174 protein-coding genes, 3 pseudogenes and 1 riboswitch (1 of these 178 cut by a window edge) are annotated in these 230,686 nt (G+C 70.4%); of the genes and pseudogenes, 85 read left to right on the top strand and 92 right to left on the bottom strand.

Annotated elements, in window-relative coordinates:
- Window positions 1-187 precede the first annotated feature (187 nt).
- The 6 genes from dnaK to trxA all read left to right on the top strand — a co-directional run bounded on the left by dnaK (window position 188) and on the right by trxA (window position 7,192).
- On the top strand, window positions 188-2,086 hold the full coding sequence (gene dnaK, locus RV986_RS50735; RefSeq protein ID WP_475923886.1) for a molecular chaperone DnaK: 1,899 nt from the start codon (window positions 188-190) through the stop codon (window positions 2,084-2,086).
- A 9-nt stretch (window positions 2,087-2,095) separates the two neighbouring features.
- Complete coding sequence (locus RV986_RS50730) at window positions 2,096-2,698, top strand: nucleotide exchange factor GrpE (protein ID WP_475923885.1); 603 nt, start codon at window positions 2,096-2,098, stop codon at window positions 2,696-2,698.
- A gap of 6 nt (window positions 2,699-2,704) precedes the next feature.
- Window positions 2,705-3,676 carry a DnaJ C-terminal domain-containing protein gene (locus tag RV986_RS50725; protein ID WP_475923884.1) on the top strand — a complete coding sequence of 324 codons (972 nt, stop codon included), beginning with the start codon at window positions 2,705-2,707 and terminating at the stop codon, window positions 3,674-3,676.
- Window positions 3,673-4,068: a chaperone modulator CbpM gene (locus tag RV986_RS50720; protein WP_475923883.1), complete on the top strand. Its 396-nt coding sequence runs from the start codon at window positions 3,673-3,675 to the stop codon at window positions 4,066-4,068. The genes RV986_RS50725 and RV986_RS50720 overlap by 4 nt, the downstream gene beginning before the upstream one ends.
- Window positions 4,059-6,701, top strand: coding sequence for an ATP-dependent chaperone ClpB (gene clpB, locus RV986_RS50715; protein WP_475923882.1), 2,643 nt, complete (start codon window positions 4,059-4,061; stop codon window positions 6,699-6,701). The genes RV986_RS50720 and clpB overlap by 10 nt, the downstream gene beginning before the upstream one ends.
- A 104-nt stretch (window positions 6,702-6,805) precedes the next feature.
- Window positions 6,806-7,192 carry a thioredoxin gene (gene trxA / locus RV986_RS50710; protein WP_475923881.1) on the top strand — a complete coding sequence of 129 codons (387 nt, stop codon included), beginning with the start codon at window positions 6,806-6,808 and terminating at the stop codon, window positions 7,190-7,192.
- A gap of 133 nt (window positions 7,193-7,325) precedes the next feature.
- Here trxA and RV986_RS50705 read toward each other — a convergent pair whose 3' ends face one another.
- On the bottom strand, window positions 7,326-8,114 hold the full coding sequence (locus tag RV986_RS50705) for an IclR family transcriptional regulator (RefSeq protein WP_475923880.1): 789 nt from the start codon (window positions 8,112-8,114) through the stop codon (window positions 7,326-7,328).
- A gap of 106 nt (window positions 8,115-8,220) precedes the next feature.
- On the opposite strand from RV986_RS50705, the gene RV986_RS50700 reads away from it, so the two are divergent.
- The 15 genes from RV986_RS50700 to solA all read left to right on the top strand — a co-directional run bounded on the left by RV986_RS50700 (window position 8,221) and on the right by solA (window position 26,179).
- The gene (locus tag RV986_RS50700) at window positions 8,221-9,180 is read left to right on the top strand and encodes a 5-dehydro-4-deoxyglucarate dehydratase (protein WP_475923879.1); all 960 of its coding nucleotides are present in this window, start codon (window positions 8,221-8,223) and stop codon (window positions 9,178-9,180) included.
- Between the two features lie 60 nt (window positions 9,181-9,240).
- Window positions 9,241-10,575 (top strand): enolase C-terminal domain-like protein, encoded by a 1,335-nt coding sequence (locus RV986_RS50695; RefSeq protein WP_475923878.1) that lies wholly within the window; start codon window positions 9,241-9,243, stop codon window positions 10,573-10,575.
- Between the two features lie 80 nt (window positions 10,576-10,655).
- On the top strand, window positions 10,656-12,059 hold the full coding sequence (gene sthA, locus RV986_RS50690) for a Si-specific NAD(P)(+) transhydrogenase (protein WP_475923877.1): 1,404 nt from the start codon (window positions 10,656-10,658) through the stop codon (window positions 12,057-12,059).
- A 491-nt stretch (window positions 12,060-12,550) separates the two neighbouring features.
- On the top strand, window positions 12,551-13,345 hold the full coding sequence (locus RV986_RS50685; protein WP_475923876.1) for an N-acyl homoserine lactonase family protein: 795 nt from the start codon (window positions 12,551-12,553) through the stop codon (window positions 13,343-13,345).
- Window positions 13,346-13,486: 141 nt separating this feature from the next.
- A complete protein-coding gene (locus RV986_RS50680) occupies window positions 13,487-15,142 on the top strand; it encodes an ABC transporter substrate-binding protein (protein ID WP_475923875.1) in 1,656 nt (551 codons plus the stop codon).
- Window positions 15,135-16,073: an ABC transporter permease gene (locus tag RV986_RS50675; protein ID WP_475923874.1), complete on the top strand. Its 939-nt coding sequence runs from the start codon at window positions 15,135-15,137 to the stop codon at window positions 16,071-16,073. Before RV986_RS50680 ends, RV986_RS50675 begins: the two co-directional genes overlap by 8 nt.
- Window positions 16,070-17,155: an ABC transporter permease gene (locus tag RV986_RS50670; protein ID WP_475923873.1), complete on the top strand. Its 1,086-nt coding sequence runs from the start codon at window positions 16,070-16,072 to the stop codon at window positions 17,153-17,155. Before RV986_RS50675 ends, RV986_RS50670 begins: the two co-directional genes overlap by 4 nt.
- 5 nt (window positions 17,156-17,160) lie before the next feature.
- Complete coding sequence (locus tag RV986_RS50665) at window positions 17,161-17,850, top strand: alpha/beta hydrolase (RefSeq protein ID WP_475923872.1); 690 nt, start codon at window positions 17,161-17,163, stop codon at window positions 17,848-17,850.
- Window positions 17,847-18,860, top strand: coding sequence for an ABC transporter ATP-binding protein (locus RV986_RS50660; protein WP_475923871.1), 1,014 nt, complete (start codon window positions 17,847-17,849; stop codon window positions 18,858-18,860). The genes RV986_RS50665 and RV986_RS50660 overlap by 4 nt, the downstream gene beginning before the upstream one ends.
- A complete protein-coding gene (locus RV986_RS50655) occupies window positions 18,857-19,819 on the top strand; it encodes an ABC transporter ATP-binding protein (protein ID WP_475923870.1) in 963 nt (320 codons plus the stop codon). Before RV986_RS50660 ends, RV986_RS50655 begins: the two co-directional genes overlap by 4 nt.
- A 19-nt stretch (window positions 19,820-19,838) precedes the next feature.
- On the top strand, window positions 19,839-20,603 hold the full coding sequence (locus RV986_RS50650) for an amidohydrolase family protein (RefSeq protein ID WP_475923869.1): 765 nt from the start codon (window positions 19,839-19,841) through the stop codon (window positions 20,601-20,603).
- Window positions 20,600-21,061, top strand: a complete 462-nt coding sequence (locus tag RV986_RS50645) for a cytidine/deoxycytidylate deaminase family protein (RefSeq protein WP_475923868.1) — start codon at window positions 20,600-20,602, stop codon at window positions 21,059-21,061. The genes RV986_RS50650 and RV986_RS50645 overlap by 4 nt, the downstream gene beginning before the upstream one ends.
- Window positions 21,062-21,090: 29 nt before the next feature.
- The gene (locus tag RV986_RS50640) at window positions 21,091-21,942 is read left to right on the top strand and encodes a creatininase family protein (protein WP_475923867.1); all 852 of its coding nucleotides are present in this window, start codon (window positions 21,091-21,093) and stop codon (window positions 21,940-21,942) included.
- A 155-nt stretch (window positions 21,943-22,097) separates the two neighbouring features.
- Entirely contained in the window at window positions 22,098-23,555 is a 1,458-nt protein-coding gene (locus RV986_RS50635) for an aldehyde dehydrogenase family protein (RefSeq protein WP_475923866.1), read from the top strand.
- Window positions 23,552-26,179 carry an N-methyl-L-tryptophan oxidase gene (gene solA / locus RV986_RS50630; RefSeq protein WP_475923865.1) on the top strand — a complete coding sequence of 876 codons (2,628 nt, stop codon included), beginning with the start codon at window positions 23,552-23,554 and terminating at the stop codon, window positions 26,177-26,179. Before RV986_RS50635 ends, solA begins: the two co-directional genes overlap by 4 nt.
- 38 nt (window positions 26,180-26,217) lie before the next feature.
- Here solA and RV986_RS50625 read toward each other — a convergent pair whose 3' ends face one another.
- The gene (locus RV986_RS50625; RefSeq protein ID WP_475923864.1) at window positions 26,218-26,922 is read right to left on the bottom strand and encodes a GntR family transcriptional regulator; all 705 of its coding nucleotides are present in this window, start codon (window positions 26,920-26,922) and stop codon (window positions 26,218-26,220) included.
- Window positions 26,923-27,077: 155 nt separating this feature from the next.
- Between RV986_RS50625 and RV986_RS50620 the strand changes: the two genes are divergently transcribed.
- The 7 genes from RV986_RS50620 (at window position 27,078) to RV986_RS50590 (ending at window position 34,854) form a co-directional block, all read left to right on the top strand.
- Window positions 27,078-27,731 carry a cyclase family protein gene (locus RV986_RS50620; protein WP_475923863.1) on the top strand — a complete coding sequence of 218 codons (654 nt, stop codon included), beginning with the start codon at window positions 27,078-27,080 and terminating at the stop codon, window positions 27,729-27,731.
- Complete coding sequence (locus tag RV986_RS50615; protein ID WP_475923862.1) at window positions 27,728-28,030, top strand: gamma-glutamyltransferase; 303 nt, start codon at window positions 27,728-27,730, stop codon at window positions 28,028-28,030. The genes RV986_RS50620 and RV986_RS50615 overlap by 4 nt, the downstream gene beginning before the upstream one ends.
- Window positions 28,003-29,316 (top strand): gamma-glutamyltransferase, encoded by a 1,314-nt coding sequence (locus RV986_RS50610; RefSeq protein ID WP_475923861.1) that lies wholly within the window; start codon window positions 28,003-28,005, stop codon window positions 29,314-29,316. The genes RV986_RS50615 and RV986_RS50610 overlap by 28 nt, the downstream gene beginning before the upstream one ends.
- Complete coding sequence (locus tag RV986_RS50605) at window positions 29,313-31,268, top strand: primary-amine oxidase (protein WP_475923860.1); 1,956 nt, start codon at window positions 29,313-29,315, stop codon at window positions 31,266-31,268. The genes RV986_RS50610 and RV986_RS50605 overlap by 4 nt, the downstream gene beginning before the upstream one ends.
- A 79-nt stretch (window positions 31,269-31,347) precedes the next feature.
- Window positions 31,348-32,355: an RHO alpha subunit C-terminal catalytic domain-containing protein gene (locus RV986_RS50600; protein ID WP_475923859.1), complete on the top strand. Its 1,008-nt coding sequence runs from the start codon at window positions 31,348-31,350 to the stop codon at window positions 32,353-32,355.
- Window positions 32,356-32,361: 6 nt separating this feature from the next.
- Window positions 32,362-33,798, top strand: a complete 1,437-nt coding sequence (locus tag RV986_RS50595; protein WP_475923858.1) for a glutamine synthetase family protein — start codon at window positions 32,362-32,364, stop codon at window positions 33,796-33,798.
- Window positions 33,799-33,888: 90 nt separating this feature from the next.
- Window positions 33,889-34,854 carry a PDR/VanB family oxidoreductase gene (locus RV986_RS50590; RefSeq protein ID WP_475923857.1) on the top strand — a complete coding sequence of 322 codons (966 nt, stop codon included), beginning with the start codon at window positions 33,889-33,891 and terminating at the stop codon, window positions 34,852-34,854.
- A gap of 40 nt (window positions 34,855-34,894) precedes the next feature.
- On the opposite strand, the gene RV986_RS50585 is transcribed toward RV986_RS50590, so the two are convergent.
- A complete protein-coding gene (locus RV986_RS50585) occupies window positions 34,895-36,541 on the bottom strand; it encodes a carboxylesterase/lipase family protein (protein ID WP_475923856.1) in 1,647 nt (548 codons plus the stop codon).
- 222 nt (window positions 36,542-36,763) lie between these two features.
- Here RV986_RS50585 and RV986_RS50580 point away from each other — a divergent pair.
- Window positions 36,764-37,713: pseudogene (locus RV986_RS50580) on the top strand (alpha/beta hydrolase fold domain-containing protein).
- A gap of 90 nt (window positions 37,714-37,803) precedes the next feature.
- On the opposite strand, the gene RV986_RS50575 reads toward RV986_RS50580, so the two are convergent.
- From RV986_RS50575 to RV986_RS50555, 5 genes are all read right to left on the bottom strand, one after another.
- On the bottom strand, window positions 37,804-38,883 hold the full coding sequence (locus tag RV986_RS50575) for an Ldh family oxidoreductase (protein WP_475923855.1): 1,080 nt from the start codon (window positions 38,881-38,883) through the stop codon (window positions 37,804-37,806).
- 20 nt (window positions 38,884-38,903) lie between these two features.
- Window positions 38,904-40,622: a thiamine pyrophosphate-dependent enzyme gene (locus RV986_RS50570; protein WP_475923854.1), complete on the bottom strand. Its 1,719-nt coding sequence runs from the start codon at window positions 40,620-40,622 to the stop codon at window positions 38,904-38,906.
- Window positions 40,623-40,635: 13 nt separating this feature from the next.
- The gene (locus RV986_RS50565) at window positions 40,636-41,496 is read right to left on the bottom strand and encodes an amidohydrolase family protein (protein ID WP_475923853.1); all 861 of its coding nucleotides are present in this window, start codon (window positions 41,494-41,496) and stop codon (window positions 40,636-40,638) included.
- 143 nt (window positions 41,497-41,639) lie between these two features.
- Window positions 41,640-42,875: an L-2-hydroxyglutarate oxidase gene (gene lhgO / locus RV986_RS50560; RefSeq protein ID WP_475923852.1), complete on the bottom strand. Its 1,236-nt coding sequence runs from the start codon at window positions 42,873-42,875 to the stop codon at window positions 41,640-41,642.
- 82 nt (window positions 42,876-42,957) lie between these two features.
- A complete protein-coding gene (locus RV986_RS50555; RefSeq protein WP_475923851.1) occupies window positions 42,958-44,406 on the bottom strand; it encodes an aldehyde dehydrogenase family protein in 1,449 nt (482 codons plus the stop codon).
- A 234-nt stretch (window positions 44,407-44,640) separates the two neighbouring features.
- Between RV986_RS50555 and RV986_RS50550 the strand changes: the two genes are divergently transcribed.
- Entirely contained in the window at window positions 44,641-44,928 is a 288-nt protein-coding gene (locus RV986_RS50550) for a putative quinol monooxygenase (protein ID WP_475923850.1), read from the top strand.
- A 52-nt stretch (window positions 44,929-44,980) separates the two neighbouring features.
- On the opposite strand, the gene RV986_RS50545 is transcribed toward RV986_RS50550, so the two are convergent.
- The 12 genes from RV986_RS50545 to RV986_RS50490 all read right to left on the bottom strand — a co-directional run bounded on the left by RV986_RS50545 (window position 44,981) and on the right by RV986_RS50490 (window position 56,464).
- Window positions 44,981-46,036 (bottom strand): uroporphyrinogen decarboxylase/cobalamine-independent methonine synthase family protein, encoded by a 1,056-nt coding sequence (locus RV986_RS50545; RefSeq protein ID WP_475923849.1) that lies wholly within the window; start codon window positions 46,034-46,036, stop codon window positions 44,981-44,983.
- A 3-nt stretch (window positions 46,037-46,039) separates the two neighbouring features.
- A complete protein-coding gene (locus RV986_RS50540; RefSeq protein WP_475923848.1) occupies window positions 46,040-46,528 on the bottom strand; it encodes a GlcG/HbpS family heme-binding protein in 489 nt (162 codons plus the stop codon).
- The gene (locus RV986_RS50535) at window positions 46,525-47,310 is read right to left on the bottom strand and encodes an alpha/beta fold hydrolase (RefSeq protein ID WP_475923847.1); all 786 of its coding nucleotides are present in this window, start codon (window positions 47,308-47,310) and stop codon (window positions 46,525-46,527) included. Before RV986_RS50535 ends, RV986_RS50540 begins: the two co-directional genes overlap by 4 nt.
- A gap of 50 nt (window positions 47,311-47,360) precedes the next feature.
- Window positions 47,361-47,732, bottom strand: a complete 372-nt coding sequence (locus RV986_RS50530; RefSeq protein ID WP_475923846.1) for a VOC family protein — start codon at window positions 47,730-47,732, stop codon at window positions 47,361-47,363.
- A gap of 19 nt (window positions 47,733-47,751) precedes the next feature.
- Window positions 47,752-48,549 carry a fumarylacetoacetate hydrolase family protein gene (locus tag RV986_RS50525; RefSeq protein ID WP_475923845.1) on the bottom strand — a complete coding sequence of 266 codons (798 nt, stop codon included), beginning with the start codon at window positions 48,547-48,549 and terminating at the stop codon, window positions 47,752-47,754.
- Between the two features lie 5 nt (window positions 48,550-48,554).
- The gene (locus RV986_RS50520) at window positions 48,555-50,003 is read right to left on the bottom strand and encodes an NAD-dependent succinate-semialdehyde dehydrogenase (protein ID WP_475923844.1); all 1,449 of its coding nucleotides are present in this window, start codon (window positions 50,001-50,003) and stop codon (window positions 48,555-48,557) included.
- A gap of 67 nt (window positions 50,004-50,070) precedes the next feature.
- The gene (locus tag RV986_RS50515) at window positions 50,071-50,991 is read right to left on the bottom strand and encodes a VOC family protein (protein ID WP_475923843.1); all 921 of its coding nucleotides are present in this window, start codon (window positions 50,989-50,991) and stop codon (window positions 50,071-50,073) included.
- 185 nt (window positions 50,992-51,176) lie between these two features.
- Window positions 51,177-52,088, bottom strand: coding sequence for a LysR family transcriptional regulator (locus tag RV986_RS50510; protein WP_475923842.1), 912 nt, complete (start codon window positions 52,086-52,088; stop codon window positions 51,177-51,179).
- A gap of 228 nt (window positions 52,089-52,316) precedes the next feature.
- Entirely contained in the window at window positions 52,317-53,264 is a 948-nt protein-coding gene (locus RV986_RS50505; protein ID WP_475923841.1) for a sugar ABC transporter substrate-binding protein, read from the bottom strand.
- Between the two features lie 49 nt (window positions 53,265-53,313).
- Entirely contained in the window at window positions 53,314-54,330 is a 1,017-nt protein-coding gene (locus tag RV986_RS50500; protein ID WP_475923840.1) for an ABC transporter permease, read from the bottom strand.
- On the bottom strand, window positions 54,327-55,862 hold the full coding sequence (locus tag RV986_RS50495) for a sugar ABC transporter ATP-binding protein (protein ID WP_475923839.1): 1,536 nt from the start codon (window positions 55,860-55,862) through the stop codon (window positions 54,327-54,329). The genes RV986_RS50500 and RV986_RS50495 overlap by 4 nt, the downstream gene beginning before the upstream one ends.
- A gap of 38 nt (window positions 55,863-55,900) precedes the next feature.
- On the bottom strand, window positions 55,901-56,464 hold the full coding sequence (locus RV986_RS50490) for a carboxymuconolactone decarboxylase family protein (RefSeq protein WP_475923838.1): 564 nt from the start codon (window positions 56,462-56,464) through the stop codon (window positions 55,901-55,903).
- A gap of 233 nt (window positions 56,465-56,697) precedes the next feature.
- On the opposite strand from RV986_RS50490, the gene RV986_RS50485 reads away from it, so the two are divergent.
- Window positions 56,698-57,102 (top strand): cupin domain-containing protein, encoded by a 405-nt coding sequence (locus RV986_RS50485; RefSeq protein WP_475923837.1) that lies wholly within the window; start codon window positions 56,698-56,700, stop codon window positions 57,100-57,102.
- 13 nt (window positions 57,103-57,115) lie between these two features.
- Here the strand turns inward: RV986_RS50485 and RV986_RS50480 are convergent, their stop codons facing one another.
- The 7 genes from RV986_RS50480 to RV986_RS50450 form a co-directional block, all read right to left on the bottom strand.
- Window positions 57,116-58,744 (bottom strand): carboxylesterase/lipase family protein, encoded by a 1,629-nt coding sequence (locus RV986_RS50480; RefSeq protein ID WP_475923836.1) that lies wholly within the window; start codon window positions 58,742-58,744, stop codon window positions 57,116-57,118.
- A 224-nt stretch (window positions 58,745-58,968) separates the two neighbouring features.
- Window positions 58,969-60,300, bottom strand: a complete 1,332-nt coding sequence (locus RV986_RS50475; protein WP_475924704.1) for an MFS transporter — start codon at window positions 60,298-60,300, stop codon at window positions 58,969-58,971.
- A 254-nt stretch (window positions 60,301-60,554) separates the two neighbouring features.
- Window positions 60,555-61,532: a catechol 2,3-dioxygenase gene (locus RV986_RS50470; protein ID WP_475923835.1), complete on the bottom strand. Its 978-nt coding sequence runs from the start codon at window positions 61,530-61,532 to the stop codon at window positions 60,555-60,557.
- Window positions 61,533-61,542: 10 nt separating this feature from the next.
- The gene (locus tag RV986_RS50465; protein WP_475923834.1) at window positions 61,543-62,625 is read right to left on the bottom strand and encodes a 4-oxalomesaconate tautomerase; all 1,083 of its coding nucleotides are present in this window, start codon (window positions 62,623-62,625) and stop codon (window positions 61,543-61,545) included.
- Window positions 62,622-63,332, bottom strand: coding sequence for a 4-carboxy-4-hydroxy-2-oxoadipate aldolase/oxaloacetate decarboxylase (locus RV986_RS50460; protein ID WP_475923833.1), 711 nt, complete (start codon window positions 63,330-63,332; stop codon window positions 62,622-62,624). Before RV986_RS50460 ends, RV986_RS50465 begins: the two co-directional genes overlap by 4 nt.
- Entirely contained in the window at window positions 63,329-64,078 is a 750-nt protein-coding gene (locus tag RV986_RS50455) for a PIG-L deacetylase family protein (RefSeq protein WP_475923832.1), read from the bottom strand. The genes RV986_RS50460 and RV986_RS50455 overlap by 4 nt, the downstream gene beginning before the upstream one ends.
- A 48-nt stretch (window positions 64,079-64,126) precedes the next feature.
- Entirely contained in the window at window positions 64,127-64,777 is a 651-nt protein-coding gene (locus RV986_RS50450; RefSeq protein ID WP_475923831.1) for a GntR family transcriptional regulator, read from the bottom strand.
- 1,944 nt (window positions 64,778-66,721) lie between these two features.
- Here RV986_RS50450 and RV986_RS50445 point away from each other — a divergent pair.
- The 3 genes from RV986_RS50445 to RV986_RS50435 all read left to right on the top strand — a co-directional run bounded on the left by RV986_RS50445 (window position 66,722) and on the right by RV986_RS50435 (window position 68,228).
- Window positions 66,722-67,147 carry a hypothetical protein gene (locus RV986_RS50445; protein ID WP_475923830.1) on the top strand — a complete coding sequence of 142 codons (426 nt, stop codon included), beginning with the start codon at window positions 66,722-66,724 and terminating at the stop codon, window positions 67,145-67,147.
- Window positions 67,148-67,295: 148 nt separating this feature from the next.
- Window positions 67,296-67,571: a hypothetical protein gene (locus tag RV986_RS50440; protein ID WP_475923829.1), complete on the top strand. Its 276-nt coding sequence runs from the start codon at window positions 67,296-67,298 to the stop codon at window positions 67,569-67,571.
- Between the two features lie 189 nt (window positions 67,572-67,760).
- Window positions 67,761-68,228 (top strand): hypothetical protein, encoded by a 468-nt coding sequence (locus RV986_RS50435; protein ID WP_475923828.1) that lies wholly within the window; start codon window positions 67,761-67,763, stop codon window positions 68,226-68,228.
- Window positions 68,229-68,268: 40 nt separating this feature from the next.
- On the opposite strand, the gene RV986_RS50430 is transcribed toward RV986_RS50435, so the two are convergent.
- Window positions 68,269-68,850 (bottom strand): hypothetical protein, encoded by a 582-nt coding sequence (locus tag RV986_RS50430; RefSeq protein ID WP_475923827.1) that lies wholly within the window; start codon window positions 68,848-68,850, stop codon window positions 68,269-68,271.
- Between the two features lie 65 nt (window positions 68,851-68,915).
- A complete protein-coding gene (locus RV986_RS50425; RefSeq protein WP_475923826.1) occupies window positions 68,916-70,370 on the bottom strand; it encodes an MFS transporter in 1,455 nt (484 codons plus the stop codon).
- Between the two features lie 269 nt (window positions 70,371-70,639).
- Between RV986_RS50425 and RV986_RS50420 the strand changes: the two genes are divergently transcribed.
- From RV986_RS50420 to RV986_RS50405, 4 genes are all read left to right on the top strand, one after another.
- On the top strand, window positions 70,640-71,218 hold the full coding sequence (locus RV986_RS50420; RefSeq protein WP_475923825.1) for a TetR/AcrR family transcriptional regulator: 579 nt from the start codon (window positions 70,640-70,642) through the stop codon (window positions 71,216-71,218).
- Window positions 71,219-71,332: 114 nt separating this feature from the next.
- Entirely contained in the window at window positions 71,333-71,713 is a 381-nt protein-coding gene (locus RV986_RS50415) for a DoxX family protein (RefSeq protein WP_475923824.1), read from the top strand.
- Window positions 71,710-72,177 (top strand): peroxiredoxin, encoded by a 468-nt coding sequence (locus tag RV986_RS50410; RefSeq protein ID WP_475923823.1) that lies wholly within the window; start codon window positions 71,710-71,712, stop codon window positions 72,175-72,177. The genes RV986_RS50415 and RV986_RS50410 overlap by 4 nt, the downstream gene beginning before the upstream one ends.
- 438 nt (window positions 72,178-72,615) lie before the next feature.
- On the top strand, window positions 72,616-77,994 hold the full coding sequence (locus tag RV986_RS50405) for a hypothetical protein (RefSeq protein ID WP_475923822.1): 5,379 nt from the start codon (window positions 72,616-72,618) through the stop codon (window positions 77,992-77,994).
- A 27-nt stretch (window positions 77,995-78,021) separates the two neighbouring features.
- Here RV986_RS50405 and RV986_RS50400 read toward each other — a convergent pair whose 3' ends face one another.
- Complete coding sequence (locus RV986_RS50400; protein ID WP_475923821.1) at window positions 78,022-80,844, bottom strand: AAA family ATPase; 2,823 nt, start codon at window positions 80,842-80,844, stop codon at window positions 78,022-78,024.
- 188 nt (window positions 80,845-81,032) lie between these two features.
- Between RV986_RS50400 and RV986_RS50395 the strand changes: the two genes are divergently transcribed.
- From RV986_RS50395 to RV986_RS50385, 3 genes are all read left to right on the top strand, one after another.
- The gene (locus RV986_RS50395) at window positions 81,033-81,695 is read left to right on the top strand and encodes a helix-turn-helix transcriptional regulator (RefSeq protein ID WP_475923820.1); all 663 of its coding nucleotides are present in this window, start codon (window positions 81,033-81,035) and stop codon (window positions 81,693-81,695) included.
- A 133-nt stretch (window positions 81,696-81,828) separates the two neighbouring features.
- Entirely contained in the window at window positions 81,829-82,605 is a 777-nt protein-coding gene (locus RV986_RS50390; RefSeq protein ID WP_475923819.1) for a Pvc16 family protein, read from the top strand.
- Window positions 82,602-84,692, top strand: coding sequence for an ATP-binding protein (locus RV986_RS50385; RefSeq protein WP_475923818.1), 2,091 nt, complete (start codon window positions 82,602-82,604; stop codon window positions 84,690-84,692). The genes RV986_RS50390 and RV986_RS50385 overlap by 4 nt, the downstream gene beginning before the upstream one ends.
- A 186-nt stretch (window positions 84,693-84,878) precedes the next feature.
- On the opposite strand, the gene RV986_RS50380 is transcribed toward RV986_RS50385, so the two are convergent.
- The gene (locus tag RV986_RS50380) at window positions 84,879-85,169 is read right to left on the bottom strand and encodes a hypothetical protein (RefSeq protein WP_475923817.1); all 291 of its coding nucleotides are present in this window, start codon (window positions 85,167-85,169) and stop codon (window positions 84,879-84,881) included.
- 44 nt (window positions 85,170-85,213) lie between these two features.
- Entirely contained in the window at window positions 85,214-85,507 is a 294-nt protein-coding gene (locus RV986_RS50375) for a hypothetical protein (RefSeq protein WP_475923816.1), read from the bottom strand.
- Window positions 85,508-85,701: 194 nt separating this feature from the next.
- Here RV986_RS50375 and RV986_RS50370 point away from each other — a divergent pair, with 194 nt between their 5' ends.
- Window positions 85,702-86,697 (top strand): LacI family DNA-binding transcriptional regulator, encoded by a 996-nt coding sequence (locus RV986_RS50370; protein WP_475923815.1) that lies wholly within the window; start codon window positions 85,702-85,704, stop codon window positions 86,695-86,697.
- 41 nt (window positions 86,698-86,738) lie between these two features.
- Here the strand turns inward: RV986_RS50370 and RV986_RS50365 are convergent.
- Window positions 86,739-86,897: pseudogene (locus RV986_RS50365) on the bottom strand (pentapeptide repeat-containing protein); the annotation flags it as partial.
- 344 nt (window positions 86,898-87,241) lie between these two features.
- On the opposite strand from RV986_RS50365, the gene RV986_RS50360 reads away from it, so the two are divergent.
- From RV986_RS50360 to RV986_RS50310, 11 genes are all read left to right on the top strand, one after another.
- Window positions 87,242-88,771 (top strand): ABC transporter substrate-binding protein, encoded by a 1,530-nt coding sequence (locus RV986_RS50360; protein WP_475923814.1) that lies wholly within the window; start codon window positions 87,242-87,244, stop codon window positions 88,769-88,771.
- A 90-nt stretch (window positions 88,772-88,861) separates the two neighbouring features.
- Window positions 88,862-89,803 carry an ABC transporter permease gene (locus RV986_RS50355; protein ID WP_475923813.1) on the top strand — a complete coding sequence of 314 codons (942 nt, stop codon included), beginning with the start codon at window positions 88,862-88,864 and terminating at the stop codon, window positions 89,801-89,803.
- On the top strand, window positions 89,800-91,695 hold the full coding sequence (locus RV986_RS50350; protein WP_475923812.1) for a dipeptide/oligopeptide/nickel ABC transporter permease/ATP-binding protein: 1,896 nt from the start codon (window positions 89,800-89,802) through the stop codon (window positions 91,693-91,695). The genes RV986_RS50355 and RV986_RS50350 overlap by 4 nt, the downstream gene beginning before the upstream one ends.
- Entirely contained in the window at window positions 91,692-92,654 is a 963-nt protein-coding gene (locus RV986_RS50345; RefSeq protein WP_475923811.1) for an ATP-binding cassette domain-containing protein, read from the top strand. The genes RV986_RS50350 and RV986_RS50345 overlap by 4 nt, the downstream gene beginning before the upstream one ends.
- Window positions 92,651-94,138: a glycoside hydrolase family 43 protein gene (locus RV986_RS50340; RefSeq protein ID WP_475923810.1), complete on the top strand. Its 1,488-nt coding sequence runs from the start codon at window positions 92,651-92,653 to the stop codon at window positions 94,136-94,138. Before RV986_RS50345 ends, RV986_RS50340 begins: the two co-directional genes overlap by 4 nt.
- Window positions 94,139-94,226: 88 nt before the next feature.
- Window positions 94,227-96,419, top strand: a complete 2,193-nt coding sequence (locus tag RV986_RS50335; RefSeq protein ID WP_475923809.1) for a beta-galactosidase — start codon at window positions 94,227-94,229, stop codon at window positions 96,417-96,419.
- On the top strand, window positions 96,416-98,935 hold the full coding sequence (locus RV986_RS50330; RefSeq protein ID WP_475923808.1) for a glycoside hydrolase family 3 protein: 2,520 nt from the start codon (window positions 96,416-96,418) through the stop codon (window positions 98,933-98,935). The genes RV986_RS50335 and RV986_RS50330 overlap by 4 nt, the downstream gene beginning before the upstream one ends.
- Window positions 98,936-98,942: 7 nt before the next feature.
- Entirely contained in the window at window positions 98,943-100,526 is a 1,584-nt protein-coding gene (locus RV986_RS50325; RefSeq protein ID WP_475923807.1) for a glycoside hydrolase family 140 protein, read from the top strand.
- Between the two features lie 43 nt (window positions 100,527-100,569).
- Window positions 100,570-103,239: a family 78 glycoside hydrolase catalytic domain gene (locus RV986_RS50320; protein ID WP_475923806.1), complete on the top strand. Its 2,670-nt coding sequence runs from the start codon at window positions 100,570-100,572 to the stop codon at window positions 103,237-103,239.
- A 118-nt stretch (window positions 103,240-103,357) separates the two neighbouring features.
- Window positions 103,358-103,978 carry a GNAT family N-acetyltransferase gene (locus RV986_RS50315; protein ID WP_475923805.1) on the top strand — a complete coding sequence of 207 codons (621 nt, stop codon included), beginning with the start codon at window positions 103,358-103,360 and terminating at the stop codon, window positions 103,976-103,978.
- A gap of 111 nt (window positions 103,979-104,089) precedes the next feature.
- Window positions 104,090-104,662 (top strand): 3'-5' exonuclease, encoded by a 573-nt coding sequence (locus RV986_RS50310; RefSeq protein ID WP_475923804.1) that lies wholly within the window; start codon window positions 104,090-104,092, stop codon window positions 104,660-104,662.
- Here the strand turns inward: RV986_RS50310 and RV986_RS50305 are convergent.
- The 6 genes from RV986_RS50305 to RV986_RS50280 form a co-directional block, all read right to left on the bottom strand.
- Window positions 104,659-105,876, bottom strand: coding sequence for a methyltransferase (locus RV986_RS50305; protein ID WP_475923803.1), 1,218 nt, complete (start codon window positions 105,874-105,876; stop codon window positions 104,659-104,661). The two genes, RV986_RS50310 and RV986_RS50305, sit on opposite strands and share 4 nt — an antisense overlap.
- Window positions 105,836-106,759, bottom strand: a complete 924-nt coding sequence (locus RV986_RS50300; RefSeq protein WP_475923802.1) for a TauD/TfdA dioxygenase family protein — start codon at window positions 106,757-106,759, stop codon at window positions 105,836-105,838. Before RV986_RS50300 ends, RV986_RS50305 begins: the two co-directional genes overlap by 41 nt.
- A 57-nt stretch (window positions 106,760-106,816) precedes the next feature.
- Window positions 106,817-108,175, bottom strand: a complete 1,359-nt coding sequence (locus RV986_RS50295) for an ATP-grasp domain-containing protein (protein ID WP_475923801.1) — start codon at window positions 108,173-108,175, stop codon at window positions 106,817-106,819.
- Window positions 108,176-108,465: 290 nt separating this feature from the next.
- On the bottom strand, window positions 108,466-109,842 hold the full coding sequence (locus RV986_RS50290; RefSeq protein WP_475923800.1) for a DUF6002 family protein: 1,377 nt from the start codon (window positions 109,840-109,842) through the stop codon (window positions 108,466-108,468).
- Window positions 109,843-110,016: 174 nt separating this feature from the next.
- Window positions 110,017-110,406: a 2OG-Fe(II) oxygenase family protein gene (locus tag RV986_RS50285; protein WP_475923799.1), complete on the bottom strand. Its 390-nt coding sequence runs from the start codon at window positions 110,404-110,406 to the stop codon at window positions 110,017-110,019.
- Entirely contained in the window at window positions 110,382-110,927 is a 546-nt protein-coding gene (locus tag RV986_RS50280) for a 2-oxoglutarate and iron-dependent oxygenase domain-containing protein (protein ID WP_475923798.1), read from the bottom strand. The genes RV986_RS50285 and RV986_RS50280 overlap by 25 nt, the downstream gene beginning before the upstream one ends.
- Window positions 110,928-111,618: 691 nt before the next feature.
- On the opposite strand from RV986_RS50280, the gene RV986_RS50275 reads away from it, so the two are divergent.
- The 3 genes from RV986_RS50275 to dpgB are packed head-to-tail and all read left to right on the top strand — an operon-like array spanning window position 111,619 to window position 114,621.
- The gene (locus RV986_RS50275) at window positions 111,619-112,776 is read left to right on the top strand and encodes a glycine amidinotransferase (protein ID WP_475923797.1); all 1,158 of its coding nucleotides are present in this window, start codon (window positions 111,619-111,621) and stop codon (window positions 112,774-112,776) included.
- Window positions 112,777-112,802: 26 nt separating this feature from the next.
- Window positions 112,803-113,882: a 3,5-dihydroxyphenylacetyl-CoA synthase DpgA gene (dpgA, locus tag RV986_RS50270; protein ID WP_475923796.1), complete on the top strand. Its 1,080-nt coding sequence runs from the start codon at window positions 112,803-112,805 to the stop codon at window positions 113,880-113,882.
- Between the two features lie 22 nt (window positions 113,883-113,904).
- Window positions 113,905-114,621: an enoyl-CoA-hydratase DpgB gene (gene dpgB / locus RV986_RS50265; RefSeq protein WP_475923795.1), complete on the top strand. Its 717-nt coding sequence runs from the start codon at window positions 113,905-113,907 to the stop codon at window positions 114,619-114,621.
- 121 nt (window positions 114,622-114,742) lie between these two features.
- On the opposite strand, the gene RV986_RS50260 is transcribed toward dpgB, so the two are convergent.
- Window positions 114,743-115,024, bottom strand: coding sequence for a hypothetical protein (locus RV986_RS50260; protein ID WP_475923794.1), 282 nt, complete (start codon window positions 115,022-115,024; stop codon window positions 114,743-114,745).
- A 97-nt stretch (window positions 115,025-115,121) separates the two neighbouring features.
- Here RV986_RS50260 and RV986_RS50255 point away from each other — a divergent pair, with 97 nt between their 5' ends.
- The gene (locus RV986_RS50255; RefSeq protein ID WP_475923793.1) at window positions 115,122-115,865 is read left to right on the top strand and encodes an aminotransferase class I/II-fold pyridoxal phosphate-dependent enzyme; all 744 of its coding nucleotides are present in this window, start codon (window positions 115,122-115,124) and stop codon (window positions 115,863-115,865) included.
- Here the strand turns inward: RV986_RS50255 and RV986_RS50250 are convergent.
- The 3 genes from RV986_RS50250 to RV986_RS50240 form a co-directional block, all read right to left on the bottom strand.
- Window positions 115,753-117,060, bottom strand: coding sequence for a preATP grasp domain-containing protein (locus RV986_RS50250; protein ID WP_475924703.1), 1,308 nt, complete (start codon window positions 117,058-117,060; stop codon window positions 115,753-115,755). The genes RV986_RS50255 and RV986_RS50250 overlap by 113 nt on opposite strands.
- 117 nt (window positions 117,061-117,177) lie before the next feature.
- Entirely contained in the window at window positions 117,178-118,482 is a 1,305-nt protein-coding gene (locus RV986_RS50245) for an MFS transporter (RefSeq protein ID WP_475923792.1), read from the bottom strand.
- 8 nt (window positions 118,483-118,490) lie between these two features.
- Window positions 118,491-120,866 (bottom strand): lantibiotic dehydratase, encoded by a 2,376-nt coding sequence (locus RV986_RS50240; protein WP_475923791.1) that lies wholly within the window; start codon window positions 120,864-120,866, stop codon window positions 118,491-118,493.
- Between the two features lie 698 nt (window positions 120,867-121,564).
- Here RV986_RS50240 and RV986_RS50235 point away from each other — a divergent pair.
- Window positions 121,565-122,731 carry a GNAT family N-acetyltransferase gene (locus RV986_RS50235; RefSeq protein ID WP_475923790.1) on the top strand — a complete coding sequence of 389 codons (1,167 nt, stop codon included), beginning with the start codon at window positions 121,565-121,567 and terminating at the stop codon, window positions 122,729-122,731.
- A 56-nt stretch (window positions 122,732-122,787) separates the two neighbouring features.
- On the opposite strand, the gene RV986_RS50230 is transcribed toward RV986_RS50235, so the two are convergent.
- The 7 genes from RV986_RS50230 to RV986_RS50200 form a co-directional block, all read right to left on the bottom strand.
- A complete protein-coding gene (locus tag RV986_RS50230) occupies window positions 122,788-124,239 on the bottom strand; it encodes a purine-cytosine permease family protein (protein ID WP_475923789.1) in 1,452 nt (483 codons plus the stop codon).
- Between the two features lie 161 nt (window positions 124,240-124,400).
- A complete protein-coding gene (locus RV986_RS50225; protein WP_475923788.1) occupies window positions 124,401-127,649 on the bottom strand; it encodes a family 78 glycoside hydrolase catalytic domain in 3,249 nt (1,082 codons plus the stop codon).
- A gap of 47 nt (window positions 127,650-127,696) precedes the next feature.
- A complete protein-coding gene (locus RV986_RS50220) occupies window positions 127,697-131,080 on the bottom strand; it encodes a glycosylhydrolase-like jelly roll fold domain-containing protein (protein WP_475923787.1) in 3,384 nt (1,127 codons plus the stop codon).
- A gap of 100 nt (window positions 131,081-131,180) precedes the next feature.
- Window positions 131,181-133,739 (bottom strand): glycoside hydrolase family 127 protein, encoded by a 2,559-nt coding sequence (locus RV986_RS50215; RefSeq protein WP_475923786.1) that lies wholly within the window; start codon window positions 133,737-133,739, stop codon window positions 131,181-131,183.
- Between the two features lie 301 nt (window positions 133,740-134,040).
- Window positions 134,041-134,823: a hypothetical protein gene (locus RV986_RS50210; protein ID WP_475924702.1), complete on the bottom strand. Its 783-nt coding sequence runs from the start codon at window positions 134,821-134,823 to the stop codon at window positions 134,041-134,043.
- A gap of 75 nt (window positions 134,824-134,898) precedes the next feature.
- A riboswitch (cobalamin riboswitch) is annotated at window positions 134,899-135,052 on the bottom strand.
- A gap of 149 nt (window positions 135,053-135,201) precedes the next feature.
- Window positions 135,202-135,729, bottom strand: a complete 528-nt coding sequence (locus RV986_RS50205) for a hypothetical protein (RefSeq protein ID WP_475923785.1) — start codon at window positions 135,727-135,729, stop codon at window positions 135,202-135,204.
- Between the two features lie 303 nt (window positions 135,730-136,032).
- Window positions 136,033-137,373: an aminomethyl transferase family protein gene (locus RV986_RS50200; protein ID WP_475923784.1), complete on the bottom strand. Its 1,341-nt coding sequence runs from the start codon at window positions 137,371-137,373 to the stop codon at window positions 136,033-136,035.
- Between the two features lie 138 nt (window positions 137,374-137,511).
- Between RV986_RS50200 and RV986_RS50195 the strand changes: the two genes are divergently transcribed.
- Window positions 137,512-138,009: a MarR family winged helix-turn-helix transcriptional regulator gene (locus tag RV986_RS50195; protein WP_475923783.1), complete on the top strand. Its 498-nt coding sequence runs from the start codon at window positions 137,512-137,514 to the stop codon at window positions 138,007-138,009.
- Between the two features lie 84 nt (window positions 138,010-138,093).
- On the opposite strand, the gene RV986_RS50190 is transcribed toward RV986_RS50195, so the two are convergent.
- The 7 genes from RV986_RS50190 to folP form a co-directional block, all read right to left on the bottom strand.
- Window positions 138,094-139,020, bottom strand: coding sequence for a LacI family DNA-binding transcriptional regulator (locus RV986_RS50190; RefSeq protein WP_475923782.1), 927 nt, complete (start codon window positions 139,018-139,020; stop codon window positions 138,094-138,096).
- A 248-nt stretch (window positions 139,021-139,268) separates the two neighbouring features.
- Entirely contained in the window at window positions 139,269-140,297 is a 1,029-nt protein-coding gene (locus tag RV986_RS50185) for a chorismate-binding protein (protein WP_475923781.1), read from the bottom strand.
- Between the two features lie 59 nt (window positions 140,298-140,356).
- Complete coding sequence (locus RV986_RS50180) at window positions 140,357-141,226, bottom strand: bifunctional 5,10-methylenetetrahydrofolate dehydrogenase/5,10-methenyltetrahydrofolate cyclohydrolase (RefSeq protein ID WP_475923780.1); 870 nt, start codon at window positions 141,224-141,226, stop codon at window positions 140,357-140,359.
- 260 nt (window positions 141,227-141,486) lie between these two features.
- Window positions 141,487-142,392 carry a formyltetrahydrofolate deformylase gene (purU, locus tag RV986_RS50175; RefSeq protein WP_475923779.1) on the bottom strand — a complete coding sequence of 302 codons (906 nt, stop codon included), beginning with the start codon at window positions 142,390-142,392 and terminating at the stop codon, window positions 141,487-141,489.
- Entirely contained in the window at window positions 142,389-143,261 is an 873-nt protein-coding gene (locus RV986_RS50170; protein ID WP_475923778.1) for a methylenetetrahydrofolate reductase, read from the bottom strand. Before RV986_RS50170 ends, purU begins: the two co-directional genes overlap by 4 nt.
- Window positions 143,262-143,403: 142 nt before the next feature.
- Window positions 143,404-144,747 (bottom strand): aminomethyl transferase family protein, encoded by a 1,344-nt coding sequence (locus tag RV986_RS50165; RefSeq protein WP_475923777.1) that lies wholly within the window; start codon window positions 144,745-144,747, stop codon window positions 143,404-143,406.
- A gap of 202 nt (window positions 144,748-144,949) precedes the next feature.
- Window positions 144,950-145,837, bottom strand: a complete 888-nt coding sequence (folP, locus tag RV986_RS50160) for a dihydropteroate synthase (RefSeq protein WP_475924701.1) — start codon at window positions 145,835-145,837, stop codon at window positions 144,950-144,952.
- Window positions 145,838-147,335: 1,498 nt separating this feature from the next.
- Between folP and RV986_RS50155 the strand changes: the two genes are divergently transcribed.
- Window positions 147,336-147,920, top strand: a complete 585-nt coding sequence (locus tag RV986_RS50155) for a hemopexin repeat-containing protein (protein ID WP_475923776.1) — start codon at window positions 147,336-147,338, stop codon at window positions 147,918-147,920.
- 309 nt (window positions 147,921-148,229) lie between these two features.
- On the opposite strand, the gene RV986_RS50150 is transcribed toward RV986_RS50155, so the two are convergent.
- The 4 genes from RV986_RS50150 to RV986_RS50135 form a co-directional block, all read right to left on the bottom strand.
- Window positions 148,230-148,841, bottom strand: coding sequence for a hypothetical protein (locus RV986_RS50150; RefSeq protein WP_475923775.1), 612 nt, complete (start codon window positions 148,839-148,841; stop codon window positions 148,230-148,232).
- A gap of 78 nt (window positions 148,842-148,919) precedes the next feature.
- The gene (locus tag RV986_RS50145; protein WP_475923774.1) at window positions 148,920-150,068 is read right to left on the bottom strand and encodes an ABC transporter permease; all 1,149 of its coding nucleotides are present in this window, start codon (window positions 150,066-150,068) and stop codon (window positions 148,920-148,922) included.
- Between the two features lie 131 nt (window positions 150,069-150,199).
- A complete protein-coding gene (locus tag RV986_RS50140; RefSeq protein WP_475923773.1) occupies window positions 150,200-150,940 on the bottom strand; it encodes an ABC transporter ATP-binding protein in 741 nt (246 codons plus the stop codon).
- Entirely contained in the window at window positions 150,937-152,277 is a 1,341-nt protein-coding gene (locus RV986_RS50135; protein WP_475923772.1) for an efflux RND transporter periplasmic adaptor subunit, read from the bottom strand. The genes RV986_RS50140 and RV986_RS50135 overlap by 4 nt, the downstream gene beginning before the upstream one ends.
- A gap of 174 nt (window positions 152,278-152,451) precedes the next feature.
- On the opposite strand from RV986_RS50135, the gene RV986_RS50130 reads away from it, so the two are divergent.
- From RV986_RS50130 to RV986_RS50120, 3 genes are all read left to right on the top strand, one after another.
- Entirely contained in the window at window positions 152,452-153,222 is a 771-nt protein-coding gene (locus RV986_RS50130; protein WP_475923771.1) for a response regulator transcription factor, read from the top strand.
- Window positions 153,219-155,090, top strand: a complete 1,872-nt coding sequence (locus tag RV986_RS50125; protein WP_475923770.1) for a sensor histidine kinase — start codon at window positions 153,219-153,221, stop codon at window positions 155,088-155,090. Before RV986_RS50130 ends, RV986_RS50125 begins: the two co-directional genes overlap by 4 nt.
- Before the next feature lie 141 nt (window positions 155,091-155,231).
- On the top strand, window positions 155,232-155,498 hold the full coding sequence (locus RV986_RS50120) for a hypothetical protein (protein ID WP_475923769.1): 267 nt from the start codon (window positions 155,232-155,234) through the stop codon (window positions 155,496-155,498).
- 29 nt (window positions 155,499-155,527) lie between these two features.
- Here RV986_RS50120 and RV986_RS50115 read toward each other — a convergent pair whose 3' ends face one another.
- From RV986_RS50115 to RV986_RS50050, 14 genes are all read right to left on the bottom strand, one after another.
- Entirely contained in the window at window positions 155,528-155,875 is a 348-nt protein-coding gene (locus RV986_RS50115; RefSeq protein WP_475923768.1) for a hypothetical protein, read from the bottom strand.
- A 549-nt stretch (window positions 155,876-156,424) separates the two neighbouring features.
- Window positions 156,425-156,733, bottom strand: coding sequence for a hypothetical protein (locus tag RV986_RS50110; RefSeq protein WP_475923767.1), 309 nt, complete (start codon window positions 156,731-156,733; stop codon window positions 156,425-156,427).
- Window positions 156,734-156,999: 266 nt separating this feature from the next.
- Window positions 157,000-158,235: an ATP-grasp domain-containing protein gene (locus RV986_RS50105; RefSeq protein ID WP_475923766.1), complete on the bottom strand. Its 1,236-nt coding sequence runs from the start codon at window positions 158,233-158,235 to the stop codon at window positions 157,000-157,002.
- Window positions 158,232-159,719, bottom strand: a complete 1,488-nt coding sequence (locus RV986_RS50100) for an FAD/NAD(P)-binding protein (protein WP_475923765.1) — start codon at window positions 159,717-159,719, stop codon at window positions 158,232-158,234. Before RV986_RS50100 ends, RV986_RS50105 begins: the two co-directional genes overlap by 4 nt.
- Window positions 159,720-159,881: 162 nt before the next feature.
- On the bottom strand, window positions 159,882-160,724 hold the full coding sequence (locus tag RV986_RS50095) for a GNAT family N-acetyltransferase (protein WP_475923764.1): 843 nt from the start codon (window positions 160,722-160,724) through the stop codon (window positions 159,882-159,884).
- A gap of 1,065 nt (window positions 160,725-161,789) precedes the next feature.
- On the bottom strand, window positions 161,790-165,974 hold the full coding sequence (locus RV986_RS50090) for a non-ribosomal peptide synthetase (protein ID WP_475923763.1): 4,185 nt from the start codon (window positions 165,972-165,974) through the stop codon (window positions 161,790-161,792).
- Window positions 165,971-172,921 carry an amino acid adenylation domain-containing protein gene (locus RV986_RS50085; RefSeq protein ID WP_475923762.1) on the bottom strand — a complete coding sequence of 2,317 codons (6,951 nt, stop codon included), beginning with the start codon at window positions 172,919-172,921 and terminating at the stop codon, window positions 165,971-165,973. Before RV986_RS50085 ends, RV986_RS50090 begins: the two co-directional genes overlap by 4 nt.
- Entirely contained in the window at window positions 172,918-176,346 is a 3,429-nt protein-coding gene (locus RV986_RS50080; protein ID WP_475923761.1) for a non-ribosomal peptide synthetase, read from the bottom strand. Before RV986_RS50080 ends, RV986_RS50085 begins: the two co-directional genes overlap by 4 nt.
- A 71-nt stretch (window positions 176,347-176,417) precedes the next feature.
- Window positions 176,418-176,651 carry an MbtH family protein gene (locus tag RV986_RS50075; protein WP_475923760.1) on the bottom strand — a complete coding sequence of 78 codons (234 nt, stop codon included), beginning with the start codon at window positions 176,649-176,651 and terminating at the stop codon, window positions 176,418-176,420.
- On the bottom strand, window positions 176,629-177,912 hold the full coding sequence (locus RV986_RS50070) for an MFS transporter (RefSeq protein ID WP_475923759.1): 1,284 nt from the start codon (window positions 177,910-177,912) through the stop codon (window positions 176,629-176,631). The genes RV986_RS50075 and RV986_RS50070 overlap by 23 nt, the downstream gene beginning before the upstream one ends.
- 24 nt (window positions 177,913-177,936) lie before the next feature.
- Window positions 177,937-178,878 carry a TauD/TfdA family dioxygenase gene (locus RV986_RS50065; protein WP_475923758.1) on the bottom strand — a complete coding sequence of 314 codons (942 nt, stop codon included), beginning with the start codon at window positions 178,876-178,878 and terminating at the stop codon, window positions 177,937-177,939.
- Window positions 178,875-180,806 (bottom strand): RiPP maturation radical SAM C-methyltransferase, encoded by a 1,932-nt coding sequence (locus RV986_RS50060; RefSeq protein WP_475923757.1) that lies wholly within the window; start codon window positions 180,804-180,806, stop codon window positions 178,875-178,877. The genes RV986_RS50065 and RV986_RS50060 overlap by 4 nt, the downstream gene beginning before the upstream one ends.
- Before the next feature lie 622 nt (window positions 180,807-181,428).
- A complete protein-coding gene (locus tag RV986_RS50055; protein WP_475923756.1) occupies window positions 181,429-182,913 on the bottom strand; it encodes a glycoside hydrolase family 76 protein in 1,485 nt (494 codons plus the stop codon).
- A 20-nt stretch (window positions 182,914-182,933) separates the two neighbouring features.
- Window positions 182,934-184,547, bottom strand: coding sequence for a glycoside hydrolase family 27 protein (locus tag RV986_RS50050; RefSeq protein ID WP_475923755.1), 1,614 nt, complete (start codon window positions 184,545-184,547; stop codon window positions 182,934-182,936).
- A 217-nt stretch (window positions 184,548-184,764) separates the two neighbouring features.
- On the opposite strand from RV986_RS50050, the gene RV986_RS50045 reads away from it, so the two are divergent.
- From RV986_RS50045 to RV986_RS50005, 9 genes are all read left to right on the top strand, one after another.
- On the top strand, window positions 184,765-184,887 hold the full coding sequence (locus RV986_RS50045; RefSeq protein ID WP_475923754.1) for a hypothetical protein: 123 nt from the start codon (window positions 184,765-184,767) through the stop codon (window positions 184,885-184,887).
- A 418-nt stretch (window positions 184,888-185,305) separates the two neighbouring features.
- Window positions 185,306-186,217 carry a helix-turn-helix domain-containing protein gene (locus RV986_RS50040; protein WP_475923753.1) on the top strand — a complete coding sequence of 304 codons (912 nt, stop codon included), beginning with the start codon at window positions 185,306-185,308 and terminating at the stop codon, window positions 186,215-186,217.
- A gap of 177 nt (window positions 186,218-186,394) precedes the next feature.
- Window positions 186,395-188,341 carry a maleylacetate reductase and hydroxyquinol 1,2-dioxygenase domain-containing protein gene (locus tag RV986_RS50035; RefSeq protein ID WP_475923752.1) on the top strand — a complete coding sequence of 649 codons (1,947 nt, stop codon included), beginning with the start codon at window positions 186,395-186,397 and terminating at the stop codon, window positions 188,339-188,341.
- Between the two features lie 14 nt (window positions 188,342-188,355).
- Complete coding sequence (locus tag RV986_RS50030) at window positions 188,356-190,128, top strand: FAD-dependent oxidoreductase (protein ID WP_475923751.1); 1,773 nt, start codon at window positions 188,356-188,358, stop codon at window positions 190,126-190,128.
- Between the two features lie 134 nt (window positions 190,129-190,262).
- Window positions 190,263-191,045: a CoA transferase subunit A gene (locus tag RV986_RS50025; protein ID WP_475923750.1), complete on the top strand. Its 783-nt coding sequence runs from the start codon at window positions 190,263-190,265 to the stop codon at window positions 191,043-191,045.
- Window positions 191,045-191,758 (top strand): CoA transferase subunit B, encoded by a 714-nt coding sequence (locus RV986_RS50020; protein WP_475923749.1) that lies wholly within the window; start codon window positions 191,045-191,047, stop codon window positions 191,756-191,758. Before RV986_RS50025 ends, RV986_RS50020 begins: the two co-directional genes overlap by 1 nt.
- Window positions 191,755-192,945: a thiolase family protein gene (locus RV986_RS50015; protein ID WP_475923748.1), complete on the top strand. Its 1,191-nt coding sequence runs from the start codon at window positions 191,755-191,757 to the stop codon at window positions 192,943-192,945. The genes RV986_RS50020 and RV986_RS50015 overlap by 4 nt, the downstream gene beginning before the upstream one ends.
- Before the next feature lie 352 nt (window positions 192,946-193,297).
- Window positions 193,298-193,516, top strand: a complete 219-nt coding sequence (locus RV986_RS50010; protein WP_475923747.1) for a hypothetical protein — start codon at window positions 193,298-193,300, stop codon at window positions 193,514-193,516.
- A 167-nt stretch (window positions 193,517-193,683) separates the two neighbouring features.
- On the top strand, window positions 193,684-195,522 hold the full coding sequence (locus RV986_RS50005; RefSeq protein ID WP_475924700.1) for an MFS transporter: 1,839 nt from the start codon (window positions 193,684-193,686) through the stop codon (window positions 195,520-195,522).
- On the opposite strand, the pseudogene RV986_RS50000 reads toward RV986_RS50005, so the two are convergent.
- A pseudogene (locus RV986_RS50000) lies at window positions 195,510-196,391 on the bottom strand (XdhC family protein); the annotation flags it as partial. The gene RV986_RS50005 and the pseudogene RV986_RS50000 sit on opposite strands and share 13 nt — an antisense overlap.
- A 227-nt stretch (window positions 196,392-196,618) precedes the next feature.
- Between RV986_RS50000 and RV986_RS49995 the strand changes: the two are divergent.
- Entirely contained in the window at window positions 196,619-197,092 is a 474-nt protein-coding gene (locus tag RV986_RS49995; RefSeq protein ID WP_475923746.1) for a carboxymuconolactone decarboxylase family protein, read from the top strand.
- Window positions 197,093-197,365: 273 nt separating this feature from the next.
- Here the strand turns inward: RV986_RS49995 and RV986_RS49990 are convergent, their stop codons facing one another.
- The gene (locus RV986_RS49990; protein ID WP_475923745.1) at window positions 197,366-197,827 is read right to left on the bottom strand and encodes a MarR family winged helix-turn-helix transcriptional regulator; all 462 of its coding nucleotides are present in this window, start codon (window positions 197,825-197,827) and stop codon (window positions 197,366-197,368) included.
- An 85-nt stretch (window positions 197,828-197,912) separates the two neighbouring features.
- Between RV986_RS49990 and RV986_RS49985 the strand changes: the two genes are divergently transcribed.
- Together RV986_RS49985 and RV986_RS49980 are read left to right on the top strand one after the other, a co-directional pair.
- A complete protein-coding gene (locus tag RV986_RS49985; RefSeq protein ID WP_475923744.1) occupies window positions 197,913-198,473 on the top strand; it encodes an NADPH-dependent FMN reductase in 561 nt (186 codons plus the stop codon).
- A 141-nt stretch (window positions 198,474-198,614) separates the two neighbouring features.
- Complete coding sequence (locus tag RV986_RS49980) at window positions 198,615-199,679, top strand: LLM class flavin-dependent oxidoreductase (RefSeq protein ID WP_475923743.1); 1,065 nt, start codon at window positions 198,615-198,617, stop codon at window positions 199,677-199,679.
- A 130-nt stretch (window positions 199,680-199,809) separates the two neighbouring features.
- Here RV986_RS49980 and RV986_RS49975 read toward each other — a convergent pair whose 3' ends face one another.
- Complete coding sequence (locus RV986_RS49975; RefSeq protein WP_475924699.1) at window positions 199,810-200,934, bottom strand: PP2C family protein-serine/threonine phosphatase; 1,125 nt, start codon at window positions 200,932-200,934, stop codon at window positions 199,810-199,812.
- 151 nt (window positions 200,935-201,085) lie between these two features.
- Window positions 201,086-201,277 carry a hypothetical protein gene (locus RV986_RS49970; RefSeq protein ID WP_030190387.1) on the bottom strand — a complete coding sequence of 64 codons (192 nt, stop codon included), beginning with the start codon at window positions 201,275-201,277 and terminating at the stop codon, window positions 201,086-201,088.
- 171 nt (window positions 201,278-201,448) lie between these two features.
- On the opposite strand from RV986_RS49970, the gene RV986_RS49965 reads away from it, so the two are divergent.
- The gene (locus RV986_RS49965; RefSeq protein ID WP_475923742.1) at window positions 201,449-202,582 is read left to right on the top strand and encodes a glutathione-independent formaldehyde dehydrogenase; all 1,134 of its coding nucleotides are present in this window, start codon (window positions 201,449-201,451) and stop codon (window positions 202,580-202,582) included.
- Between the two features lie 224 nt (window positions 202,583-202,806).
- Here RV986_RS49965 and RV986_RS49960 read toward each other — a convergent pair whose 3' ends face one another.
- The 5 genes from RV986_RS49960 to rpmG form a co-directional block, all read right to left on the bottom strand.
- Window positions 202,807-203,166, bottom strand: a complete 360-nt coding sequence (locus RV986_RS49960) for an ArsR/SmtB family transcription factor (RefSeq protein ID WP_475923741.1) — start codon at window positions 203,164-203,166, stop codon at window positions 202,807-202,809.
- A 198-nt stretch (window positions 203,167-203,364) separates the two neighbouring features.
- The gene (locus RV986_RS49955) at window positions 203,365-203,739 is read right to left on the bottom strand and encodes a roadblock/LC7 domain-containing protein (protein WP_475923740.1); all 375 of its coding nucleotides are present in this window, start codon (window positions 203,737-203,739) and stop codon (window positions 203,365-203,367) included.
- A gap of 367 nt (window positions 203,740-204,106) precedes the next feature.
- A complete protein-coding gene (gene ykgO / locus RV986_RS49950; RefSeq protein ID WP_385676707.1) occupies window positions 204,107-204,229 on the bottom strand; it encodes a type B 50S ribosomal protein L36 in 123 nt (40 codons plus the stop codon).
- A 36-nt stretch (window positions 204,230-204,265) separates the two neighbouring features.
- Complete coding sequence (locus tag RV986_RS49945; protein ID WP_475923739.1) at window positions 204,266-204,526, bottom strand: type B 50S ribosomal protein L31; 261 nt, start codon at window positions 204,524-204,526, stop codon at window positions 204,266-204,268.
- 47 nt (window positions 204,527-204,573) lie between these two features.
- A complete protein-coding gene (rpmG, locus tag RV986_RS49940) occupies window positions 204,574-204,738 on the bottom strand; it encodes a 50S ribosomal protein L33 (RefSeq protein WP_475923738.1) in 165 nt (54 codons plus the stop codon).
- Between the two features lie 455 nt (window positions 204,739-205,193).
- Here rpmG and RV986_RS49935 point away from each other — a divergent pair, with 455 nt between their 5' ends.
- Both RV986_RS49935 and RV986_RS49930 read left to right on the top strand, forming a co-directional pair.
- Window positions 205,194-207,314 carry a DUF1996 domain-containing protein gene (locus RV986_RS49935; protein WP_475923737.1) on the top strand — a complete coding sequence of 707 codons (2,121 nt, stop codon included), beginning with the start codon at window positions 205,194-205,196 and terminating at the stop codon, window positions 207,312-207,314.
- Between the two features lie 137 nt (window positions 207,315-207,451).
- The gene (locus RV986_RS49930) at window positions 207,452-207,712 is read left to right on the top strand and encodes a hypothetical protein (RefSeq protein WP_475923736.1); all 261 of its coding nucleotides are present in this window, start codon (window positions 207,452-207,454) and stop codon (window positions 207,710-207,712) included.
- Window positions 207,713-207,847: 135 nt separating this feature from the next.
- Here the strand turns inward: RV986_RS49930 and RV986_RS49925 are convergent, their stop codons facing one another.
- Window positions 207,848-211,222, bottom strand: a complete 3,375-nt coding sequence (locus RV986_RS49925; RefSeq protein ID WP_475924698.1) for a pyruvate carboxylase — start codon at window positions 211,220-211,222, stop codon at window positions 207,848-207,850.
- Between the two features lie 910 nt (window positions 211,223-212,132).
- On the opposite strand from RV986_RS49925, the gene RV986_RS49920 reads away from it, so the two are divergent.
- Window positions 212,133-212,765, top strand: a complete 633-nt coding sequence (locus tag RV986_RS49920; protein ID WP_475923735.1) for a BlaI/MecI/CopY family transcriptional regulator — start codon at window positions 212,133-212,135, stop codon at window positions 212,763-212,765.
- A 518-nt stretch (window positions 212,766-213,283) separates the two neighbouring features.
- Here RV986_RS49920 and RV986_RS49915 read toward each other — a convergent pair.
- Window positions 213,284-213,802 carry a hypothetical protein gene (locus RV986_RS49915; RefSeq protein ID WP_475923734.1) on the bottom strand — a complete coding sequence of 173 codons (519 nt, stop codon included), beginning with the start codon at window positions 213,800-213,802 and terminating at the stop codon, window positions 213,284-213,286.
- Between the two features lie 264 nt (window positions 213,803-214,066).
- Between RV986_RS49915 and RV986_RS49910 the strand changes: the two genes are divergently transcribed.
- Entirely contained in the window at window positions 214,067-214,738 is a 672-nt protein-coding gene (locus RV986_RS49910; protein ID WP_475923733.1) for a beta-glucanase, read from the top strand.
- 100 nt (window positions 214,739-214,838) lie between these two features.
- Here RV986_RS49910 and RV986_RS49905 read toward each other — a convergent pair whose 3' ends face one another.
- The gene (locus RV986_RS49905; protein ID WP_475923732.1) at window positions 214,839-215,417 is read right to left on the bottom strand and encodes an ester cyclase; all 579 of its coding nucleotides are present in this window, start codon (window positions 215,415-215,417) and stop codon (window positions 214,839-214,841) included.
- 92 nt (window positions 215,418-215,509) lie between these two features.
- Window positions 215,510-216,541, bottom strand: a complete 1,032-nt coding sequence (locus tag RV986_RS49900; RefSeq protein WP_475923731.1) for a medium chain dehydrogenase/reductase family protein — start codon at window positions 216,539-216,541, stop codon at window positions 215,510-215,512.
- Window positions 216,542-216,692: 151 nt separating this feature from the next.
- Here RV986_RS49900 and RV986_RS49895 point away from each other — a divergent pair, with 151 nt between their 5' ends.
- The 3 genes from RV986_RS49895 (at window position 216,693) to RV986_RS49885 (ending at window position 219,815) form a co-directional block, all read left to right on the top strand.
- Window positions 216,693-217,340, top strand: a complete 648-nt coding sequence (locus tag RV986_RS49895) for a TetR/AcrR family transcriptional regulator (RefSeq protein WP_475923730.1) — start codon at window positions 216,693-216,695, stop codon at window positions 217,338-217,340.
- 444 nt (window positions 217,341-217,784) lie between these two features.
- On the top strand, window positions 217,785-218,906 hold the full coding sequence (locus RV986_RS49890) for a PP2C family protein-serine/threonine phosphatase (RefSeq protein WP_475924697.1): 1,122 nt from the start codon (window positions 217,785-217,787) through the stop codon (window positions 218,904-218,906).
- Window positions 218,907-219,050: 144 nt separating this feature from the next.
- Window positions 219,051-219,815, top strand: coding sequence for an SAM-dependent methyltransferase (locus tag RV986_RS49885; protein WP_475923729.1), 765 nt, complete (start codon window positions 219,051-219,053; stop codon window positions 219,813-219,815).
- A gap of 56 nt (window positions 219,816-219,871) precedes the next feature.
- Here the strand turns inward: RV986_RS49885 and kstD are convergent, their stop codons facing one another.
- Both kstD and RV986_RS49875 read right to left on the bottom strand, forming a co-directional pair.
- A complete protein-coding gene (gene kstD / locus RV986_RS49880) occupies window positions 219,872-221,698 on the bottom strand; it encodes a 3-oxosteroid 1-dehydrogenase (protein ID WP_475923728.1) in 1,827 nt (608 codons plus the stop codon).
- Between the two features lie 356 nt (window positions 221,699-222,054).
- Window positions 222,055-222,810 (bottom strand): SDR family NAD(P)-dependent oxidoreductase, encoded by a 756-nt coding sequence (locus tag RV986_RS49875; RefSeq protein WP_475923727.1) that lies wholly within the window; start codon window positions 222,808-222,810, stop codon window positions 222,055-222,057.
- Between the two features lie 493 nt (window positions 222,811-223,303).
- Here RV986_RS49875 and RV986_RS49870 point away from each other — a divergent pair, with 493 nt between their 5' ends.
- Together RV986_RS49870 and RV986_RS49865 are read left to right on the top strand one after the other, a co-directional pair.
- Entirely contained in the window at window positions 223,304-225,205 is a 1,902-nt protein-coding gene (locus RV986_RS49870; protein ID WP_475923726.1) for an AMP-dependent synthetase/ligase, read from the top strand.
- A 368-nt stretch (window positions 225,206-225,573) separates the two neighbouring features.
- Window positions 225,574-227,928: a M4 family metallopeptidase gene (locus RV986_RS49865; protein ID WP_475923725.1), complete on the top strand. Its 2,355-nt coding sequence runs from the start codon at window positions 225,574-225,576 to the stop codon at window positions 227,926-227,928.
- Window positions 227,929-228,144: 216 nt separating this feature from the next.
- On the opposite strand, the gene RV986_RS49860 is transcribed toward RV986_RS49865, so the two are convergent.
- The gene (locus tag RV986_RS49860; RefSeq protein WP_475923724.1) at window positions 228,145-230,016 is read right to left on the bottom strand and encodes a sensor histidine kinase; all 1,872 of its coding nucleotides are present in this window, start codon (window positions 230,014-230,016) and stop codon (window positions 228,145-228,147) included.
- Window positions 230,013-230,686 carry the 3' portion of a response regulator gene (locus RV986_RS49855; protein WP_475923723.1) on the bottom strand. The gene runs 19 nt beyond the window's last position, so the window shows 674 of its 693 coding nt (coding positions 20-693); its start codon lies beyond the right edge, outside the window; its stop codon occupies window positions 230,013-230,015. The genes RV986_RS49860 and RV986_RS49855 overlap by 4 nt, the downstream gene beginning before the upstream one ends.

Below are 230,686 nucleotides of genomic sequence, written 5' to 3'. Positions count from 1 at the left end.
TTTCGCCCCGCCGGGGGCAGGCGCCGGCTGTGGTCCCGTACCACCCTGGCAGGGACGGAACCCACGACCCGTGTCCGCCGACGGACGCCCGCGGACACGCGACGTCACCTGAAGACAACCGCCGCAGGACAACCGCCGCCACCGGACCACGGGCGGACGCCGGGGGTGGCAGGCGAAGGAGTTCCTCATGAGCAAGGCAGTCGGAATCGATCTGGGCACCACCAACTCGGTGATCGCCGTGTGGGAGGGCGGTGAACCGACCGTCGTACCGAACGCCGAGGGCTCGCGCACGACACCCTCCATCGTCGCCTTCACCGAAGGGGGCGAACGGCTGGTGGGACAGCTCGCCAGGCGCCAGGCGATCCTCAACCCCAAGGGCACCATCTACTCGGCCAAGCGGTTCGTCGGCCGGCACTACGACGAGATATCCGACGAGGCCAAGGCGGTGGCGTACGACGTCTTCGAGGGCGAGGGCGGGGTCGCGCGCTTCAAGGTGCGCGACAAGCTGTACGCGCCGGAGGAGATCAGCGCCCTCGTGCTGCGCAAGCTGGCCGACGACGCGGGCAAGCAGCTGGGCGAGAAGGTCACCGAGGCCGTCATCACCGTGCCCGCGTACTTCAACGACGCCCAGCGCCAGGCGACCAAGGACGCGGGGCGTATCGCGGGCCTCGAAGTGCTGCGGATCATCAACGAGCCGACGGCGGCGGCACTGGCGTACGGCATGGACAAGAAGCAGCACGAGACGGTGCTCGTCTTCGACCTCGGCGGCGGCACCTTCGACGTGAGCATCCTGGACGTCGGCGACGGGGTCGTGGAAGTGCGCTCGACCGCGGGTGACAGCCACCTGGGCGGCGACGACTTCGACCGGCGGCTCGTCGACCTGCTCGCCGACACCTTCCAGCAGGAGAACGGCATCGACCTGCGCAAGGACCCGCAGGCCCTGCAACGGCTGTTCGAAGCGGCGGAGAAGGCCAAGACCGAGCTCAGCTCGGTGACACAGACGCAGGTCAGCCTGCCGTTCATCACCGCCGACGCCGCCGGTCCCAAGCACCTCACCGAGACCGTGATGCGGTCCAAGTTCGACCAGATCACCGCTGATCTCGTCGAGCGGACCATGGAGCCGGTCAAGCAGGCGATGTCCGACGCCAAGGTCAGCGAGAGCGACATCGACGAGGTCATCCTCGTGGGCGGCTCGACCCGTATTCCGGCCGTGCAGAACCTGGTCCGCCGACTGACCGGCGGCAAGGACCCGAACATGAGCGTGAACCCCGACGAGGTCGTGGCGCTGGGCGCGGCGATCCAGGCGGGTGTGCTCAAGGGCGAGGTCAAGGACGTCCTGCTGCTCGATGTGACACCGCTCTCGCTGGGCGTGGAGACCCGCGGCGGCGTGATGACGAAGATCATCGACCGGAACACCACGATCCCCGTCCGGCGCTCGGAGACCTTCTCCACGGCGGAGGACCACCAGGAGGCCGTCGACGTCGTCGTCCTGCAGGGCGAGCGCGAGATGGCCGCCGACAACCGGGTCCTGGGCCGGTTCCAACTGAAGGACATCCGCCCGGCACCGCGCGGTGAGCCGCAGGTCGAGGTCACCTTCGACATCGACGCCAACGGCATCCTCAACGTCACCGCACGCGACAAGGACACCGGCAAGGAACAGACCATCACCATCAGCGAGGGTTCCAACCTCGACCAGAGCGAGGTCGAGCGGATGGTCCAGGAGGCCGAGCAGCACCGCGGCGAGGACCAGGCGCTGCGCGACGCCGTGGACGCCCGCAACGAACTCGACGCGGTCGCCTACCAGGTCGAGCGCCGGCTGAACGAGCTGGGCGACACGGTGCCCTCGCACGAGCGGGCCCGCGCCGACATGCTCGTCGCGGACGCGCGGGAGGCGGTCCAGCAGCAGGCGCCGCCGGACAAGGCCAGGCCGCTGACCTCCGAGCTGCAGCAGGTGCTGGCGTCACTCGCCCAGCATCAGGCGGGCGCGGCCGAACAGCCCCGGGCCGGAGCCGGGACGGAGGACACCGCAGGCGTCTCGGCGGGAGCCGGCGACGACGTGATCGACGCGGAATTCGACAAGAGCTGAGGAGCGGCCATGGCCACCGACCAGGAGCCTATGACGCCTCCGGAACAGCCGGGCGGGACGCCGTCGCCCACGCCGCGGCCGGGCGTGGAGCCGCCCGCCTCGGAGCAGGCGGACGTGCCCTCCTCGCAGCAGGTGGGCGCGGTCCCCTCGTCCTCGCGGCGGCCGGAGTCGGACGAGCACGCCACCGCCCTCGACGAACTGCGCGACCGCTGGCGCCGCGCGCTCGCCGACCTGGAGAACCTCCGCAAGCGTCACGCGAAGGAGCTCGAACGCGTGCGTGTCGAGGAGCGCGCCCGTACCGCGGGGGTCTGGCTGCCCGTCCTCGACAACCTGGAGCGGGCGCTGGCCCACGCCGAATCCGACCCCTCCGCCGTACTGAAGGGCATCGAAGCCGTGCGCGACCAGGCCGTCGAGGTGCTGCGCGGCCTCGGCTATCCCCGCTACGAGGAGACCGGAGTGCCCTTCGACCCGACCCGGCACGAGGTCGTCGGGGTCATCGACGCCCCGCACGCCGAGCCGAACACCGTGGCGCAGGTCGTGAGCCCGGGCTACGGAGCGGACGGGAAGCAGTTGCGCCCCGCGTTCGTCGTGGTCAGCAAGCGGCAGGAGTGACGCCCCATGGCACGCGACTACTACGACGTGCTCGGGGTGCCGCGTACCGCGAGCGCGGAGGAGATCCAGCAGGCCTTCCGCACGCTGGCGCGCAAACACCACCCCGACATCAACAAGGACCCGGGAGCCGAGGAGCGTTTCAAGGAGATCAACGACGCGTACAGCGTGCTGTCCGACCCCGGGACCCGGCAGCGCTACGACCGCTTCGGTGCGAACTTCCGGCAGATCCCGGAGGACTACGACGAGCGGGTGGCCACGGCCGCGGGTGCCCGCGGCGGCTGGAGCGCGGGCGTCGGAGGGGCGGGTGCAGGGGGCGGCGGAGGCGGATCCCGGGTGCGCTTCCGTACCGCCGACGGCGTCGACTTCGACAGCTCCGGCGTCGACTTCGAGGACCTGTTCGGCGGGATGTTCGGACGCGGCGGCGGGGGCTGGGGTCCGGTGCCCGGCGCCGACCAGGAGGCCGAGATCGTGCTCAGCGTCGAGGAGGCGTACCGGGGCGGCAAGCGCGGCATCACCCTGGGCGGCCCGAACGGGCAGCGCACCTACGACGTCACCGTCCCGCGCGGTGTGGTGGACGGCCAGCGCATCCGGCTGGCCGGCGAAGGCGGCCGGGGCACCGGCGACGCCCCGGCGGGCGACCTCTATCTGCGGGTGCGGATCAGGCCCGACGCACGGTTCCGGCTGGAGGGCCGGGACATCCACGTCGTCCTGCCGGTGGCGCCGTGGGAGGCGGCACTCGGCGCGACCGTGCCGGTGCCCACCCCCGGCGGCTCGGCCAAGGTCACCGTTCCCGCGGGCTCCTCCGGCGGGCGCCGGCTGCGGCTGCGCGGCGAGGGCATGCCCAACCCGCGCGGCACGGACGGCGACCTGTACGCGGAGGTCCGTGTCATGGTGCCGCCCGAGCCGACCGCCCGTGAGCGTGAGCTCTTCGAGGAACTGGCCGCGGCGTCCACCTTCGACCCGAGGAGGCCCCGATGACCACCGCCCCCCGTCCCGGCGGCGCGCGCCGCCGCACCGCCACCCCGGTCCCCCGGCCGGCGCTGAGCATCGTGGTCCGCGCCGCCCCGCTCGGGCCGCCCCATCGGCTCGGTCTCGACGCCGTCGCCCGCCGCTCCGGTCTCCATCCGGATCTCGTACGACGGTTCGTCACCCTCGGCCTCGTCGACGCCACCCGGGACGCCACCGGGCGGCTGTGGTTCGAGCCGTCCGCTCCCGCCACCCTCGCCCGCATCCAACGTCTACGGGCCGCGCTCCCCCTCAACTACGCCTCCATGGGTCTGGTGCTCGATCTGCTCGACCGGATCAGTGAGTTGGAGGACGCGCTGAGGCGCAGCAACGCAGGCTCCAGGAGTGATGAATCGTGGATATGAACCGGCTCACGCAGAAGTCCCAGGAAGCGCTGCAGGAGGCCCAGACCATCGCCCGCCGGCTGAACCAGACCGAGGTCGACGGCGAGCATCTGCTGCTCGCGCTCCTCGAACAGCCGGACGGCCTGATACCGCGGCTGATCGACCGGTCGGGCGCCGACACCCGGGCCCTGCGCACCGCGCTGACCGCCGAGCTGGGCCGCAGGCCGAAGGTGACGGGCCCCGGCGCCACCCCCGGACAGGTGTACGTCACCCAGCGGCTGGCCACGGTACTGGACTCCGCCGAGCAGGAGGCCAAGCGGCTCAAGGACGAGTACGTATCCGTGGAGCACCTCGTCCTGGCACTCGCCGACGAGGGGTCCCGGACCGCCGCCGGGCGGCTGCTGAAGGAGCACGGCGTCACCAAGGACGGGTTCCTGTCGGCGCTGACCCGCATCCGCGGCAACCAGCGCGTCACCTCGGCGACGCCCGAGGCCTCGTACGAGGCACTGGAGAAGTACGGCCGCGATCTGGTCGCCGAGGCGCGCGGCGGCAGGATGGACCCGGTGATCGGCCGGGACGCGGAGATCCGCCGGGTCATCCAGATCCTGAGCCGCAAGACGAAGAACAACCCCGTGCTGATCGGTGACCCGGGCGTCGGGAAGACGGCGATCGTGGAAGGGCTCGCCCAGCGCATCGTCCGGGGCGACGTGCCCGACGGGCTGCGCGACCGGACGATCTTCTCGCTCGACATGAGTTCGCTGGTGGCGGGCGCCAAGTACCGCGGCGAGTTCGAGGAGCGGCTGCAGGCCGTGCTGAGCGAGGTCAAGGGGGGCGAGGGGCGCATCCTGCTGTTCGTCGACGAGCTGCACACGGTCGTCGGCGCGGGCGGCGGTGCCGAGGGCGCGATGGACGCCGGGAACATGCTCAAGCCGATGCTGGCCCGCGGCGAACTGCACATGATCGGCGCGACGACCATGGAGGAGTACCGCAAGTACGTCGAGTCCGACGCGGCCCTCGAACGCCGCTTCCAGCAGGTACTGGTGGACGAGCCGAGTGTCGAGGACACCGTCTCCATCCTGCGCGGGCTGCGGGAACGCCTTGAGGTGTTCCACGGCGTGAAGATCCAGGACACCGCGCTGGTCGCCGCGGCGACCCTCAGCCACCGCTACATCGCCGACCGCTTCCTGCCGGACAAGGCGATCGACCTGGTCGACGAGGCGTGCGCGCGGCTGCGCACCGAGATCGACTCCATGCCGGCCGAACTCGACGGGATCACCCGCCGGGTCACCCGGATGGAGATCGAGGAGGCGGCGCTCGCCAAGGAGACCGACGCCGCCAGCGCCAAGCGCCTCGACGAACTGCGTCGCGAACTGGCCGACCTGCGCGCCGAGGCGGACGCCATGCACGCCCAGTGGGAGGCCGAACGCCAGGCCATCCGCCGGGTGCAGGAGTTGCGCCAGGAACTGGAGCGGGTGCGGCAGGAGGCCGAGGAGGCGGAACGCAGCTACGACCTCAACCGGGCCGCCGAGCTGCGCTACGGCACACTCACCGAGCTCGAACGGCGCCTCGCGGCCGAGGAGGAGCGGCTGGACTCCAAGCAGGGCGAGAACCGGCTGCTGCGCGAGGTCGTGACCGAGGACGAGATCGCGGAGATCGTCGCGGCCTGGACCGGCATCCCCGTCACCCGTCTCCAGGAGGGCGAGCGCGAGAAGCTGCTGCGACTGGACGAGATCCTCGCCGAGCGCGTGATCGGCCAGGACGAGGCGGTCAAGCTGGTCACCGACGCGATCATCCGGGCCCGCTCCGGGATCCGGGACCCGCGCCGGCCGATCGGCTCGTTCATCTTCCTCGGCCCCACCGGCGTGGGAAAGACGGAGCTGGCCAAAGCACTCGCCGCGGCGCTGTTCGACTCCGAGGAGAACATGGTCCGCCTGGACATGAGCGAGTACCAGGAACGGCACACCGTCAGCAGGCTGGTGGGAGCGCCTCCCGGATACGTCGGCTACGAGGAGGGCGGCCAGCTCACCGAGGCGGTGCGCCGCAAGCCCTACTCCGTGGTCCTGTTCGACGAGATCGAGAAGGCCCACCCCGACGTCTTCAACACCCTGCTGCAGGTCCTCGACGACGGCCGTATCACCGACTCCCAGGGCCGCACCGTCGACTTCCGCAACACCGTGGTGATCATGACCTCCAACATCGGTTCGGCCCATCTGCTGGACGGGGTGACCGTCGACGGCGAGGTCAAGCCCGACGCGCGGGCGCTGGTGATGAGCGAGCTGCAGAGCCACTTCCGGCCCGAGTTCCTCAACCGCGTGGACGACGTCGTACTGTTCAAGCCGCTGGGCATGACCCAGATCGAACGCATCGTGGACCTGCAGTTCGACGACCTGCGCCGACGTCTGGCCGAGCGGCAGATCGCCGTCGAACTCACCGAACCCGCCCGTGAACTCATCGCCCAGCAGGGCTTCGACCCCGTGTACGGGGCACGGCCGCTGCGCCGGTACATCTCGCACGAGGTCGAGACGATGATCGGCCGGGCGCTGATCCGTGGTGATGTGCCGGACGGTTCGACGATCCGGGTCCACGCGCAGAACGGCGAACTGCTCGTGACCTACGGCGAACCGGCCGCGCCGCCGGTACCGAAAGCCGCGTGAGCGCGGTGTCCGCACATACCAGTACGAGTACGGGTACGGGTACCAGTGCGAGTGCCAGCCGGAGCGGGACGATCGCCTGCGACCGGTGCGGCCGCAGGAACCGGGTGCCGACGGCGGCCGAGGGCACGCCGCGCTGCGGGAACTGCGGGTCCCCGCTGGCGTGGATCACCGACGCGGGTGACGCGGACTTCGCGGAGGTCGCCGAGCGGGCGAAGCCGTACGTCCTCGTCGACCTGTGGGCCACCTGGTGCGGGCCCTGCCGGACGGTCGGCCCGGCGCTGGAGCGGGTCGCCCACCAACTCGCCGGGAAGGTCAAGCTGGTCAAGGTCGACATCGACCAGAACCCGCGGCTCGCCCAGCGGTTCCAGGTGCAGGCGGTGCCGACGCTGCTGCTGCTCCACAAGGGAGAGACGATCTCCCGCCGGACGGGCGCGGCGGCCGCGCCGGCGCTGACACGGTGGGTGGAGGAGAGCCTGGCCGCCCGCCGGTGAACCCACGACGGCGGCACGTACGAGGACGGTCGTCGTGCCGAAGCGGTCAACGCCAGTCGGGAGCGCCCGGGGCGGTCAGCACCAATCGGGAGCGCCCGGGGCGGTCAGCACCAATCGGGAGCGCCCGGGGCGGTCAGCACCAGTCGGGAGCGCCCGGGGCGGGCGACACCAGCGTTTCGATCTTCATCCGCATCTCCCGCATGACGGCGACGACGCGGGCCTCGTGGTCCTCGGTGAGCCTGGCCACCGGAACCGAGCAGCTGATGGCGTCGACGGCCGGTGTGTCGTACCGCAGGGCGAAGCCGAAACCCGCGATGCCGGGCACCGTCTCCTCCCGGTCGACGGAGTGGCCGCGCTCGCGGACCTCCGCGAGGTCGGCGAGGAGGGCGGCGCGGTCGGTGTGGGTGTTCGCCGTGAGGGCGGTCAACGGCTCGGCGGGGAGCAGGAGTTCGCTGTCGGGCCGCTCGGCGAGCAGTGCCTTGCCGAGGGCGCCGGCATGGGCCGGGACCCGCCGGCCGACCCGGTCGAGGGTACGCACGTACTCGTGGGACTCGCGGGTCGCGAGGTAGACGACGTCCGGGCCGTCCAGGCGTGCCAGGTGGATCGTCTCGCCAAGCGCGTCCGAGGCCTCGTCGAGGTAGGGGCGGACCACCCGTACGTGCTGGTCGCCGTCGAGATAGCCGGTCCCTGTGAGCAGGGCGCGGATCCCGATGCCGTAGAGGGAACCGGTGGTGTCGGAACGCACCCAGCCGCAGTCGACGAGGGTCTGCAGCAGCTGGTACATGCTGCTGCGCGGCACCCCGAGCTCCGCCGCGAGTTCGTCCAGGCGGGCCGGCCGGTCGCCCCGCCCGGCGAGCAGCTCCAGCAGCGCGACCGTGCGGGCCGCCGACTTCACTCCTCGGACACCACTGCTCTCCGGCATGGGCCCCATCGTAAATCCGCCGTGCCGCACCCATTGACCTCACACGTTCACGAACCTAACCTCCATCTGCATACATAGATACTATCTGTATATAGGGACGAGATTCATGACACGGTTCAGTGCGACGGCCGCGGACGTGGCCCGGCGGCTGCGGGAGGGCATGGCGGACGGGGTGCTGTCCTTCCCGCTCACGAGCTTCCGGGAGGACGGCGGTCTCGATCCGGAGTCCTACCGGGCGTACCTGACCGCCCAGTTGGCCACCGCACCGGGCGCGGTGTTCCCCGCCTGCGGCACCGGAGAGTTCTTCTCGCTGGACGAGGACGAGTACCGCGCGGTGGTCACGGCCACGGTGGAGATCGCCGACGGGCGGCTGCCGGTGGTCGCGGGCATCGGCTACGGCTGGGCGCAGGCGCTGCGCTTCGCCCGGATCGCGCAGGAGGCCGGCGCGGACGCCGCGCTGGTCCTGCCCCACTACCTGGTCGCCGCCCCGCAGGACGGTCTGGTGGAGCAGTTGCGCCGGATCGCCGCCGGTACCTCACTGCCGCTGATCGCCTACCAGCGCGGTCAGGTCGCCTTCACCGCCGACAGCCTGCGGCGGATCGCGGACATCCCCGGGGTCATCGGCCTCAAGGACGGGCACAGCGACCTCGACCGGCTCCAGCGCCTCACCCTCGCGGCGCCCGACGGCTTCCTCTTCTTCAACGGCGCCTCCACCGCCGAGATCCAGGCCCGTGCCTACGCCACCGTGGGCGTGTCCGCCTACTCGTCGGCGGTGCACGCCTTCGCGCCCGACATCGCGGACGCCTTCTTCGCCGCCCTGCGGAACGGCGACGACGCCGCGGTGACCAAGCTCCTCCGCGACTTCTACGTCCCGCTCGTCGAACTGCGCGACCGGGTACCCGGCTACGCCGTCTCGCTGGTCAAGGCCGCCGCCCGGCTGCGCGGTCTGCCGGTCGGCCCGGTCCGCGCCCCGCTCACCGACCCGGGCCCGGACGACCTCACCTCGCTGGCGAAGGTCCTCGACGACGGCCTGAGCCTGGTCGGAGCCGCACGCCTCTCGGCCTGACGAGCGACGCACGACGGACCACCGCCCCCTTCACCCCCGTACCCGAGGATTTTGAGCAGCATGAACAAGAGCCAGCCGACCGTCACCGCGTTCGCCGTCTACCCGGTCGCCGGCCGGGACTCCATGGAGCTGAACCTCTCCGGCGCGCACGGCCCCTACTTCACCCGCAACGTGGTCGTCCTGACGGACTCCGAGGGCCGTACCGGTCTCGGCGAGGTTCCGGGCGGCGAGAAGATCACCCGGACACTGCGGGATGCCGAGTCCCTGGTCGTCGGGGCGCGGGTGGGTGACTACAAGCGCGTCCTGCGCGAGATCGGGGGCCGCTTCGCCGACCGCGACGCCGGTGGCCGCGGCACCCAGACCTTCGACCTGCGCACCACCGTGCACGCCGTCACCGCCGTCGAGTCGGCGCTGCTCGACCTGCTGGGGCAGCATCTCGACGTACCCGTCGCGGCGCTCCTCGGCGACGGGCAGCAGCGCGACTCCGTACGGGTCCTCGGCTATCTGTTCTACGTCGGTGACCCCGACCGCACGGATCTGGAGTACGTCCGCGAACCCGAGGCGGCCGTGGACTGGTACCGGATCCGGCACGAGGAGGCGCTGTCGCCGGAGACGATCGTCCGGCAGGCCGAGGCCGCCTACGACCTGTACGGATTCCGGGACTTCAAGCTCAAGGGCGGTGTCCTCGCGGGCGCGGAGGAGGTCAAGGCCGTACGGGCGCTCAAGAACCGCTTTCCCGAGGCGCGGATCACCCTCGACCCGAACGGCGCGTGGTCGCTGCGCGAGGCCGTCGAGCTGTGTGCGCCGCTGGTCGGCACCCTCGCCTACGCGGAGGACCCCTGCGGAGCCGAGGACGGCTACTCCGGGCGGGAGATCCTGGCCGAGTTCCGCCGCGCCACGGGCCTGGCGACGGCGACCAACATGATCGCCACCGACTGGCGGCAGCTCACCCACGCGCTGGCCCTGCAATCGGTGTCGATCCCGCTGGCCGACCCGCACTTCTGGACCCTGCAGGGCTCGGTACGGGTGGCCCAGCTGTGCAACGCGATGGGGCTGACCTGGGGGTGTCACTCGAACAACCACTTCGACATCTCGCTGGCGATGGTGACGCACTGCGGGGCGGCGGCGCCGGGCGAGTACAACGCGCTGGACACGCACTGGATCTGGCAGGAGGGGCTGGAGCGGCTCACCGTCGAGCCGCCGCGCATCGTCGACGGGGAGATCGCCGTCCCCGACGCGCCCGGGCTGGGGGTCCGGCTCGACGAGGACCGGCTCCTCGCGGCTCACGAGCTCTACCGGGAGAAGGCGCTCGGGGCGCGTGACGACGCCGTCGGGATGCGCTACCTCGTCCCCGGCTGGGAGTTCGACGGCAAGCGCCCGTGTCTGGTGCGGTAGCCGCCTTTTGCCGCATGCGGGACCGACTGTTGCCCATTCACCCTTTCGGGGGAGGTCTCCGGCCTGACAGACTCCGGAGGGTGCGCGACTTCGACATGCTTGTCATCGGATCCGGCCCGGGTGGCCAGAAGGCCGCCATCGCCGCGGCCAAACTCGGCCGCCGGGTCGCCGTCCTCGACCGCCCCGACATGGTCGGTGGGGTCTCCATCCACACCGGGACCATCCCCTCCAAGACCCTGCGCGAGGCGGTCCTCTATCTCACCGGCCTCACCCAGCGCGACATGTACGGACAGAGCTATCGGCTCAAGGAGGACATCACCGTCGCCGACCTGACCGCGCGCACCCAGCACGTGGTCAGCCGCGAGGTCGATGTCATCCGCAGCCAGCTGTCCCGCAACCAGGTGTCCCTCTTCGCCGGCACCGGCCGCTTCGTGGACGACCACACCGTCGCCCTCGTCGAAGCGAACGGCAACGAAAAGCTGTTGACCGCCGAGCACATCGTGATCGCCACCGGGACCCGGCCGGCGCGGCCCGCGAGCGTCGCGTTCGACGGCCGGACGATCATGGACTCGGACAACGTTCTCAACCTGGAGCGGGTGCCGCGCTCCATGGTGATCGTCGGGGCCGGTGTGATCGGCATGGAGTACGCCTCCATGTTCGCCGCCCTCGGCAGCAAGATCACGGTGGTCGAGAAGCGGGCCGCGATGCTGGACTTCTGCGACGTCGAGGTGATCGAGTCGCTCAAGTACCACCTGCGGGATCTGGCCGTCACCTTCCGTTTCGGGGAGACGGTCGCCGCGGTCGAGCGTCACCCGCGGGGCACCCTCACCACCCTGGAGAGCGGCAAGAAGATCCCCGCGGACGCCGTGATGTACTCCGCGGGACGGCAGGGCCTCACCGCCGAACTCGACCTGGCCAAAGCCGGGTTGTCCGCCGACCCGCGCGGCCGTATCAAGGTCGACGAGAACTACCGTACCGAGGTGCCGCACATCTACGCGGTCGGCGACGTCATCGGTTTCCCGGCGCTGGCCGCGACCTCGATGGAGCAGGGCCGTACGGCGGCGTACCACGCCTTCGGCGAGCCGGTGCACCCGATGCACGACCTCCAGCCGATCGGCATCTACACCATCCCGGAGATCAGCTTCATCGGGCGGACCGAGGACCAACTCACCGAGGAGTGCGTGCCCTTCGAGGTCGGCATCTCCCGCTACCGCGAGCTGGCCCGGGGCCAGATCATCGGCGATTCGCACGGCATGCTCAAGCTCCTGGTCTCCCCGGACGACCGCAAACTGCTCGGCGTGCACTGCTTCGGCACCGGGGCCACCGAGCTGATCCACATCGGCCAGTCCGTGATGGGCTGCGGCGGCACGGTCGACTATCTGGTCGACGCGGTCTTCAACTACCCGACGCTCGCCGAGTCCTACAAGGTCGCCGCCCTGGACGCGACCAACAAGATCCGCCAGATAGACCGCCTCCAGAACTGACCGCCCGGCCACCCGCTGAACACGGGGAACCGTCCGAGTCGGTCAGGTCGGCGGAGCCCCGCACGCTCCGGCGCCGCCGGCAGTCGCAGCCGACAGAAGCCCGGCCCGGGTGCCCTGCAAAGGGGCCCGGGCCCCGGCCCGACGCCGATGCCACTCCCTCGCGCCGATCGCCTCGACCGGCCAACTGACGGCATCCAAGGGCCCAGGCCCCGTTCATGCCCCGCGGGGTACGAGGCTCCCGTCAGGGGCGTCGCGGGCGGTGCGGGCGGCGGAGACCGGGCGATGGGTTGTTACTTCCCGGCAACCCATCATTGGATCCAAATATTTATGGTGTGGATCCCCGAGCCGGGTTCCCGATGCCCGCCCTCTCCCACCCAGGAGCGCAAGGCCATGCCCGCCAGTATCGCCGTATCCCCGCTGCCCCGAAAGATCACGCCGTCACATCCCCACCCCCGTCCCCGATCTCGTCCCCGATCTCGCCAGGACCGTTCATGACACGGCGCGGGGTGCGGCGGATCGTGCCGCTCCTGCTCGGCTGGGAGGAACTCCCCAAGTCGGTGTCGGTGCACGGCGCACCCTACGAGGAACGCCTGCGCGAACCGGTGCCGGCGGTGCTCCTGGAGTGCGACGGCGGCTGGCTGCTGCTCGACACCGGTTTCAACACGGCGCTGATCCGGGACCCCGCGCTGCGCCGCCGCTTCTACAACTCCCCCGCCTACCGTCCCATCCTGCCCGGCCCCGGCGAGCCGTTGGAGGAAGCCCTCGACTCCGCCGGTGTCGCCATGGACGCGATCCACGCGGTGGCCGTCAGCCATCTGCACACCGACCACGCGGGCGGGCTGAAGCACTTCGCGGGCCGGGTGCCGGTGCATGTGCAACACGCCGAGCTGGCCTACGGCCTCTCGGGGCAGCCCGAGGTGGAGCGCAACGCGATCTTCCGGGTCGACTTCGACGATCCCCGCATCGACTGGCGCCAGGCCGACGGTGACGTGGAGATCGCTCCCGGCGTGACAGCCGTGCTGACCGCCGGGCACACCCCGGGACACCAGAGCTTCGTGGTGGACCTCGCGGACGGCGGAGGCTTCGTGTTCGCCTTCGACGCCGCCGACCTCACCGAGAACATCGAGCACGAGCGTGCCATCGGCGCCTCCGTGGGGGTGCATCCGGCGCGGACGGTGGAACCCATCCGTCGACTCAAGACAATCGCCGCCGAACGCGGCTACGAACTCATTCCCGGTCATGACCCCGTGGTCTGGCCGGAGTTGATGCGCCGCCGGAACATCTGACCCCGGCGCCCCCCGGTTCGGTTCACGCGCCTTTAACTCCTGGGACACAAGGAGGAATCCGTGACCACTGAACATGTTTTTGGATCCAATCTCGAACGTTTTAGATCCATTCTCTGAGGATCGGTGCCCAAGGAGGCCCACATGCCGGACCTGTCACCTGGATCGCCCTCGGCCGGCCCCGCGGCGTCGGAGGTGTCGCGCCGCACCATGCTCCGCGGCGCGGGGCTCCTCGGCGTGGGGGTCGGGTTCGGGCTCCCTGCCCTGCTGAGCGCCTGCGGTGCCGCGGCCGACGACGCCGGGGGAAGCGGCAAGGGCGGCACCCTGACGCTCGCCATCGACGCCACCAGTGCCGTCAACGACCCGACGTTCTACACCTCGCTGGGCGACTGGATGGCCGTCGACTGCATCTGCCGCGGTCTGACCTTCATCTCCTTCGAGACCAACGAGCCCACCCCCGACCTGGCCAAGAGCTGGACCATCTCCGGCGACCAGCTGACCTACACCTTCACCCTGCGCGAGGGCGTCAAGTTCCACGACGGCACCACGCTGACCTCCGCCGACGTCCTGGCCAGCCTGGGCAGGCAGTTCGACGAGAACGACAAGACCCTGCCCAAGGGCGCCACCCGACCGCTGTCCGACCTCGGCGCGAACGTCGCCTCACTGACCGCCCCCGACGACCTGACCGTCAAGATGGTCCTCAAGAAGCCGGACCGGACGGCACTCGGCCAGCTGTCCGACATCGGCGGCCGCATCATCTCCAAGGCCGCGCTGAAGAAGTACGGCGCCGACATCGGCAAGCACCTCGTCGGCACCGGCCCCTTCGCCTTCTCCGCCGCCACCTCCGGCCAGTCCATCACCCTCAAGGCCTTCGACGACTTCCGGCTGGGCAGACCGCCCGTCGACCGGCTGGTGCTGCGCCAGGTGCAGGATCCGTCGACCATCGTCAGTTCCCTGCTCAGCGGCGACATCTCGGCCACCCAGTTCACCCCGTACTCCGCCGCCGCACAGCTGCGCAAGGACGACTCGGTGACCGTCTACAAGACGCCGTACAACGCCAACGCCATCCTGATGATCGACGCCCGGCGCGTCCCCGACCTCAAGGTCCGCAAGGCCATCAACCTCGCCATCGACCGCAAGGCCATCCTCAGCCAGGCGTTCTACGGCGTCGGCGCTCTGCCCGAGGGATACGCCATCCCGCCCGCGCAGAGCGGCTACGACACCGGCCTCGCCGACCTGAGCACCCAGGACACCGCCCAGGCCAAGAAGCTCATCGCCGAGGCCGGTGCCGGAGGCCGCCGTATCCGGCTCATGGCGGCCAGCGACTCCTGGCACCCGAAGGCCGCGCAGATCGTCGCCCAGAACCTCACCGACGTCGGGTTCAAGGTGTCCACCACCTCCGTCGACCCGGCCACCTACTTCACCCGTCTGCTCGACGGCAAGGACGACTACCACGACCTGATGATCTGGGAGCGCAACACCTACGTCCCCGACGCCAACGACATGGTCGGCGCCATGGCCAGCCCCACCGGGCTGTACGGCGCGACGATCACCGGCATGGACACCCTCGACGGCGCCGCCTCGCTCGCGGCGGACCTGGAGACGGCCAAGAACCTCCCCAACGGCAAGCAGCGCACGGCCGCCTACACCAGGATCCAGCGGCGCTGGGCGGAGGACTACATGGTGCTCTCGATGCTGGCCTGCTTCGCCAACCTCGTGGTGAGCGGCTCACACGTGAAGCACATGAACACCAGCGCGCTGGCCAACCACCGCTGTTACATGGAGAAGGCCAGTGTCTGAGACGACGGCCACGGCGGGCGTCGCGGCCACCGGCAGCCCGCCTGCCGCGGCCGTCCGCCCGCCCACTCCCCCGTCCCCCTCGGCCGGGCGGGCCGTTCTCGCCGCACTGCGCCGTCGCCGGGTGGCGCGGTCCTGGCCGGCCGTGCTCTCCTGGCTGGTCCTGGTCGCCCTGATCCTCGTGGCGGCCGTCGGCCCGCTCCTGGTCCAGGCCGACCCGCTGCGGCAGACCCCGTCGGCGCTGCTGCCCCTGGGCTCCGCGGGCCATCCGCTCGGCACGGACGACCTGGGCCGCGACGAGCTGGCCCGGCTGGTGCACGGCGCCCGCCCACTGCTGCTCGTGTCGTTCGCGGCGACCACGCTGGCCGCCGTCGTCGGCACCGGGATCGGGCTCGTCGCGGGGTACGTCGGCGGTGTCGTCGAACAGATCCTGATGCGCCTGGTGGATCTCGCCCTCGCGTTCCCGTCCATCCTGCTCGTCATCCTGCTGGTGGCGGTGGCCGGGCCGGGCACGCTCAGCCTGGTCTTCGGCATCGGCGTCTCCCTCGCCCCCGGTCTGGCCCGGCTGGCCCGCGCGCTGACGGCACGCGAGGCGGCCCGCGACTACGTCGTGGCCTGCCGGCTCGGCGGCACCCGCACCCCGCGCATCCTCGCGCGGGAACTGCTGCCGAACATCGCAGGACCGATGCTCGCCCAGGTCGTCATGACGCTCTCGGTCGCAGCCGGCTTCGCGGCCGGCCTGTCCTATCTCGGCCTGGGGATCCAGCCGCCGCAGCCCGACTGGGGATACATGGTCCAGGCGGGACAGGAGTTCCTCTACTCCGCACCGCGGCTGGTCATTCTGCCCGCGACGCTCACGCTGTTGTTCGTCGTGGCCTGCAACTTCGTGGGCGACGACCTGCGCGACGCGCTCGACGTCCGGGGACCGGCATGAACGCGTCCACCGGGGCCGCCCCGGCCCTCCGCCTCCACCGGCCCAAGTGGGCCACGAGCACCGCCCTGTTGGTCGTACGGCGCCTGGCGATCATCCCCGTCGTGCTGTTCGCGCTGGCCAGCCTGGTGTTCCTCGCGATGCGCCTGCTGCCCGGCTCACCTGCGACCTCGCTCGCGGCGGGCGGCAACAGCCTGTCCGCGGCCGAGGTGTCCGCGAACGAGGAGCGCGTCAACAGGGCACTCGGGCTGGACCGGCCGCTGCTCGCCCAGTACGGCACCTTCCTCAACGATCTGGTGCATCTGCGCCTGGGCACCTCGTTCTACGGGTCCAACAGCGTCCTGGGGCTCCTCGGCGACGCCCTCCCGGCCACGATCGAGCTGACCCTCGCGGCGATGACCGTCGCGATCCTGCTCGGTGTCGTCAGCGGCGTCGTCGCCGCACTGCGCAAGGGCGGCTGGATCGACACCTCGATCCGGACCATGGCCACGGTGAGTTTCTCGCTGCCCTGGTTCGCGCTCGGTGTGCTCGGCATCGTCGTCTTCGGTGTGTGGCTGCGCTGGCTGCCGGTCCTGGGCCGTCTGCCCAGCACGCTCGACTACCACCCGACGACCAACTTCGTCCTGCTCGACGCGATCCTCCAGAACCGACCCGAGCTGGTGTGGCCCTGGATCGAGCACCTGATCCTGCCCGCCGTCACGCTGGCGCTGTCGATGGCCGGGTTCATCACCCGCATCGTGCGCGCCTCCGTGCTTGAAGTGCTCGACGACGACTTCGTCAGGACGGCCCGGATGAAGGGACTGAGCGAGGGCGTGGTGATCCGTCACCACGTACTGCGCAACTCCTGGCTGCCGATCGTCACCGTCCTCGGGCTCCAGTTCGGGTCCCTGCTGGGCGGTTCGGTGATCACCGAGACGGTCTTCTCGTACGCGGGTGTCGGCCGGCTGCTGGTGCAGGGCGTCCTCCAGCGCGACTACCCCGTCGTCCAGGGCGCCGCCCTCGCCATCGCCCTGCTGTTCACCCTGGTCAATCACGCGGTGGACCTGCTCTACACGGTCCTCGACCCGCGTATACGGAAAGGATGACCTCCATGGACATCGTGCTGGTCCACGGTGCCGGCGGACGCCCGACGACCTGGTCGGCGGTGGCACCCCTGCTGACCGCCCTCGGTCACCGGCTGTTCACCGTCACCAACCCGATGACCTCGCTGGAGGACGACGTCGCCAACACGGCGGCCGTCCTGGCGGAGACGACGGGACCCGTACTGCTGGCCGGGCACTCCTACGGCGGCGCGGTCATCAGCAACGTCGGCCGCGATCCGCGGGTCAAGGGGCTCGTGTACATCGCCGCGTTCGGGCCGGAGGAGGGCGAGACGGTCAACGAGATCGTCGAGCGGTACGAGGAGGCCGAGATCTCCAAGTACATGCGGCGCGGTCCGAACGGCGAGTGGAAGTCCGAGCCGAGCGAGGAGTTCTGGGCCGAGATAGGCCCCGATCTCTCCCCCGAGCAGCGGGCCGTCGTGGAGGCGGAGGGCCGCAAGGCGGAGAACCTCATCTTCACGCAGCCGACCGGCACACCGGCCTGGCGCACCCTGCCCAGTTGGTACCTGGTCGCGGACGACGACCGTACGCTGCGCCCGGAGATCCAGAACGACATGGCGGCCCGGATGAAGGCGACCGTCGAGCATGTGCCGGGCAGTCACTACACGACCCTCGTGTGGCCGAAGCGGGTCGCCGACCTGATCCACACGGCAGCCGTGGCCGTGGGCGCCGCCTCGTGACGTCGGCCCCCGTACTGGAGGTCCGTGATCTGCGGGTGCGGTTCGACGTTCCGGACGGCCGGCTGCCGGCCGTGGACGGCGTGGATCTGACCCTGCGGCAGGGCGAAGTCCTCGCGCTGGTGGGCGAGTCGGGGTCCGGGAAGTCCGCCCTGTCGATGAGCCTGGTCGGCCTGAACCGCGGTCCACGTACCCACATCAGCGGCGAGGTGGCCTTCAAGGGCCGCGACCTCGTCACCGCGTCCGAGCGGGAACTCCGTTCCGTACGCGGCAAGGACGTCGCGGTGGTCTTCCAGGACGCGCTCGCCGCGCTGAACCCGCTGCACCGGGCGGGCGCCCAGGTCTCCGAGATGATCCGCGCCCACCGCGACGTGCCGCGCGCGCAGGCCGCGGGGCGTGCCGTGGAACTGCTCGGCGAGGTCGGCATGGCCGGACCCGAGCGGGCGGCGCGCGCCTACCCTCACCAGCTGTCCGGAGGCATGCGGCAGCGCGTGATGATCGCCATGGGTCTGGCCAACGACCCGGCCCTGCTGATCGCGGACGAGCCCACCACCGCACTGGACGTCACCATCCAGGCCCAGGTCCTCGCGGTCCTCAGGCGGGTCCAGCGCGACCACGGCACCTCCGTGCTGCTGATCACCCACGACCTGGGAGTCGTGGCCGAGGTCGCCGACCGGGTGGCCGTCATGTACGCGGGGCGGATCGTCGAGCAGGGGCTGCGCGAGGAGGTGCTGTTCCATCCTCAACACCCTTACACGATGGGGCTGCTCGGGTCGGTGCCGCCGATCGACGGTCCGGTCGTACGACGGCTGCCCACCATCGCGGGCAGCCCGCTGACCGGGGTGGACCGACCGCCCGGCTGCGCGTTCGCACCCCGGTGCCCCTTCGTCCACGAGGCCTGCGCCGAACGCCCGTCGCTGCAACAGCGGTACGGCGGCGACGGGCATGTCGACGCCTGCGTACTGCCCGGCCCCGCACGTGCCAAGGCCCGCTCCCAGGGAGGGATCGCATGACCGGCGCGCTCATCCAGGCCCGCGAGCTGCGGGTGGAGTACCCGGGACGGGCGGGCGGCCGGGTCAGGGCGCTGCGGGACGTCGACCTCGACATCCTCCGGGGCGAGACCCTCGGTCTGGTCGGCGAGTCGGGGTGCGGCAAGTCCACGCTGGGGCGGGCCCTGTTGCGGGTGATCGAGCCCTCGTCGGGCCGGATCGACTTCGACGGCTCCGACCTCACCCGGCTGCGCGGGCGTCAACTGCGCCGTACGCGGGCCGAGTTGCAGATGGTCTTCCAGGACCCGTTCGGCTCGCTGAACCCACGGCGCAGGATCGCCGACATCGTCGCCGAGCCGCTGCTGCGGGCACGCGGCGCCACCCGGGCCGAGGCCGCGCGGGCGGTGGCCGAGTTGCTGGAGCTGGTCGGTCTCGGTGCGGAGGCCGGCGGGCGCAGGCCGCACGAGTTCTCCGGCGGTCAGCGCCAGCGCATCGGCATCGCGCGGGCACTCGCCTCCTCTCCGCAGTTCGTGGTGGCCGACGAGGCCGTCTCGGCACTGGACGTGTCGATCCAGGCCCAGGTGCTGAACCTGCTGTCGGACCTGGTCCGCGACCGGGGTCTGACGATGCTGTTCATCTCGCACGACCTGGGAGTCGTCCGGCACATCGCGGACCGGATCGCGGTCATGTATCTCGGCCAGATCATCGAGGTCGCCTCCCGGGACGCGTTCTTCTCGGCCCCCGCGCACCCCTACAGCCGGGCGCTGTTGTCGTCGGTTCCTGTGCTGCGACCCGGCGAGATCCGTGAACAGCACGTTCTGGAGGGCGAGTTGCCCGATCCGGCGAATCCGCCCGGGGGCTGTCTGTTCCGCACCCGGTGCCCCGTCGCCACGGATCGGTGCCGCACCAGCGCGCCCGAGCTGCGCGAGATCGCGCCCGGCCGCAGTGTGCGCTGCCATCTGCCCCTGATCTCCAGCGAGTAGCAAGGTGAGGACGAACCGCATGATCATCGACGCGTACAACACCACTCAGGACGTCCGGGGCCGTTCGGACTACCTGACCGGAGCCCGCAAGGGGCAGGCCCCGCCGCCGTACAAGCCCTTCGAACCCCGTCGGATCCTCGACCGGATGGACGCGGCCGGGGTGGACATGGCGATGGTGTGCTCGCTCGCCCAGCGCATCGAGAACGAGTTCATCAGCTCCCTGGTGGCGGCGCACCCGGACCGGTTCTTCGGCTTCGGGCAGGTGCTGCCGCAGGCGGACGACGCGATCGACGAGATCGACCGCATGGCCGACGCGGGGCTGGTGGGTCTGAAGCTGCACCCGAGTCTGCACGGCTACCACGTCGCCGACCACGGCCTGCTGGACCCGGTGTTCGAGGCGTGCGCCCGGCGCGGGCTGCTGGTCCTGGTCAACGCCCTCGACGACGCGTTCTGCGCGCCGCTGGCCATCGAGGAGATCGCCCGTGACCATCCGGGGGTGCCCACGATCATCGCGCACATGGGTGCCGTGTGGAACGTGCCCGAAGCGATCATCGTGGCCGAACGGCAGCCGCATGTGTACCTGGAGACGTCGGCGACGCTGATGAGCGATGTGAAGCGCGCCTACGCGCGGCTGGGTCCCGAGAAGATCCTGATGGGCAGCGAGTGGCCCGGCTCGGACTTCGACCTGGAGCGCATGAAGATCGCGAAGGCGGTCGAGGACGAGAAGGACCGGGCGCTGGTCGAGGGCGGCAACATGGCCCGGCTGCTGGGGCTGCCGGCATGAGCGCCGCGGACGGCATCCGGCCCGTGCCCGCGCCGCCGTCGATGAGCGCGGACGACGCCGAACTCCTCGCCACGGCACAGGATCTGCTGGCCCGGGTCCGGCAGCCGGGCCGGCACGAGGTGGCGACGGCGCTGCGCACCGCCGACGGCCGGGTCCACACCGGCGTCCATGTGGAGGGTTCCTGCCGACGCAGTTCGGTCTGTGCCGAGGGGGTGGCCATGGGAACCGCCCGGGGCGCGCTGACCGCCGGGACCCCGCTGAGCGTCACGTCGGTGGTCTCGGTGCAGGTCAAACCCGCCGACCGGTTCCGGATCATCGCGCCGTGCGGGGTGTGCCGCGAACTGATCAGCGACTACTGCCCGGACGCCACCGTCTGGGTGACCACGGTCGACGGGGACGAGCCCGTCGCGCTGCGCGCCCTGGACCTGCTGCCCGAGAAGAGCCGACGCCAGTGGTGAGCGCCGGCGGCCCCGAGGAGAGAAGAGACATGTCGTCCGTCTTCGTCACCGGTTCATCCGGACGGAACATCCCCACAGGGCTCGATGTCCCCGAACTCGCCGCGCAGTTGGGCGGATCCGGCTCGCCCCTGCGGTGGGAGGAGCTGACCTGGCCGGAGGCGGAGTCCACGGCCGCGGGTCAGGACGCCGTCATCATCCCCGTCGGCGCCACCGAACAGCACGGCCCCCATCTGCCGCTCGCGGTGGACACCCGTATCTGCGAGGCCGTCGCCCTGGGGGTGTCCGCGCTGACCGGGGTGCCGTTCCTGCCGCCCCTGAGCTTCGGGGTGTCCGCGTCCCACGGCGACTTCGCCGGCACGGTGGCACTGCGGCCGGAGACCATGATCGCGGTCGTTGAGGACGTCATCGAGTCGCTGTACTCCTCCGGGGTACGGCAGTTCATCCTGCTGAACGGGCACATCTGGAACAACGGCGCGCTGGACGTCTCGGCCGAGAAGCTGAGGGTCCGTCACCGTGACGCACGGGTCAGGGCGTTGGGATACGTGACGATGTACCCGGGGCCCGAGGTCGACGGGCATGTGACCTACGGACGCGCGCTGATGCACGCCAATTTCTTCGAGACGTCGGTGATGCTGCATCTGGCGCCGGAGCTGGTCCGAATGGAACGGGCCACCTCCCATGTCGACGTCGACTCGTTCTGGGACTACCGCATGGACCAGGTCAGCGAGACCGGGGTCTGGGGCCGGGACGTGACCGACGCCGACCCCGCGCACGGCCGGGCGGAGTTCGACCGCTGCGTCCTCACCACCGCCCGGGCGGTGGCCGCGGCGGTCCGCGAGCCGTGGCCCGATCCGACCCACCGCCCGGGGCGGCCGTCCTGACATCGGGACCGGCGACGCGAGCCGATTCACCCGTGTCCCCCGATCCCCCGCCGGCACCCGGCCGACCCCGCCCGTGAGATACGGCCCCCGCCCGCGGTGTCCGTCCCGCCCGGCCCCCACCGCCCGGCGGCGACCCGATCCAGAAGGAGAACCCCTTGGACCCCAGCATCGCGCTCCCCCGGCTGCCGGACTGCGAGCCCATGCTCATCGGCGGCGAGTGGACCACGGGCACCGCGCCGGAGCGGATCCCGGTCCTCGACCCGGCCACTCAGGAGCAACTCACCACCATCGCCCAGGCCGGCCCCGCCGAGGTGTCCGCGGCGGTCGCGGCCGCCGCTGCCGCCCACCGCGACCGGCGCTGGCGCGGACTGCCGCCCCGGCGGCGCCGTGACGTGCTGCTGCGCCTCGCCGACCTGGTGGAACGCGACGCCGAGGCACTGGCGGTCCTTGACACCCTCGACAACGGCAAGGCCATCGAGCGGGCGCGCGGCGACGTGGACCTCGGTCTGCAGGCCATCCGCCATTTCGCGGGCGCACCGGCCCGGCTGACGGGCACCGTGCACGCGGCCGGTCCCGACCGGCACGTCTACAGCGTGCGCGAACCGGTCGGCGTGGTCGCGGCCGTACTGCCGTGGAACTTCCCCTTCATGATCGCCGCGTGGAAGATCGCCCCCGCCCTGGCCGCCGGCTGCACGGTCGTGGTCAAACCGGCCGAACAGACCCCGCTCACCGCGCTGCGGCTGGCCGCGCTCTGCCTTGAGGCGGGGGTGCCGGAGGGCGTGGTCAACGTAGTGACCGGTGACGGGCGTACGGGGGCGGAGCTGGTCGGCCACCCCGACGTCGCCAAGGTCTCGTTCACGGGCTCCACGGAGGTGGGGCGGCTGATCATGGCCGCGGCGGCGCCCACGGTGAAGCGGCTCACCCTGGAGCTGGGTGGCAAATCCCCCAACATCGTCTTCGCGGACGCCGATCTCGACGCGACCGTACCGGCCGCCGTACGCGCGGTGTTCGGGCACTCCGGGCAGATGTGCACCGCGGGCAGCAGGCTCCTGGTGGAGCGCACGGTAGTCAAGGAACTGGTCGATCGGCTGGTCCCCGCGGTGGAGGCGCTGCGGATCGGCCCCGGTCTCGCGGGCGGCGTCAACATCGGTCCGCTGGTGTCCCAGGAGCAGTACGACCGCGTCACCGGCTATATCGACCTGGGCCGGTCCGAGGGCGCCGAGGTGGCGGTGGGCGGCGAACCGCTGCCGGGGCCCGGCTGGTTCGTACGGCCGACCGTGTTCACCGGCGTCGGCCCCGAACTGCGGATCGCCCGGGAGGAGATCTTCGGTCCGGTCGCCACGATCATCCCCTTCGACAGCGAGGAGGAGGCGATCGCCCTGGCCAACGACAGCGAGTACGGGCTCGCCGCCGGGGTGTGGACCAGCAGCCTGGCACGCGCCCACCGCACCGTCGCCGCGCTGGAGGCCGGCACCGTGTGGGTGAACACGTACAACGAGTTCGATCCCGCCGTGGCCTTCGGCGGAATGAAACAGTCCGGCCTCGGCAGGGACCTCGGAGACGCCGCCGTCGACGGGTTCACCGAGCTCAAGAGCGTCACGATCGCCCTGTGAGCGCCCCCCTGACGACCGGGGCCACGCCCGCGTACCCGGCACCGACGCCACCGGCCCCGTCCGCCCGCACGCTGGACGTCGCGGCCGTACGCGCCCGTACACCGGGCTCCGCCACCGGCCACCACTTCAACGCCGCGGGCGCGGCCCTGCTCGCCTCCGGCACCGTCGAGGCGGTCATCGACCATCTGCGCGCCGAGAGCCTGTCCGGCGGCTACGAGGCGGCCAAGGAGGCCGCTCCCGCCCTGGAGGCCGTCTACACCCGTACCGCCGAACTGCTCGGCGCCCGGCCGGAGGAGGTGGCCCTCGTCGAGAGCGCGACGGCCGGCTGGCAGCGCGCCGTGTCGGCGCTGCGGCTGCGACCCGGCGACCGGGTGCTGGCCGCCCGCTCCAGCTACGTCAGCAGCGCCCTGCATCTGCTGGCCGCCGAACGCGACCACGGGGTCCGGGTGGAGCTGCTGCCCAACGGCCCCGACGGCGCGGTCGACCTGGCGGCCCTGGAGACGGCGCTGCGCGGCGGTCCGGCCGCCCTGGTCACCGCGGCACATGTGCCGACCTCCTCGGGACTGGTCGAACCCGCCGCCGGGATCGGGGCGTTGGCCCGGGCCCATGGCGTGCCCTTCCTGCTGGACGCGACCCAGTCGCTGGGCCAACTGCCCGTCGACATCGACGCGATCGGCTGTGATCTGCTCATCGGGACCGGCCGCAAGTTCCTGCGCGGTCCACGCGGCACCGGGCTGCTCGCGGTCCGCCGCCCTCTCCTGGACCGGCTCGTCCCCGCGGCACCCGACGTACGGGGTGCCAGCTGGACCGCGGAGCGGAGCTGGGAACTGGTGCCGGACGCCAAGCGGTTCGAGCTGTGGGAGGCGGCGCACGCGCTGCGCCTCGGCCTGGGCGCCGCGCTGGCCGACCTCGGCGCTCTGGGCGTGGACACCGTCGCCCGGCATCTCGCGGTGCTCGCCGCCGACCTGCGGGGACGACTGGCCGCGCTGCCGGGCGTACGGGTCACCGATCCGCCGGCCGCGGGCGGCGCCATCGTCACCTTCGTGGTCGAGGGGCTGGACGCCGCCGAGGTACAGCGCGAACTCGCCCGCCGCCGGATCCATCTGATCGCGGTACCCGCGGGACACGGCCGCTGGGACATGGATCCCCGGGGCCTGACCAAGGTGGTGCGGGCCTCGGTGCACGTCTACAACGACGGGGCCGATCTGGACGCCCTGGTCGAGTCGGTACGCGAGATCGTGCGCCGGCGCCTTGGTCCGGCGCCCTCGCGGGAGCCGTCCCGCCGGTCGGGCGCCGCGCCCGCCGGCCGTATCGCGCGGGTGCCCGGGACGCACACTCCACCGCACACATCCGAGCCGGGCCCCGCGCCGTCCGGAGCGTCCACGCCGTCCGTGCCGTCCGGAGCGTCCACGCCGTCCGTGCCGTCCGCGCCGGAGATCCGCACGGCGCCTTCCGCGCCCGAACTCCCCCTGCCCCGGGGGCAGTCCGCACCCACCACCGCCCGGCGGACGCGCCCCCGTTCCCGGTGCCGTGACGCGATCGTGGTCGGTCTCGGAGTGCACGGGAGCGCCGCCCTGCACCGGCTGGCCGAGCGCGGACTCGACGTCCTGGGGCTGGAGCGGTACGCCCTGGGCCACGATCTGGGGTCCTCGCACGGCGCCACCCGGATGATCCGGCGCGCCTACCCCCACCCCGACTGGGACGGACTGGTGGACACCGCCTACCGGGCCTGGGCGGAACTGGAGGAGTCCGCGAAGACCCGACTGGTCGACGTCACCGGAGGGTTGTACGCGGCGCCACTGGACCGGCCCGACCCACTGCGCGGCCCTGGCTGCCGGCAGGTCGGCTCCGAGGAGGCGGCGCGGATCTTCCCCGGACTGCGGCTGCCCACCGGGTTCGGCGCGGTGCACGACCCTCGGGCGGGGATCATCGACGCGCGGGAGACGCTGCGGGCCCAACTGTCCCTGGCCGAACGGGCGGGCGCGGCCGTCATGGACGGCACCCGGGTCCTCGGTTGGGAGCCGGACGGCGACGAGGTCCGGGTGCGCACCGAAGCGGGCCCGCTGCGCACGCGTCGGCTGGTGCTGTGCACCGGTCCCTGGACCGCGGCCCAAGTCCCCTCGCTGGCGCCGCATCTGACGGTCACTCGTATCGTCAACGCCTACTTCGCCGCCGACCCGGCCGGCCCGTTCGGCCCCTCCGGCCTGGGCAGCTTCTCGGTGGATCTGCCGCAGGGGTTGCTGTACGGGTTCCCCGCGGCCGACGGCCGGGGGCTCAAGGCCGGGCTGGACCACGGCCCGGTCTGGGATCCGGACGCGGCCCGGCCCACGGCGACCGCGGCGGAACTCGCCCTGCTCACCGAGGCGGTGGCCGAGGTCCTGCCCGGGGCCGGCGCGGTGACGGAGAGCCTGACGTGCCTCTACACCATGACGGCGGACCGGCGTTTCGTGGTCGGCGAGGTGCCGGGCGCGCCACGGGTGCTGGTGGCGTCGGCCTGCTCGGGACACGGTTTCAAGTTCGGCCCGGCGATCGGCGCGGCACTGGCCGATCTGGTCTGCGGGACCGCGCGCCCCGACCTGGACTTCCTGTCTCCGGCCCGGCTGTTTCCCGGTGGCACCCGTTGACGGGGGCCACCGGGTGGCCGGGGAGGGACCCGGCGGACTCAGCCGTGGAAGACGGTCTGGGAGCGGCGCTCGTACCAGGCCGTCAGATGCTCGCCGGAGCTGACGACGTGCGCGCGCATGACCTCCTGGGCCCGGTCGCCGTCATGGGCGGCCAGCGCGTCGACGATCGCCTCGTGCTGGCGGATGTTCAGCTGCCGGTGGCGCTCGTCACCGGCGAGGGCGAGCGAGGAGACATTGCGCGGGAAGCTCTCGTTGATCCGGTCGATCATCCGGCTCAGCCAGGGGTTGTCGGCCGCCTCGCAGACGATGGTGTGAAAGCAGTCGTTCGCGGCCGTCGTGGCGGGGCTGCCGCCCTCGGCACCCTCGCCCTCGGCCCGCCGCGCGGCCTCCCGCAGGACGTCGTTGTGCTCGCGCATCTCGGCGAGCTGACGCTCCGTGATGCGGGAGGCCGCGCGCCGGGCGGCCAGCCCCTCCAGCTCGGCACGCACCTCGTACGCCTGGCGCACCTCCCAGGGCGCGGGCACCCGGACGACCGCACCGCGGTGCGGCTGCATCTCGATCAGCCCGCCGTTCTGCAGCTGCCGCAGCGCCTCGCGCACCGGCGTGCGGCTGACCCCGAACTCGGCGGCCAGCGCCGCCTGGCGCAACGGGTTGCCGATCGCCAGTTCGCCGTTCATGATCCGCGCGCGGATGCGGGCCGCGATGTCGTCGACGAGGGGGCCGTCATCTGTGTGGGGGGTCATCGGAGTCGGTCAAGCCCTTCTCGGGATGGGGCGGAGGGTGCGCGGTGGTGGAGCAGTTTGCCACGCGGCCGCCGACGTCCACAGCCGTACGTCTTTGGATAGCCGTTCATTTTTGGATCCACTTCCATGGTATCCGCATCCAAAAGGAGAAGCGCATGAACCTGCATTTCAGCAAGGCCATCGACGTGTCGGTCCCGATCCATCCCGGAATGCTGCACTGGGGGCGCCGCCCCGAAGTGGAGATCGTCGAGTCCCGCACCGCGGGCGACGCCTCCAACGTCAGCCGCTGGCGCATCGGCGCCCACACCGGCACCCATATCGACGCTCCCGCCCACTTCGTCGACGGCGGCAAGACGGTCGACCGGCTCGATCTGTCGGCCCTGAACGGCACCGCGCGCGTGCTGGACCTGACGCATGTCAAGGAGCAGATCACCGCCGCCGACCTCGACGCGGCCGGCCTCGGCGACGAGGAGCGCGTGCTGCTGCGCACCAGCAACTCGGAGGGTGTGCTGCGCAGTCCGTGGAAGGCGCGGCAGTGGGTGGGGCTGGCCCCGGACGGCGCGGAGCGCCTCATCGAGGCGGGGGTGCGCACCGCGGGCATCGACTACCTGAGTATCGAGGCCGTCGCCTACACCACCCATTGGGAGACCCACCAACTCCTGTGCACAGCCGAGGTGTTGATCCTGGAAGTGGTCGATCTGCTGCACACTCCGGCCGGGGTGTACGACATGCTCTCGCTGCCCGTGCCGTTGCAGGGCGCCGAGGCCGCCCCCTCGCGCACCGTGCTGCTGCCGCGGGACGAGACGTGACCGGCGCTCCCCGGCTGATCCTGGCCGCACCGCACCCGGCGGCGCTGGCGGCCGCCCGGCGGGCGGCGCGGCGGGGCGGCAACGCGGTGGACGCCGCGCTGGCGGCGGCGGCCGCCCTGACCGTCGTCTATCCCCACCAGTGTTCCCTGGGCGGCGACCTGATCGCCCTCGTCCACTCCCCGGGCGGCACGGTGCGCGCGGTGCTGTCCTGTCGGCCGGGGCCGCCGCCCAGGACGTCGACGTCGAGGCACTGCGCGCCGCGGACCCGCGGATGCCCGCGCAGGGGCCGCAGACCGTGACCGTGCCCGGTGTGGTGGCGGGCTGGACCGCGCTCGCCGAGGCCCACGGCACTCCCGGTGCCCTGGCCGCCGCCCTGCGGGACGCCGCCGATCTGGCGCGGGAGGGTGCCACCGTCTCGGCGGGTCTGGCGCGCGCCGTGCGCGAGCGGGCCGCGGGGATCGGCGCGGATCCCGGGCTCGGCGCGCTGTTGACCGGCCGCCACGGAGTCCCGCTCGCCGAGGGCGATCCGCTCCCCCAGCCGCGGCTGGCCGCCGTACTGCGGGCGCTGGCGGACGATCCCTCGTCCTTCTACCGGGGAGCGGTCGCCGAGGCCCTGGCGGACGGGCTGCGCCGGGTGGGCAGCCCCCTGACCGCGGACGATCTCGCGGCCCACCGGGCCGAAAGCGTCGAGGCGTTGACGCTGGACGTGGCCGGCGTCCGCTGGTGGACCGCGCCGCCGCCGCGCCAGGGCGCGAGTCTGCTGGCCGTACTGGAGACCGCGGCCGCGGTCGCGAAACTGCCCGAGCCGGAGCGGACCGTCGCCCTGGTGGCCCGCTGCCAGGACGCCTCGGCGGCCCGGGACCGGCTGCTCGGAGATCCGCGTGGCGCCGAGGTGGACCTGGACGGACTGCTGCGGCCCGCGCCGCTCGCCGGTGCGCGGCCGCCCGAGCCGCCGATACGTCCCGCCGGGGACACCGTCGCGGTCACCGCCGTGGACTCCTCGGGCCTCGCGGTCTCCCTGATCCAGAGCGTCTACCAGACCTTCGGCTCCGGCATCTGCGATCCGGGCACCGGCATCGTGCTGCACAACCGCGGTTCGGCGTTCGGCCTGCTGCCCGGCCATCCGGCCCTCCTCGGCCCCGGGCTGCGGCCCCCGCACACCCTGTGCCCGGTGCTCGGCCGGTCCGCCGACCTGCTGCTGGCGGCCGGCTGTCAGGGCGGCCGGGCCCAGCCGCAGATCCTCGCCCAGACGGTGCCCGACCTGATGGCGCCGGACGTCGACCCGGCCACCGTGCTGGACCGCCCGCGCTGGGTGGTGGGCGCCCGCGACATCGGCCGGCCCGGGCAGACCCTGCTGGCGGAGCCCGGTTCCCTGCCCGCCGTCGCGACCGCGTTCCCGTCCTCGGTGCCGGTCGTCGTCACCCCCGGCCGCACCGATCTGGCCGGCCACTCCCAGGTCGTACGACTGTCCGCGGACGGCCGGCTCGACGGCGCGTCCGATCCCCGTGCCGACGGCGGCACCACGCTCCACGGCGGCGCCGCAGCAGACCCCGCCCGTCCCGCCCCGGAAGGAAACCCCCTGTGAGTACCCTCGCCCCCGAACCCGTACCGGCCGACGCGCCGCACCCGCTGGACCCCCTGACCCCCGGCGAACTGGCCACGGCCGTCAAGGTGTTGCGGGCCGACCCCCGGGTCGGCGACGACGCGCGCTTCTGGGGGGTGGCCCTCGACGAGGACCATGCCCGCCGGGCCGCCCCCGGCGCGAGCCGGCGGGCCCGCGCGGTGGTGATCCTCCCCTCCGCGCACCTCGCCCACGAGGTCGACCTCGAACTCGGCGACACCCCGCGCACCACCGCCTGGCGTGAACTGGACGTGCGCAGTCCGGGCTGTTCCTCCGAGGAGGCCCGGCAGGCCGCGGCCGCCTGCCGGGCGGACCCGCGGTTTCGCGAGGCACTCGCGCTGCGCGGCATCCACGACGTGTCGCTGGTGATGGTGGACCCGGAGTCGATCGGCGGTTTCGAACCGCCGGAGTACCCGGGCCGCCGGCTGACCTGGGGCAGCGTCTGGCACCGCACCTCCGAGGACGACAACGGCTACGCGCGCCCGGTACAGGGCGTGGTGCCGATCATCGACATGGAGTCCATGGAGGTCCTGCACATCGAGGATCACGGCGTGGTCCCGCTCTCCCGGGAATCCGGGGTGTTCGACGCCGGGGTGGTGCCCGAGCGGCCCGGTCTGAAGCCGCTGGAGGTGGTCCAGCCCGAGGGCCCGAGCTTCACCGTCACCGGCCGCCGGATCGACTGGCAGGGCTGGTCGGTGCGGGTCGGCTTCAGTCACCGCGAGGGCCTGGTGCTGCACGACCTGACCTTCGACGCGGGCGGCCGGGGCCCCCGCCAGGTGATCCGGCGTGCCGCCGTCAACGAGATGTACGTGCCGTACTTCGACACCGCCTCCACCCAGTACCGCAAGAACTTCTTCGACTGGGGCGAGTACGGGGCGGGCCCGCTCACCAACTCCCTCGCGCTCGGCTGCGACTGTCTGGGCGTCATCCACTACTTCGACGCGGCGGTGCTCGGCGGCGACGGTGTGCCCCGGGTCATTCCCAACGCCGTCTGTCTGCACGAGGAGGACGACGGCATCCTGTGGAAGCACCACAACGGCCGGACCGGAGCGACCGAGGTGCGCCGCTCCCGCCGTCTGATCATCTCCGCGTTCGCCACCGTCGCCAACTACGACTACGGCTTCTACTGGTCGCTGTACCAGGACGGCTCGGTGATGCTGGAGATCAAGATGACCGGCATCCTCTCCGCCACCGGTGTCGAGGAGGACGAGGAGACCCCTTACGCACGGCGGGTCGCCCCGAACGTCGCGGTCACCAACCACCAGCACTTCTTCGGCGTCCGCCTCGACATGGCGGTGGACGGCCCCCGCAACCGGCTGGTCGAGGTCACCGCCGAGCACGAGCCCGACCCCGAGCTGGACCCCTACGGCAACGCGGCCCGCACCGTGCTGCGTCCGATCCTCAGCGAGGCGGAGGGCGGCCGGCGCACCGATCCCTCGCGCGCGCTGCACTGGCGGGTGGAGAGCGCCGAGGCCCGCAACCGGATGGGCGAGCCGACGGCGTACCGCGTGCACCTGGAGAACACCGCGGTGCTGCCGGTGCGGGAGGACAGCGTCTGTGCCCGCCGGGCCCCGTTCGTGGGGCGGCAGTTGTGGGCCACCGCCTACGACCCGGACCGGCGGTTCGTCGCCGGGGAGTACCCCAACCAGGCCGAGCCCGGCGCGGACGGCGTGCACAAGTGGCAGGAGGAGGACCGCTCGCTGGACGGCACGGACCTGGTGCTGTGGGCGACGGTCGGCTCGCACCACTTCCCGCGCCCCGAGGAGTGGCCGGTGATGCCGGTGGCCAGGGCGCGGCTGCGGCTGGAGCCCGACGGGTTCTTCGACCGCAATCCGGCGCTGGACGTGCCGGCACCGGTCTCCTGCCACGCGCCGCGGCGTCCGTCGTCCGACACCGCGGACCACTGCTGCGGTTGACCCCGCCCCACCTTTCGGCCGCGACGGCGCCTGCCTGGACACGCCCGCCGAGCCCACGGGCAGCCCCCTCAAGTCCCGGGTGAGCCTCGGCAGTTACCCGGTACGCGAGATCAACGGGATCATCTGGGGCTATCTCGGCCCCGGCGAACCGCCCGAACTCCCCGCCCTGGACTGCTTCCGGGCGCCCGCCGACCACGCCTTCGCCTGGAAGGGCCTGCTGGAGTGCAACTGGCTCCAGGCACTGGAGGTCGGCATCGACCCCGCGCACGCGTCCTACCTGCACCGCTTCTTCCAGGACGAGGACCCCGAGGACGGCTACGGCAAGCAGTTCCGGGCCGCCTCCCAGGGCTCCGACCTGCCGATGACGAAGATCCTGCGCGAGTACGGGCGGCCCGACATCGACGCCGTCCGCACCCCGTACGGCATCCGCATCACCGCCCTGCGCACCCTCGACGGCACCGACAGCCAGGGCGTGCCGATGGACGGCAGCCGCACCCATGTCCGCGTCACCCACCAGGTGTTCCCGCACGCCTTCCACATCCCGCTCGACGCGGAGACGGCGATCACCCAGTGGCATGTGCCGATCGACGACACCTCCTGCTACTGGTACGCGCTGTTCACCAGCGTGGGCGGCCCGGTGGACCGGGAGGAGATGCGCCGGCAGCGGGTCGGCGCGGTCACCCTGCCCGACTACCGGCCGCGCTTCGGCCGCGCGAACAACTACGGCTACGACCCGGCGCAGCAGCGGACGAGCACGTACACCGGTCTCGGCACCGACATCAACGTGCACGACCAGTGGGCGGTGGAGGGGCAGGGCGCCGTCCAGGACCGCACCCGCGAACACCTGGGCCGCTCGGACAAGGCCATCGTGATGTACCGCCGGATGCTCGGCGAGGCCGTCTTGGCCGTGGAACGCGGCGAGGACCCGCCCCTGGTGCTGTCCGCGCAGGAGGCCGCGCGGATCCAGGGCCCGGTCACCTTCGACGGCATCGGCCCCACCGAGGGCCGGCAGGAGCACTGGGCGGCCGTCGCCGCCAAGCAGCGCGCCGACAGCGACTGGGCGCAGCCCCTGGAAACGGACGGCTGACACGCCATGGGATTCATCGAGCGCCATGGTCTGTGGAGTGCCGAACAGACCGCCGCGGCACGGGAGATACGGGAACGCGCCGACGCCGGCGGCATGACGGTGGTCCGACTGGTCTTCGCCGACCAGCACGGTCTGCTGCGCGGCAAGACCGTCACCATGGGCGAACTTCCCAACGTGCTGCGGGAGGGTACGGGCATCGCCTCCTCGCTGCTCGCCAAGGACACCTCGGGGCGGACCGTCTTCCCGCTGTTCACCAAGGAGACGCCGCTCGGGCTGCCGGAACTGCGCGGCGCCGCCGACATGGTGATGGTGCCCGACCCGGGGACCTTCCGGATGCTGCCGTGGTCGCCGGGGACCGGCTGGCTGCTGTGCGATCTGCGCTTCACCTCCGGAGCACCGGTACCGCTGTGTACGCGCGGGCTGCTGCGCTCGGTGCTGGGGCAGGCCGACGGCCTGGTCTACCGCACCGGCCTGGAGGTGGAGTTCCACCTCTTCCGGCTCGGCGACCCCCGCCTGGGCCCGGGTGATCTGGGCCAGCCGGGTGCCGCGCCCGAGGTCGGCATGCTCAACCACGGCTACCAGTACCTCAGCGAGTTGCGCTACGACGAACTCGACCCCGTGCTCGACGTCCTGCGGGCGAACCTCGAAGGCCTCGGGCTGCCGCTGCGCAGCCTGGAGGTGGAGTTCGGCCCGAGCCAGGTGGAGCTGACCCTCCAGCCGGCCGACGGGCTGGGCACGGCCGACGCGATGGTGCTGTTGCGCGGCGCCGTCAAGCAGGTCGCCGCCCGCCACGGCCACCACGCCACCTTCATGTGCCGGCCCCAGCTGCCGGGCGTGTTCTCCAGCGGCTGGCACCTGCATCAGAGCATGCTGCGGGACGGCGCCGGTGTGTTCGCTCCGACGGACGCCGAACTCGCCGCCCCGGGGCCGCCGCTGTCGGCGTACGGCACCGCCTTTCTCGGCGGACTGCTGCGGCATGCGCGGGCCACGAGCGCGTTCTCCACCCCCACCCTCAACGGCTTCAAGCGCTTCCGCCCGCTGTCGCTGGCGCCCGACCGTGCCGTGTGGGGGCGCGACAACCGAGGGGCGATGGTGCGCGTACTGGGTGACGGTCCGTCATCGGTGCGGCTGGAGAACCGGATCGGGGAGCCCGCGGCCAATCCCTACCTCTACCTCGCCTCACAGCTCGCCGCCGGTCTTGACGGTGTCGCGCGCGGCCTCGACCCCGGCCCCGCGGCCGACGAGCCGTACGCCACCCGGGCCGAACCGCTGCCCCGTTCGCTGGGCGAGGCCCTCGACGCGCTGGAGGCGGACCAGGCACTGGCGGACCGGCTCGGCAAGGACTTCGTGTCCTACTACGCGAGCGTCAAGCGCGCCGAGATCAGCCGCTTCGACCAGGAGGTCACCGACTGGGAGCACCGGGAGTACTTCCGTGTCTTCTGACGCCCTCCGCGGACACCGACCGCACCGCCCGCATCCCCACCGCCCGCACCCGCACCGCCCGCACCCCACGACCGTAGCCACGGAGTGCCCATGAGCTCATCGTCCCACCGACGTCTTCTCGTCCGGCAGGTCCGCTGGGTGGCCCGCGACGTGGTGGAACTGCGGCTGGCCCGGCCCTCCGGCGGCGCGCTGCCGCCCTGGGAGCCGGGGGCGCATGTGGAACTGGTCCTGCCTTCCGGGCTGCGGCGGGCCTATTCGCTGTGCGGCGACGTGGCGGACACCGAGGCGTGGACGGTCGCCGTGCACCGGGTGTCCGAGGGGCGGGGCGGATCCCTGGAGATCCACGAAACCGCCCTGGTGGGGCGGGAGTTGGAGGTGCACGGGCCGGTCAACCGGTTCCCGCTGCTGCCCGCGGAGGGCTATCTGCTGCTGGCCGGCGGCAGCGGGGTCACCCCGCTGCTGCCGATGGCACGCGAGCTCACCGCGCGCGGCCTGCCCTGGCGGCTGGTCCTGGGCGCCCGTGACCGGTCCCGTCTGCCGTACGCCGAGGAGCTGACGGCGTTGGGCGGGGACCAGGTGCTGCTCGTACCGCAGGACGAGGCGGGTCTGCCGGATCTGGCCGCCGAACTCGCCGCCACCCCGCCCACGTACGCCGTCTACGCGTGCGGCCCGCCCTCGATGCTCGACGCGCTGACCACCGTGTGCCGGGCACTCGACCCGCCCAGATCGCCACACCTGGAACGCTTCGCCCCCGCCGACGGGAGTCCGGACCGATCCGGCGTGCGGGGCGAGGAGTTCGAGGTGGTGTTGTCCCGTGCGGGGCTGCGGATGACCGTGCCCGCCGGCCGCTCCGTTCTGGACGTCGTCCGGGAGCGGCTGCCGAACGTGCCCTACTCCTGCGAGGAGGGCTACTGCGGCAGCTGCGAGACACCGGTCACGGCCGGGGTCCCCGATCACCGTGACACGGTGATCGACCCGTCCGAACGCCCCACCGCCACCACGATGATGATCTGCGTGAGCCGGTCGGTCTCCCCCGTGCTGGAGCTCGACCTCTAGCCGCGGCCGTGCCCGCGCGTCGGCCGGTGACGCCGGTGCGTCACCAGGACCGCTGGGAGGCGAAGAAGCGCCGGTGGAAGTCCACCTTGGCGGCGTCCGCCAGGGGGATGCGGCCGAAGGTGTCGCCGAGTTCCGTCGTCGACGCGGAGCGAGGGTGCGCGGCGGCCCAGTGCGCGAGGCCCTTGCCGTTGGGATCACCGCCGGTCACGAAGTTCACCACGTAGTCGGACAGGGTGTCGGCGATCGTCCGGTCCGCGTCGGTCCAGGGCAGGTCGGTGGCGTAGAAGTTGCCGAAGATGTAGTTGATCTCCGAGCCGTGGTATGCGCCCCTGGTGGCGCCGGTCGCTCCGGGCGGTGCGTGGTCCCAGTAGTAGGTGAACACCGGGCTCGTGGCCGTCTTCGCCCATTTCCTCGCCCAGAGGTCGGCGGAGACGCGTCCGCCTTCGCGGGCGCACGCGTTGCGGGCCTGCCCCGCCTCCGTGTCGGACGTGGCGGGGTAGAGCTTCAGGAACTCGTCCGCCAGGGCGCCGTACTCCTTCTCCGCGGTGCTCCGGTAGTCCGCCAGTGTCACCTTCGGCTGGGGCGAGGCGCCGTTCTCGTCCTTGTTGCCGCCGGCCATGACGGGCACGTCGTGCTGGTGTCCGCCGACGAGGGCCTGCGCGTAGGTCCAGGGCTTCACCCAGCCGTCGAGCACCGGCCGGAACAGCGGCGGGTTGCCGTTGACGGGACCGCTGACGGTGGTGTCGTTGCCGTTCTGCGCCGCCGCCAGTTCGTCCGCCGGCAGGGCGCGCAGTTCCGCCAGCGACGAGACGCCGAGTTTCTGGGCGTACGCGGTGCCCTGGTTCTCGGCCGTCTCCAGCGTGCGGTACGAGGCGGCCAGCGCGGCGATCTCCGGGTCCCCCGGGTCGCGTGCGCCGGCGCTCTCGGAGATCGCTCCGTGGAACAGTCCGCGCGCGAGCGGCGAGTAGAGCAGATGCATCACGGAGGCACCGCCGGCCGACTGACCGGCGATCGTCACCCGGTTCGGGTCGCCGCCGAAGGCGGAGATGTTCCCGCGCACCCAGCGCAGGGCCGCGATCTGGTCGAGCAGTCCGTAGTTCCCCGACGCGTCGTGCCCGGATTCCGCGCTGAGTTCGGGAGTGGAGAGGAAGCCGAACACTTCGGTGCGGTAGTTGAGCGTCACGACGACCAGGCCCTTCTCGGCGAGGCCCGCGCCGTCGAAGGAGGGGTCCGACGCGTACCCTCCGACGAACCGTCCGCCGTAGATCCAGACGAGGACCGGGCGCCTCTCGTCCGAGCGCGCGGCCGCGGTCCAGACGTTCAGGTTGAGGCAGTCCTCGCTCATCGGTACCGAGTCGGAGCCCATCATCTGCTGCGGGCAGACGTCCCCGAACGTGTCCGCCGTCCGCACGCCCGTCCAGGACGCCGTCGGCCGCGGCGGCCGCCAGCGGTTCTCCCCGGCCGTGGACGCCGCGTAGGGGATGCCCTTGAAGACCGTGACCCCGCTCAGCGCGGCCGCCACTCCGGACACCAGGCCGGTGTCGATCCGGACCGGTCCCTTCAGCGCGGCTTCGGCAGTCTTCTCGTCCGACGTCTCGTCCGACGCGTACGCGACGGCTCCACTGCTGGTGAGCGTTGCCGCCGCGGCGACGGTCAAGGACCGGTTCAAGAGCGCCCGTCGGTTCACGGTCGGTGGCCTCCCTGGCTTCGACGGTTGCGAAGGCGAAGATCGCAACTCGATTGCCAACAATATTGTCGACCCCGTAGGGGACGGGTAAGCCGAGCCTGGCAAGAGCCTGAGAGACCCTGGGGCGATCCGATCGGGCGTGCTAGCATCGGCCCACCAATTGCCAGGAATCCTGTTGATTGGCGATACGGCTCGACGACACGGCTCGACGATCGGAACCGTATGTCCCTCCTCGCCCGGCCCACCGTGGCCTCCTTCGCCGCCAAGTCGATGCAGCGCCTCGCCCTCGCGGCCGACCGCCGCCCGAGCGGCCGCGGTTCCGCCGCCGCCTGGCACGCCCGCCTCCCCGAGTTCCCGCGCACCGTCCGCGAGTTGACGGTCCCGACCTCGGTCGCCCCGGCCCGGGTCACGGTGTACCTGCCGGCGGCCGGGGGCCCACTGCCGCCGGTTCACGTCAACTTCCACGGTGGCGGCTACGTCATGCCACTGACGGAGATCGACGATCCGCTCTGCCGTTTCCTCGCCGCCGAGGCGGAGATGGCCGTGATCAACGTGGACTACGTCGTCGCCCCGCAACACCCCTTCCCCGCTCCGCCCCGGCAGGCCTTCGAGGTCGTCCGGTGGATCGCCGAGCACGGCGCCGAGCACGGCTGGGACGGCAGCCGCCTCTCCGTGGGCGGCCAGAGCGCCGGAGGCGGACTCGCCGCGGCCGTCGCCCGTCAGGCACTTGAGGAGGGCGGCCCCTCGATCGCGCTCCAGGTCCTGCACTACGCACCGCTCGATCTCGCGACGAGCGCCAAGGACAAGCACGCCGCCATCGCCAAACCGCTGCTGCGCCCATGGATGGCCGACGTCTTCGACACCTCGTACGTGCCCGACCCGCGCGAGCGTGCCGACCGGCTGGTGTCCCCCGCCCATCCCTCCGACACCGCCGACCTCAAGGGCATCGCCCCGGCCTGGTCGTCACGGCGGAGTACGACCTCCTGAAGGCGGAGGGCGTGCGCTACGCCGAGCGCCTCCAGCAGGCGGGCGCCCTCGTCGAGCACCACGACGTGCCCCGGGTCGATCACGGGTACGACGGCAAGGACGACGAGAAGGCCCGCGAGGTCTACGCCCTGATCGCCCGTCATGTACGGCGGGCCGTCAACACCGGGACCGGCGGGGCGGACTGAGCGAGCGTCAGACTCCAGACGGACGAGGCGCCCGCCGCACGGACGCCCCGGCCACCCGCTCCTCCATCCCCCTCCGCATGGAGGCGACTGTCAGCCCTGCGGCCGGGCCTCGGGCGGCGTGACACCCAACTTGCCCGCGCTCTCCGTCAGTTCACGCCACACCTTCGGCGCCACGGGTACCCCCTTCTCGGCACGTCCAACCGCCACGGAGGCACTGCGCTCACCGGGGTAGAACACACCCTCCGCACCGTCCGCGGCGGGCAGCCCCTTGAGGGTGCCGAGGGTGGCGTCGACGGCCGCGACGAAGCCGTCCGGGTCGCCGAAGGCCGCCGGGTCGAGGGCGATGAGCAGGGCGTTCTGGCGGTGCTTGCGGCCCTGGGGATCGTCCGAGTGGAAGGCGGCGAAGATCGGTCCGCCGACGAGCACGCTGGTGAGCAGCTCGAAGGCCAGCGACATGCCGGACCCCTTGGCGCCGCCCAGGGGCAGCGGCATGACCGCCTTCTCCGGGTCGGTGGTCGGGGTGCCGTCCTCGGTGGCGGCGGCGCCCTCGGGCAGCGGTGTGCCGCTCGCCCTGGCCTGGCGGATCTTGCCCAGGGCGATGGTGGCGGTGGCCATGTCGAGAAGCAGGGGCGCGTGCGCCTCGGCCGGTACGGCGATGGCGAGCGGGCTGGTGGCCACGGCGGCGCCCTTGACCCCGGTGTAGCCCATGTTCGGCATCCCGGCGACGAAGGCGATGCCGACCAGGCCCTGTTCGGCGATCTTCGACACGTAGTAGCCGATGGCGCCGGTGTGGACCGTGCGGCGCACCCCGACGGCGGCCACCCCACTGGTCCTGGCCCGGTGCACGGCTTCCTCGGCGGCCGCCGAGAGGGCCACCGGTCCCGGCGCGCGGTCGGCGTCCAGGACGGCGACGGCCGACATGCCGGACTCGACCGTGATCTCGGGCTTCGCGTTGGCCACTCCCTTGGCGAGCAGCTCCAGGTAGGCGGGGACGCGGGCGATGCCGTGGGAGTCGACGCCGCGCAGCGCCGCCCAGACGAACACGTCGGCGGTGGTGCGGGCGTGCTCGGCGCTCAGGCCGCCCTTCTCCAGGAGGGCGGCGGCGAAGGTGCGCAGGTCCTCGGCGGGGACAAGGACCTTGCCCGGCTTGGGCGTTGGGGTGTCGGTCATGGTGTGGGGTGCCTCCTGGGTCAGCGGGTGACGAGAACGTCGACGACGGCGGTGGTGCCCTCCGCCACGGCCTTGAGCGCGCGCTCCAGGGCGGGGGCGAGCGCGTCCGGCGCGTCGACGGTCTCGGTGTGCATGCCGAACGGCTCGGCGAACTGCGCGAGGCGGGGCAGCCGGTGCAGATCGGTGCCGAGCCACTCGCCGGTCCCGGCGGCCGCGCCCTCGGGGTAGAACCTGCGGTGGTTGAGGTTCATCGACTTGTAGACGCGGTTGTTGAACACCACGATCAGCAGCGGCAGGTCGTAGGTCTTCGCGGCGTCGTACGACTGGATGACCGGGTTGTAGGTGAAGGCGCCGTCGCCGATGGTGAGGACCACCGGGCGGTCCTGGGCGGCGAGTTTGACGCCGAGCGCGACCGCGATGCCCTGGCCGAGGCCGCCCTGTACGTAGAAGTACGAGTCGGGGTCGGACATCTGCAGATGACGCTTGACGACACGGCTGTGCGTGATCGTCTCGTCGACGACGATCGCGCCCCGGCCGTCGAGCAGTCCGCGCAGGGTCGCGGCCACGAGCACCGGGTCGATGCCCTCGGCCCCCGCCGCCTTCGCCTCGACCGCGGCGATCGCGGCCTGCTCGTCGGCGTGCCGTTCCTCCTGGGCCGCGCGCCGCGCGGTGACGGCGGCCACGTCGAGCTCCTTCGCCCGCTTGGTGAGCTGGCGCAGGGTGTTGGCGACGTTCCCCTCCAAGTACCGGTCTGCGAACAGGACTTGGTAGACGATGTGCGGGCGCTGTGGCACCTCGTCGATGACGACGATCTGTGCTGTGGAGGGCCGGCGGCTCGGCGGGTAGAACGGGGCGCGGCAGTTGACGAGGAGGATGAGGTCCGCCTCGTCCATCCACGGGCCGATGTCGCTGCCCGCGTGCAGCGGGTGGGTGCGCGGGAAGTTGCCGCACACCGCCGAGTCCGGCTCGACGACCGGGATGTCCCAGGCCTCCGCGAAGGCCACCAGGGCCTCGAAGCCGCCCGCCTCACGGCCGGCCGTCTCGGTCACGATGACGGGGTTGCGGGCCTCCCTGATCAGCTGCGCCACCGGGTCGACCTCTTCGGGCGAGCTGTGGGTGGAGCCCGGCGCGACGATCGGTTTGGCCTCGCGGCCGTCCCAGTCCTCCAGGAGGATCTCCAGCGGGACGTTGAGGTAGGCCGGGCCCGCCGGGGCGCGCCAGGCCAGCTCCGCCGCCCGTGTGATCATCGTCGGCAGCGTGTGGACGCTGGCGGCCTCGTTGGACCACTTGGTGAACGGACTCGCGATGCCGTGCGGGCCGCCCACGATCGACAGGTTGCGGTACCACTGGCCGCCGGGGTCGTGGCCGGGGGCGTCGCCGTACGTGGTCGACTCCGAGGAGGTGACCACCATGGGCACGCCCGCGAGGAGCGCGCCGTGCACCGCCATCGAGCCCTGGAGCAGCCCGGGGGCCGCGTGCAGGAGGACACCCTGGGGGCGGCGCTTGACCAGGCCGTAGCCGGTGGCCATGCCGACCGCCACCGTCTCGTGGGTCAGGTCCAGGTACCGCGGTGCCCGGTCGCCGTCGCGGTGGCGGCGGGCCAGGGACTCCCACACCGGGGCCCACTCGGACCCCGATGAACAGAAGAGGTAGTCGGCACCGACGGCGTCGAAGGCGGATACGAAGGCCTCACCGCCGTCACCGCTGCCTGTGCCCGGCGTGCTGGTGCTGTCCGTCATCTCTGGTGTGTCCTCAGCCCTCGATCGGCCAGTTCAGGACCTCGGAGATACCCCGGCCCATGATCCACTCAAGCTCCTCGGGGGTGAAGTCCCAGTGCTTGGTGAACTGTTCGATGGTGTCGGTGTAGGTGATGCCGTGGCCCAGCAGACGGGTGATGTCGGTGCCGTAGAAGCAGCGCTGCGGGCCCATCTTGTCGACCATCTCGCGCACGTACTTCTCGATGTTCTTGTTCGGGAAGGGCTGCGTCGAGTAGCCCGGCAGGGCCGAGACCTTGACGTAGATGTTGGGGTGCTCGGCGAGGTCGGCGGTCTCCTGGACCCAGTAGCCGATCGCGTCGTCCACGCAGCGGGCCATGATGCCCATGTGGTCGATGATGATCTTCAGTCCGGGGTGCTTGGCGGCGATCTGGCCGAGCTCGCGCTTCCAGATCGGCGCGTGCACCATGGTGGGGATGGAGAGTTCCTCGGCGATCGGCCAGTACCAGTCGTTGGTCCCGTCGATCATCCAGTTGCGGTCCTGGGGCCGGTGGAAGGTGAGCCGGGTGCCCTTGATGTGTGGGTTCTGCGCGAACTCCGTCAGCAGGGCCGTGCCCTCGACCGGGTTGTCCTGCGGGACACGGGCCATGATGCCGAAGCGGTCGGGGTGCGCCTCGCAGGCCTCCAGCGCGTAGTCGATGCGGTTGCCCTCCCACGACGGGGGCAGGATCAGCGCCCGGTTGACGCCGGCCTCATCCATCAGTTCGAGAGCCTCCTCGTAGGAGAAGGGGTCCTCGCGGTGGCCGTTGAGGCGGATGCGCTCACGCGCGCCCGGGACCCAGGGCCGGTCCGGGGTCTCTTCCTTCCAGATGTGGATCTGCGTGTCGACAACGAACATGTCTTGAACTCTTTCTCTCGAAGTTCTCTCGAAGCGGGGCGGTGGGGTGCTGTGGAAGGAACGCTAGGCGGGCGGTGAGGCCTTGCCGAGCCCCGGGGATGCAAGCACTACTTGCGCGAAAGTCCGCTGTACGCAGGGCATTCTCAGCTTGCGGAAGCGTCGCCGAAGACGGTGTCGGCGATGTGTTCGGCGATCGCCATGGAGGCCGTGGCGGCCGGCGAGGGCGCGTTGCGGACAGCGGTGATCCGGCCGACCTGATGGATGCGGAAGTCGTCCACGAGCGTGCCGTCCGGATCCAGCGCCTGGGCGCGTACACCGGCGCCGCCGCGGACCACGTCCGGGACGCCGACCCCGGGAACGTACAGCTTGGCGTCCTTCATGAAGGCCGCCCTGGACAGCGAGCCCCGGTACTCCTTGATGCCGGTCCGCCAGTGCTGGGCGGCCATCCTCCACGAGCCGGGATAGGACGCGAGCCCGGCGAGGTCCCTGAGCGAGATCCTGCCGAGTGTGTAGCCCTCCCTGGCCAGGGCCAGGACGGCGTTCGGGCCGACCTCGACCGAGCCGTCCACCCGTGGGGTGAAGTGCACGCCGAGGAAGGGGTAACGCGGGTCCGGCACCGGATAGACGAGCCCGCGCACCAGGTGCGTCCGTTCCGGTTTGAGCAGCATGTACTCGCCCCGGAACGGGATGATCCGCGGCGCCTTCCCGTCCTGGGCGAGCCGGGCGACGGAGTCCGAGTGGAGGCCCGCGCAGAGGATCAGCCGGTCGACTCGGATCCGCCCCCGGTCCTCGGCCGGGGCGCCCCCCGCCCGTCCGGAGGCGACCTCGATGCCGCCCGGCACGTCGGTGAGGGAGGTGACGGGGAATCCGAGCCGCACCTCGCCGCCCGAGGCCTCGATGTCCTTGGCGAACTCCCGGGCGATCGCCGGGTAGTCGGTGATCGCGGTGCGCGGGGAGTGCAGGGCCGCGATGCCCCCGGCGTGGGGCTCCAGCTCCTTGATCTCCTCCTGGGAGATCCTCCTCAGATCGGGTACGTGGTTGTTCCTGGCCCGCTCGTAGAGGTTCTCCATCCGGCCCAGTTCGTCCTCGCGCACGGCCAGGACGAGCTTGCCGATCTCCGCGTAGGGCAGTCCCCGTTCCTGGCAGTACTCGCGCAGGTCGGACACGCCCCGCACACACAGCTCCGCCTTGAGGCTGCCCGGCGCGTAGTAGATGCCCGCGTGCACCACGCCCGAGTTGTGCCCGGTCTGGTGGACGGCGACCTCCCGCTCCTTCTCCAGCACCACGACGCGGGTGCCGGGGCGGCGCAGGGCGATCTCGCGGCCGGTGGCCAGGCCCACGATGCCGGCGCCGACGATACCGATCGTCTCGTCAGCCATCGGCTTCCTCCTGTTCTCGCTGTTCCCGCTGATCTCGCTGGTCCCGCTGGTCCCGCTGGTCCCGCTGTTCCCGCCGGAGCCGTCAGGCACCGAAGTGGATCGCGACGGTCTTGACCCGGGTGTAGAAGCGCAGGGCCTCCTCACCCTGCTCCTTGAACGGCGAGCCGGAGTCGCGGAAGCCGCCGAAGGGGTGATGGACGTCCCAGCCGGAGGTGGTGGTGTTCACCGCGATCTGGCCGCACTCGGCCTCGTCGGCGAAGCGGTAGGCGGCGCCCAGGTTCTGGGTGAACACGGCGGCGGCGAGACCGAAGACGGAGTCGTTGACCGCTTCGACGGCCTCCTCGAAGGAGTCCACCGGCAGCAGGGCGACGACGGGGCCGAACACCTCGTCGCGCCAGATGTCCTGGTCCGGGGTCACATCGCCGAGCACGGTGGGATTGACGTAACAGCCGTGGCTGAGCGCCTCGTCCTTGGGCTGATCGCCGCCGGTGAGAACCGTCGCGCCCTGCTTGACGGCGCGCTCGATGTCGGACAGGACGCCGTCACGCTGGCGGGCGCTCACCAGCGGCCCCATCGTGGTGCCCGCGGCGAGCCCCGGACCGACCCGCAGCGCGGCCGCCTCGGCGAGCAGCAGTCCGGTGAACTCCTCGTACACGGACCGCTCGACGATCACCCGGCTGGTGGCGGTGCAGCGCTGTCCGGCCTGGGCGAAGCCCGCGGCGGCGACGGCCTTGGCGGCGGCGCTCAGATCGGCGTCGGCGAGGACGGCGGTGGCGTTCTTGCCGCCGAGTTCGCCCTGGAAGCGGACGTTGCCGTTCGCGAGCCGGGCGCGCAGGGCCTCGCCGACCTCGTTGCTGCCGGTGAAGGTGAGCGCGACGAGGCGCGGGTCGGTGATCAGCGCTTCGGAGATCTGCGAGCCGCGGCCCGTCACCACGTTGAGGACGCCGGCCGGCAGCCCCGCGTCGTCCAGGGCCCGGGCGAAGTGCAGCGCGGCCTGCGGGGTGTCCGTGGCCGGCTTGAGGATCGCCGCGTTGCCCGCCGCGAGGCACGGCGCCAGCTTGCGGGCCGGGGTGATCAGCGGGTCGTTCCACGGGGTGATCGCGAGGACGACACCGAGGGGCTCGCGCTGGTGGTGGGTGCGGGTGTCCGGGCGTACGTCGTGCACGAGCGTGCCGTACCCCTGGCGGGCGACACCCGCGTAGTACTCCAGGAAGTCCGCGGCCTTGATCGTCTCACCGGTCGCCTCGGCCCGGGTCTTGCCCATCTCGGTCGCCAGGTCCTCGGCGATCTCCGCGACGCGTTCGCGCAGCAGCCGGGCCGCGTCGGTCATGATCCGGGCGCGCTCGAAGGGGCTGGTGCGCTTCCAGACGGCGAAGCCCCGCTCCGCGTGGTCGTAGGCGCGGGTGACATCGGCGGCGCTCAGTGCGGGGACGCGGGCGACGGGGGTGCGCAGGTCGGACGGGTCGTGGACATCGATCCACTCACCGGTCGCCACCCACTCTCCACCGGAGAGGGTTTCCAGGGTTCGCATGAAGATCACTTCCTTCGTCCGCCGCGGTGCGGGATCCGCGGTCTGCACAGGGAGCGGCCGCAGAGGGCCGAATGCGACAACACACCATGTCGGGGCGGGGCCACCAGCCCCGCGGCGGCAGTCATTGCTTGCGCCGCGCGCGGGTCGGCGGGCGGCTGATCCGTGCTGGAATCTGCAGGCCGGACGGCGTGCGTGAGGCCGCCGGGAGCCGAAATTCCGCTAAGGAGAACAGACATGGCCTACGCAGTCATCGCCCGCTACCACTGCGAGCCCGCCGACGAGGCCACGGTGCGCGCCGCGCTGCTGAAGGTGCGCGAGCACACCCGTGCCGAGCCGGCGAACCTGGCGTACGAGGTGCACGCCGAGGCGGACAAGCCGGGCAGTTTCGTGCTGTACGAGCAGTACGCCGACCGGGCCGGCTTCGAGGCGCACAAGGTCGCCGACCACTTCACCGAGCTGATCGTGGAGACGGTGTGGCCGCTGCTGACCGACCGTACGGTGACCTTCGCCGAGGTCCTCTGAGGTCCCGCCGGGAAGCGCGGTCGCGCTTCCCGGCCCCTCGGGTCTCCATGGGTCAGAACTCGTTGCCCCAGCAGTAGCGGGCGAGGATATCCAGGTGGACCAGCTTGCGCCGCTGGTCAGCGGCGTTCAGCAGCGGACGGGCAGCCGAGTCGGCGAAGCCCCGGGAGGGCGAGATGGCCATGTCCTCCAGGTCCTTGACCTCGCCGGCGGCGTCCATGCGGGCCATCACCGTGTCGATGTCCTCCAGTTCGGGCACGGCCGGGTCGAGAACGCCCAGACACACGTCCCGCTCCTCGGGCACAGCCTTGATCAGCTCCAGCTCGGCGTCGGTGCCCTTGTCGTACGGCAGGATCCACCGGTCCGCCGGGATCTCCCCGTACAGGCGCTCGGCCCTGGCCCGGTCCACCGCGGCCGGGGCCTCCCAGCCGGGGCAGACACCCACCCGCAGGCCCTCAGGGCGTGAGCCCGACCGTACTGCCAGGGCCTCCACGGCCAGCGCGTCCTCGAACGACAGCGCACCGGGGACAGCCGGGTCGACAGCGACGTGACCGAGCAGGAGCGGGTTGTTCAGCTGGATCAGGCGGACACCCCGGGAGATCAGCAGCTCGATCTCGGCGTGGATGATCTCCGCGAGCGCCTCGCCGAGTTCGCGGGCCGAGGAGGGGCCGCCCGATGCGGCGAACTCGGGCTCGAACGTGGTGGCGGCCAGATAGGCCGGGGACGGCAGCGAGACCTTGGCGGCGATCCACGTCATGTCGGCGATCCGCCCCGCCCAGTCGGTCACCAGCGGGCCGTTGGCCTTGGGCAGGGACTCCGCCACCCAGCGGGACAGACCGCCGGGGGCCTCCTCCCCGGTACGCCGGAAGCCGGAAACCGCGTCGAAGACGGCGCTGCGGAAGTCCTCGCGGGGAAAGTCCCCGTCGGTGACGACCGTGGTCCGCAGCTTGCGCTGGTAGGCCACCAGCTCGTCGACCGCCTCAAGTTCTGCCTCGTGCAGGGCCTCGGCGTCGGTCTCCCCGTTGGCGGCCTTCTCGCGGGCCGCCAGGAGGGCGGCGGGGCGGACCAGGCTGCCGTGGTGGTCGATGCGGTAGTTGAATGTGTCCGCCATGGCTCAGGCACCCTTCTCGGTCTTCTCGGCGTCCGGGGCCGGCTTGCCCGCGACGCCCCAGGCGGCGAAGTCCAGTTCGTAGCCGAGGGATGCGAGGACGTCGTCCGCGACCTGCTGGTCCTCGTCCGCGGTGCCGCCCGCGATGCCGAGGCCGCCGATGATCTCGCCGTCCTTCTTGATGGTGACGCTGCCCTCGGTGGCCATGATCGGCAGGGCGGCGCCGGGCAGTTGGGAGAGCTGGGAGAAGAACACCGGCTGGCTCTCCTGCCACTTCTTCAGCATCTTGCCGGGGCGCTGCATCACGGCGGCGGTGTATGCCTTGGCGCGGGCGATGTCCGGGGTGAGCGGGCGCGCCCCGTCCGAGCGGCGGACGCTGATCACGAAGCCGCCCGCGTCCACCACGGCGACGCTCACCGCCTTCCCGAGCGACTGGGCGCGCTTGAGGGCGGCGTCGACGATCTCTTCGGCGGCATCGAGGGTGAGGCTGCTCATGCGGGTTCCTTCTGTGCGGTGAGGGTGCGGCGCAGGTGGGCGACGGCCACGTTGTACTGCTCGGGCGTCTCCCAGTACATGGAGTGCGGGGCGTCCGGGACGATCTCCAGGTGCGAGCCGGGCAGCAGTTCGTGGGCGCGGGTCACGGTCTTCACGCTGAGCACCGCGTCCTTCTCGGCGGCCAGGAAGGCGACCTTGACGCCCGAGTGCCGGATGTCCTCCAGGGAGGGGCCGTTGGTGTCGAGGTTGCGCAGGTCGGCCATCTTGGCGACGTTGAACGTGCCCATCTGCTGGAAGAGGAAGGTGAGGTCGGGCCGCTCCTGCTGGAACCGCCGGGTGAGCAGACGGTCGATGACGGGGAGTTTGACGGCCTCGGCGCGGTCGGCGGCGGCCAGTTCCTTGAGTTCGGGGTGGCTGATGCCGCCCAGGGAGTGGCCGAGGGCGACCGAGGAGACGCGCTCGGGACGCAGCAGGGCGGCGCGCAGCGCGGCGACGGAGCCGATGGACTGGCCGACGAGCATGACGTCGGTCAGGTCCTCCTGGTCGAGGACGGCTACGACATCGCCGGGGAAGTCCTGTCCGTCGAACTCGGGCATGGATGAATCGGACTTGCCGAAGCCGCGCAGGTCCACGGTGACGACCGTGAACTCGCCCCGCAGCGCGGCCACCTGCTGCCACCAGGCGGCGTGGTGGCCGCCGCTGCCGTGCACGAACAGGATCGCCGGACCACTGCCGTGGCGCTCGTAGTAGATGGAGGTGCCGTCGGAGTCGGCGATGGGCATGGGAGTGAACTCCTAGCGGTACTGGGGTGTGGACTCCGGTGGGTGCGCGGTCAGTTGGGGCGCTTGCCGTGGAAGACCAGCTCGATCATGGTGTGGTCGGGATCGTGGATGTAGCAGAACTTGGACTGGTTCTCCGGCCGTTCGATCGGCCGGGTGTGCCGGATCCCCAGCTCCCCCAGGTGGGCGAGGAACTCGTCCCAGTCGTCGACCTCGACGGCGAAGTGATAGGGCGCCATGCGCTCCATCTCCTCGACCGGTGTGAAGTGCAGATCGAAGTTGCCGCGGGTCATCAGCACCACGCGGGTGTTGGACTTGGGCATGATCCGCTTCATCCCGAAGACCTTCGTGTACCACTCGGCCGTGCGGTCGGGGTCGGTGGTCGGGAAGTTGACGTGGTGGATGTAGCGGGGTGCGTTGCTCATGTGTGGTTCCCTTCTGGACTCATGCGGGGTTCCCCTCTGTGCGTACGGGGTTGGCGAGCACGCCGATGCCGCTGATCTCGACCTCGACGGTGTCGCCCGCCTCCAGCTGGCAGGTGGACTCGGCGCCCATCCACAGCACGTCGCCGGGGTGCATGGTGATGTGCTTGGTGATCTCGACGATGTAGTCGAAGGGGTCGAAGACCATGTCGCCGGTGGGGAACGACGCGCGTTCCTCCCCGTTGACGCGGAGCGTGGTCGTCTGCGCCAGCGCGTCGACGTCCGTCTCGATCCAGGGGCCCATGGGCTTGAACGTGTCGCTGTTCTTGCTGCGCCAGAACGTGCGGTCCTGGTGCTGCCAGCTGCGGGCGCTGACGTCGTTGCCGACGGTCCAGCCGAAGACGGCGTCCCGCGCCTGCTCGTACGTGGCGTGCCGCACCGTACGGCCGATGACCGCGACGAGTTCCGGTTCGGCCTCGAACCGGCCCTCGACGTCTGCCGGTTTGACGATGGGTGAACCGTGTCCGGTGAGCGCGTTGTTGGCCCGGTAGCCGACCTCGGGACGGCTGGGGACCTCGGCCCCCGCGTGCTCGATGTGCCGCGGGTAGTTCATGCCGACCGCGTAGAACACGGGCGGGACGACGACGGGCAGCCAGTGCGCGGTGGCGCGCGGCACCGTACCGATGACGGTGGGGCCGCGTTCGGTGTGCGGCTGCCGCCGCGTGGCGTCGATGGGCGAGTCGGACAGCAGCTCGATGTCCTCCTCCCCCACCCGGCCCCACACCGCCCGTCCGCCGACCGAGACACGGGTGTATCGCATGGCGCTCAGCCCGCCAGCAGGTGGGAGACGCGCTTGGTGATCAGGTAGGCGTCCAGGGCCTCGGGCCCGCCCTCCCTGCCGTAGCCGCTCTCCTTGACGCCGCCGGAGGGGGCCTCGCTGACGGAGCCGCCGCAGTGGTTGACGGAGAGGATTCCGGCCTCCAGTTCGCGCACCAGGTGCTCGGCGGTGGCCGCGGACTCGGTGAAACCGTAGGCGGCGAGGCCGTACGGCAGCGCGTTCGCGGTCGTGAGCGCCTCGTCGAGGTCGGCGAAGGCGACGATGGGGGCGATCGGCCCGAAGGGCTCCTCGTGCATGAGGTCCGCGTCCGCCGGTACGTCGGTCAGGACGGTCGGCGTGAAGAAGTACCCCGAGCGGTCCAGGCGCTCGCCGCCGGTGCGGACCGTGGCGCCGCGGCCGACGGCGTCGGCGGTCAGGCGCTGAACGGCCTGGAGCCGGCGCTCGTTGGCGAGCGGTCCCATGGTGGTGCCCTCCGCGAGACCGTCACCGACGACGACCGCCTCGGCGGCCTTCACGAACTCGGCGGTGAAGTCCTCGACGAGGCTTTCGTGGACCAGGAACCGGCTCGGCGAGGTGCACACCTGTCCGGCATTGGCGAACTTCGCCTGCGCGGCGCGGCGGGCGGCCCTGGCCGGGTCGGCGTCCGCGCACACGATCACCGGGGCGTGGCCGCCCAGCTCCATCAGGGAGGGCTTCATGACCTCGCCGGCCGCGGCGGCGAGCAGCTTGCCCACGGGGACCGAGCCGGTGAAGGCGATCAGGCGGGTGACCGGGGAGGCGATGAGGTGGGCGGAGACCTCGGCGGGTTCACCGAAGACGAGGTTCAGCGCGCCGGCCGGCAGGCCCGCGTCCACGAAGCAGGCCACCAGGGCCGCGGCGGTGGCGGGTGTCTCCTCCGAGGCCTTGATGATGATGGAGCAGCCCGCGGAGAGCGCGGAGGAGATCTTCCGCATCGGCCCGCCCGCCGGGAAGTTCCAGGGGACGAACGCGGCGACGGGGCCGATGGGTTCGCGCCGTACGGACAGCAGGGTGCCGGGCGCGGAGGGGATGATGCGGCCGTAGGCGCGGCGGGCGTCGTCGGCGTGCCAGCGCAGGGTGTCCGCGACGCGGCGGGCCTCCCCGGTGGCCTCGGCGAGGGGCTTGCCCTGCTCCAGGGTCATGATCCGCCCGACCTCCGCGCTGCGTTCCGTCAGCAGGTCGGCGGCGGCGTGCAGGAGGGCGGTGCGCCGGGCGACGGGCGTGTCGCGCCAGGTCCTGAAGCCCTCGGCGGCGGCGCCCAGGGCCCGGTCCAGGTCGGCGGTGGTGGCGAGCGGTACTTCTCCGATCACCTTCTCGGTGGCCGGGTTCACGATCGGGGCGGTACGTCCGGTGCCGCCCTGGCACCACTCGCCCGCTATGTACATACGGACAGCGGGGTAGCCGTGGTCGGTGGTCATGAATGGATGCCCTCTCAGGCCGGCGAGCGAAGCGAAAACGGGGTCCCCGGCCGAAGGCCGAGGGGGGTCAGGAGGCGGGGGCGTCCTGCTGGTCGCGGTTGGTGCGCAGTGCCCAGATGTGGTGGGGCGGGGTGGTCTCGTGGACCCGGGTCTCGTACGCGTCGTCGACGCGGTCCATGTCGGCGGCGTACTCGACCCGTCCGCCGCAGGGCGCGTGCACGAACCGGAAGACGTTCGAACCCACGGTGTGGCGGCCCAGTCTGCGGGCCTCTCGCCAGCCGTGGTCGATCATGTAGTTGCCGCCCTCGATGACGTCGTCGAAGCCGGGGACCTCGTACGCGACGTGGTTGACACCGGCCTTGTCGGGGCGGTGGCACAGCAGCATCGTGTGCTGGTCCTGGTCGCCGGGTGCCTGCATGAAGACGCCCATGGGCTCGACCACGTCGGTCGGCCGGAAGCCGAGGCGTTCGACGTAGAACGCGACGGCCTCTTCCTGGCCCTCCTTGAAGATGTTGAGGGCGACATGGCACATGCGCAGCGGGTGCACGCGGGTGATCGGCTCCAGGGCGGTGTTCCAGCGGTCGACGCTGCCCAGCGCGTTGGCGGGCCGAGGGGTGACGGGCGCGGGCTTCGGCCGGGCCAGGGTCAGGCCGACCCCGAACCCGGTCTCGTCCACGGTGTGGAACACACCGGCGGCATCCTCCCGGACCGCCCGGTCACGGCCGGCGGCCGTCACCAGCCGCTCCAGCTCCCGCGAGGTGTCGACGCCCCACACCACCTCGCGCAGGGTGGGGCCCGGCTCCAGCGGTGGCGGCAGCAGTGGGCCGGGGTCGGTGTCCAGATGGAGCGTCTGCCCGGTGAGCGTCTCGAACACCGCGTACTCGTCGGTCCGTTCCACCAGGAACAGTCCGAAGTCGTCGAAGAAGCGGGCGCACTCGTCGAGGTCGCCGATGCCGTAGGTGACCGATTCGATTCTCTGGATTCCCATGGATTCCTCGCTTCGTCGCAGATCGCGCCTGCGCTGCTGATACGGTCACCGGTTCCCGGCGATCGTAGATTTGCGGCTTTGGCAGCCTCAACAGTCTGGTCACGCGGGCATTGCAATCGTTTCTTGCGTTCTCGGTCGTTTGATCCGGACCGTGACCGGACATGGTCAAGCCAGGCCGGTTCGAATCAGCGGTCGATCGCCGGAATGGGATTGTTCGAGAACCATTCGGTGAGAAAGTCAAGGAATACGGTGATTTTCCTCGGGGTGACCTGGCCGGGGCCGTAGATCGCGAAGAGCGGGCGGTCCGGCACCGCGAGCTCGGGCAGCAGGATCCGCAGGGCGCCGGAGATGAGGTCGTCATAGGCCGGGCGCTGCGGCAGCAGGGCGATGCCGCGGCCGTGGACGGCCGCCTTCTGCAGGGCGATGTACGAGTTGGACGAGAACGCCACATTGCGGATCTTGTGCAGGGTGGACGCGTGTCCGTGCCCGATGCGCCAGACCGGGTCGTTGACGTGGACCAGGCAGTCGTGGTGGGCGAGGGCGTTGGGCTCGCCGAGCGGGCCCTGCCGGTCCAGGTAGCCCTTCGAGGCGCAGAGCACGAAGGGCAGCGAGGCGATCTTCTTGAGCCGCACACTGGAGTCCCGCAGGTCGCGGGTGTGGAAGGCCACGTCGAAGCCGCCGTCCAGGAAATCGTAGGTCCGGTCGGACATGCCGCCCAGCTCGAAGCGGACCTGGATTTTGGGATGAGCCGCGGAAAAGGCGGCGATCGCGTCCCCGAGATCCAGACTTCCGATCCACTTGGGGCAGATGATGCTGAGCGAGCCCTCGGCGCGGTCGTGCTGATGCGCGATGACGGCGTCCTCGGCCTCGATTTCCTCAAGTATGCGCGCGGCGAATTCGGCGTACCGCTGCCCCGGTTCGGTGAGGCTCACCGAGCGGGCCGTGCGGTTGACCAGCCGGACGCCCACCTGCCGTTCCAGCTCGGCGACGTGCCGTGACACCAGCGATCCCGAGGAGCCCAGCTTCTTGGCTGCTCCGCTGAAGCTGCCGGACTGCGCGACGATGACGAAGCTGTGCATGAGGAGCAAGCGGTCCATGTTTCCTCCGGAGGCCCACGACTGCCAGGGATGGGCCCCGGCGGCGGTGCCGGTCGTGCGGGTGTGCGGGCGTTGCGTCCGTCCGCCCGATGGGCACGGCGGCCGTCGGGGAGACGGTCGCGCCGCACCGGAACACCCTTGCGGCGGCTCTGCCGGGCATTCCGGCGACGCGGTGGACGGGCGGCTCATGACACCGTGCGGCAGGCACCCCTGGTGACGCGGGCTCGGTTACTTGGGGCAGTACTGGGGTGCCTGACTCAGGTTGTCCTTGGTGACCAAGAGAAGTGGAATGTTGGCAATCTTGTCAACCTTCTTCTTGTCGAGGAGACCCACCGCGTTCTTGGCGGCCGTCTGGCCGATCGTCATCGCCGAGTTCGCCACGGTGGCGGAGAAACGGCCGTCCTTGACGGCGGCCAGGCCCTCGTCGGTGCCGTTGGTGGTCACGATCTTGACCTTCGTGGCACCGGCGGCATCGAACGCCTTGCGTACGGCGAAGCCCATCTCCTCATTGGCGACGAAGGCGTAGTCCAGGTCGGGGTGGGCCTGGATCATGTTCTCGGCGACGTCCTGCGCCTTGGCCGCGTTGAACATGCCGGGCTGGTTGGCGACCACCTTGGCGTTGCTCGGCAGGGCCTTGGTGAAACCGCCCACGAGCAGGTCGGAGGCGGCACCGGGAGCGCCCGCGACCACACCGACCTGTACGTCCTTGCCGGCGGCGTCCTTCGCGACCCAGCCGGCGTCCGCGCTGCCGACCTTGGTGAGGTCGACGACGGCCGCGCCGAGGATGTCGTTCACGTCGCTGGTGGCCACGGACGTCAGGTAGATCGGGATGTTCGAGGCCTTGGCCTTGGCTATGTCGCCCTTGAGCGCGTCGACGTTGACGGTCTGCACGATGAGCGCGCTCACATTGCGGGAGATCATGTCCTCGATATTGGACAGCTCGGTCCCCGAGTTCTGGTGGGAGTTGGCCGTGTAGACCTTGGCCCCCTCCGACTTCGCCGTCTGCTCCAGGGCTTTCTGCAGACAGGTGTGGAACTCGGTGTCGCCGCCGTTGACGAACCCAAGGGTCACGGCGCCGGACCCGCTGCCGGTGTCCTTGCCGCAGCCGCTCAGCACCAGGGTGGTGCCGGCGACGGCGGCGAGCATCGCTCGGCGGGAGCGGGCGGAGAGTCTCATGGATGTACGCCTTTCATGACGGACTGTGCGGAGAGGAGGCCGAGCGGGGTCAGTGCCGTGCCGAGCGGGCCTTGTGGAACTCGTTGGCGATGGCCGCGATGAGCAGCACGCCGCCCACGGAGACCTGCTGGAAGTAGCTGGAGACCTGCACGAGGTTGAGGGCGTTGGCCACCACTCCGAGCAGCAGGACGCCGAGCGCGGTCCCCACGACGGTCCCGTGACCGCCGGCGAGCGAGGTGCCGCCGATCACCACCGCGGCGACGGCGGTGAGCTGCAACGTGAGGCCGCCGGTGCCGGGGCTGCTGGACCCCAGCCGGGACAGCAGCATCACGCCCGCGAGGCCCGAGAGGGCGCCGGTGATGGCGTACAGCGCGAGTTTGCGCGCGGTGACGTTGATACCGCTGAGCCGGGCGACGTGCTCGTTGCCGCCGATGGCGAAGGCGTCCCGGCCGAACACGGTGAACCGCATGACCAGGGCGGTCGCCACCAGCACGAGGACCGCCACGATCAGCAGATACGGCACCCCGAGGACCTTGTCGTTGCCCAGCGGGAACATCCTGGTGCCGATGGAGACGCTGAGGCCGTTCAGCACCAGGAGCGCGACACCGTCCAGCAGGGTGGCCGTCGCCAGGGTCGCGACGAACGGGGCCACGTTGGTGAACGTCACCACCAGCCCGTTGACCAGCCCGATGACGGTGGCGAGCAGGACGGAGGCGATGACGGTGAACGCGGTGGAGTGGCCGTGGGAGAGCAGCTGCGCCCCGACGGCGGTGGTGACCGAGACATTGCTGCCCATGGAGAAGTCCATGCCGCCCGCGGTCATGAGCAGGGTGAGGCCCGCGGCGATCACCGCGGTGACGCTCACCTGGCGGAGCACGTTGATCAGGTTGGTCGTGGTGGCGAACGAGTCGGTCTGCAGCGCGGTGGCGACCACCACCACGACCAGGACCGCGATCAGGCCGGTGTGCGGCGCGCGGCGCAGGGCGCCGAGGGGGAGGCCGCGCCCGGTGGCCTCGGGAGGGTCGCCGGAGACGCCCGGGGCGTCGGAAAGTGTCTTGACGCTCACTGCGGTTGACCTCCGAGAGCGGTGGCGACGAGTTCGTCGTGGGTGATGGCGGTGATGTCGTGTTCGGCGACGGTCCGGCCGGCGCTGACGACCACGACACGGTCGGCCAGGCGCATGACCTCCTCGGCGGACGAGGAGGCGAGCAGCACGGCCGCGCCCCGCGAGGCGAGGTCGTCGACGAGGGTGTGGATGTCGGCCATGGCCGCGATGTCCACGCCGTTGGTGGGGTCTTCGAGGAAGCAGGCGACCGGCTCGGTCTGCAGCCACTTGGCCAGCAGGACCTTCTGCTGGTTGCCTCCGGACAGCGCGCTCACCGGCGGGTTGCCGGTCAGGGAGACCACTCCGTAGCTTCTGCGCAGCGGCGCCGCCCGGCGGGTGAGCGCCGCGCGCCGGTGCACACGGCGGCGCGCGAAGCGGTCGTCGGCCAGCATCAGGTTCTCGTCCAGGGACATGCCCGGGACCAGGCCCAGCGCCCGGCGGTCTCCGGTGACACAGCGCAGGCCGCTGGTGAGGGAGGCGTGCACCCGGCCGAGGGGCACGGGGGCGCCGTCGACGAGCAGTGCGCCGGTGTCGGGGCGGCGGCGGCCGGACAGCAGGTCGAAGAGGCGCGACTGCGCGTCCCCGGCCGGTCCCAGTACCGCGACGATCTCGCCCTTGCGTACCTCGACGGTGAAGTCCCGGATGGCCCGGCCGTCACTCAGGTCGTGCACCGCGAGACCGATCTCGTCCTTCGGGGCGCCACGTTCGGCACGCCGGGAGACCACGTCCCGGCCGACCATGCTGCGCACGAGCCCGGCCGGGTCCAGGTCGCCGGACGACGCGCTGCGCACCACGGCTCCGTCCCGCAGGACGGTGAGGCGGTCCGCGACGGCCATGACCTCGTCGATGTAGTGCGAGATGTAGACGACGGCGACGCCCTCGTCGCGCAGGGTGCGCACCAGGTCCCTGATCTGGTGGGCGGCCTCCGCGCTGAGGCAGGCGGTCGGCTCGTCGAGGATCAGGATCCGGCCGCCGCGGCGGACCTCCCGCGCCACCTCCACCATGGTCTGCTCGGCGACGGTCAGCGAACTCGCGGTCCGCTCCACGTCGATGTCGATGCCGAGGCCGGACAGCGCCTCTCGCGCCTCGGACCTGACCGCTTTCCAGTGCACGGTGCCGCGCCGGGTGGGCAGGTCGCCCAGCATGACGTTCTCGGCCACGGTCAGGCCCATCGCCAGTTCGCGGCGCTGGGGAACCGAAGCGATACCGAGCCGTCGGGCCCTGCGTACGGTGAGGCCGGAGTGCGTGTCCCCGTTGACCTCGATGGTGCCTCCGTCGGGTTGGTGGACCCCCGAGAGGATCTGCACCAGCGTCGACTTGCCGGCTCCGTTCATGCCCATCAGCGCATGGACCTCGCCGGGGTACAGGTCGAGATCCACGCCCTTGAGCGCGGCCGCCCCGCCGAAGCTCTTGGTGACGCCTCGTACCCGCACCACGGCCTCGGGCGTCGTGCCGGCACCGCGGCCGGGCGCGGGCGGTGTCCTGGGCGTCACGGCGGTACCTCCCTGCGTGCTCGGGTCCGACAGGGCACTCACGGCCGGGGCCCGTCCCCGTCGGGGACGACACGCTCGTAGCCGCGGATGTCGGGGAAGGGGGGCTCGCGATCGGCCTGCAGGTCCACCTGGAAGGTGTTCAGGCACATTCCGAGCATGGTGAAGTTGCCGAGCGCGCCGATGGTGTCGACCAGGCCCTTGGGGCCGAAGTGTTCCAGGGCGCGGGCGAAGGTCTCGTCGGTGACGAAGTGCTCCTCCAGGATCTCGCGGCAGAACTGGTAGAAGGCCTGGTCCGCGTCGTTGTCGAAGACCGCCTCGCGCTTCTCGGCGACGGCCTTGACGGCGGCCTCCGGGATGCCGGCCTCGATGGCCTGGTGCACATGCGCGTTCCAGGAGTACTGCGCGTCCCAGTTGCGGGCGGCCATCAGCAGCGTGAGTTCACGCAGGTGCTTGGGCAGGCTGCAGTCGAAACGGGCGAAGGCACCGAGGGACTCGGCACGCTCGCACATCTCCGGGCTGTGCAGCCAGACCCGGAACGGGCCACGGACGGCGCCGCGCCGGCCGGCGATGCGGGCGGCCAGTTCCTGCTGGCGGGGATTCATTTCCTCATCGGTGAGAACGGGGAGCCTCATGTGACCGATACCTGCCTTCTCTTTCCGGCGCGTTTCCGGCACGTACGGGGAAGCCGTGCGATGCCAGCCGAAGGTACAGCCGAGTTCGAGAAGCTCACCCCTCCCGGAGTGCAAGGTAAAACTGCACGCCGGAGGGCACCGATTCATGGGGACGCGACCTAACGTCGATCGACACATCACCGTTGATGGGAGAGGAACCCCGGATGAGCACGATCATCAAAGTCGCGTCCGTGCCGCTGCTCGATCGCGGCGGTGCCGTCGTGACGACACCGCTCGTCACCACGACGTCGGCGGCCGGCGAGAACCGCATCACCAGCGGCATGAGCGTGTATCCGGTCGGTTCCGGGGCGCCGTTGCACTCGCACAACTGCGACGAGCACGTGACGATCCTCGAAGGCGAGGCGGAGGTGGTGGTCGACGGCGAGGTGACGAAGCTGGAGCAGTTCGACACCACCTATGTCCCGTCGCCCGTCCCCCATCTGTTCCGGAACATCGGCGACCGCCCCCTGCGCATTCTGTGGGTCTACACCTCGGGGACGGTCACACGTACGTTCACCGAGACCGGAGTGACGGTCGCGCATCTCTCGGCACAGGATCAGATGGGGTGAGTGACACCGTCCGTCAGGAGGCGAGCGCCGCCCAGAACGCCAGGTTGTGCTCGCCGCCGAACCGGTCGGTGACCTTGGAGCACGCGGCCGGCGGCCGGTCGGAGGCGGGCGGGGTGGCACAGGCGGCCAGCGACATCATCGCGTCGGTCCACGGGCTGTACGCCGGCCACTTGGGGGTGCGGTCACCGTTCGGGTCGCCCTTCGCGGTGAACGCGCCCCAGTAGCCGATCATCTGGTCGGACAGCTCCAACTCGTCGTCGCTGTACGGCAGTGTCTGACCGAGGTACTCCCAGAGGTAGCCGAGGTCGTCGACGTGCGTGGCGCCGAACGGGAAGTTCCGCGCGACCTCGCTCTTCTGCTGGATCAGATGGATCGACGCGAACTGCGGTGTGGCGCTCTCCGCGAACTCGTAGGCGTACGTGGGCACATACCGCGCCAGCTGTCCCATCACCCGGTGCCGGGTGTACGCGGTCGAGTCGTTCTGCACGGTGGTCCAGGCGACCCCCGGGGAGTCGAAGGCGCTCACCGGATACTCGGCGAGGATCCGGTCCGCGTCGGCGCCGTACGCCGACCTCACCAGTGCCTCGTACTGCGGCGCGGTCAGTGGCTTGCCCAGGTAGTCGTAGTTCTGGAACGTGAACAGCGCCCGCTCGTTGTTGACCTGTCCGAGCAGGACCGGAACGCGGTGGAACCTCCCGGCCGGGACCGCGGCCGCGGGGTCGACGGGGAAGGCGGCGCCGCCGAGTGAGGGCCGGACGCCCGCCTTCTGCTGGGCGGCGACGAGTTCGGCCGCCGGGGTGGCGCGCAGGCAGGCGAGCACGTCCGGGGCGGTGGAGCAGCCGGCCTGCGCCACGAAGGCCAGGCTCGACGTCTCCCCCGCCGCGGCGGACTGCAGGCTGCAGCTGCCGCTCATGATGATCGCGCGGGAGAAGAGGCCCTTGGCGGTCGGCGAGGCCAGTTGGGCGCAGACGGAGGTGCCGCCGGCGGACTGACCGGCGATGGTGACCTCGCCCGTGTCGCCGCCGAAACGGCCGATGTCGGTGTGCACCCAGCGCAGCGCCGCCTGCTGGTCGAGGAGGCCGAAGTTCCCTGGTCCGTCGGCGTTCTCCTGCCGCAGCTGCGGAAGGTTGAGGAACCCCAGCGCGCCCAGCCGGTAGTTGACGGTGACGACGACCGCATGCGCCTGTTCGGCGAACTTACGGGGGTCGGTGTCCTGGCCCGCACCGCCGGTGAAGCCCCCGCCGTGGATCCACACCAGTACCGGGAGCTGTCCTTGTGTCGTCCCCCGCGGGGTGTAGACGTTGAGCGACAGGCAGTCCTCGGTGCGGGTCGGGTTCTCGTAGCCGGGGTCCCAGCCGGCGGCCTGGGCGCAGCGGTCACCGAACCCCGCGGCGTCGCGGACACCGCTCCAGTGGGCCGGCGGCCGCGGGGCGGTCCACCGGAGCTTCCCGGTCGGATCGGCGGCGTACGGAATGCCGAGCCACTCGTCGTACCCGGTCCGGCTCCGCCCCCTCACCGTGCCGTTGCCGGTCTCCACCAGGGTGGACACGGGCCGGGCGGAGTGCGCTTCGGCGGTGCTGTCGGGCCGTGCCCCGGCCGGCACCGGGGACATCAGCCCCAGGCCGATCAGGCTCGCGGTCACCAGGGCGGCTGCTGGTCTGCGACGTAATCTCATGGGTCTCATCGCTACCGGAGCGAAAGGATGTCAGCAAGATACAGAACAAAACTGTTGACGATTCCCGGTCATGAGAGCCGCACGAGGGTCGTGCGGTGGTCGCGTGATGGTGGCGCGAGGAACCCCCACGCACCGCGGAAGCGCCTGTGGCCGGGCCCGCACCAGGTCCCGGCCCAGGCATGTCCGCATGATCAGCCGGTGGGGGTCAGCTGTTGTGCGGCACTGGTCTCCGGGGTCCGCTGCGGGCCGCGCAGGCCGGTGAGGGCGACGAACACCGTGGCGAGCACGGCGGCGATGGCGAACGCGGTGAAGCCCCAGGTCTCGGACTCGGCTGCGACGAGCTGACCGCCGAGCCAGGGTCCGAACACGGCACCGAAGCGGCCGATGCCGGAGACCCAGCCCACGGCGGTGGCGCGGTTGTCGTCGGTGGAGCGGCCGGCCACCGTCGCGTAGATCATGGCCTGGGCGCTGAAGAGGAACAGGCCGGTGAGGAAGACCACGACGTAGGTGAGCGGCAGCGCCATGTGGATGCCGAGCAGATAGACGCCCAGGGCGGTGGCCGCGAACCAGACGGTGGCGACGCGCGCACCGCCGAAGTGGTCGGAGAAGCGGCCGGCGATCAGCATGCCCGCGATACCGCCGAGGTTGATGACGATGACGAAGGACAGGGAGGAGCCGAGCTCGTAACCCGCGCCGCGCATCATGGTGGGCAGCCAGTTGCTGACGCCGTAGACGAGCAGCAGGCCGCAGAAGGACGCCAGCCAGAACAGCAGGGTGGTACGCCACAGACCGCCCCGGAAGAGGGCGATGACGGCACTCCAGCGGTCGCCGGCCGCGGGGCGCTCCGCCGCGGGGGCGGGCAGTTCGACGTCGTAGCGCTCGGCGAGCTCGCGGGCTTCCTTCGTACGGCCCTTGGCCATCAGGAAGTTCAGCGACTCGGGGAGGTACCTGGCGATCAGCGGGACGCCGATGAGCAGCGGGACGACGCAGATCCAGTAGGCGACGCGCCACTGGCCGGCGCCGGTGGTCCACAGGCCGACGAAGCCCGCCAGGATGCCGCCTGCCTGGTGGGCGGTCATCAGCGTGCCGACGATCAGGGCGCGGCGGCCGCGCGGGGCGTACTCGGCGACCATCGTGATCGTGGTGGGGAGCAGGCCGCCGAGGCCGAGCCCGGCGATGAAGCGGCCGAGGCCGAAGACGCCGAGGCTGGGGGCGACGGCGCAGAGGGCGGACGCGAGCGAGAAGACCGCCGTGCAGGTGATGATCACCTTCTTGCGGCCGATCCAGTCGGTGACCGTGCCCGCGGACAGCGCGCCGATCAGCATGCCGAAGGTGGCGTAGCTGCCGAGGTCGCCGGCCTGGGACGGCTTCAGGCCCAAGGCGTGTTCGGCGAGCATGTTGGGCAGCACGGAGCCGTACACGAACATGTCGAGTCCGTCGAAGAGCACGACCAGCCAGCACAGGCCGACGACCAGCGTGGCCAGTCCGGTCCCGCGGGCGCGCAGGTCGGGGGAGGGAGACATCATTGTTTCCTCTCGTCCGGGAGAAGTGTCCCTGGAGGGGATGAGTGCGGCGGGTCGGTGCGGCTCTGGCGGCTGACCCGATGATGCGCACGACGCTAAGGTTCCGGTTCAGTAAGTGTCAACGCTTTTGTCAACAATCTCAGCAACAATCAAGCCAGCGGCTCGGGGCCGCGGACACAGGCCGAAAACAGCAGGTGAAACGGCCATGGGCGGCACACGGTCGGGTGCCGCCCTGCCTGTTCCGTGGCCTGTTCTCAGCTGTCCGAGCCCTGCTCGGCACTCCGGTCGAGCGGCGGTGTGCCATGGGTGTGGAAGGACTCGATGGTCTTCAGACCCCATGCCTGTCCCTTGGCCCGCTCGGCCTGGGTCCACGTGATCAGCGGCCAGTCGGGGGCCAGCACCAGGCGGGTGAGCGGGTTGCACAGCTCGATACGGTTGCCGCCCGGCTCATAGACGTACAGGAAGAACGTCTGCTGGATGGCGTGCTTGTGCGGGCCGGTCTCGATGAACACACCGGTGTCGATGGCGAGGTCGGCGGCGCGCAGGATGTCCTCGCGGGTGTCGGTCGCGAACGCGATGTGGTGCAGCCGCCCGCGCGAGCCGGTCCAGTCCTCGGTGTAGACGACGTCGTACGACTTGTTCGTGAACGTCAGCCACTTCGCGGCGATCCTGCCACCGTCGAGCTGGATCTGCTCGGTCGGCCGGGCGCCCAGCAGGTGCTGGTGGAAGTCGGCGTTGGCGGCGACGTCGGCGGCCAGGTAGTTCACGTGGTCAAGACGGCGTACGCCCACACCGTGGCCGGGCTTGGCCTGGGGCTGGTTCTTCAGGCCCGGCTTGAGCTCGTCCGGGGCCTGATACCACTCGGACTCCCAGTACAGGGCCAGCTCGTGGCCGTCGGGGTCGGTGGTGACATACAGCGGGCCGAGGCCCGGCTCGTCCTCGGTCCAGCGGCCTTCGTGGCCGGCGGCCTCCAGTTCCTTCACCCTCCGTCGCAGGGCCTCCTCACTGGAGGTGCGCAGGGCCGTGCGACGCAGGCCGGAGGTCTCGTGCGCGGTGAGCACCAGGCTGTGGTGCTCGTAGTCGTCCCAGGTCCGCAGATACACCGAGTCGCCACTGCGGCCGTTGACCGTCAGGCCGAGGTAGTCGGTGAAGAACCGCAGACTTCCGTCCAGGTCCGGGGTGAGCAGTTCGACGTGCCCGAGGTGGGCGATGTCGCCGAGGGGCGGGGCCATACGGGCCTCCTTAAGGGTGAAGTGCGGCTCCGGCCGGCCGGGGGAAGACCGTGCCGTCGAAGATCTTGCGGGCGGTGCGGACGACGGCCGTACGGCGGGCCACGGGGACGTCGGGGGTGCCGTCGATCTCGGTCTCGATGTCCAGGAATCCGGTCGGATGCTCGATACGCAGCCGTCCGCCGTTCGCGGGCAGCCGGGCGATGTCCCGGCCGACGCCGCCGTGGATGCGCAGGCCGGCCGCGACACTGGCGGCGCCCAGGACACCGATGGCCGTGTGGCAGCGGACCGGGATGAACGTGCGGGTCATGACCGCGCCGCCGTTCAGGGGCGGCGCCAGCAGGCTGAGCTTGGGCACGGTCGTGTCGCTGACGTCACCCAGGCCCATGAGCCGGCCGGCCTCCAGACGGATCCGCTGGAGCCGGTCGTGCAGGGTCAGGTCCTCCTCCAGGTCCTTCGGCCTCTCATAGCCGGTGACCTTCAGGGAGGACGCGGCGATGAGCACGGTCGGCATGCCGTTGTCCACGCAGGTCACCGGGGTGTCGTCGACGATGTCCCGGGCTCGCCCGGTGGGCAGCAGGGGGTTGCTCCCCCGCGCGAACTCGATGACCACGGGGGCGGCGGTGCCCGGCACACCCGAGATCTCGGCCGAGCCCTCATAGGAGACGCGGCGGCCCGGCGTGGGGAAGGTGGCGGTGGCGTGGTCACCGCTGTTCACCATCCGGATCCGTACCGAGGTCCGCCCGTCCCCGGCGGCGACCAGACCGCGTTCGACGGCGAACGCGCCGACCCCCGCCAGGAGGTTGCCGCAGTTCTGCCGGTCGGACACCTCCGGCCGGTCCACCCCCACCTGGAGGAAGAGGTAGTCGACATCAGCGTCCGGACTGTCCGAGCGGGAGACGACCGCGACCTTGCTGGTGAGCGGGTGTGCTCCGCCGAGGCCGTCGATCTGCCGGGCGTCGGGGCTGCCCATGACCCGCAGCAGCAGGTCGTCGCGCGCCTCGGCAGCGGCCGGCAGGTCCTCGGCCAGGAAGTAGGCGCCCTTCGAGGTGCCGCCGCGCATCAGCATGCAGCGCAGCTCCTCGACCGCGCTCATGACACGGTTCCGTTGTTCACGTACTCCTCGTACGGCTGGTAGCGCACCCCGAGCCGTGCGAGCGTCTCGCGCAGGCCGTAGCGGTCCAGGCCCAGTTGTCCCTCGGCGAAGGCGGCTCGCGAGGCGTCCTCCTTCGCGGTGCGCGCCTCGGCGGCCTTGACGGCCGTACCGGCCTGCTCGCGGGGTACGCACACCACGCCGTCGTCGTCGGCGACGATGACGTCACCGGGACGGACGACCTGTCCGCCCAGCACGACGGGTACGTTGACGGAGCCGGCCGTGGCCTTGACCGTGCCCTGCGCGCACACGGCCGTCGACCAGACGGGGAAGCCCATGGCGCGCAGGTCGGCGGTGTCGCGCACGCCGGCGTCGATGATCAGGCCGCGCACGCCGCGGTACTTGAGCGCGGTCGCGAAGAGGTCGCCGAACATGCCGTCCGTGGAGGGCGAGGTGGTGGTGACGACGAGGATGTCGCCCTCGCGGCACTGCTCGACGGCCGCGTGGATCATGAGGTTGTCACCGGGCCAGCACAGCGCGGTGACCGCGGTGCCCGCGATACGCACGTCCTGCTGGATGGGCCGGAAACCGGGCCCGAGGCTGCCGGTGCGGCCCATGCCCTCGTGGACCGTGGCCACGCCGTAGTCGCCCAGCGCCTCGACGTCCTCGGCGTAGGCACGCGGCGGGTCGGTGATGATCAGGCCGCTCATGCCAGCTCCTCCGTGACCTGCGGGTAGGGACGCATGTAGGCCTCGCCGTACGTGGTGTGGGGCAGACCGAGGTTGGGGCCCGCGTTGCGCTTGAGCTGCACACCGCGCCGCTTGCCCAGGTCGGTGTAGTACTCCCACAGGTGCTGCTGCGCGGCCAGGCACTCCATGGCCTTGCGCTTGCTCTCCCACACCGGGGTGATGTCGAGGAGGACCTCCGGCCGGAATCCGCACATCTCCGGCTGGTGGGGCTCGAAGAAGAACACCGGCGGGGCTCCGATGACCTCGCCCTCGGCGGGATAGCCGATGGCCTGGGCGAGGACGCGGGCGTCCAGGGCCATGCGGGCGGCCGCCGGGTGGTCGCCGTTGTAGGGGTCTTCGAGGGGGTGGGTCAGGACCACGTCGGGCCGGGTGTCGCGGTAGATCCGCACGAGCTGGTCGGTCAGCTCGTGCGTGGCGAGCAGCGGGTAGTCGCCGGCGTCCAGGAAACGGACCTCGGCGCCCAGGGCCGCGGCCGCCGCCTCGGCCTCGGCGCGGCGCAGCCGCTTGATCTCCTCCAGCGACTTGCCCTCGCGCCAGGCTTTGGCGGACTCACCGCGTTCCCCGTAGGTGAGGCAGGCGATGGTCACCTTCTCTCCACGGGAGGCGGCCAGGGCGATGGCGCCCCCGGCCCGCCAGACGAAGTCCCCGGCGTGCGCGGTGATGACGAGTGTCGATCGTGGGGTGGTCGGCGCCTTGCCGTGCGTCATTGCTCGAATCTCCTTGGTGGACAGGCCGGTTGACCCACCCCTGCGACGTCATTGGCGCAGCGCGTCGATGACTCCCGCGAGATGGATACGGACGGCCGCTTCGGCCGCCTGCGGGTCCCGGGCCCTGATCGCGTCGATCATGGCCAGGTGCTCACTCAGGGACTGCTGGGGACGCCCCGGTCGCAGCGCGAGCTGGAAACGGTGGCGCACCAGCTGCCCATTGAGCCGCTCCAGCAGCTCCACGGCGACCTGCTGACCGGAGAACTCCCTGATCCGGTCGTGCAGTTCGTGGTTGAGCCCGGAGTAGACCACCGGCTCGCCGTCGGCGACCGCCTTCGACATCGCCGTGCCGAGGTCGGTCAGCTGGTCCAGCTGGTCCTCGCTGGCCTCGACGGCCGCCTTGGCGGCGCAGAGGCCCTCCAGGACCATGCGGCATTCGGTGATGGCCACCGCTTCCTCGACCGTCACCACCCGCACCCGCGAGCCGCGGTTGCGGATCCGCTCGACCAGTCCCTCCGACTCCAGCTCGATCAGCGCCGCCCGGACGCTGGCCCGCGTGACACCGAACTGCTCGGCGAGTTCGTTCTCCACCAGCCGCTGGGCCGGTGCCATCTCGCCGTGCAGAATCGCCTGTCGCAGTTGCGCCAATGCGTGCTGCTTGGCCTGCTCGCCGGTGCCTGGACGGGCTTCCTTCGGCATCGCGCCCTCCCTGAGTGAGTGCCTGTCGAACCTAAATCTAGGCCAACAAGATTGTCAACAATTTTGTTCTCTATGTTGCCGACATGCTTCGTCGGCACTACGGTCATCCGCCACAGCAGCGTTGATCGGCCCCAAGCGTCCCACGGTCGCCGGGCAGTTCGGACGCGCCGGCCGCGCCGCTGCATCTCGGGGGGTACGACGGCGCCGTGCAGTTCTTCACCGCCCGTGGGGGATCCGTCGCGGCGGGGTCGGCGGTCCCGCTCGCCGGTCGGCGGCGCGGTGCAGCGCACCGCGGCGGGTGTCTCGCCGACCGCGGGTCCGCAGCGGCCCGGCGGCTGCGCGCGCATCCGCCGGTGAGCGCGCGGACGAGTGGGACACGACGGTGGCCCCGGCGGCGGTACGGGCCACCCGCCTGCCGGGTCTTCACCCGGCGCGGTCCGCTCTCCCAGGTGTGGGGCGAGGAGCTCTTCAGCGACGAACACGTCGGGGACGTGCACATCCGTACACCGCGCCGTGCACGGCGACGAGAGCGCGCCTCGGTTCATGGGCACGGTTCGTGCCGTCGACCACCGGTTCCTCGGCCTGCCGTGGGGCGAGCCCGCCCGCCTCCGATGGCAGGCGGGCCTGCTCCGAGAGAAGATAAGGACACTCCCCCGCGCGACCCACCGACGCCGCGGCCCTCCCCACGTCGCGCTCCCGCCGGTGGCGCCCGGGACACCGACGGCGGCCAGGGAACTGATCAACGGCCCCGGGCGCCACCGCATCGACCCGGACGTGGCCGGTCCCTGGATCGGCGCGGCCGCGGTCCCGCTGCGCCCGCTCGACACCGTCCGGGCCGCCGCCCACCGGCTCGCCGAGTGCCCCTCCGACGACGCCCTCGAACTGCCCGGCGAAGCGAGCGCCGCCGCACCCGGCCGGTCTCCCAGGTCGCCCATGGGATGCGGACCTCTTCACCGTCCCACGCGGCCGCGGCGGCCGGCCTTTCAGCCTGTCCAGGGTCGAGGAGGGAGCCTTCGCCCCGCACCGCGGAACGGCTGCGCGCCCGTACGACGACCGGCGCGTCGCCCCGGCCGTCGCGGCGGACACCCCCGTCGTCACCCTGTGCGACCCCGCCCGGGTCACCCGGATCCCGGTGGACCTGCTCGGCAACGCGCTGACCACGTGCGATCCGGACGGACGGGTGTCGATCTCCGTGCACGCCCCGCCCCGGCCGGTGGCAGCGGCATCGGCCGGGCGCGACGTTCACTGTGCGGATGCCGAGGCCGCCGGTCCGACGACAGGGCCGTCCGGCGTCCAATTCGCCCGGCCGCAGGACCGCTTGGCGCGCTCCGCCCCAGTCCCTCCGACCTGGCGAAGGCGACCGGCGGGCCACGGCGGGCGCGGTCAACTCGACGTCGGGACCCTTTCCTTGAACGGGGCGGGCAAACCGCGCGCCGCGCCCCGTGCCGACCGCGAGCGACAGCCGGGACCGCCGCGATCCGCTCGACCCGATGCGGCGCCGATCGCTCAACACCAAGAGGGAGCAAAGGGAGTTACGCACGGCGCCAGGGCTCAGTTCCGGCGTTCCAGGGCCCGTCCGCTCCGCTTGACTTCCTTGTGTACATATGCCTAGTTTGGATACGGATTGAACAGAAAACACGCCTTTTGCCTGGTGAGAACGAAGAGCAATCTCGACATCCCGACCGACACATCCCGACCGATGACAACCCGGTCGTCGGTCACCAGACGGACGGGCGCCCCGCTGCGGGGTTTGCTGCGTTCAGCAGCCCAGGTGGGCCCGATGCCGCGCGATCAGCGCGTGAGTCGGCGACGGCAACTCCTGTCGTTCTCACAGCCGACGTACCGGACCCCTTCGCGAACGTTTCAGTACCTCACTCTGGTGCCGACGTCACCGCGGCCGTGCAGGGCTAGAACCTGTCTACGCTCCCGGGAAGGGAAAGCACCATGCGGATCATCACATCACGAGCCTTCCGGCTGGTCGCCGGCGTGTTCGCCGCGCTGGCCCTGGCCTTCGGTTCGGCCGGCGTCGCCAGTGCCGCCAGCGGTTACCACTCGAACTCGTCCGACTCCAGCTACAGCAGCTGGAACGACGACGGCGGTGGCAACGGCGGCGACGACGACGGCGGCTACGGCGGCGGCTACGGCTACAACAGCGGTGGCCACGGCGGCGGCGACCACGGCGGCGGCGGTGGCGGTCACGGCGGTGGCGGTGGCGACCACGGCGGCGGTGGCGGCGGTCACGGCGGCGGCGGTCACGGCGGCGGTGGCGGTGGCCACGGCGGCGGTGGCGGCGGTCACGGCGGCGGTGGCGGCGGTCACGGCGGCGGCGGTGGCGGTGGCCACGGCGGCGGCGGTGGTGGCGGCCACTGAACCTGAGGAATGACGCCTGACGGCACCTCATCACATCGAAGCCGGTCGGGTTCTCTCCAGCAGTCCCGCGCAGCGAAGGCGGCGCGGGGCTGTTTGGCGTGCGGCCGCACCTACGGTTGCGCTGGTCCACGGTCCCGGTACACGACGGGTGACGCTGAGCGACGCCGCCGCGGCGAGCGGGGTCATGCGCCGCCCCGACCACGTCCTGCTCGCCGCGCACGACACCGTGACCGCGGCCGCGGCGACGATGTCGCGCTGCGCACCCCGACCGCCCTGCGCGACCTCGGTCTCGGTCTCGCCGGACTCACCGGGGCACGTCCGAGCGGGGGCGGCCTGCGTCAACACGTCGCCGCGGTGGACCTGTTCGTCGCGAGCGCCGCCCTCCGGCCTTGACGCGCCGCGCATCCTCGGCCCATTGATCTGAGGGACATCGGAGCCGGGCCTCTCTCCGGAAGAACGTTCCGGCAGTAAACGCCAGGCCACGCCACCCCTTCCGCAGCATAGAAATATCTACCAGCATGAGCACGCCGGGTCGGCGTACGGATGCGGCCGAGCATCCGACCGCGCCACTCCACTCCCGGTCGAACGGCCTGCGAACGCCCTGGAGTTGCTCATGCCGGATGCGATGTGGATGCAAAGTGTCGAGTGGCTGGCGGCAGCCGCCTCGGACCCTCGGACCTGCAAGCGGGAATGGGATCAGGGGCCGGGGACCGTACTCATGGAGGCCGGCAGATTCTGGGACGTGCTCAGCGTTCCCGAGCAACTCGGCCTGCTGGCCCTGGACATCCTGTGGGACGCCCCCTTCCGCGCGCCGGGCCCGACGCTGGTGGACACGGCGGCCCGGCGAGTGGGCTTCTTCCTGCCACCGGATCCGGTCAGCCGCTGGGTCGGCTCCGGGCTCCGCCACGCGGGCAAGGGCTCCTGGGTCGCCGTGCCGCCGCCGTATCGCGCCGCGAGGTCCCTGGAGTGGATCATTCCGCCCGACGGAACCGGGGCCCTCCACTCCGCCGTCTCCCTGGAACTGGCACTGCAGCAGGCCAACGGAACACTCGCCGTCCTGGCACCCCTGCACGGAGGGTGAGCACCACCGCAGGCCACCCCATGCCACCGCACCGCGGGGCTCACCAACCCAGCAGTCCACGGGGGACGGGAACGGCGGGTACGGAGGTCACCGGTGCAGGGCCCGCCGGTGCAGGGACGGCAGCGTCCCTTTCCCGCGGTTCCCGCGGTTCCCGCGGTTCCCGCACCCGCACCCGTCCCCACTCCGGCTCCGGCTCGCTCTCCCCGGTGTCCGAGTCCGACGGTCGAGTCGCTGGTGCAGCCCGTCGGCACTCCGTCCAGGAATCCACCGGCCACAGCTCGGTCCCCGACGGGCCGGAGGCGGCGAAGGAGGCCCACAGCACCTCGAACGCCGCGCGCCGCTCCGGAACCACCCGGCCCTTGGCCTGCCACTCCGCGACCAGTTGGGCGTAGATCGGCGGATGACCTTGCCGTCCGTCCGTCAGTTCGGCGTAGGGCCGGCCCGCGAGGTCGTGCCCCGGACGGCGCCGCCGGGCCCTGTGAGTGCTGTCCATGACGGAGCAACGGTCACGCGTACGCCGGTGGTACGCGCCCTCGGGGTCGCTCACCGGGTCGAGTGAGTGCGCCGCCCATTCGGAGCCATGGCCCGGTATGACGAGCATCTTCCCCCATCGGACGAGCATCTCCCCCATCATCCGGGTCGCACCGCGCAGGCACGCCTCCGGTACGGCGCGCCCCTGCGCCCGCGTCAGCTCCGCACGCCGGGAGCGACGGCCGCCTCCCGCTCCGTACGGGACGCGTCGTCGCCGCCGCGGACCGGGCCGGAGACACGGCGGGCGCGCCGGCCGGGCACGAGGAGGGCGGCCAGCGCCGCGGCGAGGCAGAGCAGGGCGAGCAGGGTGAACCCGTGCGTGTAGCCGGAGCCGTAGGGAAGGCCCGAGGGCTGCAGCCGGCCGGTCACCAGGACGCTCGTCACGGCCGCGCCGATGGACCCGCCGATGGTGCGGATGTTGGCGTTCATCCCGGTCGCGGCGCCGGTCTGCTCGGCCGGCACACTGCCGACGATCAGGTTGGCCATGGAGGCGAAGGCCAGTCCGATACCGAGGCCGAAGATCCCCGCGGCGAAGGCCACTTGCCACTGCCGGTCGTGCCACAGGGCGAGGAATCCACAGGCGATCGCACCGAGCGCGGCACCGGTGGTGAGCAGCTTCTTGGCGCCCAGGACGGGCTCCAGCCGACCGCTCAGCACACCCGAGCAGAACATCGCGATCAGCATCGGCAGCATGAGCAGGCCGGCCCCGGTGACACTCGCGCCGAAGCCGTACCCGGCGGAGCTCGGGGTCTGCACGAAGCCGGGGAGGAAGGACCAGATCGCGTACATGCCCGCGCCGAACAGGAGCGCCACGGTGTTGGTGGTCCACACCGCCGGCAACCGCATGACCCGCAGGTCGATCAGCGGGTGGCGGGAACGCGACTCGGCGAACAGCCACAGCGCGAAGATCAGCACGGCGGCGGCGAACAGACCGATGACCCGCGCCGAGCCCCAGCCCCACTGGCCCGCCTGGCTGAGCGGCAGCAGCAGCGCCACCAGCCAGCCCGACAGCAGTACGGCACCGAGCCAGCTGACGCGTCCCACGGCCCGGGTGGGCGATTCGGGGACGTAGCGCAGGGCGATCAGTGTGGTGACCGTGACGACGCCGACGGGCAGCCAGAACAGCCACCGGTAGTCGAGCGCGGAGACGATGGGACCGGCGGCGACCAGGCCCACGCCACCGCCCGCGGCGATCACGGCGGACAGGTTGCTGATGCTGGGGGCGACCTCGTCCCGGGCGAACTCGTCCCGGATGATGCCGAAGGAGAGCGGGAACAGCGCCCCGCCGATGCCCTGGACGACCCGGGCGACGATCAGCACGCCGATGGTGGGCGCGAGCGCGGCGAGCAGACACCCGATCGTCACGGTCACCAGGACGGCGACGAGGGTGCGCTTCTTGCCGATCAGGTCGCCGACCCGGCCGAGGATCGGGGTGAAGACGGAGGCGGACAGCAGGTAGGCGGTCATCACCCAGGTCACGGTGGACTGCGAGGTGTGCAGAGCGTGCTGGACGGTCGGCAGGGCCGGTGCGACCAGCGACTGGAGCATGGAGAACACGCCCGCACCGGTCGCGAGGACCGCGAAGGTGAGGCGGGTGGTCTTCCTGGGCATGAAAAGCCTCTCCGAACAGAAACGGAAGGTGTGGGACCGTCTGCGGGCAGCCGAGAGCACACCCGCGGCCGTGCGAAGCGGCCGCTCAGGGAGGGTGCGGGGGCTACTGCGGCCCGTTGTGCGATCACGGGGGTACGAGCGCGTCGGCAATGCGTGCGGCCGCACGCATCCACGGGGAACGCACCCCCCGACTGATAAAGTGGAGGTACACCTCCACTGTAACGGAGGCATACCTCCGCTTCAACCACCTTCTCGGCCGGGAGGCACCAGTGACGGTTCAGCCGTTCCCCGTCAGCGGGATCGTGGCGTCCCGGCGCCCGCACCGCAAAGACGCCGCGCGCAATTACGACGCCCTGCTGGACGCCGCGCGCGAGGCGTTCGCCGAGCACGGCGCCGAGGCGTCCCTGGAGGACATGGCACGACGCGCGGGCGTCGGCATCGGCACCCTCTACCGGAACTTCCCCACCCGTCGCCATCTCTTCGAGAGCGTCTACGCCGGTGAAGTGGACGCCCTGTGCCAGGTGGCACAGGAAGTCGCCGAGAGGGAGCCGTGGGACGCGCTGACCGCGTGGCTGCGCCGGTTCGTCGACTACACCGTGACCAAGCGGGCCATCCGTGAGGCGCTCGACAACGAGTCGGAGATCTTCCTGGCCTGCCGGGACTCGATGTACCAGGCGGGCGGCCCGCTGTTCGAGCGGGCGCAGAAGGCCGGCGAGGCCCGTGCGGACATCGACTTCGACGACCTGCTGCGCATGATCGCCGGAATCACCTCGACGAACTTCCTCGACGACGCCCAGCGCGACCGTGTCCTCGCCGTCGCCCTGGACGGAGTCCGCGCCGCACGCTGACCCCGGCCCGGCCCGCGCCGTACCGGGGACGCGTGGAGTGCCCCCGCCTCCCCCACCTCCCCCGCCTCCTTACCCTCCAGTAATATCTCGCGGCAGGCCCCCGGAGGAGGAACCGTGCCACGGTCGGAACGCTCAGCCCTGTTGCTCGCCGGCCTGTTGGCCACCGCGGGCGTCGGTCACTTCGTGTCGCCCCGGCAGTTCGACGCGACCATTCCGCGGGCGCTGCCGGGGACGCCCAGGACCTGGACGTACGCGAGCGGTGCCGTCGAGCTGGCGCTGGCGGCCGGGGTGGCGCTGCCCCGCACGCGGCGGGTGGCCGGCCTGGCCGCCGCCGCCTTCTTCGTCGGGGTGTTCCCCGCCAACGTCCAGATGGCCGTGGACCGGCGCCACCGTCCCGCGCCGCAGCAGGCCGCGGCGATCGCCCGGCTCCCCCTCCAGGTGCCCCTTGTACTGTGGGCACGCAGCGTTGCCAAAGGTCAGAAGGGTCAGTCATGACGCGTGGTGTGGACGTGGGCGACAAGGTCGAGGACTTCGCCCTGCCGGACGAGACCGGTACGGTCCGGAAGCTGTCCGAGCTCCTCGGCGAAGGACCGGTCGTCCTGTTCTTCTATCCCGCCGCCCTGTCGTCCGGCTGTACCGCCGAGGCGTGCCACTTCCGTGATCTCGCGGCCGAGTTCGCCGCCGCGGGCGCGCGCCCCGTCGGCATCAGCGGGGACACGGTCGACAAGCAGCAGGAGTTCGCCGGGCGTCACACCCTGGGGTTCCCGCTGCTGTCGGACGAGGACGGTACGGTGCGCGAACGGTTCGGGGTGAAGCGCGGCTTCTCCCTGGCGCCGACGAAGCGGGTCACCTTCGTGCTCGCCCAGGACCGGACGGTCCTGGAAGTGGTGCGCAGCGAACTGCGGATGAGCGCTCACGCGGACCGGGCCCTCGCCGCGCTGAAGGCCCATCGGGGCTGAAGCAGGCTCATCGGGGCCGAATTCACCCGGGCGATCCGCCCGACTCCCTCCTGGTGGCGGGCCACGATGATCCGTCGACGTGACCGCGAGATCACCGGAGATGGAGCCCAGATGTACTGCGGTTGGATCTCCGGTTCTCGGCAGACGTCGATCCGTTCGAGTCCGTGACCTTGCTCGTTGCGGGGTCGACGTAGTGGTTACGCTCCCCAGCGGACGGACTCGATGGGGGTGGGACACCCGCCCCCATGACGCGAATGGCTCAGTGTGCGCAGGCAGCGGCAGGCAGCGGGCGGAAACGGCGGAGCTGGGGACCGTGGCCGGGGGCCGAACGGCCGCGACACGGCCGCAGCCGCAACCTCGGTCGCCAGGACCGGCGTTGAGGGCCCGGCGCCGCATCCGCTGTCCCCGGCGCCGGGCCCCGGACTGACTCCGCAGGCCGTGCTGGCGCTGCAGCGGACCGCGGGGAACACGGCGACGGCGCACGCCCTGCGCGGACGGTCCCCGGCCGTCGAAGGCAAGGCGGGTTCCTCGCGGCCGGCGCGTCCCGGGCCCGCCGTCCCGGCCACGATCGAGGAACTCCCGGAGAGCAGTGCCGCCGCACGGCTGCCCACGGTGCTTCCCGCCATCGACGAGGCCGAGGAGACCGAGGAGGGCCCAAAGAGCGTCCGGCCGCCACGCGCCACCGCGCGCCCGGGTCGGGCGGCCACCCGGCGACCGGCGCCCCGGCCGACCGGTACTGGGACCGCCGTCCCCCATCCACCGCTCGGACTGCCGCCGTACGTACGGGAGTTACGCGCCCCTGGACTGTCCACCGCGTACCGGCTGACCGGGCACGAGTTCGTGTCCACCACCCTCGGAACGGTCATCGGGCGCTCCGACGGCACGGTGGCCGAGATCCGCGAGGAACTGGCCGGGCGCCCGGAGACCTTCTACGGCCAGGGCCGTTCCTTCGCCGTCGAGGGTCCGGAGGGTAAGGGGTGGTACGACGTCACCGTGACCATCTCCCGGGACAGTACCGACCTGCCCGAGACCTTCGTCTCCCCGGAGGCGGCGAAGGCGCAGGCCGCGGCGGCGCGGCAGGCGAAGGCCATGGCCGCGCTCCTGGCCGAGGCGGAGGCCGCCGCGGGCAAGGGGAAGGGCAAGGCGCGGGCCGGCGACCACGACGGCGGTGACCGCGACGGCGACCGCGACGGCCAGGGCACCGAGTCCGACCCCCGGCAGGCCGCCCGGACGGCGCAGCTGGCGGAGGGCGCCGACATCAAGGTGGACACCCAGCACAACACGTCGGGCGTGGTGAGCCACAGTTCGGGCGGTTCGTCGAGCAAGGGCGTCAACTTCATGGCGTTCGGGCTGGCTCCGGTCGTCCCCGGTGTATGGCTCGGCGGGGCGGTCATGGCGAACGCGCAGCCGTTCCAGTCCTCCACGGACTCACGTGTGCAGAAGACCCTGTCCGAACCGCGGGTGCTGCGCAGCGACAAGGGGTCCGTCGAGATGCGGCGCCAGGTGCGTTACGGCGTACGGATCAAGCGGCAGGACGAGGGGCGGGGCGAGCGGGCGCAGACGTTCAGCGGCGCCGGGTCCCTGATGATGCGGGTGCCCACCGAGCATCTGGTGCCCGTCACCGCCGAGGCGCCCGCGCGGCCCCGGCGCCTCGACGAGCGGTCCGCGACCCGCGTACGGCTCGCCGACTCCCTCGCTCCGGTCGCACTGGACGACGCCGCGGCTCCCCATCCCGGCGGCGGCGGGCTGTTCGACACGGTCCGCTCCGTGCTGCACCCCTCCCTGACCTCACGCGGGGCACCGGGGCGGGCCCGGCTGTACGACGCCACCTCCACCACGACCGTCCTGGAGGACCTGCCCCGGCTGCTGAGCGGCTGGGTGGTCGGCGAGGATCTGGTGGCCAAGGACGGCAGCTCGACGGGCACCTACCGGATGCGTGCCGATCTCACCGACCTGGCGCCCGCGTGGACGGTCGGCAAGACCCAGCTGCGTACGCACCAGCAGGCGCAGCACGCGGTCTCCCACACGGCGGGCAAGGGACGCGCGGGGACCTTCGGCGCGGGCCCGGCGGCGGGGTTCGGCGTGCTGGGCAGCGCCGCCGCGGTGCGCGGGACGGTCATGCCCACGGCCGGGGCGCGCAAGGCGCGGTTCACGGTGGCCGAGCAGACGGTGTCGAGCCGTCAGGGCGCCGAGGTCAGAGGCGACAAGGTGCTCTACCTCGGCAAGGTGCGGTTCAGCGTCGAGGGCACCGGGCCGCTCTCCCCCGCCATGAAGGTGCGCTCCGGCGCCCGCACGGCGCACCACTCGATGGATGTGTGGGTCAGCCTGCGCGCCGACGAGGCCCGGTCACTGGGCCTCGAACTGCCGGCCGGTGTCACGGCGGGCCCCATGGTCGAGAAGCCGGAGGCCGCGGACCCCGGCAGGAAGGACCTCGACCGCGGGAAGCGCGGGGACTCGGAAGACGAGTCCAGTTCGTCCGCGAGCCCGTACACCGAGCGCCATCTGCCGTTCGGCGCCATGGGGTCGAGTGTGGCGATCAGCCAGCTGGACACCGCTCCCCTGCTCGCCGGCATCGAGCGGCTGTTCGCGACCGATCCGCGGCTGGCGGGCTACCTTCCCGGCTTCGGCGCGGGGTCGGGGACCGAGGTGAGCCGCGAGGAAGCCGAGGCGCAGCGCCAGAACTACCGTGAGCTGACCGCCGTACTGTCGGAGACCAACCTGCGCGTCAACAAGGACCAGTTGCTCTCCTCCGGGATCCCCGTCCGGATGCGGCGCAAGAGCCGATGGCACGCGCGTGATGTACAGATCCGGGTCGTCGGCGCGCTCCGCGAGACCGGCTACCTGGGAGACACCAAGGACTGGCTGGTGCGCAGTCACTCCGGCGTGACCAGCAACTCCCAGAGCGGGCGGGCCAGTTCGCGGTCGATCGGCGGTCTGGCACTGGCCCAGTTCCGGCTGATCCCGGGCGCCCTGTCCGCGTCGGTGCGGGCCGAGCGGACCCGGCAGACCTCCCGGCGCAACCAGGCGGGTCCGACGACCCGCTCCGACGTCCTGACCAACGGCGGTGAGAACACCAGCTCGTTCGGCGGCGCGCTGCGCCTCGACGTGGACGTCACCATGACCACGCGGGAGCGGACCGCCAAGCGTGCCCTCACCCCGGGCGCGCCGGGGCGGGACGTGCCCGAGGCGGAGCACATCGCCTCGACCGCGGACACCGAGGCGCTGGCGCTGCCCGAGCAGGATGTACGGCTGCTCACGCCGACCGCGTTCACCCTGGACTCCGCCGCGAAGGACCGGCTGACGGCCCGGACCCGCAGCCGCACATCCGGACCGGGGGCGGCGCAGCGGCGGTTCGAAGCGGCGGGCATCGGCGATCTGTCCACCATGGCGCCGCGGTCGATCGCGGGCCGGGCGGTGCGGGACTGGACGCTGGTGGAGACCCTGGGCGACGGCGGCCCGATCCGGGACCTCGCCTTCCAGCTGCTGTCGCAGGCAGCGGCCCGCAACCGGGAGCTGCGTGCGGACCGCGCGCTGCAGACCGAGGGCCTCGCGCCGCGGCTGGCGATCGAGGAGCGTTTCAGTCCGCAGGCCATCACCTCGGCGCTGCGCCAGGCGGTCTCCTCCGGCTGGGTGGTGAAGAACCTGCGCTATCCGCGGCGGCTCGCCGCGCTGAACGGCGCGGTGGGTACGCGCCTGGCCCTCACCAACCCCGAGGTGGTGGCGGAGGGTACCGGACCGGGCACGGAGACCTTCCTGCTCGGCGGGCACCAGGCCGCCGGGCAGCAGGGCCGGAGCGTCAGCACGGCGGTGCAGGGCGGCGTCCTCGGCTCGGAGAACGGCGCCGACTGGCGGCTCGGCGAGGGGCTGTCGGCCGGCCGGAACCTGGGCGAGAGCACCGCCACCGCGACGACACTGAGCGGCACCGTGGAACGCAACGCCCACACCCCGCGCACCCGGCCCCTCTATCTGGTCCACTGCGACCTGGTGGTCCGGATGGTCACCGAGGTCGAGGTCACCGGAGGCGGCCCGTACGTCGCGAAGGCGGAACGGACGCTGCCCGCCGCGGCCGCCGTCTGGCTCACCCAGGAGCAACTGGCGGCCTCGGGCCTGCGCGTGCCCGGGTCCGCCGCGGAGTCCTCACGAACGGACAAGCAGCCGGGCAAGAAAAAAGAGAAAGAAAAAGAGAAAGAGAAGGCCGCTCCGGAGCGGGCCGAGACGTCACGGAGCGGGGAGTCGTCGAGCGGCAGCGCCCCCGCGGCGGCTCCCGCCCTGGCCCAGGAACTGCCGCTCGGCTTCGGCATGATCGAGGAACTGCCCGACTTCGTCCCCCTGCTGGAGCGGCTGCGCACCGATGTCGGACGGCGTGACCGGACCCTCGCCGATGAGCTGCTGCCGAGACGGCAACTGGCCGACCGGAACGACAACATGCAGCGGTTGCTGCGCGTCCTGGACCGGGACGGCTCCGCCGGGCTGCTCTCCGGGGCCATGGACGGCGGGGTGCCCGTCGAGCTGTTCCGTGGCCGCGGCACGCCGTACTGGGCGGTGTTCCGCGTACGCCGCACCCGGCAGGGCACGGTCGAGGGCGAGGCGAAGGACGGCCGTGACATGGAGTACATCACCTCGGCGGCCGCGCAGCGGGCGGACAGCCGTGAGACGAGCGACGCGCGCGCGGTCGAGGGGGTCGTGGCGGGCGCGGGCAAGCCGGAGGGCGGCGGTGGGCCGCTCAAGACCGTCGGCGGGTCCGGTGGGCTCGGGGTCGGCGTCAGTGACGTCACCAAGTCGGCCACCGTCGGGCGGGGTCAGCTCGGCATGAAGACGGTGGCGGAGGCCTCCGCCCGTTCGGTCAGGATGCGGGTGCCGATCGAGGCGACCCTCGAACTGCACTCGTCCCGGGGGCGGGTGGGTCTGGCGACCCTCGGCGCGCAGTCCCTGATCCACCGCATCCTGGTGAAGGACGTCGAGGCGCTGTCCCGGCTGCGGCCGGTACCGCGCGCGGAGGCGGGGCAGGCATTCCTGCGGCAGGACGACGCCCAGCCGAGCCGGCTGGGCCCCTGGCACGACCGCGGGGTGACCCTGCCGATGGAGGCGCAGGTCAACGGGTTCCGTGGGGCCCCGGAGATCCGCCGGGTGGTCGACGACACGGTACGGGCGGCGCACGGCGGCGAGCGTTATCGCAGGACGGGGGACGCGGCGGCGTACACCCAGCGCGAGGCGGTGTCCACGGAGTGGCTCATCTCCGCCCTGCCGCTGCTCACGGCGGCCGGGGTCGACCTGCCGGTCGTCCATGCCTCCGGCGCGCGGGGACAGGATCTGCGTACCTCCCTGCATGCCCGGCTGCGCGGTGGCCGGGTGCTGGGCGTCGGCGACAAGATGACCTTCGAGACGGTGGCGCAGAGCGCCCTGGACGCGCCCCGGCCCACGGGCACGGACCACCAGCAGGCGGTGGAGCACAACAAGTCGGTACGGGGGCTGGGCGGCGCCGGTGTGCTCAACGCGGACGAGTTCCGGATGAACCAGTTCCTCGGAAACGCCGACCAGGCCGGCGGTGCCACCGACACCTCGGCCCACGCGTCCGGCTCGATGCCGCTGCACAAGCCGAAGTTCGAGTCGACGCTGGTGCAGTTCACCCTGGATGTACGGGTGGTGGCCCGGGTGAGCGACCGGGGCCGCTCCGGCGCCCCGTCCGTGGCGGTTCGCGACTTCACCGTTCCCACTCCGGTGGTGCTGCGGATTCCGGCTCCGGTGGTGCGCAAGATGCTTCAGGATCCGGCCAACCGCACCAGGCTCCACGACCCGGACGGCCGTCTCACGTCCTGACGTGCCGGGGCGGTACGGCCGCGCTCGTCAGCCGGGCGGCGTCGGGTCCGACGTCCGCTCGGCGATCACTGTCGTGAGTTCCGCCCTGCGCCGGATGCCCAACTTGCGGTAGGCGCTGGTCAGATGGGTCTCGACGGTGCGGCGGGCCAGGTGCAGAAGCTCCGCGATCTCGGCGTTGGTGCGCCCGTCGGCCGCGAGCGCGGCGATCCGGCGTTCGCTGCCGGTCAGTGCCTCCCAGCCGGTGAGCGCCGTCGCCGCGCCGCGGGAGCGGCCTTCGGGGAGGACCTCCTCGGCCAGCGCCCGCATGCGTACCGCGCCCAGCCGTTCGGCGTGCTCGGCCGCCTCCCGCAGGGCGTCCCGGGCCCGGGTCCGCTCCCCCGCCGCGACAAGCTGACGCCCGTGCGCGATCAGGGCGGGGATCAGCTCCGTCCGCGCGGACGCGTCCCGCAGCATGTGTACGGCGCGGTCGGCGAGTTCCAGACCGCGTCGGCCCCCGGTCGCGGTGGCGACCCCGCACAGGGCCCGGCCCACCAGCCGGGGGGTGTCCCACACCTGGGCGAGCCGGAGTTCTTCGCGGGCCAGCGCGAGGGCTTCCTGTGGACGGCCCAGCGCGCTGTGGCATTCGGCCGCCGCGGTGCGCCAGGGCGTGACGACGGGGCTCACCACGTCCCGGGCCGTCTGGCGTCGTCCGCACTCCAGGAAGTCGTCGAGCGCGCCGGCCCGGTCCCCCGTCGCCGACCGCAACACGCCCCGGGCGTACAGGAACCGGTTGAGTTCCCAGGAGTCGTGGGCGTCGCGGAGGTCGAAGCTGTCGGCGAGCCGGGCCGCCTCCTCGGTCCGGCCCGTCTCGACCAGGGCGATCACCGCGTGCGCGTGCGTGTTGGCCGGGTCGGGCCGGTGGCGGAGGGTTTCGGGGACCTGCCGGGCCGCCGGGTCGGCGAGCAGGTCGGCGTACCGTCCGCGTATCGCGGCGATGTCCGTCCCCACGTTGAGCAGCGCCAGGTGCATCGGATGCAGCAGCGACGGACTCTGCCGGGCCAGCCCGCGGCGTACCAGTCCCTCGGCCTCCTCCAGTTCGTCGGCCCACTGGGCGACGGCGGCGGCCGTGCCCAGCAGGAAGGGTTCGGCGAGCGCGTCCACCGGTTCCCGCAGCAGGGCGCGGATCCGCTTCATGGCCGTGGCGGCGGGGATCAGACCGGCCGTCGCGTCGTGGCGGACCAGCAGGGCCTGTCCCGCCGTACCGACCAGGTCCGACGACCGCTCGGCGGCGCCGTGCAGCCAGCGGTACGCCTCGCGGCGGATGCCCTGGTCGTGGTCCGACAGCAGCGCCGAGGCGGTCTGCAGCAGCCGTATCAGATCCGGATGGTCCGCCAACTGCTCGTCCAGGCCGCGCAGGACGTCCATCGCGGCGTGTGCCTTGCCGCGCCGGGCCAGCACGGTGCCCAGTGCCACGGCCGCCCGCACCCGGTCCTGCGGCATGCCCGGCAGCCGGGTCGCCTCGGTCAGCCGCGGTATCCCGGCCGAAGAGCGGGCGGCGGCGAACTCCAGGGAACCCAGTTCGGTGAGCACCATGGTCCGGCGGGCGGGCGTGAGCGGCTCGTCCAGCGCCCGGCGCAGATACTCCACGGCGTCGTCGGACCTGCCGTCCCGCACCGCCAGGGACGCGGCGTCCAGCAGCGCCACGGTGGCCCAGGCCGCCCTGACGACCGGTGCCCGCAGCAGCTGTCCGGCCACCACTTCGGCGCGATCGCCGCGGCTCAGCATCACTTCGGCCGCCGTACGGTGGGCCGCCCTCCGGCGGACGCTGGGCCAGCCGCTCAGCACGGCGTCCCGCAGCAGGGGATGGGCGTAGCGCGGCCGCCCGTCGGCGTCGGGGCGGAGCAGGCCGAGCCGGGTCATGGCGGTGAGCCAGCCGGGCACCCTCGCGGGGTCCGCGCCCGCCATCCGGGCGAACAGTTCGGCGTTCCCCTCCACGTGCCCGTCCTCCAGGACGTCGCCGTCCAGCGCCGCGAGGGCACGGGCCACCCCCGCCGTCGCCTCTCCGGCACTCTCCAACCACCAGGACACGGCGGCCGGATAGGCGCCCGGATACAGGGCGGCGCAGGTGTCCGGCACGCTCGCGCGCACGGCGCCGTCCGGTTCCCTGGCACGCAGGTCGTCGAGCAGGGCGCGCAGCAGCAGCGGGCTGCCCGCGCCGGCCCGTACGCAGTCGTCCACCCAGTCGGGTGCGGCGGCGCCGAAGTCCGAACGGACCAGCCGGGCCGCGGCGTCCGGGCTCAGCGGGGCGAGGGTGTGGGTGCGGACGAGGGTGGGCGAGAGCGCGTGCGCCAGACCGGCGGACGGCGGGTCGATGTCGTACTGGCTCCGCTCGGTCGCCACCAGCAGTATCGGCAAGCGGTCGATCCGCCGGGCGGCCTCGACGAACCAGCGGCGCGAGGGTTCGTCGGCGCAGTGCACGTCGTCGACGGTCACCAGCAGCGGGGAGTCCGCGGCGTACGAGCGCAGTTGGTTCCACAGGTACTCCGCGTACGTGCGATCGGGCGGGGCGTCGAAGGCCTCCGAAAGCGGTTCGGCTCCCCTCTCGAACTCGGCTCCGGACGCCAGCAGTTGGAGGACCGCGGCGAAGATCCCGGCGTCGGCCTCGGCCTCGGGTGAACAACGGGCCCGCAGCACCCGCATACCGGCGGCCGCCGCCTGCTCGGCGACGGCCGCCAGGAGGGCGGTGCGCCCGGTGCCGGTGGCCCCTCTGAGCAGTACCAGACGGCCGGACCCGGCACGGGCCCGCTCCACCTCGGCGGCCACCAGCTCCAGGGCCTCCCGGCGTTCACTCAGCGCTTCGAGTGCGCACATGGCTGCCTCCTGTCGTGGACGTCTCATGATCCATCTCGTGGTACGTCTCGTGGTCCTCCACGATTGCGTGGGGCACACCAGGCACAGAAGTCTGGGACAAGCCCTTCGGCCACAGGCGACACAGGGGCGACCAGTACGTGATTTGGGAGAGACGGTTGCGCAGTTCATTACGGACCACTGACGCAGACGTGTCACAGCGACCCGCCGACAGTGGCGCGGCGGATTCCGGAAATCGCATACCGGTAGTGGTCCAGGCGCCCGATCCGATCTCCCGGGCGGGAGTGCGCAGCCAGTTGGGGCAGCACCCGGTGATCGACCTCCTCGACAGCGCGGAGGCCGGGCCCGGCACGGTGGCCGTCCTGGTCAACGAGACGCCCGACGAGACCACGTTGTCCCGGCTGCGCCGGCTGGTGCGCAGCGACGGCGCGCGCGCCGTTCTCGTGGTGGGCGTGATCCGCGAGGCCGAGCTCCTCGATGTCATCGAGTGCGGTGTCGGAGCCATCGTCTGGCGCCACGAGGCCAGTGCGCACCGGCTGGTGCAGGCCGTGCTCGCGGCCTCGCGCGGCGACGGTGACCTGCCCGCCGATCTGCTGGGACGCCTCATCGCTCAGGTGGGTTCGCTGCAGCGCACCGCGACCGGCCATACCGGGGCTCCGCTCTCCGGCCTGGTACCGCGCGAGATCGATGTCCTGAGGCTCGTCGCCGAGGGACTGGACACCGGGGAGATAGCGAGCAAGCTCTCCTACTCCGAACGTACCGTCAAGAACGTCATGCACGGACTGACCACCCGGCTCCACCTGCGCAACCGTGCGCACGCCGTGGCCTATGCCCTCCGGGAAGGCTACATCTGAGTCCGACGGTCCTCCGCACGGGGCCTGCCGAGCGGGACACCGGGCGGTTCACAGCAGACGGGTACACATCGGGTACACGGCCACTACGCGGTGGGGACCCGGCAAGACGTCACGGCACGGTGGGAGCACGACGGTGATTCACGAGGTGGACGAGGTCCTCAAAGGGCTGCTCAAGAGCGGTGCGATGGCCGGTTCCGGCATCGAGATCGCCTTCGAGGCACCGACCCGCGAGTGGGCGGCCCGGCGTAACGCGCCCGCCATCAACACCTACCTGTACGACATCCGCGAGGACGTGCGGCGCCGGGAGCGCGGTGCCATGGCCGTCCGCGACGAACGCGGGATCGTGCTGCGCCGCCGCCAGCCGCCCCGGTGGTTCCGCCTTTCCTACCTGGTCACGGCCTGGACCAAACAGCCGCTGGACGAACACCGACTGCTGTCCGCGGTGCTGGCCACCCTGCTCCCCCACGAGATCCTGCCGCCCGACCAACTCCCGGGCGCCCTGGGTGAGCTGGGCCTGTCCGTGCCGCTCACGGTGGCGGGGCTGCACAGCGAGTCGCGGTCCCTCGCCGAGATCTGGTCCGCGCTCGGCGGCGAGATGAAGCCGTCGCTGGACCTGGTGGTGACCGCCCCGTTCCCGGCGTACCCGGAGTACGACGCCGGGCCGCCGGTCACGGAGGGCGCGGGCGTACGCGTACGGGGAATGGACGGCACGCTGGAGGGCTCGCCCGAACGGCGGCACCAGGCACGGCACTTGGCGTCCACGGCGACCGACACCGCGCCGGGCACGGACCTGCCCGCGGCGGACGCGCCGGGCGCGGGCGGTTCGACCGAGGGTCGTTCGGCCATGGGGAGTTCGGCCATGGGGCGTTCGGCCGCGGGTCGTCGAAACGGGGAGAAGCACTCCAAGTGACCTCGCACGTCCCGGCGTCGGCCGCCCTCTCCGGGGGCCCGGCCGACTCGCTCCTGCCCCGGCTGTCCCGGCTGCGCGACCGAGTCGCCCTGCTGGTCGAGCACCGCGGCGCGACCGATCCCACCGCGGCCGATCCGTTGCGTGGCCTGTATCTGTCCGAGGAAGCGGTACGGCATGTCCTGGAACCGGCCGGGCGGGACCCCGAGCCCGGGGAATGGGCGGCCCCGGAGCGAGGCGGCGACCGGCTGGACCAGCGGGGCGACCGCCTCGACCTGCTCGCCGGGCGGCTCGGGCTCTCCGAACTGGACGTCCGTATCCTGCTCATCGCCCTCGCACCGGACCTCGACCGCACCTTCGAGCCCCTGTACGGCTACCTCAACGACGACGTCAGCCGCCGCCGGGCCACCACCGGGCTCGCCCTCGACCTGTCCGGACTTCCGGCGCACCATGCCGAGGCACGGGCCCGCTTCCATCCCTCGGCTCCGCTGCCCGCCCTGGGCCTGGTCGTGGTCGAGGAACCCGAACGCCCCTTCCTCAGCCGGTCGTTGCGCGTACCCGACCGGCTGATCGCCCACCTTCTCGGCGACGACACCTGGGACGCCGCACTGACCGGCCATGTCCGCCGGCTCCGGGCGCCGGTCCGGGGCGAGGAGTACGACGAGGTCTTCCTGCGCAGGCTCGCCGACCGGCTGACCGACGCCCCGCTCACCGCGTATCTGCGCGAACAGCGCGCGGGCGACGGCCTGGCCTGCGCCGCGGCCGCCCTGCGCGGATCAGGGCAGGAGGCGCTCCACTTCAACCCGGGCGGTACGGCCGCGCAGGAACCGATCGCCGAACTGCTCCGCGAGGCACGGCTGCGCGACTGTGCGATCGTCGTGTCACCGCTGCCGGAGGACCCCGCCCCGCTGATGCGGGCGCTGGCGGCGGACGACGTGTCCGTCCTGTTCACCGATTCCCGCCCGTACGATCCGCACTGGTACGACCATCGTGACCCCCTCGTCCTCGACGTGCCCCGGCTGCGCTCGGGCGCGGTGGACACGTGGCGGGCGGCACTCGGCAGCGACAGCGAACCCTCCACCGACACCGGGTTCTCCGCAGCCGCGGCAGTCGTACGGGAACCCGCGCCCGACTTCGATCTCACCCCTGTCGTCGCGCCGTACCGTCTCGGCGGGGACCGCGTCCTGCGCGCCGCCCGCGCCGCACGGCACCTCGCCGCGTTCGACGGCACCGCGCTGACCCCCGCCCATCTGCGGCTGGCCGCCCGGCAGCAGTCCGCGTCCGGGCTGGAGCGGCACGCCCGCCGGATCCGTCCCGACGTCGGCTGGGAGGATCTCGTCCTGCCCGACAAACCGCTCGTGCAGCTGCACGAACTGGCCCTGCGCGCCCGCCATCGCGACCGGGTGCTCGGCGACTGGCGGCTGAGCGCGGGCGGCGGCCGCGGCCGGGGCGTCCTCGGTCTCTTCGCGGGCGACTCCGGCACCGGCAAGACGCTGTCCGCCGAGGTCGTGGCCGCCGAACTCGGCCTCGACCTCTACGTCGTACAGCTCTCCTCGATCGTCGACAAGTACGTCGGCGAGACGGAAAAGAACCTGGAACGCATCTTCACCGAGGCGGACCGCACCGACGCGGTACTCCTCTTCGACGAGGCGGACTCCGTGTTCGGCAAGCGGTCCGAGGTGAAGGACTCGCACGACCGGTACGCCAACATGGAGAGTTCCTATCTGCTGCAGCGGCTCGAATCCTTCGACGGCATCGCGCTGCTCACGACCAATCTGCGTGCCAACATCGACGAGGCGTTCACCCGCCGTCTCGACCTCGTGATCGACTTCCCGTTCCCGGACGCCGATCAGCGACTGGCGCTGTGGCAGCACGCCCTGACCCATGTGCCGCGCGCCGACGACACCGACCCGCACACCGTCGCCCGCGACTTCGAGCTGGCCGGTGGTTCGATCCGCAGCGCCGTCGTCACGGCCGCCTACAGCGCTGCCGGTCGCGACGCGCCGGTCACCACGGCCGACCTCCTGGAGGGCGCGCGGCGCGAGTACCGCAAGGCGGGGCGGCTGGTGCCGGGCGAAGGAACCTGGTAACCCCTCGCCCGGCTGCCCCGACGCCCCTTTGGCCGACGGCCGGACCGAGACCGCCGACGACCTCGTCCTCAGCCCCCTGACCACAGCCACAGCCACAGCCACAGAACCCCACGGACACAGAAAGCGGGGCGCCGCGGGCCGCGCCGGTGATGGCCTGCCACTTCTCCCTGCCGCTTCTCCCTGCCACTACACGCTCCTCGCCGTGAGTCCGCTGTCGTAGTCGCCTTCCAGCACAGCGCCCATGCCCGGCAGCACGACATCGGCGAGCGGGGTTGCCACGCCGGTGTCCCGGCCGAGTTCCTGCGCGGCCGCGAGGTCTTTGCGGGCCGACGCCTCAATGGAGTCGGCCCGCGCGCGGATGGTCCCCGCGGCGTCGAGATGGTCGTGCAGGAGGAACAACTGGGAGGTGCCACCGGCCACCGCCGTCTCCAGCACCTCGACCAGCTTTCGCGCGTCGACACCTCCTCTCTTCGGCACCAGCCCCTGCGCCCGCCTCAAGCCGTAGTCGGTTACGGCGCACGTCAGCGACCGCGCCGCCACACTGCTCCAAGGAACTTGGTTTCTCCCCGGGGGCGACGCGGGCCGGCTGCGAGCAGGCGGGCGAGACAGCATTGTGTGCACGCGGCGAGGGTCAGCCACGTCCATCGGTCGGCCGCCTCGGGGGTGCGGATCTTCGGCGAGGTCCAGCCGAGGGCTGTTCGCCCGGGCGGAAGGGTGTGCTCGATACCGAAGCGCCGCAGGTATGCCTGCCAGAGGCGGTCGGCGATCAGCCGGGACACGAGCTCGCGGCGGCCGGGCGAATCGGCACTGAGCACCAGCACCGCCCGCCGGACAGAGGCGACGGCACACACCGACGCGAGACAGTAGGACGCACGGCCTGGTTTTCATGCGACGGGGTGTCCGGAGTCTTGGGACACCCCTCATCCCCACTGTTACGATTCAGTGACGCTCGCTGTTGAGCCGAGCACGCTGTACCCGCTTGTCCAATGATGTTTCCCAGGAGGCTCCCATGGCGCGCAGGACCGGCCGCGTGACGGCGACCGACGTCGCCAAGGAAGCAGGAGTTTCACAGACCACGGTCAGCTATGTACTGAATGACGTGTCGCACCAGAAGATCTCCGAGCAGACCCGGCGCAAAGTGCTGGACGCGGTGGCGAAACTGGGCTACGAACCGTCGGCCGCCGCACGCGCGCTACGCCTGGGCCGCAGTGATCTGGTGCTGATGTTCCTGCCGGATGTTCCTGTCGGCGGCACTCTGACAGCCCTGGTCGAGTTGCTCGGCGATGAACTGGAGCGCCACGGCCTGAACCTCGTCACACGGCGCGAGCGGCACTCCCCGCTCAAGTCACTGTGGCGGGAACTCATGCCGGCGGCCGTGATGACGACCTTCGACGTCTCCGCCGAGGACGTGGCCAGCATGCGGGCGGCCGGCATCCACGTGGTCAGCGCCGGGATGGGCCCGACCGCCGCACCGGGCGTGCTGACCATTCCCCAGACCCTCATCGGCACGATGCAGGTCGAGCGGCTGGTGGCGACCGGACACGTACGCATCGGCTACGCCGCTCCCGGGGATCCCCGGCTCCGGGATTTCCTGACCCTGCGCCTCGAAGGCGCCCGCGCCGCCTGCGCGGAACGCGGTCTTGAGCCGCCCGTCCTGCTGGAGGTGCCCCTGGACATCTCGGCGGCTGCCGCCGCGGCCGAGCAGTGGCACTCGGCCGTCCCCGCCGTCACGGGGGTGTGCGCCTACAACGACGAGACGGCTTTCGCCCTCCTCGCGGGTATGCGCAGGGTGGGTCTCGCCGCCCCCGACGACCTGGCCGTGATCGGCGTCGACAACGACAAGCTGGCGCCTTTCGCGGTACCGCCGTTGACCACGATCGACAACAACCTCGATGTCACCGTGGGCCGCGCAGCCCGGATGATCATCAATGGCGTGACCGGCCGATCGCTGCCGACGCCGCCCCAGGTAACTCCGCTGAGCCTGGTCGTACGCGAGTCCGCCTGACGCGAGTCCGCCTGACGCGAATCGGCCAGACGCAAGTCGACCTGACGCAAGTCGGCCTGACGCAAGTCGGCCTGACGCAAGTCGGCCTGACGCAAGTCGGCCTGACGCAAGTCGGCCTGACGCAAGTCGGCCTGACGCAAGTCGGCCTGACGCAAGTCGGCCTGACGCAAGTCGGCCTGACGCAAGTCGGCCTGACGCAAGTCGGCCTGACCAGGACGTCTCCGGGCAGATTCCGGGGGAGGTCAGCTCCCGGCGTGCCATCACGCCACTCCTCCGGGTTCCGGCTCTCCGGAAAATGCTGATGCAAGGGTCTTGTGGCCCGCCAAGGGCGGGGCTACGTTACGCATACGTTTCACTTGTACGTATCAGTGGCTGGTTCTAGCCCACCGAAAACGGTGGAGACAAACCCCTTTGCGCCAGGAACGGCTGACCGCCAAGAACGGTCCAGGCCGCGTCAGGACCTGGTTTCCCACTACCTCCGAGGCCCTTGAGGGCGGCTCGATGCCCGACGCCGCCCGGTCATCCACTCACCAGCGGAGTACCCATGCGAAGAATCGCGCTGACGGCCGTATCGGCTGCCCTGATGTTGTCCGCGGCCGCGTGCGGCTCGGGCTCAGGTTCCGGTTCGGGGAAGGCGGCCACCGGCGGCACCCTCACCCTGGCCCCCCTGGTCGCGGCGCAGCCGTGGGACCTGGCCGACGCCGGACTCGGCAACAACGCGCAGTACTACCAGCCCGTATACGATTCGCTGCTCCGGTTGTCCCCGACGGCCGAGGTCAAGCCCAACCTGGCGACCAAGTGGTCGTACGACGCGGCCCGTACGGTGCTCACGCTGACCTTGCGCACCGGCGTCAAGTTCACCGACGGCACCGCCTTGGACGCGGCGGCGGTCAAGGCCAATCTGCTGCACACCAAGGAAGGCACCAGCGAGGCGGCGGGCCAGCTCAAGGGCATCAGCGGCGTCGACGTGGTCGACGCCACCACGGTCGCGGTCAAACTCTCGGCCCCCGACCCCTCGTTGGTGCCGAACCTCGGCAACGTGGCCGGAATGATGGCCAGTCCCAAGGCCATCACCGCGGGGACGATCAAGACCACCCCGGTGGGTTCCGGCCCCTACACCCTGGACAAGTCCGCCACCACGGCGGGCAGTACGTACACCTTCGTACGCAATCAGGGCTACTGGAACAAGGCTGCCTTCCCCTTCGACAAGATCGTCCTCAAGCCGCTGACCGACCCGACCGCCGTGCTCAACGCGCTGCGCTCGGGGCAGATCAACGGTGCGCTGCTGGCCAGCGCCAAGAACCTCGCACCGGCCAAGAGCAGCGGGCTCAACGTCACCAAGTACACCTCCGGTGACGTCGAGGGCGTGTACATCTGGGACCGCGAAGGAAAGATCGTCAAGGCGCTCGGCGACGTCCGGGTCCGCCAGGCCCTGAACTACGCCTTCGACCGTTCCACGATCGTCAAGACGGCGAAGCAGGGACTGGGTCAGGCGACGACCCAGATCTTCAACCCGTCGAGCTCGGCCTTCGACAGCTCGCTGAACTCCACGTACTCCTACGACCCGGCGAAGGCCAAGCAGCTGCTGGCCCAGGCGGGCTATCCGCACGGCTTCTCGGTCACCGTCCCGGATGTCTCGGCGGTCTTCCCGGACCAGCAGGCGGCCATGGTCCAGCAGCTCGAGGACGTCGGGATCAAGGTCAAGGTCGACAAGATCCCGGTCACCCAGTTCATCAGCGCCCTCCTCGCGGGCAAGTACCCCCTGTCCTACATGACCCTGGCCTCCTTCCGCCCCTGGGACACCATCCAGATCGAGGTGGACAAGGGCGCTCTGTGGAATCCGCTGCACACCGAGGACCCCAAGGTCACCGACCTCATCGCCAAGGCCCGGTCGGCGACCGGCGCCGCCCAGGACGCGCTGTTCAAGGAGCTCAACACCTACCTCGTCGACCAGGCGTGGAACGCGCCCTGGGACTCCGTGGAGAACACCTACGCGACGACCAAGAGCGTCACTTTCACCCCGCAGGTGTTCGCCGCCGTTCCGCCGATCTACAACTTCAAGCCCGCTGGCTGACCTGGGCAGCCGGCCGGGCGGGAGCGGTGGCATCGCGCCCGCCCGGCCGCCTGTGAACAGCGGTCAGGGAGAGGCAAGGTGGAGAGACTAATGATCGTTTTCTTGGTCCGGCGCATCGCCGCCGGGCTGGTCCTGGTCCTGGTGATCGCGACCACGACCTTCGCCCTGATGGGCCTCACCGGTTCCGATCCGGTGCGCCAGATCGTGGGGCAGACCGCCACCCAGCAGCAGGTGGCCGCCAAGTCCGCCGAACTCGGACTCGACCAGCCCATGGCGGTCCGCTACGGGCACTGGCTCGCGGACGCGGTGCACGGCAACCTCGGCAGCTCGTGGTTCAGCGGTGAGTCCGTGACGAGTTCACTCGCCGACCGGCTGCCGGTCACACTGTCGATCGTGCTGGGAGCGCTGCTGCTGTCAGCGGTACTGAGCACGGTGCTGGGAGTGGCCGCCGCGGTCCGCCGGGGTCCCCTGGACCAGCTGGTGCAGCTGCTCGCCGTCCTCGGCTTCGCCGTGCCCAGCTTCCTGGTCGCCCTGGTGTTCGCCGTGGTGATCGGCGTCGACCTGGGCTGGCTGCCCGCGACCGGTTATGTTCCGCTGGCGGACTCGGCGGGCGGCTGGCTCCGGTCGATCACCCTCCCGGCGCTCTCGCTCGCCGTCGGAGCGATCGCCGCCACTGCCCAGCAGGTGCGTGGCTCCATGGTCGACGTACTGCGCGCGGACTACATACGTACCCTCCGCAGCCGTGGCATCAGCGAGCGGAGCCTGCTGTTCCGGCATGCGCTGCGCAACGCGGCCCCGGCCGCTCTGACCGTGCTGGCCCTGCAGTTCATCGGCCTGGTCGGCGGCGCGGTGGTCGTCGAGAAGGTCTTCGGCCTGAACGGGATCGGAAGCCAGGCGACAGGCGCCGGATCCCAGGGCGACACGCCGGTGGTCATGGGCGTCGTCGTGGTCATGGTCGCCATCGTCGTGGTGGTCAACATCGTGATGGACCTCGCGTACGGATGGCTCAACCCGAAGGTGCGTGTCGGATGATCCTTCCCCAGTCCGAAGAAACGGCGGACACCGTGGCCGTCGCCGCACCGGGGCGCGCGGGACTCCTGCGCCGGCTCCTGCGCAGTCCGGTGGCCGTGACCTGTCTGGTGATCCTCGCACTCATCTCTCTGGCGAGCCTGTTCGCACCGCTCCTGACCAGCCAGGACCCGTCCCACTCCTCGCTGACCGACAGCCTCGCCCCGATGAGTGGAAAACATCCCCTGGGCGGTGACGGCGTCGGCCGCGACGTCCTGTCCCGACTGCTCTACGGCGGGCGCACAAGCCTGCTGGGAGCCCTGCTCGCGGTGGTCGTCGCCCTGGCGATCGGCGTTCCCGCCGGTCTGGTGGCCGGCTACTACCGCAAGTGGTTCGACGCCGTCAGCAGTTGGCTGGCCAACCTGCTGATGGCCGTACCGGCGATCATCGTGTTGCTGGTGGTGATGTCCGCGGTGGGGCAGAACACGTACATCGCCATGGCGGTCTTCGGCGTGCTGATGTCGCCAGGCGTCTTCCGGCTGATCCGCGCCTCGGTGATCTCCGTACGCGAAGAGCTGTACGTGGACGCGGCGCGGGTGTCCGGCCTGGCAGACCCCCGGATCATTCGCCGGCACATCCTGCCCGTCGTGCAGGCGCCGACCATCATCCAGGCCGCCCAGATGCTCGGTCTCGGCATCGTCATCCAGTCCGGCCTCGAGTTCCTCGGCCTGGGCTCGGCGACCCAGGCGAGCTGGGGCTCCATGCTCAATGACGCCTTCGCCAACATCTACACCAAGCCGGTCCTGATGGTCTGGCCCGGAGTGGCGCTCGCGACGACCGTCGCCGCGTTCGGCCTGCTGGGCAACGCCCTGCGGGACGCGCTGGACGCAAGCGCGGCGAACGGGCGGAGGCCGCGCGCCGCCGCGGCCCGCAAGCGGGTCGCGGAGAAGAAGGCGCCCGTCACCTCCGAAACCTCAGGCATGAGCACAACGTCCGAGGCGGGGGAGGTGGACGACGCCCTGCTCGTCCTCGAAGGCCTGACGGTCTCCTATCCGACGGCCGAGGGAGAGAAGACCGTCGTCGACGGGGTCTCCCTGACCGTGCGCCGGGGCGAAGTCCTCGGACTCGTGGGGGAATCGGGCTCGGGCAAGAGCCAGACCGCCTTCGCCGTCCTCGGCCTCCTGCCCCGGGAGGCCCAGGTCTCCACCGGCCGGCTGGTGTTCGACGGCAAGGAGCTGGGACGGCTCGGCCGCGCGGAGATGAACCGGTACCGCGGCCGCCGGATCGCCTATGTGCCGCAGGAGCCGATGTCCAACCTCGACCCCTCCTTCCGTATCGGCGCCCAGCTGGTCGAGCCGGTGCGCCGGCACCTCGGACTGTCGGCGGCCGAGGCGCAGGCGAAGACTCTCGGCCTGCTGGAACGGGTCGGCATCGCCGACCCGGAACGGGTCTTCGACTCCTATCCGCACCAGATCTCCGGCGGTATGGCGCAGCGCGTCCTCATCGCCGGCGCGGTGTCCTGCGAACCGGACCTGCTGATCGCCGACGAGCCGACCACGGCGCTCGACGTGACCGTGCAGGCAGAGGTACTCGACCTGATGCGGTCCCTTCAGCGCGAGCGGAACATGGGCGTGATCCTGGTGACCCACGACTTCGGTGTGGTGGCCGACATCTGCGACCGCGTGACGGTGATGCAGACCGGCACCGTGGTGGAGTCCGCACCCGCACGGCAGTTGTTCGCCGATCCGCAGCACCCGTACACCCGCATGCTCCTGGCGTCCACGCTGGAGGACGCCGAACCGCGGTCCGCGCTCAGCCGCACCGCGCCGACGGGCGCCGCAGGGACCACGGACATCGCGGGGACCACGGACATCGCAGGGATCATGAGCACCGCACGTCAGGAGGGTCCGGCATGACCGGGACACTGGACAAGGATCTCCCGGCGGAGCCCCTGCTGGTCGCCGACGAGGTGGTCGTGGAGTACCCGTCGAAAGGCTGGCGCAAGCCACCGTTCCGGGTGCTGAAGGGGGTGTCGATCACCATCAGAGCGGGCGAGACCCTCGGCCTGGTCGGTGAGTCGGGATCGGGCAAGACCACCCTGGGCCGGGCCGTCCTCGGACTGGCCCCGGTCACCTCCGGCACCGTCCGCTACCGCGGCAAGGTCATCTCGGGCCTGGGCAGAAGGGAGCGCCGGGCGCTCAGCGACGACATCCAGGTGGTGTTCCAGGACCCGTACACCTCGCTCAATCCGGCGATGACGGTGAACGACATCCTCAGCGAGCCGCTGAGAGTCGCGGGAACCTCTCGGGCGGAAGCCGAGAAGCGGGTGAAGGACCTGCTCGACCAGGTCCGGTTGCCCGCCGACGCCGGGGAGCGGCTGCCACGGGAGTTCTCCGGCGGCCAGCGGCAGCGCATCGCCATCGCCCGGGCGTTGTCCCGGGACCCGCGGGTCATCGTCTGTGACGAGCCGGTCAGCGCACTGGACCTGTCGACCCAGGCCCGGGTGCTGGACCTGTTCGTCGAGATCCAGGAGCGCACCGGCGTCGCCTATCTCTTCGTCACGCACGACCTGTCGGTGGTCCGGCACATCAGCCACCGGGTTGCGGTCATGTACGGCGGGGAGATCATCGAAACCGGGGACGCGGCGACCCTCACCACCGCACCCGAGCACCCCTACACCCAGCGGCTGCTGCTCGCCGCGCCCGTGCCGGACCCGGCGCGGCAGGCGGAGCGCCGGGCCGAGCGGCGGCGCCTGGCAGCGGCCACGGCAGCCGACGTCTCCACAAATGTTTCCACGAACGCCTCCCCAAACGCTTCCACAAGCGCTTCCACAAGCGCTTCCACCAACGCTTCCACGACGGGAGACCTGGCATGACCCTGCGCAACCCCACCGTCTCCGGCTTCCACCCGGACCCCAGCATCACCCGCGTCGGCGACGACTACTACCTCGCCTGTTCGAGCTTCGAGTACCTTCCCGGCCTGCCGCTGTTCCACAGCCGCGACCTGGTGCACTGGGAGCAGATCGGCAACGTGGTGACCCGCCCGGGGCAGCTCGCGCTGGAGAAGGTCCCCACACTCGGCGGTGCCTGGGCGCCCACCATCAGGTACCACGACGGCCGCTTCTGGCTGGTCGTCACCGACGCGATGGGGCGTGGCAGCCTGATCTTCACCGCCGACCGGGCCGAGGGGCCCTGGTCCGACGGCATCGTCATGCAGGGGGTGCCCGGTATCGACCCGGACCTCGCCTGGGACTCCGACGGCACCTGTTTCGTCACCTATTCGGGTCTGCAGCTCGACGGTGACCGCGCCGGCCGGCATCTGGGCATCCAGCAGGTCCGTATGAATCTGGAGACCGGCCAGGCCCTCGAAGAACCCCGGTCGCTGTGGTCGGGTACCGGACTGATGTTCCCCGAGGCTCCGCACCTGTACGAGATCGACGGCACCTGGTACCTCCTGATCGCCGAGGGCGGCACCGAGCGCGGGCATGCCGTGAGCATCGCCCGTGGCACCCGTCCTGACGGCCCCTTCGAGGGTTGCCCGGCCAATCCGGTGCTCAGCGCCCGCAGCACCGCCCGCCCGGTCCAGAACACCGGCCACGCCGACCTGGTACGTACCCCCGACGGAGGCTGGGCGCTGTTCCTGCTGGGTATGCGGCCCGGCGGTCTGACCAGGGCTTTCTCCCCCATGGGCCGGGAGACGTTCAGCACCGCGCTGGAATGGGTCGACGGCTGGCCGGTGGTACAGCCGGTCGAGCTGACAGCGCCCACCGGACCGGTCGTCCGCCACGACGACTTCACCGGCACGGAACTCGGTCTGGAATGGATCTCGATACGGACGCCGGCCGCCGAGTGGTCCTCGCTCACCGAGCGCCCGGGCCACCTCGTCGTGCATGCCGACGGCTCCACCATGGACGACCCGCGCCCACGGTTCGTCGGCCGCCGCCAGCAGCACCAGTCGGCCGTCTTCTCGGTCCGGGTGGACAGCGCCGGCGGAGTCGGCGGGCTGAGCCTGCGGATCGACGAACGCCACCACTACGACATCGAGGTGGGGGCCGGCATCGCCCGTGCCCGCGCCCGGGTGGGCGGGCTCTGCCAGACCTGGGAGCAGCCGCTTCCCCCGGGGCCGGTGACCGTACGGATCGAGACCGAGCCGGTCAGCGGCATGGGCCTCGACGCCCTCGGCCCGGACCTGGTCCACCTGTCCGCCGACTCCGGCACCGGACCGGTCGAGCTCGCGGTGCTCGACGGCCGCTATGTCTCCGCCGAGACCGCGGCGTCCTTCACGGGCCGCGTCGTCGGCATGTACGCCGCTGAAGGATCCGTCGCCTTCGACCGGTTCAGCTACCGGGGCGAGGACTAGCCACCCACCCCGCACAGCCCGTCCGAGACGCCCCACCGATATCGCCGCTTGCCGGCACACCGAACTGACAGAAAGCCACCAGTACCGCATGGGCACATCCTCCCCGCGCATGCTCTTCGGAGCCGCCTACTACACCGAGTACCAGCCCTACGAGCGGCTGACACAGGACCTCGATCTGATGGCCGAGGCCGGCTTCAACGTCATCCGGGTCGGCGAGTCGGTCTGGTCGACCTGGGAACCCCGCGAGGGCCAGTTCGACCTCGACTGGCTGCAACCGGTGCTCGACGCCGCCCACGACCGCGGCATCAAGGCGATCGTGGGCACCCCGACCTACGCCGTCCCGCCGTGGCTGCGCCGCAAGTACCCGGAGACGGCAGCCCGTTCCCGCACCGGGGAGACCATCCCGTACGGCATGCGGCAGGACGCGGACTACTCGCACCCCGCCTTCCGGCATCTCGCCGAGCGGCTCGTCCGCAAGATTGTGGGGCGCTACGCCGACCACCCGGCAGTCATCGGCTGGCAGGTCGACAATGAGCCCGGCCTGCGGCTCTTCCACAACGACTCGGTGTTCCAGGGCTTCCTCGACCACCTCCGCGAACGCTACGGCGACGTCGAGACGCTCAACCGCCGCTGGGGGCTCACCTACTGGTCCCACCGGTTGCAGGACTGGGCGGACCTGTGGACCCCCGACGGCAACTCCACCCCGTCGTACGACCTCGCCTGGCGCCGCTACCAGTCCCGGCTGACCCAGGAGTACATCACCTGGCACGCCGAGCTGGTCCGCGGCCTCGTACCGGAGCACCACTTCGTCACCACCTGCGTCGCCCTCGGCCAGCAGGGCCTGGACATCTCGGCCATCGGCCGGCCCCTCGACGTCGCCGGGGCGAACATCTACTACGCCACCCAGGACGGGCTGGCCCTGCCGGGTCCCGACGAGCCGGACGGCGGACTGTATCCGTTCTTCGTGTCCTGGTCAGGACCCGCCTGGCTCTACCTCCAGAACGACATGGCGCGGGGCATCCGCCAGGAACCCTTCCTCGTCATGGAGACCAACGCCACCTCGATCGGCGGCTCCGCGGACAACTTCCCGCTCTACCGGGGCCAGGCCCGCCAGGCCGTGTGGAGCATGGTCGCGCGCGGCGCCAGGATGATCGAGTACTGGCACTGGCACTCCCTGCACTACGGCGCCGAGACCTACTGGGGCGGCATCCTCGGCCACAGCCTGGAGCCCGGCCGGACCTACCAGGAGCTCTCGGTGATCGCCGAGGAGCTCCAGCAGGCCGGCGCGGCGATCGACGGCCTGCGGCCCCGCAGCGACGTCGCGATGCTGCTCTCCGCCGACAGCCGCTGGGCCATGGAGTTCATGGGGCCGCTCAGGGGGAACACCCCTGCCTGGTTCGGCGACCCGCAGTCCTACGACCGCATCGTCGCCGCCTTCTACCGGGGGCTGTTCGACGCCGGGCTGTCCGTCGATGTCGTCTCCCCGGAGCAACTGCCGCCCACCCCTGAGGAGTTGGTGGACCGCTGGCCGGTGCTGATCGTCCCGGCGCTGTACATCGCGGACGACGCGACACTCGATCTGCTGCGCCGGTACGCCGAAGCCGGCGGCCATCTCGTCCTCACGCCCCGCACCGGCTACGCCGACGAGGAGGCCGTCGCCCGGCACACGGTCATGCCCGGAGTGCTGCGCCCCGCCGCGGGCGCGCACTACCAGGAGTTCACCAATGTGCTGGCCCCGGTCACGATCACCGAGGGGGACGGGACGTCGAACGGCCCCGCCCTGCACGGGCATGCCACCGCATGGGCCGACGGCCTGATCCCGGACGGCCCGGAAGGCGCCACCGTCCTGGCCGGGTACGAGCATCCGCACCTGGGCCGGTTCGCCGCCGTCACCACCCATGAGTACGGCGGCGGCCGGGTGACGTACGTAGGCACCGTCCCGGACCGCGAGCTCTCGCACAGCCTCGCGGACTGGGTCGCCGCGGTCTCACTTCCCTCCGACGCCTGGCGCGAGGACCGGCCGGCGTCCGTCACCTGCACATCGGCCGCAACCGCCGACGGCGCCGTCCTGCGCTTCGTCCACAACTGGGGCTGGGATCCGGTCGATTACCGCCTGCCGGGTGACGTCCGCGACCTGTTCACCGGTGCGCACCTCGCCGCCGAAAGCGCGCTCGCGCTCGGGCCCTGGGACGTCCGGGTGCTCATCGAGCGCACAGGCGACGCCCCCGTGGTGCCCCCTTCCCCCACCGCCCCCACTTCTTCTTCGAGGAGGACGCCGTGACCCGGCAGCCCACCCCCACCGACGCCCCGTCCGCGGACGAAGCCGAGTTCGCCAGGCGCCTCGGCGCGCTCACCCTGGAGCAGAAGGTGAGGCTGCTGACCGGCGCGGACTTCTGGTCCCTCCATCCCGAGCCCGCCGTAGGCCTGCGCCGGCTGGTCGTCTCGGACGGACCCGCCGGAGTCCGCGGCGAACTGTGGGACGAGCGCAGCCCCTCCGCCAACGTGCCCTCGCCCACGGCGCTGGCCGCCACCTGGGACGAGCCGCTGATCGAGCGGCTGGGCGGACTGCTCGCCCACGAGGCGCGCGGCAAGGGCGTGGACGTCCTCCTCGCCCCCACCGTGAACCTGCACCGCACTCCCTACGGCGGACGGCACTTCGAGTGCTTCAGCGAGGACCCGCTGCTCACCGCGCGGATCGGGGTCGCCTACGTCCGAGGTGTCCAGGGCGGCGGCGTCGCGGCCACCGTGAAGCACTTCGTCGGCAACGACTCGGAGACCGAGCGGATGACGGTCGACGCGCGGATCGGCGAACGAGCCCTGCGGGAGCTGTACCTGACGCCGTTCGAGCGAATCGTCGGCGAGGGCCGCGTCTGGGCCGTCATGGCCGCCTACAACGGGGTCAACGGGCACCCGATGACCGAGAGCCCGCTGCTGCGCGAGGTCCTGCACGACGACTGGGGCTTCGACGGGCTGGTGATGTCGGACTGGTTCGCCACCCGCACCACCGAGCAGTCCGCGCGCGCCGCGCTCGACCTGGTGATGCCCGGCCCGATCGGCCCGTGGGGCGATGCGCTGGTCGCCGCCGTACGCGAGGGCAAGGTCGACGAGGCGCTCGTGGACGACAAGGTGCTGCGGCTGCTGCGCCTCGCCGCCCGGGTCGGCGCGCTGAGCGATGTGCCCGCCACCGCCCGGCCACCGAAGTACGACACCGCGTCGGTGGCGGCCCGGCTGCGTGAGACCGCTGCCGCCGGGTTCGTGCTGGCCCGCAACGAGGACGCCGTACTGCCGCTGGACCGCACGGCCCTGAGCCGGGTCGCCGTCCTGGGCCCCAACGCCGCCGTGGCCCGGACCCTCGGCGGAGGCAGCGCCACCGTCTTCCCGCCCTACACCGTCTCACCGCTCGACGGCATCCGCGCCGCCCTGGGGGACGACGTCGAGGTCACCCACGGAGTCGGCGTCACCCCGCAGACCCGCATACCCGCAGCGGGTGTGTCCTACCTTCGCCACCCCGACGGCTCCGGCGAGGGCGTGGAAGTGCGCTTCCTCGCCGCGGACGGAACCCTGCTCGGCTCCGAGCGCCGCACCGGAGCCGCTTACACCTGGATGGGGTCCTACGGCCCCGGTGTGCCCACCGCTCAGGTCGCCCGGGTGGAGGTGCACACCGTGGTCCGCGCGGCCGACGCCGGCCGGTACGCGATCGGCGGCTCGGGCATCGGACGCTTCCGGATGTCCGTCGCGGGGACCGAGGTGTTCGACGTACGCCTCCAACTCCCGCCGGGCGCGGACCTGGTGGAGGGGCTGATGACTCCACCGCAGCGGCTCCATACCGTCGACTTGGCCGAGAACGAGGAGACCGAGGTCGTCCTCACCCACGACATCGTCTCCGTCTCCGCGGGCGACGCCATCGGCGACGCGGTCACCATGTTCCAGCTCAACCTCCAGCCGCCGCACGGCAGCGACGACGAGGAGATCGAGCGGGCCGTGGCCCTCGCCCGCGCGGCCGATGTCGCCGTGGTCGTGGTCGGCACCACCGAAGAGGTCGAGAGCGAGGGCTTCGACCGCGACAGTCTGGTCCTGCCCGGCCGGCAGGACGAACTCGTCCGCCGGGTCGCCGAGGCCAACCCCCGTACCGTCGTGGTGGTCAACTCCGGGGCTCCGGTGCTGCTCCCCTGGGCCGAGGAGGCGGCGGCGGTGCTGCTCGCCTGGTTCCCCGGGCAGGAATTCGGCAACGCGCTCGCCGATGTCCTGCTGGGCGTGGCGGAGCCGGGCGGGCGGCTGCCGACGGTCTGGCCCGCGTCCGAGCGGGGGCTGCCCGCCACCGAGCCGGTCGACGGCGTCCTCGCCTACGACGAGGGGCTGTTCATCGGCTACCGGGGCGACGGCCGTGCCGGATGGCAGCCGTCCCGCTACAGCTTCGGCCACGGACTCGGGTACACCACCTGGGACTACGTCTCGATCGACGTCCCCAGCGAGGCGCGGGCCGACGCCGACTTCACGGCAGAAGTACGGATACGCAACAGCGGCACGCGGCACGGCAAGGAGGTCGTGCAGGTGTACGCCGGCCGTTCGGGCGGTGCCGTTGAGCGCCCGGTCCGCTGGCTCGCCGGGTTCGCCGCGGTCGAGGCGGCGGCCGGCGAGGAGGTCGTCGTGACGGTGACGGTGGACGCGCGGGCGTTCCGGCACTGGGACACCGAGGCGGGCGGCTGGGCGGTCGAGCCGGGGACCTTCACCCTGGAAGCGGGCCCGTCGTCGACAGCCCTGCCGCTCACCGCCGACATCGCCGTCGGCCGGGGGTGAGCCGGTCATGAGCGGTACGCGAACGAAAGCGGAGAGGGAAGCGGAGCCGGTGGCCGCGCCCTGGCGGCAGACCGAGATCACCCTGACCGGGGCACGCGACCACGCCAACCCCTACACGGACGTCGACGTATGGGCCGAGTTCACCCATGAGTCCGGGACGGTCCTGCGCCGCCCGGCCTTCTGGGACGGCGGCCGGGTCTGGAAGGTCCGTTTCGCCTCCCCGCAGACGGACGGCCGCTGGACCTGGCGCAGCGGGAGTTCCGTCGCGGACGAAGGGCTGTCCGGGCAGGGCGGAACGCTCGTCGTCCGCCCCGCCGCGGACGACGGCAACGCCTTCCACCGGCACGGCTTCTGGCGGATGTCGCCCGGCGGACGCAGCCTGGTGCACGCCGACGGGACGCCCGCGCTGCTGGTCGGCGACACCGCCTGGGCCCTGCCCTGGCGGGCCACCGAGGAGCAGGTCACCCGGTACGCCGCCGACCGGCGGGCCAAGGGCTTCAACGCGGCCCTGCTGATGAGCGTCCAGCCCGACATGGACGCACGCGGGCCGCGCGACCGCACCGCCGACGAGGGGTTCGACGTCGGCTTCGAGGACCTGCCCACCGGGCACGTCAATGGGCTGAACCCGGCGTACTTCCAGTACCTCGACCGGCTGACGGGCATCCTCCGCGACCACGGGATCGTCCCCGTGCTCCAGCCGCTCTTCCACGGCTTCGGCTGGAAGGGCCTGCGGGTGGCCGGTCCGGTGGTCCCGCCGCAGGAGTACGCGCGCTACTGCCGTTATCTGGTCGCCCGCTACGGCGCCGCCCCCGCCGTCTATCTGGTCGGCGCCGACGGCGAGGGCAGCGAGCCGCAGATCGCGGCGGGCGGTGCGGAGGTCGGGCGCTGGGACGGCTACGGCCAGCCCTGCGGCATCCACTACCGGCCGCACTCCGACAACCGCGCCCACCAGAGCGAGGCATGGCTGCACTTCCAGTGGTGCCAGACCGGCCACATGGGCGGACACGTCCAGGAACGGGTCGCGGACATGTGGCGCAACACCCCGGCCAAGGCGGTCGCCAACGGCGAGCCGACCTATGAGAACACCGGCCGCCCCGGCCGGGCCGCGGGCTGGTGGCAGGGACACGAGGCCTGGAGCAACCTCTGCGCCGGCGGCACGATGGGCGTGGTGTACGGCGCGGCGAGCCTGTGGCAGTGGCGGCTGCACGCCGCCGAACCCGGCCACGAGGAGTTCTTCCTGGCCGAGGACGCGGGCTGGCGGGAGGCGCTGGACTTCGAGGGCTCACGCCATGTCGGGCTCATCTCCCGGATCCTCGACGGCTTTCCGCTGACGGACATGCGGCCGGACTGGCGATCCGCCCTGGCTCCCCGGGGCCTGTCCGTGCCCGGCGTGCTGTACCTCTGCTACGCGGAGGAGGGCGGCCCGCTGTTCGTCACCGATCCGGCGAACGTCCCACTCCCCTACCGGGTGGTCGACCCCCGGACCGGCGAGACCGTCCGCGAGGGCGTGCGCGCCACCGCCGGGGAGCCGGTGCCCGACGAGGGCGGTGCCCCGCGGGTGTACATCTGCCATGACCCGAACCGGAGTTGATCGCCGTGTACATCTGCCATGACCCGGGCCGGAGTTGATCCTTGTGCATGTCACACCGCCCGCCTTCGAGCACCACCGCGAGCCGCTGGGCATCGGCGAGTCCGCACCCCGCCTGAGCTGGCGCACGGTCACCGAAGCCACCGGCTGGCGGCAGGCCGCCCACCAGGTGGAGATCACCGCCGCCGACGGCACGGTCGTCGCCGACACCGGACGCGTGGCGTCCGCCGAGTCCCTCCTCGTCCCGTGGCCGGGGCCGCGCCTCGGCTCCCGGGAACGCGTCGGCGTACGCGTACGTGTCTGGGGTGAGGGCGAGGACGAGCCGTCGCCCTGGTCGGGGACCGCGTACGCCGAGACCGGACTCCTGGAGCCCGCCGACTGGACGGCGCGGCCCGTCACCCCGGACCGCGCCCCCGCCGGGGAGCCGCTGCCCGTCGCGCTGCTCCGCCGTGACTTCGCCCTCATCGGCCGCGTCGCCTCGGCCCGGCTGTACATCACCGCGTACGGCGTCTACGAGGCCGAGATCAACGGCGAGCCCGTCGGCGACCACGTCCTGGCCCCCGGCTGGACCTCCTACGCGCACCGGTTGCGCTACCAGACCTTCGACGTGACCCCACTGCTGCGGACCGGTGAGAACACCATCGGCGCGCTGCTCGGCGAGGGCTGGTACACCGGGCGTCTGGGCTTCCACGGCGGCAGGCGCAACATCTACGGTGACCACCGCGCGCTCCTGGCCCAGTTGGAGATCGTGTACGCCGACGACACGGCCGAGACCGTCGTGACCGACGAGCACTGGCGCACGGCGGTGGGTCCCGTGCTGCGTTCGGAGATCTACGACGGCGAGGCCTACGACGCGCGGCACGAGCGGCCGGGCTGGTCCGCGCCGGGACACGACGCGTCCGACTGGACACCCGTCCGCGAACTCGCGCCGCCTCGGGCCGAGTTGGTGGCACCGACGGGTCCACCCGTGCGACGCACCCAGACCGTCGCCCCGGTCGCGGTCACCACGACACCGTCCGGGAAGACCGTCCTGGACTTCGGACAGAACCTGGTCGGCCGGCTGCGCATCCGCGTCTCGGGCGCCGCCGGGCACGAGGTCACCCTGCGCCACGCGGAGGTGCTGGAGGACGGCGAACTGAGCACCCGCCCCCTGTGGGTCGCCCGCGCCACGGACAGCTACGTCCTGCGCGGCGAAGGCGTGGAGACAAACGAAGTCGTGGAGACCTACGAACCGCACTTCACCTTCCACGGCTTCCGATACGCCGAGATCGGGAACTGGCCCGGACCGCTCGACCCCGCCGACGTCGAGGCGGTCGTGGTCCACACGGACATGGCCCGCACCGGCTGGTTCGAGAGCTCCGACCCGCTGGTGAACCGGTTGCACGAGAACGTCGTGCAGGGCATGCGCGGCAACTTCCTGGATGTCCCCACGGACTGCCCGCAGCGCGACGAACGCATGGGCTGGACCGGCGACATCCAGGTTTTCGCGCCCACCGCGTCCTTCCTCCACGACTGCTCCGGCATGCTGGCCGGCTGGCTGCGCGACCTGTCCGCGGAACAGCTGGCACGGCCGGACGGTGTGCCGCCCCTGGTCGTCCCCGATGTGCTGCCGACCGCCTTCCAGGGCGTGGGCGCCCAGGCGGTGTGGGCCGATGTCGCGGTGCTCCTGCCGTGGACGCTGTACCAGCGATTCGGGGACCTGGAGGTGCTGCGCACCCAGTACCCGAGCATGCGGGCCTGGGGCGAGGCCACGATCCGGCTCACCGCCGAGGGTGACGGACTGTGGCGGCAGGACTTCCAACTCGGGGACTGGCTCGACCCGCAGGCCCCGCCGGACCATCCGGGCGAGGCGCGGACCGACGGCGACCTCGTCGCCAACGCGTATGTCATCCGTTCCACCGAGGTCCTCGCCGAAGCCGCCGAACTCCTGGACCGCGCCGGGCAGTTGGACGGCAAAGAGGACGCCGTCCGCTTCCGCGCGCACGCACAGTCCGTACGCGAGCGGTTCGCCGACCATTTCGTCACGCCGGACGGCCGGCTGGCCTCCGACGCCCAGACCGCGTACGCGCTGGCACTCGCCTTCTCGCTCCTGCCGACGGAACGTCAACGTCGGGGCGCCGCCGAACGGCTGGCGTACATCGTGCGCCGCGCGTCCTTCCGTATCGCCACGGGTTTCACGGGCACGCCGCTGATCTGCGACGCCCTGTGCGCGGCGGGCGAACCGCAGCTGGCCTACCGGATGCTCCTGGAGAAGGGCTGCCCGTCGTGGCTGTACCCGGTGACCATGGGCGCCACCACCGTCTGGGAGCGCTGGGACTCGATGCTGCCCGACGGCACCGTCAACCCCGGCGAGATGACCTCCTTCAACCACTACGCGCTCGGTGCCGTCGCCGACTGGCTGCACCGTACGGTCGCGGGTCTCGCCGCCGCCGAACCCGGCTGGCGGCGGCTGCGTGTCGCCCCGGTCCCGGGGGGCGATCTGACGTGGGCGAAGGCGGCCCACGACACCCCGTACGGGAGGGCCGAGGCGGGCTGGCGTATCGAGGGCATCAACGGGGACACCCTCGTCGTCGAGGCGGTGGTCCCCCCGAACACCCGGGCCGAGGTCCAACTCCCGGACGGCAGCGACCCGTTCGAGATCGGCTCGGGACGCCACACGTTCCGCCGTCCCTACACCGCCCCGGCCTGGCCGCCGACCGCGATCCGGTACCCGTGAACCTCAGTCGGCCGAAGCCCGGACGGTCCGCCCGGGCTCGGCGGCAGATCCCTGACAACCAACTGGCCCGTACCCAACCACTTGTGGGAGCGCTCCCAGGAGGGTCAGGATGCCACCCATGGACCAACAGCCGCTCATTCGCGCCTACCGGCCCACCGACCGTGCAGGCGTGGCGAACGTGTGCGTGCGCACTGCGGACGCAGGAGGGGACTCGCGCACCCTCTACCCCGACGAGGAGTTGATGCCGGCCCTCTTCGCCGAGCCCTACTGCCATCTGGAGCCCGAACTGGCCTTCGTGCTGGACGACGGCACCGGCCGGGCCGTCGGCTACATCGTCGGCACTGCGAACACCGGAGAGTTCGTCAGACACTTCCGTGACAGTTGGATCCCGCGCGTCGCGCACCGCTACCCCAAGCCCACCACACCACCCCGTACACCCAGCGAGCAGATGGTCGTGCTGCTGCACACCCCCGAGCGCATGATCGTGCCCGAACTCGCCGGCCATCCGGCGCACTTGCACATCGATCTGCTGCCGGACTTCCAACGACGCGGCTACGGCCGGGCGTTGATGAACATCTTTCTGGCCGCGCTGCACGACCGTGGGGTGCCCGCTGTGCACCTGGGCATGGTCACCGCCAACACCGCCGCGCGGGCGTTCTACGACCGTCTCGGCTTCCAGGAGATCCCCGTGCCAGACCCTGGCTCTCTCACATACCTGGGCAGGCCGACAGCCGTCTGAACGCGGTCACGGACGAACGGTGGAAGGACCGCCCGTGCGACAGCGACGTCCCATCGCCGCCGCCGGAAAACCGGATGACCACAGATCGCACGGCTGTCTAGTCTCACCGGTATGAACGGTGCCGGGCGACTGCTGAACGTCGTCGATGTCGAAGCGACCTGTTGGGACGGCCGGCCCCCGCCGGGATCCCCGAGCGAGATCATCGAGATCGGCCTGACAGTCGTCGATCTGGGCACGGCCGAACGGGTCGAGAAGCACCGCATCCTGGTGATGCCCGCGCGCTCGGCCGTCAGCCCGTTCTGCACGGAGCTGACGGGGCTCACCCAGGAGGAGGTCACGGCCGGGGTCAGTTTCGCGGAGGCCTGCCGCCTTCTGGCCACCCGACACCGTGCGGGCGAGCGGCCATGGGCCAGCTGGGGCGACTACGACCGCCACCAGTTCACCCGCCAGTGCGGCGCGACCGCAGTCGCGTACCCCTTCGGCCGTCGGCACACCAACGCCAAAGCGGTCTTCACCAACGCCCACAGCCTGCGCAAGCGGCCCGGCATGGCGCAGGCCCTGCGCATCGCGGGGCTGCCGCTGGAGGGGCGACACCACCGGGGTGAAGACGACGCCTGGAACATCGCCGCCCTGATCCTCGACCTCGTCGGACGGCGAGCCTGGCCGGACGCACAGGTCCACTAGCAGGGCTTCACCCCGATGTGCAGGCCGTGTTCGTAAGGAAGGTCTTTCAGGGTTCGGACGTGGTCGTAGCCTGCCCGCCGCAGCCATTCTTCGTACTCGCACGACGGGTAGGCCATGCCCTGGCCGCTGGCCAGGGCATTGAGGTAGAGCGAGAGGCGGGCCGAGTACCAGCCCTCGGTCTCATCGTCCGAGGCGTTGTACCCGTAGATCAGGACTCGTCCGCCGGGCGGCAGGATGTCCCGGGCCTTCACCAGCAACGTGGTGATCTGCTCGGCGGAGAAAATCTCCAGTACGTGGCTGAACAGCACGGTGTCGGCGCCTGTTGGGAAAGGATCGGCGAACAGGTCGCCCGGGTGGATGGTGATCCGGTCCTCGACGTCCGGTGCGATGGTCCGCTCGGCGATGTGCGACACACTGGGAATGTCGAAGATGGTCGAGGTCAGTTCCGGGTGGCGCGCGACGAGCCGGCTGCTGGTGGTGCCGTCGCCGCCGCCCACATCGAGCAGCCGACGTACCGAGGCGAACTGGCCACTGTCCACCAGCGCGTCTACGCTGCGCAGGGTGAACGCGGTCATGGCGCGGTGGAAGACGATCTCCAATTCGGGTGTGCGCCGGAGCCTTTGGTAGAGCGTCGGCTCGCTGCCCGGATACGCGGACAGGGCGGTGTTCGTACCGGCTCTGAGCGCGTCGGTCAGATGGGCGAAGGCGGGGTAGTACACCTCCCTCCAGCCGACCAGAATGTGACGCCAGCTGTCGGGGCTGTCGCCGGTGAGCATCTCCTCGGCCACACGAGAGTTCTCGTACGTGCCGTCGTGCCGTTCGAGCAGTCCGGTGGTGCAGACGGCGTGCAGCAGCACGCGCAGCGAGTGGGATGGCAGTCCGGTGGCGGATCTCAGGTCGTCGAACGACGACGGCCGGCCCGACAGGGTGGTGAACAGGTCCAATTCCAGTGCGGTGACAAGGGCGTTGAACAGGGCTGGGGCATTCACCAGGAGATGGAAACGCTCAAGGACCGAGTCCGGTGGGGCCTTGTCCGTATCCCTATCCGTATCCGCATCCCTATCCGCATCCCTATCCGCATCCGTATCCGTGTCTGTCTCCTCGTCCTTGGGCTCGTGCTCGTGCCTGTGCCTGTGCTTGCGCTTGGTCGGAAAGTTCATCGCGGCGCGGTCCTCATCGGCTGGACTGCCTGTCGGGGCAGGGGGCTGGCTCATGGCTTTTGACGCTCACTCCGGTCAGCGGCCCCGAACCGGCCAGGGCGCGGTGAATCAGGCGGTCGGAAGTGCCGTGGTCCAGGACGTAGTTGTGCAGGAGACGCACGTTGTCCCACACGGCGATGTCGCCTACGGCCCACCGCCAACGCACCGTGCGTTCGGGAACGAGGGCGTGGTGCATGAACAGGTCCAGCAGGGTGTGGCCTTCCAGGTCGGACAGGCCCTCGATCGTCGATACGCAGTTGGGGTTGAGGACCAGGGACCGGCGGCCGCCTGCGCCGTGCTCGACGGCGACGAGCGGGTGGCACACCACTGGCATGGCCAGCAGCCGGTCACGCTGGAGCGGGTCGGCGTCCGGCGCGAGCCAGTCCGTGTACAGACGGCGTACGTCGTGACGGCAGCTCAGGCCGTCCGCGAGGGTACGCAACGGCGGCGACAGCGCCGCGTAGGCCCCCGCCAGGTCGGCGAAGAGGGTGTCGCCGCCTGCCGGCGGCACGCGTGCCGCCTGGAGCAATGAGTACGTGGGCACCTCGCGGACAAAAGTGCAGTCCATGTGCCAGTTGGTGCCGTGCCTGTTGTGAGCGTCCCGGCAGCGTATGTCCCGCGGGCGGACGTCCCCGGTCTGGTTCGCCAGTACCTCGGGGTGGTCGGGCAGCCCCTGTTTGAGCGGGTGGGCGGGCAGCACGTCGCCGAGCAGGGCGGCGAAGTCGACCAGAGCCGCCGGATCGGCCGGCTGGCCGCGCAGGAAGAGCACGCCGTGTTCCTTGAGCAGTTCTCGGAGTCGGTCGGCGTCGGCCGACACCGCGCGGCGGACGTCGAGCCCTGACACCTGTGCGCCAATGCTCCCGGTGAGTCGATCGATCTTCCACGTTTCGTCTGGCATGTGGCCGAGCCACCTCCTCCTCCTTGGTCCCATGGATTCGAGCTGTGCCGTGAGACCTCAGGTGGAGGCCGCGAGCACCACGTTCTCCATCGCGCCGCCCTGGGCCACGCCGATCACCCCGCTGCGTCCGTCCGGGTAGTAGCGCGCGTACACCCCGCCCGGCCGACCGCCGAAGAGCAAAGGGCTCAGAACCGGTGCCACCGCGACGCAGTACGGCTGCGTGCCGGGGTCTTCGACCATCTCCAGCTCGTAGCGGGCCGGTTCCACGTACTCCTGCACGATGGCGTCACGGGCGCCCAGCGCCCGGGTGACGCTCGCCTCCCACTGGGGGCTTGGGCACGAGCGGCCGAGCACCACTCCGCGGCCCACCATGCCCACAGCCGGCTTGAGCACGAACAACTCCCGATGTGCGGTCAGGAGCTGCCGCAGGTCCACCGGGTCGCCCCTCCACTGGACCTTGCCCTCCTGGACGACACGGGTCCAGGGCACGTACTGGTGCACCAGCCGCCGGTCGTTGTCGGACATCCAGGGCCTGCCCTCCGAAAGCCAGGCCAGCAGGCGCTTGTTGGCCAGCAGGTAGCTGCTTTCCGGCGGGTAGAGGACGCAGCCCGCGGCAAGCAGGGCATGCACCGGGCCGAGCGGTTCACCGCGTGAGACCCAGTCACCGGGGCTGAAGTAGCGCAGCGCCAGCGGGAACCGCAAGCTGCCCGGACGGCCGATTTTCTGTGGCAGGTCGCACGGCTCAAGAACCTCGGCGTCGAAACCCCGCTCACGCAGATGGGCGGCTTCGCCGTCGAAATACCGGGTGGACTCTCCCCGGCGGTCCACCCGGTTGCCCACCAACGCCACCGCCCTCGGCACCCCGAGTTCGGCACACACGTCCTCGAACAGCTCGGCGCGGGCCACGAACGGGTCGTCCGCCGCGAAGGGCAGCGTCCGTCCCGGCCCTCCGTAGAGGCGCATCCATGCCTGCCCGAATCCGTGTGTCTCGGTGGGACCGCCGAACGCCCCGCTGACATTGAACTCGACGAAGCATGGGCCGTTCGGCCCGATCACCACGTCCGGGCGCGCCATGGCATCGCAGTGGCGCAGCTCGAAGGCGTCGTCGTCAATGAAGAACGGGAAGGATCGAGCGGTGGGCCTGACGCCCAGGGCCGCCAGTCTGCCCCGGCGGGCGGGCGCTGCCTCCAGCACGGCCCGGCGCAGCAGGCCGAGCAGCCCTCGAGCAGCGGTGAACAGCTCGTCGTAGGCGGACCGGGAGACCGCGAACGGTTCCAGGGGGACCGGTTGCACGTGCAGCCACGTTCCGCAGTCGCGCAGCTCGTGGCGGAGCACCCGGCTGATGTCGTCTGCGGAGCTGCGGTGCGTTGTCGGGAAGGGACGGGCACCGGGCCACGGGTGGGTTTCCAACTCCACTGGCGCCAACCTTTCGTGCGACGTGGTGAGCGGCTGGAGGTACTGCTGTGCGGTCAGGGCCGTCGAGTCGGAATGTCATGGGGCGGCCCGGTGAAGCGGACCGTGCCGTCGACGACAGCGAGCGACTCCGTCCGGCGCGTCCCTCCGGTGGTCACCGGACATGGCGGGTTCCCGGGCGGCGCCCTGCACCAGAGGTCGGCACCGTACAGCGGAGGTCGGCGCCGTACAGCAGAGTTCCGTTCAGGCGAGCAGTGCTCTGTCCGGTGACCAGGGAGCCGTTCGCGGGCCGTTCATACGGCTCCGACGATGACGGCGGCCACGTCGGCGGCGTCCTGCACCAGATGCACTTCGTCGTCCCGCGGCGGCTGGTAGTCGCCGTGTGTGTAAGTGCCCGACGCGTGGATCACCACGGTTCTGTCCGGACCGATGAGCCCGCGCCGCACGCCCTCCCGCACACCGGTCATGGCCATCACCAATGACCATTCGGCCAGTTGGTCCGGCTTCTCGGGCAAAGAGACTCCGGCATCGGCCAGTTCGTCCCGGACGGCCTGGTAGTGCCGCAGGCACTCGTACCGTGACACCACGATGCCACCGCCGCCGAACTTGCCGATGATGTCGTTCATGCGTTCCGCCGTGGGCGGCCGGTGGGTGTAGAAGGTCGGGTCGAGAATCTCGTTCGGGCTGTCCGTCGTGTACGGAAAGCACGGTTCGGTGTCCTGGTGGTACAGCCGTGTGTCCGAGTCCCAGGCGAACGGGGGCGCGTTACGGCGGTCGAAGCTGCCGAAGCGCTGGCTGAGCACCATGTCGGGGGTATGCAGGTGCTGGACGAGAAAGGACTCCGGGCGCTGGGCGGATGAGGCCTCGCCCGCGTTCTCCAGCAGGTCCCGGCCGGTGTGGTAGCCGAGCAGCCCGAAGGCGCTGGAGACGGCATGGGCGTGCAGCCGCGCTTCACCGGGCAGGATCGGGGCGACATCGTGCTCGAACAGAGCCCGTGTGGCGTCGGCCACGATGTAGTTGGACAGATCCAGCGAGAACCACAGCCGGCCGCCGGTGCGCCGGGCCCAGTCTGCCGCGTGCTCGCGCACGAACGCGCGGGTCAGCGGCTTGACGTCCTCGGCCTGCCGACCCGTGTAGATGAGGACAGGGTTGAGGGAGCGGAGCTCGGGGTCGGTGGCCAGCCGGCTGCGCCGCAGCTTGCCTCGGCAGTCGGCCGGACAGATCGTCACCACCCGCAGCTGGTGCGGCTCGGCGAGGCCGAGGTCCAGGGCCCGGAGCACGGCGTCACGCAGTGCCGTGCCCTTGTTGGCTGAGGTCGGGGTGACCAGCACCACTGGTACCCCGGTGCGCCGCACGTGTTCAACGGCTCGGGCCACGATGAGCAGGGACGCCAGAGTCTTGGTGGTCTGCGTGGCCGGGTTGCCGGTCAGGTCGAGCAGCCGTACGCGCCGCCCCTGTAGATCCCTCAGCGGACGCCAGGAGACAGTGGCAGCGGAAAAATACTCGCGGATCCTGTCATCCAGCTCCGGGAAGTCGAACCCGGGCCGGAAGCCGTCCGGGTCCGGACGATCCACGCGTTCCTGGCCGCAGGACGCCACAATGTCGGAGAGTCGCTGGTAATGGTCGAGGACCGGATTGCGCGTCACCGTCCCGGCGCTCGGATGCGTCATCTCGGTCGTGCCTCCGGAACTGGCCGGGGACCCGCTTCAAGTCCGTTCACAGTGGCCTCTGCCTCCTGTCGTCGAGGTGCTCCCGAACTGATCCATGGGCGCGAGAGACGATGAGTGATGCGCGATGGGTCATGCGCGATGGGTCATGCGCGATCTCGCACCGGTCGCGCCGCGTCACCTGCCGAGAATCGACCTCAGCACTGCCACGTAGTCGGAACCGGTGTCGAGTGGGCCGTACTTGGGCACGTCGGCCGGACCGATGAGGGAGTCCAGAGGGGTGACGACGACGCCGTAGTCGGGCCGGTGCTTGTACTGGATCGACATCCGGTCGCGGAATACCGCGCTCACGCGGTGCGGAGCCGCCCGGTGCAGCCCATTCGACCAGCGCTGCACGTAATCGGCAAGAAGGACGAACAGCGCGCCCTCGACGACGGGGACCTGTAGCCACGTCCCGTCCGGATCACGGACATCCAGGCCCGGTTCGTCCTGGTCGATGATGGTCAGCAGGGACAGGTCGATATGCGGCGACATCGCGTAGTTCACTTTCGAACCGACGCGGGACAAATGGCCGGCACCGTAGAAGTTGAGACCGAGGCGGTGCAGCGGCGCGCCCGAATGTCCTGTGAAAGAGTTCTCTTCCAGCCCCAGGTCCAGGGCGCAGGCGGCGAGAATTGCGTCGCCATCCGCGTCAGGTGGCCGAAGAGTTCCACAGACTTCGGGAAATGTTCGTGATAGAAGTCCACGGAGTCCGGCATGGCAAGGTCATCGGTGATGTTGCCGATCCGGTACTGCTCGCAGGCCTCGGTGCCACTGTGGGTACGGCTCCTTTCTCGGCCGAGCCCGCGGTAACCCAGAAACTGGGACTCCTCCGTGGCGTCGTATCTGTTCTTCTCCGCCACGGGCAGCTGGTAGAACCGCCGCATCTCCTCGTAGACCTCTTTGACAAGCCCCGCGGGCACACCGTGGTTGTGTACGAAGAAGTAGCCCTCGCGCCGGCAGACGCCGCCGATCGCTTCGGCGACTGCCGCCCGTTCCTTCGAGGTCCACCCGGCCGGGTGTCCCGGCAGTTCTACGTGCGGTACCACCCCGTATCCCCTCTTTTTGATCGATCGGAAGACCGCATGCCGGCTGCCCCGTCCGGGAGCCTGACGCCTGCGATGACCGTCATCGTGGCGGGGCCCACGCAGACCAGGACAGCTGTACGAACACTAATTCTTTTCCGATACGCCGACGTTCCCCGGCGAAACCGTTGCTTCGAACCTTCGACCTTTGGGTAAGACCTCACAGAGAACAACCCTGGCGACCATGGATTCGATTCTTGTCGACGCCCGAATGGCGCCCCAATGCCGTGTCATCTTGTGAGTCCTCACACATGCAGCACAACCCCAGGGGAACGAGTTTCAGACAGCTTGCGGGCAGTCGGGAGAGGCCAATTATCGGCTCGAAATGCGGCCGGTTGGGACAGTCGTCTTTCATTCGGCTCCCCTGATACTCCAGGGAATAGAACAGCAGAACAGGGAGCGCCCGGAAGAGGGACGGGATGTGGCCGAATATGCCGTCCTGGCCGCCGGTCCCGGTCTTCCCTTCGTTCGGCACGTGTCCGACACTGAAATGCACCGGGCAGATTCAGAACTTCTCTCCGGCCCTTTGACGGACGTGCCGGAGTACACGGCGCACGAGGGGCGCACTCCTGGCGCACCCGACAGCATTTCTCCGGGCCGTTCCCCCAGTCGGGCTGCCCGACGTATCTCATGACGACGATCGATGGAGCTCCCGATGATGCTCAACAGCTTCGATGAATGGTCGCCGCTCAAGGAGGTGGTGGTCGGCTCCGCGACGAACTACACCTCACACCACCGGGAGTTGTCCTTCGATCTCTTCTTCCACGACAACATCGCCGGCGACAACTCCTCGCGCTCCGAGTGGTACTACCCCCGCCTGACCGCCGGCGGCCTCGGAAATCCTGCGCCCAGCGGCACAGCGCCGATCAAGCAACGCTATGTGGAGGAACTGACCGAGGACCTGGCCGGCATCGTGAGCGCGCTCACCACGCTGGGCGTCACCGTGCACCGGCCCATGGACGTGGATGCCGGGACCGCCGAGGTGCGCACTCCCGGCTGGAGCGCGTCCGTGGTGCCTCCGCTCAACGTACGGGACAACACGCTCATTCTCGGAGACGAGATCATCGAGACGCCGCCCATGATCCGCTCCCGCTACTTCGAGACCCAGTTCCTCAAGCCCGTCTTCCAGCGGTACTTCGAGCAAGGGGCCCGCTGGACGGTGATGCCGCGGCCGCTGATGACCGACGCGTCCTTCGATCTGTCCTACGCACGCGTCAGCACCGTGGGCGGCCCCACCGAACCCATCGCGGCTCCGCAGCCCTCCTGCTACGACGTCGGCACCGAGATGATGTTCGACGGAGCGCAGGTGCTCCGACTCGGCCGCGATCTGGTCGTCAACATTTCCACGGCCAACCACGCGATGGGCTGCGACTGGCTGGAGCGCCACTTGGCGGACCGCTTCCGCATCCACCGGGTGCACCGACTCAGTGACAGTCACATCGACAGCATGGTCCTGGCGCTGCGGCCGGGCACCTTGCTCGTCCGCTCGCCCGCCGTACGCGACAAGCTGCCGGAGAGGCTGCGCTCCTGGGACCTGATCGTTCCGCCGGCCCCGAAACACAACCACTTCCCCTCGTACGACAATGACGACCTGGTCCTCGCCAGCCCCTTCATCGACTTGAACGTGCTGTCGGTGTCGCCGGAGACGGTGCTCGTCAATGACGCCTGCCCGGAGCTGATGCGGACGCTGGAGAAGCACGAGTTCACCGTGGTCCCGGTGCGCCACCGGCACCGTCGGCTGTTCGGCGGTGGATTCCACTGCTTCACTCTGGACACGGTCCGCCAGGGAGAAGCAGAGGACTACCTGTCCTGAAGGGAGAACTCCCCAGAGGAGACCACATGCCCGCCCATGCTCGGATCACCGGAGTCGGAACCGCGGTGCCGCCGGTCTCCTACAGCCAGCCGGAACTCCTGGAGATCTTCGGCGTCACCGATCCGTCGATCCGTTCGATCTTCCTGAACAGCACCATCGAGCGGCGCGGCCTGACCCTGCCGCCACTGCTCCGGGACCGTTCCGCCGCAGCCGAAACCCAGGGTGAACTCCTGGCCAAGCACACGGCCGAGGGTCTGCGTCTCGGCCGGGAGGCGGTGCTCGCCTGTCTGACGGACAGCGGTCAGGACGTGACGGACGTACGCCACCTGTGCTGTGTCACCTCGACCGGTCTGCTCACCCCGGGGTTCTCCGCACTCCTGCTCAGGGACATGGGACTGAGCACCACGTGCTCTCGTCTGGACGTCGTGGGGATGGGCTGCCACGCCGGGCTCAACGCGCTGTCCTCGGTGGCCGGGTGGTCTCGGTGTCACCCGGGCGAGCTGGCACTCATGGTGTGCATCGAGGTGTGCTCAGCGGCCTACGTCTTCGACGGCACGCGGCGCACCTCCGTGGTCAACAGCCTCTTCGGTGACGGGGCCGCGGCCGTCACGGTGACCACCGGCGGCGTCGCGGCGACCACCGGCGGCCAGGACCCGTCGTCCCCCCGGCCCGAGCTGCTGCGCTTCGGCAGCCGGACCATCCCCGAGGCGGTGGACGCCATGCGTTTCGTCTGGGACGACGAACAGCACAAGTTCAGCTTCTTCCTCGATGCCCAGGTGCCCTACGTGATCGGCGCCCACGCGGAAGAAGCCCTGGAACGGCTCCTCGCGGGGACAGGGGTGGCCCGCTCCGACGTGGGTCACTGGGTGGTGCACGCCGGCGGCAAGAAGGTGGTGGACTCGGTGCGCATCGGCCTCGGCCTGAGCCGACATGACGTCCGGCACACGACCGGGGTGCTGCGCGACCACGGCAACCTGTCCAGCGGCTCCTTCCTCTTCTCGTACCAACGGCTGGTCGACGAGGGCACGGTGACGCGGGGAGACATCGGAGTCCTGATGACGATGGGCCCGGGATCGACCATCGAGATGGCCCTCGCACGGTGGTGACGGGCCGTAAGGAGGCGGGGCGATGCGGCCGAACAGCGAGCAGGAGCATGCGTCGGACGAGCTCGGGCTGTGCGTGGACGTGGACGGCACACGTCCATGGCCGGAGTTGACCGCGGAGCTCAACGCGGCGTGCGATCGGGTGGAGAGCCGAGTGGACCACACCGTGCTGCGGCTGCGGCTGCTACCGGTACCGGCCGACCGTCGGGCCTGGCCGCCCGCACAGGCCGATGTGCAGGACGTCAACCGTTGGGAGCGTGCTGTGCGCCGTCTCGAACGGCTGCCGGCGATGATCGTCAGCACGGCCGTCGGCGTCTGCGGGGGCCCGGCGCTGGACCTGCTCCTCGCCAGTGACTTCCGGATCGGCGATCCGGGCCTGCTGCTGATGCTGCCCGTGAACGACGGACACTTCTGGCCCGGCATGGCGGTGTACCGGCTCGCTCAGCAACTCGGCACCGCCAGAGCCCGGCAGATCGTGCTGTGGGGCGATGACCTGGACGCCGAGCGGGCGCATGAGCTCGGTCTCATCGACCAGCTCAGCGACGACCTGGCAGCGGCGGCCCACACCGCCGTGGTGCTGATGGGACGGATCTCCGACCGGGAACTGGCCGTGCGGCGGCAACTGCTCCTCGAGGCCCCCGCCGCCGAGTTCCAGGATGCGCTGGGTGCCCATCTGGCGGCCTGTGACCGGGAATTGCGACGGCTGGCCGTCGTGCGCCGCCACGAGATGGGGGACACATGACGTGCGACGCGCCGGTGTCCCCGGTCGCTCCGCTGCCGCGGCCTCCCGCGCCCACCGGTCGACTCCGGACGGACCACAGGTCTACGACGTGCCGACCGACGGCGGCACACCTCAGCAGCGGCTACCGGACCTGGTACGGCAAGCACAGGCACACTTCCCAGGGCTGGTGCCGACCGAGACCCGGCTCGCCGAGGCCCGGCTCGCCGAGGACCGCGGACACATCCATGCGGACAAGGAAGCGCACGAGATCGACCTGGGCATCTTCTTCGGGGCCTCGCTGCGTTCGCCCACAGCCGGTGCCCACCTGATCGCCGACCAGGAGACCGCGGTGGGCCTGACGCTGCTGGACGACCGCGCAGGTGTGGGGGTGTTGCGTGGCGGGCAGGTCGACCACCCGCGCCACGCCGGGCGCCGCGTGTTCAGCGCCGGGGTCAACCTCAAAGACCTGCGCAACGGCAGGATCTCCTACGCTGAGTTCCGTCGGGTTCCTCAACGAGGTGATGCGCCGCTACCCGGACGCGATCTCCTTCGCCCCCGGCGCCCCGCATCCGGACTCCAACGCGGACCTCGACCTCGAACGCTACGTGGGCCGGTTCCTCGACCACTTGGTCACCGAGCTGGGACACACCCCGTCCACGGCGCGCCGGCTGTTGTACGAGTACGGGCCGAGCCGCGGGCTGATCAACGACCTGCTCGCCGATCTGCTCCGACGCGACCACGGGGTGGACGTCCCGCCGCAGGCGGTGGTGGTCACCGTGGGAGCGCAGGAGGCGATGCTTTTGGCCCTGCGCGCCCTGATCCGGTCCGACGACGACCTGCTCGCGGTGGCCGACCCCTGCTACGTGGGCATCACGGGCGCGGCCCGGCTGCTCGGCGTGGAGATGGTGCCGATTCCCGAGACAGAGGACGGCCCGCACCTGGAGGCCCTGCGCGCGGTCTGCCGAGCGGCCCGACGCACCGGCCGACGGGTGCGGGTGTGCTCCGTGACCCCGGACTTCTCCCACCCCGACGAAACCTCGCGCTGCTGCTGGAGTGCCTGGATGCGCGGCAGATCACCACGGGCGTGGAACGGCTCGGTGCCTTCCTGCGCGGGGAGCTACGACGATGAATGCGGACTTCACAGCCTTGGCGCTATCCGGCGAAGAGCCGCGCCAGCTTCTCCTCCACTTCGTGCGCCGCCGGCAAGCTCTCCGCGACGACACAGTGCAGCAGCGTATCGTCGCGCCGGTCGAAGGCGCTGCTGATGATCACACCGGTGCGGGTGTCCGGGGCGTAGGCGAGTCCGGCGTCGGTGAGGCGCCGCACCGCTGTGTCGAACGAGGGAACCGACCAGCCCTTGGGCCAGAAACCCTCGAACAGTACCCGGTCCGTCATGAAGTCCCGGCCGACGACCTTCTCCCCGAAGACGCTGTACACGTGCGTCGAACCGGTCACCCGCCCGTTGTACTCGGTGAAGAGCAGCTCGCCGCGGGGAGTGACGATCGCGTCCGCGCTGAGTCTCCCGCGGTACCCCATCGCCTGCAGCGGTTCGCACAGCCGCCGCCCCTGGCGGGTGAGTTCGTCGAGCACCTGCGGCGAGAACCTCGTCGACGGGATGATCTGCTTCGTCGTCACCGGTTCCGACAGCATCTCGCCGTGGGCTCCGAACACGATGTCGTCATCGGTGATCAGGAACTCCGCGAAGCACGCGACACTGCCGGGGAAGTACCGCTCCACGACGAAGTGGTGTCTGCCCTCGTCACTGAGCCAGTCCCAGCGGCCTTCCAGGTACCGTCGTACGGAGGGGTCGTCGTGGGCCAGCACGACGTTCTTCGCGCCCACCGGGGACAGGTCGGGTACCGGGCTCACGATCTCATTGCCTGCGCCGCCCGACATGTAGTCCTTCTTCAGCATGGCAATCCGGCCCGCGCCCACCAGTTGCCCGATCGCGTCGGCGGCGTCGTCCTGGTCGGCGCAGACCCGCCCGGGCGGCAGGCTGACTCCCACGCCCGCGGCGATCGCTCGGAACGCCGTCTTGCTGTTCAGCATCGCGCCCCCGCCCTGCTCGGCGAAGCCGTGACCCGCCAGGGCCTCAGGCGCCCCCAGGGCGCGCGCCATCCGGGCGATCGAGGCACCGGGCCACAGGGGGAGAACACTGGTGATGGTCCGGCCCGCAAGCGCCTCATGGATCTCGCCGAGTAGACGCTCGTCCGTCAGACACCGCCCTGACAGGGCATCGGAGCAGTCGTCGTCCGTGGGCGGGACCAGGATGTGCAGCGAAGCACGCCGTGTGCCGGTCATCGTGGTCACGTAGTGGAGGAAGGACTCCTCCGGCTGCGTCGGCAGGATGACGATGTCGCCGTCCTCCGCGAACCACGTCACGCGCTGGTTCCACCAGCCGGATGCCGGGCGAGTGCGCAGCACCTCGTCGAAGTCGTTGCCGATCAGGATCTTTACCATGTCAGTCACCCCGTGAGGACGAGACGCGGAAGATACGTACGCGGAATGCTCATGGGAGGGCACCCCCACCAAGTGGTTCTGGTCGCTTGCCGGTTCCGCCCACCGGGCGGCGGCCGGTCATTGCTGGTCGCCGACGGACACGCTCTCTTCGCCGCTGTGCTGCTCGGGATCGGGGCCGGGGCCCGGTGCGGGCGGGTCGGCAGCCGCCGAGTCGAAGCGCCGCAGCGCGGGGAAACACAGTGCGACGAGCCCTAGGGCCACGACACACGAGAGTCCGCCGGTGAGCGCACTGACCGACGGCGTGGCGGCCGAGGCGACGACACCGCCGCGGAAATTCCCCAGATGCGGGCCGCCCGCTCCGACGACGAAGTCGACGGAGGTGGTGCGGCCGCGGAACTCGTCGGGAATGCTGGACTGCACAATGGACCCGCGCAGGACCACGGCCGTCGCGTCGGCCGCTCCCGCCACGGCCAACAGCCCCAGGGCGAGCCACAGTTGCCCGGTCAGCCCGAGGAACGCCAATGCCACCCCCCACGCCGTGCCGGCGCCCAGGAGCAAGGCGCCCTTCCGTGTGGCGCGGTTCAGCGGCCCCGACAGTGACATCGCCAGAACTCCCCCGACCGCCGGGGCTGCGTTGAGCAGTCCCAGAGTGCTGGGCGAACCCCCGAAGTGGAAGGTGTTGAGGGCCGGGAGAATCGCGAAGGGCATGGCCAGTACCGTGGCGCTCAGGTCGGAGAGCATGGCTCCCGCCACGATCCGATTGCGGCCGACGTAACGCAATCCCTCCCAGATCGACTTCGCCCCGGGCTTGGTCGGCGCTTTTTCCAGCCGCATGGCGGGCAGCCGGAAGACACCGTACAGAGCGGCGAAGAACGTCAGCGCGTCGATGACGTAGCAGACTTTGACCCCGCCCACGGTGGCGAGCACGCCGGCCAGGCTCGGGCCCACCATCACGCTCGCGTGGAACGCCAGCATCTGCAACGTCAGGCCCGCCGGCAGCATTTCTTTCGACAGCAGCCTGGGGACGAACGTACGACGGGCCGGCGCGTCGATGGCGAAGAGCAGCGATTGTCCGGTGGTGAGCGCGTAGAGGGGCCACACCTGCCCGTTGCCCGCGAAGGCCTGCACCGCGAAGAGCAGGGAGACTCCGGCCATGCCACTGCCGGTCACCAGAACCAGCTTTCGGCGGTCCAGCGCATCGGCCAGCGATCCGCCGATCAGACCCATGACGAGGGTCGGTCCCAGGGTGGCAAGGCTCACCGCACCTACGGCCGTGGAGGATCCGGTGAGCTGGTAGACCTGCAGGATGACCGCGAACGTGGTCATCCTGCTGCCCACCGACGACAGTGCCCCTCCGATCCAGAGCCTCCGGAAGGAGGCGTCGGTCCTGAGCGGCTCGACGTCGACGACGAGCCTTCGCATCGAGGCCTTCACCCTTGCTCCTGTCCCTCGTCGTCCGGACGCCGTGCCGCTGGAAGGCGTGTCCCACCGGCGCTGAAAACGGCGTAACGCAGCTCGGAAGTGACCTTCCCGAGGCTGCTGGTGAGCCACAGGCTGCCGGGGTCGGGCAGCATCTCCGAGACCACCAATCTGCCGTCCCCTGCCGCCTTGGCCAGGTGTGAGACCTGGCGGACCAGCAGCGGGCTGTCCAGATCGCAGTAGAGCGGCTTCACTTCCTGGGGGAACTTCACGAACACATGCCGGGGCAGGCCGTGCTCCTCCCGAAGACGCTGCACCGCGCGGAATCCCGCGTACCAGTCGTTGCCGTGGCAGGAAGCCGCCGGCAGTCCCCACATCGCCCGCTGGAGCACCACCCTCCGGTGCACAAGGCGGGGAAGGTATTCCTCGTCTCCCAGGGGCACAGGCAGACCGTCGACGCGCTGCGGGAACGAGAACACGGCGAACGGATTGCGGGTACGCACCCCCTGCCAGTACAGGGGCGGGGAGGTCAGCCGCAGCGCACGGTCACTGCCGGGGAGGTGCAGTCGGAGTCCCCGCGCGGTGTCGCTGACCACCAGTTCGTGCAGCCGTACCCGCGCGGGGGCGGGCAGGGGCGAGCGGTCGGCCGCCTCGATGTCCAGGCACGGCAGGTCGGCCCGGGCGTAGGTCTTGCTGCGGTGTCGGTGCGTCACGTCGGCCAGATCCTCGTCGGGCTCCAGAAGGGGCCGGTACGCAGCCGCCACCCGCTCCCCCAGCGTTCCCTCTCCCACGGCCGCGTCCACCCAGGGTGCGAACAGACTGTGCGAGAGGCCCTCCTCGGCGGCGTGCAGGTCGCCCACCACCGCGAGGAAGTCCCCGCGCGCCAACGCGTCCGGGTCATCGGCCGCGAGCATCAGATCGGGGTTGCAGACAGCGGGCAGCGGGTCGCCCGCCAGGGCGCGAGCGGCCGCGATCGCTTCTTCGGTGAGGTGATGCTCAGAGGTGGTGCGGTCGGCGGGCGTCAGGAGATCCTTCACCTTCGCCGCCTGCGCGGACATCTCCGACTCGATCGCGTCGAATCCGGCGGACAGTCGCGCGTCATCACAGAGGCAGGCGGTGACGAAGTCGGCCATCGGTACGCTCGCACCGGCGCCGAAGGCCCCGCCGAACCATGTCCGCATCATGCGACGCAGTGCGTGCAGGTGGGCACGGGGCAGCACCAGGAAGATGTCGTAGACGAAGGCGAGTTCACGGGCCACCAGGTCGGGGATCGGCCGTCCCAGGGCCATGGCGCCGTACTCGCTGTCGCAGTCCTCGTTGAATACCGTGCGGTCGCCGTTGGTGACTCCGGGCGCCCGGTACGGCGATTCGCCTGTCGCGGCGGTGTAGGCCGTCTGTACGGCGGTGGCCGACTTCGCCCGGCCCGTCTCGTCGGCCGCCGATGCCAGGGCCGCGAGGGCGGATTCCACCGCTGCCACGTGCCGCTCCGCCTTCTGGTCGCCCACCTCGACGGTGAGTTGGCGCAGCAGCGGCATCGCGTCGTGTACTCCGTAGGGGAGTTCCGGCCCGGTCACGACGGCCCCGTACTCTTCGAGCGAACGCAGGACCCCGACGGCGACGGCTTCCGTCAGCGGCATGCCGTACTCCGTCTCGTACCGGTGACAGATCTCGGCCACGGACCGGCTGCCGTCGCACCACCGCAGCACCCGCGCCTCGTCCTGCGACAAGCGGTGCAGGGCAACGTTGACGACCGCGTCGGAGAAACGCTGATGCCGCTCGGTGAAGTCGTATCGGACGACGCTCAGTTCGCCGTCGAAGACGTGGCTGCCGGCGCTCGTGCGAGGGCGCCACCAGTGGTGCGCTGCGACGGCACCGGTGAGGAACGAGGCCTGTAAGCGCTCCGCCGCCCAGTGCGAGAGGCGAACCTGTCGCCGTGGCACGCCGGGAACCGAGGTCACGCCCACCTGGTCGGCGCGGAGGAAGGCGGTGGTGATGGGTCCGGCATGACTCGTGGTCTCGTTCTTGGCGCAGTAGCGCTGCAGCAGCCGGGTCAGCGTGTCGGTGCGCTGACGGTCGGCGCTGCGCCAGCCGTCCGTCGTCAAGGCTCGTCGATCCAGCCAGCGCGCCAGCCTCTGCCACAGCGCCGGATTGGCGAACTGCACCGCGTCACGCAGCTTTGGTTCCTCGCGGAAGCGGCGCACGACGGCGGCAGAGGTCTGCGCCACCTCGGCGTCGTACACGGCTCGGACGGTGGCGTCGTCGTTTCGGCGCAGTGCGGCCACCGTTGCGCCTGAGTGCAGTTCGGCGAGCCAGGAAACTGGAAAGCCGGCGCTGCGTACAACCATGGCCGGAAAGGGCAGCCACGGCGACAGCGGGGAATCGGTCACACAGCCCTCCAAGCGTGGGGACACGTCGAATACGCGGTAGAGGCGGGCAGGGGTATGACACTCCGCCTTCAGCAGGTCGAGCACCGCGTACCGGCCTTGTCACGGAGGGAATGAGTGGAACGGAGGGAATGAGTGGAGAAGCAGGCTCCGTTTGACCTTGCCGTCAGTGCGACTGGCCTGTCAACGGAACAGGTGAACGAGCGGACTGTCGTCCTTGCGGTCCCGGAGAAAGACCTTCGGTTTGAATGATCCGATTGTCGAACCGGTGCTCTCGCCAGGGGGCCGGAGGCGTGCGGGAGTTCTCGACGGATTTCCAACGTAGCCTGAATTAGCGCCTATTGGGCGCTCACCAGATCGCGGTCCTGGAGGCGGGGCGTCGTGGCGACCTGGCTACAAACCGACCACGATACGTAGCATGCTCGGCCCTACACGCCAGCGGTAATACAACCTGCATGACCGCCAAGCATTTTCGGACAAGTATTCATGAACGGTGGACTGCCCCTAATCGGCTTGGTAGCGTTCCGAGGCAGCTGTGATCGGTCACCGTGACGAGGCAAACGGTGGGAGGCAACGTGAATAGTCCCTCTGCATGGCTATGACCGGCACTCTCCCTGTCAGCGACGAGAACGCATTTCGGGGCCTGGTACTCGCAGCCACGGCACCCTGACCATGTGGGGGATCAGAAGGTGGTCTCACAAATGACGAGTCCGGCCCTCTTGCCGTCACGGGTTCCGCCGGCACGGCGTATCCGCCTGCACCTCGGCTACGCGTGGCGCAACAGCGGACATCCACTGTTGAGCCGACTGCGCGTGGCCTGGGACACCAGAAGCTGGGCACGATTCCCCGCTGTCCGGTCGGACATCGGCGGGGTCTCCATTTCGTATTCGGGCGTTCCCGAGGGGCTCGCCTACGCGCTCGAATTCACCGAGCAGCGCCGGGAATCCAGCGCGGAAGAGATCGCCGTCCGCGAGAGAGCCACCCTCAAAGGGTGGCAGCTGACGCATCCGCCCAGGCTGCCCGGAGCCGACATAGTCATCGTGGGAACCAGTACCGCGAAGGCCGAGCGCCTGCCCGTGAACGCGTCACTGATCATGCCCATCCGGGTCCATTTCATACTGGACTTCGACCGGGACTTCGACCGAATCCACTCAAGCGCTTCAAAAGGCGCCCGTCGGGATTTCCGCCAGAAGTCGCGCCAGCACGACTGGTCCTTCGGCATCGAGCGCGACCCCGCCTGGTTCGAGTACTTCTACGACCGCATGTATCGGGCCACGATGTCCAAACGCTACGAGGCGCGGGCCCGCACCGAGAGCAGAGAGTCGGCGTACGAGTGCCTGTTCCGGTCAGGGGTGCTGTTCCACCTGTCCATGGACGGGGAGCGCATAGCCGGACATCTGTGTCACTGGGACCCCCGCTCCGGAGTGCTCACTTCCCGGCTGCTGGGCGTCCTCGACGGAGCGGACAAGTACTACGCGGCCGGGGCGCTGAAGGTGATGTACTTCCTCCTGATCGAATGGGCGGCCGGAAACGGGGTCCGGCGGCTCGATTTCCAGGGGACCGAAGCCTTCCTCAGCAAGGGTACCTACCAGCTGAAACGCCGCTTCGGAACACGGGTCGTCCTCCCCCCGAACCACTTCGGCGGAAAGCGGCTGTGGCTCCAGGTGCGCCGTGACACCGCCGAGGTGCGCGACTTCCTCGTCGACAACCCCGTGCTCACTGAAGGCACCGACGGATCACTCGAAGCCGTCTACTTCCACGACAACCAACGGGCCGCGCGCATCGACTACCGGGCGGAGTCCCCCGGAGTCGGGCGCATCCGCCTTGTGGAGCTGGACGAGTTCCTCGGCGGGCTCCACAAGGCTTGAACTCTGCATCGAAGGCGCGCGGCCTCGACGACTGCTACGCCGAGGCCACGCGAAGGTCATGGCTCTCGGTGCTCGTGTGCCGCCGTTTCCAGCGCCGTGGCCTCCGCCTCGGCCAGGCGTGTCTCGGCGTCGACATCGATCGACCGGGTGAACAGCCAGTAGAGCACCGCGGAGACCGGCAGCCCGATGAACAGGGCGATGTCCGCACCCCCGAGCGCATCGGCGGCAGGCCCGACATAGAGCGTGCCGACGGAGAAGAACGGCACCATGGCGGCGAATCCGACGAGATACGCGATGATGCCGTGCCAGCCCCAACGGCCGTAGATGCCGTGCGGGTTGAAGATCTCGGCGACCGCGTAGTGGCCGCGACGCACCACGTAGTAGTCCATGAGGTTCACCGCGGTCCATGGGATGAACAGATAGAGCACCACGAGCAGGAAGTTGTTGAAGTTCTCCAGGAAGTGGGCGGTGGCGGCCAGCGCACCCACCACGGAGAGCACCGCGGTGAGGCCGATCGTCACGAGCCGTACGGCGAGGGTCGGCCGCACTCTCTTGAACGAGTCGATCGCGCTGATGAGCGTGAGGGATCCGCCGTACATGTTCAGCGCGGTCACCGAGACCAGGCCCAGGGCAGCGAACAGCAGCACGATCGCACCGAACCCGCTGAAGACCTTGTCACCCGCGGCGTTGATCGAGCGGACCGTCTCGAAATCCTTGCCCGCCCACCCGGCGAGCAGCGCCCCGAGCGTCATCAGCCAGATACCGCCGAGCGCCGACCCGAAGTACGTCCAGTAGAAGGTCTTGCGGACGGTCACATCCGGAGGGAGGTACCGGGAGTAGTCCGAGACGTAGATGGCCCAGCTGATCTGGTAGCCGGCGACCACCCCGAACTGCGCCAGGAACGGGGTCCACTTGAAGCCGCCGAGGTCGAAGGAGCCGGGGGGATAGTGCAGGGTGACCAGCATGCCCACGGTGAAGATCCCGAAGATGACCAGGAACATGTAGGTGAGGACCCGCTCGGCGCGGTGGATGACGTCGTAACCCACCAGCGCGATGACGAACCCGACGAGGGTGACCACGACGACCCACAGCTTGACCCCGCCGTGCACCGTGCTGTGCAGGGCCTCGCCGGCCAGGATCGTGTTGAAGACGTTGAACCCGGCGTACTGCACATAGGCGAACAGCCACACCAGCAGGGCTCCGACATAGCCGAACTGCGGCCGTGACTGGATCATCTGCGGCAGTCCCAGCTGCGGGCCCTGCGCGGAGTGGAAAGCCATGAAGAACGTACCGAGAATGGTGCCCGCGGCGATCGCGATCAGCGACCAGACGAGGTTGCCGCCCTCGGTGATGCTGATCAGTCCGACCGCCAGTGTGGCGATCTGCGCGTTGGACATGAACCACAGAGGCCCCAGATGCCACAGTTTTCCGTGCCGCTCGTTCAGGGGGACGTAGTCGATGGAGCGGATTTCCAGACCCGATACTCGTGGCTGAGAAACTGTGCTCACGAGCGCCTCCTTTGATGGTGTTCACCATGTGATGAGAACATTCACCACTTATGGTTACGCTCATCCCCCGAGCCACGCCGGTCAAGGCGGACCATACCGGTCGGTGTGTCCGAACCGGCACGCCGTGAAACCCTGGAAGCGGAGTGTGGGCGCGGGTCCCGCTAGGAAGTGATCGAGCGGAAGCTCCAACGGCCCGAGCCGACCGCGTACACCGCCTCGGTCCCGCTGTCACGCACCAGGCGTGCTCCGGCAGGCGCCTCGGCGTGTCCGTCGAACAGGGGGACGTGCACCTCCGCCGTGCTGCCCGCGGGCACGTCCACGGTGAGCCGGAACCGCCCGGGGTCGCGCGTCCAGTCGGTACGTGCGATGCCGTACGGAGTGCGGTAGGAGCCCGACGCCGAGGTCATGCCGCCCTCGACCGCGGGGGCGACGAGGAGCTCGGCATAGCCGACCGAGTCGGGAGTCTGGTCGATGCCGGCGACCCGGGTGGTGAACCAGGAGTCGATGGCGCCGAGCATGAAGTGGTTCTGCGACTGGCCGGGGCCACCGTCCCAGGACTCGCCGAGCGTGGTGTTGCCGGCGCGCACCTGGTAGCCGTAGCTGGGGCTGGTCGTCCGGGTGGCGATCTCGTGGACGATGTCGTCGCGTCCCGCGGTGGACAGGACACGGAAGGCGGCCGGCAGGGAGATCTCGCCCAGCGACAGGTGGTGGCCGGCGTCCTGGACGGCGGTGGTGAAGTGGGCCATGAGGCGGTCCTTCTCCCCCGCCGGGTACGCCCCCATGTCCAGGGCCAGGGCCTCGGCTCCCTGGCCGCCGCCCCCGAACGTGCCGGTGGTGGTGTCGTAGTACTTCGCGGCGAGTGCCGTCGCACTGGCGTCCGCCTTCGCCCGGTAGGCGTCGGCCGCCGCCCCGTCGCCCAGGACGGTCGCGATCCGGGCGAGGGCGTCGACGACCCGCCAGTAGCCGTAGGTGCCGGCGACCGCCCGCGGGAACGTACGGTCCGGTGTGAACCAGTCGCCCAGGCCGTAGTCGAGGATGCCGCCGGACACCTGCCGCTCCAGGAAGTCGGCGTACTGCCGCATGCGCGGGTAGTAGGTAAGCAGTGTGTCCGTGTCCCCGTAGGTCGTGTACAGCTGCCAGGGGACGAGGACGAACGCGCCGCCCCAGTTGGAGTCGTTGCGGTAGGCGCCGGGCAGGCTGGTGTACTCCGGCACGGTGCTGGGGATGAGCCCGTCCTCCGTCTGGGCGTCCGCCATGTCGCGGACGATCTTGCGCAGATGGGACCGCATGTCGTAGTTGTCCGCGAGCGCGGGGAAGACGAGCTGGTCCTGCTCCAGCCAGCCCAGTTTCTCCCGGCTGGGGCAGTCGGTGAGGACGCTCATCATGTTCCCCTCGATGGCGCGCCGGATGAGTGAGTGGATGTCGTTGATGAGCGCGTCGGAGCTGCGGAACTCGCCCGCCGAGGTGTTGTCGGTGCGCAGCACCCTGCCGCGCACGGTGACCGTCGCCCGGTCGGGCAGGCCCTTGAGTTCCAGGTAGCGGAAGCCGTGATAGCCGAAGGTCGGGTGCCAGGTCTCGCTGCGGGCTCCGCGGGTGGTGTAGCTGTCCCAGAGGGGGGCGCCCACGTTGCTGATGGACTGGAACGCGTGGCCTTCCTTCAGGCTTTCGGCCGGGTAGACGCGGATCGCGGTTCCGGCGGGCGTGCCGACGGTGATCTCCGGCCAGCCCGCGATGTTGCGGCCCAGGTCGAAGACCCTGCTGTTGGCCGCGCCGTCGACCTCCTTGCCCTTGAGGGTCTCGACGACCTTGATGGGTTCGGTCTCGCGTGCGCTGAGCCGGGACGGGGTCTGCGCGCTCCCGGGGCTCGGTACCGTGACCGCTCTGTCCCAGCCGCGCCGGTCGCCGCTCGGCTCGTCCCAGTGGGCGATCTCCCGACGGGCGTCGTAGTCCTCGCCGCCGTACCAGTTGGAGGAGGTGGTGGGTCCGAGCGTGGTACGCCAGTCGCCGCCACTCGTGACGGTGCGGACGCTGCCGTCGGTCAGGGTCACTTCCAGCCGGGCGATCAGTTTCGGGTCACTCAGGTTGCCGTACAGCTTGCGGTAGCGGTCGGCGGTGCTGACGACGTTGGACATGCCGTTGCCCAGGGCGACACCGATGGTGTTGGCGCCGGTTCGCAGCCGGTCGGTGATGTCGTAGGTGGCGTACTGGACGCGTTCCGCGTAGTCGGTGTTGGCGGGTTCCAGGACGGCGTCACCCACCGGCTCACCGTTGATGGTGGCGTCGTAGATGCCGAGGCCGGCGATGTACAGCCGGGCGCCGCGTACCCTTCCGGGCAGTTTGAAGTCGTCGGTGAGCAGGGGCAGTCCGTCCGGCAGGTAGGGCTCGGGCGGTTTCTGGCCGTCGACCTGGGCGAGCGTGGTGAAGGGACCGTTCGCGGCGTCGGCGCTCGACAGGGCGTAGTCGACCGGGAAGTTCGGGACACGGCCGTCGGGGGTGAGGACGTCGGCGCGCGGGTAGAGCGCCACCTCGTCGAAGCTCTTCGCCGTTTTCAGGTCGAGGGTGAGGACCACCGGCGCGTCGGTGATGTCCGCACCGGTGTGTGCGGCGCTCGCGTATCCGGCCGCGGTCTGCAGTGCGCTGTTGGGCAGGCCGTCCACGGCCAGGGCCGGTTCCCAGGTCTTGCGCAGGGTGTTGCTCTCCGACGCGGTCACCGCGGCACCGTGGGCGAGGCCGGTGGTGGAGGTGGCGGAGTCGCGCACGTCGATCTCGCCGAGCTGGACACGCCAGGTGCGGGTGGGAAAGTCCTCGGCCAGGGGCAGACCGAGCTCGGTGACGTCCAGGCGTACGTAACGAGCCGTGGTGCGGGGGACCTTGACGACGACGGGTTCGACGGCGCGCTCGCTGAGCCGCCAGTCCGGATGGGTGATCCAGTCGGCGTTCCAGTCCGACGGCCGGGTCAGGCCGGTCTCGAAGACGGCGGTGTCGCTCCAGCCCGAGTCACGCTGCTCCGGCGAGGACCAGAGCATGACCCGCCAGTACACACGGGTGCGGGAACCGAGTTCCTTGCCGGCGTACGTCGTCTCGGGCAGCGTCGAGCGGACCTTGCCCGAGTCCCACAGGTCGGGGCGGCCATGGCGCAGCAGCTCCGGGGTGCTGGCGGCCTGGACGCGGTAGGCGGACTGGAGGGTGTTCGCGGCGCGGGCGGTGGTCTGCCAGCTGAGGTCGGGCGTGGTGTCGTCGATGCCGAGGGCCCGGCTCAGGTGCTGGGTGCGCAGCCGGGTCGGGGTGATGGTGCCGGAGGTGGCATCGGCGGTGACGGCGCCGGCCAGTACGGTGACGAACGCGGTCAGCCCGGCGAGGAGAACGAGCGTGGGCTGTCGCCGTCGGCTTCGGAGACGGGGTCCGATCATGGGGGCTCCCTGCGGTGCGTGCGGGTCGGGAAGGGTTCGGGGGCTGGTCAGACGCGTGCGAGGTCGGCGGTGAGGTGCCGCCGGAATCGCAGGGTCACCGGTCCGAGCAGCCCGGACGGCAGCGGCTTGTTGCGTTCGTTGGAGAGCGTGTTGGCGACACGGACGGCGAGGGAGTTGCGTCCGGGCCTCAGCAGACCGGTGACGTCGACGCTCCACGGCGCCCACAGCAGGGGCGGGAGTTCGGTGCCGTTGACGGTGACGGCCGCCACCTCGCGGACGTCGCCGAGGTCGAGCAGTACCCGACGCCCGTCGAGCAGGGTGGAGTCGACAACGATGTCGCGGGTGTAGGTGCCGCTGCCGGAGAAGAGGCGGTCGTGGTCGGTCCAGCTGCCCAGGGGGCCGGTGATCGGTGTGGCCCCGTCGCGGTCCAGGGTGAGGGTCCAGTCGCCGTCCACTCCGACCGGTTCGAGCGGGTCGTCCGTGCGGACCGCGCCGCGGTAGGTGTGGGTGCCGTCGGTTCCGGTGAGCTGGTGGCTGCCGGGGGCCGAGGCCTCCACCGTCACCCGCAGGGCGGAGCCGTGCCGCTCGACCGCGACGACGGGCAGCGCCGAGGCCGTCAGATGCGGGGCGGCCGGGGCGTCGTGGCGTACCACGACGATCAGCGTCCGGTAGGGCTCCAGGCTCACGGGCAGCTGAATGCCGCTCCTGCTGCTGCGATGCACCGGTGCGATGCGGGTGTTGCCCGTCGCGGGCTCCCAGAGCTCGGGGACCCCGGTGGCGGGGAGTGTGGCGACGGTCTCGACAGGAGTTCCGCCTTCGTTGTTGATGAGGAAGGCGGTGTCCGTGCCCCGGTGGACACGCAGCACGCGCACCGCGTCCTGCGCGGGCTCCAGCACGGCGGCGGCCACCGCCGCCTCGTGGGTCGCGGCGCGCAGTCCCGTGGTGTCGGCGACCCGTACCGCACGCCCCCGGCCCACGGTTCGGTCGCCCGGCACCCGCTCGCCGAACAGGTCCGTCAGGGCGCGTGCGAGGGACCGGTCCTTGCCGTCCGCCTCGTCGGCGGTGAGGGAGCCGACCGCGACGACGGTTCCCCCGGCGTGCGCGAACTCCGCCAGCGTGCGTACGGAAGCCACGTCCAGGGTCGGTGTGGCAGGCAGCACCACCAGGTCGTAGCGGCCCGCGCCCACGGTCAGCCGGCCGCCCCGCGCCTCGGCATGACACAACAGGTCCGGGTCGCCGGAGAGCGCGCCCTCGTGGACGAGGTCGAAGTCGACCTGGGCACGCTCCAGCGCGTAGGCGGCGTCGGCGAGCGCGCTGTCGACCTCGCCCTGCCGGTCGGTGCCGGTCCACTGCTCGGCCGCACGCTGCGGCTGCAGGATCGCGGTGCGGGCCCCGGACGTTCCGCGACCGGCTTCCATCACCCGGCCGATCCACTCGGCGAGCGGTCGCATCGCCCACCACCAGGGGGCGCGCGGGCCGAAGGGCGGCGGGAAGTAGACGAGCGTCTCGTCGGTCCACAGGGCGTGCAGGACGGTCAGGTTGATGCCCCGGGTGGCCTGCGCGCCGACGGTCGCGTGCACGAAGCCGGGCGTGACCTGCCAGCCCATGTTGCCGAACATCTCCAGCAGGGCCCGCTCCCGGCCCATCTGGTGGGCGACGGACGCGGGGTTACGGGGGATCATGGTGGGCCGGCCTGCCACGTACTCGGCGGTGATGATGTCGCCACCGGGAACCTGGGCCCACTGGTTGACCTTGTGCAGGTCCCCGGTGGACGGGATGCGCTTGGCGGGGGCCGTCTCGTCGTAGAGGGGGTTGGTGATCAGGGCGACGTCCCGCTGCTCGTACCAGCGGGCCTGTTTCCGGAAGTAGCGGGCGAAGCGGTTGGACACGGCTCGCCAGTAGCGGCCGCGGGCGATCCTGCCGTCGCGGCCCAGGTCGTCGAAGGCACAGGCGTAGGCGATCCCGGGTTCGACGTTCACCGCTCGCAGCGCCTTGTCGAGCGTGGGCGACCACGGCAGGCGCCGGAAGTGCGCTTCGGCCGAGGCGAAGAACGGCTCGTCGTCCCAGAATCCGGGCACCACCGTGCCGAAGTAGCGGCCGAAGCGGCGGTGGTACTCGCCGGGCACGATGTCGAGGAAGAGTTCGACGGGCTCGTCGTCGAGCAGATCGACGTAACTGCGGCTGTAGCCCTGGGTGTCGTCGACAAGGGGGACTCCTCCGAACAGGTCGATCTGCCAACGGCCCGCGGGGACCTGCCAGGTGTGGTCGCCGCTCAGCCGTCCGGTCAGGTCGACCACGTCGGCGGCGTCGGCGGTACCGGCCGGCCGGGCCGCGGCGGCGACGGCCGTGGCCCGGTCGCCGAGGCGGGCCCGTTCGGGGAAGTCCCCCGCTGCGGCCGGGTCGTCGAAGGTCGCGGTGTGCAGCGCGGTGCCGTCGGCCGCCGCGACGGTGAAGCTGTCCCACAGGGAACGCTGGTCGGCCACGGCCCGTACGCCGGCCCCGCCGGCCGCGTACCGGTCGTCGCTGACGCTGCCCTTGTCCTTGCCGTCCAGGGTGACGGACAGTGTCGTCGCGCGGACGGTGACGGCCACGGTGTGGAACTTGGTCTTGTTGAAGCCGTCGGTCCGGGTGCTGCGCAGCAGTTCGACGGGGTCGGCCCCGCGGGCCAGCCGCAGGACGGTGACGACTCCGGTCTGGTCGAAGGCGACGGCGTAACCGTCGAGTCCGTCGGACGAGGCCCGGACGACGAGGCCGGCCGCGGTGTGGTCGGCCTTGGCACTGCCGGTGACGGTGCAGTCCGTCCATCGGTCGCCGTCGCGCAGTACGGCGGCGCCGTCGAGCACCGCCGCGTCGGCGACCAGGTTTCCGGCCTCCACGCCCACTCCGGTGCTGCGGCGCAGGTCGACGGTGACGGGTCCCGCCACGACGGTGGTCGAGCGCCACAACCCCTTCAGCCGCAGGTCGGGCCGTGGCGCGTAGGTGCGGGAGCCGACCGTGCCGCCCTTGACGACGTACTCGCCCGCCCGGCCGCTGGGGAAGTGGTCGTCGTTGAACAGCCACACCCGCATGCCGGTCCGTTCCGCCGTGCGCAGTACGTGTCCGACGATGTCGAACCACTCCTCGGTGAAGAACACCGGCTGCATCTCGGCGTTGTCGAACGGGAAGAGCACCACTTCGTACATGCCCTTGGACCGCAGCTCCGCCATCTGACGGTCCACCAGTTCGGGGGTGACGGGTCCGTTCCAGTACCAGTAGACGGTCGGTCTGCTGTCCTTGCGGGGATCGGCGAAGTGCCGTGCGAGAAAGCCGGGTTCGGCGCTCGTGGCGGATTCGGCGGCTCGGGCGGGATCGGGGGGTCCCATCGCGAGTACGGTGCCCGCGGCACCGGCCGCGACCACGAAGCGGCGTCGGGACAGGTCGTTGTGAGGCATGGGTGAACTCCTGCGGGGGTGGCGGGCGCCGAGGCGCGCACCGGACGGAACGGCTGAACGACAGCGGGCGTACGGGAGGATGCCGGGGGCTGGATGCCGGTCAGCCGGCGGCCAGGCGCGCCACCTCGGACGCGGTCAGGGCCCGGTTGTGCAGGCGGAAGTCGCGGACGGCGCCGTGCAGATACGGGTGGGTGGTGTTCTGCGAGCGGCCCAGGTAGTTGCGGGTGCTCGCGCCGAGCAGCAGCGGGCTCGCCACCATGGCGGGGTTGCGGCCGGATTCGGCGCCGTCGACGTACAGGACGCCGGTGCCGCCGCTGCCGCCGGCAAGGGTGAGGGTCACATGGGTCCACCGGCCGACGGGAAGCGGGGCGGCCGCGTCGACGAAGTCCTCGGCCTGCATTCCGGCGATCTTCAGAGCGGCCCTGGCCCGCCCGGCGCCGGTGGTGGCCGCCAGGAACAGATAGGTCTCCTTGTGGAATCCCAGGTCGAAGACGCGGGCGGAGGCGACCAGGGTGTCCACGCGCACCCGTACGCTGACGGTCAGTTCGTCGAGCCCGCTCGGCAGACCGGCGGGGAGCGCGACATGGCCGCCCTGTCCGTCGAGGGACACCGAGCGCACACCGTCGTCTTCGGCCCAGGTGGCGCCGCCGACGAGCGTCGCGTCGGGGAAGGTGCCGGTACGGTCGGTGGCCGAGATGCCGTTCCCCTCGTCGAAGGGGTAGCGGGCGATGTCCCGTTCGTGTGCGGGGCGCGGCCGCACGGCCCAGTACACGTTGTACCGCTGATGGTGCACTTCGTGGAACGGTCGCAGTGACACGCGGCGGTCGTCGGCGAGTGCGGTGAAGGCCGTGGCAGTGCCGGGCGAGGGGCGCAGGGTGTCCGGCCGGATCGAGGGGAGGACGGCGAGCGGGGTGTCGCCGTACTCCCCCGCGAGGACCAAGGGGCCGTACGACAGTGACTTCACCTGCGGATTGTCGGGCGCGGCCTTCCAGACGGGCTCGCGGGGCAGCACGAGCTCCACGGTGTCCCCCGAGCGCCAGCGCCGTTCCACCGTGGCGTACGTCCCCGGCTCCAGCCTGGCCGGGTAGTGCCGGTCGTCGACCTTGAGCACGGCGGGTCTGCCGGTGTCCGCCACCCAGCCGGGGACACGCATCCTCAGCGTGAAGCGTGCGTCTCCCCCGGTGACGGTGAGACGGGTGCGGTCGCTCGTGGGATACGACGTCTCCTGAACGACCGTCACTCCGGTTTCCCGCCAGTGCAGTTCGGAGGGGATGAACAGGTTGACGTACAGCGAAGGACCACGTGTACCGGTGCCGCGGGTGCGGAAGTAGATGCTGTCGGCGAACTTGGTGTGCGTCTCCAGACCGGTCCCGTGGTCGCAGGAGAAGTTGTCGTAGTCCCCGCTGTAGCTGCCGGGCGCGGCACCCAGGCCGCCCTTGGGCTGCCGCTCCGAACCCGCCCACAACCCGGTGTAGTAGGTGACGAATCCGTGCGCGGAGTCGGGGTCCTGTTCGCCGAGCATCTGGTTGTAGAGCGTCCACTCGTGGTGGTCCATGTGCTCGGCGCGGGAGGGACGGTGCAGGAACAGTTGCCGGCCCAGCTTGAGCATGTTGTAGCTGTTGCAGTTCTCGCAGGTCACCTCGGACAGCCGGCTGACGATCTCGCCCGGCGGCCCGAACAGCTCCTGGTTCGAGTTGCCCCCGATGGCGTACGAGTGGTCCCGTACGACCGTCGTCCAGAAGTGGTCGGCGATGTCGAGGTAGCGGCTCTCACCCGTGGCCTCGTAGCTCGGTACCGCTCCCACTGTCTTGGCGATCTCGGTGTTGGCGTGGTGCCCCGCGAGTTCGTCCCGGCCGGCGGCCAGTGGGGCGTACAGCGCCTCGTGGTCGAACCGCCGGGCGGTGCGGAGGTGCGCCGGGTCACCGGTCAGCAGATGAAGGCGGGCGAGTACGTCGTTCATGCCGCCGAATTCCACGTTCAGCACCGTCTGCATCAGCTCGCGGGAGAGCGGTGCGGTGCGGGCGTCCACCCAGGCCGCCATGTCCAGCAGCACGGCCAACGCCTGCTCATTGGCGCTCAGTTCGTACTGGTCGAGCAGGCCCGCCATGATCTTGTGGAGGGTGTAGTACGGCGCCCAGGGCTTGCCCCCGGCTTCGAGCTGGTCGAAGACGGACTCGGGGAAGGCGGACAGGTAGCCGCGGTGGTAGCCGGCGGCCTCGGCGGACTGCTGGCACTGGGCCAGCACCGACACGATCGAACGGCCCTTGGCCGCGTAGGCGTCGTCGCCGGTATGGGCGTGCGCCTGGGCCAGCGCACTGAGCAGGTGCCCGGTGGTGTGGCCGCGTAACTGGATCCCCGGCGCCTCCCATCCCCCGCACGGCTCGGCCGAAGAGGGCAGTCCCACGTTCAGACGGAAGGTGTGCAGCAGCCGGTCGGCGTCGACGAAGAGCACATACGTGCAGGTGCGCCGCATGTTGGCGAGGAACGGGCTCTCCAGCAGCCGGACATCGGCCGACGGGAAGGGGACGAGAGCCGGCCGCCGTCCGGCCGTGGCGGCGCGGGCCGTCTGCGGGGTCGGCGAGGCGGCGGCTGCCGCGACGGATGCGGCGACGAGGATCTGGCGTCGGGACGGGCGGGGCGTGTCGCGCGGTGCGGACAAGGCGCCATGCTCCTTCCGGGCAGGGGGAGTGCCTCCGGGCACGGATGCGAGGGCAGGCGCGACGGCGGAGGACTACGGGCTCAACTGACGGCAGAAGTCGCGTACTTCGGTGACTTGAATCGTTTTACATCGTCCGCCGGAGACGGTAGGTGTGCACATCGCGAGCGTCAAGGGTTCACACACGGAAGGCCGCTACCGTCAATGTTCACCACAAAAGGGCGCTTTTGGTGAGGCGCAATCACCCCTACCGGAACGGCGTCTGCTGAGCAGAGTCCCAGACAGGGCAGGGTTTTTGAATCGTTCAAAGCAATGGCCGAGTGCACTGCTGCACGTCATGGACGATCCGCTGCCGCACGTCGAAGGCGGTGTCGCCCCCGGGGAGCACCGCCTTGACGCACATCACTCGTTGCTGCCGGGAACATCGGTCACACCAGCAACGACCGTCCCGGCTGAAGCGGACGGTGTCCTGCCGGGTGTGTCGCGAAAGTGCCGCGGTTCCGGTCGATCCGCGGTGGGCCGGGCTCGGTCGGACCCGCCGGTGCGGTGCCCGACTTTCCGAGCGCAGGAAGCGGATCACAGGATGGCCGGGGGCGTGGACGACCTCGGCGCGGACGCCGTACACGTCCTTGATGAGGGCGGGGGTGAGGACGTCGGCGGGGCTGCCCTCGGCGACGGTCCGGCCGGCGGCGCAGTCGGCCGGGGAGACGTACGTGGGCACGCCCAGTTTCTCGAACTGCTCGCGGGTGGCGACGCCGCCCGTGCCGAGGGTCGAGACGAACGAGGCGGTGACGAGGTCGGGTTCGGCGTCGAGGACCTTTGCGAAGGAGGGGGCGTTGTCGGCCAGGCGCGACACGGACGCGTTCGCCTTCTCCAGGCCCTTCAGCACCGGGTCGGTCCAGGTGGCGGTGCCGGCCATGTGGTCGGCGAGGCCGAGGGAGAGCGGGAAGCCTGCGGCCGACTCGGCCGCCTCGTCGTCGGCGTGTTCCCCCTTGGAACCGCCACAGGCGGTCAGCAGCAGGGCGGGCGCCAGGAGGAGGGCCGCGGTACGGCGGAGAGGGACGGGAACGGTACGCAGCACGGGCATGCCCTGCCTGTCGGGGCTCGAACGCGGAGCCTGGCCCATGGAGGTCCTCCTCGCTCGTGGCGGGGAGGCGCCGGCAGGTCTTCGGACCCGGGTTCGTCCGGACGGAGCGCCTTCCCGGCGCGTTGCGCACCGGCTCCTTCGGCCGGCCCGCCTCGCTCCAGTGGCGTCGAGTGCCCCGCCCGTCCCCCTCACCGCTGCACGTCAGTTCCGGATTTCCACCGGATTCCCTGGCCTCGGATGTGGCACGACTGGCTTCGGCGGACTACCAAGATCAGGCACTGGCTCCCGTCTCGGGGTACGCCCTGACGTCGGACATCCCGACAGCGACGGCGGGCCGCGCCACAGAACGAGACACGCGGTACCGTCCTCCAGGGGCGGTCAGGGAGCGGCCGGGGGTTCGTTCTTGGCGATGGCACGCCACAGGGTGCTGCCCAGCCGGTGGGCGTTGTCGTGGTAGCCGGTGACGCGGATTCGGCCGCCGGCTCTGAGGTGGATCAGGCAGCGCACATCGGTGCCCGCGAACCGGGCGGCGGCCCGGTCGTTCTCGTCGTAGTCCACCCGGGCGATGTCCTGCCAGACCAGGACACGTTCGGCGTCGGCCCGCTGGTGCACCAGGCCGCCCTGGTAGAGGCGGAAGACCTCCCGTCGGCGGGTGATGCTGCGGGCCAGCAGGGTGCCGCCGACGGCGAGCCCGACCAGGCCCAGGCCGATCACGATGCCGGGCAGTGGGCTGGAGCCGCCGCTTCCGGCGTCGCCGGCGTAACTGATGACCAGAGGGATGCCGACGACGGTGCCCAGCACGCCGACCACAAGCCAGCCGACAGCGCCGCGCCGGGCCCGCTCCCAGTCGTATCCGTACTCGCCGATCAATGGTCCCAGCCCATCGGCTCCGGTCGGATGCGCCACGGTGGTCCCCCTGTCCCTGCCACGCTGGATGCGGGCAAGTAGCAGCATATGAAGGGGAGTTGACGGGGTGAAGCGGGTGGGACGGCGCGTTGTCGGCTGCCGCACCGCCAGTTCCACCAGCGTGTCGGTGATCTCCCGCTCCCGCTCGTGCAGGAGAGGAACAGATCCGGCGGCACTCCACTCAGCACGTACCGGTCCTCGCGCTGCCGCAGCAGCTGAACCGGTGAGCCCGCCTGATCGATGCCGTCCTGCGGAGTCGAGGCGGCCGTCGCCCTGCCTCTTTCCGGCCGGTCGGCTGCCCGGTCAGTGCTTCTTGGCGAACGGACGCGCCATGACCGTTCCGCGCACGCGCGTCTGGGCGTGGCGTTCGACGGCCGGGTTCGGCGAGCCGCCGTTCGGCTCGCCCCACACGATCTCCACCTGGTCGCCGGCCGCGGCCGCCGGGTCGATCGTGCCGAGCGAGATCCAGCCGCGTACGTTCGCGGAGTACGAGGTCAGCATCGCCGCTCCGACGAGTTCGCCGTCCTTCTCCACACGGTCGAACTGACAGGCGGTGTAGAAGGCCGCAGGCATCTCCATGTACTTGAAGCGCTGGTCGCCCTGCTCGTACATGCTCGCGAAGATCTTCGCGACGTCGTCGCGGTCCCAGAGCACCCAGGCCTTGCGGCGGTGCGGCTGGTCCTTGATCGCCTCAAGTCCCGCGCGCCCGACGAAGTCGTGGTCGAACTTGAGGATGTGGCCGTAGCCGAGGTCCCACGGGGTGGTGTAGTAGTCCTCGATCCGGTCGGCGACGTAGCTGCCGCCGAGCGCGAGGTTGCCCTCGAACGAGCGCGCCGAGTGCCACTCGCGGAACGCCTTCATGTCCTCGCCGGAGTAGGTCGCGGGCAGGGTGTTGGCGATCCAGCCCGACTCGGTGGCGACCGACGCGTAGGCGCGGGCACCGATCTGGCGCAGGCCGTACTCGGCACCGGCCTCCACGATGGTGTCGCGCACCGACTCGATGTCCGCGTACGGCCCGGTGAACTCGTAGCCCGGGAAGCCGGACATCCGGTGGTTGAGCGCGGTGACCTCGTGCGGGCCTACGCTGAAGCGGCCCATGGTGAAGAACGGGATGTCGGGCATCGGGCCGCCGTTGACCTTCTCGAAGATCGCCTCGGCGTGCGGGCCCTGCAACTGGAGCCGGAACAGTTCCCGGCCCTTCGGGTTGTTCACAGTGCGCTCGTCCCGGCGGACGGTGACGTCCCAGTCGCCGGTGGCCGCGTTGAACTGGACCCAGTTGAGGGCCGGCGGACGGCCGACGATCCGGACGTGGTGGTCGCCGACGCAGAACAGGATCGAGTCGCCGATCATGTAGCCGTCGGGACGGACCGCGATGAGCTGCTTGGCGCTGCCGGGGCCGAAGCCCTGGAAACTGTTCGCCCCGAGGTGTTCGAGCAGCCTGTATGTGTCGGGCCCCTGCACGACGAGGTCCGTCATGTGGTGCGACAGGTCCATCAGTGCCGCACTGTTGCGCCAAGCCTCCTGCTCGTCACGCCAGTTGCTGAACTCGGGCTTTATCGGGAACGGGTACGCCCCGGAGCGCCCCTGGCGGAGCAGGGCGAGCGCTCCTCCGGCCTTGTTGATCTCTTCTTCGAGACTGGGCATGGGATTCCTCTCGGGTCATGAGCGCACAGCCTCATCGCCGTGCCCCGAGAGCGTATAACAGGCAGCTGGAATGTTTGAAGATGTCTGAAACAATGACTTCGGGCGGATAATGGTGTCCCGCACGAACGGAGGGTGACGATGTCTTCGGCGAAGGACAGAACGGGTCCCGCATGGCAGGACGGGCTGCCCCACGTACTGTGGCGAACGCAGCAAGCCGTGCACGGCCGCCTCCAGAGCGCACTCGACGGACTCGACGTCACGGTGACCCAGCTCGGTCTCGCCGTTCACCTCGACGAACTCGGCCTGATGTCCGCCTCGGACCTGTCACGGCGCTTTCACATCACGCCGCAGAGCGTGACGACAGCGCTCTCGCAGCTCGAACGCCTCGGGTGGGTCCGACGGCTGCCGCATCCCGTGCACAAACGCGTCATCCTCCACGAACTCACCGAAACGGGCCTCGCCGGCGTCGCGGACGGCCGGACCCGCATCGCCGCGGTCGATGGCGTACTCGCCGAGATCCTGGGTGACGGGGAGAAGGACGAGATCATCGGACAGCTCCGGAAGCTGCTCGTCGCGCTGGAGGGGGAGGATCCCACGTACGCGACGATGTGGCCGGTGGTCCGCACCACCCCGTGAGCGACGGCCACGGACCGCGCTTCGGGGCGCGCCACAACGGCTCGTCAGCCGCGTGGCGTCCTCACAGCGGCGGGCCTGCGGCGGTCACGCCGACGCGCGTACCACGATCCGGCCGGGCACGGGTGCCAGACCCCCGGTGTCGATGCCCAGGGCGTTGCGGGCGGCGACCCGTCCGAGGACTTCGGCGTCGATGTGGACGGTGGTGAGCGCGGGTGTGGACAGGGAGCCGTGCTCGGTCTCGTCGAAGCCGATCGCGGCCACGTCCTCGGGCACCCGCAGCCCGAGGTCCAGAAGGGCCGTGAGGCTGCGCAGTGCGATGTCGTCGTCGAAGGCGGCCAGCGCGGTCACGTCCCCGTGGGCCGCCAGGAACGCCTCGACGGCGGCCGCACCGGCCTCCCGCGGCCTCGGCACGACGAAGCGCTCCAAAGGCGGAAGTCCCCGACGCCGGGCGGCCTCCTGGGCGAATCCGAGCCGGGCCTCGGTCAGCGGGAAGTCATGGTCGGGCATCGCCATCGCGATCCGGGTGTGCCCCCGTTCGGCGAGGTAGCCGATCTGCAGCGCGGCGTTGGCGGCGAACCCGTTCTCCCAGTCCTCCTCGGTCGGTTCGTGTCCCTGCATGTAGACCTCGCCGAGCCGCAGCACCGCCCGCGGCGCGATGGTGTCCAGGACCTTCTGCGTGGCCTCCGGGATCGCGTGCCCGTGGCGGACCAGAAGGATGTGGTCGTGTTCGGCCAGTTCCTCGTCCAGGCCCCGGACGTAACTCCGGGAGAAGTTGCCCTCCATGCCCCAGTCGACGTTGAGCACGACGATGCGCGAAGACCCCTCGCGCAGCGCGCGGGCGATCCCGTGCGGGACGTATCCGAGGTCCTGAGCGGCCTCCACGACCCGCTCCCGGGTGGCCGCGGAGATCGTCTGCCGTGGGTCGTCGTTCAGCACGAAGCTCACCGTCGCCCGCGACACTCCGGACGCCTTGGCCACGTCGCTCAACGTCACCCGGCCCGAACGGCCCATGTCGACACACTCCCCTTCGCCGGCCTCGCACGCCCCACACCCCGCGCGCAGGTATCGCCGAAAGTGGCTTCCGGCCCGCAGAACGTTGAAGCGTGTGGAGTTCACTCTACGCGCTAGATCGTTTCAGTTCTCCAGGCGAGGACGCGTCTCGACCGGCCCGCGGAATCCCGTACGGCCGGCGAGCCTGTCGCGACACTGCGTCTGCGCACATCGCGCAGCTCCGCCGTGACAACGGGGCGCCGCTCCCTCTACGGGCATGTCGAACCTCCGCTCGCTATGGCCAGCAGTCGATGTGCCTTCAGTTCGGTCTCCTGCCATTCGCGCTCGGGCTCCGAGCCCCAGGTGATGCCCGCTCCCGTACCGAACTTCAGGTGCCCTTCGGCACGGTCGATCCAGAAGGTGCGGATGCCGACGGCCAGTTCGCCGCGTCCACGGTCGGCGTCGACCCAGCCGATTCCACCGCAGTAGGGACCGCGGGGCGCGGTCTCCAACGCTTCGATGATCCGCAGGGCGCTCTCCTTGGGCGCCCCCGTGACCGAACCCGGCGGGAACGTCGCCGTCAGCAGCTCGGGCCAGCCCACGCCTTCGCGCAGTCGCCCTCGCACCGTGGACACGAGGTGCACGAGCCCCGGATGTTTCTCGACGGCGCACAGGTCGGGCACGGTCACGGAACCGGGGACACAGACGCGGCCGAGGTCGTTGCGGACCAGGTCGACGATCATCACGTTCTCCGCGTGGTCCTTCTCCAGCAGATCCGCCTCGGTGCGGCCGGTTCCCTTGATGGGGCCCGACGTCACGTCGCCGCGGTCACGCCGCAGGAAGAGTTCGGGGGATGCGGTGGCCACTTCCACCTCGTACCGCGGGAGGCGGATGACGCCCGCGTACGGTGCGGGATTGTGGCGTGCCAGCCGTCCGGAGAGTGCCATGACGTCGGCTTCCGGCGCGAGGGGAGCGGACAGCACCCGGCAGAGGTTGGCCTGGTAGACCTCACCGGCGGCGATGTGCTCGCGGATGCGTGTCACTCCGTTCGTGTAGGCGAGGCGGTCGAGCGAGGAGGTCCATGTGTCGGCACGCGGGCCGCGCCACGGCGCCGTAGGGGCACGGCGGTCGTCCACCCGTCGTACGTCGCGGAAGCGGGCGCACGTCAGGTGCCCCTCGAAGTCCGCTGCCACGGCCCAGAAGCCCTGGGAGTCCAGCGCCGACGGGTCGCTGGTGACGTCCACGAGACCGGTGGCCAGATGTCCGCCGAGCAGTGCCAGGGGAGGCAACTGGTCCATTCCGAACCTCCTTTGCCGCGAGCGGCCGGCCACTGTCGAACCCCTGTCCCGTCGAGCCCTCAAGCGGCGACGGCCTCGGGTTCGGCATTCCATTGAGCGGCACGCAGTGTGTTGACCATGAGCATGGCGATGGTCATGGGGCCCACGCCGCCGGGGACGGGGGTGATACGACCGGCGATACCGTCGAGCTCGTCGGAACGAACGTCACCGGTCAGGCCCGCAGGCGTCCGATGGATGCCGACGTCTATCACGACGGCGCCGGTCCGGACGTGCTCGGGGCCGATGAGCCCGCAGACCCCCGTGGCGACCACGACGATGTCGGCGGGCCGGGTCACCGCCGCGAGGTCGACGGTGAACTCGTGCGCCACGGACACGGTCGCCCCGCGCCGCAGCAGCAGGTGGGTCAAGGGCTTGCCGACGAGCTCCCCCCAGCCGACCACCGCGACGTTCGCGCCCTTGAGCAAAATGCCCTCGGCGTCGAGCAGTTCGATGACGCCACTGGGCGTGCAGGGGCGCAGCCCCCGCTCCCCGCGGGCCAGGAGACCGAGGCTGGCGGTCGTGAGGCCGTCGACGTCCTTGGTGACGGGGATGCGGTCGATCAGCGTGGCCGCGTCGAGCTGCGGGGGCAAGGGAAGTTGGAGCAGGATGCCGGAGACCTCCGGGTCGGCGGCCAGTTCGTCCAGGACGGCGGCCACGTCGTCGTGGGTGGCGTGCTGGGGCAGGTGGCGGTGGAAGTCGCGCATACCGGCTTCCTTGATGGCGCGCCGTTTGGCGGCGACGTACACGGCGCTGGCCGGATCGTCGCCGACGAGGACGGTAGCCAGTCCGGGGATTCTCCCCGAACCGGTGGCCGCCGCCGCGGCGACCTCTTCGGCGACCTGCGAACGGATGCGTCGGGCGATCCCGGTGCCGTCGATCCTGGTTGTCATGGTGGCGAACCGCTTTCTTGTCGTGAGGAACGATTCGCCCGGGTGAGAGAGGTGTGCTGCGTGCGGTCGGTGTGACCGCGGCTGTACGGCGCCTGGACCGAGCCGGCCGCCGGTCGTCGCTGCGGTCGCCGCGCGATGGCACACGCGCGGCGCCGTCGCGGCGGCCGGCTCGGTCGCTTGGGGGTGTGGCGCACGACAAGACCGTCTATCCCTGCACCGGGCGTTTTCCTGTCGGTGGGAGTCGACGAGCCGTCTCGCCGTCAGGCGAAGACGATGGTGTGGTTGCCGTCGCGGATGACCCGGTCCTCGGCGTGCCACAACACGGCGCGGGAGAGCACCGCGCGTTCTACGTCGGCGCCGCGACGGGTGAGGTCGGCGGCGGTGTGGGCGTGGGTGACGCGGACGACGTCCTGCTCGATGATCGGGCCCTCGTCGAGGTTCTCGGTGACGTAGTGGGCGGTGGCTCCGACCAGTTTCACGCCCCGCTCCTTCGCCTTGGCGTACGGTCCGGCGCCGATGAAGGCGGGCAGGAAGGAGTGGTGGATGTTGATGACCGGAACGCCGACATCCTCGATGAAGTCACGGGAGAGGATCTGCATGTAGCGGGCCAGGACGACGAAGTCGACGTTGCCCTTGAGCAGCCGCAGGTGTTCCGCCTCCGCAGCGGACTTGTCCGCGCCCTGGCAGGGGACGTGGAAGAAGGGGATGCCGAAACTGCGCACCTCCTCGGCCACGTCCGGGTGGTTGGAGATCACCATGCAGACGGCGACGGGCAGTTGGCCCTGGCGGTGGCGCCAGAGCAGGTCGAGCAGGCAGTGGTCGGACTTCGAGGCGAAGATCGCGACCCGCTTGGGCACCGACAGGTCGCGCAGCGTGTAGCTCAGTCCGAACTCTCCCACCAGGCGCTCGTCGAGATCCGCTCGCAGGTCGGGCAGCGCGGCCTGGAGGTGGTCGAGGCCGAAGACGGTGCGCTGGAAGAAGGCGCCGCCCTGCGGGTTGTCGGAGTACTGGTCGAGGGAGACGATGTTCGCGCCGTGGCTGCTGAGGACGGATGCCACGGCGGCGACGATGCCCGTGGCGTCGGCGCCCTGCACGATGAGCGAAGCCTGCTGGGCAGGCGGCTTGCTCGGGGCGGAGCGGGCCGGGGCGTCTTGCGTGAGGGTCATGCCAGGCTCTCCTTCCGGAAGCGGGTGGCCCAGTCGGAGGTGGCCTTGAGCCCGCCGAACGTATAGAAATGGATCTTCAACTCGCCGTGCCGGGCGGGGTCGTGGGAGGCGGCGAGGTCGCGCAGGAAGCGGTCCGGTCCCGCGGTGCCCATGAGGTTGGTCAGGGAGAAGCCGTATTTCTTGACGACGGAGGCGCTGGTGCCGACGCCGAACCGGGCGGCGTACGACATGAGCCGGCGCACTCCGGCCGGCCCGGGCACCCCGATCCTGATCGGGAGCGCGATGTCCTGGCGACGGACCTCCTCCACCCAGGCGAGCACCGCGTCGACGTCGAACCCGAACTGCGTGATGATGCCGCCCTCCAGGGGCTGCGCGGACAGCGCCGCGTGCTTGTCCCGCAGCGCGGACCACAGCAGACCGCCGTCGATCTCGGGGTGTCCTTCCGGATACCCGCTGACACCGACATGGCGGACGCCGTACTCCTGCAGCAGCCCCGTGTCGATCAGGGACAGGGCATCGGCGAAGGGACCCTCGGGACGCGCCGGATCCCCACCGACGACGAACACGTTGTCGGATGTGCCGTCGGCGTGCAGACCGGCCAGGAACCGCTCGAAGTCGGCGCGCGACCCGAGGCGGCGGGCTGATATGTGCGGTACGGGAACGAAACCGAGCCGCTTGACCGCGCGCGCAGCGTCCAGCCGCATCCGCAGGTCCTCGTTGCCGAGGAAGGTGACATTGATCCGGGTGCCCTGGGGAATGGTGTCGCGGGCCTCCTCCAGTTTGGGAACGTCCTTCCCGGTCATCTCCAGGGAGAAGTCCTCAAGCAGCGAGGTACCGACCGCTGTGCGTACCGTGCTCGCGGGATTCATCGTTCTTCGTCTCGCTTTCTCGTCTGCGGTTCCAAGTCCTGGGGCGCGCCCGCGGCACCGCCGAGGTGAGGGACGACGGCCTGGCGACATGACGTTGCGTCAGAAGGCAGGCCGTCCGGCGGTGCCGCGCGGTCGGCCGAAGTCAGCGGTTGCTGCGGTAGAGGGTGCGGGCGTGCTGGTTGAACGGGGAGGGCTGGACGGTGGCACGGATGCGGGGGAGGCCGAGGTCGGCCTCGGGGTCGGTGCCGGAACCGGGGTGCTCGCCCCAGACCACCGTCACCTCGGTGCCCGTCGCGGCGTGTTCGGGGTCGATCAGGGTCTGCGCCAGCACGGTGCCCACCGGGTCGATCGACGCGCTCTGCATCGTCACGCCGACCAGACCGGAGGCGCTCTCCACCCGGTGCCGGGCGTAGGAGAGGACGAACCCGGGGTCCTCACCCTGTCCGATGACGGTGCGGACGTCATCCGGGTCCAGGACGAGGGTGACCTTGGCGCGCAGCGGCTCGTTCTTGGCCTTCTCCAGGGCGTCCCGGCCCACGAAGTCGTGGTTGAAGGAGATCACCTTTCCGTAGCCCAGCTCGTACGGGGAGACGTAGTAGTCCTCGATGTCCTCGGAGAAGTAGCTGCCGTTCAGCGGACGCTTGCCCTCGATGCCGAACAGAGGCAGGTGCTTGCGGTAGTCCAGCAGGTCCGGGTCGGTGTAGATGGCGGGCACCGGAGAGGGGATCCATCCGCTCTCCACGCTCGGCGTGGCGTACGCGAGGGCCCCGACCTGGACCAGGCCGAGCGGCTCGCCCGCCTTGAGGAAGGTTTCGTGGACATGGGCGGCGTGCTCCCAGGGTCCGATGAACTCGAAGCCCGCCTGGCCGGCCATGCCGTGGCGCAGGGCGCGGATGGGGCGACCGTCGAGGGAGACCGCGGCGGAGTGGAAGAACTTCGTCTCCGGCAGCGGCCCGCCGAAGACCCGCTCGACGAGTTCCGCCGCCAGCGGACCCTGGATCTGGTAGCGGAACAGCTTCGGATCGCCGCCGCCCTGGCGGAAGGCGGAGGACGCGTCGGTGACGAACCCGACGTCGTAACCGCCCCTCTCCGCGTGGTACTTCACCCAGTGCTGCGCGGCCGGGATCCCGCTGAGCAGGTACTTGTTCTCCCCCTCCCGGGCGAGGATCCCGTCGGTGACGATGTGGCCGTGGCGGGTGACCGGCACGTACTGCTTGGCCTGTCCGATCGCGAACTTCTCGAAGTTGTTGGCCCCGTGCTCGGCGAGCACCCGTGTGGCGTCCGGGCCCTCGATCCACATGTCGTACATGTGGTGCGAAAGGTTGAGCAGAGCCACGCCCTCGTGCCAGGCGGCCTGCTCCAGACGCCAGCCCGCGTACTCGCGCTCCACGACTTCGGGGGTCCACGGCTCGGCGCCCGGCTGCCACAGCAGCTTGATCGGCGAACCGGCCTTGTCGATACCGTCCTGGAGGGTGGGGATTGCCATTGCGGCTCCTTGCTCGTAGCGACTTTCGGTGATCTGTCTCATGGGTTGATCTGCCTGAGGGGCGCTAAATCGATCTAGTGAATCGGAGAGGAACGCAGTCGCCCGACAAGCCGGAGGGGTCCCACAGAGGTCATCACTAAAACGATCTAGCGGAAGCTAGCAGAGCGGTCTCGCCCGAGGCGAGTACCGGTCGGCGGATTTCTCAGGATTCTCGGTCGAGGTGTGCGCGGTACGCGGCCGCCATGCGCACCGCGTCGAGGCCGGCGCGGACATCGTGGACACGCACACAGAACGCGCCTTCCGCGGCGGCGAGCGCGGAGACCGCCGCCGACGCCACGTCCCGCCCCGCGGGCGGCACTTCACCGCCACCCCCGGCCGCGAGGGCCGCACCGATGAACCGCTTCCTCGACACGCCGACGAGCAGCGGGTACCCGAGCCGCCGGAGAGACCCCAGGCGGGCCAGCAGCGTCCAGTCGTGCTCGGGCCGCTTGGAGAAGCCGATTCCCGGGTCGAGGACGACACGGGCCAGGTCGACTCCCCGCTCCTCCAACTGCCACAGACGTCGGCCGAGTTCGGCGATGACGTCGGCGACTACGTCGTCGTACTCCGCATGACGGTCCATCTCACGACTCGGCGCACGCCAGTGCATGGCGACGTACGGAACGCCGGCCGCGGCGACGGTCGACGCCATGGCCGGGTCGGCCAGGCCGCCACTGACGTCATTGACCAGACGGGCGCCCGCCTCGACGGCCGCTCGGGCCACGGGCGCATGCATGGTGTCGATGCTCGTGCACACGCCGGCCCGGGCAAGTTCACGCACCACCGGGACGATCCGGGCCAGCTCCTCCTCCAGGCACACGGGCCGCGCCCCCGGACGGGTGGACTCACCCCCGACGTCCACGATGTCCGCGCCCTGAGCGGCCAGTTCCAGCCCCCGGTCGGTGGCGTACCGGATGTCCGCGTACAGGCCCCCGTCGGAGAAGGAGTCGGGCGTGACGTTGAGGATCCCCATGACCAGACATCGACCCGGCCGGGGCAGCCCTTCAAGTTCTGTAGGTGTTCTCGACCGCCCGATGGCGGCATCTTGCATGGTTGGCATCGGTGACAACCCCCCTTGATCCCGCGTCCCGCCGCGAGAAAGGAATGCTAAATCCATTAGGCAGTCATGTTACAGAGAGAGTGCTAAATCGTTCTAGTCCTTCACGTGATTATCTTCTGGATCGCCGGAACCGGCTCCGACGGGTTCACGGACAGGTGCTCGCAACGGCGTGTCCGCCCGTCGTTGACCGGACAGGCTGCTGCCGGGGGGGGCGAGGTGGTTCGGTCGCTTGCGGTACGGGCGATGGTAAGGGCGGTGTCCTGCTCGCCGGGCGAAAGCTGACGTTGCACCCCGCAGGGGAGGTCGGCAGCCGAAGCGCCGGTCGGGTACCTGTTCCAGCGCGTCGCAGAGGCCGACCGGGCCGGCGCCGCCGATCGGCGGCCGTCCGATCACGGAGGCCGGGTTACGAGCCGGGAGCACAAGCCCGATCCGTTCCCAACGGAATGGGCAGACCAGCGGAATGGCATGCCTGCCTGTAGCGACACCAAGGACGTGCGACCAGGTGTTCGACAGGACGCTCGACCACTCACCGGTCCTGACCTGCGCGAAAAGGAGGCATACGAGTCGGTCCCCACACGCGGGGGCATGGAGAGGCCCACTGCCCCGAACACCTCGTCGAGGGGGGCCTGGTACCCATGCATCACGGGGTGCAGCAAGCACGGGGGCCAGCCCGCCTCCTCCCGCGAGACCCCGAAAGGGTCAGCGTCGGTAGCGGCCCGCTGAATCAGCGCAGATGGCGGCGGTCCGCACACGGCACTGCGGCGGGTGCGCCGCGGCCGGCGCCCTCGGCATGACGGCCGGCGCCCTCGGCATAGAAGACAGCCCCGTCCCTGCGGATCACCTTGATGCCGTCACGTTCGGCGAGCCACACCGCCGGCGTGTCTGCTGCCCGGTCGGGCAGTAGGTCGATGGGCCGGTGGGGGCTCCCCGTCGACCAGGAGAGTGCCGTAGACGCACCCGCGCCACAGCGCGAACATCCACCGCGAGCGCCTTCGGCGTCCCGCACAGTCTGGGCACACTGCCCCCGATGTGGCCGCCCGCGCCTCGACATGCCGTGGAGGCGGTCGGTGGTTGGCTCCGCGCCGGCCAAGGTCAACAGCCGTACGCCAGCCACGATTTCATGCACACAGCGTCACACTTCACAGAACGAGAACCGGAGCAGGCAGCGCCTTCTCCGCATTTCTCATCCATTTCCAGGTGTGGGAGCACTCACAGGATGTCCCATATTTAATTGATTTGCTGATGAAAAAGCCTGAATTGCCGATTCGAGGCAAGTGACCTTAACTGGGTCCTGGTGAGTTGATCAGCCGACGCCTTCTCTGAAGGACGCTCACCCACCGTCAGGAACCACGAGTTCAGCCACGCCGTTCCAGCACCGCCGAACCCGCCCCAGGCCAGGGGCGGGCAGCCCGGCGAGGGACCGGCCGGCCGGACACGATCCGCCGCACGGACAAACACGAGTGCATTCACCGAGGAGGTGTGCGAGCCAATGGTTACAGCACCAGTGCTCTGGAACAACGGCAAGGCGTACATGTTCGACGGCAGTACGTACTACAGCTACGACGTCGCCGCCGACAAGGTCGACCCCGGCTACCCGAAGCCGATCGCCGGCAACTGGCCCGGGCTGTTCCCGTCCGGGGTCGACGCCGGCGTGGTGTGGAACAACGGGAAGGCGTACTTCTTCCGCGGCTCGGAGTACATGCGCTACGACATGGCCGCCGACAAGGTCGACCCCGGCTACCCCAAGCAGATCGCCGACAACTGGCCCGGGCTGTTCCCGTCACACATCGATGCCTCCGTGGTGTGGAACAACGGCAAGGCGTACTTCTTCCACGGCTCGGAGTACATGCGCTACGACATCGCCGCCGACAAGGTCGACCCCGGCTACCCCAAGCAGATCGCCGACAACTGGCCCGGGCTCTGGTCGGCGAACCTCGATGGTGGCGTGGTGTGGAACAACGGCAAGGCGTACTTCTTCCGCGGTTCCGAGTACATGCGCTACGACATCGCCGCCGACAAGGTCGACCCCGGCTACCCCAAGCAGATCGCCGGTAACTGGCCGGGCCTCCCGTAGGCCCTCCCCCTGACAGCCGCCCGAGCGGGTACGGCCGGAACCCGTCGGGGTTCCGGCCGCACCCGCAGGCGGTCGGCGAGGCCGACGAACACGCGCGCAGCGCCGCCATCTGCGAAAGGATCGGCTCCACCAGCCACGGGCCGATCTCGAACGGGTGCGGCATTACATCGAAGCGGTACCGGGCCGTTGCCACCCGCTTCGACAAGCGCGACGCTTCGATAAGCACGACTACCCGTTCAACGGCACCCTGACCGTCACCGCGATCGTCATCTGGGTCCGCGACCCTGTCCAAGAGCCAGCAGAAACGGCCTAGTTGCTGAACGCCTCGATGCGGCAGCGCTTCTGGAGTTCTGGCAGGTCGGGCACGTTGACCTCGCCGGAGGGCCAGGTGTAGCCCTCGCCGTCGGCCATCGGCTCCACCTTGACGCCGGCCCTGTGCAGGCAAGCGATCTCGGCCCGGAAGTCGTCCATGTAGTGCGGGTTCTTCGCACGGTCCAGCTCGGGCGGATCGAGGGGCAGCTTGGTGATGCACGCCTTGGCGGCCTTGGGGAAGGCGCGGTGGGACTGGTCGGGGACGTCTCTGCCGTCCTTGACGACACTCTGCATCGGCACTCCATGCTGGTGGATGCAGGCCGCCCAGACGTTGAACAGGCGGGTCTTCTCCTCCTCGCTCGTGTCCAGGCGTAGCTGCGGGCGACCCGCGTCGGGGTCCGGGGTCTGCTTCCCGCGTGCCTCGGCGGACGAAGCGGTGCCCTTGTCGGTGACGGATGCCACGTCCGTGCCGGAGGCGGTGTTCCCGCCGCACGCGGTGAGGGTGGCGAGCGCGAGGACCGCCGTGGCCGGCACGAGGAGGGCCGGCACCCGCCGGAGCCGGGGCTGGGGCTGGGGCTGGGCGTCGGGCTGGAAGCGGTGATGGTTCATGTCTCCTGGTTTCTCTACGTTTCTCTACGAGGGCTGGGGGGCTGGGGGGGGCGAGCTGGGGATCATGTGGTCCGGGCTTCATGCCGAGGCGAGTGCTTCGGTCGGGGACAGGTGTGCGGCGCGCAGGGAGGGGTACAGTCCGGCGATCGCTCCCACCAGGACGGTCCCGGCGACGCCGGCGGCCACCGCGGTCGGGGGGATGACCGGGGGCCAGTCCTGGTAGGCGGTGTAGGCGAGGGTGGCCAGGACGCCGAGCAGGGTGCCGGCCAGGCCGCCGAGGGTGGACAGGGCGACGGATTCGGTGAGGAACTGCAGCCGTATGTGGCCGCGAGTGGCGCCGAGGGCCCGGCGCAGGCCGATCTCGCGGCGCCGTTCGAGTACCGAGACGACCATGGTGTTGGCCACTCCGACGCCGCCGACCACCAGCGCCACCCCTGCCAGTCCGAGGAAGAGGGCCGAGAAGGTGGTCTGGGTGTCGCGTTTCGCGGCGAGGGCGTCCGAGGGGCGGCTGACCATGATCACGCCCGGCAGGCTGGGATTGACCGTGTCGGGAAGGACGTCCCGTACCGCTTCGATCCGGGGCTCCTCGGCTTTCACGTAGATGACCGTGGGATGGCCGTCGAAGTCCAGTTCGGTGCGGGCGGGTTGCCAGGGGACGAGGACGGAACGGTCGATGTCGGGGGACAGCGGGGTCTGCTCCAGGACGCCGATGACGGTGAACCACCGGCCGTTGACGTAGATCTGCGGGGCGGGGCCGCCGGGCGGAACGCTGGGCAGGCCGAGCCGTGCGGCCGCCACCGAGCCGAGCACCGCGGTGGGGAACGCGTCGGACGTCCGGTTGAGGAAGCGCCCCGACTGCACACGCGCGTTGATCAGGGACAGCAGGTTGTCCTTCGCCGCCAGGACGGTCAGTCCCGCGTAGGTGTCCGGGTCCACCTTGTCCGAGCGGTTGACCACGGCATGGGTGTTGGCCACCGCGCTGACCGCGGTGACGGGGCCGATGCGGGCGACCATGTCCACCGACTCCTCGGACAGGAGCACCGGCGGTTTCAGGTCGGGTTGGGCCTGTGCCGTGAGCATGGTGGTGCCGAGCGCTGACAGCCGCTCCATCAGCGCCTTCTGGCTGGATGCCGGGATGGCGGTGACGACGATCATCGTCGCGATGCCCAGCGAGATACCGAGGGCGGACAGGGCGGCCCGTACCTTGCGGGTACGGATGCCCAGCATCCCCAGAGCGAGGACATCCCGAGGAGGAAGACGGACCGGTCGGATCCGCAGGGCCGCACCACCACCCGTCGGCGCGGAGGCGGGAGTGAGCCCGGCGGCAGACGAGGCAGGGGCGGTTGGGGTACGTGGGCTCACGACTGGGCGTCCAGGGGTTCGAGTTCGAGGTCCATACCGGCAGGTCCGAGGCCGGTGTCGGTCACGAGGCGTCCGTCGAGGATCTCCAGCCGTCGGGGCAGCCGGGCGGCGATGTTCCGGTCGTGGGTGATCAGCGCGATGGTCGTGCCGTGGCTGTTGAGGTCGGACAGCAGCTTCAGCACCGCTTGTCCGTTGACGGTGTCGAGGGCGCCGGTGGGCTCGTCGGCCAGGACGAGCGAGGGCCGGTTGACCAACGCGCGGGCGACGGCGACCCGTTGCCGCTCGCCGCCGGACAACTGGTGCGGCAGGTGGTGCTCCCGATGGGTCAGCCCGACCTGGGCGAGCGCTTCGCGAGCCATCGGCCGTCGCCGTCGGCGCGGCACACCGCTGTAGAGCAGGCCCGTGGAGACGTTCTCGGTCGCGCTCAGTCCGTCGGTGAGGTGGAAGTGCTGGAAGACGAAGCCGAGATGGCGGCTGCGGAGCGTGGAGACCTGCCGGTCGGTGAGGGCGGCCACGTCCTGACCGGCGAGTTCGACGGTGCCGCTGGTGGCGCGGTCGAGGGTGCCCATGATGTTCAGCAACGTGGATTTACCCGAACCCGACGGGCCGACAATGGCCACGAATTCGCCTGCGCGGATCGTCAGTGACACGTCGTCGAGCGCCGTCACGCCGTCGTATCCACGGCTGACCCGGTGTACTGCGAGGACCGGGGGTGGAAGCGGAGGTGGGGGTGTCATGAGGTGGTCACGACCCTGGTTCCGGCTGTGACCGATCCGCTGATCTCGACCAGTCCCTTGGCGAACAGCCCCGTGGTGACCTTGATCAGCTTCCCGTTCTGGAGCTGCACCGCGTAGCCGCCCTCACTCAGCGCGAGTAACGCACCGACCGGTACGACCAGGACGTTCTTGCTGGTCCGGCCGGTGAACCGCACCTGTACGGGCGCCGAGTCGATGCCGCGGACGGCTGCGCTTCCCCTGCCTTCGTCCAGGATGACGGTGATGGTGCGGGTGGGACCCGCGCCGGTGCTTCCGCCTTCCTCGGAGTCGGATCTGATCGTGGTGCCGATGACACTGATCCTGCCGGGCGCGGACGAACCGTCGGGCAGGGTGACCGTGACGGTGTTGCCCTTCCTGAAGGACGAGGAGTCGCCTGCGGAGGTCTCCACGGTGACGCGCTTGCCGGTGCCGGTGACGGACATCAGTTCGCCGGAAGCGGCGTCACCCGTCAGCACCTTGAGCTGACCGACCCGGACAGCGCCCGTCGTCACGATGACATCGCCGGACTCCAGCACCGAGGTCTCCGGCACTCGCGTATCCCGCTGCCAACGGCCGATCGCCGCCATCAGACCCTGGGTCAGCACGGAGTCGCCCGGCTGGACCCGCTGGGGGACGAACAACGCAACCGGAGAAGGGCTGTCGGCCACCGCGGGGGAAGGGTTGCCGGAAGTGGTCCCGGCGCCCCCCGGCTCCTTGTCGCCCTTCGCATCCTCGACGCCCGCCAACTCTGCAGCGCCCGCCGACTCCTCAGCGCCTGCTGGCTCTTCAGCGCCTGCTGGCTCTTCAGCGCCTGCCGACTCCTCCGGCTCCTCGGCGGAGCCGGTCCGCGACGGAGTGACAAGGGTGCCCGCCGGGGGCTGGACACCGATGTCGTACCCCAGCGCTCGCAGGTTGTCGGCCACCATCCGTACGTCCGGGCCGACCATGCCCACGGTGTCCAGGCGTCGGTACAGCGGGGTGGACCCGTAGAACACCGTGGTCGGCCGGTTGTCCACCCGGTAGAGCTGCCGGCCGCGCTTGACGGTCGTGCCGACCGCCGGCAGCCAGGTCACCGTTCCGGTGGAGGTGCTGCTGATGCTACGAGGGCTGCCGTAGCCGAGCGTCCCGTCGAGGGACACCGAGTCCGACAGATCGGTGCGCTGCACGACCACCGAACTCACCGACGGAGTCGCGGCCGTCGACGGGGACCTGGCGGCCTGGGACCAGTGCGGGACGAGGACGATGCCGCCCGCGGCCATCGCGACGACGACTCCCCCTGCGATCACCGCCGTCCGGCGGGTCGGGCGGTGCCCAGCCATGTCCGGTTCCGCGAACCCGTCCTCTCGGCCGGGGCCTTCCGGGTGGTGCGAGCCGGGTGCGGAGGGCTGGACTCTGGACGTGTGGCGTGACATGGCTGACAGCCTGTCGGCCGGATATGAAGGTCTGGTCAGGACCATATGAGTGTCCTGTCCAGGGCGATTACAGTCTCGGCTATGTGCGCGAACGTCCTGGTCGCGGAAGACGACGTCAAGCAGGCAGAGATCATCGGCCACTACCTTGCGCGGAACGGCCATGTGGCCCGGCTCGTCCACGACGGCCGTACCGCCCTGGAGGAGATCCGCCGGTGGCCTCCCGATCTGCTGGTCCTGGACATCATGCTGCCCGGCGTCGACGGCCTGGACATCTGCCGTGTGCTGCGCGCCGAACCCGCCCACGCGGGCCTCCCGGTGCTCATGCTCACCGCGCGCACCGCAGAAGAAGACCTGCTGCTCGCCTTCGACCTGGGCGCGGACGAATACGTCACCAAGCCCTACAGCCCTCGCGAGTTGATGGCCCGCATCCGCAACCTGCTCAGACGGGTGGAGCGGCTGGCGGAGGCGGAACGATCGTCCCCGTCACCGACAGGCACGGCGGGCGATGCCTCCGGGGTCCTCACAGCAGGGGCGATCACCGTGGACCGCAGGCGCCACACGATCACCGTCGGCGGACGGCCGGTGACGTGCACGGCCGGCGAGTTCGACCTGCTCGCCGCCATGGCCGCCGAGCCGGGGCGGGTCTTCACCCGGCGTCAACTGCTCGCCGTCAGCCGGGGCACCAACGCCTACATCACCGAGCGAACCGTCGACGTACACGTCCTGAACCTGCGCAAGAAGATCGAAGCCGACCCGAGTTCCCCGGTCCACCTGTTGACGGTCTACAAGGTGGGCTACAAGCTCAACGACCGCACTCCGGCAGGCACATCCCTGCCCTCGGACAGCTGGTGAACGCCGTCGGGGCGGCCGGGAACAGGCTGCCGGTCCACCGCAGTCTGCTGTTCAGGATGCTCGCCTCCTCACTGCTCATCGTGGTCTGCGCGATCGCGGCCACCGCCTGGCTGGCGGTACGGACCACCACCGACGCCGTACGGGACCAGCAGGGGCAGGTGCTCGCCGACGACACCATGATCTACCGCACCCTCATGTCGTACGCCGCGTCCCATCCCGACTGGCGAGGTGCCGCCCCCGTGGTGCGCGACCTCGCCCGCCGAACCGGCCGGCACATCACCGTGACTCCGCAGGACACCCGGCGACCGGTGGTGAGCGGGCCGGTCCGCCCCTCCCGTACGCCCGGCAAGGCGTTCGCCGCCATCGACCCGCTGCACACCGACCCGTTCCTGTCACCGCAGGCAGGCGGCAGCGGCATCGACCCTGCCGCGCTGGGCCCCTACGCTCTGCGGGCAGCCGACCGGCAGCGTCTCGGCCGCGCGGCGAACGCCGTCGCGAAGTGCCTCACCGGCGCGAGCGTGTCCTTCGAGCGATCGGCGTCCCCCTCGGGCCGTCCGGTCATCGCACTGCTGTACGACGTCTCGCTCCGGGAGCAGATGCAGGACGCGGATCAGCAGCAGTACCTCGCCAGGCGCGCCGACGACTGCGGGCTGCTCGAACTGGATGTCCCTACCGCCGGCGAGGACCACGCACTCACCGCTCTCAACGATGTCGTCAACGCGTGCCTGCGGCGCCAGAAGCTGCCCACGGTGCACCTCGGGCTGGACTTCATGTCCGGCACCACGGCGCAGGGCACCGTCCCGCACACCGCGCGGAACTGCGTCGACACGGGCCGCCGCGAACAGCTCGCGCCCTACGTCGCCCCCTCGGCGCTGCTGTACGTCAGCGACACCTCCGGCTCGACCGCCGCGCCCTTCGACCTCTCGCCGACCAACGCCCTGCGGACACTCGTCGTCACCGCGGTGGTCCTGCTGATCGCCGCGTTCGTCACCGTCGTGACCGGCATCCACCTGGTCCGCCCGCTGCGAGCGCTGACCAGGGCGGCCCAGGACCGCGACGAACACCTGCCCCCGGTGCCGGTCGCCCGGTACGACGAGATCGGCCGGCTCACGGCGGCGTTCAACGAGCTCTCCGAGCACCGGGCGCGCACCGAACGGCAACGCCAGGTCATGGTCAGCGACATCGCCCACGAGCTGCGTACTCCGTTGAGTACCATCCGCAGCGCCTTGGAAGCGACCCAGGACGGCGTCATCGAGGCGAACCAGCACCTGACGACATCTCTCCTGGAAGAGGTGCTGCTGCTTCAGCACGTCATCGACGACCTGCAGGATCTCGCCGCCGCCGACGCGGGCACCCTGCGGCTGTACGCGGAACCGGTCCTGGCCGAGGCCGTTCTGCGGCATGTGGCGGCCGCCCACCGGGCCGCGGCGGAGAAGGCGGGGGTCACGCTGCTGTTCCACAGTCCGGGCAGGCTGGACCTGTGGGCCGATCCGTTGCGGCTGCGTCAGATCGTCGGCAACCTCGTCTCCAACGCCGTCCGCCACACGCCGCCCGGCGGCCGGGTCACCCTCCACGCGCGCAAGGACGATGCCACGGCTGTCATCGAGGTGACCGACACGGGAACCGGTATCGCGGAAGAGGATCTGCCCTTCGTCTTCGAACGGTTCTGGCGGGCGGAGAAGTCCCGCAGCCGCAAGACCGGCGGCAGCGGTCTGGGCCTGTCCATCGCCCGCAACCTCACCGAGGCACACGGTGGCGAGCTGTCAGCCGCCAGCACGCCCGGACGCGGCGCCACCTTCACCCTCAGGCTCCCCCCGCACAAGGAGCAGGAGGAGGACGGAAAAGCAAAGGGCCACGGACTGCGGTAGCACGCGAACCTCTTCCAGCCGCCGTTGGTGGATGTAGGCGGTCACCGCCTCTCCCGCCGCGGCGAACGCCCGCTGCAGGGTGCGTACGGAGACGTTGAGTTCGCGTGCCGGCATCGTCGGAGGGAGTTCGGGATCGGCGAGGTGGCTGTCCGCGAGGTTCTTCGCGGCCTGGGCGAGCGCGGGGGCCAGTCGGGGTTCCACGTCGTCGAACCGACGCATCGCCACTGGCTTGGCCAGCTCGATCAGGGCGCTGTGGGCGGCTTGCACACCGGCGGGGCCGAGGTCGCCGCCGTCGTCGCGTTCCTCGCCGGTCCTGACGCCGGGTTTCTCAATGGCGTGCACATTCCCGTGGACGGTGGCCTGACCGCGTCGAACGGCCAGACCAACCTGTACAAGATCGACGGCTGACTCCTCGACGGCGAGGAGCCGTTCGCCCCTCAGGCCACCCTGAACCTGATGAGCGGGATTCGAACGCAGAGTTCGACGCGGGCGGAGGACTCTCCCAACTCGGCGGGCAGTACGGCGAACAACTCCACGGGACTGAGCTCCCGCAGGATGGCCGGCGCCGCCGCAGCCGCCTCCGGCGGCGTCTGTTCTTCCGCTGCACGGCGGTGGGTGCTGAACAACGCGATGGCGATCACGGTCTGCACTCGCCGGATGAAGAGCGGAAACTCCATCTCCCACGCCGTGGCGCTGTGCTCCAGCCGCGCGTGGAAAACTGCCTCCCACAGGCGCGCTGCGACGATGTCGCCCGCCGCTTGCTCACACGTGGCAAACACGGCCATGGCATTCCCTTCCCGTATCTCGCCGTCAGGGGATGGACCTACGGCGGTCCTACAGGCAGGCCACGTTCAGCGTAGAGCTGTAGAGCTATCGCAGTCCCTCACGCGTGATACCGGCGACCGACCGCAACGGCGGCGGGCAGAACGCCTCGTGCCCGGCGCGGCGGACGTCCACCCCGGGGTGAGGTGCACGGGTCAGGAAGGTGCCCGCCCTCAGGCGTCGGCGCACCGACGCCACCGGCGAACAGATGGGGCAGCTGATGCGCGAGCACGGAGGTCGGATCCTTGGGGTGGACCGGCAGCCAGTTGCTTGCCGGACCAGCTGAATCCAGACACGTGAGCGCGTGGCCGTGCGGCGAGTTCGGGGTGGTGCGCTCCCCCACCGGGTAACCCTGCCTTTGCAGGCGGGATACCTGGGGGGGTGCTGTGAGTGCGGAAGCGGTGGTCGCGGGGGCGGCCACGTTGATCGCGTTGGGCTCGCTCTACGTCTCAATCGTCCAATCGAGACTGAGCATGCGACATAACAAACAGTCGGTGCGTCCGCTCCTCCAGCTACGACAAATACGGGATGGTGTCGCCCACCAGGCAGGTATCGAACTGATCAATGCCGGCCTCGGACCTGCCCTTGTGACGAGGACACTGGTCTACCTCGATGGTGAGCACATCGGAGAGTGGTCCAGGTCGAACTTCGAGCGTGTCCTCGGGCAGTCGCCAGAAGGTGTGCAGAAGTACGCCCTGCCCGGCGGTGTGGTGCTGCTGTCCGGACAGAGCGTCTTTCTCCTGAGGCTTGCTCCGTTCGACCGTGATCAACACGCCGGCTTTGGTGAGCTGGTTCTGCAGCGCCTGCGGTTTGAGATTCACTACGAATCCCTCTATGGCGGCGAAGACTTCGTCTCACATTCCCCACCCGTCTGACCCGACGGGACCTCGTGGCAGATGACGCCCTGGCCGAGATCGTTTCCGCCGTGATCGACACCGGACATCGCCGCTCGCTCAGTCCAAGATGCTGCCTTTCTGTCATGCGGCGAATTTCCCGTAGTTCGACAAGGCGACCGAAGTCGACAACAGCGCTGGCTGGGAATGGCGGCTGCGCGACCGGTCTGCCAGGACGTACGAAAGGCGGCCGGTCAGGAGATGGTGAAGATGCTCTCAGCGTCTTCGAGAGCGTGTGTTTCTTCCAGCGCCATGGCAACGATGTGCGGGTCGTCGTCGACGAAGTACGCGAGGCCGGTGGTGCCGTTGGTCACCAGGTTTTCCGGGGAGACTCGCTGGCCGGCACGGGGGAGTCTGGCGAAGCTGTGGAAGCCGCGGATCCTGCGGATGGCGTCCAGCCCGTTCATCGCCTGGATCCGGCCGGTGCGGTAGGTGCGCAGCAGCACCAGACCGAATGCACGGGCGGGGCGGTACGGGCGGCCGAGTTGCTGGTGGAACGACTCAGGGCGCAGGACGCTCTGGGCAAGCAGGGTCGCGTGGCTGAACCCCAGGGCCGGGACGTAGACGTCGGCGGGGAGAACGGGTCCCATCAGTCGCGAGTTGACCTCGATCAACCGCGGGCCGCGCCCGGTGATACGGACCTCGCTGTGGGCCGCGCCCTCGCGGATGCCGAGGGCGTCCAGGCAGTCCAGCGTGTACTCAACGGCCTGCTGCTCGGCCTCGGTAAGCGCTGTGCGCACGACGGCGTCGCGGATCAGCGGCTTGCCTGCCACTTCGTCGATCCGGTACAGATACACGTCGGCCAGCAGATGCCGACCACCGCGGCTGACCGTGTTGACGATGTACTGGGGGCCGCTCAGGAACTCCTGGGCCAGGATGTGGGTGTTCGTGGAACCCAGCAGGTTGACCTGGCCCGCAACAGCTTGGTACGCGGCATGCACGTCGTCGGCGTTGTGGCACATGGCGCAACCGTCGCTGCCGGCGCTGCCTGCGGGCTTCACGACTATGGGGAAGTCGTCGAGGCCGGCGAGGAGAGCATCGACGTCGTCAGGTCCGGCGAGCGTCCGGCTCCATGGTGTGGCGAGGCCGGCGGCTGCGACGGCGGTGAGCATCTCCTGCTTGTCGCGCCTGGCAAGGGTGCGCTTCGGGTCGTTGTGGGACAGGCCCAGCGTCGCCGACCAGTCGTTGGCCAGGGTCACGGCGAACTCGCTGCCCGGGCAGACCGCCACAGGCGCGAGTTCACGCAGGGCTCGGAGTGTCTCGGTGCCGTCCGTGTTGAGAACCTTGTGGGGGTGCGGGTCCTGCTCCCAGGCGTCCTTGTGGCTGCTCTGCCACAGGTGGACGGCGATGCCTCCGAGTTCCTCGATGGCACTGGACAACGAGACACCGCTGGAGCTGGGGTGGACGACAACGACCGCGGGACGGTTCATGCGTGGTACTCCTCGCGTGATGTCTGCAGCAGGTCCGCGAGGTGGTCCGCGACCATTTCCACGCGGCGGGTGATCACGGGGAGGGAGCTGGTGTAGTAGAGACTGCCGCTGGTGAGCTGGCCTAAGGCGTACACCAGGTAGCGGCGTGCGCCGTCGGGCTGGATCAGCTGGTTGGTCGCCGTGTTCACAGCAAGGCCACCGAACGCGTGGCGGGTCCCGAGGCCGGCCGCGATGATGCACTCGATCAGCGCGGTGGAGGCCGCCGGAGTCACGGCTGTCTGTCCTCTTACCGAGTTCACGACGGTGTCCACCGGCACGGATCCGCCCACGCATCGCAGGGTCAGTGTGCGGTCGTCGACTGCCCGGACGTCGCGAATACCGCCCGTCACCGTGAGCTGGCCCGAATCGACGGCTGCTTTCAGGCGAGCGGCAGTGGCTTCGGGCATCGGGTTGCACAGGCTCTGGAAGATGTGGTGGCAACTCCTCAGATAGGCCGCACGGTCGTGATCCGACCAGTGAACCCATACCAGTTCGACAAGGTTCTTCGCCGCGCCGATCAGGAGTGGCTGCCACGGGTCTGCCCGCCGAGCGCTGTCCAGGTGCCGGGCGAGCCGGTCGTGTGGGTGTTCCCGGCCATGGGCCTCCCGAGCCAGGATCGCCGGATCGATGCCGTGCGCGCGCAGTTCCGCACGCATCAACTGCAGGACCTCCGGCAGGCCGAGGCGGCCTCGCGCCACGAGGTCGCGCACAGCATGTTCGGTGAGGACGGTCGCGGGCGTGTGATGATCCCGATGACGGACCCCCGGCAGCAGGCCTCGCCGTGAGGCCATGGTGACAGGTCCGCGATGTCCTCGTTCCAGTAGCGAGAGCACCACGTCCACGGCGGTCAGGCCGGTGCCAAGGACCCCGACGCGCTCGTCGGAACCGATCATCTCCAGCATGCTCCACAGCGGATAGGGATCGTTCACGTAGCCGCGATGACCTGACTGCCCGTAGAAATCCTTCGGCGCAGCGGTGCCGACGCACAGCACTGCGGCGTCGTGCCGGTGCAGTCGCCCGGCGGCGTCTATGGCGGCCAGTTCGTCCCCGTCCGGGTGTAGGGCGACGAGTGCCTCGTGAACCACGCCGATCGGCGTTCGGCTCGCCGCGTGGTTGAGTACGTCCTTGAAACACTGGTGCACATAGTCGCCGAAAAGGTGGCGGGGCGGGAAAGCGCCTACCGTCCCGTGGCGCCGAACTCGTTGGTTCGAGTGACGCCGTAACCACCCGAGGAAGTGCGTGGGCTGGTCATGCCGGATCGACATGAGATCCGCCTGCTGGTTGAGCAGCGCCGAGTCCACGTCAGCGCGGTACGCATTCCCGCGGCCCACATCCTTGCTCGGTTCGTATACGGTCAATTCAACGCGGCCGAGCAGACCTCGCCGCATCAACCCGTCCATGACGCTCACCCCTGTCGCTCCGGCGCCGACAATTGCCAGTCTCATAGCGCACCCCTGTCAACATGTGCAACGGCATGCAGAAGAAAATGCCGTTGCGTGAAATGGACAGAAAACTATGTATGGAGGATCGAGAAATTCCACTCGAAAATCCCGTCTCGCCAAGAATCCGGTGGCAATCGGCGCCCTCGGCGGGAAGTCGACCGGCAATCAACTGGGCTCAAAGCGCAGAACCACGCGGTCTTCGATCGGGCGATACCCGATACGCTGGTAGAGGCCGTTGCTCGTTGGATTGGCCAGATCGGTGAACAGCAGCACCTCCTGCGCGCCGGCATCCAACGCGCCCCGGCTGACCGCGGCGGTTGCCGCACCGGCATACCCGCGTCCGCGGAGGTTTTTGGGCGTGTACACAGGGGCAACCCGGGCCGTGCCCTCCTGTACCTGGGTCCGGCCCGCCAGCGCGACCGGCACGCTGTCGATCTCCCATAGGAGCAGGTCGCCGAATTCGATGCGCTCGTCCACCGTCAATTCGACATTGCCCGCGTCCACTCCGGTGTCTTCGGCGAAGGCCTGATACCACTCGATCAGCAGTTCACGGTCGACCCGGGTGGCGATCCGTGCGTGGCCCGGTGGTGCCGGAGAGGGCGGGGTCAGCGTCCCGAGGCGATAGAGCCGCTCACGCCTGAGGATTTCCGAGGTCGCCCCGGTGCGGGCACACCACGCTTCACCGAACGCCTCCGCGGCCGCGGCTGGTCCGTTGACTCCGCTGACCGGTGCCTCATCGGCATCCGCCAGAAGCCCCGCCAACGCCCCAGCGACATCGGCCGCCGCGTCCGAGAGGACGATCGGACGCGGCGGAGTCTCCACGAAGGCGGCCGTGGTCGAACCATCGGCGTCCTCGAACCAGCCGAATCGTGCCGCTCCCGCGCCGAACGCGTTCGGCCCACGACGCCGGACCACCGCCGGAACGGTGACCAGCAGAGTGTTGCGGGCGGCGGTTGCCGCGATGAAACCGCCTGTCGCAGCGTCGAATGTGCCTATGTCATGAGTCACATGCCACGTCATGTGGCATTGTGCCACGCGAGTGAGCGGAACTGGTGAGGTTTGTCGCCGATCCGGACGCCCCGCCACGTCGAATTCAGCGCCCAGCCAACGACGTTCATCGACAGGTCGTGCACCGCCGGGCCACCGCCGTCGACATGCAGCAAGGCCTGCCGCTGAGGGCGAGAGCCGGGGTGGGTTCTTGAGGTGAAAGGCCCAGATGCCATGGGTCTCGCCGAGGTCCCGGAAGGCAACCAGGGCTTCCCCCCTGGACAGTCACGGCTTGCTCAAGATCTCGTCCGGCCCGGTGCTGGGTACGCTGCCCGACGTCGTCCTCGGCGCCGCCATCCGCGACTTCGCCCTCCCCGGCACGCCACCGGCCGCCGCCCGCAGGCGAATTGCCTGCACACACGCTCACCGCACTCGCGCCGGCTGTCAAAGTGATCGACGGCAGCAACGGCGGCGGCCAGCCCCGCGACGGTTCGTGAAACGTGACAAGACCCGGCGCCGTTCCGGGTGCCTGTTTCTCGTGAAATCACGAAGACGCGGCCTCACCGCCTCCGTGACGCCGGTGCACGACCAAGACGCTTCCGGCGTCCGGAGATCACGGAATGCAAACGATGATCACGTCAACCATGAGAAAGCCCACCGGCGCCCTGCTCGCAGTGGGTGCCACGGCGGCCGTTCTGGTTCCCTCGTCGGCGGCCGCAGCGCCCGCGTCCATCCAGGCGACCAGGATGGTGTCTGCACCGGTGGCGCGTACTGCTTCTCCGCCAACATCCTCGGGACCGGAAGTCTGTCCGACTTCTCCGTCGCCGACAGCAACCTCAACGACCAGCGCCGGAAGCGCTCGCCGGCCAGGTGGGTGCCGCGTTCGTCGAAGATGCCGATGGAGCACATGATCGAGCGGGACGTCATCCCCGCATGCGAGGAGCTCGGCATCGGCTTCGTCCCCTTCGGCCCGCCAAAGCGAGATCTGCGCCGGGGGGCGTCCTTCCCGTGCGCGAAGTCCGTGAGACTTCATCGTCCCCCTCCCCGGCTCCCGCAAGCTCGAACGCATCGAGGAGAGAAGGTGCTCTATCGCGTGATCTGTTCGATCAGCCGCGCCAGTTCGTCCACGTACGGCGGCTCGAACAGTGTCAGATGGTCTCCTTCCAGCACATGGTGGTTCATCGCCGAGACATCGCAGAACCGGGACCAGTTGCGGGTCGCGGCACGCAGGAAGTCCCGGTCGTGTTTGTCGGCCTGCACGAACGTGACCGGACCGGCGTACGGCTCCGCGCGGTAGGCCCGGGCCGCCCGCTTGTGGGCACGGTCGGTGCGCCACCTGAGACGCAGACGAAGGCGCTCGTCGACGGTCTGCCCGTCGTCGCGCGCGCCGTTGTCCCATGCTCCGTCGCCCGCCTCCTCCTGACCATCGATATCCCGACCCTCGTCCTCCTCGAACTCCGGGAGTTGTTCTGCCAGGTAGCTCTCGACGAGGAAGAGCATCCCGGCCCGCTCCCCCCGTTGTTCCAGCAGCCGGGCCATTTCGAAGGCCACGAGACCGCCCATGGACCAGCCGAGCAGCAGGTACGGGCCGGACGGTGCCACGGTCTGGATGGCCTCCAGATAACGTGCGGCCAGAGACTCGACGCTCTGCCCTTCGTCATCCAGCGAGGCGTCCAAGGGCGGCGCCTGGAGAGCATGGAGCGGGCGGCGCAGTGCGGAGCAGGCGGCCAGATGGCGGAAGCCGATGGCCTCGCCACCCGCCGGATGGACGCAGAACAGCGGGACACCCTCACCCTGCGGCTTCAGAGGAACGAGGTCGGCCGTGGGGCGGGCGACGGTGTCCGCCTTGAGCAGACGGGCCAGGCGCCTCGGGGTGGCCGGCCTTTCCGGCCCCGGCTCCCCTACCCACTCCGGCACCGGCTCCCCTACCCGCCCCGACTCCCGCTCCCGCTCCCGCTCCGGCTCCGGCTCCGGCTCCGGCTCCGAGAACAGAACGGGTACCGGCAGTTCGGTGCCGAACTCGCCGTTCAGCCTGGCGATCAGCCGGACCGCCAGCAGGGAGTGGCCGCCGAGTTCGAAGAAGTCCTCGTCCACCCCGACCGAAGCGACGCCGAGCAGGTCCTGGAAGATCCGGGCGACGGCACCTTCCACGGCATCGCGCGGCGGCTCAACGGTCCGGCCCGCCGAGCGGGCGAGCCCGGCGGCCCCGCTCGTGGAGGTGAGGGCGCGCACGGCCGCCTGATCCACCTTGCCGTTCGGTGTCAGGGGTATCGCATCGGACCTGGCATACGTCAGGGGTACGAACTGGGCCGGCAGCCGCTCGCTCAGAAAGGCGCGCAGGGTTTCCGGAGCCGTGTCGGGAGAGTCGGGGCCGCCGACACCCTTGGCGGCGGCGACCACGCAGGCGGCCAGATGATCGCCGCGTTCCGCGTCCGTGACCGGCACGACGGCCGCGTCCCGCACGCCGGGATGGCGGAGCAGCGCGGCCCGGATCTCCTCGGGCTCCACCCGCACTCCGTTGATCTTGACCTGCTCGTCGGCACGTCCCAGAAACCGGATCAGGCCGTCCGGGTCGACGCAGGCCAGGTCTCCGGTGCGGTAGAGGCGGCTGCCGGCGCGTGGCGAGAACGGATGCGGTACGAACCGTTCGGCGGTGGCGTCCGCGGCGCCCAGGTATCCGCGGGCGAGGCATTCGCCTCCGACGTAGATCTCTCCCGGTACGCCCACGGCCACGGGGTCGAGGGCACTGTCCAGCACGAGCACCTCTGCATGGTCGATCGGTCGGCCGGTGGGGACCGGGCCGGGTCCGTCGTCGACGCCGACCTCGTGGACGCACACACCGACGGCGGTCTCGGTCGGGCCGTACTCGTTGAAGACCCTCGTCCCCGGTGCGTGGGCCAGCCAGCTGCCGACCGCCTCGCCGTCGAGGGCCTCACCGCCGAGGACGAGCGAGCTCACGGTGCCGGCCAAGTCCCCCGGTTCCACGGTGTGGTTGACGACCTTGAGATGCGAGGGGGTGAGCTTGAGCAGGTCCAGGCCCGACCGGTCGGCCAGGTCCGCCGACAGGGCGAAGGCGTCCCGCCAGGCAGGGTCGAGGTGCACAGGACGCCCGGTGATCAGAGGGAGGAACAGGCTCGTCACCGTGAGATCGAAGGCGATCGAGGAGTGCGCCATCGCTCCACCGTCGTTGGCGTCGCCGTCACCAGCGCCCTCGCCGACGTACGTCCGAGCGCTCCACACCAGGTAGTTACAGACGGCCCGGTGCGGGAGCATCACCCCCTTCGATGCCCCGGTGGATCCGGAGGTGAACATGACGTACGCGAGGTTGTCGGGCTGTACGCCCATCGGCAGGGGGCGCTCGGCCTCCAGGTCCGCGCCGTCGAGCGGAAGATCGCGCAGGTCGATCCTCTCGACCGCCTCGACCGGCTCAAGCGGCTCAACCGGCTCGACCGCCTCGACCGGCTCAAGCGGCTCAAGCGGCTCAACCGGCTCGACCGCCTCGACCGGCTCAAGCGGCTCAAGCGGCTCAAGCGGCTCGACCGCACCGACCTGCTCGGTGGTGTCTGCCGCCTCCAGTCCGTCCGTGAGCAGCAACCGGCATCCCGCCCGTGCCAGCAACTCCCGTGCCCGCAGCGGCGGCAGTTCCGGGTCGAGCGGCACATACGCTCCCCCGGCCTTGAGTACGGCCAGCAGTGCCACGATCAGCTGCGCGGAGTGCGCCGCGCTCACCGCCACCGGGGTTTCGACACCGACGCCCCGCGCCCGCAGCAGCCGAGCCCATCGGTTCGCCCGGGCTTCGAGCTCCCGGAAGGTCAGCCTCTCGGCGCCCGCCACCACGGCGACGGCGTCCGGGGTGCGGCGCGCCTGCCGCTCGACGAGCCGGTGCAGGCAGTGGCCGTCCTGCGGTTGCGGCAGGGCCTCCCGGTGCGGGACCGGGCCGGTCGCCCGAGGCAGGGCCGCCTCGCGTACGGGGGTGGCGGGCGCGGCGAGGAGCCCGGCGAGCAGCGTCGCGTACTGGTCCGAGAGGATCCGCACATAGGCGTCCTCGAACTGTTCGCCGTCGTAGTGCCACTCCGTCCGGGCCTCTGTCGTGCCCAGTGCGCAGGTCAGTCTCAGGGCGTGGTGCTCGGTCTCCACGTCGTGCCGGGCCACGGCGAACATTCCGCCGACGCCACCGGCGACGTCAGGGGCGGCGTCAGGGGCGGCGTCAGGGGCGGCGACCTCACAGACGAAGCCGATGTCGCGGGCCGCCGGGTCCGTGAGACCGGTGGCGAGGGTGTCCTCGTGGGCGTCGTCGGCCGCGGACAGCGCACGTTCGGCGCGGGAGGCGAGGGCGTCGAAGACCAGGCCGGGGTCGATCCGGGCGCTCACATCGGTCCACGAGGCGAAGTGGCCGAGGCCGTCGGCGGTCTCCTCGTACTCCCGGCCGGTGAGCATGGTGCTGACGGTGACGGCGCGCTGCCCGCTGATCCTCCACAGCAGTGCCTGCCAGCAGGCCAGCAGGACCGCCCCGGGCCGTACACGCCGCCGCTGGGCGTAGGCGTGGACGGCGGCCGCGACGCCGTCCGGCAGCCGTGCGCCGACGGTACGGCGGTCCGGTCGGCCGGCGCCGGCGCGGTGTCGGCGCAGCGGCAGGGGCAGGGGGGACACGGGCCCGGCGTGCGGGGCCGTGGGCGGCGCGTCCTCGCCGAACTCCTGGTGCTGCCACTCCGCGAACTGGCTGTACTGCAGGACCTCGTCGGTGGGCGGCGATCCCGCGTACCGACGTGCCAGTTCGTCGGCGAGCAGCCGCAGCGCATGCCCGTCGGCGGCCAGGGCCGTGGTGGAGAGCAGCAGTTCGTGCCGCCGGGGGCCGAGGGTGAAGAGCACCGCTCTCAGGAGCGGATCGTCCGGGCCGCCGTGCGGCAGGTCCCGCCGGGCGCGGGCCTCCCGGTCGATCCACTGCCGCTGCGCCGCCGCGTCGAGGTGCCGCAGGTCCTCGTACGACCAGTGCGGGCGCAGCCGGTCCGCGTCATGGACGACGAGCAGCGCGGTGCGTACGCCCGGCACCCGCTGGTACCTGGAGCGCAGGATCTCGTGCCGGGTCACCGCGCCGTGCAGCGCGGCGGCCAGGCGGTCGGTGTCCAGGTCTCCGTCGGCGGTGATCAGCAGCTGCGCCCAGGACGGCACTCCGCGTTCGGCGAGCCGCCACAGCCGCTGCTGCTGGAACGACAGCCGGTAGCCCTCCACCTGCTGGATGTGCTGTGGCCGTGGCTGTGGTTGCGTCGTCACTGGTACCTCACCATGTCCCCCATGGCGACGAGCAGTTCACGTTCGCCCCGGAAGGGGTTGCGGGCGTGTGCGGTGAGGATGTTGTCCAACAACAGCACGTCGCCGCGCTCCCAGGGGAAGACGATCTCCAACTCGCCGTACACGCGCAGGATTTCGTGCATGGCCTCGTCGGGGATCGGTGTTCCGTCGCCGAAGTGGCAGCTGCGCGGGAGTTCGTCCGGGGCCATGGTGGACAGCAGCGACGCGCGGACCTCCGTACCGAGGCAGGCGGTGTGCCAGTGCTGTGCCTGGTTGAACCAGGACCACTCTCCGGTGCGCGGGTGGCGCAGCACGGCGGGGCGTACGGCGGTCGTGCGCAGCCGGTCGCCGTGCCACGCGTGTGCGAGGCCCTGTTCGGCGCAGCGGGCCTCGGCCTCGGCCCGGTCGTTCGTCCGGAAGACGTCCCGCCAGTCGAGCCCGAGCCCGGTGCCGTAGTTGCGTACGTACCGGATCCCCTTGGCGGTGAACTCCTCGCGCAGCACCGGGTCCAGTCTCCGGTGCACGGCACGGCTGTCGACCACCGGTGTCTCGCCGCCGGACGCGGCCGGACGGGAGCAGCAGAACCAGATACGGGTCGGGCCCCGGTCGTTGAAGGAGTTCTCGTTGTGCCAGAGCAGTTTCTCCTCCGGTGGGAAGAACACCGGGGTGTAGACGTTGCCGCCGAGGGCGGCGCGCGGGTGCTCGCCGTTCTCGCCGAAGAGGCCGTCGACGAACACGGACGCGAAGCGCTCCAGGGCCGGGGGCTCGGTGACTCCGAAGCCGCGGAACAGCAGGGCGCCGTGCCGGTCCAGATCCGCGTCGAGTTCGGCGCGGTGGGCCCGCGCCCAGGCCACCGGGTCGACGTCGGCGCGGGCCGGCCTGAGGACGACCGGAAGGTCCGTGCCCTCCCGCAGCCGCTCGCGTACGACGGCGTCACCCGAGGTCAGAGCGACCTTGGTGGGGGTGATCCCGCGCAGTGCCCCGGGGCCGCGCCGCCTGCCGCGCCCCGGCGCGGTGGTGGCCGCGGACGCCGGCGTGGGCAGGGGGACATCGGCGATCGAGGCGTCGGGGCGGGCGGCCATGTCCGCGACCAGGGCGGTGTACTGCTCGCGCAGCTCTTCCATGGTGGAGGCGTCGAAGATCTCGGGGTCGTAGTTGAGGAACCCGGCGATCCCGTCGTCGTCCTCCTCCAGTACGAGGGTGATGTCGAAGCGGCTGGTGTCGATGAGGTCGACGGTGAACGGGCTCATCCGCAGGTCCGCCATGCCGTCGGCGGCCCGTCGGTTGCTGTTGAGCACGAGCTTGACCTGGAACAGCGGGCTCTGGTTGCGGGTGCGGGGCGGGCTGAGGGCCTTGACAATCTCCTCGAACGGGAGGTCCTGGTGGGCGTACGCGTCCAGGGCCAGCGCCTTGGTGCGGCCGAGCAGGTCCCGCCAGGTCGGCGCGCCGGTGAGGTCGGCGCGCAGCACGATCTGGTTGACGAAGAAGCCGATCAGCGGTTCGGTCCTGGTGTCGGAGCGGCCCGCCACATCCGAGCCGACGACGAGATCGGTCTCCCCGGTCCGCCGGTTCAGCACCGCGTACAGCGCGGCGAGCAGCGCCATGAACAGCGTGCTGTCCTCGTCCCGGCACAGTGTGCGCACCTCGTCCGCCGTTCCGGCCGGGATACGGAAGCGCAGGCTTTCCCCCCGGTGCTCGGGGTTGGCCGGCCGGGGCCGGTCGAGCGGCAGCCCCGGCAGGTCGAGGATGCCCCGCAGCCGCCCCGTCCAGTGCTCCACGAGCCGGTCGAAGTGGCCTGCTTCGGCGAGCCGGCGCTGCCAGATCGTGTAGTCCGCGTACTGCACGGGCAGCTCCGCCAGCCGGTGCGCGCGGCCTTCACGGCCCGCCGTGTACAGCTCGGCCAGCTCTTCCAGGAGCGCGGCGGCCGACCAGCCGTCCACGGTGACGTGGTGGGCCGTCAGCAGCAGCACATGGTCGGCCGTGCCCAGTCGGAGCAGAGCGGCCCGCAGTGCCGGCCCGGTGCCCAGGTCGAAGGGCTCGGCGTACTGCTCCCTCGCCAGCCGCTGCGCCTCGCGCTCGCGTCGCTCCGGCGGGTGGGCGGTCAGGTCGGTGACCGGCAGGCCGGGCGGCCCGACGGGCAGTACGGTCTGGAACGCCTGTCCGTCGCGGGCGGTGATCACGGTCCGGAGCACCTCGTGCCGCCGTACGATCTCCGCGACCGCCCCGCGCAGCAGTTCGATGTCGAGTTCACCGGCCAGCCGTACGAAGACCGGGAAGTTGTACTGCGAGGTGCCCGGGTTCAGTTGGTGGAGGAACCACAGGCGCTCCTGGGCGAAGGAGGCCGGTACGGTCCGCTCCCGTTCGACGGGGACCAGCGCGGGCAGCGAGGGGCGGTTCTTCTCGGCGACCAGGCCGTCGACGAGCGCGGACAGTCCGGCGAGCGTGGACGCGTCGAAGGGACCGCGGACCGGCACCTCCACCTCGAACTCCTCGCGCAGCCGGAAGACCAGCCGGAAGGTGAGCAGGGAGTGGCCGCCGAGGTCGAAGAAGTCGTCCTGGGCCCGGATGCCGTCGCGGCCGAGGAGTTCGCTCCAGATGGCCGCCATCCGCCGTTCGGTCGGAGTCGGTTCGGCCTCCGGCTGCGCCGCCGGTGCCCCGGTGTCGTCCTCGGCCAGGGCGTCGGAGGTCTCCAGCAGGTGCGCGAGTGCGGCGCGGTCCACCTTGCCGTTGGCGGTGAGGGGTATCCGGCGCAGCACCACGGAGCGCGCCGGGAGCATGTGACCGGGCAGCCGTTCGCCGAGCCGGGCCGCGATCCCGGGCAGTTCGGCGAGTGCCGCCGGACGCCACAGCGGCTCGTTCGCCGGACGGGCCGGAGATCGGGTGGCGTCGTCCCCTGGTATCGGAGGTACGGGTACGGAGGCGGTTCCGGCACGGTGCAGCAGGAGGTCGAAGGAGCCGTCGGGCCGGCCTGCCGCCCAGCTCGATTCGGCCTCGTACGCGTGGCGTTCGGCCAGCCGGTGCAGGGCCTCGGGGTCGACTCCCGTGCGTACGGCGTCCGGTGCGGCACCGGAGAGCCGGGCCAGCAGCCGCAGGTCCTCCCCCAGGCGGGAGTTGGGGATGCCGCGGAGCGCGAGCCGGTCGGGGCGTTCGTCGTCGAGCAGGGTGGCCAGGGTGTCGAGGTCCAGGCCGGTTGCCTGCCAGTCGCGCCACCGGGGTGGCTCGTGCGCGGGGTGATCGCCCGGTGGCTGCTCACCGTCGACCCTGATCACGACGTCGTAGCGGTACCGGGTCAGTTCGTTGTCGGCCGTCCCTCGCTTCGGAAGTATTCGTACGCGTGAGACACGGGGCCACCGCAGGGGCAGATCGCGGAAGAGCCGGGGGTCGAGGCAGAGTTCGTTCTCGCACTCCACGCGCCAGGCGGTTTCCGCCCGCAGAGTGGCGTCGGGCGTTGCCGGGTCCGACCGGTGGGCGGTCACGGAGGCGTGGAAGGCGTCCAGGAGAGCGAGGTTGCGCAGGTCGCCGAGGAAGATGTGGCCGCCGGCGGGCATCGCGTCGAGGGCCTTCTCCAGGACACCGAGCAGGTAGTCCACGGACGGGAAGTACTGGACGACGGAGTTCAGGATGACGGTGTCGTAGCGCTCCCCGGCCCGGACCGCGAGATGGGCGGGGTCGGCGCGCAGTGCGATCCGCGCCGGGCCCGCCCCTCCCGCCCCGCCGGTCTCGCGCCGCAGGCGGTCGACGACCCGCTCGGACAGGTCGATGCCTTGGTAGAAGTCGCAGTCCGGGGCGACCCGGGAGAGGATCAGGCCGGTGCCGCAGCCGATCTCCAGTGCCCGGCTGGGCCGCAGCTCGCGGATCCGGCCGACCGTCGCGTCCAGCCACTCGCCCATCGCGTCGGCTCCGAGGGGCTCGCCGGTATAACTGCTGTTCCAGCCGGTGAGGTCGAACCGCGGGTCGGCGGGACTGCCGGCCGCGCCGTAGGTGTCCTCGTACAGGGTCCGCCAGTGGTCGACCCAGTCGTTCTCGGCCCGTGTCCCGGTGCCGGGTCGCGGGCTGACGAAGGCCACCAGTTGCCGGTCCTGGGGGGTCCGGCCGTGCACGATCACCGCGGTGTCCCGGACCGCCGGGTCCTGGGCCAGAGCGGCGGCCACCTCGTCCGGCTCGACGCGGTGCCCGCGGATCTTCACCTGGTCGTCGAGGCGTCCCAGATACTCCAGCTCGCCCGTGGCCAGCCGTCGCACGCGGTCGCCCGTCCGGTACAGGCGACCGCCCGGCCGGTCGCCGAAGGGGTCGGGGACGAAGTGCTCCGCGGTCGGACCGGGGCGGTTCCAGTAGCCGTGGCAGACCCCGGCACCGCCGACGTACAGCTCGCCGGGCGCGCCCACCGGCACGACGCCCATGGCCTCGTCGAGGACGTACAGCCGTACGTTGTCGATGGGCGTCCCGATCGGGACCCGGCCGAAGCCGTCGGCCGGGTGTTCACTGAGGTGCGCGGCGCAGGCCACCGCCGTTTCGGTGGGTCCGTACTCGTTGACGAGGCGCGGCCGGCCGGGTGCCGCGCGCCAGGCCGAGAGCCGTTCCTCGTGCAGTTCCTCGCCTCCGACGACGAGGGTGCGGGTCCAGTGCCCGGCACGGGCCGGTGCGGCGGAGTCCTCCAGCATCCTCAGGTGTGACGGAGTGAGCTTGACGAACGCGAGGTCCGAATCGGAGGCGGCGGACGCGCGCAGAGCCTCGCCGGGCGCGCCGGAGTCGTCGGGGAACACCAGCCGCCGGCCGGCCAGCAGCGGCGCGAACAGGCTCGTCACGGTCAGGTCGAAGGCCAGCGAGGAGTGCACCGGGACGCCGCCGCCCGCTTCCGGCGGGAGGAACGCTTCCACGGCCCACAGCAGGTAGTTGGCGACCTGCCGGTGCGAGAGCATGGCGCCCTTGGGCCCGCCGGTCGATCCCGAGGTGTACATCAGGTACATGAGGTCGTCGGGGCCGGTGTCCCCGTCCGGCGGTCTCTCCGCCTCCGTCTCGGCCGGGTCCACGGTGAGGACCGGGAGGTCCGGCAGTCCCGCCGGGGTACCGGTCCGCCCGTCGGTCACCAGCAGTGCGGCCCCGCTGTCGCGGAGCATGTGCGCGAGCCGGGGCTTCGGGTACGCCGGGTCCAACGCCACATAGGCGGCACCGGACTTCAGTACGCCGAGCAGCGCGATCGCCGCCTCGGGCGTCCGCGGGAGCAGCAGCGCGACCACGCTGCCGCGGTGTGCGCCCAGGTCGCGCAGCCGGTGGGCGAGCCCGTTGGCGCGGCGGTCGAGGTCCCGGTACGTCAGGTCGGGGCGGTCCGGCGCCGTGACGGCGACCGCGTCGGGGGTGGCGTGCGCCTGCTCGGCGAAGAGCCGGTCCACCCGCATGTCCGCGGGGCGGTCGGCGCGGGTGCCGTTCCAGCCGTGGAGGGCCTGCTCGGTCTCCTCGGCCGTCAGCAGCGGCAGTTCGCCGATCCGGGCGGTGGGGTCGGTGGGGACCGCGGAAAGGAGGACGGCCAGGGAGCGGGCGAGCCGCTCGCCGGTGGAGGTGTCGAACAGGTCGGTGGCGTGGATGAGGCGGCACTCCAGTCCGGCGCCGGTCTCCCAGATGTTCAGGTCGAGATCGAAGCGGGCGCTGTCGTGGTCGAGGTGGTCCAGCGGGGTGAGGGTGATCCCGTCCGGAAGGGTGCGGTCCGGGCGCGGCGGGGTGTTGTGCAGGGTGAAGTTGACCTGGTAGATCGGGTTGCGGCCGGGGGCGCGCTCCGGGTGCAGCCGTTGGGCGACCAGGTCGAGGGGGACGTCCTGGTTCTCGTACGCCTCCAGGCAGGTGGTGCGGACCTCGGCGAGGAAGTCCTCGAAGGACAGGAGCGGGTGGACCCGGGAGCGCAGGGGCACCGAGTTGGCGAAGAATCCGACCAGGTCGTGAAAGCCCCGGTAGCGCCGGTTGGCGACCGGGGTACCGACCACGACGTCGGGCAGGCCGCCGTATCGGGCGAGCACGATCTGGAACGCGGCGAGCAGCACCATGAACAAGGTGGTGCCGGTGTCCGCCGCCAGCCGCCGCAATGCGTCGCTCGTCTTGGCGGGGACGGTGAACACCGTGGACGCGGCGCGGTTGCCCGGGGTGTCGGGCCGAGGGCGGTCGGCGGGCAGGGGCATCGGATCCGGGGCGTCGGTCAGACGGCGTTCCCAGTAGTCCAGCTGGCTCGCGGCCTCGGCGCCCTCGGCCCATTCGTGCTGCCAGCGGGCGTATTCGGCGTACTCGACCGTGGGAGCGGGCAGTTCGGCCGCCCGGCCGTCGAGGCGGGCGCCGTAGACGATGCCCAGGTCGTCGAGGAAGACGCCGAGGGACCAGCCGTCGACGACCGCGTGGTGGAAGGTGAGCGCGAGTACGGCGTCGTCCTCGGCCAGGCGCAGCAGCCGGAACCGGACGAGCGGCCCGGTGGCCAGGTCGAAGGGCTTCGCGGCGTCGGCCAGGGCGAGCCGCTCGGCCTGCGCGGGCCGGTCCGCCGCCGGGAGCGCGGTGAGGTCCACGACGGGCAGCGGTCGGTGCTGATGCGGCAGTACGCGCTGGACGGTGCGGCCCTCCCGGACCGGGAGGACGGTGCGCAGGACGGCATGGCGCACCAGCAGGTCGTTCAGGGCGTGTTCGAGGGCCTTGTCGTCCAGCCGTCCGGCGATCCGGTGGACGACGGGGCTGTTGTAGGCGGGGTTGTCCGGGTCGAGCCCGGCCAGGAACGCCATCCGGCGCTGGGTGAAGGACGCGGGGGCCTCACCGTCGTCGTCCAGGGCCGGCAGCCCGGTGGGAACGCCCCGTTCCCACATGCGCTGGCGCAGCAGGGCCCGTCGGTCCGCGGGGAGTTGTCCGATCCTGTGGAGCAGGTCGTCGTCGATCGCGTCGGCCTGTGTCGTGGCGTTCATCGCGCGGCTCCCCCCGTTCGTCCGTCGGCGCGCCGGGCTTCGGCGAGCCGCTCCAGTTCGGCCACCAGGCCGTCGAGTTGATCCGTGTCGTCGGCCGGTTCGGCGGTTTTCGGTACGCGGGGTGCCGTGCCCGCCCGCCGCTCGATCTCGGTGGCGAGTCCGGAGATCGTGGGCATGTCGAAGAGGGTGCGCAGCGGCAGTTCGACGCCGAGCCGCTCACGGACGGCGGTGCGCACCACGGAGGCGAGCAGCGAATGGCCGCCGATCAGGAAGAAGCTGTCGTGCACCCCGAAGGCCCGTACTTTCAGCGCGTCCGCCCAGATCTCCCACAGCGCGCGCTCCGTCGCGGTCCTGGGTGCCACGGAGCCGGCGTCCGGCGGAGCCGTGCCGTCCTCGGCGATGCCGGGCAGCGCCCGCGCGTCGATCTTCCCGCTGGCCGTCGTGGGCAGCGCGTCGAGCGGGACGACATGGCCGGGCACCATGTGGGAGGGCAGCCGGTCGCGCAGTTCGCCCAGTATCCCGGCCGCGGAGGGCGACCGGCCGGTCCGCGGTACGACGTAGGCGACGAGCCGCCGGTCCCCCGCGACGTCGACGGCCCGCACGACGCACTCCCGTACGTCCTCGCGGGCCAGCAGCACCGCCTCGATCTCACCCGGTTCGATGCGGTAGCCCCGGATCTTCACCTGCTGGTCGGCCCGGCCGAGGAAGTCCAGGGCCCCGTCCGGGAGTCGGCGCACCCGGTCGCCGGTGCGGTACATCGTCGCCCCCGGCTCGGAACCGAACGGGTCGGGCAGGAACCGCTCCGCCGTGCGGCCGGGGCGGCGCAGATAGCCGCGGGCGACCCCGAGCCCGCCCACATACAGTTCACCGGCCACGCCGATGGGGACCGGATGCAGTTCCTCGTCGAGCACGTGCAGCGTGGTGTTGGTGACGGCGGTGCCGATGGGCACGCCGGGGGCGTCGTCCGGCAGCCGATCCGCCCGGTACGTCGTGGAGAAGGTGGCGTTCTCGCTGGGGCCGTAGCCGTTGTGGAGGTGCTCGGGCGGCGCGCCACCGCGCAGCACCGTGCGGGTGCGCCGGGGGTCCATCACCTCGCCGACGACGAACAGGTGGCGCAGTCCGCCGAAGGCACGTGGGTCGATGTCGGCCACGCGGTTGAAGAGGGTGCCGGTGAGGGAGACGACGGTCGGCCGCAGTTCCCGGAGTGCGGCCGACACCTCGTCGGGGCCGAGCGGTTCGTCGCCCGGCAGTACGGCGACCCGGGCGCCGTTGCACAGCGCTCCCCACACCTCGAAGGCGGTGATGTCGAAGGCCGGGTCACCGAGGTGCAGCAGGACGTCGCCGGGGCCGATGGTCACATAGTCGGTCGCGGTGATCAGCCGGACGACGGCCCGGTGGGGTATGCCGACGCCCTTGGGACGGCCGGTCGATCCGGAGGTGTGGACGACGGAGGCGAGGCTTTCGGGGTGGCTGCGGGACGGCACCGCCGCGTCCGGGACGCTGCCGGCGTCCCGTTCGGCGTCCGGGAGCCCGCGGTCGCCCCGTTCGGCGTCGGCGAGCCGGAGCACGGGCACATCGAGACCGCGCAGCCAGGCAGGCGGATCGTCGCGGCAGAGCACGGCTCCGATCCGGGCGTCGTCGGCCATGAACCGCAGCCGTTGCTCGGGGTAGCCGGGATCGAGGACGAGAGGGGCGCCTCCCGCGAACAGGACACCGAGCATGCCCGCGACCAGGTCGGCGGAGCGCTTCATGTGCAGGGCGACGGGGGTGTCCGGCGTGCTGCCGGCCACGGTCAGCGCCCGGGCGATACGGGTGGCGCGCCGCTCCAACCGCTCGTACGTCCACTGTCCGGTGCGGTCGGTGAGGGCGAGGGCGTGCGGGGTGCGGGCCGCCCAGGTCCGGAAGAGCCCGTCCACGGTCGCCGGTTCGGGCAGGGGGCGACCGGTCGCGTTCCAGGTGCTGATGAGGGTCCGGTCCTCGGGCGGCAGTACGAGGATGTCCCCGATCCGGCGGTCGGGGTTCTCGGCGAGGGCGACGAGCAGGGAGCGGAGGACCGCCGCCATGCGGTCCGCCGACTCGTTCCACCACAGGTCGGAGGCGAACCGCAGCTCGGCACGGAGGCCGCCGCGCCGGTCGCTGTCCTGCGTGGTGACGGTTCTGTCCGTGCCGACGGTTCCGTCGACGACCGGAGTGGCGGTTCCGCCGTCGTCCCCGGTGACGGGACCGCCGTCGTCCCCGGCGATCGTGCAGAGCAGGTCGTACGGGGCGGTGGTGTCGTCGAGGTCCAGTGGGGACGTGGTGAGCCCGGCCACGGTGAAGGCCGTCCGAGGGGTGTCCGTCATGGCGAAGACGGCCTGGCACAGGGGGTGGCGGCTCAGGTCCCGTTCCTTGTCGAGGAGCTTGACGAGCCGTCCGAACGGGACATCGGCGTGCCGCCACGCCTCCTCCCGCACCCGTTCGGCACGGCGGACCACCTCCCGGAAGGAGGGACGGCCCGTCAGGTCGGAGCGCAGGACGACCAGGTCCTCGTACGGGCCGAACCCCTGTTGCGAGCGCGCCGGCGGACGTCGGTCCACGGGTGTCCCGAACACCACGTCGTACTGCCCCGTGTACCGCGCCAGCAGGACGGCGAAGCCGGCCGCCAGCACGGTCCGCAGCGCGACTCCTTCCTCCCGTGCCAGCCGCCTCAGGCGATCGGCGTGCACCGCCTCGATCCTCACCCGGCGGCCGGTCCCCCGATGGCTCGGAGTCCGGGGACGGGCGCGGTCGGTCGGCAGGTCGAGCGGCTGGAGTCCCGCGAGCCGCCGCTTCCAGTACTGCGGGCTGCCGTCGTGTGTCTGCCGCTCCAGGTCGGCCCGGTCGGCGTAGGCGGACGGGGGCTCCGGCGCCGCCACCGCCGCGTACGACAGCGCGAGTTCGCCTTCCAGCACGGTCAGCGAGGCGCGGTCGGCGATGATGCGGTGCGCCGTGAGCAGCAGCACGTGCCGGTCCTCGCCGGTGCGCAGCAGTACGGCGCGCAGCAGGGGCGCGGTGTCCAGGGCGAACGGGCGGGCGCTCTCCTCCGCCAGGGCACGGCGCAGCGCCTCGTCCGACATGGGCCCGGAGCTCAGGTCCAGCTGCCGCAGCGGCAGCGCGACCGCTTTGTGCACGGTCCGGCGCGGGCTGTCGGCGTGGGACGTGAAGCCGCTGCGCAGGAGGTCGTGGCGGGCGGTGCAGACCCGTACGGCGGATGCGAGACGGTCGGCGTCCAGCGGACCCTCGACGAGCGTGGCGCAGGAGACGTGGTGGACGGGGTCACCGGCGGCGAACTGCTCCAGGTACCAGAGTCTTTCCTGACCGTAGGAGAGCGGCTGCGGCAGCGTTCCCTCAGGTGTGTCAGGTGTGTCAGAAGTGGCTGTCGGTCGTGCTTCGAGGTCGTCGTGCACGAGTACGTTGCCTTCCCTGGTATGCCGTGTGGTGCGGCGGAGCTGTGACCGTCACGTGCGGTGCGGCGGGATCAGCGGTCCTGCGTCGCCCGCTCGTCCTCCTGCATACGGCGGCGCAGGCTCAGCGGGCGCATGTCGGTCCAGACGTCGTTGATGTGGTCGAGGCACACGCTCTTCGGTCCGCTCGTGCCCACGTCCGACCAGCCGGAGGGGTTGACCCGGTCGGCGGGCCAGATGGAGTACTGCTCCTCGTGGTTGACCACGACCTTGTACAGCCGGTCGTCATCGTCGGGCTGACGCGTCATCGCCTTGGCTCTCCTCTTTCGGTGTACTCCGGGGTGCCCCGGTGCGCTCCGGGTGGCGCTGTCGGATGGGAGTGAAGAAGGCGGCCACGACCACGGCCAGGAAGACGAGAGCCACGCCGGTCAGCGGCCCGCGCGCGCCCAGCCGGCCGACCAGCGCGGTCAGCAGTGCCGCGCCGAGCGGGGCCAGGCTGCCGTGGATCGTCCAGAACGCGGAGGTGACACGGCCGAGCATGTGGTCCGGGGTGACCTGCTGCCGCAGGGACATCGAGCAGATTCCGGCCAGCGCCATCCCGAAGGAGTAGAGGAAGATCGTCACGGCCGCCACGGACACATGCCCCGAGCCTCCGAGGACCAGTACCGACACCGAGCACAGGGTCAGGGAACCGAGCCAGCAGCGGCCGAATCCCCAGGATCGGCGCAGGGTTGCGGTCGCGGCGGCGGCCACACAGGTGCCGATCCCGGCCACCGCCAGAACGTAGCCGACCGTGCGCTCGTCCTGCCCCAGGCCGTGTCGCAGGTGGTAGATGAACACATCGGTCATGCCCAGGCTCATGAAGGTGGTGACGGTGAGCAGCACGGTCAGCGCCCGCAGCACCGGTGTGCGCCACAGGAAGGCGGCACCGGTGAGGAAGCCGGCCCGCAGGGAGTGAGCGGGCTTGTGCTCGGCGGCCGGGGGCTGCTCGGAGTTCCTGAGCCTGATGAACGCCAGGCCCAGGAGCGAGATCCCGAAGCTGCCCGCGTTGATCGCGACGGCGGCCGTGGGACCGAGCAGTCCGGCCACCACGCCGGCCAGGGCCGGGCCCGCGATGTAGGCGACCGCGTTGGTCGCCTCCAGGCGGCTGTTGGCCTCGACGATCTGGTCCTGGTCGACGAGGTTCGCCACGGCGGTGACGTACGTGATCTTGAACAGCATCTCGAAGACGGAGGCCAGTCCCATGGCGACGTACAGCAGCCAGATCTGCGGGCTGACGGCCCAGCAGACCGGGATCGCGCCGTAGAGCAGCAGTCGGGCGGCGTCGCACAGCATCAGCAGCCGTCGCCGGTCGAAGCGGTCGGCCCAGGAGCCGCCGACCAAGCCCGTGAGCAGCGAGCCGACGCCGGCGACGGCGGTGAGCAGGCCCATCTGCGCGGCCGAGCCGGTGGTGTGCAGAACCAGCAGCGGTACGGCCACCAGGGAGAAGGCGTTGCCGACCTCGGACAGCGCCTGGACCGCCCAGAAGACGGAGAAGTTCCGGTTGGACCAGAGCGAACGCGCAGCCATACGAAGGTTCTTCCATCCTGGTGCTCAGTGGTCAGCGGCGTACGGCTCGGCCATCGCGACCGCTATCCGGCGGGGCCCCGTGAACGGCTCACGGCCGTGCGAGACCAGCATGTTGTCGATCACCAGGATGTCGTCCTCCTGGTAGTCGAAGCGGGTCGACACGGCCCGGTAGCAGGCCCGGAGATGGTCCATGACGTCGTCGGGGATGGCCCCGCCGTCGCCGTAGTACGTCTGGCTGGGCAGGTTCTCCTCGCCCAGCATCTCCAGCAGCCCCAGCCGTACGCTCTCCGGCAGGGTGGTGACATGGAAGACGGTCGCGTGGTTGAACCACACGGACTCCCCCGTCACCGGGTGCCGGTGCACGGCGTCGCGTACGGCCCGGGTGCGCAGCCGCCCGCCGTCGAGCCACCGCGCCTCGATGCCCTGGCCCAGGCAGTAACGCTCGACCTCGGCGCGGTCGTCGGTGTTGAACACCTGCTGCCAGGGCAGTCCGATCCGGTCGCCGTAGTTGCGTACGACCAGCCAGCCGCGCCGGGCGAACTCCTGCAGCACCTCGTCGTCGATGGCGGCGAGCACCCGCCGGGTGTCGGCCAGCGGGGTGGCGCCCTGGGTCAGCGGCGGCCGGACACAGTGGAAGTACAGCGTCAGCGGCCAACTCGCCTGGTAGGAGTTCTCGTTGTGCAGGAAGATCTCCTCGCGGGGCGGGTAGTCGGTGGATGTGTAGACGTTCCCCTTGATCACGCTGCGCGGTGAGGACCGCTCGGTGTAGGACAGCGGCTCGCCCGACAGCGCCCGGACGAGGCTCGCGAACCCGTCGGCACCCTGTACGTCGAAGCCGCGCAGCAGCAGCGCGCCGCGCTCGCGCAGGGCGATGCGCAGCTTCTGCCGGTCGGCGCTCAGCCGTTCGGCGGCCGGGCCGCCGTCGCCCTCGACGACCAGCGGGAGCATCGGGGTCCCGACGGTCATCGCTGTGCCTCTCCGAGCACCGGGAGCAGGCGCCGGACGCCGGCCACGGCGGGCTCCTCCCGGGGCGGGTCCTCCGGGTCACCCTCCGCTCCGGTCAGCACCAGGCTCATCACACGGTCGTTCTCGGTGAAGAGGAACCGCCGCTCGGTGAGGTCGACGAGGCGCCGGCGCAGATCGTCGGCGCCCTCCGGCCAGTCCCGCGCCAGTTGGTCGGGCTTGGCCGGGGACGACAGCCGGCGCAGCAGCCGACCCGTCGCCTCGTCGACCGGGCGCACTTCGAGGTCACCGGAGCGGGAGTCCCGGACGGCGAGGCCGTCGTCGGTGGCGACAAGGCGCAGTTCGCGACGCGCCCCGGTCTCGCCGTCCCGGGCGGCGCGCCACTCGGCGACCAGCCGGCTCAGCTCGTCGTGCGACTCGACCGCGGCCAGCATGTACGGGGCGAGGTTCTGGTCGGCGAAGAAGTACGCGAGATCGAAAAGCGCCGACTCGCCGAAGGGATAGGTGAGTTCGTAGTAGTCCACCGGCTTCAGTTCGAGGCCGTACTCGGCACTCCGCTTGTAGTAGGGGCTGAAGCGGTCGAAGCGCACCATGTACACACCGTGCGGCGGTACGAGGTGGACGAAGTCACGCAACTCCTCGACGTACTTGCGGTAGACCGCAGGGTCCTCGCCGGGGAAACCGATCAGCAGGTTCCACTCCGGTTTGATGCCGAACTCCTCGCAGTTCTTGAGGAACTGCAGGTTCTGGAAGGCGGTGGTGCCCTTGCCCATGAGCTTGAGCGTGGAGGACGCGAGGGCCTCGATGCCGGGCTGTACGGCCGTGACGCCGGCGTCCGTCATGGCCCGCAGGTCCTGGCGGCTCAGGGGGAGTTTGACCTCGTAGAAGATCGAGGTGCCGGGCGGCGGGTCGAGCCGGGGGAAGACCTCACGCGGGTAGTTGCGCGGCATGACGTTGTCGGTGCAGAAGAGCGACGAGTATTCGGGCGCGAATTGGAAAAGCCACTCGAACTGCCGGACTGCCAGGTCGGGAGACATGGCGCGGAAGGCCATGCTTTCACCGTTCAGGCCGCAGAAGGTGCAGTGCGAACGCTGTCCCCACCAGCAGCCTCTGGATGTCTCGAAGAACAGCATGGGTTCGCTGGTGCCGGTGCGGCGCAGTTCGGGATGGTTTTCCAGGGCGTCGAAGAAGCTGGCGTAATCGGGCAGGAAGAAGTCGTCGATGTCCCTTTCCGTTCCGATGGCCTTACGGAAACGGGGATCCTGACAGTTACGACTGGAGATGATTCCGGGGATGGTGTCGGCGCGGTCCAAGTCGCCGTCCAGCACGCACTGGACGAATTCCCCGAAGGTGTTGAGCGCGGGCCCGGAGAACACGAAGTCGACCTCCGGGACGTGCTCGGCGACCACCGCCCCCATGGGCGACTCACAGTTCGCGCCGCCCAGCACGGTGAGGGTCTCGGGCCGGCGCTCCTTGATCAGCCGCGCCAGCGCGATGCTCGGCACATGCTGGGCGAACATCGAGCTGAACCCCACGATGTCGGCCTCGTCCAGCCGGTGGCGGTCGATCAGCTCCTCGCAGAAGTCCCGCAGCGCGCCGCGCGCCCGCAGGATCTCCTCGCGGAAGGACTCCCAGCGGGCGCCCCGGTAGTACCGCTGGAAGTAGGCCCTGGAGGTGTCGGGTGCCTCGGGAAAGGCGATCTGTCGGAACAGCCAGTCCCCGACGCCGGTGTCCACATGATCGTGGCTCACCGACAGCGATTCATAGAGACGAGTTCCGAAGAACTCGGCCATGTCCTGGTTCAGGTAGCACACTTGCGTCCGCACCTGGTCGTCGAATTCCCGCTGAACGAGAGTCGACAGCTGCCCCAGAGCGAATGAAGGACGATTCCAGTCGGCAAAAGGCATGTTGACAAGAGCAACGTGCAGCACTCGTGGCCTCCCCTGTAACCATTCAATCCGAAGCCTAATCCCAACTCTTCTCCCTCGGCACTGCCCGTTCAGGCCAACACGGATACGCCGGCTCAACGCCCCCATTCCGCACCGATCGTGTTCGACATCCGATCCCACCCGGACGCGTTCGCCGTGGTCCACCGCCTGTTGGCGGGAGAGGTCCGCCTTCCGCGACGGAGGTTCGAGAGACGCCCGCCGACGTGCGGCGGGGGGGCAGTCCCGGCCACACGGGCGCGGCGACGCCCGTCGGGACGCCGGTGAGCCTGCCCGGGCTCATGGACGTGGCGCCCGCATCGCGTTGCGATGGCAGGCGCCCTCCGACACGTCGCCGGCGAAGGCTGGTTCGTCCCACTTCCGCAAGGGCCGCTCCGAAGGGCAGGCGGCAGTCGAAACCCGCCGCATCCGGTTGGCCTCTTGACCTCGCGACCTTCCAGGCCCGGCAGACCGGCGGTGGCGGCAGTGCGCAGATGGCCACCTGGCGCATCGGGTACACCATCCCTGGCATCCGGGACTGGATCATGCGTCGGAGCCGGTAGGCAGCTCTCGGATGGTGAGGCCGGCTCCGCGAAGCCGGCCTCACCACAGTGATCCGCCCCCTGGGTCAGAAGGCCGCGTTCATCAGATCGACCGCGGACTGCTGACGGGCGGCGTCGGTCGTGTCGAGGGGGCCGGCCCAGTGGAGGCCGTAGGCGTCGAGGGGGGTGCGGTCGTTGGCGTAGGCGGAGTCGGCCTGACGGCGGATGTAGGAGGTGTAGGGGCGGTCGGGGAGCTGGGCGTTGAAGGCGCCCAGGCCTCGGATGTAGGCACCCTTGAAGGAGGGTCCGTCGGCGCCGCAGTCACCGGTCTCGCAGGGCTCGCGCAGGATTCCGCCGGAGTTCAGCGAGGCGGAGGTGGTCGAGGCGTCACCGATCTGACGGCCCGTGGTGAGCAGGGCGGAGTTCCCGGTGGCGCGGTAGAGCTCCGCGAGGCCGCCGAGGAGGACGCCCTGGTTGTACGACCAGGCGGTGGCGCCGTTGTTGGTGCAGGTCGCGAGGTTGATGCCGTCGTTGACCAGATGGGACCCGTTGATCATGGCGGTGCCCTGGAACCATGACCACTCCGCGTTCGCGCGGGCGAGATAGGCCGTGTCGCCGGGGATACGGTTGTGGAGCGCGGCGTTCAGCTCCAGGAAGAGGGAGTTGGCGATGGCGTTCTTGTAGGTCTTGGCGGTGCTCCACCAGACACCGCCGCCGCACGTCGAGTCCCAGTACCGCTGCATGTAGTCCGCGTCGGCGCGGGCGGTGTTCAGGTACCTGCTGTCACCGGTCAGGTCGTACGCGGCGACCCAGGCCAGGCCCCACCACCCGGTGTCGTCGATGTAGTCGTTGGTGAAGTTGCCGCCCTGTGCGGACAGGTTGAGGTCGTAGGTCCTGGCGATGGCGTACTTGTAGCTGCCCATGCCGGTGACCTGAATGTTGTTGACGAGGGCGGTCAGCGCGTTCGCCGAGTTCCACCAACCAGTGGTGTCGAACAGGCCGGTGCCGAGGTTGTACGACTGCATCAGCGCGGTGGCCGCGGCGGTCGGGCGGCTGCCCGCGTTCCAGGTCGTACGGGCCCAGGCCGTGCAGGCGATCTCGCTGCGGTTGCCGGCTTTGCCGCAGGCGCGGAGGGCGCCGACGCCGAGGTTGTTCCAGTCGTCGACGTTGTACATCAGGGTGCGCCAGCCGGTCTGGCCCGAGGGGACCGTGGTGTCGCCCAGCTTGCTGCCGGAGGTCCAGGTGCGGCCCCCGTCGAAGGAGCGGTCGAGCCAGACCTCGTCGGTGGGGCTGCCGTTGGTGATCGAGGCCCAGCCCATGGCGTCGGTGTCGTCGAAGTGGAGGGCGATGCTGCGGGAGTAGATGGTCGCGGTCACCGGCTGGCGGTCCTGGGGGGACAGCGCCGGGTCACGGGCGTCGCAGTACTTGTTGCAGATGGTCGCCTGCGCTGCTGTGGTCGCGGCTTCGGCGGTTACGGATGCCGGGATCAGGAGAGCCAGGGATACGGCGATCGCGAGCAGACCGCCTCCGAGCACGCGTGCTCTTCTTGCCCTTCTTGGCTTTGAGTGCATGTCAGCTCCGTCGAGGTCGGTCAGCCCAGGCGCCACTGCTGGTTGGCGCCGCCGTTGCAGGTCCAGAGTTCGAGCGCGGTGCCGTTGACGTTGCCGGAGGCCTGGTCGCCGCCGGTGACGTCGAGGCAGAGGCCCGACTGGGTGCCGGTGATGGTGCCGTTGGGGTTGAGGCTCCACTTCTGGTTGGCGCCGCCGTTGCAGGTGTAGAGCTGCACCTTGGTGCCGGAGCTGGTCTGGTTGTTGTAGGCGTCCAGGCACTGCGTGCCGCCGTAGAGCCGGAGTTCACCGGCGGCGGTGATGGTCACGGCCTGATTGGCACCGCCGCCGCAGTCCCAGATCTCGATCTTGGTGCCGGGGGTGGTCTCGTTGTTGTAGGCGTCCAGGCAGCGGTTGGAGGAGGCGCCGATCAGCGGGTGGGTGCTGCCGACGCTGGTGCCGCTGCCGGCGGAGACCCGGTACATCACCGAGCCGTGGCCGGGGACGCTCGCCGAGATGGATCCGCCGGTGCTGCTGACGACGTGGGACCAGAGGTTGTCGAGCCGGTAGGAGGACGCGGCGGGGAGACCGACCGCGGTGGCGGAGGTGGTGATGGTGGCGGCGGAGGAGTTCTCGTTGAACAGCACCACCGCCACGTCGCCGTTCGCCAGCGGCTTGGCCAGCACATGGAGGCCGCCCGAGGAGGACACCTCGGTCCCCTGCTTGCCCAGGGAGTCCTGATCCACGGCGATGACGTCCTTGTTGCCGTAGAGCGAGAGGGTGGCGGCGGAGGCCTTGCGCAGGTCGGTTCCGGCGATCAACGGCGCGGCCATCTCCGACCAGAGGCTGAAGTGGGACCGGTCCTCGGTGAACGACATGCCGTTGCCGACTTCGAGCATGTCGGGGTCGTTCCAGGCGCCCGGCTTGGCGTACGGAGCGAGCTTGACGTTGGCCTTGTAGATCGACACCACCGTAGAGAAGTTGACGTTGATGTCCCCGGTGGTGCGCCAGCTGTTGCCGACCCCCGCGCCCCAGGTCCACACGTCGGCCAGACCCCAGTTGCACAGGCTGTAGACGATCGGGCGGCCGGTGTTGGCCAGGGCGTCGCGCATGGCGGTGTAGCGCTGCTGGTCGGGCACGTTCTGGTGGTTGCAGTTGTCGTACTTGAGGTAGTCCACGCCCCAGGCGGCGAAGCTGTTGGCGTCCGTCTGCTCATGACCGAGGCTGCCGGGGTAGCCCTGGCAGGTGGCGGTGCCGGCACTCTCGTAGATGCCGAGCTTGAGGCCCTTGCTGTGGACGTAGGCGGCGGTGCCGCTGATGCCGTTCGGGAACTTGACCGGGTCGGGCACCAGTTGGCCCGCCGAGTTACGGGCCGAGGTCATCCAGCAGTCGTCGATGTTGACGTACTGGTACCCGGCGTCCTTCAGACCCGAGGAGACGAGGTAGTCGGCGGTCTGCTCGACCAGTTGCTCGGTGACGTTGCAGCCGAAGGCGTTCCAGTCGTTCCAGCCCATCGAGGGCGTCCTGGCCAGGCCGTTGTCGAGGGCCTGCGCGGGCGGTGCGGCGCGCAGCACCAGCAGGGCCGGGGCGAGGGCCAGTAACAGCATCATCGTGAGGGCGGCGCTCATGTGTCTCTTGAAGGGTGACGGGACGGTCATGTCGAGGTCTCCTGTTTCGCCGTGTGGGGCCGGACGAACTCAAGTACCCGACAACGTTGTCCAGTTGCCGAGTATGGCGCCTTTGGAAACGTAACCATCGCGAAGATCCCATCAGTCGAGTTCAGGCGTCAATGGTCCGGACCAAAATCTCGCCGGGGGTGAACTACTCGTACCACCAGAAGCATTGACGACCCATTAGGTACATCACAACGTTTCCGTGGCCACACCCCTGTCGCGCGCCGTCGCCGCGCACTCCGCGCTCGACCTACGGCCGTGGACCTTCTGGCCCTACGACCAGAGCGTCTCGACCAGATCCACGCCGCGCCGTGACGTAGAGTGACAGTTACGTCACCGTCGGAGGTGATGTCACTGCGACGGAGGCCCTCGCGGTAGCCGCACAGCCATCGGCCGGCGCCGCAATAGAAGGAAGTGCCGAGGACGACGGGGGCTGCGGCGCCGGCGACCGGGGGCGACTACTCACGGGAGCCGAAGACCGACCTTCCCTCGCGTACCGGGGGCCGGGACCGCCCTCGGGATACGTTTCCAGTACCGGCCCGGGAGGCAGCGTCACCCGTCCGTCGTTTCCGCCGTTTCCGTCGTTTCCGTCGTTTCCGTCGTTTCCGTCGTGAGCACAGCCCCCGACCGGGAGGCCACCGTGGCCGGTCACGGAAAGCGGCCGGGGCTGGCGGGAACACCCGAGCGTGATTTAGCATTCAACAATGCATGACGTTTGATCGCGGACCGCGTGGGAGGCTCGCATGGGCACCACCACCGCCGAGCTCGGGGACGGAAGGGTGCCCGAGCTGGGGCTCCTCAACACCTCTGGCATCCTGCGTCAGGCATGGGTGGCCCCGGAGCGGACCAGCTCGGGTCTGGGCTGGGAGCACGCGTATCTGTCCACCCAGCGGGAAAAGCCGTACCACTCGACATTCGATGGTGCCGCCACCCACCTGCTGATCCTTCACCTGAGTGGCCCGGTGACCGTGCGACGCCGGTTCGGCCGCTCGATGCGGGCCCAGCGGATTCCGGCAGGTGGGCTCTTCGTCCACCCGGCAGGTCGCGCGCTGGATGTCGAACTCCAAGGGGGACTCGACACCGTTCACCTCTACCTCAGCGACTCGGCCCTCCAGCAAGCGCACGGCGGCCGCGAAACGGTGGAAGTCGCCGAGGAACTGGGCAGCTCGGATCCCCTGATCGAGCAGGTCATACTGGCTCTGGACGGCGTCGTGCGGCAGTGGGAGCCGTCCGCCCGCACCTACGTCGATCATCTCGTCGGTATGCTCGCCGCCCAACTCGCCCGCGCGCACACGACCGGCCGATCCGCCGTCCCGGCCGGGGCGATGTCGGGGCTGACCTCCCAGCAGCTCGTGTCCGCGCGGGAGTTGATGGAGCAACGCATCTCCGATCCGCTGCCCGTCTCCGATCTGGCCGCGGCCACCGGTCTGAGCGCGAGCCAGTTCAGTCGGCAGTTCAGGACCAGCACCGGGAAATCTCCGCACCAGTTCCTGTTGCAACTGCGGCTGGACCACGCACGCCGGATGCTGCGCACCACGGTCCTGCCCATCCCCGACGTGGCCGTCCAGTGCGGTTTCTCCCACCAGGAACACCTGACGCGCGTGATGCGCGCCAAGCTGGGCACGACCCCCGCCGCGGTCCGGCGCGCGGGCTGACGTCGCATTCCGCGGCCCGCCCCCTTTCCTCTTCCCCCAGCGCGCCGCAGGCACCGCGTCCGCACCGCGCGGATCCTGCAGAAACACGCGCGAAACGTGCAGGAGACGGGGCGCCCGCCGTCCCCACACTCGGTGTCAGAGATTCAGGGACCCACGGCACACGCGAAGGCGGACCCCATGAGGAATTTCGTGTACACCTCCCACCCCTCACGGATCGTCTTCGGCACCGGAACGGTCAGCCAGGTCCGCGACGAAGTCGAGCGGCTCGGCTGTTCCCGAGTCCTCCTGCTGTCCGGACCGTCGGTGGCCAAGGCCGCCGCCCGGGTCCGTGATGTGCTCGGTGACATCATCGTGGCGGAGTTCGACGGTGCCGCCATGCACACTCCGGTGGACGTGACCGAACGGGCCCTCGACGTCCTTCGGGAACACTCCGCCGACTGTCTGGTGGCTGTCGGCGGCGGTTCCACCACGGGGCTGGCCAAGGCACTCGCGCTCCGCACCGATCTGCCGCAGCTGATCCTTCCCACCACCTACGCCGGTTCCGAGGTCACCCCCGTCCTGGGGGAGACACAGGACGGACGCAAGACCACGGTGACCTCGCCCGCGATCCTGCCCGAGACCGTCGTCTACGACGTCGAGTTCACCCACGGCCTGCCGGTGGACATCTCGGTCACCAGCGCGGTCAACGCCATGGCCCACGCCGTGGAGGCCCTGTACGCGCCACAGGCGAACCCCGTCATCGACGCCATGGCGCTCGACGCGATCGCGATGAGCGCCCGCGCCCTGCCCGCTCTCGTCGCCGAGCCGTCCGACACCGCCGCGCGCACCGACCTCCTGCATGCCGCGTGGCTGGCCGGTACCTGCCTCGGCTCCGTCGGTATGGGCCTGCATCACAAGCTGTGCCACACGCTGGGGGGTACGTTCGGCTTGGCGCACGCCGCGACGCACACCGTGATCCTCCCGCACGCGATGGCCTACAACGCCCCGGCCACCCGGGACGTCATGAACCGCATCGCCGACGCCCTCGGCGTGCCGGACGCCCCGAGCGGGATGTACGACCTGATCACCTCGCTCGGAGGCCCCACCTCGCTGCGCGAGCTGGGCATGGCCGAAGCGGATCTGCCGCAGGCCGCGCGGCTGGCCGTCGCCACGCCGTACCCCAACCCCCGGGAGCTGACGTCCCCGGGAATGGAGAGCCTGCTGCGTGCTGCCTGGCAGGGCCGCCGTCCGACGGTTCCCGCGGCGCACGGAGTGACTTCGGACGTGGAGAGCCTGACCGCCCAGGTGGTGGCGAGCTTCGCGGACACACCTGATCCGCGGGTCAGGGAGCTGCTCAGCGACCTCGTACGACACCTGCACCACTTCGTGACGAGCAATGACGTCACCGAGTCCGAGTGGCAGTACGCCATCGACTTCCTGACCCGTACCGGGCAGATCTGCAGCAGCACCCGGCAGGAGTTCGTGCTGCTGTCCGACACGCTCGGTGTCTCCAGCATCGTCGACCTGCTCACCCATTCGCGTACCCCGCAGACCACACCGTCGGCGGTCCTCGGACCCTTCTACACCGACGGTCCGCCGGAAACCGCTCAGGGCGCCGACATCTCACAGGGCGTGGCCGGCACTCCGCTGTGGGTCGACATCCTCATCACCGACACGGACGGACGGCCCGTGCCGGATGCCGTCACGGACGTCTGGCAGGCCAACAAGGACGGGTTCTACGACGTCCAGCTGCCCGAGTTCGACGGACCGGTGCTGCGCGGTCGCCTGCGCACCGACGAGCAGGGACGGCTGCGCTTCTGGACGACCCTGCCGGCCGAGTACCCGATCCCGGACGACGGACCGGTGGGACAGCTGCTCCAAGCGGTCAACCGTCACCCCTATCGTGCGCCCCACCTGCACTTCATGATCTCCGCCGCGGGCCACCGGCGCCTGATCACCCAACTGTTCGTGAAGGGCGGCCACTACATCGACTCCGACACCGTGTTCGGCGTCAAGGAGGGCCTTGTCGTGGATTTCACGCCCCAGGCCGGGCCGACCCCGGACGGCCGTGCCGTCGACGGGGAGTGGCGCAACCTGCAGTTCACCTTCCGCATCGCCCGCCTGGCCGACGGCCCCGCGCACTGACCTGGAGCAGTCTCATGGATTCGACCCACACCCACGACACCTACGACACCGACGTCCTCGTGGTCGGCAGTGGCCCCGCCGGTGGATCCGCGGCCCTGCTCCTGGCCACGTACGGCATTCGCACCCTGCTCGTCACCAAGTACGGCTGGCTGGCCAACACCCCCCGTGCGCACATCACCAACCAGCGCACCATGGAGGTACTGCGCGACCTCGGGGTGGACGGCGAGGCCGCCGCGGCCGGAAGCCCCGCCGAACTCATGGGCGACACCGTTCTGTGCACCGCCCTGGCCGGCGAGGAGATCGGCCGGATCCGCAGCTGGGGCACCGGCCCGCACGCGGCGACCGAGTATGGTGCCGCCAGCCCCGCGCAGATGATCGACCTTCCGCAGACCTTTCTGGAACCGATCCTGGTGAAGAACGCCGCGGCGCGGGGAGCCAAGGTCCGCTTCGACACCGAGTTCCTCAGCCTGGAACAGGACGCCGACGGTGTCACCGCCCGGCTCCGGGACCGGGTGCGCGGAGACGAGTTCACCGTGCGGGCCCGCTACCTGATCGGTGCGGACGGCGGCCGCAGCGCCGTGGCGGAGCAGATCGGACTGCCGATCGCCGGGCAGAGCGGCAAGGCCGGCAGCATGAACATCGTCTTCAAGGCCGACCTGTCCCGGCACGTGGCACACCGCCCGAGCGTTCTGTACTGGGTGATGCGTCCCGGCGCCCACATGGGCGGCATCGGCATGGGGCTGGTGCGCATGGTGCGGCCGTGGAACGAATGGCTGCTGGTGTGGGGATACGACATCGACCAGCCACCGCCCTCCATGGACGAGGCGACCGCCCGGGACATCGTCCACGACCTCATCGGCGACCGCGACATTCCCGTCGAGATCACGTCGAGCTCGCTGTGGACGGTCAACCACAGCTATGCCACGACGTACTCGGCCGGGCGGGTCTTCTGCGCCGGGGACGCGGTGCACCGGCACCCGCCGTCCAACGGCCTCGGTTCCAACACCTCGATCCAGGACTCGTACAACCTCGCCTGGAAGCTCGCCATGGTCATCCGAGGTCAGGCCGGACCGGAGCTCCTCGACACGTACACCGCGGAACGGGCACCGGTCGGCCGGCAGATCGTCGACCGCGCCAACCTCAGCCGTGACCAGTTCGGTCCGATCTTCCACGCACTCGGACTCGACGAGTACAGCGAGGAGAAGGACATCACCGCCGGTCTCGCCGCGTGCCGCAGCCGGACAGCCGACGGCACCCGGCGCCGACAGGCACTGGAAGAGGCCATCCAACTGAAGAACTACGAGTTCAACGCCCACGGCGTCGAGATGAACCAGCGCTACGACTCCTCCGCGGTCGTCCAGGACACGGACGCCGCCGAGGGATGGACTCGGGATCCCGAGCTGTTCCACCAGCCGACGACCCTCCCCGGCGCCAAACTGCCACATGCCTGGCTCGTCGACGGCTACGGCCACCGCCTGTCCACCCTGGACGTCGTCGGCAAGGGGACCTTCACGCTGGTCACCGGACTGTCCGGTGGTGTGTGGGAGTCAGCCGCGGCCGACTGCGCGGAGACCCTGGGCATTCCCCTGAAGTGCGTCCGTATCGGCGCCGAGGACAGCCGCGACGCCTACGGCGAGTGGAGTCGGACATCGGAGGTGGCCGAGGACGGGTGCCTGCTCGTCCGCCCGGACGGACACATCGCCTGGCGGGCCTCTGCAGCGCCGACCGCCGACTCCGCGGCGTACGGCGAGCTGCTCGAAGCCGTCAGGACCGTACTGCACCGTTGACGATCACGACGCGGCACCCGCGCACAGCCGTACACCCCCACCCCCACCCACACCCACATCCCCACACGGAAACCCGAACAGGGGCAGACACCGCTCGGGGCGAGTCTGCCGGACCGGAACGGAGCGCAGCGCACATGGACAAGGTGGTTGCCACCGCCGAGGAGGCACTGACCGGCGTCATGGACGGAGCGTCCCTGGCCGTGGGCGGCTTCGGCCTCAGCGGCGTCCCCAACGTGCTGATCCACGCGCTGTACGCGACCGGCGTGACCGGGCTGAGCGTGGTGTCGAACAACTGCGGGGTGGACGGCGGCGGCCTGGGCGTCCTGCTCGCCGCCGGCCGCATAGCCCGCGTCACCGGCTCGTACGTCGGCGACAACAAGGAGTTCGCCCGCCAGTACCTCTCCGGTGAACTGCTGGTCGAACTGACTCCACAGGGCACGCTCGCCGAACGCCTGCGGGCCGGCGGATGCGGCATCCCCGCCTTCTTCACGCCCGCCGGTGTCGGTACCCAGGTCGCCGAGGGCGGCCTGCCCTGGCGTTACGCACCCGACGGCACCGTGGCCGTCGCCTCACCGCCCAAAGAGGTACGCGAGTTCGGCGGCCGGCGTCATGTGCTGGAGCACGGCATCACCACCGACTTCGCGCTGGTGCGGGCCGCCAGGGGCGATCGCCACGGCAATCTCGTCTTCCACCGCTCGGCCCGTAACTTCAACCCGCTCGCCGCGATGGCCGGCCGCGTCACGATCGCCGAAGTCGAGCAGTTGGCCGAGCCGGGCGAGCTCGACCCGGACGAGATCCATCTCCCCGGCGTGTTCGTCCAGCGTGTGGTGGAACTGACGCCGGAGCAGGCCGCGGACAAACAGATCGAACGGCGCACCGTCTCCGCGCCTTCGGCACGAGGGACGGTGCGGCACTGATGCCATGGACCAGGGACGAGATGGCCGCCCGCGCGGCGGCGGAGATCCAGGACGGTGACTACGTCAACCTCGGCATCGGACTGCCCACGCTGGTGCCCGAGCACGTGGCCGAAGGAGTGCACGTGGTGCTCCAGTCGGAGAACGGCGTCCTCGGCGTCGGGCCGTACCCGGCCGAGGAGGACGTGGACCCCGATCTGATCAACGCGGGCAAGGAGACGGTCACCGTACTGCCGGGCGCGAGTTTCTTCGACTCCGCGCTGTCCTTCGGAATGATCCGGGGCGGTCACATCGACACCGCCATTCTGGGGGCCATGCAGGTCTCCGCCAGCGGAGATCTCGCCAACTGGATGATCCCGGGCAAGATGGTGAAGGGCATGGGCGGCGCGATGGACCTCATTCACGGCGCCCGCCGAGTCGTCGTCGTGATGGACCACTGCGCCAAGGACGGCAGCCCGAAGCTCGTCGACGTCTGCACCCTGCCCCTCACCGGCGTGGCGTGCGTCGACCGTGTCATCACCGACCTCGGCGTCCTGGACGTCACCGAGGACGGTCTCGTCCTCGTCGAGACCGCTCCCGGCGTCAGCACGGACGAGATCGCCGACCGTACCGCCGCACCCGTGCGCGTGCCGGACCCCGTCGGCCGACCCCGTCGGCTGCCCCCGCTTCAGCACTCCCCCTCCCAGCTCCCTCCCCACCACCAGGAGTCCCGATGAACGAGCGCCTGCGGGACGTCTACGTCGTCGACGCCGTCCGCACACCGATCGGCCGCTACGGCGGTGCCCTGTCCGCTGTGCGCCCCGACGACCTCGCCGCCGGAGTACTGCGGGAACTGCTCCACCGCAGCCCCGCCCTGGACCCGTCCCTCATCGGTGACGTGTTCTTCGGAAACGCCAACGGCGCCGGGGAGGAGAACCGGGATGTGGCCCGTATGGCCGTGCTGCTGGCCGGTCTTCCCGTGACGGTCCCCGGAACCACCGTCAACCGGCTGTGCGGCTCGGGGATGGAGGCGGTCGTCCAGGCCGCCCGCGCGGTGGCACTCGGCGACGCCTCCGTCGCCGTGGCCGGCGGAGTGGAGTCCATGAGCCGTGCCCCGTGGGTGCTGCCCAAGCCGGAGCGGGCCTTCCCCGTCGGCAACCAGCAGCTGTACTCCACCACCCTCGGCTGGCGGATGGTCAACCCCCGGATGCCCGATGAGTGGACCATCCCGCTCGGTGAGAGCGCCGAGCTGATCGCCGACAAGTACGGAATCACCCGAGAGGCCCAGGACGCCTTCGCGCTCGCCAGTCACGAGAAGGCCGCTCGGGCGTGGAAGGACGGTACGTACGACGCCGAGGTGGTCCCCGTCGAACGGGTGGACCTGCCCCGCGACGAGGGGATCCGGGACGACACCTCCCTCGAAGCGCTGGCCCGCCTCAAGCCGGTCTTCCGTGAGGGCGGTACGGTCACGGCCGGCAATGCCTCGCCTCTCAACGACGGCGCGGCGGCCCTGCTGCTGGTCGACGAGGCCGGGCTGGCCGAGACGGGCCGTGAGCCGCTGGCCAGGATCCGCGCGAGTGCCGTGACAGGTATCGAGCCGCAGTACTTCGGCCTCGGCCCGGTCGACGCGATCCGCAAGGCCCTGACGAAGGCGGGACGCACCTTCGGCAACCTGCACACCGTCGAGCTCAACGAGGCGTACGCCGCGCAGGCGCTGGGCTGCCTCGCCGCCCTCCCCGAACTCGATCCCGGCGTCCTGAACCCGAAGGGCGGTGCCGTCGCCATCGGGCATCCCCTCGGCGCCTCCGGCGCTCGCATCACCGGAGCGGTTGCCCATCAACTCGCGCAGGCGGGCTCGGGCACGGGCCTGGCCGCGCTGTGCATCGGTGTCGGGCAGGGCCAGGCCCTGGTCCTGGAGCGCTGAGGCCCGGGGTGCACCCGGTCGATGATTACTAACATTTGATTGAACAGCTCAGACTGATAAACCTATCGTTATTAATTGTGAAGGTGGATACAGAAGCAGGTCACGATCACATACGCAGCCCCGGTGACACCGCCCGGCTCGCCGCCGACCTTCGTCTCGCCGTGGGCCGCCTGACCCGGCGACTGCGCCAGGCCCACGCCGTGGGGGACGTGTCGCTCTCCGGAGTCTCGGTGCTCGCGCGGCTCGCCGCCGACGGCCCCAGCTCTCCGGGATCCCTCGCCGAGCTGGAACGCGTACGGCCACAGGCGATGGCGAGCACGCTCGCCGTGCTCGAACAACGAGCACGCTCGCCGTGCTCGAACAACGCGGGCTCGTCGGCCGTGCCCCCGACACGGCGGACGGACGACGGACCATCGTGGCGATCACCGAGGACGGACGGGCCATGCCGGCGGAGCGGCGCTCCGAGTCCGTCCACCGTCTCTCGGCCGCCCTCGACGGGTTCACCGCGAAGGAGCGCGAGACCCTCGCCTCGGCCCTGCCCCTCCTCGACCGACTGGCGGAACGACTGTGACCGCGCGCACCCCCGGCGCCGGCGACCGGCACTCGGGCCATCCACGAAAGGGCGGGGTGTCCGCCGTGCGTGCCCTGCGCTCCGCCCGCCGGAAGGACTCCCCCGCGGGCCCCGGCTACAAGTGGGTCGCCCTGTCCAACACCACGCTCGGTGTACTGATCGCCACGATGGACGCCTCCATCGTGATCATCTCGCTGCCCGCGATCTTCCGCGGGATCGGGCTCGACCCGCTCGCGCCCGGCAACATCGGCTATCTGCTCTGGATGATCCTGGGCTATCTCCTGGTGTCGGCCGTACTCGTCGTCGTCCTCGGCCGGCTCGGCGACATGTACGGCCGGGTCAAGATCTACAACCTCGGTTTCCTCATCTTCGCGTGTGCCTCCGTCGCGCTGTCCCTCGACCCGTTCCGGGCCGGCGCCGGCGCGATGTGGCTGATTCTCTGGCGCATCGTGCAGGCATTCGGCGGCTCCATGCTCACCGCCAATTCGGCCGCGATCCTCACCGACGCCTTCCCTGCCCGACAGCGCGGTATGGCCCTCGGCATCAACCAGATCACCGCGCTCGCCGGCCAGTTCCTCGGCCTCCTCGCCGGCGGTCTGCTCGCCGCCGTCGACTGGCGCGCGGTGTTCTGGGTGAGCGTGCCGATCAGCATCACCGGCACGATCTGGTCGTACCTGAGCCTGCGCGAGACCTCGACGGGACGCCCCGGCCGCATCGACTGGCTGGGCAACATCACCTTCGCCTCGGGCGCCGGAATCCTGCTGGCCGGCATCACGTACGGCATCCAGCCGTACGGCTCCGACGCCACCGGCTGGGGAAATCCATGGGTCCTCAGCGGCCTGATCGGCGGCGTCGCCCTGCTGCTGCTCTTCTGCTACGTCGAGTCGCGCGTCCCCGACCCCATGTTCACCCTGGCCCTGTTCAAGATACGGGCGTTCGCCACAGGCAACCTGGCCGCGCTGCTGACCGCGATCGCACGCGGCGGGCTGCAGTTCATGCTCATCATCTGGCTGCAGGGCATCTGGCTGCCCCTGCACGGCTACGCGTTCGAGGACACCCCGTTGTGGGCGGGCATCTTCATGCTGCCGCTGACGCTGGGCTTCCTCATCGCGGGCCCCATCTCCGGTTACCTGTCGGACCGGTTCGGCGCCCGTATGTTCTCCACGGTCGGCCTGGTCGTCGTCGCGGTTTCCTTTCTCGGACTGCTCGCGCTGCCCATCAACTTCCACTACGGGTCCTTCGCCGCACTTCTGCTGCTCAACGGGCTGGGCCAGGGCATGTTCTCCTCGCCGAACACGTCCTCGATCATGGGCAGCGTGCCGCCCGAGTACCGGGGCGTCGCCTCGGGCATGCGCTCCACGTTCCAGAACTCTGGCACCGCGCTGTCCATCGGCGTGTTCTTCTCCCTGATGGTCTCGGGGCTGGCTTCATCGCTGCCCTCGACGCTCAGCAGCGGACTCCAGGCGCACGGCGTGCCGGCCGGCACGGCCGAGCATGCCGCGTCGCTGCCTCCGGTGAGCACGCTGTTCGCCACGTTCCTCGGCAACAACCCCATCGAGCATCTGCTCGCATCCGGCGGAACCCTCACCCATCTCTCCGCGGCCCAACGCTCGGTCCTGACCGGTCACACCTTCTTCCCGCAGCTGGTCTCCGGCCCGTTCCACCACGGGCTGGCCATCGTCTTCAGCGTCGCCGCGGGCATGGCACTGGTCTCCGCGCTCGCCTCGGCCCTACGCGGCGGGCGTCGTCCGGCCGCGGACGACCCTCCGCAGGGCCGACCGCCCCTCACCACGGCCGGACCCGTCGAAGGCAGCACAGCGTCCGCACAACACGCCCTCGTAACATCGGATTGGCCACACGCTCATGGGACAGCGGTTGGAAATCCGGCGCCGTCGCGCGGCGCGGCGGCCTGGCGTCGGTCGAGGGCGGCGAGGACCTCGGCGCAGATGGCCAGGGCCGTCTCCGCCGGGGTGCGGGCGCCGATGTCGAGCCCGATCGGACCGTGAACGCGCCGCAGCCGCTCCTCGTCGAGCCCCGCCTTCACCAGGGCCGCGGCACGGCGGGCCTGGGTGCGCCGGGAGCCCAGCGCACCGACGTAGGGGATGCCGGCGGTCAACGCGGTGTACAGCGAGGGAATGTCGAGGTCGGGCTCATGACTGAGCACGACCAGGCAGGCCGCGGTGGGACGGGCGGACAGCAGCTCGCGGGCGTCCTGCGCGGCGTGGGCGACCGTGGCCTGCCAGCCCAGTACCCGCGCCTGGGTGAGGAGGAGTTCGGCGAGTTCGCCGCCGCCGACGATGACCAGGTGCGGGACGGCCGGGCAGGTCTCGATCAGAACGAGTCCGGCGTCGGTGGAGAGGGTCTCTCGTCCGGCACGGTGGCGGGCGAGCAGGTGCCGGGCCTGTTCGGCGGCCTGAGCGAATACCGCCGGGTCATCCGGATCATCGCCCTGCCCTACCGGAGCGACGACCTCGCTGACAGCGTGGGTCTGCTCCTCGTCGAGCCGGGTGATCAGCGCGGCGTCGGCGCCCTCGCCCAGGCGCTCCCACCAGTGGGCGGGGACGGTGTGCAGCGGCTGGAGCAGGATCCTGGCCTGTCCGCCGCAGGTCAGCCCCGCCTCTTCGACCTCGTCGCCGTGCACGGCCACCTCGCACACGCGGGCGGTGTGCCCGGGCGGGAGTGCCGCGGCCTCGGCGGCCAGGTAGCGGTCGAACACGCCACGGTACAAGGTGCCGTGGCGGTTGCCCTCCGCGTCGACGAGGATCGCGTCGGCAGGGCGCCGGGGCCCGAAACCCTGTTCGCTGATCGGCCGGGCCAGCACCGCCGTACGGCCCTCAGCCGCCCAGTGCCGAGCCGTGTCCGCCAGTTCACGCATGATCGCAGCCTCCGCTGTTCCCGGGCTGTCGGCACCAGGAAACCGTCTGGCCGGCACGGGCACCATCAGGGGAATTCTTCCAGGGCATCCGGCTGTGTCATCGACGTACACCATCGGCACATCAAGCGAGAGACGCACGTCACATCTCTCCGGCTGGTCTACATGTCACATCGCGACGGACCGATCCGTCACCCATGTGCAAGCCTCAACACAGCGAGGAGATCATCATGGACGCCCGTCTCAACTTCTACGGCAGCTCCATCGCGCTCAAGTTCGCGAAGTACATCAACTCGGCCGGCAAGGTCGTGACGGACTCGACCCTGCCGGCCGCGACACAGGAGCTGGTGAAGCTCCGCGCCAGCCAGATCAACGGCTGTGGCTTCTGCACCGACATGCACACCAAGGACGCCACGCACGCGGGCGAAACGTCGGTGCGCCTCAACCTGGTCGCGGCCTGGCGGGAGGCCACGGTCTTCACGGACGCCGAGCGGGCCGCCCTGGAACTGACCGAACAGGGCACCCGTATCGCCGACGCCGCGGGCGGCGTCACCGACGAGGCCTGGGCCGACGCCGCCAAGCACTACGACGAGGACCAGCTCACCGCCCTGGTGTCCCTCATCTCCCTCATCAACGCCTACAACCGCATGAACGTGATCATCCGGCAGCCCGCCGGCGACTACCAGCCGGGGCAGTTCGACTGACGCGCGGCGCCGGCCGGCCTCGCGAACGTCGTACCGGAGCGCCGGGCCGTCGCTCGGTCTCGGGACCCGGGTGCCGATGCCGTTGCGGTTCATCGGGTGCCCGGGGCGTCTCACCCCGAGCCGAGCCGGTCCGGCCCGTGCGCCGAGCGCTCTCCCCCGGGCACCCCGGTGACCGCGACCTCAACGGTTCAGCGCGTTCGTAGAGTCAGCGCATTCGTAGGGCCGGGGCGTTCGCAGGGCCACGGCGTTCGCAGGACCGGGGCGTTCGCAGGGTCAGGGCGTGATCGCCACGCGCTGGAGCGCACCGGCGAGGGCGGCGAGGTCGTGGCCGGCGAGGTTGTCGAGGACGTGCCGTCGGACGCTGGCCAAGTGGGCCGGCCAGGCCTCCCGCAGGCGGGCGAGGCCCTCGTCGGTGAGGACGGCGTTCCATCCGCGCAGGTCTTCCTGGCACTTGGCCCGTTGGATGAGCCCCTGCTTTTCGAGGCGGTTGACGACGCGGGTCATTCCGCTGAGCGAGAGGTTGCAGGAGGCGGCGAGTTCACTCATCCGCATCCGCTGGTGGGGAGCCTCGGACAGGAACATGAGGGGGGTGTACTCGGAAAGGGGCAGCCCTCCGTCGCGGACCATGTCCGCGTCCACCAGTCGTGGCAGCGCCATCATCACGTTGGCCAGCGCGCGCACGAGCAGTTCCTCGGTCTGGTCCAAGGGGCGCAGGGGCTGTTCGTCGTCAGGCATGCGTCACACCCTATCTCCTTGACAAGGCAAGCACCTATACATTTACTTGACTCGACAAGCACATGCTCAAGCGAAGGTGCAAAACATGACAAGGATTGGCATCATTCTCGGCAGCACGCGCCCCGGACGTAACGGCGAGGCCGTCGCCCACTGGGTGCACGAGCTGGCCACCCGCCGGACCGACGCGGAGTACGAACTCGTCGACCTGGTGGACTACAAGCTGCCGCTGCTGGATGAGGCCTACCCGCCGGCCATGGGTCAGTACAGCCAGCCGCACACGCAGGAGTGGGCCGCGAAGATCGCTTCGTTCGACGGTTTCGTCATAGTGACCCCCGAGTACAACCACTCGGTGCCCGGCGCACTGAAGAACGCCATCGACTTCCTGGCCGCCGAGTGGGCCAACAAGTCCGTCGGCTTCGTCAGTTACGGCTCCACCGGCGGCACCCGCGCCGTGGAACACCTGCGCCTGATCGCCGGTGAGCTGCAGATGGCGGACGTCCGCTCCCAGGTGGCGCTCTCCCTGTTCACCGACTTCGAGAACTTCAGCGTCTTCAAGCCCGCCGACCTGCACAGCGAAGCCCTCACCACGACCCTCGACCAGGTCGTCGCCTGGAGCAACGCCCTCGCCCCGCTGCGCGCCAACTGACGCCAGGCATCACGAGGCACCGCTGCCCCATGCCCCGCGTCGGCGTCCGACGTCGACGCGGGGCGTAGAGCCGGACCCCACCCTTTCCCCCCTTACCTGACCCCACCCTCTCGACCGTTATGCGAAATGAGAACTCCGTCGATGACAGAACGTGTCGCCTCCCCCGCGGGTGGACACCCGATCACGCTTGGACTGGACACGTTCGGTGACGTGACCGACGACACCCAGGGCCGGCCCCTGTCGCACGGCCAGACGATCCGCAACCTGGTGGCGGAGGGTGTCCTGGCCGACAAGGTCGGTCTCGACCACTTCGCCATCGGTGAGCACCACGTGGACTGGATGCCGCTCTCGGCGGCGGATGTGGTGCTCGCGGCGATCGCGGCGCGAACCTCGCGCATACGGCTCGGATCCGGTGTCACCGTCATCAGCTCCGACGATCCCGTCCGGGTCTACCAGCGGTACGCGACGCTCGACGCCGTGTCCGACGGCCGCGCCGAGGTGATTCTCGGCAGGGGCTCCAGCACGGAGTCCTTCCCCCTGTTCGGCTACGACCTGGGCGACTACGACATCCTCTTCGAGGAGAAGGTCGGCCTCTTCGCCGAACTGCGCGAGGAGAAGCCCGTCACCTGGTCCGGCAGCACCCGGCCGGCCCTGAAGGACCAGCCCGTCTATCCGCACAGCGAGTCCGGGGCGATCCCCACCTGGATCGGTGTCGGCGGCAATCCTCAGTCGGTCGTCCGTGCCGCGCGTTACGGATTCCCGCTGATGCTCGCGATCATCAGCGGCCCACCGGCGCGGTTCGCCCCGTTCACGCAGCTCTTCCGCCAGGCGCTGGAGCAGTTCGGGCGGCCGGACCAGCCGGTCGGCGTACACAGTCCGGGGCATGTGGCCGCGACCGACGAGCAGGCGGTGGAGGAGTTCTGGCCGTACTACGAGAAGACCATCCGCGCAGTCGCCCGACAGCGAGGATTCCACGTCCCGACCTTCGAGCAGTTCATGAACGATGTCGGTCCCGACGGTGGGCTGTTCGTCGGTTCACCGGAAACCGTGGCGCAGAAGATCGCCACCACCCTCCGGGTGCTCGACGCCAGCCGCTTCGACCTCAAGTACGGGATGAACGGTCTGCCGCACGAGACGCTCATGACCACCATCGAGCTCTTCGGTACGAAGGTGGCCCCGCGCGTACGGGAGCTGATGACCTCGTGAGGTGTTCTCCCCTCATGTGCCGGTGACAGTGTTGCGGGCGGAGCAAGAGCTGCCCCACCCGGCGTACGCGGTGGTCGCCTCCGCGCACGGGCGGGCGGACCGGCGCGTCCCACCCACGGAATCCAGCCGGCTACGCCGGGTGCTCCCGGGCCTGGGTGTTCGGGCGCCTCACCGCGAGGGCCGCGATGTCGTCGTCGAGCCCTCCGCCGCTGTAGCGGAGCAGGTCCCGGTGAAGCCGGTCGAGCAGCTCGCGGGGCGGCTCGGGGCCCTGGCGCCGCATCCAGTCCGACAGCGGGAAGAACTCGCCGGCGCGGTCCCGGGTCTCCGATACGCCGTCCGTGTAGAGCAGCAGCTGGTCGCCCGGGGCGAAGGCGACGGTGTCGACGGAGTAGTGCTCTCCGATGAGCGCCGAGAGGTTGAGAGGCGGCGAGGGAGCGGTGGGCTCCAGGACGCGGATGGTCCCTCCATGCGCAAGCAGCGGCCAGGGATGCCCGCAGTTGAGAAGCCTGACGTGGCCGCCGCCGTGCGGAATCTCGGCGAGGAGAGCGGTGGCAAAGCGCTCCTGCAGGTCCTGGGCCGGATACGCGGCGCTGTGGCGGATGATGCTGGTCTCCAGGCGATGAGCGACACCCGTCAGGTCGGGCTCGTCGTACGCGGCCTCCCTGAAACAGCTGATCACCGCCGAGGCCGCCCCCACCGCGGACAGGCCCTTACCGCGTACGTCCCCGATGAGCAGCCTGACCCCGTACGGTGTGCCGGCCGCCTCATAGAAGTCACCGCCGATCCGTGCCTGTTCCTGGGCCGCCAGATACAGCGACTCGATCTCGACGTCGTCGATGCGACGGGGCAGGGGGCGCAGCAGCACCCTCTGGGCCGTGTCGGCGACGAGCCGGACGTGGAAGAGAGTCTCCTCCCGCTGCAGTCGGACATGGCTTGCGTAGGCGGCCGCCAAGGTGACCGCGACGATCGCGGCCGCCGTGTACTGCGTCCCCAGGTCGATGTAGACGAAGCTGAGCCCGATCATGACCAGCAGGCAGAACGCCCCCAGCAGGATCGTGGGAAGCACGGGCCACATCGCGGCGGCGAGGGCCGGGGCGGCGGGCAGCAGGCGACTGATGGCGATCTCTCTCGGGGTGGAGAACGCCAGACCCGCGATGAGGAGGGTAAGGATCACCGGGGACAGCGGGGCAGCTTCCCAACGGCCGCCGAGGAAGCGACGGCGCCGCAGCCGCCCGGATGTGATCACAAATCGCATCATATCGGGCGACAGCGGTAGGAAGCCCTGCTGGAACACGGACCTCACGCGCGGCGATCAGCCGATTCAACAGGCTCGCCCGGTTGCGCGTGGGCCACCGGCGTGAAGCCCCCTCGAACGAGGGCTTCACGAAAGGGTGGCGGGTACGGCGTCAGCGGTCGGCGATGTCCTCACGGAGGCCGTCGGAGAATTCCCACCAAGACAAAGGAAGCCAGTCGCCGTTGACGAAGGCGTCGACAGTCGCGCCTCGACCGCGGACAGTCACGGTCGTTCCCGGCGGGTAGGTGGTGCCGGAAAGCCCTGGTACGGGGACAAGCAGGGTTCCCAGTCGTTGCGCTGACACTTTTGCCCTCCTTCAGAATTCCTTGGTATGACGCGGGTGCAGTCATTCATCACGAGATTACCGGCTTGTCCAATCGAGCAGGCCGGAGAATCATGAGAGATGGGTCACGCGGAGAATGCGGGCGGGGGCGTGGCAATCGCATCCAGGCTCCGACGAGCGGAGGTAGCCGCCATGAAGGCCGTCGTTTACAAGGGACCGTTCACTGTTGCGGTCGAAGACGTTGAAAAGCCCAGCATCCAGCATCCGAACGATGTGATCGTACGGATCACCTCCACCGCGATATGCGGCTCCGATCTGCACATGTACGAGGGCCGCACCGCTGCCGAGCCCGGCATCGTCTTCGGCCACGAGAACATGGGAATCATCGAGGAACTCGGCCAGGGCGTCACCTCGCTCAAGGAGGGCGACCGCGTGGTCATGCCCTTCAATGTCGCCTGCGGGTTCTGCACCAACTGCGTCGATGGATTCACCGGATACTGCCTGACCGTCAATCCCGGTTTCGCCGGCGGCGCTTATGGCTACGTCGCCATGGGCCCCTGGAAGGGCGGCCAGGCCGAACACCTACGCGTACCCTTCGCCGACTTCAACTGCCTGAAGCTGCCGCCGGGAAACGAGCACGAAAGCGATTTCATATTGCTCGCCGACATTTTCCCCACCGGCTACCACGGCTGTGAGCTCGCCCAGGTACGCCCCGGCGAGAGCGTCGCCGTGTACGGCGGAGGGCCGGTCGGACTCATGGCCGCCTACTCGGCCATGCTGCGCGGCGCGAAGAAGGTGTTCGTCGTGGACCGGGTCCCCGAACGGCTGCAGAAGGCCGAGGAGATAGGCGCGGTTCCGATCAACTTCGCCGAGGGCAACCCGGTTGAGCAGATCAAGGAGCAGACCGAGGGCATCGGCACGGACAAGGGCGTCGACGCCGTCGGTTACCAGGCGACGGCGCACGGCACGGACCACGAGGAACCGGCAACCGTCCTGAACTCGCTCGTCGGCACGGTCCGGGCCACCGGAGCGCTGGGCGTGCCCGGCCTCTATGTCCCGGCCGACCCCGGAGGCCCGGACGAGCAGGCCAAACAGGGCATGCTCCTCGTCTCCATCGGCAAGCTCTTCGAGAAGGGCCTGCGGATGGGTACGGGACAGTGCAACGTGAAGCGCTACAACCGGTACCTGCGCGACATGATCATCGAGGACAGGGCGAAGCCCAGCTTCGTCGTCTCCCACGAACTGACCCTGGATCAGGCGCCGTCCGCCTACGACAAGTTCGACAAGCGGATCGAGGGCTACACCAAGGTGGTGCTGCACCCGTAGCCCCGCAGACCGGAACCTCCGGTCGCTGCCGCCCGTCGGCCGACTGTGTCTGGCGGTTGCGTCTCCGACGGAGTCGTCGTGCGCCGAGGAGCCTGTTGCGGCATTCTCGGCGCACTACGCCGTCGGGCGACCGCTCGCGCCGAAGTCCCACGGTCCGGGTGTGGCCTGGGCCGAGGCGCCCGAAGGGAACGGTCGTCCGCACCTGACCGCGCGCACGGCGGCCTTCAGCCGTTGGACGGCACCGGCGGCAAAGACGTGTCGTCCTGCCGTAGTTCGACCAGCAGCTCGTTCTGCCCGGCCAGCAGTTCGGTGAGGATGCGGCGGGCCGCGCGCAGGAGTTCCGCGACGTCACCGCCGGCCAGCGCGTAGCTGACGGTGGAGCCTTCCCGGATGGACACCACGATGCCGGAACGGCGCAGGACGGCCAGTTGCTGCGACAGGCTGGACGGCTCGATGTCGATGTCGGCGAGCAGGTCCCGCACCGGGACGGGGCCATGCTGCAGCAGTTCCAGGACCCTGATGCGCACGGGGTGCCCGAGCATGCGGAAGAACTCCGCCTTGGCCTGGTAGAGGGGGACCCGCATCGGTACTCGCTCCCTGCCACATGGGGATGGTCTGCACGGTGCGGCGACGCCCGGAAGGCGCCGCCGCGGGATGTGTCCGTCGGTACCGATCCTTCTCGCCCGCGGCCACGCACATCCCCTAATTGGGATCATGCTGATGTGGTGACTTGAAGAAGTCTTCACATCATGGGCACACGTCGGGCCAGGACTCCGGTCGGCCTAGATCTCCAACTGCTCCTCGACGCGCTTGAGTTGATGGCGAGCCATCGCCAGGTTCGACCGCGCCTTGTCGAGCACGAGGTAGAGGAACAGGCCGTTGCCGTTGCGTCCGGTGACCAGCCGGATGATGTGGTACTGAGATCCGAGGGTGATGAGGATGTCCTCGATCCGGCTCTTGAGACCCAGTTGCTCCATGGTGCGCACCTTCGCACGGACGACATCCGTATTGCCGGCGGCGGCGATCGTGAGGTCCAGGTCCTTGCCCCCGCCCAGCGTGCCCAGCGCCATGCCGCTGGTGTAGTCGACGACGGCCGCCCCCAGCGCCCCCTCGACCGCGGTCATCATTTCCTTCAGTGACACTTCCACACTCGCCATAGCGGCCTCCCCTTGGTTGTCAGCCCTGCGGGAGGACCTGCGATACCCGTCCCCCCGCGCGACCGCACCGTATGCGTACGCCCGGGGCGTCGGCGGAGTATCTCCGAGGCTGACACTCGATGATCGGACATGAGCGCGAGAGAACTTCTTTTCGACTGCTGCCGACCTCATCGAGTACCAACCTCATCGAGCAGGAGAGGGGTCCGTAGACGCTCACTCGATGCGGGCGGCGGAGATCGGTCGAGCGCCGGCCCATGTCCTCGACCACGAGGCGGTGTCGCTCCGTACAGGCGGACGGGCCCGGTCCACGCACCTGTGGCGTGAACCGGGCCCGTCCGCTCCTGCTACCTCTGCCCCGGATCTGCGGTCAGCCCTGGCGGGCCTTGAAGCGCGGGTTCTTCCTGTTCACGACGAACACCACGCCACGCCGACGGACCACCTGGGCCCCGGGCTTGGACTTCAGCGAACGCAAGGACTTGCGCACCTTCATGACTCTGCTCTCCTCCTGCTGGGCGCCGGGCCTCGGTCAGCCCCGAGTCGAGGCCGCACGGCCGTAGCGGCGCTCGAAGCGCTCCACGCGACCGGCACTGTCCACGACCCGGGAGGTCCCGGTGTAGAACGGATGGCTCGCCGACGAGACCTCGACATCGATCAGCGGGTAGGTACTGCCGTCCTCCCACTCGATCGTCTTGGACGAGTCCGCGGTCGAACGGGTCAGAAACGCGACATCCGCAGCCCGGTCACGGAAGACGACCGGCCGGGATTCGGGGTGAATACGAGACCTCATGGGATTTCCTTCCTTACGACTGCCCGCCCGGTGACACCGGGCACGACTCAGCGTTCCTCCCGGAACGGAACGTGCTCCCCCGCCACCGGGTCGTACTTGCGCAGTACCAGCCGGTCGGGATCGTTTCGACGGTTCTTGCGCGTCACGTAGGTGACGCCGGTCCCGGCGGTCGACTTCAGCGTGACCACGGGACGTGCACTGCTGCGTGCCATGAGGTCCTCCTTCCGCCCACATCACGAGATCTTGACTCGCGCATGTCAGCTGTGTGGTGTAACAGCGACCCTGGCCGCAGCATTCCCGCCATGCCGGGGCGTCCGGCTCTCGTTGCGGTTTGTACTACGGTTTGTACTGCTGCTTGTGTTGCAGTTTGTCTTGCAGTTTGTACCGCGTCGAGGCTGGCGCGGCGCGTCTGTGCGGATGCGGCTGCGGTGCCGGGCGCGTACGCAGGTGACGGTTCCGGCCCGGTTCCGCCGCCGGAAGCACCCGTAGACCGCTGGGCGGATTTGGGCCGGAGAGCGAGCTCACGCGGCCCTGAAGCTGTGATCGACCGGAGCTCCGATATGAGGCTGCTGTGAATTTGTGAGGCGCTTGAACGCGGCCGGGCTCAACTGCGTATAGGGCGGGGGATTTCCATGCCTGCCCTGGCACGAGGCGTAGGAGTACACACGTGAGACGCAACACACGCAGACGCCCAACGGGTGCACGGCGTGCGACTTTTGCCGCAGCCGCACTGATACTGGGCGGAGGAGGGCTGGTAGCGGTGAACGTCTACGCGTCAGCCACCGAAGGCGGCTCGGGCGATACGCCCGGCGGTAACGAGGCCTGGGCCTCGGGAGCCGCCACGATCGACTGCCCGGACGTGGGCAGCCGACTCACGGAGGTGCCGCAACAAGCGAAGGCGGAAGTCGACAAGGAACTCGCTCTCCTCGACCAGCAGATCTCCGAAGCGTATGCGCGGCTGACCTCGGCGCAGCAGGCGCAGGCGCAGGACGCGAACTTCGTCGAGAACTCGGTTCTCGGCCCGCTCAAAGAGAAGCGGGGCGCGGTCATCGACCGCATCGGGATCGACTTCAAGAACGCGGGTGCCCAGGAACCGGATTCGCTCGACGGTCTCGACACCTGCACCGCTGTCCCCGCCAACCAGGGCCAGAACGGCGCCGACGGCCAGAACGACAACGGCCAGCAGCAGAACGGCAATGGCAACGGCAACGGTGACCAGAACAACGGCCAGCAGGGCGGCAACGCGAACGGCGCCGGCGGTCCCGTAGCCGCGGACTTCGTGGACATCACCTCGGTCCAGCCGAACGTGCAGCAGAAGCCGAGCGACAGCGGCAACGCCTCGACCGGCACGTTCACCAGTTCGTGTGGTGTGAACGCCAACAAGAAGTTCAACACCGACAACGTGATCGTCGCACCCGGCGTCTCCAACGGCGCCCACCACCTGCACGACTACGTCGGCAACCAGTCGAACGACGCGTTCGCCAGCAACGACGATTTCGCCAACGCCGAGACCACGTGCCAGAACCAGGGCGACAAGTCCACGTACTACTGGCCGGTGCTCCGACTGCAGGACGGTACGCAGGAGTTCGACGCCGACAAGAACGGTGGTGGTCTTGAGGGCAACGTCGGGAAGGTTCTGCAGGCCAAGCAGGCGCAGATCGAGTTCGTCGGGAACCCGCAGAGCAAGGTCGTCGAGATGCCGACGTTCCTGCGCATCATCACCGGTGACGCCAAGGCATTCACCAACGGTCCGGCGAACGCCAACGCCCACTGGAGCTGCACCGGCTTCGAGGACAAGGTGCAGCTGACGGACAAGTACCCGATCTGTCCCCAGGGCAGCAGCGTGACACGGACGTTCGCCTTCCAGAGCTGCTGGGACGGTCAGAACATCGACAGCGCCAACCACCGCACCCACGTGGCCTTCGCCGGCGCCGACGGCAACTGCTCAGGCGGCTTCAAGGCGATTCCGCAGCTGACGATGCGGCTGGTCTACGACGTTCCGCAGCCGACCATCGAGAACGGTCAGGTGAAGAACCCGTACGCCGTGGACGGGTTCCCCGAGCAGGTGCACAAGGCGATCACCGACCACGACGACTTCATCAACGTCTTCGACGCATCCCTCATGCGGGAGATGGTGGACTGCATCAACACCGGCCGCCAGTGCGGCGACGGCGCCGATGACGGTGCTGGTGACGGTGGCGGTGCTGGTGGCGGTGCCGACGACGGTAACGGCGGTGCGGACGACGGTAACGGCGGCGGCGGTGGCAACGGCGGCGGTGCAGGTGAGCCGTCGCAGGACGAGCCGACGGCGAGTCCCAGTGCCTCGTCCGGTGGCGACGAAGCGACGGAACCCGGCACCCCCGCGGATACGCAGACTCCGCAGCCCCCGGCCAGTACGCAGGGCACCGAACCGGCGGGCGGCGGCGCGGCCACCGGCGACGGTTACGTCGTACCCAAGGCGGACACGTCGCCCTCGGCGGCGGGAAGCGACGCGGCCGCCGCACCGCAGGGTGACACGGACGACGCCCTCGGCAGCGAAGCGACGCACCGCGCGCAGACGCCGGCCGCGGGCGGGGACGCTTCGTCCGCTCAGGCGACGGCACAGCCCACGTCGCAGGAACAGGCGCAGGGACAGGAACAGGCGCAGGGACAGTCACAGACCCAACCGCAAGCCGTCACGGGCGATCTGGCCGACACCGGTACGAACCTGTGGCCGGCCACGGCCGGAGGGGTTCTCGTGATAGCGGGCCTGGTGCTCCTGCGTCGTATCAGGCGCGGCACCATGTGACACCGCGCCCGGACGCCTCACGCACATGACGCCGCTCGTACCCGCACACCGCGGGTACGAGCGGCGCCGTCATGGGCGGTCGTTCGCAAAGCCGCGCTCCATGGCAGCCCGAGGCCCACGGCTGACAGACTCCGACCATGAGTCCCGAGTCCCGCGGTGTGTCCGGCACTTCCTGGCTGGGCAACCCGACAGACGCCCGCCCGCTGTTCGGTCCGGAACCGGGGACCCTGCTGGACACCTTGCGTGGCCTGCGGCCCGCCGACTGGAGCGCGGGCGGATACCGGCGTGCCTTCACGCCCGGAGAGACGCTGGAGTCGTTCATCCACCGCACCGACCAGGAATGGGGTGTCCATCGTCCGCTGATGACACCTGGCTCGTCAGCGGACAGAGCCCCCTGACCGACAACCGGGCGCGGTCGCCCATCTCCGCATGGGTGCGATCAGGGGCCAGGCCGTAGCGGCTGGCGCCCGGCCCGGCCCCGCCCCCCGTTCACCGTTGGGGGCGGGGCCGGGTCTCGTCCCCGTCAAGCGGGCTCAGCCCACCTCGATGAGCAGGTCACCGCCTTCCACCTGCTGAATGCGGTTGATGGCGAGCCTGGTGACCCGGCCGGCCTTCGGGGCGGTGATGGAGGCCTCCATCTTCATCGCCTCGATGGTGGCCACGGTCGCACCGGCCTCGACCTCGTCACCCTCGGCGACCGCGAGCGTCACCACACCGGCGAACGGCGCCGCCACATGCCCGGGGTTGGTCCGGTCGGCCTTCTCGGTCACCGGTACGTCGGATGCCGCGGCGTTGTCCCGGACCTGGATCGGCCGCATCTGGCCGTTCAGGGAGGACATCACGGTGCGCATGCCGCGTTCGTCCGCCTCACCGATGGCCTGGAGCTCGATGAGGAGCCGCACGCCGGGTTCAAGGTCGACGGCGTACTCCTTGGCGGGCCGCAGTCCGTAGAAGAAGTCCTTGCTGTCCAGCACGCTGGTGTCGCCGTATGCCTGGCGGTGGGCCTCGAAGTCGCGTGTCGGGCCGGGGAACAGCAGCCGGTTGAGTGTCGAGCGCCGGGTCTTCTCCAGGCCCGTACGGTCCTCGGTGGTCAGCTCCTGCACGGGCTTGGCCTCTGTACGGCCTTGGAGCGCCTTGGTACGGAAGGGCTCCGGCCAGCCGCCGGGCGGGGTGCCCAGTTCGCCGCGCAGGAAGCCGATGACGGAGTCGGGGATGTCGAACCTGTCCGGTGTCGCCTCGAAGTCCTCCGGTGCCACCCCGGCGCCGACCAGGTGCAGGGCGAGGTCACCGACGACCTTGGAGGAGGGGGTGACCTTGACCAGATGCCCCAGGATGCGGTCGGCGGCGGCGTACATGGCCTCGATCTCCTCGAAGCGGTCGCCGAGACCGAGGGCGACCGCCTGGGTGCGCAGGTTGGACAGCTGGCCGCCCGGGATCTCGTGGTGGTAGACACGTCCGGTCGGCGAGGCCAGGCCCGCCTCGAAGGGCGCGTAGATCCTGCGGACGCTCTCCCAGTACGGCTCCAGGTCACCGACGGCCCCCAGGTCCAGGCCGGTGGGACGGTCGGAGTAGTCGGTGGCGGCGACGATCGCCGACAGCGACGGCTGGGAGGTGGTGCCCGCCATGGAGGCGACCGCCCCGTCCACCGCGTCGGCGCCGGCCTGGATCGCGGCGAGGTAGGTGGCGAGCTGGCCGCCCGCGGTGTCGTGGGTGTGCAGATGCACGGGCAGGTCGAACTCGCGGCGCAGCGCCGACACGAGGGTGGCCGCGGCGGGTGCCCGCAGCAGCCCGGCCATGTCCTTGACGGCCAGGACGTGCGCTCCGGCGGCCACGATCTGCTCGGCGAGGCGGAGGTAGTAGTCCAGGGTGTACAGCCGTTCCGACGGGTCGGACAGGTCGGAGGTGTAGCACAGGGCGACCTCGGCGATCGCCGTGCCGGTTTCCCGTACGGCCTCGATGGCCGGCCGCATCTGGCCCACGTCGTTGAGCGCGTCGAAGATCCGGAAGATGTCGATGCCGGTCGCCGCGGCCTCCTGGACGAAGGCGTCGGTCACCTCGGTCGGGTAGGGGGTGTAGCCGACGGTGTTACGGCCGCGCAGCAGCATCTGCAGGCAGATGTTGGGCACGGCCTCGCGCAGGGCGGCCAGGCGCTCCCAGGGGTCCTCGGCGAGGAAGCGCAGAGCGACGTCGTAGGTGGCGCCGCCCCAGCATTCCAGGGACAGCAGCTCGGGCAGGGTGCGGGCCACGACCGGGGCGACGGCGAGGAGGTCCTTGGTGCGTACCCGGGTGGCGAGCAGGGACTGGTGGGCGTCGCGGAAGGTGGTGTCGGTGACGCCGATGGTCGGCGACTGGCGCAGTCGGCGGGCGAACTCTTCCGGGCCGAGCTCCACGAGGCGCTGCCGGGAACCCGCGGGCGGCTCGCCGGCGGGCCCCGGCGACAGCTTGGTGACCGGGTCGATCAGCGCGGGGCGTTCGCCGTGGGGCTTGTTCACGGTGACATCGGCGAGGTAGGTGAGCAGCTTGGTGCCGCGGTCGGCGGAGTGGCGGGCGGTGAGCAGGTGCGGCCGCTGTTCGATGAACGACGTCGTGACCCGCCCGGCCTGGAAGTCGGGGTCGTCCAGCACGGCTTGGAGGAACGGGATGTTCGTGGCGACGCCGCGGATGCGGAACTCGGCCAGGGCACGCCGGGCCCGGCCGGTCGCGGCTTTGAAGTCCCGGCCCCGGCAGGTGAGTTTGACGAGCATCGAGTCGAAGTGCGCGCTGATCTCCGTACCGGCGTGGGTGGTGCCGCCGTCCAGGCGGATGCCCGAGCCGCCCGGCGAGCGGTAGGCGCTGATACGGCCGGTGTCGGGGCGGAAGCCGTTGGCCGGATCCTCGGTGGTGATACGGCACTGCAGAGCGGCACCGCGCAGGGTGACCGTCTCCTGGGAGAGTCCGAGATCCGCCAGCGACTCGCCCGCGGCGATGCGCAGCTGGGCCTGCACCAGGTCGACGTCGGTGACCTCCTCGGTCACCGTGTGCTCCACCTGGATGCGCGGGTTCATCTCGATGAAGACGTGGTTGCCGTCCCGGTCGAGGAGGAACTCCACGGTGCCCGCGTTGCGGTAGCCGATCTCACGGGCGAAGCGCACCGCGTCGGCGCACATCCGGTCCCGTAGCGCCGGATCGAGGTTGGGCGCGGGCGCCAGCTCGATCACCTTCTGGTGGCGGCGCTGCACCGAGCAGTCACGCTCGAACAGGTGGATGACGTTGCCCTGCTCGTCGGCGAGGATCTGCACCTCGATGTGGCGCGGATCGATGACAGCCTTCTCCAGGAAGACGGTGGGGTCACCGAACGCCGACGCCGCCTCGCGGGAGGCCGCCTCGATGGACTCGCGCAGCGTGGCCGGGTCCTCGACCCGTCGCATGCCGCGCCCTCCGCCGCCTGCGACGGCCTTGACGAACACGGGGAAACCGACGTCCTCGGCGGCACGGACGAGTTCGTCGACATCGGTGGAGGGCGCCGAGGAGCCGAGTACCGGCACGCCGGCCGCCCTCGCGGCCGCCACCGCGCGGGCCTTGTTCCCCGTCAGTTCAAGCGTGGCGGCATCCGGTCCGACGAACGTGATGCCCGCCTGCTCGCAGGCGCGCGCCAGCTCCGGATTCTCGGACAGGAAGCCGTAGCCCGGGTAGACGGCGTCCGCACCCGCCCGGCGCGCGGCGCGGACGATCTCCTCCACGGAGAGATAGGCCCGTACGGGGTGCCCGGGCTCTCCGATCTCGTAGGCCTCGTCGGCCTTCAGCCGGTGCAGCGAGTTGCGGTCCTCGTGAGGGAAGACGGCCACGGTTCGCGCGCCCAGTTCATAGCCAGCGCGGAATGCGCGAATCGCAATCTCGCCGCGGTTGGCGACCAGCACCTTGCGGAACATCCTGGATCCCTTCGGCCTGCCGGTGACGAGGACCATGCTGTCGGCGACACCGCTGTCACGCCATGTGAACCGGGCCACTTCCGCCGATGTGTTTCTTCGAACACGGTGACATCCGCTGAGCGGTCCGGGGCGAGAGTACGTTGTCCGCCGCGCGTGGCGCCCCCTGCCTGCGCTCTTTGTCTGTGCTCTTTGTCTGTGCTCTTTCCGGAAGTCCGGGCAGGCCCTGCGGGGGACGCGGAGGCGAAGGAGGCAGCACCCCGGAGTGGCGGCGTGGGACTCACAGGGCACACCTTCCTCGTCACTACCGCCATAGGCAGCAGTGACCGCGCTCCCGACTGCCGCGCCACCGGTGCTCCTGCCCGACGGCAGGTGTTTCAGGGCCGGTTGACGGCGCGGCGGCCCCCTGCCCGGCAACCTGGAGGCGATCGCCAGGGCCCTGCGTCCTGCGTACGAGCAGGCAGTCCGCGGACATCGAGCACGGGTGCGGTGGCCGTACTCCTGATCGCATTCCTGGCATGAGTCTTCTCGACCGGCTGGTGACATCTCACTCACTCGCTCCCCGGCAGTACCAGTGGGATGCCGACGAAGTCACCTGAGACCTGTCTCCCCAGGTCAGATGGGCTGTACGGCAGTTCGTAAGTGACCGCGCACCAGTCAACTCATGCGTCACATGCCCCCATGTCCGTCAGCCGCTCACCCCGGAAAGAGAGAACGAGACATCACTCGACAGGAACATCCGGTTCTTCTCGTGCGTACTATCTCTAGAATGCCGCAGGCTGCGGCAGTTGTTCCCGTAGTTGTGTCCTGCGGGTGATCCGGTCATCTCAGACGGGACACCCACTTCCATCCGTTCGCGTACAGGGTTCCGACTTTCACAGTCGTACCCGCGGACCGTAGAAAGGCCCATGTCATGTCTGAAACCAAAGCTCAGGCCACAGAGCTGACGTCGCAGTACATCGCCCAGGTGACGAGCGACCTTGAGCGCAATGCCAAGGAGCAGGAACGCATCAGTGCGGAGATCGAAGCCCTGCAGGAGCAGTTGGGTGCCCTGCAGCACGACCACGGCGTGCTCGTGAACATGCAGCAGGCTCTCGGCACCGTGGGCCCCGTCGTCGAGGCGGACACCACCACGGCCGCACCGTCCGTGCCTCACCAGGCCTCCCCCGAGCCCAAGCAGAGCAAGCCCAAGAAGGCGGCGGTCGCCGCGAGCTCGAAGAAGACGGCGTCCAAGAAGCCCGCCGCCGAGGCCGCACCCGTGAAGGTGTCCGACAAGACGGCCGCCAAGCCGACCCTCGTCGACCTGATCCGCGGCCACCTGGAGAAGCAGAGCGAACCGCGCTCCGCCGCCGAGATCGCCACCGCGCTCACGCAGGCCCACCCCGACCGCAGCGTGAAGACCACGGTTGTGCGCACCACCCTCGAAGGACTGGTGGCCAAGAGCCACGCTCAGCGCAGCAAGCAGGGCACGTCCGTCTTCTACACCGCGGCGGCCACCTCGGAGTCCGCTGCGCCCGAGCCGCAGCAGGAGGCTGCGGCCGGCTGAGCATCCGCGGGAGAAGGTGTTGGTGTGTTGGCTGACGCCGACCGGGGCGGCCGGGAGGGTGTGCGGGCCCTACGGATTCGTCTTCTTCGTCGGTGAAGTGACTCAGGTGCTGCACGGGTCGGCGATGCACAGCTCAAGCCTCCGGTCACGGCGGATGGCTGCGAACACACCAGCGGTATGACTGTGTCCCGGGCTCGGCCACCCACCGTTGCCCGGTACAGCAGGAGACCCAGGCCGTCCGGTGAGGCGGACGTCCGCGTCGAGGAGATCGCCCGCCGGGCATGGGTCGGAGTCGGAGTCGGCATGTTCCACCGCCGCTTCGAGACCCGAGAGGGCATCATCGAGGCCGTCTGCGGTCAGCGGGTGCAGGACCTGTGTGACGTCCGCGCCATGGGCGGCATCTGTGCCTCACATGACCAGCCCGGCCGGGACGCCGGAGCTCAAACGGTGGTGCGCCTCCCGTCCGACGGACTCCGCCACGGCGCCGTCGCCCCGCACCGAACGGCCTTGCCCGGCGTTCACGGCCCGTCGGGGTTGATGGCCGTTCGCTGTGCCGCGTCCACCGCGATGGTCCGCAGGAGTTCGGTGGCGACTTCTGCGACCTGAGGGCCTGCGGAGCCGGCCAGTTCCTTGAAGACCGCTTGTCCGGCCTTTACCGCCTGCTGCGATGCCGCTTCCCATCCCACCTGCTCCGCGTAGTTGCCGGCGCACTTGGCAGAGGCCGCTTCTGCTGCGGCGCTCCACTGGCGTCCGTTGAAGACTCCGAGCAGGAGTGCGAGCACGTCGGCCTTGCCTGCCACGTCGGGGGCGCCTGCCAGCTCGATCAGGAACGGGACCGTGGGCGCGGTCGCCTCCTGGACGACGAAGCCGAGTTCGAGGATGAGATCTGCGAGTTCGTCCACCGCTGTACTCGCTGTTTCCTCGTCGGCCCACGCCGCCTTGGCCAGCAGAGCGGGAATTGCGCGGGCTGTCGCTCCCCTGGCGGCTCCCAAGTCGCCCCACCGGACGCGTTGCAGGCCCTTGAGAACGGTCCCCATGTCGTCGCGCCCGCCTTCGTAGATGTCGACGATGCCAAGCCTGTCAAAGAAACAGGTCGCGGGCTCCGGCCGACCGGACCCCCGCCACCCAAAGATGACCTTCTCCCGCTTTCGGCGACAAGTCGACGGAGGCGACGTGCAGGCTCACACCCGGTTCACTCCGAAGAGTTGTTTCCCGGCCGGTCGACGCGAGCGGCGCATGTGCCTCCACGCGCGGGGGAGAACACATGCCGTACGCGAAAGCCCTCGGCAAGGAGCCCGCGCGTGTCCGACGTCGTGTTCACCGCGAATTTCACCTCGCCGCGGCAGTGGGTCGCAGGGCATTCCTGGGCCTATCCCGACGGCGGCCCCGTCAACCCGGACGACGACAAGCTCGACCACCTGGTCGACGACCCCCACTACTGCCGCACAGGCACGTTCCGCGCCACCCGGCGGCCGGACGGCCTGTGGAACGCGGGCCTCGTGACGACCGAAGGCAGTGACGACGGCTTCCTCGTACGTACGGGCGATGTGCTGGAGACCCGGGTGAGACTTCCCGTGACGACCGGGGCCTGGCCGGCCATCTGGACGTGGCGGGACGGAGACCAGGAGATCGACGTCTTCGAGTACCACCCCGACAATCCCGACCTGCTGGAACTCAACAACCACGTGCGCGGGGGCCACCGGTACTACCGTGACGAAGCAGTCCAGCCGGGTGCCTGGCTGGACCTGCGCGTCGAGTTCGGTGCCCAATCCGTCGTGTGGTGGGTGAACGGCACCCGCGCATACGCCGACCGGCGCGGCGTGGGAAGGGGCTGGCACGCCTACCTCATCGTCAACCTGTCGGTCTGCGCCGGGCGTTACCACCCGCCTCCCGTCGAAGGCGTCTCCGAGATGTCGTTCCAGGTGACACGGCTGGTGGTCCGCAGACCTGGCATTGTCGACGGCGACCTCTAAGGTCTCCGTACGACTGACCGCGGCACTTTGCCCCTGCGGCACGCCGTCGGCCTCCTCGCACCTGGGGCGGAGGAGGCCGGCGATGGCTCGGGGGCGCGGTTCAGAGCACCTTGAGCTGGGTGAGCAACAGCAGGGTGTCGGTGTTGACCCAGTACTCCACGAACTTGCCGTTCCGCATACGGAGTGTGTCGGTCCCGGTGAAGGTGACCACGGTCCCCGGCTCGGCTCTGGCACCGGGGAAACCGCCGGCATAGGTGCCGGTGGCCGTCCAGCGCAAGGATGCGTGGTGGCCGTCGACCAGAGGGGCGACCTCCGTGGTGAAGCGGAGGTCCGGGAACGCCGCGCGGGTCTGGCCGATCCAGGCCACCAGGCCGTCGACGCCTCGGATGGAGCTGCCGTCACCGCCGTCCATGAGGGCGGCGTGGACCCGGAAGTCGGAAGAGATGATGCCGGACGCCTGGGCGAAATCGCCGTTCCAGAGCCGGAGCCATGCGTCGAGCATCCCCTTCGGCTTCTTCGCGGCCCCCTGGTGGTCCTGGGCGGCGACCGTCCGATCGGCCGCGGTGGCGGGTGAGGTGTCCGCGGCGGTGGTCATGGCGGCGAAGGCCAGGGCTGCGATCGCCGCGGGAACGAGCAGCCGCGCCCGGTGGCGCCTCGTGGTGGTGTGGATGGCCGTCATGGCAGTTCCTCGCGTCTCGGGTAGGGGCCTGGCAGTGGGGAGAAGAGCGTGCGTGCGTTCAGCGGCTGCGGCTGCGGCTGCGGAAGGACGTGCTAGGGGTTCACTACGACCTTTCCGGCGACGGTGCCGGATTCGGCCAGCCGCAGAGCGTCCGCGATGCGGGTGAGCGGCAGTTGGGCGGCGATCTGAGCCTTGACGTCACCGCGCTGCAGGGCCGCGAAGACCTGGGTGAGGTCGGCGTTCAACCGGGCCCGGAACCGGTCCTTGGCCAGGGCCCGCCCGGCCCAGACGTTGAAGAAATAGGCGCGGCGGCGGTTGGGCAGCGCGTTCCACAGCCACACCCGGCCCAGCAGCTTGAACACGGGCCACTGCTTGGACCCCTCGTCGTCCCGGGTGGAGGCACTTCCGTACGAGACGAGCGTGCCGCCGGGCGCGAGGAGGTGCCAGGAGTCGATCGCGCTGCGCCCGCCGATGTGGTCGAAGACGGCGTCCACCCCGCCGGGTGCGAGTTCGCGGACCCGCACGGCGACGTCCTCGGTGCGGTAGTCGACGGGTGTCACGCCCTGTTCCCGCAGGGCGTCGTGGTGGCGGGCGGACGCGGTGCCGATCACCTTCACACCCGCGGCCCGGGCGAGCTGGACCAGGACCGAGCCGACGCCACCGTTGGCGCCGTGCACGAGGACGGTCTGCCCCGCGCGGACCCGTGCCCTGCGGTGCAGCATCTGCCAGGCGGTGATGCCGTTGACCACCACGGTCTCGGCCTCCGCCGCGCCGATCCCGTCGGGCACCGGCACCACGTCCGCCGCGTCGACGAGCACGTGGCTGGCCCAGCCGCCGACCTTGAGCAACGCGGCCACCCGGGTGCCGACCAGGCCCGGCCTGACCCCCTCGCCGGTCGCGAGGACCGTGCCGACCAGGTCATAGCCGGGCACGAACGGGAACGCGGGCTGGTCGTAGTACCGGCCGCGGCGCATCTGCTGTTCGGCGAAGGAGACCCCGGTCGCCTCCATCCGGATCACGACCTGGCCGGGACCCGCGGCGGGGACGGCTCCGTGCCGGATCTCCAGCCCTTCCGGCTCCACCTTGCCCGGCAGTACGACCTCGACGAGTCCTTCGGCGTTCATGACGACCTCCACTGCGTCCCGTGTGAGTTACTCGCTTTCACGTTCGTTATAAGTTGTAACGCAATGCGGGAGGAGCCGTCAAGAGCTCTCGTGATAGCCTCTAACTAAATCTTGAGCCTGTATCATCGTCGGTGCGGAGAGGTGGCAGACCATGACGGAACCGGGGACGAAGACCCCGCGCGAGCGCTATCGCGCCCAGGTGCGTGCGGAGATCAAGGAACGCGCGTGGGGACAGATCGCCACGGCGGGAGCGTCCGCGCTGTCGCTCAACGCGATCGCCAAGCAGATGGGCATGAGCGGACCCGCGCTGTACCGGTACTTCGCCAGCCGCGACGAGCTGATCACCGAGCTCATCCGGGACGCGTACAAAAGCCTTGCCGACACGTTCCGGACGGCCTCCGGGTCCGGCGCCGACGTGGTCGCGCTGGCACATGCCATACGCGGATGGGCCCTGGACGACCCCCACCGCTACTTCCTCGTCTACGGCACACCCGTCCCCGGCTACCACGCGCCCGACGACATCACCGCGATCGCCTCCGAGATCATGACGACCCTGCTCGACGCCTGCGCCACGCTGCCCCAGGGCAGCCCCGCGACGCCGTTCGACGCGCACCTCGAAGACCACCGGCAGTGGGCGGAGGGCCACCCCGCCACACCCGAGATCCTCCACCGGGCGTTGACCTCCTGGACGCGGCTGCACGGCGTCCTGTCCCTGGAACTCGCCGGCCACTTCAACGGGATGGGCTTCGACCCCGCCCTGATGTTCGCAGCCGAACTGGACGACCTGCTGGCGCGCTGACCACGCGCCACCCCCTGCCGGGGCCGGTCACCACACCCGCGCGCACCGCTTCGGGCTCCCCCGCCGCATGTGGCCCAGTCCTCGTCGGGCGCCCTCGTGGCAGGGTGCGCCGCCGTCACACGCTCCGGTCCTTGACATGCCGCCGAGTGGACCAATGCCTGCCACGCCGTGTCGGGGCGCAGCAGGCTGGGCGTCTTGCTGGACTGGAATCGTGTCCGAGGAGTTCCGTGTGTACAGGCTGCATCAAGCGAGCCGTCAGCCGTGTCGTCCGCTCGCAGGCCCAGCCCCGGTGCAGCCGCCCGCCTCGCCGGCGTCCGTGATCCCGCCGCCCCTCGCGCAGCGCCGCGGGACGCTGTGAGGTGGCCGCGCCGCGCCGCGGAGTCGGGCCGCCGCGTGCCGCAGCCGGGCGGCGCAGGCCGCCCACTGCCGGCACCGGCCACGTGGATGCGCTGGCTGCCCGTCTTCTACGTCGCGGCTGTCCTGCTGCTCGAACCCCTCACGCCGGTGGAGTGGCCGGTGAGCTTCCTGCTGATCGCTCTGCCGCTGGTGGCCGCCTTCGCCCACGGCCCCGTCGTCGTCGCCGGAGTCACCCTGTTCGCCATCGCCTTCCAAGGGGTCCTGGCCGGCACTCCGTGTTGTGCGGGGCGCTCCGTCGGCTACCTGTGGGACCGGCACTACGTGGCCGCCTATTTCTGCACCGCCCTGGTCGGCACCCTGGGAACCATCCTGGCTGTCAGCCGGATCCGCCGGGACCGCATGCTCGCCACCGTGCGCTTCGTGGCCGAGATCGCCCAACGCGTCCTGCTCAGGCCACTCCCTCACCGCATCGGCGACATCTTGGTGGAGAGCTTCTACCTCTCCGCCGCCGCGGAGGCACACGTCGGAGGCGACCTCTACGAGGCCGTACCCACCACGCACGGGGTCCGGCTTCTGATCGGCGACGTCCGTGGCAAGGGCCTTCTCGCCGTGGAGACCGCCGCCACCCTGCTCGGCGCCTTCCGCGAAGCCGCCCACGACGAACCCGACCTCGCCGCACTGGCGAGCCGGGTGGAGACCAGCGTGACCCGGCGGGCCGCGGATCTCCCCGGGAGCGACATGGGTGAGCGCTTCGTCACCGCGGTCTTCGCGGAGATCGTGGCCCCCGACCGTGTCGTCCGGATCGTCAACTGCGGCCATCCACCGCCCTTGCTCATCGGCCCCGCCGAAGTCACCGAACTGGAAACGGACCAGTCCTCTCCGCCGCTCAACCTCGGCGTGCTCGTCGGGGAGCCATATCACGTAGACGAACTTTCCTTTCGCCCCGGCGACCAACTCCTGCTGTACACGGACGGCGTCACCGAGACACGCGCCCACGACGGCACCTTCTATCCCCTTCTCCAGCGCGTCCGCTCCTGGGGCCTCCTCCCGCCCCGGGAACTCCTCGACCGTCTCCATCACGATCTCCTCGAATACAGCGACAACCGTCTGCACGACGACACAGCCGCTCTCATCGCCTGTCACGACCCCGAAGAGCCCTCCGTACCCACCGCCGCCGACCCGCACTCCCGTCCCCCGGAGGGCGGGTGAGTACGGCGACCGCGGGGGCTGTCCGCACCCGTGCCGCCGCCGAAGGCACCGGGTACCGGCACCGGGCAACTGGCACCCGGCACCCGATGGAGCTGGGAAAAACCCCTGCGCATCCCCGCCGGGCCGGATCTAGAGTTCCGCCACATGGATGACACGCTTGCTCCGCCGCGCCTGACCCGGCTCACCTTTCACGGTCCCCTCTCCGAGGCCCGAGCCACGCGGATCACGAACAGACTCGCTCAAGCGGGCCCGGCGACGGTCCTCGACATCGGCTCCGGCTGGGGGGAACTCATGCTGCGCATCCTCCAGGCGACGCCCGGTGCGTCGGGTATCGGCATCGACCTCAGCGAAGAGGACCTTGCTCGCGGACGTGAGAACGCCGCCGCCCGCGCCCTGGCTCACCGTGTGCGCTTTCTCCAGGAGTCCGGGGTCGATACGGCACATGGGCCCGCCGATCTCGTGGTGTGCCTCGGAGCCAGCCATGCGCTCAGCGACGTACCACCACCCGGCCACACCTCCGCCGCGCTGCACGCGCTACGACGGCTGGTCGCTCCAGCGGGGCGCGTCCTGCTCGGCGAGGCCTTCTGGCAGCGCCCTCCCACCTCCGCCGAACTGGCCGTCATGTGGCCCGACGCCTCCGCCGACGAGTTCCACGATCTGGCCGGGCTCGTCGACCTCGCCGTCGACGCCGGGTTCCGTCCCGCCTGGATCGAGACGGCCAACAACGATGAATGGGAGGAATTCGAGTCCGGCTACCAGGCCGACGTGGAGGAGTGGCTGGCCGCCCACGGCGACCATCCGCGGGCCGAAGAGACGCGGCAGCGCGTGGAGCGCCATCGGGCCGGCTGGCTGAGGGGCTACCGACAAGTCATGGGGATGGCCTACCTCACGCTGGTTCCTGTCGGCTGAGGTCTCGCCGAGCGGTCCGGTAGCTCTCGCCGAACGGACCGGTGGTTGCGAATCCCTCAGGCTCCCGCGCCGGCCGCGATGTCCCGCGCCGCGATGTACCCGAACGTCATCGCCGGCCCGATCGTCGAACCCGCTCCCGCGTAACTGTGGCCCATGACCGCCGCGCTGGCGTTTCCGGCGGCGTACAGGCCGGGAATGACGGATCCGTCCGGGCGCAGTACACGCGCCCGGGCGTCCGTGCGCAGGCCGCCCTTGGTGCCCAGGTCGCCGGGGACGATCTTGAAGGCGTAGAAGGGGGCGAGCCACAGAGGCGCCAGGCATGAATTGGGGAGGATCGCGGGGTCGGTGTAGTAGTGGTCGTAGACGCTGTCGCCGCGGTGGAAGTCGGTGTCGTTGCCGTTCAGGGCAAGGCTGTTGAAGCGGTTGACGGTGGAGCGCAGGGCGGCGGCGGGCACGCCGATCCGAGCCGCGAGGGCGTCGAGGGTCCATGCCTTGTGGGCGGCGCCGGACGTGTACCACGTGTCGGGGAACGTGAAGGTCGGCAGCACGTCCTTGAAGAGGTAGCGGTTGCGGTAGTTCTGGTCGACGATCAGCCAGGCCGGGATGTCGGGCGCGCTCGTGTCACGGTCGTACATGATGTGCACGACGTCGCTGTAGGGGGCCGCTTCGTCGACGAAGCGCGCTCCGGCGGCGTTGACGAGGAGTCCGCCGGGCAGAGTGCGTTCGGCGAGGCAGAAGTAGGGCTGGTCGGGCAGCGGGATCGCCGGTCCCCACCAGGCGTCGTCCATCAGGTCGAGCGCCGCGCCGGCCCGCTGCCCCGCCTGGATCCCGTCACCGGTGTTCTCCTTGGCGCCGACCGTCCATTCGGTGCCGATGGGCTGCCGCTGGTACTGGTCGCGCATGGCCGCGTTGTGCTCGAAGCCGCCGGAGCCGACGATCACGCCGTGCCGGGCCCTGACCAGGCCCGGTGTGCCGTTCTTGATGACCACGGCTCCTGTGGCGGTGCCGTTCTCCAGGTACAGGTCGGACAGCGGGGTGTTCAGCCACACCGGCACCTGGGCCGCGAGCAGACCGGCGCGCAGCCCTGCCGCCAGCGACTGACCCATGGTGAGGGGCTTCTGGCCGAGGAGCGCCGCCTGGGTGCCGCGGGCCAGGCATGTGGTGGCGACGGCGGCTCCCTTCACGCTGACCGCCGCGAGCGTGAGCCACTTGTAGTCGGCGCTGAAGACGACCATGCCGCTCGGGACGGTCATGTACGACGGGTTCAGATGGGCGAGTTCGGCGCCGAGGATGTTTCCGTCGAGCTGGTCGGGTTCGACGGAGCGGCCGCCGGGCAGTCCGCCGGGGAGCTCGGGGTAGTAGTCGCTGTAGCCCTCCATCCAGCGGAAACGGAGCGGGCTGTTCGCCATCACGAAGGAGATCATGGCGGGGCCGTGGCCGAGGAAGGCCTGCTGACGTGCGGTGGAGACGTCGGGCCCGACCACCGCCGCGAGGTAGGTGGCGGCCTTCGCCGGGGTGTCCGGCACTCCCGCGGCGAGGATCACCGGGTTGTTCGGGATCCAGATGCCCGCACCGGAGCGCGCCGCCGAGCCCCCGAACGTGGCTGCCTTCTCCACGACGACACAGCTCAGGCCCTGTTTCGCGGCCGTCAGCGCGGCGGTCATCCCCGCCGCTCCGGAACCGATCACCACGACGTCGTACGTGCCGAGCAGGGGCAGGTCGGCCGCGTCGGCGGCTCCCGGAAGTCCGGCCGCGAGCACGAGGCCGGCCCCCGTCGCCGCACCGAGCACCCGACGCCGCGAGGGGCCGGACCCGGAGGAGGGCGCGGTGGGGTGTGCGGGAGAGGATTCGGTACGTCTCGCAGGATCCGCGCTAGTGGACATGGCAGGGCGCTCCAGCAGGGCGAAGGAATGGGAGAGCGTGCTGTGCCCCGGGAAGCGACCGGCCTGCGGCGTCCCGGTTCTGATGCGGAGTCAGGAATGTCGCGCGGGGGTCTTGTGAAGTCAAGGGGTACGCCGAGCAGCCGGCGGTCGCCATGACGGGCGGGTCCCGCGGACGACCGGTCGACGTGGGCGTCAGGAGCTCTGGCTGAAGCCGCTGCCCGAGCCGGCTCGCATCGCCTACTCATGGACTCCGTGTCGACCGCCGGTCGCCGTGCTCCGCGTCAACCAACGGTCCACGCACTCCGCGTCGCCCCCGCGCAGGCATACTCCGCCCCGACGGCGTCGACCCGCGCGTTCTAGTGTCGGCTCCCCGCCCGCGCGGACAAGTGGGCGGTGAGGCGGCGCGGCAGCAGTCGGCCGAGCCCGGCGAGCGCCTTGTACCGCACGTCCGGCACGCTCACCGGGACACCTCTGCGGAAGTCGCGGATCGCGGCGTCGACGAGCTCGTCGGCCTCCAGCCACAGGGACTCGGGGATGCCGGACGTGTCCATCTGCGACCGTTCGTGGAACTCGGTGCGCACCCAGCCGGGGCACAGTGCCATCACATGGGCACCGCTGCCGCTCACCTCCTGGCGGACGCTCTCGCTGAAGGTGACCACCCACGCCTTGGACGCGCTGTACGTTCCGCGTGGGAAGAACGCCGCGACCGAGGCGACGTTCACGACGCCCCCGCGTCCCCGCATCACCATGCCGGGCAGCGCGGCACGCGTCAGACGCAGCACGGCTTCGCAGTGCACCCGGAGCATCGCCAGTTCGTCGGGGAGCTCGGTGGCGAGAAAGTCACCGCGCTGGCCGAATCCGGCATTGTTGACCAGCAGGTCGACGCCGCGGCCGGCCCGTTGCTCCGCCGCGGCGAGGCCGTCCTCGGTGGTGAGATCGGCGGCGAGGATCTCCACCTCGACCCCGTGGACGGCTCGGTACTCCTCGGCGGCCCGCGTGAGGCGCGCGACGTCGCGGGCGAGCAGGATCAGATCGAAGCCGTCGGCGGCCAGTCGCCGCGTGAACGCCGCTCCGATTCCCGCCGTCGCTCCGGTGACCAGGGCTGTGGGCATGATCCGGAGCATAGCGAGGGGACGGCATCGGTGGGGTGCCCGTCACGAAGTACCTGCCGGAGGTGATGCGGTCGCAGCGCGACGGGCCCGAACTACGGTCGGGTCGGCCGCTACTTCGACGAGGACGCGGCCTCCCCTCTCGCGCTCGCCGCCGCGGTCGCGGAGACGGAGGTCGCGCCGCCCGCCCCGGTCGGGTCCGCCACCACCCGACACGATCCGTCCACGTACCCGGGAGCGGGCGCGGCTCTCGGCCGCGTCACCCTGGGCGGCGACTTCTCGGCGCTCCGGCGAGTGCGACCGGGACGGCAGCGCGCGTACGACGTCCTGGTGACCGGGGGCCGAAGCAGGGAGTACATCCGCCGACCGTAATCTCATCGGTAGGCGAACTGAGGCCTGAATCCTGCACAGTTGTCGTCAGTCTGGGCTAGATTCGGGAATCCTCGGCACCGTCGCCTCTAGGTGAGGTCATGTTGAGGAGAATTCTGGAGCGGCGATGCACGCGTTCGACATTCCTCCGTCGGTTACGACAGTGATGCAGGGGGGACTCGCCGACAGTCTCTTCGAGACGGCACGCCGTGAGCCGGACCTTCCGCAGATCGCGCGCCGCGCCGACGGCCCCGCGGGCGGCTGGGTCTTCGTGACCGCGGCCGAGCTGTGGGAAGAAGTGGTGGACCTGGCCCGCGGGCTGGTCGTGTCCGGTATCCGTCCGGGAAACCGGGTGGCCGTCATGGCGCGCACGCGCTACGAGTGGACCGTACTCAGCTACGCGCTGTGGACGGTGGGCGCCGAGGTCGTGCCGATCTATCCGACCTCGTCGCACGAGCAGGTCGCGTGGATCCTCCAGGACGCGGGCTGTGTCGCCGTGGTCGTCGAGGACGAGCAGGGCATCATGACGGTCGGCTCGGCGTGCGCGTCGCTCCCGTCGCTGCGCCACGTCTGGCAGCTGGACACCGGGGCCCTGACGCAGCTGGCCGAGCGGGGCCGGGCGATCCCTACGACGACCGTCGACTCGCTGCGCCGTATCGTGCTGCCCGACTCGACCGCGGTCGTCGCCTACACCTCCGGCACGACGGGGCACCCCAAGGGCTGCGCCCTGTCCCACCACAGCCTGGCCAGCCCCTGCGACACCATCCTCGAAGGGTGGAGACACACGGCCGCTCCCCCCGGTGAGCAGCCCGCCATCCTCGCCTTCCTGCCTTTCTCGCACGTGTACGGCCTGATGGTCCAGGGGCTGTGTCTGCGGGGCGGCATCGTGATGGGCCACGAGCCCGATCTGAGCGAGCGGTCACTCTCCGAGGCCCTCCGCTCCTTCCGTCCCACCTTCCTCTACGCCGTGCCGTTCGTCTTCGAGAAGATCTACAAGAACTTCCTGCGCGCGGCGCAACGGTCGGGCCGTGGTGCCCTGTTCGAGCGTGCCGCCCAGACCGCACGGGACTTCGCCGCTGCCACCGAACGCCAGCGACTCGGCACGGGTACCGGACCCGGTTTCGACCTGCGCCTGCAGCACGCCCTCTACGAGAAGACCGTCTACCGGAAGCTGCGGGCCACCCTGGGGGGAAGAGTGCGCGGCGCGGCGTCGGGCGGCTCCCCGCTCAACCGTGAACTCGCCCTCTTCTACGCGGGCATCGGGATCCTCGTCCACGACGGATACGGGCTCACCGAGACGAGCGGCGGCATCACCGCCCAGCCCGTGGGGCGGGAGAAGTTCGGAACCGTCGGACGCGCCCTGCCCGGCACGGACATCCGGGTGGCCGACGACGGGGAGATCATGGTGTGGGGCCCCTCGGTGTTCCAGGGGTACGTCAACGACCCCCCGGCCACGTATGCCGCGTTCCGGGACGGCTGGCTGGCGACGGGCGACATCGGTCGCCTCGACGCCGAGGGGTATCTGACCATCACCGGCCACAAGAAGGACATCATCATCACGAGCGGCGGCAAGAGCGTTGCTCCCGCCCCCCTCGAAGACCGTCTGCGGGTCCATCCGTTGATCCATCAAGCGGTGATCGTGGGGGACGACCGGCCTTGTGTGGGCGCCCTGATCACCCTGGATCCCGAGTTCCTCGCGCATTGGCGCGGGGCCTGGTCCAAGGGTGACGCGCCGGCCCGGGACGCGCGGGAGGAGAACGAGCTGCGGGAGGAGGTCAGACGGGCCGTCGCCGCGGCCAACACCACCGTGTCCCGCTCGGATTCCATCCAGGTGTTCCGCGTCCTTCCGGAACCCTTCGACCTGACCAACGGCCTTCTGACCCCGTCGATGAAGTTGCGCAGGGACGCCATCTCACGGCGCTTCGCCGCCGAGATCGACGCGATGTACCAGACGTCGTCGAGGGTCCCTCGCGAGTACACGCTGAACGAACCGTCGATCTGGGACGATTCGGACAACGTATTCCGCTGACCGGACACCACACCCCGGACACCAGACCCTGGGCACCACGGTCCGCACGCCACGGTCCGGCGAGAGGCACCGCGTCCGCGCCTCCCTTGGTCGGGAAATGGCCGATTGGCGTACGCCGGTGCCGTGTTGCCGTCGCGTTAAGACCCCACGTGATCCACCGCGCCCAGCAGCGGACGTACGCCTCTCGCTCACCGAATTTCGGACAATGATCTCCGCAGTGGTGACAGTCGCCGCTTCCTGCTGAAACGATCCAAGCACCGCACGGTCGTCACCGCACCTCTCCGCCCGGAGGGCCACCGTTCCTGAGGCTCTCCGGTTCGCCCTCTCACCGGCTGTCCTCTCGCAGTCGGGCCCAAGGAGTTGCAGCAGTGACGGTCACCTTCCGTACCACCGGGGCGCCCGCGCCCCAGGATTCACCTCCCGCCCGTCGAGGCGGCTTCGCCGGGCGACGCGTGGCGGCCATCGCTACGGTCGCGCTGGCGGCGCTCGTCGCCTCGGCACTCCCGGCCTGGAGCTCCGCTCCGGCCGCGGATCGAGCGGATCGGGCACCACGGCACATAGCCGCCGACCCCAGACCGGGCGCCAGAACCGTCGAACTCTCCGCCGCCCAGCGGCAGAAGCTGCTCGGCGCGGCGGCCGGTGCAGGTGCCACCACCGCCCGCTCGCTCAAGCTGGGCGACCGGGAGAAGCTCATACCGAAGGACGTCATCAAGGACGCCGACGGCACGGTCCACACCCGCTACGAGCGCACCTACGCCGGGCTGCCCGTCCTCGGCGGCGACCTCGTGGTCCACCAGAACGGCGACACCCGTACGGTCTCGAAGACTTCGGCGGCCGTCCTCTCCGTGCCGACCACCAAAGCCGCCGTACCGGCCGCGACGGCGAAGAAGTCGGCCCTGGCCGAAGCGAGGACGAGAAAGACGGACGAGGCCGCCCCCGAGGGCGCGCCACGGCTGGTCGTCTGGGCCGGCGGCGGCGCCGAGCCCGCGCTCGCCTGGGAAAGCGTCGTCACCGGTGTGCAGGAGGACGGCACGCCGAGCAGTCTGCATGTCGTGACCGACGCCGAGAGCGGTGCACGGCTGGGGAGCTTCGAGCAGATCCGGGCCGGTACGGGGGTCAGCCAGTACAGCGGCACCGTACAGATCGGCTCCGTACGCAGCGGCGATCTGTATCAGCTGACCGATCCCCAACGCGGTGGGCACTCGACGTACGACCTGACCGGAGTCGGGGGAAACGGCGCACTGCTGACCGATGACAACGATGTCTGGGGCAATGGCACACCCGACGACCGGCAGACGGCCGGTGTGGACGCCGCCTACGGCGCGCAGAAGACCTGGGACTTCTACCACGACCTGTTCGGCCGCAACGGGATAGCCGACGACGGGGTCGGCGCCCGCTCCCGTGTGCACTACAGCAGCAACTACGCCAACGCCTTCTGGGACGACCTCTGCTTCTGCATGACGTACGGGGACGGGCTGGACAACAGGCGTCCGCTCACCGAACTCGACATCGCCGCACACGAGATGACGCACGGTGTCACCTCCGCCACGGCGAACCTGGCGTACTCCGGTGAGTCCGGCGGGCTGAACGAAGCCACCAGCGACATCATGGGCACCGCCGTGGAGTTCTTCGCGAACAGCCCCACCGATGTGCCCGACTACCGGATCGGCGAGCTCGCCGACGTCCGTGGCACGGGCAAGCCGCTGCGTTACATGGACCAGCCCTCCAAGGACGCCTCGGCGAAGGGCACCAGCCAGGACTACTGGACCACCGGGACCAAGAAGCTCGACCCGCACTTCAGTTCGGGCGTGGCCAACCACTTCTTCTATCTGCTCGCCGAGGGCAGCGGGCAGCAGACCCTCAACGGCATCGGCTACGACAGCCCCACCTACGACGGTCTGCCCGTCTCCGGTCTGGGCCTGCGCAACGCCACCAACGTCTGGTATCGGGCCCTGACCCGCTACATGACCAGCAACACCGACTACGCGGGCGCCCGCACCGCCACCCTCCAGGCCGCCGCCGACCTGTTCGGCACGACCAGCGACGCGTACGAGGCCGTGGGCAACGCCTGGGCCGCCGTCAACATCGGGCCCCGCTATGTCCAGCACATCGCCGCGCAGGCGCCCTCCACCCGTGACGCGGCGGTCGGCCAGCCGGTCAGCCGTCCGATCGAGGCCACCAGCACGCGTCCGGGCAGCCTGACGTACTCCGCCACCGGTCTGCCCGGCGGCCTGTCGATCGACCCGGTCACCGGACTGATCTCCGGCACGCCGACGACGGCCGGTGCCTTCACACCGGCCGTCGCCATCAAGAACTCCGCGGCGGAGACGCTCACACTTCCCTTCACCTGGACGGTGCTCGCCTCCGGCGGAGACTTCTTCGTCAATCCCGCCCGGTTCGACATCCCCAACTGGAAGACCATCGAGTCCCCGATCGTCGTCACCGGGCGGGAGGGCAACGCCTCCGGCGACCTCAAGGTCACCGTCGATCTCGTCCACGACTTCATCGGCGGCCAGGTCATCAGCCTGGTCGGTGAGGACGGCACCGCGCTGCTAGTGAAGGACTTCGTGTGGGACACCGGCACGGAACTGCACGCGACCTACACCGTCGATGCCTCGGCACTGCCCGCCAACGGCACCTGGAGGCTCCGTGTCACGGACAACACCCCCGGCATCTTCACCGTCGACCCCGGCTACCTCGACAACTGGAGTCTGACCTTCTGAGGACCCCGCTCCGCTCTGTCCGCCGCTGCCGCTTGTTCCACGACCCGGGATGTACGTACGTCCCGCGAGCGACCGCAGGGGCGTGACTCGGATTCTGGCCCCCGGCATCCTGGTGGTGTTCATGTGACCACAGTGCTCCCAGGAGGTCGGGGCAACCAGATCCCTCCTGGGAGGAGGAACGCGGATCCTGGTATCGGCACCACCACCCTGCGCAGGTCAGCGGAGCTCCTCCGCGTCCACCGGAACGACAGCGCCGGGAAGCCGGAGAGTGAAGACCGAGCCCACGCCGAGCTCACTCCTCACCGCGACCGTACCGCCGTGAGCGGCGACCAGTTGGCGGACGATGGACAGGCCGAGCCCGCTGCCTCCGGTGCGGCGGCTGCGGGACTTCTCGGCCCGCCAGAACCGGTCGAAGACGCTGGGCAGATCCTCCGGGGCGATACCGCTGCCGGTGTCGGCCACTTCGAGTGCGACCTGCCCGTCGTCCTGCCGTCGCACGGAGAGCGTGATGGTGCCGCCGGCCGAGGTGTGCCGTATCGCGTTGGAGACCAGATTGCCGAGCGCCTGCCGCATCCGCACCGGGTCCGCGTCGAGCCACGGCGTCCCCTCCCCCGCGAACGAGGCCGCCCCGTCGACCGCCCCGCGCAGCGTGACACCCGCCGCCTCCGCCCCCACCCGGTGCGCCGCGGCCACCTGTTCGAGCAGCTCGTCGGCGCGGACGGCCTCGCGGTGCAGCGTGAGGGTGCCCGCGTCGGCCGCCGCGAGGTCCTGGAGGTCGTCGATGACCCGCTGGAGGAGCACCGCCTCCTCGTGCAGGGAGGCGAGCAGTTCCGGGTCGGGGTCGACGATGCCGTCGCGGGTCACCTCCAGCCAGCCGCGGATGTTGGTGAGCGGGGTGCGCAGTTCGTGCGCGATGTCGCTGACCATCGCCTTGCGCTGGATCTCCATGCGTTCACGTCGCTCGGCCAGCTCGTTGAACGCCATCGCCAGGATGCCCGTCTCGTCCCGGGTGGTGACGGGAACCCGTACATGCTGCTCCGGCGGCTGCTGCGCGGCCTGCGTCAGTGCGCGCAGCGGTCGTACGAGCCTGGTGGCGACCAGCGCGGTCACGGCCACGGTGAGAGCGAGGACGAGACCGGCGACGCCGACGATCTTGGCCTTGTTGGTGTTCGACATGTCGAAGTGCGGAACGGGGCTGTCCCCCGTGCCCAGGAACAGCTCGGCGACGGGCGCGACATCGGGGTCGAGCTGCTCGCGCCGCGCTTGGGCGACGCACTCGTTGCCCTTCGCCGCGAGCGCCGTGGGATGCCCGTCCAGGCCCTTCCCTCCCAGGGCGAACTGCGGCTGCGGGGCCTGACTGGAGAACTCCAGTGAGATGAACCCCCGCGCGGGCAGAACAACGTCCTTGCGCCGCAGGCACGCCTCGGCGAGGCTCGTCAGCCCGGCCAGCGCCTTCTCCTCGGTCTGCGTCAGGCTGTTGAGCTGTCCGTCCGCGCACGCCTCGGGCACGGTCGAGTTCGGGAGGATCCCGTTCTCGCCCGCCAGGACGGGCCGACCGCTCGGCGTCCAGGTGATCGTGGTGTCGACGCCGTACTGCGCCGCGCACTTCTGCCGTATGACTGCCAGCTTGCCCAGCTGTGCCCGCTCCAGGGACGTCAGCCGGTAGGGCCCCACCGCGCGCGGGTCGACGCCGCTGAGCTGGGCCCCTGGCTCCGAGTAGGTGTCGGTGTGCAGGGGGTCGACGGTGGCGGCGGCCCCGGGCGGCAGGGCGGTGCGGGACTTCGCGGAGTCGGCGATCGGCGTACGGTCCGCCGTCGTCAGAGCGATCCGTCGCCCCGTGGCCGCCGACAGCCGGCGCACGGTGTTCTGGACACCCGCCCAGCTCGGGTGGGTGGCGGCGTATCCGCTGAGCTGCCGGAGGATGTCCGTGTCGTCGGCGAGCGCCTGCCCCTGCTCCTCCTGGATGGCCCGGGTGGTCGTCTGCACCGCGAGCCACGCCGTCGCCGCCACCGAGCAGAGCGCGATGAGCATCGAGGTGATCATCAGCCGTACGAGCAGCCTCTTGCGCAGCGGTATGCCGGAGCTCATCCGCGCTCACCGCTGAGCTTGTACCCCACACCGAACACCGTCAGCAGCCGCGTGGGCCTGCGGGGATCCGCCTCGATCTTCTTGCGCAGGTTCATGATGTGCACGTCGATGGCCCGTTCGGTGGAGGCCCGGTCGATCCCCCGGGTGTGCTGGAGCAACTGCCGCCGGGAGAAGACCCGCTCGGGTTCCGCGGTCATGGCGCGCAGGATCTCGTACTCGCCCGGTGTGCACTCCACGCGTGAGCCGTCGCAGTGCACCACGTGCCGGACCGGGTCGACGGTGAGGCCGGCGGCACGGATGACCCGTTCCTGTTCGGTGGTCGGGCGCCCGCTGCGCCGTAGGACCGTGCGGATGCGGGCCATGAGTTCGCGCGGGCTGTAGGGCTTGGTCATGTAGTCGTCCGCGCCGAGTTCCAGGCCGAGCAGGACGTCGTCCTCGGTGGAGCGGGCGGTGAGCATGAGGACGGGGATGTCGTCCTCCCGGCGCAGCGTCCGGCACACTCCGAAGCCGTCGACGACCGGAAGCATCAGGTCCAGGACGACCAGGTCGGGCTTGCGGCGCCGGACCTCCGCCAGGGCGGCCCCGCCGTCATGGACCACGGTCGCGGTGTGTCCCTCCTTCAGCAGCGAGCGGCGTATCAGTTCCGCCTGTTTCTCGTCGTCTTCCGCGA

Source organism: Streptomyces sp. RLA012, assembly GCF_056270325.1.
The sequence above is the reverse complement of the archived record's forward strand: the minus strand, read 5'-3'. Positions and strand labels throughout refer to the sequence as shown.

Coding starts and splice junctions, on each gene's coding strand:
- dnaK (WP_475923886.1), top strand. CDS start 188: ATGAGCAAGGCAGTCGGAATCGATCTGGGCACCACCAACTCGGTGATC.
- RV986_RS50730 (WP_475923885.1), top strand. CDS start 2,096: ATGGCCACCGACCAGGAGCCTATGACGCCTCCGGAACAGCCGGGCGGG.
- RV986_RS50725 (WP_475923884.1), top strand. CDS start 2,705: ATGGCACGCGACTACTACGACGTGCTCGGGGTGCCGCGTACCGCGAGC.
- RV986_RS50720 (WP_475923883.1), top strand. CDS start 3,673: ATGACCACCGCCCCCCGTCCCGGCGGCGCGCGCCGCCGCACCGCCACC.
- RV986_RS50705 (WP_475923880.1), bottom strand. CDS start 8,114: ATGCCGGAGAGCAGTGGTGTCCGAGGAGTGAAGTCGGCGGCCCGCACG.
- RV986_RS50700 (WP_475923879.1), top strand. CDS start 8,221: ATGACACGGTTCAGTGCGACGGCCGCGGACGTGGCCCGGCGGCTGCGG.
- RV986_RS50695 (WP_475923878.1), top strand. CDS start 9,241: ATGAACAAGAGCCAGCCGACCGTCACCGCGTTCGCCGTCTACCCGGTC.
- RV986_RS50685 (WP_475923876.1), top strand. CDS start 12,551: ATGACACGGCGCGGGGTGCGGCGGATCGTGCCGCTCCTGCTCGGCTGG.
- RV986_RS50680 (WP_475923875.1), top strand. CDS start 13,487: ATGCCGGACCTGTCACCTGGATCGCCCTCGGCCGGCCCCGCGGCGTCG.
- RV986_RS50670 (WP_475923873.1), top strand. CDS start 16,070: ATGAACGCGTCCACCGGGGCCGCCCCGGCCCTCCGCCTCCACCGGCCC.
- RV986_RS50665 (WP_475923872.1), top strand. CDS start 17,161: ATGGACATCGTGCTGGTCCACGGTGCCGGCGGACGCCCGACGACCTGG.
- RV986_RS50655 (WP_475923870.1), top strand. CDS start 18,857: ATGACCGGCGCGCTCATCCAGGCCCGCGAGCTGCGGGTGGAGTACCCG.
- RV986_RS50650 (WP_475923869.1), top strand. CDS start 19,839: ATGATCATCGACGCGTACAACACCACTCAGGACGTCCGGGGCCGTTCG.
- RV986_RS50645 (WP_475923868.1), top strand. CDS start 20,600: ATGAGCGCCGCGGACGGCATCCGGCCCGTGCCCGCGCCGCCGTCGATG.
- RV986_RS50640 (WP_475923867.1), top strand. CDS start 21,091: ATGTCGTCCGTCTTCGTCACCGGTTCATCCGGACGGAACATCCCCACA.
- RV986_RS50625 (WP_475923864.1), bottom strand. CDS start 26,922: ATGACCCCCCACACAGATGACGGCCCCCTCGTCGACGACATCGCGGCC.
- RV986_RS50620 (WP_475923863.1), top strand. CDS start 27,078: ATGAACCTGCATTTCAGCAAGGCCATCGACGTGTCGGTCCCGATCCAT.
- RV986_RS50610 (WP_475923861.1), top strand. CDS start 28,003: ATGCCCGCGCAGGGGCCGCAGACCGTGACCGTGCCCGGTGTGGTGGCG.
- RV986_RS50595 (WP_475923858.1), top strand. CDS start 32,362: ATGGGATTCATCGAGCGCCATGGTCTGTGGAGTGCCGAACAGACCGCC.
- RV986_RS50590 (WP_475923857.1), top strand. CDS start 33,889: ATGAGCTCATCGTCCCACCGACGTCTTCTCGTCCGGCAGGTCCGCTGG.
- RV986_RS50575 (WP_475923855.1), bottom strand. CDS start 38,883: ATGACCGACACCCCAACGCCCAAGCCGGGCAAGGTCCTTGTCCCCGCC.
- RV986_RS50570 (WP_475923854.1), bottom strand. CDS start 40,622: ATGACGGACAGCACCAGCACGCCGGGCACAGGCAGCGGTGACGGCGGT.
- RV986_RS50565 (WP_475923853.1), bottom strand. CDS start 41,496: ATGTTCGTTGTCGACACGCAGATCCACATCTGGAAGGAAGAGACCCCG.
- lhgO (WP_475923852.1), bottom strand. CDS start 42,875: ATGGCTGACGAGACGATCGGTATCGTCGGCGCCGGCATCGTGGGCCTG.
- RV986_RS50555 (WP_475923851.1), bottom strand. CDS start 44,406: ATGCGAACCCTGGAAACCCTCTCCGGTGGAGAGTGGGTGGCGACCGGT.
- RV986_RS50550 (WP_475923850.1), top strand. CDS start 44,641: ATGGCCTACGCAGTCATCGCCCGCTACCACTGCGAGCCCGCCGACGAG.
- RV986_RS50545 (WP_475923849.1), bottom strand. CDS start 46,036: ATGGCGGACACATTCAACTACCGCATCGACCACCACGGCAGCCTGGTC.
- RV986_RS50540 (WP_475923848.1), bottom strand. CDS start 46,528: ATGAGCAGCCTCACCCTCGATGCCGCCGAAGAGATCGTCGACGCCGCC.
- RV986_RS50535 (WP_475923847.1), bottom strand. CDS start 47,310: ATGCCCATCGCCGACTCCGACGGCACCTCCATCTACTACGAGCGCCAC.
- RV986_RS50530 (WP_475923846.1), bottom strand. CDS start 47,732: ATGAGCAACGCACCCCGCTACATCCACCACGTCAACTTCCCGACCACC.
- RV986_RS50525 (WP_475923845.1), bottom strand. CDS start 48,549: ATGCGATACACCCGTGTCTCGGTCGGCGGACGGGCGGTGTGGGGCCGG.
- RV986_RS50520 (WP_475923844.1), bottom strand. CDS start 50,003: ATGACCACCGACCACGGCTACCCCGCTGTCCGTATGTACATAGCGGGC.
- RV986_RS50515 (WP_475923843.1), bottom strand. CDS start 50,991: ATGGGAATCCAGAGAATCGAATCGGTCACCTACGGCATCGGCGACCTC.
- RV986_RS50510 (WP_475923842.1), bottom strand. CDS start 52,088: ATGGACCGCTTGCTCCTCATGCACAGCTTCGTCATCGTCGCGCAGTCC.
- RV986_RS50505 (WP_475923841.1), bottom strand. CDS start 53,264: ATGAGACTCTCCGCCCGCTCCCGCCGAGCGATGCTCGCCGCCGTCGCC.
- RV986_RS50490 (WP_475923838.1), bottom strand. CDS start 56,464: ATGAATCCCCGCCAGCAGGAACTGGCCGCCCGCATCGCCGGCCGGCGC.
- RV986_RS50485 (WP_475923837.1), top strand. CDS start 56,698: ATGAGCACGATCATCAAAGTCGCGTCCGTGCCGCTGCTCGATCGCGGC.
- RV986_RS50475 (WP_475924704.1), bottom strand. CDS start 60,300: ATGTCTCCCTCCCCCGACCTGCGCGCCCGCGGGACCGGACTGGCCACG.
- RV986_RS50470 (WP_475923835.1), bottom strand. CDS start 61,532: ATGGCCCCGCCCCTCGGCGACATCGCCCACCTCGGGCACGTCGAACTG.
- RV986_RS50465 (WP_475923834.1), bottom strand. CDS start 62,625: ATGAGCGCGGTCGAGGAGCTGCGCTGCATGCTGATGCGCGGCGGCACC.
- RV986_RS50460 (WP_475923833.1), bottom strand. CDS start 63,332: ATGAGCGGCCTGATCATCACCGACCCGCCGCGTGCCTACGCCGAGGAC.
- RV986_RS50455 (WP_475923832.1), bottom strand. CDS start 64,078: ATGACGCACGGCAAGGCGCCGACCACCCCACGATCGACACTCGTCATC.
- RV986_RS50450 (WP_475923831.1), bottom strand. CDS start 64,777: ATGCCGAAGGAAGCCCGTCCAGGCACCGGCGAGCAGGCCAAGCAGCAC.
- RV986_RS50445 (WP_475923830.1), top strand. CDS start 66,722: ATGCGGATCATCACATCACGAGCCTTCCGGCTGGTCGCCGGCGTGTTC.
- RV986_RS50435 (WP_475923828.1), top strand. CDS start 67,761: ATGCCGGATGCGATGTGGATGCAAAGTGTCGAGTGGCTGGCGGCAGCC.
- RV986_RS50430 (WP_475923827.1), bottom strand. CDS start 68,850: ATGCTCGTCCGATGGGGGAAGATGCTCGTCATACCGGGCCATGGCTCC.
- RV986_RS50425 (WP_475923826.1), bottom strand. CDS start 70,370: ATGCCCAGGAAGACCACCCGCCTCACCTTCGCGGTCCTCGCGACCGGT.
- RV986_RS50410 (WP_475923823.1), top strand. CDS start 71,710: ATGACGCGTGGTGTGGACGTGGGCGACAAGGTCGAGGACTTCGCCCTG.
- RV986_RS50400 (WP_475923821.1), bottom strand. CDS start 80,844: ATGTGCGCACTCGAAGCGCTGAGTGAACGCCGGGAGGCCCTGGAGCTG.
- RV986_RS50370 (WP_475923815.1), top strand. CDS start 85,702: ATGGCGCGCAGGACCGGCCGCGTGACGGCGACCGACGTCGCCAAGGAA.
- RV986_RS50360 (WP_475923814.1), top strand. CDS start 87,242: ATGCGAAGAATCGCGCTGACGGCCGTATCGGCTGCCCTGATGTTGTCC.
- RV986_RS50355 (WP_475923813.1), top strand. CDS start 88,862: ATGATCGTTTTCTTGGTCCGGCGCATCGCCGCCGGGCTGGTCCTGGTC.
- RV986_RS50350 (WP_475923812.1), top strand. CDS start 89,800: ATGATCCTTCCCCAGTCCGAAGAAACGGCGGACACCGTGGCCGTCGCC.
- RV986_RS50345 (WP_475923811.1), top strand. CDS start 91,692: ATGACCGGGACACTGGACAAGGATCTCCCGGCGGAGCCCCTGCTGGTC.
- RV986_RS50340 (WP_475923810.1), top strand. CDS start 92,651: ATGACCCTGCGCAACCCCACCGTCTCCGGCTTCCACCCGGACCCCAGC.
- RV986_RS50335 (WP_475923809.1), top strand. CDS start 94,227: ATGGGCACATCCTCCCCGCGCATGCTCTTCGGAGCCGCCTACTACACC.
- RV986_RS50325 (WP_475923807.1), top strand. CDS start 98,943: ATGAGCGGTACGCGAACGAAAGCGGAGAGGGAAGCGGAGCCGGTGGCC.
- RV986_RS50315 (WP_475923805.1), top strand. CDS start 103,358: ATGGACCAACAGCCGCTCATTCGCGCCTACCGGCCCACCGACCGTGCA.
- RV986_RS50310 (WP_475923804.1), top strand. CDS start 104,090: ATGAACGGTGCCGGGCGACTGCTGAACGTCGTCGATGTCGAAGCGACC.
- RV986_RS50305 (WP_475923803.1), bottom strand. CDS start 105,876: ATGAGCCAGCCCCCTGCCCCGACAGGCAGTCCAGCCGATGAGGACCGC.
- RV986_RS50300 (WP_475923802.1), bottom strand. CDS start 106,759: ATGCCAGACGAAACGTGGAAGATCGATCGACTCACCGGGAGCATTGGC.
- RV986_RS50290 (WP_475923800.1), bottom strand. CDS start 109,842: ATGACGCATCCGAGCGCCGGGACGGTGACGCGCAATCCGGTCCTCGAC.
- RV986_RS50275 (WP_475923797.1), top strand. CDS start 111,619: ATGATGCTCAACAGCTTCGATGAATGGTCGCCGCTCAAGGAGGTGGTG.
- dpgA (WP_475923796.1), top strand. CDS start 112,803: ATGCCCGCCCATGCTCGGATCACCGGAGTCGGAACCGCGGTGCCGCCG.
- dpgB (WP_475923795.1), top strand. CDS start 113,905: ATGCGGCCGAACAGCGAGCAGGAGCATGCGTCGGACGAGCTCGGGCTG.
- RV986_RS50255 (WP_475923793.1), top strand. CDS start 115,122: ATGCGCCGCTACCCGGACGCGATCTCCTTCGCCCCCGGCGCCCCGCAT.
- RV986_RS50250 (WP_475924703.1), bottom strand. CDS start 117,060: ATGGTAAAGATCCTGATCGGCAACGACTTCGACGAGGTGCTGCGCACT.
- RV986_RS50245 (WP_475923792.1), bottom strand. CDS start 118,482: ATGCGAAGGCTCGTCGTCGACGTCGAGCCGCTCAGGACCGACGCCTCC.
- RV986_RS50235 (WP_475923790.1), top strand. CDS start 121,565: ATGACGAGTCCGGCCCTCTTGCCGTCACGGGTTCCGCCGGCACGGCGT.
- RV986_RS50225 (WP_475923788.1), bottom strand. CDS start 127,649: ATGATCGGACCCCGTCTCCGAAGCCGACGGCGACAGCCCACGCTCGTT.
- RV986_RS50220 (WP_475923787.1), bottom strand. CDS start 131,080: ATGCCTCACAACGACCTGTCCCGACGCCGCTTCGTGGTCGCGGCCGGT.
- RV986_RS50210 (WP_475924702.1), bottom strand. CDS start 134,823: ATGCCCGTGCTGCGTACCGTTCCCGTCCCTCTCCGCCGTACCGCGGCC.
- RV986_RS50200 (WP_475923784.1), bottom strand. CDS start 137,373: ATGCCCAGTCTCGAAGAAGAGATCAACAAGGCCGGAGGAGCGCTCGCC.
- RV986_RS50195 (WP_475923783.1), top strand. CDS start 137,512: ATGTCTTCGGCGAAGGACAGAACGGGTCCCGCATGGCAGGACGGGCTG.
- RV986_RS50190 (WP_475923782.1), bottom strand. CDS start 139,020: ATGGGCCGTTCGGGCCGGGTGACGTTGAGCGACGTGGCCAAGGCGTCC.
- RV986_RS50185 (WP_475923781.1), bottom strand. CDS start 140,297: ATGGACCAGTTGCCTCCCCTGGCACTGCTCGGCGGACATCTGGCCACC.
- RV986_RS50180 (WP_475923780.1), bottom strand. CDS start 141,226: ATGACAACCAGGATCGACGGCACCGGGATCGCCCGACGCATCCGTTCG.
- purU (WP_475923779.1), bottom strand. CDS start 142,392: ATGACCCTCACGCAAGACGCCCCGGCCCGCTCCGCCCCGAGCAAGCCG.
- RV986_RS50170 (WP_475923778.1), bottom strand. CDS start 143,261: ATGAATCCCGCGAGCACGGTACGCACAGCGGTCGGTACCTCGCTGCTT.
- RV986_RS50165 (WP_475923777.1), bottom strand. CDS start 144,747: ATGGCAATCCCCACCCTCCAGGACGGTATCGACAAGGCCGGTTCGCCG.
- folP (WP_475924701.1), bottom strand. CDS start 145,837: ATGCAAGATGCCGCCATCGGGCGGTCGAGAACACCTACAGAACTTGAA.
- RV986_RS50155 (WP_475923776.1), top strand. CDS start 147,336: ATGGTTACAGCACCAGTGCTCTGGAACAACGGCAAGGCGTACATGTTC.
- RV986_RS50150 (WP_475923775.1), bottom strand. CDS start 148,841: ATGAACCATCACCGCTTCCAGCCCGACGCCCAGCCCCAGCCCCAGCCC.
- RV986_RS50145 (WP_475923774.1), bottom strand. CDS start 150,068: ATGCTGGGCATCCGTACCCGCAAGGTACGGGCCGCCCTGTCCGCCCTC.
- RV986_RS50140 (WP_475923773.1), bottom strand. CDS start 150,940: ATGACACCCCCACCTCCGCTTCCACCCCCGGTCCTCGCAGTACACCGG.
- RV986_RS50135 (WP_475923772.1), bottom strand. CDS start 152,277: ATGGCTGGGCACCGCCCGACCCGCCGGACGGCGGTGATCGCAGGGGGA.
- RV986_RS50130 (WP_475923771.1), top strand. CDS start 152,452: ATGTGCGCGAACGTCCTGGTCGCGGAAGACGACGTCAAGCAGGCAGAG.
- RV986_RS50115 (WP_475923768.1), bottom strand. CDS start 155,875: ATGGCCGTGTTTGCCACGTGTGAGCAAGCGGCGGGCGACATCGTCGCA.
- RV986_RS50105 (WP_475923766.1), bottom strand. CDS start 158,235: ATGAACCGTCCCGCGGTCGTTGTCGTCCACCCCAGCTCCAGCGGTGTC.
- RV986_RS50100 (WP_475923765.1), bottom strand. CDS start 159,719: ATGAGACTGGCAATTGTCGGCGCCGGAGCGACAGGGGTGAGCGTCATG.
- RV986_RS50085 (WP_475923762.1), bottom strand. CDS start 172,921: ATGAACGCCACGACACAGGCCGACGCGATCGACGACGACCTGCTCCAC.
- RV986_RS50075 (WP_475923760.1), bottom strand. CDS start 176,651: ATGACGCGTCAGCCCGACGATGACGACCGGCTGTACAAGGTCGTGGTC.
- RV986_RS50070 (WP_475923759.1), bottom strand. CDS start 177,912: ATGGCTGCGCGTTCGCTCTGGTCCAACCGGAACTTCTCCGTCTTCTGG.
- RV986_RS50065 (WP_475923758.1), bottom strand. CDS start 178,878: ATGACCGTCGGGACCCCGATGCTCCCGCTGGTCGTCGAGGGCGACGGC.
- RV986_RS50055 (WP_475923756.1), bottom strand. CDS start 182,913: ATGCACTCAAAGCCAAGAAGGGCAAGAAGAGCACGCGTGCTCGGAGGC.
- RV986_RS50050 (WP_475923755.1), bottom strand. CDS start 184,547: ATGACCGTCCCGTCACCCTTCAAGAGACACATGAGCGCCGCCCTCACG.
- RV986_RS50040 (WP_475923753.1), top strand. CDS start 185,306: ATGGGCACCACCACCGCCGAGCTCGGGGACGGAAGGGTGCCCGAGCTG.
- RV986_RS50035 (WP_475923752.1), top strand. CDS start 186,395: ATGAGGAATTTCGTGTACACCTCCCACCCCTCACGGATCGTCTTCGGC.
- RV986_RS50030 (WP_475923751.1), top strand. CDS start 188,356: ATGGATTCGACCCACACCCACGACACCTACGACACCGACGTCCTCGTG.
- RV986_RS50025 (WP_475923750.1), top strand. CDS start 190,263: ATGGACAAGGTGGTTGCCACCGCCGAGGAGGCACTGACCGGCGTCATG.
- RV986_RS50020 (WP_475923749.1), top strand. CDS start 191,045: ATGCCATGGACCAGGGACGAGATGGCCGCCCGCGCGGCGGCGGAGATC.
- RV986_RS50015 (WP_475923748.1), top strand. CDS start 191,755: ATGAACGAGCGCCTGCGGGACGTCTACGTCGTCGACGCCGTCCGCACA.
- RV986_RS50005 (WP_475924700.1), top strand. CDS start 193,684: ATGGACGCCTCCATCGTGATCATCTCGCTGCCCGCGATCTTCCGCGGG.
- RV986_RS49995 (WP_475923746.1), top strand. CDS start 196,619: ATGGACGCCCGTCTCAACTTCTACGGCAGCTCCATCGCGCTCAAGTTC.
- RV986_RS49990 (WP_475923745.1), bottom strand. CDS start 197,827: ATGCCTGACGACGAACAGCCCCTGCGCCCCTTGGACCAGACCGAGGAA.
- RV986_RS49985 (WP_475923744.1), top strand. CDS start 197,913: ATGACAAGGATTGGCATCATTCTCGGCAGCACGCGCCCCGGACGTAAC.
- RV986_RS49980 (WP_475923743.1), top strand. CDS start 198,615: ATGACAGAACGTGTCGCCTCCCCCGCGGGTGGACACCCGATCACGCTT.
- RV986_RS49975 (WP_475924699.1), bottom strand. CDS start 200,934: ATGCGATTTGTGATCACATCCGGGCGGCTGCGGCGCCGTCGCTTCCTC.
- RV986_RS49965 (WP_475923742.1), top strand. CDS start 201,449: ATGAAGGCCGTCGTTTACAAGGGACCGTTCACTGTTGCGGTCGAAGAC.
- RV986_RS49960 (WP_475923741.1), bottom strand. CDS start 203,166: ATGCGGGTCCCCCTCTACCAGGCCAAGGCGGAGTTCTTCCGCATGCTC.
- RV986_RS49955 (WP_475923740.1), bottom strand. CDS start 203,739: ATGGCGAGTGTGGAAGTGTCACTGAAGGAAATGATGACCGCGGTCGAG.
- ykgO (WP_385676707.1), bottom strand. CDS start 204,229: ATGAAGGTGCGCAAGTCCTTGCGTTCGCTGAAGTCCAAGCCCGGGGCC.
- RV986_RS49945 (WP_475923739.1), bottom strand. CDS start 204,526: ATGAGGTCTCGTATTCACCCCGAATCCCGGCCGGTCGTCTTCCGTGAC.
- rpmG (WP_475923738.1), bottom strand. CDS start 204,738: ATGGCACGCAGCAGTGCACGTCCCGTGGTCACGCTGAAGTCGACCGCC.
- RV986_RS49930 (WP_475923736.1), top strand. CDS start 207,452: ATGAGTCCCGAGTCCCGCGGTGTGTCCGGCACTTCCTGGCTGGGCAAC.
- RV986_RS49925 (WP_475924698.1), bottom strand. CDS start 211,222: ATGTTCCGCAAGGTGCTGGTCGCCAACCGCGGCGAGATTGCGATTCGC.
- RV986_RS49920 (WP_475923735.1), top strand. CDS start 212,133: ATGTCTGAAACCAAAGCTCAGGCCACAGAGCTGACGTCGCAGTACATC.
- RV986_RS49915 (WP_475923734.1), bottom strand. CDS start 213,802: ATGGGGACCGTTCTCAAGGGCCTGCAACGCGTCCGGTGGGGCGACTTG.
- RV986_RS49905 (WP_475923732.1), bottom strand. CDS start 215,417: ATGACGGCCATCCACACCACCACGAGGCGCCACCGGGCGCGGCTGCTC.
- RV986_RS49900 (WP_475923731.1), bottom strand. CDS start 216,541: ATGAACGCCGAAGGACTCGTCGAGGTCGTACTGCCGGGCAAGGTGGAG.
- RV986_RS49895 (WP_475923730.1), top strand. CDS start 216,693: ATGACGGAACCGGGGACGAAGACCCCGCGCGAGCGCTATCGCGCCCAG.
- RV986_RS49890 (WP_475924697.1), top strand. CDS start 217,785: ATGCGCTGGCTGCCCGTCTTCTACGTCGCGGCTGTCCTGCTGCTCGAA.
- RV986_RS49885 (WP_475923729.1), top strand. CDS start 219,051: ATGGATGACACGCTTGCTCCGCCGCGCCTGACCCGGCTCACCTTTCAC.
- kstD (WP_475923728.1), bottom strand. CDS start 221,698: ATGTCCACTAGCGCGGATCCTGCGAGACGTACCGAATCCTCTCCCGCA.
- RV986_RS49875 (WP_475923727.1), bottom strand. CDS start 222,810: ATGCCCACAGCCCTGGTCACCGGAGCGACGGCGGGAATCGGAGCGGCG.
- RV986_RS49870 (WP_475923726.1), top strand. CDS start 223,304: ATGCACGCGTTCGACATTCCTCCGTCGGTTACGACAGTGATGCAGGGG.
- RV986_RS49860 (WP_475923724.1), bottom strand. CDS start 230,016: ATGAGCTCCGGCATACCGCTGCGCAAGAGGCTGCTCGTACGGCTGATG.